General features: G+C 71.8%; 198 protein-coding genes and 2 pseudogenes (1 of these 200 cut by a window edge). 105 read left to right on the top strand and 95 right to left on the bottom strand.

The genetic code is table 11. The annotated features are described in order from the left end of the window. From AB0C28_RS29290 to AB0C28_RS29270, 5 genes are all read right to left on the bottom strand, one after another. Positions 1-530, bottom strand: the 5' portion of a protein-coding gene (locus tag AB0C28_RS29290; RefSeq protein ID WP_358078935.1) for a cytochrome P450. Its footprint begins 676 nt before the window's first position; 530 of the gene's 1,206 nt are visible here — the first part of the coding sequence; the start codon lies at positions 528-530; its stop codon lies beyond the left edge, outside the window. A gap of 190 nt (positions 531-720) precedes the next feature. Next, positions 721-1,527 (bottom strand): pectate lyase, encoded by an 807-nt coding sequence (locus AB0C28_RS29285; RefSeq protein WP_358078932.1) that lies wholly within the window; start codon positions 1,525-1,527, stop codon positions 721-723. A 230-nt stretch (positions 1,528-1,757) separates the two neighbouring features. Then, complete coding sequence (locus AB0C28_RS29280; protein WP_358078929.1) at positions 1,758-1,958, bottom strand: ferredoxin; 201 nt, start codon at positions 1,956-1,958, stop codon at positions 1,758-1,760. A 28-nt stretch (positions 1,959-1,986) separates the two neighbouring features. Further along, the gene (locus AB0C28_RS29275) at positions 1,987-3,198 is read right to left on the bottom strand and encodes a cytochrome P450 (RefSeq protein WP_358078927.1); all 1,212 of its coding nucleotides are present in this window, start codon (positions 3,196-3,198) and stop codon (positions 1,987-1,989) included. A gap of 50 nt (positions 3,199-3,248) precedes the next feature. Next, positions 3,249-4,337, bottom strand: coding sequence for an FAD-dependent oxidoreductase (locus AB0C28_RS29270; RefSeq protein ID WP_358078924.1), 1,089 nt, complete (start codon positions 4,335-4,337; stop codon positions 3,249-3,251). Between the two features lie 140 nt (positions 4,338-4,477). On the opposite strand from AB0C28_RS29270, the gene AB0C28_RS29265 reads away from it, so the two are divergent. After that, positions 4,478-5,143, top strand: a complete 666-nt coding sequence (locus AB0C28_RS29265) for a TetR/AcrR family transcriptional regulator (protein WP_357835800.1) — start codon at positions 4,478-4,480, stop codon at positions 5,141-5,143. Here AB0C28_RS29265 and AB0C28_RS29260 read toward each other — a convergent pair. The 3 genes from AB0C28_RS29260 to AB0C28_RS29250 all read right to left on the bottom strand — a co-directional run bounded on the left by AB0C28_RS29260 (position 5,100) and on the right by AB0C28_RS29250 (position 12,009). Continuing rightward, entirely contained in the window at positions 5,100-6,857 is a 1,758-nt protein-coding gene (locus AB0C28_RS29260; RefSeq protein WP_357835797.1) for an aromatic amino acid ammonia-lyase, read from the bottom strand. The genes AB0C28_RS29265 and AB0C28_RS29260 overlap by 44 nt on opposite strands. Positions 6,858-7,073: 216 nt before the next feature. Beyond that, positions 7,074-8,825, bottom strand: a complete 1,752-nt coding sequence (locus AB0C28_RS29255) for a DJ-1/PfpI family protein (RefSeq protein ID WP_358078922.1) — start codon at positions 8,823-8,825, stop codon at positions 7,074-7,076. Between the two features lie 163 nt (positions 8,826-8,988). After that, positions 8,989-12,009 (bottom strand): AAA family ATPase, encoded by a 3,021-nt coding sequence (locus AB0C28_RS29250; RefSeq protein ID WP_358078919.1) that lies wholly within the window; start codon positions 12,007-12,009, stop codon positions 8,989-8,991. A 169-nt stretch (positions 12,010-12,178) separates the two neighbouring features. On the opposite strand from AB0C28_RS29250, the gene AB0C28_RS29245 reads away from it, so the two are divergent. Beyond that, entirely contained in the window at positions 12,179-12,940 is a 762-nt protein-coding gene (locus AB0C28_RS29245) for an SDR family oxidoreductase (protein ID WP_358078916.1), read from the top strand. 54 nt (positions 12,941-12,994) lie between these two features. Here AB0C28_RS29245 and AB0C28_RS29240 read toward each other — a convergent pair whose 3' ends face one another. Both AB0C28_RS29240 and AB0C28_RS29235 read right to left on the bottom strand, forming a co-directional pair. After that, positions 12,995-13,657: a hypothetical protein gene (locus AB0C28_RS29240; protein ID WP_357835785.1), complete on the bottom strand. Its 663-nt coding sequence runs from the start codon at positions 13,655-13,657 to the stop codon at positions 12,995-12,997. Then, positions 13,654-14,157, bottom strand: coding sequence for a hypothetical protein (locus AB0C28_RS29235; protein ID WP_357835782.1), 504 nt, complete (start codon positions 14,155-14,157; stop codon positions 13,654-13,656). The genes AB0C28_RS29240 and AB0C28_RS29235 overlap by 4 nt, the downstream gene beginning before the upstream one ends. A 197-nt stretch (positions 14,158-14,354) precedes the next feature. Here AB0C28_RS29235 and AB0C28_RS29230 point away from each other — a divergent pair, with 197 nt between their 5' ends. Beyond that, complete coding sequence (locus AB0C28_RS29230) at positions 14,355-15,182, top strand: alpha/beta hydrolase (RefSeq protein WP_357835779.1); 828 nt, start codon at positions 14,355-14,357, stop codon at positions 15,180-15,182. A 3-nt stretch (positions 15,183-15,185) separates the two neighbouring features. Here the strand turns inward: AB0C28_RS29230 and AB0C28_RS29225 are convergent, their stop codons facing one another. The 5 genes from AB0C28_RS29225 to AB0C28_RS29205 form a co-directional block, all read right to left on the bottom strand. Next, positions 15,186-17,276 carry an iron ABC transporter permease gene (locus AB0C28_RS29225; protein ID WP_357835776.1) on the bottom strand — a complete coding sequence of 697 codons (2,091 nt, stop codon included), beginning with the start codon at positions 17,274-17,276 and terminating at the stop codon, positions 15,186-15,188. Continuing rightward, complete coding sequence (locus AB0C28_RS29220) at positions 17,273-18,265, bottom strand: iron-siderophore ABC transporter substrate-binding protein (RefSeq protein ID WP_357835773.1); 993 nt, start codon at positions 18,263-18,265, stop codon at positions 17,273-17,275. Before AB0C28_RS29220 ends, AB0C28_RS29225 begins: the two co-directional genes overlap by 4 nt. A gap of 11 nt (positions 18,266-18,276) precedes the next feature. After that, positions 18,277-19,113 carry an ABC transporter ATP-binding protein gene (locus AB0C28_RS29215; protein WP_357835771.1) on the bottom strand — a complete coding sequence of 279 codons (837 nt, stop codon included), beginning with the start codon at positions 19,111-19,113 and terminating at the stop codon, positions 18,277-18,279. 50 nt (positions 19,114-19,163) lie between these two features. Continuing rightward, positions 19,164-19,913, bottom strand: coding sequence for a hypothetical protein (locus AB0C28_RS29210; RefSeq protein ID WP_358078914.1), 750 nt, complete (start codon positions 19,911-19,913; stop codon positions 19,164-19,166). A gap of 396 nt (positions 19,914-20,309) precedes the next feature. Next, positions 20,310-20,453: a hypothetical protein gene (locus tag AB0C28_RS29205; RefSeq protein WP_181307945.1), complete on the bottom strand. Its 144-nt coding sequence runs from the start codon at positions 20,451-20,453 to the stop codon at positions 20,310-20,312. A gap of 168 nt (positions 20,454-20,621) precedes the next feature. Here AB0C28_RS29205 and AB0C28_RS29200 point away from each other — a divergent pair, with 168 nt between their 5' ends. Both AB0C28_RS29200 and AB0C28_RS29195 read left to right on the top strand, forming a co-directional pair. Beyond that, positions 20,622-21,521 carry a CHRD domain-containing protein gene (locus tag AB0C28_RS29200; RefSeq protein WP_358078912.1) on the top strand — a complete coding sequence of 300 codons (900 nt, stop codon included), beginning with the start codon at positions 20,622-20,624 and terminating at the stop codon, positions 21,519-21,521. 56 nt (positions 21,522-21,577) lie between these two features. Then, on the top strand, positions 21,578-22,858 hold the full coding sequence (locus AB0C28_RS29195; protein ID WP_358078909.1) for an FG-GAP and VCBS repeat-containing protein: 1,281 nt from the start codon (positions 21,578-21,580) through the stop codon (positions 22,856-22,858). A 62-nt stretch (positions 22,859-22,920) separates the two neighbouring features. Here the strand turns inward: AB0C28_RS29195 and AB0C28_RS29190 are convergent, their stop codons facing one another. Next, the gene (locus AB0C28_RS29190; RefSeq protein WP_358078906.1) at positions 22,921-23,505 is read right to left on the bottom strand and encodes a helix-turn-helix domain-containing protein; all 585 of its coding nucleotides are present in this window, start codon (positions 23,503-23,505) and stop codon (positions 22,921-22,923) included. 152 nt (positions 23,506-23,657) lie between these two features. On the opposite strand from AB0C28_RS29190, the gene AB0C28_RS29185 reads away from it, so the two are divergent. Continuing rightward, positions 23,658-25,220, top strand: coding sequence for an MDR family MFS transporter (locus AB0C28_RS29185; RefSeq protein WP_357837980.1), 1,563 nt, complete (start codon positions 23,658-23,660; stop codon positions 25,218-25,220). A 159-nt stretch (positions 25,221-25,379) separates the two neighbouring features. Here the strand turns inward: AB0C28_RS29185 and AB0C28_RS29180 are convergent, their stop codons facing one another. The 3 genes from AB0C28_RS29180 to AB0C28_RS29170 form a co-directional block, all read right to left on the bottom strand. After that, positions 25,380-26,096, bottom strand: a complete 717-nt coding sequence (locus tag AB0C28_RS29180) for a helix-turn-helix domain-containing protein (protein WP_357835758.1) — start codon at positions 26,094-26,096, stop codon at positions 25,380-25,382. Between the two features lie 52 nt (positions 26,097-26,148). Then, positions 26,149-27,756, bottom strand: coding sequence for an amidohydrolase (locus AB0C28_RS29175; RefSeq protein WP_358078903.1), 1,608 nt, complete (start codon positions 27,754-27,756; stop codon positions 26,149-26,151). Positions 27,757-27,894: 138 nt separating this feature from the next. After that, positions 27,895-28,695, bottom strand: a complete 801-nt coding sequence (locus AB0C28_RS29170; RefSeq protein ID WP_358078899.1) for an isocitrate lyase/phosphoenolpyruvate mutase family protein — start codon at positions 28,693-28,695, stop codon at positions 27,895-27,897. 190 nt (positions 28,696-28,885) lie between these two features. Here AB0C28_RS29170 and AB0C28_RS29165 point away from each other — a divergent pair, with 190 nt between their 5' ends. Beyond that, positions 28,886-30,103 carry a glycosyltransferase family 2 protein gene (locus AB0C28_RS29165; RefSeq protein ID WP_358078896.1) on the top strand — a complete coding sequence of 406 codons (1,218 nt, stop codon included), beginning with the start codon at positions 28,886-28,888 and terminating at the stop codon, positions 30,101-30,103. Here AB0C28_RS29165 and AB0C28_RS29160 read toward each other — a convergent pair. The 6 genes and pseudogenes from AB0C28_RS29160 to AB0C28_RS29135 form a co-directional block, all read right to left on the bottom strand. Next, a pseudogene (locus tag AB0C28_RS29160) lies at positions 30,067-30,333 on the bottom strand (hypothetical protein); the annotation flags it as partial. The gene AB0C28_RS29165 and the pseudogene AB0C28_RS29160 overlap by 37 nt on opposite strands. A 70-nt stretch (positions 30,334-30,403) precedes the next feature. Further along, on the bottom strand, positions 30,404-31,633 hold the full coding sequence (locus tag AB0C28_RS29155) for an iron-containing redox enzyme family protein (protein WP_358078893.1): 1,230 nt from the start codon (positions 31,631-31,633) through the stop codon (positions 30,404-30,406). A gap of 498 nt (positions 31,634-32,131) precedes the next feature. Then, positions 32,132-33,127 carry an NAD-dependent epimerase/dehydratase family protein gene (locus AB0C28_RS29150; RefSeq protein WP_358078890.1) on the bottom strand — a complete coding sequence of 332 codons (996 nt, stop codon included), beginning with the start codon at positions 33,125-33,127 and terminating at the stop codon, positions 32,132-32,134. A 224-nt stretch (positions 33,128-33,351) separates the two neighbouring features. Next, the gene (locus tag AB0C28_RS29145) at positions 33,352-33,720 is read right to left on the bottom strand and encodes a hypothetical protein (RefSeq protein WP_358078887.1); all 369 of its coding nucleotides are present in this window, start codon (positions 33,718-33,720) and stop codon (positions 33,352-33,354) included. 614 nt (positions 33,721-34,334) lie between these two features. After that, positions 34,335-34,868 carry a hypothetical protein gene (locus tag AB0C28_RS29140; protein ID WP_358078884.1) on the bottom strand — a complete coding sequence of 178 codons (534 nt, stop codon included), beginning with the start codon at positions 34,866-34,868 and terminating at the stop codon, positions 34,335-34,337. A 228-nt stretch (positions 34,869-35,096) separates the two neighbouring features. Continuing rightward, entirely contained in the window at positions 35,097-35,618 is a 522-nt protein-coding gene (locus tag AB0C28_RS29135) for a nitroreductase/quinone reductase family protein (protein ID WP_357835734.1), read from the bottom strand. Positions 35,619-35,707: 89 nt separating this feature from the next. On the opposite strand from AB0C28_RS29135, the gene AB0C28_RS29130 reads away from it, so the two are divergent. Beyond that, the gene (locus AB0C28_RS29130) at positions 35,708-36,328 is read left to right on the top strand and encodes a helix-turn-helix domain-containing protein (RefSeq protein WP_357835731.1); all 621 of its coding nucleotides are present in this window, start codon (positions 35,708-35,710) and stop codon (positions 36,326-36,328) included. Positions 36,329-36,340: 12 nt separating this feature from the next. On the opposite strand, the gene AB0C28_RS29125 is transcribed toward AB0C28_RS29130, so the two are convergent. The 4 genes from AB0C28_RS29125 to AB0C28_RS29110 all read right to left on the bottom strand — a co-directional run bounded on the left by AB0C28_RS29125 (position 36,341) and on the right by AB0C28_RS29110 (position 41,306). Further along, complete coding sequence (locus tag AB0C28_RS29125) at positions 36,341-37,354, bottom strand: alcohol dehydrogenase catalytic domain-containing protein (RefSeq protein WP_358078881.1); 1,014 nt, start codon at positions 37,352-37,354, stop codon at positions 36,341-36,343. 144 nt (positions 37,355-37,498) lie between these two features. Then, positions 37,499-38,368, bottom strand: a complete 870-nt coding sequence (locus AB0C28_RS29120) for a helix-turn-helix transcriptional regulator (protein WP_357835725.1) — start codon at positions 38,366-38,368, stop codon at positions 37,499-37,501. A gap of 24 nt (positions 38,369-38,392) precedes the next feature. Beyond that, a complete protein-coding gene (locus AB0C28_RS29115; RefSeq protein ID WP_357835723.1) occupies positions 38,393-39,667 on the bottom strand; it encodes a DUF3500 domain-containing protein in 1,275 nt (424 codons plus the stop codon). Between the two features lie 151 nt (positions 39,668-39,818). Next, positions 39,819-41,306 carry a helix-turn-helix domain-containing protein gene (locus tag AB0C28_RS29110; RefSeq protein ID WP_358078878.1) on the bottom strand — a complete coding sequence of 496 codons (1,488 nt, stop codon included), beginning with the start codon at positions 41,304-41,306 and terminating at the stop codon, positions 39,819-39,821. A 73-nt stretch (positions 41,307-41,379) separates the two neighbouring features. On the opposite strand from AB0C28_RS29110, the gene AB0C28_RS29105 reads away from it, so the two are divergent. The 15 genes from AB0C28_RS29105 to AB0C28_RS29035 all read left to right on the top strand — a co-directional run bounded on the left by AB0C28_RS29105 (position 41,380) and on the right by AB0C28_RS29035 (position 62,401). Continuing rightward, entirely contained in the window at positions 41,380-42,612 is a 1,233-nt protein-coding gene (locus AB0C28_RS29105; protein ID WP_358078875.1) for a DUF917 domain-containing protein, read from the top strand. Continuing rightward, positions 42,609-44,186 carry a hydantoinase/oxoprolinase family protein gene (locus AB0C28_RS29100; RefSeq protein WP_357835714.1) on the top strand — a complete coding sequence of 526 codons (1,578 nt, stop codon included), beginning with the start codon at positions 42,609-42,611 and terminating at the stop codon, positions 44,184-44,186. Before AB0C28_RS29105 ends, AB0C28_RS29100 begins: the two co-directional genes overlap by 4 nt. Next, positions 44,183-45,790 carry an ABC transporter substrate-binding protein gene (locus tag AB0C28_RS29095; RefSeq protein ID WP_357835711.1) on the top strand — a complete coding sequence of 536 codons (1,608 nt, stop codon included), beginning with the start codon at positions 44,183-44,185 and terminating at the stop codon, positions 45,788-45,790. The genes AB0C28_RS29100 and AB0C28_RS29095 overlap by 4 nt, the downstream gene beginning before the upstream one ends. A gap of 9 nt (positions 45,791-45,799) precedes the next feature. Beyond that, complete coding sequence (locus AB0C28_RS29090) at positions 45,800-46,876, top strand: ABC transporter permease (protein WP_358078872.1); 1,077 nt, start codon at positions 45,800-45,802, stop codon at positions 46,874-46,876. A gap of 4 nt (positions 46,877-46,880) precedes the next feature. Beyond that, entirely contained in the window at positions 46,881-48,605 is a 1,725-nt protein-coding gene (locus AB0C28_RS29085; RefSeq protein WP_357835705.1) for a dipeptide/oligopeptide/nickel ABC transporter permease/ATP-binding protein, read from the top strand. Further along, positions 48,602-49,393, top strand: coding sequence for an ABC transporter ATP-binding protein (locus tag AB0C28_RS29080; protein WP_357835702.1), 792 nt, complete (start codon positions 48,602-48,604; stop codon positions 49,391-49,393). Before AB0C28_RS29085 ends, AB0C28_RS29080 begins: the two co-directional genes overlap by 4 nt. Before the next feature lie 24 nt (positions 49,394-49,417). Next, positions 49,418-51,475 (top strand): GAF domain-containing protein, encoded by a 2,058-nt coding sequence (locus tag AB0C28_RS29075; RefSeq protein WP_358078869.1) that lies wholly within the window; start codon positions 49,418-49,420, stop codon positions 51,473-51,475. Positions 51,476-51,579: 104 nt separating this feature from the next. Next, positions 51,580-52,851, top strand: a complete 1,272-nt coding sequence (locus AB0C28_RS29070) for a hydroxymethylglutaryl-CoA reductase, degradative (protein ID WP_358078867.1) — start codon at positions 51,580-51,582, stop codon at positions 52,849-52,851. Further along, entirely contained in the window at positions 52,848-53,813 is a 966-nt protein-coding gene (locus AB0C28_RS29065; protein ID WP_358078865.1) for a hydroxymethylglutaryl-CoA lyase, read from the top strand. The genes AB0C28_RS29070 and AB0C28_RS29065 overlap by 4 nt, the downstream gene beginning before the upstream one ends. Positions 53,814-53,836: 23 nt before the next feature. After that, positions 53,837-55,075, top strand: a complete 1,239-nt coding sequence (locus AB0C28_RS29060) for a CoA transferase (protein ID WP_357835690.1) — start codon at positions 53,837-53,839, stop codon at positions 55,073-55,075. A 71-nt stretch (positions 55,076-55,146) separates the two neighbouring features. Beyond that, entirely contained in the window at positions 55,147-56,649 is a 1,503-nt protein-coding gene (locus AB0C28_RS29055; protein ID WP_358078863.1) for an amidohydrolase family protein, read from the top strand. 124 nt (positions 56,650-56,773) lie between these two features. Beyond that, on the top strand, positions 56,774-57,580 hold the full coding sequence (locus AB0C28_RS29050; RefSeq protein ID WP_357835684.1) for a MaoC family dehydratase N-terminal domain-containing protein: 807 nt from the start codon (positions 56,774-56,776) through the stop codon (positions 57,578-57,580). A gap of 146 nt (positions 57,581-57,726) precedes the next feature. Continuing rightward, positions 57,727-58,575, top strand: coding sequence for a fumarylacetoacetate hydrolase family protein (locus AB0C28_RS29045; RefSeq protein WP_358078860.1), 849 nt, complete (start codon positions 57,727-57,729; stop codon positions 58,573-58,575). Then, positions 58,576-59,589: an alcohol dehydrogenase catalytic domain-containing protein gene (locus AB0C28_RS29040; RefSeq protein ID WP_357835678.1), complete on the top strand. Its 1,014-nt coding sequence runs from the start codon at positions 58,576-58,578 to the stop codon at positions 59,587-59,589. A 46-nt stretch (positions 59,590-59,635) separates the two neighbouring features. After that, a complete protein-coding gene (locus AB0C28_RS29035; protein ID WP_358078857.1) occupies positions 59,636-62,401 on the top strand; it encodes an FAD-binding and (Fe-S)-binding domain-containing protein in 2,766 nt (921 codons plus the stop codon). 17 nt (positions 62,402-62,418) lie between these two features. Here the strand turns inward: AB0C28_RS29035 and AB0C28_RS29030 are convergent, their stop codons facing one another. The 3 genes and pseudogenes from AB0C28_RS29030 to AB0C28_RS29020 form a co-directional block, all read right to left on the bottom strand. Beyond that, a complete protein-coding gene (locus AB0C28_RS29030; RefSeq protein WP_357835673.1) occupies positions 62,419-63,207 on the bottom strand; it encodes an MOSC N-terminal beta barrel domain-containing protein in 789 nt (262 codons plus the stop codon). A gap of 48 nt (positions 63,208-63,255) precedes the next feature. After that, positions 63,256-63,573 carry an FAD-dependent monooxygenase gene (locus AB0C28_RS29025; protein ID WP_357835670.1) on the bottom strand — a complete coding sequence of 106 codons (318 nt, stop codon included), beginning with the start codon at positions 63,571-63,573 and terminating at the stop codon, positions 63,256-63,258. Continuing rightward, a pseudogene (locus tag AB0C28_RS29020) lies at positions 63,560-63,874 on the bottom strand (transposase); the annotation flags it as partial. The pseudogene AB0C28_RS29020 and the gene AB0C28_RS29025, both read right to left, overlap by 14 nt. A 269-nt stretch (positions 63,875-64,143) precedes the next feature. On the opposite strand from AB0C28_RS29020, the gene AB0C28_RS29015 reads away from it, so the two are divergent. Next, the gene (locus AB0C28_RS29015) at positions 64,144-64,569 is read left to right on the top strand and encodes a MerR family transcriptional regulator (RefSeq protein ID WP_358078854.1); all 426 of its coding nucleotides are present in this window, start codon (positions 64,144-64,146) and stop codon (positions 64,567-64,569) included. Between the two features lie 55 nt (positions 64,570-64,624). Here the strand turns inward: AB0C28_RS29015 and AB0C28_RS29010 are convergent, their stop codons facing one another. Further along, a complete protein-coding gene (locus tag AB0C28_RS29010) occupies positions 64,625-66,016 on the bottom strand; it encodes a glutamine synthetase family protein (RefSeq protein ID WP_358078851.1) in 1,392 nt (463 codons plus the stop codon). A 144-nt stretch (positions 66,017-66,160) separates the two neighbouring features. On the opposite strand from AB0C28_RS29010, the gene AB0C28_RS29005 reads away from it, so the two are divergent. The 3 genes from AB0C28_RS29005 to AB0C28_RS28995 are packed head-to-tail and all read left to right on the top strand — an operon-like array spanning position 66,161 to position 70,448. Continuing rightward, entirely contained in the window at positions 66,161-66,763 is a 603-nt protein-coding gene (locus AB0C28_RS29005; RefSeq protein ID WP_358078848.1) for a TetR/AcrR family transcriptional regulator, read from the top strand. After that, entirely contained in the window at positions 66,763-68,499 is a 1,737-nt protein-coding gene (locus AB0C28_RS29000) for an ABC transporter ATP-binding protein (RefSeq protein ID WP_357835659.1), read from the top strand. Before AB0C28_RS29005 ends, AB0C28_RS29000 begins: the two co-directional genes overlap by 1 nt. Further along, positions 68,496-70,448, top strand: coding sequence for an ABC transporter ATP-binding protein (locus tag AB0C28_RS28995; protein WP_358078846.1), 1,953 nt, complete (start codon positions 68,496-68,498; stop codon positions 70,446-70,448). Before AB0C28_RS29000 ends, AB0C28_RS28995 begins: the two co-directional genes overlap by 4 nt. Before the next feature lie 112 nt (positions 70,449-70,560). Here AB0C28_RS28995 and AB0C28_RS28990 read toward each other — a convergent pair whose 3' ends face one another. Further along, positions 70,561-71,598, bottom strand: a complete 1,038-nt coding sequence (locus tag AB0C28_RS28990; protein ID WP_358078843.1) for a zinc-binding alcohol dehydrogenase family protein — start codon at positions 71,596-71,598, stop codon at positions 70,561-70,563. Between the two features lie 219 nt (positions 71,599-71,817). Here AB0C28_RS28990 and AB0C28_RS28985 point away from each other — a divergent pair, with 219 nt between their 5' ends. Together AB0C28_RS28985 and AB0C28_RS28980 are read left to right on the top strand one after the other, a co-directional pair. Further along, positions 71,818-72,012 carry a hypothetical protein gene (locus tag AB0C28_RS28985; protein ID WP_358078840.1) on the top strand — a complete coding sequence of 65 codons (195 nt, stop codon included), beginning with the start codon at positions 71,818-71,820 and terminating at the stop codon, positions 72,010-72,012. An 88-nt stretch (positions 72,013-72,100) separates the two neighbouring features. Beyond that, positions 72,101-73,465 carry a hypothetical protein gene (locus AB0C28_RS28980; RefSeq protein ID WP_358078838.1) on the top strand — a complete coding sequence of 455 codons (1,365 nt, stop codon included), beginning with the start codon at positions 72,101-72,103 and terminating at the stop codon, positions 73,463-73,465. Positions 73,466-73,524: 59 nt separating this feature from the next. Here AB0C28_RS28980 and AB0C28_RS28975 read toward each other — a convergent pair whose 3' ends face one another. From AB0C28_RS28975 to AB0C28_RS28965, 3 genes are all read right to left on the bottom strand, one after another. After that, on the bottom strand, positions 73,525-75,522 hold the full coding sequence (locus AB0C28_RS28975; RefSeq protein ID WP_358078835.1) for a cellulose binding domain-containing protein: 1,998 nt from the start codon (positions 75,520-75,522) through the stop codon (positions 73,525-73,527). A 193-nt stretch (positions 75,523-75,715) separates the two neighbouring features. Beyond that, positions 75,716-76,927 (bottom strand): cytochrome P450, encoded by a 1,212-nt coding sequence (locus tag AB0C28_RS28970; RefSeq protein ID WP_358078832.1) that lies wholly within the window; start codon positions 76,925-76,927, stop codon positions 75,716-75,718. 53 nt (positions 76,928-76,980) lie between these two features. Next, positions 76,981-78,423: an MFS transporter gene (locus AB0C28_RS28965; protein ID WP_357835640.1), complete on the bottom strand. Its 1,443-nt coding sequence runs from the start codon at positions 78,421-78,423 to the stop codon at positions 76,981-76,983. 135 nt (positions 78,424-78,558) lie between these two features. Here AB0C28_RS28965 and AB0C28_RS28960 point away from each other — a divergent pair, with 135 nt between their 5' ends. From AB0C28_RS28960 to AB0C28_RS28950, 3 genes are all read left to right on the top strand, one after another. Then, positions 78,559-79,170 (top strand): TetR/AcrR family transcriptional regulator, encoded by a 612-nt coding sequence (locus tag AB0C28_RS28960; protein WP_358078829.1) that lies wholly within the window; start codon positions 78,559-78,561, stop codon positions 79,168-79,170. A gap of 174 nt (positions 79,171-79,344) precedes the next feature. Then, positions 79,345-81,900 carry a glycoside hydrolase family 2 protein gene (locus AB0C28_RS28955; RefSeq protein WP_358078826.1) on the top strand — a complete coding sequence of 852 codons (2,556 nt, stop codon included), beginning with the start codon at positions 79,345-79,347 and terminating at the stop codon, positions 81,898-81,900. After that, positions 81,897-82,937 carry a LacI family DNA-binding transcriptional regulator gene (locus tag AB0C28_RS28950; protein WP_357835631.1) on the top strand — a complete coding sequence of 347 codons (1,041 nt, stop codon included), beginning with the start codon at positions 81,897-81,899 and terminating at the stop codon, positions 82,935-82,937. The genes AB0C28_RS28955 and AB0C28_RS28950 overlap by 4 nt, the downstream gene beginning before the upstream one ends. Before the next feature lie 105 nt (positions 82,938-83,042). Here AB0C28_RS28950 and AB0C28_RS28945 read toward each other — a convergent pair whose 3' ends face one another. Then, on the bottom strand, positions 83,043-83,822 hold the full coding sequence (locus AB0C28_RS28945) for an LLM class flavin-dependent oxidoreductase (RefSeq protein WP_357835629.1): 780 nt from the start codon (positions 83,820-83,822) through the stop codon (positions 83,043-83,045). A 219-nt stretch (positions 83,823-84,041) separates the two neighbouring features. Then, on the bottom strand, positions 84,042-84,503 hold the full coding sequence (locus AB0C28_RS28940) for a hypothetical protein (protein ID WP_357835627.1): 462 nt from the start codon (positions 84,501-84,503) through the stop codon (positions 84,042-84,044). A 277-nt stretch (positions 84,504-84,780) separates the two neighbouring features. Between AB0C28_RS28940 and AB0C28_RS28935 the strand changes: the two genes are divergently transcribed. Then, positions 84,781-86,088, top strand: coding sequence for an FAD-binding oxidoreductase (locus AB0C28_RS28935; protein ID WP_358078823.1), 1,308 nt, complete (start codon positions 84,781-84,783; stop codon positions 86,086-86,088). Between the two features lie 211 nt (positions 86,089-86,299). Beyond that, entirely contained in the window at positions 86,300-87,772 is a 1,473-nt protein-coding gene (locus AB0C28_RS28930) for a serine/threonine-protein kinase (protein ID WP_357835621.1), read from the top strand. 107 nt (positions 87,773-87,879) lie between these two features. Here the strand turns inward: AB0C28_RS28930 and AB0C28_RS28925 are convergent, their stop codons facing one another. Continuing rightward, the gene (locus AB0C28_RS28925; protein WP_357835618.1) at positions 87,880-88,182 is read right to left on the bottom strand and encodes a DUF3817 domain-containing protein; all 303 of its coding nucleotides are present in this window, start codon (positions 88,180-88,182) and stop codon (positions 87,880-87,882) included. A 64-nt stretch (positions 88,183-88,246) separates the two neighbouring features. Then, complete coding sequence (locus tag AB0C28_RS28920) at positions 88,247-88,855, bottom strand: dihydrofolate reductase family protein (protein ID WP_357835615.1); 609 nt, start codon at positions 88,853-88,855, stop codon at positions 88,247-88,249. Between the two features lie 180 nt (positions 88,856-89,035). Here AB0C28_RS28920 and AB0C28_RS28915 point away from each other — a divergent pair, with 180 nt between their 5' ends. Beyond that, entirely contained in the window at positions 89,036-89,893 is an 858-nt protein-coding gene (locus tag AB0C28_RS28915) for a DUF817 domain-containing protein (RefSeq protein ID WP_358078820.1), read from the top strand. Here the strand turns inward: AB0C28_RS28915 and AB0C28_RS28910 are convergent. Continuing rightward, the gene (locus tag AB0C28_RS28910; protein ID WP_358078817.1) at positions 89,875-90,828 is read right to left on the bottom strand and encodes a DUF3500 domain-containing protein; all 954 of its coding nucleotides are present in this window, start codon (positions 90,826-90,828) and stop codon (positions 89,875-89,877) included. The genes AB0C28_RS28915 and AB0C28_RS28910 overlap by 19 nt on opposite strands. A gap of 120 nt (positions 90,829-90,948) precedes the next feature. Between AB0C28_RS28910 and AB0C28_RS28905 the strand changes: the two genes are divergently transcribed. After that, positions 90,949-91,959, top strand: a complete 1,011-nt coding sequence (locus tag AB0C28_RS28905; RefSeq protein ID WP_358078815.1) for a LacI family DNA-binding transcriptional regulator — start codon at positions 90,949-90,951, stop codon at positions 91,957-91,959. A 371-nt stretch (positions 91,960-92,330) separates the two neighbouring features. Continuing rightward, positions 92,331-92,699, top strand: coding sequence for a hypothetical protein (locus AB0C28_RS28900; RefSeq protein ID WP_357835602.1), 369 nt, complete (start codon positions 92,331-92,333; stop codon positions 92,697-92,699). Between the two features lie 134 nt (positions 92,700-92,833). On the opposite strand, the gene AB0C28_RS28895 is transcribed toward AB0C28_RS28900, so the two are convergent. Together AB0C28_RS28895 and AB0C28_RS28890 are read right to left on the bottom strand one after the other, a co-directional pair. Then, positions 92,834-93,211 (bottom strand): STAS domain-containing protein, encoded by a 378-nt coding sequence (locus AB0C28_RS28895; RefSeq protein ID WP_357835599.1) that lies wholly within the window; start codon positions 93,209-93,211, stop codon positions 92,834-92,836. Positions 93,212-93,446: 235 nt separating this feature from the next. After that, entirely contained in the window at positions 93,447-96,356 is a 2,910-nt protein-coding gene (locus AB0C28_RS28890) for a BTAD domain-containing putative transcriptional regulator (RefSeq protein ID WP_358078813.1), read from the bottom strand. Positions 96,357-96,588: 232 nt separating this feature from the next. Between AB0C28_RS28890 and AB0C28_RS28885 the strand changes: the two genes are divergently transcribed. Beyond that, on the top strand, positions 96,589-97,566 hold the full coding sequence (locus AB0C28_RS28885) for a M23 family metallopeptidase (RefSeq protein ID WP_358078810.1): 978 nt from the start codon (positions 96,589-96,591) through the stop codon (positions 97,564-97,566). A 174-nt stretch (positions 97,567-97,740) separates the two neighbouring features. Then, positions 97,741-99,180, top strand: coding sequence for an N-acetylmuramoyl-L-alanine amidase (locus AB0C28_RS28880; RefSeq protein WP_357835590.1), 1,440 nt, complete (start codon positions 97,741-97,743; stop codon positions 99,178-99,180). 202 nt (positions 99,181-99,382) lie between these two features. Here AB0C28_RS28880 and AB0C28_RS28875 read toward each other — a convergent pair whose 3' ends face one another. Together AB0C28_RS28875 and AB0C28_RS28870 are read right to left on the bottom strand one after the other, a co-directional pair. Beyond that, entirely contained in the window at positions 99,383-99,613 is a 231-nt protein-coding gene (locus tag AB0C28_RS28875; protein ID WP_357835587.1) for a hypothetical protein, read from the bottom strand. 231 nt (positions 99,614-99,844) lie between these two features. Continuing rightward, positions 99,845-100,051, bottom strand: coding sequence for a cold-shock protein (locus AB0C28_RS28870; protein ID WP_106245888.1), 207 nt, complete (start codon positions 100,049-100,051; stop codon positions 99,845-99,847). 349 nt (positions 100,052-100,400) lie between these two features. Between AB0C28_RS28870 and AB0C28_RS28865 the strand changes: the two genes are divergently transcribed. The 3 genes from AB0C28_RS28865 (at position 100,401) to AB0C28_RS28855 (ending at position 103,921) form a co-directional block, all read left to right on the top strand. Further along, the gene (locus tag AB0C28_RS28865) at positions 100,401-101,243 is read left to right on the top strand and encodes an SAM-dependent methyltransferase (RefSeq protein ID WP_357835582.1); all 843 of its coding nucleotides are present in this window, start codon (positions 100,401-100,403) and stop codon (positions 101,241-101,243) included. Positions 101,244-101,373: 130 nt separating this feature from the next. Further along, positions 101,374-102,717 (top strand): cytochrome ubiquinol oxidase subunit I, encoded by a 1,344-nt coding sequence (locus tag AB0C28_RS28860; RefSeq protein ID WP_357835579.1) that lies wholly within the window; start codon positions 101,374-101,376, stop codon positions 102,715-102,717. After that, positions 102,710-103,921, top strand: a complete 1,212-nt coding sequence (locus AB0C28_RS28855) for a cytochrome d ubiquinol oxidase subunit II (RefSeq protein WP_357835576.1) — start codon at positions 102,710-102,712, stop codon at positions 103,919-103,921. Before AB0C28_RS28860 ends, AB0C28_RS28855 begins: the two co-directional genes overlap by 8 nt. Before the next feature lie 40 nt (positions 103,922-103,961). Here AB0C28_RS28855 and AB0C28_RS28850 read toward each other — a convergent pair whose 3' ends face one another. The 3 genes from AB0C28_RS28850 to AB0C28_RS28840 form a co-directional block, all read right to left on the bottom strand. Then, positions 103,962-106,331, bottom strand: coding sequence for an FdhF/YdeP family oxidoreductase (locus tag AB0C28_RS28850; RefSeq protein ID WP_358078808.1), 2,370 nt, complete (start codon positions 106,329-106,331; stop codon positions 103,962-103,964). A gap of 109 nt (positions 106,332-106,440) precedes the next feature. Continuing rightward, entirely contained in the window at positions 106,441-107,067 is a 627-nt protein-coding gene (locus AB0C28_RS28845; protein WP_357835569.1) for a glyoxalase, read from the bottom strand. Positions 107,068-107,104: 37 nt separating this feature from the next. Beyond that, positions 107,105-107,461 carry a VOC family protein gene (locus tag AB0C28_RS28840; RefSeq protein WP_358078805.1) on the bottom strand — a complete coding sequence of 119 codons (357 nt, stop codon included), beginning with the start codon at positions 107,459-107,461 and terminating at the stop codon, positions 107,105-107,107. 252 nt (positions 107,462-107,713) lie between these two features. Between AB0C28_RS28840 and AB0C28_RS28835 the strand changes: the two genes are divergently transcribed. From AB0C28_RS28835 to AB0C28_RS28825, 3 genes are all read left to right on the top strand, one after another. Beyond that, a complete protein-coding gene (locus AB0C28_RS28835; protein WP_358078803.1) occupies positions 107,714-110,890 on the top strand; it encodes a LuxR C-terminal-related transcriptional regulator in 3,177 nt (1,058 codons plus the stop codon). Continuing rightward, positions 110,887-112,566 (top strand): putative N-acetylmannosamine-6-phosphate 2-epimerase, encoded by a 1,680-nt coding sequence (locus AB0C28_RS28830; protein ID WP_358078800.1) that lies wholly within the window; start codon positions 110,887-110,889, stop codon positions 112,564-112,566. The genes AB0C28_RS28835 and AB0C28_RS28830 overlap by 4 nt, the downstream gene beginning before the upstream one ends. Positions 112,567-112,656: 90 nt before the next feature. Further along, positions 112,657-113,058 carry a DUF488 family protein gene (locus tag AB0C28_RS28825; protein ID WP_357835556.1) on the top strand — a complete coding sequence of 134 codons (402 nt, stop codon included), beginning with the start codon at positions 112,657-112,659 and terminating at the stop codon, positions 113,056-113,058. 41 nt (positions 113,059-113,099) lie between these two features. Here the strand turns inward: AB0C28_RS28825 and AB0C28_RS28820 are convergent, their stop codons facing one another. The 3 genes from AB0C28_RS28820 to AB0C28_RS28810 form a co-directional block, all read right to left on the bottom strand. Further along, on the bottom strand, positions 113,100-113,714 hold the full coding sequence (locus tag AB0C28_RS28820) for a hypothetical protein (protein ID WP_358078797.1): 615 nt from the start codon (positions 113,712-113,714) through the stop codon (positions 113,100-113,102). Between the two features lie 94 nt (positions 113,715-113,808). After that, on the bottom strand, positions 113,809-114,744 hold the full coding sequence (locus AB0C28_RS28815) for a LysR family transcriptional regulator (RefSeq protein ID WP_358078795.1): 936 nt from the start codon (positions 114,742-114,744) through the stop codon (positions 113,809-113,811). Positions 114,745-114,843: 99 nt separating this feature from the next. Next, positions 114,844-115,326 carry a cation:proton antiporter regulatory subunit gene (locus AB0C28_RS28810; protein ID WP_357835548.1) on the bottom strand — a complete coding sequence of 161 codons (483 nt, stop codon included), beginning with the start codon at positions 115,324-115,326 and terminating at the stop codon, positions 114,844-114,846. A 253-nt stretch (positions 115,327-115,579) separates the two neighbouring features. On the opposite strand from AB0C28_RS28810, the gene AB0C28_RS28805 reads away from it, so the two are divergent. The 3 genes from AB0C28_RS28805 to AB0C28_RS28795 all read left to right on the top strand — a co-directional run bounded on the left by AB0C28_RS28805 (position 115,580) and on the right by AB0C28_RS28795 (position 120,282). Beyond that, positions 115,580-117,343: a potassium/proton antiporter gene (locus AB0C28_RS28805; protein ID WP_358078792.1), complete on the top strand. Its 1,764-nt coding sequence runs from the start codon at positions 115,580-115,582 to the stop codon at positions 117,341-117,343. Between the two features lie 363 nt (positions 117,344-117,706). Continuing rightward, positions 117,707-120,037 carry a tetratricopeptide repeat protein gene (locus tag AB0C28_RS28800; RefSeq protein ID WP_357835540.1) on the top strand — a complete coding sequence of 777 codons (2,331 nt, stop codon included), beginning with the start codon at positions 117,707-117,709 and terminating at the stop codon, positions 120,035-120,037. Between the two features lie 35 nt (positions 120,038-120,072). Then, complete coding sequence (locus tag AB0C28_RS28795; RefSeq protein WP_357835537.1) at positions 120,073-120,282, top strand: hypothetical protein; 210 nt, start codon at positions 120,073-120,075, stop codon at positions 120,280-120,282. A 5-nt stretch (positions 120,283-120,287) separates the two neighbouring features. Here AB0C28_RS28795 and AB0C28_RS28790 read toward each other — a convergent pair whose 3' ends face one another. From AB0C28_RS28790 to AB0C28_RS28780, 3 genes are all read right to left on the bottom strand, one after another. Next, positions 120,288-121,826, bottom strand: coding sequence for a polysaccharide lyase family 1 protein (locus AB0C28_RS28790; RefSeq protein ID WP_358078789.1), 1,539 nt, complete (start codon positions 121,824-121,826; stop codon positions 120,288-120,290). Positions 121,827-122,327: 501 nt separating this feature from the next. Further along, the gene (locus AB0C28_RS28785; RefSeq protein WP_358078786.1) at positions 122,328-122,597 is read right to left on the bottom strand and encodes a hypothetical protein; all 270 of its coding nucleotides are present in this window, start codon (positions 122,595-122,597) and stop codon (positions 122,328-122,330) included. After that, entirely contained in the window at positions 122,591-123,925 is a 1,335-nt protein-coding gene (locus AB0C28_RS28780) for an ATP-binding protein (protein WP_358078783.1), read from the bottom strand. Before AB0C28_RS28780 ends, AB0C28_RS28785 begins: the two co-directional genes overlap by 7 nt. A gap of 210 nt (positions 123,926-124,135) precedes the next feature. Here AB0C28_RS28780 and AB0C28_RS28775 point away from each other — a divergent pair, with 210 nt between their 5' ends. From AB0C28_RS28775 to AB0C28_RS28755, 5 genes are all read left to right on the top strand, one after another. After that, positions 124,136-124,675 (top strand): hypothetical protein, encoded by a 540-nt coding sequence (locus AB0C28_RS28775; RefSeq protein WP_358078780.1) that lies wholly within the window; start codon positions 124,136-124,138, stop codon positions 124,673-124,675. A 162-nt stretch (positions 124,676-124,837) separates the two neighbouring features. Beyond that, complete coding sequence (rph, locus tag AB0C28_RS28770) at positions 124,838-127,459, top strand: rifamycin-inactivating phosphotransferase (RefSeq protein WP_358078777.1); 2,622 nt, start codon at positions 124,838-124,840, stop codon at positions 127,457-127,459. Between the two features lie 173 nt (positions 127,460-127,632). Next, positions 127,633-128,853: a site-2 protease family protein gene (locus tag AB0C28_RS28765; RefSeq protein WP_358078774.1), complete on the top strand. Its 1,221-nt coding sequence runs from the start codon at positions 127,633-127,635 to the stop codon at positions 128,851-128,853. Between the two features lie 59 nt (positions 128,854-128,912). Further along, positions 128,913-130,172, top strand: a complete 1,260-nt coding sequence (locus AB0C28_RS28760; protein WP_358078771.1) for a cytochrome P450 — start codon at positions 128,913-128,915, stop codon at positions 130,170-130,172. Positions 130,173-130,399: 227 nt separating this feature from the next. Then, positions 130,400-130,624 carry a hypothetical protein gene (locus AB0C28_RS28755; RefSeq protein ID WP_358078768.1) on the top strand — a complete coding sequence of 75 codons (225 nt, stop codon included), beginning with the start codon at positions 130,400-130,402 and terminating at the stop codon, positions 130,622-130,624. A gap of 73 nt (positions 130,625-130,697) precedes the next feature. On the opposite strand, the gene AB0C28_RS28750 is transcribed toward AB0C28_RS28755, so the two are convergent. The 5 genes from AB0C28_RS28750 to AB0C28_RS28730 all read right to left on the bottom strand — a co-directional run bounded on the left by AB0C28_RS28750 (position 130,698) and on the right by AB0C28_RS28730 (position 136,520). Then, positions 130,698-130,916 (bottom strand): cold shock domain-containing protein, encoded by a 219-nt coding sequence (locus AB0C28_RS28750; RefSeq protein ID WP_357835510.1) that lies wholly within the window; start codon positions 130,914-130,916, stop codon positions 130,698-130,700. Positions 130,917-130,933: 17 nt separating this feature from the next. Then, positions 130,934-132,040: a DUF917 domain-containing protein gene (locus tag AB0C28_RS28745; protein WP_357835507.1), complete on the bottom strand. Its 1,107-nt coding sequence runs from the start codon at positions 132,038-132,040 to the stop codon at positions 130,934-130,936. Beyond that, positions 132,025-133,620 carry a hydantoinase/oxoprolinase family protein gene (locus AB0C28_RS28740; RefSeq protein ID WP_357835504.1) on the bottom strand — a complete coding sequence of 532 codons (1,596 nt, stop codon included), beginning with the start codon at positions 133,618-133,620 and terminating at the stop codon, positions 132,025-132,027. The genes AB0C28_RS28745 and AB0C28_RS28740 overlap by 16 nt, the downstream gene beginning before the upstream one ends. Before the next feature lie 40 nt (positions 133,621-133,660). Then, positions 133,661-134,998 carry a cytosine permease gene (locus tag AB0C28_RS28735; RefSeq protein WP_358078765.1) on the bottom strand — a complete coding sequence of 446 codons (1,338 nt, stop codon included), beginning with the start codon at positions 134,996-134,998 and terminating at the stop codon, positions 133,661-133,663. A 142-nt stretch (positions 134,999-135,140) separates the two neighbouring features. Next, complete coding sequence (locus AB0C28_RS28730; protein ID WP_358078762.1) at positions 135,141-136,520, bottom strand: glycosyl hydrolase family 65 protein; 1,380 nt, start codon at positions 136,518-136,520, stop codon at positions 135,141-135,143. Positions 136,521-136,918: 398 nt separating this feature from the next. Between AB0C28_RS28730 and AB0C28_RS28725 the strand changes: the two genes are divergently transcribed. The 3 genes from AB0C28_RS28725 to AB0C28_RS28715 all read left to right on the top strand — a co-directional run bounded on the left by AB0C28_RS28725 (position 136,919) and on the right by AB0C28_RS28715 (position 140,025). Beyond that, on the top strand, positions 136,919-138,025 hold the full coding sequence (locus AB0C28_RS28725; RefSeq protein ID WP_357835495.1) for a Zn-dependent alcohol dehydrogenase: 1,107 nt from the start codon (positions 136,919-136,921) through the stop codon (positions 138,023-138,025). Next, positions 138,022-138,831 carry an SDR family oxidoreductase gene (locus AB0C28_RS28720; RefSeq protein ID WP_358078759.1) on the top strand — a complete coding sequence of 270 codons (810 nt, stop codon included), beginning with the start codon at positions 138,022-138,024 and terminating at the stop codon, positions 138,829-138,831. Before AB0C28_RS28725 ends, AB0C28_RS28720 begins: the two co-directional genes overlap by 4 nt. Positions 138,832-138,990: 159 nt before the next feature. Then, positions 138,991-140,025 (top strand): LacI family DNA-binding transcriptional regulator, encoded by a 1,035-nt coding sequence (locus AB0C28_RS28715; protein ID WP_357835489.1) that lies wholly within the window; start codon positions 138,991-138,993, stop codon positions 140,023-140,025. 13 nt (positions 140,026-140,038) lie between these two features. Here AB0C28_RS28715 and AB0C28_RS28710 read toward each other — a convergent pair whose 3' ends face one another. The 4 genes from AB0C28_RS28710 to AB0C28_RS28695 all read right to left on the bottom strand — a co-directional run bounded on the left by AB0C28_RS28710 (position 140,039) and on the right by AB0C28_RS28695 (position 145,601). After that, on the bottom strand, positions 140,039-140,983 hold the full coding sequence (locus AB0C28_RS28710; RefSeq protein WP_357835487.1) for an oligopeptide/dipeptide ABC transporter ATP-binding protein: 945 nt from the start codon (positions 140,981-140,983) through the stop codon (positions 140,039-140,041). Between the two features lie 64 nt (positions 140,984-141,047). After that, positions 141,048-142,958, bottom strand: a complete 1,911-nt coding sequence (locus AB0C28_RS28705; RefSeq protein ID WP_358078756.1) for a dipeptide/oligopeptide/nickel ABC transporter permease/ATP-binding protein — start codon at positions 142,956-142,958, stop codon at positions 141,048-141,050. A gap of 1 nt (position 142,959) precedes the next feature. Beyond that, positions 142,960-143,973 (bottom strand): ABC transporter permease, encoded by a 1,014-nt coding sequence (locus AB0C28_RS28700; protein WP_357835481.1) that lies wholly within the window; start codon positions 143,971-143,973, stop codon positions 142,960-142,962. A 32-nt stretch (positions 143,974-144,005) separates the two neighbouring features. Further along, positions 144,006-145,601 carry an ABC transporter substrate-binding protein gene (locus AB0C28_RS28695; RefSeq protein WP_357835478.1) on the bottom strand — a complete coding sequence of 532 codons (1,596 nt, stop codon included), beginning with the start codon at positions 145,599-145,601 and terminating at the stop codon, positions 144,006-144,008. Between the two features lie 369 nt (positions 145,602-145,970). Between AB0C28_RS28695 and AB0C28_RS28690 the strand changes: the two genes are divergently transcribed. The 4 genes from AB0C28_RS28690 to AB0C28_RS28675 all read left to right on the top strand — a co-directional run bounded on the left by AB0C28_RS28690 (position 145,971) and on the right by AB0C28_RS28675 (position 150,030). After that, a complete protein-coding gene (locus AB0C28_RS28690; protein WP_357835475.1) occupies positions 145,971-146,816 on the top strand; it encodes a hypothetical protein in 846 nt (281 codons plus the stop codon). 30 nt (positions 146,817-146,846) lie between these two features. Beyond that, a complete protein-coding gene (locus tag AB0C28_RS28685) occupies positions 146,847-148,004 on the top strand; it encodes a mandelate racemase/muconate lactonizing enzyme family protein (RefSeq protein WP_358078752.1) in 1,158 nt (385 codons plus the stop codon). A 92-nt stretch (positions 148,005-148,096) separates the two neighbouring features. Then, entirely contained in the window at positions 148,097-149,035 is a 939-nt protein-coding gene (locus AB0C28_RS28680; protein ID WP_357835471.1) for an aldo/keto reductase, read from the top strand. Further along, positions 149,032-150,030, top strand: a complete 999-nt coding sequence (locus tag AB0C28_RS28675; protein ID WP_358078749.1) for a Gfo/Idh/MocA family oxidoreductase — start codon at positions 149,032-149,034, stop codon at positions 150,028-150,030. Before AB0C28_RS28680 ends, AB0C28_RS28675 begins: the two co-directional genes overlap by 4 nt. A 129-nt stretch (positions 150,031-150,159) precedes the next feature. Here AB0C28_RS28675 and AB0C28_RS28670 read toward each other — a convergent pair whose 3' ends face one another. Together AB0C28_RS28670 and AB0C28_RS28665 are read right to left on the bottom strand one after the other, a co-directional pair. Then, positions 150,160-152,472 carry a glycoside hydrolase family 3 N-terminal domain-containing protein gene (locus AB0C28_RS28670; protein ID WP_358078747.1) on the bottom strand — a complete coding sequence of 771 codons (2,313 nt, stop codon included), beginning with the start codon at positions 152,470-152,472 and terminating at the stop codon, positions 150,160-150,162. Between the two features lie 93 nt (positions 152,473-152,565). Next, positions 152,566-153,585 carry an NAD-dependent epimerase/dehydratase family protein gene (locus AB0C28_RS28665; protein WP_357835462.1) on the bottom strand — a complete coding sequence of 340 codons (1,020 nt, stop codon included), beginning with the start codon at positions 153,583-153,585 and terminating at the stop codon, positions 152,566-152,568. A 305-nt stretch (positions 153,586-153,890) separates the two neighbouring features. Between AB0C28_RS28665 and AB0C28_RS28660 the strand changes: the two genes are divergently transcribed. After that, positions 153,891-154,763 (top strand): NAD(P)-dependent oxidoreductase, encoded by an 873-nt coding sequence (locus tag AB0C28_RS28660; protein WP_358078743.1) that lies wholly within the window; start codon positions 153,891-153,893, stop codon positions 154,761-154,763. 70 nt (positions 154,764-154,833) lie between these two features. Here the strand turns inward: AB0C28_RS28660 and AB0C28_RS28655 are convergent, their stop codons facing one another. Continuing rightward, the gene (locus tag AB0C28_RS28655) at positions 154,834-155,934 is read right to left on the bottom strand and encodes a LacI family DNA-binding transcriptional regulator (RefSeq protein ID WP_358078740.1); all 1,101 of its coding nucleotides are present in this window, start codon (positions 155,932-155,934) and stop codon (positions 154,834-154,836) included. A gap of 436 nt (positions 155,935-156,370) precedes the next feature. Here AB0C28_RS28655 and AB0C28_RS28650 point away from each other — a divergent pair, with 436 nt between their 5' ends. From AB0C28_RS28650 to AB0C28_RS28635, 4 genes are read left to right on the top strand one after another with little or no spacing between them, the layout of a single operon-like run. Then, on the top strand, positions 156,371-157,747 hold the full coding sequence (locus AB0C28_RS28650) for an ABC transporter substrate-binding protein (protein WP_358078738.1): 1,377 nt from the start codon (positions 156,371-156,373) through the stop codon (positions 157,745-157,747). 15 nt (positions 157,748-157,762) lie between these two features. Then, the gene (locus tag AB0C28_RS28645; RefSeq protein WP_357835449.1) at positions 157,763-158,704 is read left to right on the top strand and encodes a sugar ABC transporter permease; all 942 of its coding nucleotides are present in this window, start codon (positions 157,763-157,765) and stop codon (positions 158,702-158,704) included. Continuing rightward, positions 158,688-159,485, top strand: a complete 798-nt coding sequence (locus AB0C28_RS28640) for a carbohydrate ABC transporter permease (RefSeq protein ID WP_357835446.1) — start codon at positions 158,688-158,690, stop codon at positions 159,483-159,485. The genes AB0C28_RS28645 and AB0C28_RS28640 overlap by 17 nt, the downstream gene beginning before the upstream one ends. Positions 159,486-159,493: 8 nt before the next feature. After that, a complete protein-coding gene (locus AB0C28_RS28635) occupies positions 159,494-160,864 on the top strand; it encodes a cellulase family glycosylhydrolase (RefSeq protein WP_357835443.1) in 1,371 nt (456 codons plus the stop codon). Here the strand turns inward: AB0C28_RS28635 and AB0C28_RS28630 are convergent. From AB0C28_RS28630 to AB0C28_RS28605, 6 genes are read right to left on the bottom strand one after another with little or no spacing between them, the layout of a single operon-like run. Further along, positions 160,851-161,906 (bottom strand): ADP-ribosylglycohydrolase family protein, encoded by a 1,056-nt coding sequence (locus AB0C28_RS28630; RefSeq protein ID WP_358078735.1) that lies wholly within the window; start codon positions 161,904-161,906, stop codon positions 160,851-160,853. The two genes, AB0C28_RS28635 and AB0C28_RS28630, sit on opposite strands and share 14 nt — an antisense overlap. Then, positions 161,906-162,970, bottom strand: coding sequence for a carbohydrate kinase family protein (locus AB0C28_RS28625; protein ID WP_358078732.1), 1,065 nt, complete (start codon positions 162,968-162,970; stop codon positions 161,906-161,908). Before AB0C28_RS28625 ends, AB0C28_RS28630 begins: the two co-directional genes overlap by 1 nt. Next, complete coding sequence (locus tag AB0C28_RS28620; protein WP_346106659.1) at positions 162,967-163,950, bottom strand: ABC transporter permease; 984 nt, start codon at positions 163,948-163,950, stop codon at positions 162,967-162,969. Before AB0C28_RS28620 ends, AB0C28_RS28625 begins: the two co-directional genes overlap by 4 nt. Then, the gene (locus AB0C28_RS28615) at positions 163,947-164,939 is read right to left on the bottom strand and encodes an ABC transporter permease (RefSeq protein ID WP_357835433.1); all 993 of its coding nucleotides are present in this window, start codon (positions 164,937-164,939) and stop codon (positions 163,947-163,949) included. The genes AB0C28_RS28620 and AB0C28_RS28615 overlap by 4 nt, the downstream gene beginning before the upstream one ends. Next, entirely contained in the window at positions 164,936-166,432 is a 1,497-nt protein-coding gene (locus tag AB0C28_RS28610) for a sugar ABC transporter ATP-binding protein (protein WP_358078729.1), read from the bottom strand. Before AB0C28_RS28610 ends, AB0C28_RS28615 begins: the two co-directional genes overlap by 4 nt. A gap of 7 nt (positions 166,433-166,439) precedes the next feature. Next, on the bottom strand, positions 166,440-167,471 hold the full coding sequence (locus tag AB0C28_RS28605; RefSeq protein WP_358078726.1) for an autoinducer 2 ABC transporter substrate-binding protein: 1,032 nt from the start codon (positions 167,469-167,471) through the stop codon (positions 166,440-166,442). A 198-nt stretch (positions 167,472-167,669) separates the two neighbouring features. Between AB0C28_RS28605 and AB0C28_RS28600 the strand changes: the two genes are divergently transcribed. The 5 genes from AB0C28_RS28600 (at position 167,670) to AB0C28_RS28580 (ending at position 171,785) form a co-directional block, all read left to right on the top strand. Then, on the top strand, positions 167,670-168,383 hold the full coding sequence (locus AB0C28_RS28600; RefSeq protein ID WP_358078723.1) for a GntR family transcriptional regulator: 714 nt from the start codon (positions 167,670-167,672) through the stop codon (positions 168,381-168,383). A gap of 53 nt (positions 168,384-168,436) precedes the next feature. Continuing rightward, the gene (locus tag AB0C28_RS28595) at positions 168,437-169,444 is read left to right on the top strand and encodes an ornithine cyclodeaminase family protein (protein ID WP_358078720.1); all 1,008 of its coding nucleotides are present in this window, start codon (positions 168,437-168,439) and stop codon (positions 169,442-169,444) included. Between the two features lie 103 nt (positions 169,445-169,547). Then, a complete protein-coding gene (locus AB0C28_RS28590) occupies positions 169,548-170,279 on the top strand; it encodes a TetR/AcrR family transcriptional regulator (RefSeq protein ID WP_358078717.1) in 732 nt (243 codons plus the stop codon). Between the two features lie 54 nt (positions 170,280-170,333). Further along, positions 170,334-170,828: a zinc-binding dehydrogenase gene (locus tag AB0C28_RS28585; RefSeq protein ID WP_357835418.1), complete on the top strand. Its 495-nt coding sequence runs from the start codon at positions 170,334-170,336 to the stop codon at positions 170,826-170,828. A gap of 63 nt (positions 170,829-170,891) precedes the next feature. Further along, on the top strand, positions 170,892-171,785 hold the full coding sequence (locus AB0C28_RS28580) for a LysR family transcriptional regulator (protein ID WP_358078715.1): 894 nt from the start codon (positions 170,892-170,894) through the stop codon (positions 171,783-171,785). Here the strand turns inward: AB0C28_RS28580 and AB0C28_RS28575 are convergent. Further along, complete coding sequence (locus tag AB0C28_RS28575) at positions 171,782-172,390, bottom strand: NAD(P)H-binding protein (RefSeq protein ID WP_358078712.1); 609 nt, start codon at positions 172,388-172,390, stop codon at positions 171,782-171,784. The two genes, AB0C28_RS28580 and AB0C28_RS28575, sit on opposite strands and share 4 nt — an antisense overlap. 82 nt (positions 172,391-172,472) lie before the next feature. Next, entirely contained in the window at positions 172,473-173,384 is a 912-nt protein-coding gene (locus AB0C28_RS28570) for a LysR family transcriptional regulator (RefSeq protein WP_357835409.1), read from the bottom strand. 121 nt (positions 173,385-173,505) lie between these two features. Between AB0C28_RS28570 and AB0C28_RS28565 the strand changes: the two genes are divergently transcribed. The 9 genes from AB0C28_RS28565 (at position 173,506) to AB0C28_RS28525 (ending at position 182,696) form a co-directional block, all read left to right on the top strand. After that, a complete protein-coding gene (locus AB0C28_RS28565) occupies positions 173,506-174,612 on the top strand; it encodes an FAD-dependent monooxygenase (protein WP_357835406.1) in 1,107 nt (368 codons plus the stop codon). After that, on the top strand, positions 174,609-176,681 hold the full coding sequence (locus AB0C28_RS28560; RefSeq protein WP_358078709.1) for a CocE/NonD family hydrolase: 2,073 nt from the start codon (positions 174,609-174,611) through the stop codon (positions 176,679-176,681). Before AB0C28_RS28565 ends, AB0C28_RS28560 begins: the two co-directional genes overlap by 4 nt. Beyond that, on the top strand, positions 176,678-177,181 hold the full coding sequence (locus AB0C28_RS28555; RefSeq protein ID WP_357835400.1) for a nuclear transport factor 2 family protein: 504 nt from the start codon (positions 176,678-176,680) through the stop codon (positions 177,179-177,181). Before AB0C28_RS28560 ends, AB0C28_RS28555 begins: the two co-directional genes overlap by 4 nt. 6 nt (positions 177,182-177,187) lie before the next feature. Next, positions 177,188-177,502 carry an NIPSNAP family protein gene (locus AB0C28_RS28550; RefSeq protein ID WP_357835397.1) on the top strand — a complete coding sequence of 105 codons (315 nt, stop codon included), beginning with the start codon at positions 177,188-177,190 and terminating at the stop codon, positions 177,500-177,502. A gap of 121 nt (positions 177,503-177,623) precedes the next feature. Further along, on the top strand, positions 177,624-179,327 hold the full coding sequence (locus AB0C28_RS28545; protein ID WP_358078706.1) for an AMP-binding protein: 1,704 nt from the start codon (positions 177,624-177,626) through the stop codon (positions 179,325-179,327). Between the two features lie 98 nt (positions 179,328-179,425). Next, a complete protein-coding gene (locus AB0C28_RS28540; RefSeq protein WP_358078703.1) occupies positions 179,426-180,046 on the top strand; it encodes a DedA family protein in 621 nt (206 codons plus the stop codon). Between the two features lie 10 nt (positions 180,047-180,056). Then, a complete protein-coding gene (locus AB0C28_RS28535; RefSeq protein WP_358078700.1) occupies positions 180,057-180,839 on the top strand; it encodes an MOSC N-terminal beta barrel domain-containing protein in 783 nt (260 codons plus the stop codon). Continuing rightward, entirely contained in the window at positions 180,823-181,779 is a 957-nt protein-coding gene (locus tag AB0C28_RS28530) for a PDR/VanB family oxidoreductase (protein WP_358078697.1), read from the top strand. Before AB0C28_RS28535 ends, AB0C28_RS28530 begins: the two co-directional genes overlap by 17 nt. Continuing rightward, complete coding sequence (locus tag AB0C28_RS28525; protein ID WP_357835382.1) at positions 181,776-182,696, top strand: acetamidase/formamidase family protein; 921 nt, start codon at positions 181,776-181,778, stop codon at positions 182,694-182,696. The genes AB0C28_RS28530 and AB0C28_RS28525 overlap by 4 nt, the downstream gene beginning before the upstream one ends. A gap of 64 nt (positions 182,697-182,760) precedes the next feature. Here AB0C28_RS28525 and AB0C28_RS28520 read toward each other — a convergent pair whose 3' ends face one another. From AB0C28_RS28520 to AB0C28_RS28500, 5 genes are read right to left on the bottom strand one after another with little or no spacing between them, the layout of a single operon-like run. Continuing rightward, positions 182,761-183,834 carry a hypothetical protein gene (locus AB0C28_RS28520; RefSeq protein ID WP_358078694.1) on the bottom strand — a complete coding sequence of 358 codons (1,074 nt, stop codon included), beginning with the start codon at positions 183,832-183,834 and terminating at the stop codon, positions 182,761-182,763. Further along, positions 183,831-184,883: a polyamine ABC transporter substrate-binding protein gene (locus AB0C28_RS28515; protein WP_357835376.1), complete on the bottom strand. Its 1,053-nt coding sequence runs from the start codon at positions 184,881-184,883 to the stop codon at positions 183,831-183,833. The genes AB0C28_RS28520 and AB0C28_RS28515 overlap by 4 nt, the downstream gene beginning before the upstream one ends. 60 nt (positions 184,884-184,943) lie before the next feature. Next, positions 184,944-185,921: an ABC transporter ATP-binding protein gene (locus AB0C28_RS28510; protein ID WP_358078692.1), complete on the bottom strand. Its 978-nt coding sequence runs from the start codon at positions 185,919-185,921 to the stop codon at positions 184,944-184,946. Further along, a complete protein-coding gene (locus AB0C28_RS28505; RefSeq protein WP_357835370.1) occupies positions 185,918-186,709 on the bottom strand; it encodes an ABC transporter permease in 792 nt (263 codons plus the stop codon). Before AB0C28_RS28505 ends, AB0C28_RS28510 begins: the two co-directional genes overlap by 4 nt. Continuing rightward, a complete protein-coding gene (locus AB0C28_RS28500; protein ID WP_357835367.1) occupies positions 186,706-187,497 on the bottom strand; it encodes an ABC transporter permease in 792 nt (263 codons plus the stop codon). The genes AB0C28_RS28505 and AB0C28_RS28500 overlap by 4 nt, the downstream gene beginning before the upstream one ends. 166 nt (positions 187,498-187,663) lie before the next feature. Between AB0C28_RS28500 and AB0C28_RS28495 the strand changes: the two genes are divergently transcribed. After that, positions 187,664-188,617, top strand: a complete 954-nt coding sequence (locus tag AB0C28_RS28495) for a LacI family DNA-binding transcriptional regulator (RefSeq protein WP_357835364.1) — start codon at positions 187,664-187,666, stop codon at positions 188,615-188,617. Here AB0C28_RS28495 and AB0C28_RS28490 read toward each other — a convergent pair. Continuing rightward, positions 188,586-189,275 carry a helix-turn-helix domain-containing protein gene (locus tag AB0C28_RS28490; RefSeq protein WP_357837977.1) on the bottom strand — a complete coding sequence of 230 codons (690 nt, stop codon included), beginning with the start codon at positions 189,273-189,275 and terminating at the stop codon, positions 188,586-188,588. The genes AB0C28_RS28495 and AB0C28_RS28490 overlap by 32 nt on opposite strands. Before the next feature lie 181 nt (positions 189,276-189,456). Between AB0C28_RS28490 and AB0C28_RS28485 the strand changes: the two genes are divergently transcribed. From AB0C28_RS28485 to AB0C28_RS28455, 7 genes are all read left to right on the top strand, one after another. Further along, positions 189,457-190,704, top strand: coding sequence for an oxygenase MpaB family protein (locus tag AB0C28_RS28485; RefSeq protein WP_357835360.1), 1,248 nt, complete (start codon positions 189,457-189,459; stop codon positions 190,702-190,704). Positions 190,705-190,748: 44 nt separating this feature from the next. Beyond that, positions 190,749-191,960, top strand: a complete 1,212-nt coding sequence (locus AB0C28_RS28480) for an oxygenase MpaB family protein (protein ID WP_357835357.1) — start codon at positions 190,749-190,751, stop codon at positions 191,958-191,960. Between the two features lie 8 nt (positions 191,961-191,968). Next, positions 191,969-194,257: a molybdopterin cofactor-binding domain-containing protein gene (locus tag AB0C28_RS28475; protein WP_358078689.1), complete on the top strand. Its 2,289-nt coding sequence runs from the start codon at positions 191,969-191,971 to the stop codon at positions 194,255-194,257. 15 nt (positions 194,258-194,272) lie between these two features. Beyond that, positions 194,273-194,749 carry a (2Fe-2S)-binding protein gene (locus tag AB0C28_RS28470; protein ID WP_357835351.1) on the top strand — a complete coding sequence of 159 codons (477 nt, stop codon included), beginning with the start codon at positions 194,273-194,275 and terminating at the stop codon, positions 194,747-194,749. Between the two features lie 190 nt (positions 194,750-194,939). After that, positions 194,940-196,991: a right-handed parallel beta-helix repeat-containing protein gene (locus AB0C28_RS28465; RefSeq protein WP_358078686.1), complete on the top strand. Its 2,052-nt coding sequence runs from the start codon at positions 194,940-194,942 to the stop codon at positions 196,989-196,991. Positions 196,992-197,226: 235 nt separating this feature from the next. After that, positions 197,227-198,108: an aminoglycoside phosphotransferase family protein gene (locus tag AB0C28_RS28460; RefSeq protein ID WP_358078684.1), complete on the top strand. Its 882-nt coding sequence runs from the start codon at positions 197,227-197,229 to the stop codon at positions 198,106-198,108. Positions 198,109-198,246: 138 nt separating this feature from the next. Beyond that, positions 198,247-199,143, top strand: coding sequence for a helix-turn-helix transcriptional regulator (locus tag AB0C28_RS28455; RefSeq protein ID WP_358078681.1), 897 nt, complete (start codon positions 198,247-198,249; stop codon positions 199,141-199,143). Positions 199,144-199,159: 16 nt separating this feature from the next. Here AB0C28_RS28455 and AB0C28_RS28450 read toward each other — a convergent pair whose 3' ends face one another. From AB0C28_RS28450 to AB0C28_RS28440, 3 genes are all read right to left on the bottom strand, one after another. After that, positions 199,160-199,996: an SAM-dependent methyltransferase gene (locus AB0C28_RS28450; RefSeq protein ID WP_357835338.1), complete on the bottom strand. Its 837-nt coding sequence runs from the start codon at positions 199,994-199,996 to the stop codon at positions 199,160-199,162. 205 nt (positions 199,997-200,201) lie between these two features. Continuing rightward, positions 200,202-200,603 carry a DNA-binding protein gene (locus tag AB0C28_RS28445; RefSeq protein ID WP_358078678.1) on the bottom strand — a complete coding sequence of 134 codons (402 nt, stop codon included), beginning with the start codon at positions 200,601-200,603 and terminating at the stop codon, positions 200,202-200,204. Further along, the gene (locus AB0C28_RS28440) at positions 200,600-200,848 is read right to left on the bottom strand and encodes a type II toxin-antitoxin system CcdA family antitoxin (RefSeq protein ID WP_357835333.1); all 249 of its coding nucleotides are present in this window, start codon (positions 200,846-200,848) and stop codon (positions 200,600-200,602) included. The genes AB0C28_RS28445 and AB0C28_RS28440 overlap by 4 nt, the downstream gene beginning before the upstream one ends. Before the next feature lie 221 nt (positions 200,849-201,069). Between AB0C28_RS28440 and AB0C28_RS28435 the strand changes: the two genes are divergently transcribed. Both AB0C28_RS28435 and AB0C28_RS28430 read left to right on the top strand, forming a co-directional pair. Beyond that, a complete protein-coding gene (locus AB0C28_RS28435) occupies positions 201,070-201,312 on the top strand; it encodes a hypothetical protein (protein WP_357835330.1) in 243 nt (80 codons plus the stop codon). Beyond that, entirely contained in the window at positions 201,309-201,686 is a 378-nt protein-coding gene (locus AB0C28_RS28430) for a hypothetical protein (protein ID WP_357835327.1), read from the top strand. The genes AB0C28_RS28435 and AB0C28_RS28430 overlap by 4 nt, the downstream gene beginning before the upstream one ends. A gap of 205 nt (positions 201,687-201,891) precedes the next feature. On the opposite strand, the gene AB0C28_RS28425 is transcribed toward AB0C28_RS28430, so the two are convergent. From AB0C28_RS28425 to AB0C28_RS28415, 3 genes are all read right to left on the bottom strand, one after another. Next, complete coding sequence (locus AB0C28_RS28425) at positions 201,892-202,932, bottom strand: hypothetical protein (RefSeq protein ID WP_358078675.1); 1,041 nt, start codon at positions 202,930-202,932, stop codon at positions 201,892-201,894. 399 nt (positions 202,933-203,331) lie between these two features. Further along, entirely contained in the window at positions 203,332-204,441 is a 1,110-nt protein-coding gene (locus AB0C28_RS28420; protein WP_357835321.1) for a hypothetical protein, read from the bottom strand. 350 nt (positions 204,442-204,791) lie between these two features. Then, entirely contained in the window at positions 204,792-205,760 is a 969-nt protein-coding gene (locus AB0C28_RS28415; protein WP_358078672.1) for a helix-turn-helix domain-containing protein, read from the bottom strand. 72 nt (positions 205,761-205,832) lie between these two features. Between AB0C28_RS28415 and AB0C28_RS28410 the strand changes: the two genes are divergently transcribed. Then, positions 205,833-206,573: a DJ-1/PfpI family protein gene (locus AB0C28_RS28410; protein ID WP_357835315.1), complete on the top strand. Its 741-nt coding sequence runs from the start codon at positions 205,833-205,835 to the stop codon at positions 206,571-206,573. Between the two features lie 101 nt (positions 206,574-206,674). Next, complete coding sequence (locus AB0C28_RS28405; RefSeq protein ID WP_358078669.1) at positions 206,675-207,424, top strand: aminoglycoside phosphotransferase family protein; 750 nt, start codon at positions 206,675-206,677, stop codon at positions 207,422-207,424. A 39-nt stretch (positions 207,425-207,463) separates the two neighbouring features. On the opposite strand, the gene AB0C28_RS28400 is transcribed toward AB0C28_RS28405, so the two are convergent. Continuing rightward, a complete protein-coding gene (locus tag AB0C28_RS28400) occupies positions 207,464-209,857 on the bottom strand; it encodes an NACHT domain-containing protein (RefSeq protein WP_358078666.1) in 2,394 nt (797 codons plus the stop codon). Between the two features lie 155 nt (positions 209,858-210,012). Beyond that, on the bottom strand, positions 210,013-210,975 hold the full coding sequence (locus AB0C28_RS28395) for a peptidoglycan DD-metalloendopeptidase family protein (RefSeq protein ID WP_357835306.1): 963 nt from the start codon (positions 210,973-210,975) through the stop codon (positions 210,013-210,015). A gap of 258 nt (positions 210,976-211,233) precedes the next feature. Between AB0C28_RS28395 and AB0C28_RS28390 the strand changes: the two genes are divergently transcribed. The 8 genes from AB0C28_RS28390 to AB0C28_RS28355 are packed head-to-tail and all read left to right on the top strand — an operon-like array spanning position 211,234 to position 219,653. After that, complete coding sequence (locus AB0C28_RS28390) at positions 211,234-212,538, top strand: hypothetical protein (RefSeq protein WP_346106716.1); 1,305 nt, start codon at positions 211,234-211,236, stop codon at positions 212,536-212,538. Between the two features lie 10 nt (positions 212,539-212,548). Then, complete coding sequence (locus tag AB0C28_RS28385) at positions 212,549-213,886, top strand: extracellular solute-binding protein (RefSeq protein ID WP_357835303.1); 1,338 nt, start codon at positions 212,549-212,551, stop codon at positions 213,884-213,886. A 2-nt stretch (positions 213,887-213,888) separates the two neighbouring features. Next, positions 213,889-214,794 (top strand): sugar ABC transporter permease, encoded by a 906-nt coding sequence (locus tag AB0C28_RS28380; RefSeq protein ID WP_357835300.1) that lies wholly within the window; start codon positions 213,889-213,891, stop codon positions 214,792-214,794. Continuing rightward, on the top strand, positions 214,791-215,684 hold the full coding sequence (locus tag AB0C28_RS28375; protein WP_346106721.1) for a carbohydrate ABC transporter permease: 894 nt from the start codon (positions 214,791-214,793) through the stop codon (positions 215,682-215,684). Before AB0C28_RS28380 ends, AB0C28_RS28375 begins: the two co-directional genes overlap by 4 nt. Before the next feature lie 3 nt (positions 215,685-215,687). Beyond that, entirely contained in the window at positions 215,688-216,779 is a 1,092-nt protein-coding gene (locus tag AB0C28_RS28370) for an ABC transporter ATP-binding protein (RefSeq protein ID WP_357835296.1), read from the top strand. An 18-nt stretch (positions 216,780-216,797) separates the two neighbouring features. Next, a complete protein-coding gene (locus AB0C28_RS28365) occupies positions 216,798-217,724 on the top strand; it encodes an acetylxylan esterase (RefSeq protein WP_358078662.1) in 927 nt (308 codons plus the stop codon). Between the two features lie 4 nt (positions 217,725-217,728). Next, positions 217,729-218,574, top strand: a complete 846-nt coding sequence (locus AB0C28_RS28360) for an acetylxylan esterase (RefSeq protein ID WP_358078659.1) — start codon at positions 217,729-217,731, stop codon at positions 218,572-218,574. Further along, entirely contained in the window at positions 218,571-219,653 is a 1,083-nt protein-coding gene (locus tag AB0C28_RS28355; RefSeq protein ID WP_358078656.1) for a hypothetical protein, read from the top strand. The genes AB0C28_RS28360 and AB0C28_RS28355 overlap by 4 nt, the downstream gene beginning before the upstream one ends. A 20-nt stretch (positions 219,654-219,673) precedes the next feature. On the opposite strand, the gene AB0C28_RS28350 is transcribed toward AB0C28_RS28355, so the two are convergent. The 4 genes from AB0C28_RS28350 to AB0C28_RS28335 all read right to left on the bottom strand — a co-directional run bounded on the left by AB0C28_RS28350 (position 219,674) and on the right by AB0C28_RS28335 (position 224,483). Next, the gene (locus AB0C28_RS28350) at positions 219,674-221,149 is read right to left on the bottom strand and encodes a glycoside hydrolase family 130 protein (RefSeq protein WP_358078654.1); all 1,476 of its coding nucleotides are present in this window, start codon (positions 221,147-221,149) and stop codon (positions 219,674-219,676) included. Beyond that, positions 221,146-222,111: a glycosyltransferase gene (locus AB0C28_RS28345; protein WP_358078651.1), complete on the bottom strand. Its 966-nt coding sequence runs from the start codon at positions 222,109-222,111 to the stop codon at positions 221,146-221,148. Before AB0C28_RS28345 ends, AB0C28_RS28350 begins: the two co-directional genes overlap by 4 nt. Before the next feature lie 35 nt (positions 222,112-222,146). Next, positions 222,147-223,277 (bottom strand): glycosyltransferase, encoded by a 1,131-nt coding sequence (locus AB0C28_RS28340; protein WP_358078648.1) that lies wholly within the window; start codon positions 223,275-223,277, stop codon positions 222,147-222,149. 198 nt (positions 223,278-223,475) lie between these two features. Continuing rightward, a complete protein-coding gene (locus AB0C28_RS28335) occupies positions 223,476-224,483 on the bottom strand; it encodes a glycosyltransferase family 4 protein (RefSeq protein WP_357835275.1) in 1,008 nt (335 codons plus the stop codon). 364 nt (positions 224,484-224,847) lie between these two features. Here AB0C28_RS28335 and AB0C28_RS28330 point away from each other — a divergent pair, with 364 nt between their 5' ends. The 4 genes from AB0C28_RS28330 (at position 224,848) to AB0C28_RS28315 (ending at position 227,779) form a co-directional block, all read left to right on the top strand. Continuing rightward, on the top strand, positions 224,848-225,204 hold the full coding sequence (locus tag AB0C28_RS28330; RefSeq protein WP_357835272.1) for a hypothetical protein: 357 nt from the start codon (positions 224,848-224,850) through the stop codon (positions 225,202-225,204). Positions 225,205-225,264: 60 nt separating this feature from the next. After that, positions 225,265-225,684, top strand: coding sequence for a UBP-type zinc finger domain-containing protein (locus AB0C28_RS28325; protein WP_358078645.1), 420 nt, complete (start codon positions 225,265-225,267; stop codon positions 225,682-225,684). Positions 225,685-225,702: 18 nt separating this feature from the next. Further along, positions 225,703-226,704 (top strand): acyl-CoA desaturase, encoded by a 1,002-nt coding sequence (locus tag AB0C28_RS28320; RefSeq protein WP_358078642.1) that lies wholly within the window; start codon positions 225,703-225,705, stop codon positions 226,702-226,704. A gap of 100 nt (positions 226,705-226,804) precedes the next feature. Beyond that, on the top strand, positions 226,805-227,779 hold the full coding sequence (locus AB0C28_RS28315) for a LysR family transcriptional regulator (RefSeq protein WP_358078639.1): 975 nt from the start codon (positions 226,805-226,807) through the stop codon (positions 227,777-227,779). A gap of 31 nt (positions 227,780-227,810) precedes the next feature. Here the strand turns inward: AB0C28_RS28315 and AB0C28_RS28310 are convergent, their stop codons facing one another. Next, a complete protein-coding gene (locus tag AB0C28_RS28310) occupies positions 227,811-228,116 on the bottom strand; it encodes a hypothetical protein (RefSeq protein ID WP_358078636.1) in 306 nt (101 codons plus the stop codon). A gap of 188 nt (positions 228,117-228,304) precedes the next feature. On the opposite strand from AB0C28_RS28310, the gene AB0C28_RS28305 reads away from it, so the two are divergent. Then, positions 228,305-229,150, top strand: a complete 846-nt coding sequence (locus tag AB0C28_RS28305; protein WP_357835257.1) for an alpha/beta fold hydrolase — start codon at positions 228,305-228,307, stop codon at positions 229,148-229,150. Positions 229,151-229,351: 201 nt separating this feature from the next. After that, entirely contained in the window at positions 229,352-230,449 is a 1,098-nt protein-coding gene (locus AB0C28_RS28300; RefSeq protein WP_358078633.1) for an AI-2E family transporter, read from the top strand. 16 nt (positions 230,450-230,465) lie between these two features. On the opposite strand, the gene AB0C28_RS28295 is transcribed toward AB0C28_RS28300, so the two are convergent. Continuing rightward, positions 230,466-230,686 (bottom strand): hypothetical protein (locus AB0C28_RS28295; protein ID WP_358078630.1); only part of this gene is annotated, 221 nt, incomplete at its 5' end.

The following is a 230,686-nucleotide window of genomic DNA, read 5'->3' as shown; positions in this document are numbered from 1 at the left end:
CTGGTCATGCTCAGCATGGTGTCCGACCAGTACGCGAACCGGTCCCGGTCGGAGTCGGGCACCCCCAGCAGGTCGCAGATCGCCCACACCGGCAGCGGGAACCCGACGAAGGAGACCAGGTCGGCCGGCTGCCCCGCCTCGACCATCCGCGCCACGAGCTGCTCGGTCATGGCCTGGATCCTGGGCTGCATCGCGGTCACCCGCTTGGCGGTGAACGCCTTGCCCACCAGTTGCCGCCAGGCCCGGTGGTGCTCGCCGGTCATGGTGCTCGCGCCGGTGAGGGTGCCGCCGAACACGCCGCCCGACTCGTTCGCGGTGACCCGCGCCGCGTCCTCGGCGTCGAGTCGCCGGGTGAAGCGCGGGTCGGACAGGACCTGTTTGACGTCGTCGTACCGGGTGAGCAGCAGCGCCTCGTCACCGCTGGCCAGCCGGATCGGCGCCACCGGGCAGCCTTGGCGCAGCTCGGCCCACTCGGGCGGCGGCTCCAGCGCGGTGGGATTGCGGAAGGGGTATTCGGGTGCTCCGGTCACGGTCGTTCCCCCTGTCGAGTGGTGGCCCGACGCCTGATGGACGCCGGCTCGATGGTATCTAAGTCACGTCGCTTACCTTAAGTCAAGTGACTCAAAGTTGCGCCAAGTCTCCGCCTCCCTTCGACAGAGAAGGGCCGTGAGCGTGGTCGCGCTCACGGCCCTGGGGGAGGCGCCGCCGTTCCCGGCGGGGTCAGCGGTAGGTGATGTCCGAGCTGGAGTAGAGGCAGTTGACGCCGTCGGCGCCTGAGCCGATCTTGGTGGGTTCGCCGCTGGTCACGCCCCGGTACTTCTCGCAGACCACGATCTTCCTGCTGGAGTCGCCGACGATCGTGACGCCCGAGAAGCGGGCGGTGTCGCCGTAGTTGGTGTTGATCCCGGCGAGCGACTTGCCAGGGGCGGTGATCGTCACGTTGGAGATGACGACGTTGCGCTTGTGCTGGGTGGAGCAGTTGCCGCACGAGCGGTAGAGCTTGCCGAAGTTGCTCACCTCGAAGTTCCTGATGTACATCGTGCCCGGGCCGTTGTGCTGGAAGACCTTGTCGCTTGCCGAGCGGGCGCCGCCGCCGTCGATGGTCATCGTCTGCGACGACGAGGTGCCCTTGAACGTGGCCGCGTCCTCGCCGACGTCCTCCCACCAGACGTTCTGCAGCGTGCAGGTGCCGGAGCAGTGGATGCCGTCGGCGGCGGGGGAGCCGAGGATGACGTTCCTCAGCACGGCCCCGTTCGCCAGCTTGAAGATCGGGTCCTGGCCCTCGTCCTGGCCGCCGCTGCCCAGGTCGCCGGTGCCGTAATAACGGACCATCCCGCCGTCGAGCGTGCCCGACACGTTGATGGTGGCGCCGACCGCCCGCTGGCCGCTCGGCGTCGGCCAGGCGGCGGCGGTCGCGTTCGTGTCCGAGACGGCGGCGGTGGCGGCGGGGCCGCTGCCGACGCCGCCCGCGACGGCCAGGGCGGCGACGATCGCCGCCGCCATCCGGGTCAGGATCGTCCTGCTCACATTCGACTCCTTGTGTACGGCCCCTCGTGCACGCGGGTGCGCGAGGGGCGGGCCGGTGGAGAACTCCTGTGAGAGTAGGAAAGCGCTTTCCAGGCGTCAACGAAGCGCCGCGCGGCCGCACCGGAGGAACGGGTGTCATGCCCGGTCAGGACATGACACCCGGCATTTCCGCGAGTGAAACTTTCAGGTCGGGACGGTTCCGGCGCCCTCAGGGCGCCGGTCCCCGGCGCTCAGGCGTCCTCGGTCACCTCGATGGCGGCGGCGGGGCAGACGGCGGCCGCCTCGCGGACCAGGGCGTGCCGGTCCGGGCCCGGTTCGGCGTCGAGCAGGAGCACGATGCCGTCCTCCTCGCGCTGGTCGAACACCTCGGGCGCGAGCAGCACACACTGGCCGGCGCCGCAGCACTTGTCCTCGTCGACGGTGACTTTCATGCGGGAACTCCCCTGTGATCGATCGGATTCACCAGCGGACGGGCACGGTGCGCAGGCCGCCGACGGCGAGCCCCTCCACGCGCTCCAGCTCCGCCACCGGCACGGCCAGCTCCAGGTCGGGCAGCCGGCGCAGCAGCACCTCCAGCACGACCTGCAGCTCGGTACGCGCCAGCGACTGCCCCAGGCAGGAGTGCGCCCCCGAGCCGAAGGACAGGTGCGCGTTGGGGCTGCGGGTCAGGTCCATCTCGGCGGCGGCCTCGAAGGCGCTCTCGTCGCGGTTGGCGGCGGCCATGCTGCAGATGACGGTCGTGCCCTTGGGCAGGACCGTGCCGCCGACCTCGGTCTCGACGGGCAGGTAGCGCGGCAGGCCGAAGCCGGAGTTGGCGTCCAGGCGCAGCGTCTCCTCCACCGCGGTGCGGATCAGCGCCGGATCGGCCAGCAGCGCCTCCCAGCGGGTACGGTCGGCCAGCAGCATGGAGACCATCTTGCCGATCATGTTGGCGGTGGTCTCGTGCCCGGCGACGAGCAGCGCCATGCCGGTGACCAGGATCTGCAGGTCGGACAGGCCGCCGTCGTCGGGGCCGCCGGCCGCGATCAGCTCGCTGAGCAGGTCCTCGCCCGGGTTCTCCCGCTTGGCCGAGACATGGCCGGACATGTAGGCGAAGAACTCCGTCTGCGCGGCCTCGATCTCCTCGCGGCGGTAGCGGGTGAGGTTGAGCAGGGTGTCGGACCAGTACGAGAAGCGCTCCCTGTCCTCGGCCGGCACGCCGAGCATGTCGCAGATGACGTACACCGGCAGCGGGAACCCGAGCCCGGCCCTGAGGTCGCCGGGAGCGCCGCGCTCGACCATCTCGTCGATGAGGTCCTCGGCGATCCGCGCCATCCGAGGGCGCAGCGCCGCCATGCGCTTGGCGGTGAACCACTTGCCGACCAGGCGCCGCCAGCGCAGATGCTCCTCGCCGGAGTCGGGGATGATCTGCGACACCTCGCTGTCGAACACCCCGCCGCCTTCGGCCGTCAGCCGGGCCGCGTCGGAGGCGCTCAGCTGGCGGGTCAGCCGCGGGTCGGCCAGCACCTGCTTGACGTCGTCGTACCGGGTCAGCAGCGTGGCCTGGTCGCCGCTGGGCAGCCGGACGTGCGCCACCGGGCAGGTGCCGCGCAGCTCCGCCCACTCCGCGGGTGGGTCGAGCGGCGCGGCGGCCGGGATCGGGTAGTTCAGGACCTGCTCGTCGATAGTCATTCGGCATCTCCTCGTGTGCGACAGATGATCGGCCGTCCGCGGGACGGCGGTCATGCGGATGAGAGGGGCTGGGGGCGCTGCCAGGCGCCGAGCGAGCGCTGCCGCAGGACGCGGGCCTGCTTGGGCATGTTCCAGCCGAGCACGCCGGTGATCTCGCCGCGCTCGCGGTAGACGGCGGCGAAACGCCCCTGCTCGGGGTCGCCCTCGGTCACGCTCACCTCGGCGTCCGGGGAGGGCAGGCCGTGCGCCTGCAGCTTGACGTCGTACTGGTCGGTCCAGAAGTAGGGGACCGGCGTGTACGGGCGGTCGGCGCCGAGCACGTTGGCCGCCACCACCTGGGCCTGCTCGGTGGCGTTGGTGCGGTTCTCCAGCCGCAGCCGCCGGCCCAGCCCCTCGTGCTCGAACGCGGCCACGTCGCCCACGGCGTAGACGCCTTCGGCGGCGCGGCAGCGCGTGTCGCACTCCACCCCGTCGCCCAGGCTCAGCCCGCTTCCCTCCAGCCAGCCGGTCGCCGGGCGGGAGCCGATGGCCACCACCACCGCGTCGGCGGGCAGCAGCTCGCCGGTGGCCAGCCGTACCCCGGTGACCCGGCCGTTCGCGCCGGTCAGCGACTCGACGGCGGCGCCGAGCCGGAGCCGGACCCCGCGATCGGCGTGCAGGCGGCCGAGCAGGGCGCCGATCACGTCGCCGAGCTGGTCGCCGAGCAGGGTGTGGCCCAGGCCGGCGAGCGTGACGTCCAGGCCCAGGCCGCGCGCGGTGGCGGCGATCTCCGCGCCGAGCACGCCCTCGCCTGCGACCACGAGCCGCGTGGCGCCGGTCAGGTGGGTACGCAGGGTGAGGGCCTCGTCCAGGCCGCGCAGCGTGTGCACGCCCGCCGGCCCGTCCTGGCCGCTCTGCCCGTCATGGCCGTCCTGGTCGTGTTGGCCGTTCTGGCTGTACTGGCCGGGCAGGTGGCGGGAGGTCAGGCCGGTGGCGATCACCACGGCGTCGGCGCGGAGCACGCGGCCCGAGGCCGTGGTGACCGAGCGCGCCCCGGCGTCCAGCGCGACCGCGCGCTCGCCCCGGACGAACCGGGCACCCAGCGCCTCAAGCTGCGCCGGCGAGCGGAGCTGGGCCTTGGCCGGCCCTGGCGGGGTCACGCCGTCCCGCTCCGATGGTGCGGGGCGGCCCGGCCGGCACGTGTCGGCATGGATGTGGTCCTTTCGCGTCGTGTCGGGCTCACTTTACCCTTCATCTGTAGGAAAACCTGCACATGTAGGTAGGCGGTAGGGTGAACGGTGTGGGCACCACGAAAGACGACCGCGCCCCTTCGGGCGATCGGCGCGTACGCCGCACCCACGCGGCGCTGGCGCGCGCGCTGATCAAGCTGGTCGAGGAGCAGGACCTGTCCAGGATCACCGTCGCCGACGTCGCCGAGCGGGCCGGCGTGAGCCGGTCGACCTTCTACGACCACTTCCGTGACGTGCACGAGCTGGCCGAGGCCGCGTGCACGGCGATGATCGACCGGCTGATCGAGTCCCTGCCCAGCCCGGCGCCCGGCATGGCCGATCCCGAGTCGGAGGCGACCCGGTCGCTTGAGGCGTTCTTCGCCGCGCTGGCCGAGCACGCGGGGCTCTACCGGGCGTTGCTGGGTCCGCAGGGCAGCGCGCGCGTCGTCGACCACATCCGGCGGCGGGCCACGGCGGGGGTGCGCGAGCGGCTGGGGCAGGTGCACACGAGCGGCACGGTCTTCGACGGGCCGTCCGGGGAGCTGCCGCAATCGTCCGGGCCGTCCGGGGAGACGCCGCTCGACGTGCCGGCGGCGTTCACGGCCGGGGCGATCATCGGGGTGGCCGCCGACTGGCTCCAGCACGGCTGCCCCCGCACCCCGGCCGAGATGGCCAAGCTGGTGTGGCCGATGTTCAGCGCGCTGTTCCGGCTGGACGCCGGGCCGCCGCAGCGCTGACGCCGGGGTCGCGCGGGCCGGGCGTCGCGGCGGAGGGCGCGGGACGCGGGACGACGGGGCGGGGGATGACGGGGACCAGCCGCCGCCCGCGCACCAGCCCGATCACCTGCTCCAGATCAGGAGTCATGTAGCGGTCGTCGGCCAGCGGCGGCACGTACCTTCTGAGCTCCGCGTGCAGCGTACGCGTGACCGGGCCGAGCGGCAGCCCCGCCATCTTCGCCGCGATGAGGTCGATGCCCTGGGCCGCCATCAGGTACTGCACCGCCAGGATGATCTCCAGCCGGTCGAGGTTCTCGTGCAGGTCCCGTACCGAGGCCATGGCCATCGTGTTGTGGTCCTCCTGGCCGTCCTTGACCGGCCGCGACAGCGTGCCCGCCGGGGTCGCCCTGACCTGCATCTCCGGGACCAGGGCGGCGGCCACCGTCTGGACCTGCACCATCCCGGAGTTCAGCCCGACGCTCCCGCCCGCGAGGTTGGCCGGCAGGCCGTAGCTCCACCTGGGCGACAGCAGCCGTCCCGACAACCCCTCCGACAGTACGCCGACGTCGGTGAGCTCGGCGTTCAGGCTGTCGGCGAGATGACCCATGACGGAGCCGTCCCAGTTGCCGCCCATCACGAACTCGTACCCGCGGCCCTTCTCGCGCCGGAAGATCAGCGGGTTGGAGGTCGAGGAGTTGGCCTCCCGCACCAGAGCCTGGCGGGCCTCGGCGAGCACCTGGCGCAGCCCGGCCAGGATGTGCGGCGCGGCCCGCACCGACACGGCGTCCTGGATGCGCGGCTCGTAGTTCGCCGGGTCGAGCCGCCTGCGGCCCTCCTCCGTCATCCAGCCCGAGCCCGCCACCATCGCGCGCAGCCGCGCGGCGACCGCGTTCTCCTCGGGGATGTGACGCTCCCTGTGCGTACGCGCGTCCAGCGACCCCCGCTCGGCCCTGGTCGCCTCCATGAACAGGGCGAAGGCCCCCTCCGCCTGGTCGGCCAGCGCGGTGGCCCGGTGCACGGCTTGCATCAGCAAGGCGGCCACCACGGTGCTGCCGCTGACGATCGGCAGCGCCTCACCCGCCTGGAACGTGAAGTCGCGCGGGAGCCCCGCCCTCGGCAACATCGCGGAGGCCGGCCCCTCCATGCCCCGGTAGCGCACCGGCGCCTCCCCGCCGAGCGCCGCCAGCCCCGCCGCCGCCTGCGGCTGCAGGTCACCGGTGCCGAGCGAGCCGATCCCCGGCATCCGGGGCACGACCCCGGCGTTGATCATGGCAAGCAGCCGCTGAGGCACCGCCGGGCGGACGCCGACCGTGCCCCTGGCCATCTGGTTCGCCTTGATGACCAGGGCCAGCCTGACCACGTCGTCCGGCAGCGGCTCGCCGACGCCCGCCGCGTGGGAGCGCAGCACGTTGCGCTGGAACTGCTCGGCCTGCTCGGGCGAGAGCGGGCGGTCCTTCAGCGGGCCGAGCGCCTGGTTCCACCCGTACACCCGCTGGCTGTCCAGGGCGGCCAGCGCGCCCGCCCGGGTCCTGTCCATGGCCTCGGCCACGTCGGGGGCGAGGCGGGCGTTGATCGGGCGGCCGTCCAGGATCGCGAACGCGTCGCGCAGCGAGAACGACTTGCCGTCCAGCGCCAGGCCCAGCACGGGAGCCGGCGGGATCGCGGGCCGGTCGGGCTCGGCGGTCGCCTGGCCGGGCACGAACAGGGCGGCGAGCAGGCCCGCTCCCGTGGCCATCCGTCCCACTCTGATCATCCTGGTCCCCCGGGCCCTCGTGGTGCCGATCGATGCGGCTCCGTTATAGCCGTGGGGAGGGGTTGGGGCGGGGGCGGCTCGTCGGGGGCGGGGTGAGTGCTTACCTCCCCTTCGGAGAGATATGGCCTCCTTCCCCGCCGCCCGGATCCGCCGGCCGGCGGGGAATGCGTGTCACGCGGGTTGGGTCGTACGGGCGTGTCATGCGGGTTGGGTCGTGGTGCGGGCGCGGAGGCGGCGTACCAGCGCGAAGGAACCGATCGCCGCCGCCGCGCCCAGCAGCGCGAGCACCAGCGGCACCGCGGTGGCCACCCACGGCCAGGCGCTGCCGCGCAGCTCGACGTCCATCACCGGGTACTCCAGCGTCTTCGCCGTCCACAGCGCCGTGCGCACGTCATACGTACGGGCGATGTCGCGCACCACCGGGTCGAACGCGAACTCCTCCGTCGTGTGCAGGTACTCGGGCCGCACCTCGCCACCCGTCCCCGCGACCTTGCGGCGGGACGCGTCCAGGCCGGGCACCAGCAGCCGGCCCACCCCGGCGGCGGTCGACGCGCGGGGCACGAACGTCAGCCCGTGCCGGGAACGCACCGTGGCCTCGCCGATCGCGAGTGTCCTGCCGACCATGGCGTGCTCGGTGTAGGAGATGAACGCCGAGGCCAGCTCCAGCTCCCCGGCCCCCTCTACGACCTGGACGCCGATGGTCGAGGGCCCGGTCAGGTAGGAGGAGTTGATGCCCACGACCGCGTCCAGCGGCTCCACGGCCGACTCGGGGATGCTCCCGGCGGTGCCGGGGGAGTAGTGCCGCCAGTGCACCCGGTCCGCCGCCGCTCGCGCGGTGTCCCCGTCGACCAGCCGCTCGAGGATCCGCAGGGCGCCGTCGACGCCGGACAGCACGCCGGCCGTGCTGATCACGTTGCCGTCGTCCACGTACCGGGTGCCGGCCACCCACTTCACCTGGGGGAAGGCGGCGCGCAGCCCGGCCAGGCGCAGCCAGTGCGAGGTGGCCGTCCTGCCGTCGAGCAGCCCGCTCTCCGCGAACGCCTGCGCGCCTCTGCAGACGCTGACCGTCAGTGTCCCCGCGGCCGACTGGCGGCGCAGCCAGTCGTTGATCGCGGCGTGCTCCGCGGCGGGCGGCTGTTGCAGCGCCGGGATCATGATGGCGTCCAGGCTGTCGTTGTGATCGGTCAGCACGCCTGCCAGCTGCTGGAACGTCAGGTCGGGCACCAGGTCCAGCCCGCCGGTCAAGGGGGCCGTCCCCGGGCCGGCCGCGACGATGTAGGTGTTCACCCGGCCGGTGCCCGCCAGCACCTCGTACGGGCCCAGCAGGTCGGCCACGTTCGTGCCCTCGCTACTGGTCAGCAGGGCCACCGTGGGCTTGGCCGGGTCGTGCGTGCGCGGCACGGGCTTGACCGACACGGTGCCCTCGCGCCGCTCGTACAGGTCGGCGAACTTGCCGATCGTGTTCACCGCGGCCACCGCCCCCGGGACGAGCAGCGCGACCAGCACCACCGCCGCCCTCTTCGCCCACTTCGGGTTGACGGTGAGGCGGTGGGAGTGGCGCGTGTACTCCTCACGCCGCCGCAGCATGGCCAGCGCCATGAAGACGAACATGAGCACGTGGCCGGCCGACATCACCACATGGCCCGCCAGCACGCCGAACCAGTAGGGGACGAGCAGGATCAGGAACGGCGCGAACATCGCCACCCCCATCTCGGCGACGGCGGCCCAGTGGTGGCGGCGCACCCGCATCCAGACCGCCATGCCGATGACCATGTCGGCGGCCATGACCAGGACGTCCACGTCCGTCCCTGTGTCTGGGGGCAGCACCAGGCCCCATAACGGGGCGAGCAGCAGCATTCCGGCGAACATCGCGATGACCATCTCGACGTAGTGCCAGATGAATCGGAGTACAGGGCGGGTTCTGGTGGGGTGGGGGTCGGGGGCGGTCATGACCGGACTCCTGACGTACGGGGGATCGTGACGTCACCGACGTTAGGAAACAGGGCACCACGGCCGAATCAGTGAAGTCGCCGGTCCTGGTTCGCGGGGTGAGGCGTTCGGCCGGTCATGAGGCGAGGCGATCGTTCAGCCACAAGGCGAGGCGTTCGTCTGGTCACGAGGCGAGGCGTTCGGCCAGGACCAGGCGGATGAGCTCGGCCCTGGAGGTGATGCCGGCTTTCTGGAAGACCTTGCGCAGGTGGTAGTCGACGGTGCGCGGGCTGAGGAAAAGCCGGGCGGCGATCTCACGGTTCGTCAGCCCCTCGGCGACGGCCAGCGAGACCCGCAACTCCTGCGGGGTGAACAGGCCCAGCGCATCCCCGTCAGCAGCCGCTCTGGACGCCGCCTCCCTAGACGCCGCTTCCCCGTTCACCTCCACCGGCGTCGGCCCGCCGGCAGCTCTCGGGTGTGCGGTCTCAGCGCCGGCCCGCGCCCGTGCCGCCTCATCGGCGTCCGCGTGCGCCGCCCGAGTGATGGTCCTCCCACGTGACGGCACTCCGGCGGTCCTGGGGCGGGTCGACTCGCCGGTGGCGCGCAGTTCGCCCTCCGCCCGCTCGGCCCAGGCGTGTGCGCCCATGCGGCGGAAGCTGTCGGCGGCCTCCCGCAGGTGCACCTGGGCCTCGTTGCGCCGCCGGTCCCGCCGCAACTGCTCGCCGCACAACAACCGGGTACGGGCGCACTCGAACGGCGAGTCGGCCATCGCGTACAGGTGCAGCGCCTCGGCATAGTGACCGTCCGCGCCACCATCGGTGCTGACCAGCGCCCGGCAACGAGCCACAAGCGCCGCCACCTCCGGCACCACCACCAGGTCCGCTGCGACGCCGAATTTCGCCGCCGCCGGTTCGGGGCCGGTCGTAGGCGGTGCGAGTTCGGGGGTGTGGCCGGTCCACTTCTCGTAGCGGGTTGTCGCGTCGATGGCGCGGTCGTTCTCGCCGGCGCGTACGAGGGCTTCGACGAGGTCGGGAAGGACCCCCATGGCCAGGTCGGGCGGAGGGTCGGCGGTCCAGTCGCCGATCGACTCGAAGTGCCGGGCAGCCTCGCGGTGCCGGCCGGCCACCAGCTCGATCAGCCCCAGCGCCCGCCTGGCATACGCCATCGCGTCGCACAGCTTGCGGTCGCTCGCCTCGGCCAGCACCTCGGAGGCCAGCCGCGCGGCGTCCGGCCGTCCCTTGAGCGCGGCGCACAGGGCCAGTAACCCCCGGTTGCGGCAGGCGGTGTTCGGCTGGCTGGCGTCGGCGGCGAACTGGCAGCCCTCCTCGGCATGAGCCTCTGCCAGCCCGAACCTGCCCCGCGCGAGCTCGTCGGCGGCCTGGTATTCGAGGTTCCACGCCAGCGCACCCAGCGACCCACCGGCCCGGGCCAGCCGCCCGGCCTCGCGGTAGAGCCGCCGGCCCAGCTCATGCTCACCGAGCTGCCGGGCAACGCCTCCGGCCAGGGTGAGCGTGGCCGGATCGGTGATCGTCTCGAACCCGCCATGGTCACTCTGAGCCCCCGCCGTACCCAGGCTGGTCGAGCCCTCGCCCTCGTCGGACCCCGCCGCACGCCCGGAGGACGGTCGCCGGAGGAGGTGGCCTGTGCGGCGGAGGCTGAGGCGGTGGAGGAGGCGCAAGACCTCGTCCTCTGGTTCGTTCAGCGGGACCTCGCCGAGCCAGCCGGCCAGGTCGGCCCAGGTTTCCGGGCGGTTGGCGCGCAGGCCGAGATCGCCGTACATCGCGATGGTGGGGGTGAACAGGCGCCGGTCGATGCGCAGCGCGCGCGGGATCCAGGGACGGATGAGCTCCAGCGCGTCCTCGGTCGAGCCGGCGAACTCCGCCACGATGGCCCGCACCGCCGCCAGGGCGATCCGGTCGGCCTCCTCCAGGTGCGGCTCGCGTGTGGCACGGTCGAGCAGGTCGGTGGCGGCGGCGGTGAGCCCGCCCTGGACGGCGGCCAGGGCGGCGCCCCAGAACCGGCGTCCGCGGCGCGGGCCTTCAGCGGTGAGTTCGGCGGCCCGAGACAGCGCGGACATGGCCGCCGCAGGACCACCACGCAGGGCGGCGTGCTCGGCCGAGCGTTCCAGTTCCCCGGCGGCGCGCTCGTCGTGCCCGACGGCCGCCTGCCCGAGGTGCCAGGCGCGCCGGTGCTGGTCGGCCTGCCCGTCGAAGGCGGAGGCGAGCGCCCGGTGGATGGCCGCGCGCCGGTGCACGGAGGCGCTGTGGTAGATCGCGGAACGGATCAGCGGATGCCGGAACACCAGCCGCGTCCCGTCGTACGTGAGCAGCTCGTCGATCTCGGCCCGGTGCAGCGCGTCGGACGGGATCCGCAGCGCGGCGGCGGCCCGCTCGACGGTGTCGACGCTGCCCGAGCCGTCGGCGGCGATCAGCTGGAGCAGTGGCAGCTCGGCGGCGTGCCGGTCCATGACCTTGGCCAGGAACGAGCGCTGCAGCTCCTCGGTCATGGCCGGCGGCTGCTGCGCCCCGTCCGGGTGCGGCTCCCGGCCGGCGAGTTCGAGCAGGGCCAGCGGGTTGCCGCCGGTGACGGCCAGCAGCCGGCGCTGCTCGCCGTCGCTCAGCCGCCGCCCGGCCAGCAGCGCCCTGGCCGCGTCCGGTTTGAGACCCATGAGGGGTACGCGGCGCAGCGCCGGCAGGTCGGTGTCGTGCCCTTCGTCGGCGCGCGCGGCCAGCGCCACCACCACGGGCTCGTTGTCCAGGCGCCGCGCGACGAACGCCACCGTCTTCAGCGTCGGCTGGTCCGCCCAGTGCGCGTCGTCGATGACGCACAACACCGGCCGCTCGCCGGCCCACAGGGACAGCAGCGACAACGCGGACAATCCAACTAGGAAGGGGTCCGGCGGCGTGCCGTGCGCCCGCCCGAACAGCACGCTCAGGGCCTGCGCCTGCGGGCCGGGCAGCTCGTCCACCGCGTCGAGGGCGGGGAGCAGGAGCTGGTGCAGGGTCGCGTACGGGAGGTCGGCCTCCGGCGCGACGCCGACGGCGCGGAGCATTCGAAAGCCGGTGGCCCGCTCTTCGACGTACGACAGCAGCGCGGTCTTCCCGATGCCGGGCTCCCCATGCAGGACGACCCCGCCACCGCGCCCTTCGCGCGCCCGCCGCAGCAAGGAGTCGAGCAGCGCGGTCTCGCCGTCTCTCCCCAGCACACGGCGAGCATAGAAAGCGCGCGGTGCCGGTGACAACGCCTTTTGGGCCGCCAGACTGGCGACTTCACTGATGCGGGCGCGGCGGCCCGCCTCCTAGCGTCGGCGACGGAAGTCCAGACGGAGGTTCAGACGGAGTCCAGCGGACGAGCCGAGGGCGAGGATCATCTCCATGGCGTACGAGGCGGTGCCGGAAGCGGCACATGAGGTGGCACGCGGGGTGGTGGACGGCGTGGCGCGCGAGCCGCTTCGTGGGCGCACCGTTCTCGTCACCTGCGCGGGTACGGGTGCGGGCGTGGCGGTGGCGTGGGCGCTGAGCAGGGCCGGTGCCGGCGTGGTGCTCGCCGCTGCCGACACGGGGCCGCTGGAGGAGCAGGCCGCGCGCATCGGGGCGGCCGGTGGTCATGCCATCGCCGTCCGCACGGATCTGACCGACCAGGTGGCGGTACGGCGGCTGGTCGAGCAGACCCTCGGCGCCTTCGGCCGACTCGACGCCGCATGCAACGACGCCGCATGCAACGACGCCGCATGCAACGACGCCGCATGCAACGACGCCGCATGCGCTGATGCCGCTTGCGCTGATGCTGCTCGGAACGACGCCACCTGCGCTGACACTGCCTGCAACGACGCCGCCTGGACTGACGCCGGGGCGAACGGCGGCCGGGCGTGCGGGCCGGCGCTGGCGATGCGGTACGAGATCGCATCGATGCGCCCCGGCGGCTCCATCGTCAACCTGGCGCCAGGTCCCGCCGGGATCGCGCTGACCCGGGCGACGGCACGGGAGCTGGCCGGCTCGGGGATCCGGGTCAACGCGGTGGCCGCAGGCGAGCCGGACGAGGTCGCCGCCGTCGTCGTCTGGCTGTGCTCGGACGACGCCGCCCACGTCACCGGCGAGACGCTCAACCCGCCCTCCCTACGCCCCCCGCCCCGCTGACCCGGCACCCGGAAGCAGCCCGTGAGCCGCGCTCCCGCAGGTCGCTGACCACTGTCACAGCGGGACGCGGCACAGCAGCCGGGTCGCGTCCAGATACTGGGCGTCGATGAACCGCCCCGACAGCCGCCCCGCCACCACGAGCCAGTTCTCCAGCCACAACCCCAGGCTGCCCACCGGCTTGGCCGGCCCCGTCGTATGGAAGTCGATCAGGCCGGGACGGCTCGGCGCGAGCCCGTCGGCGTGCTCGCGAAAGGCCCAGGGCGTGGCGATGTCCCGAGGGCTCAGCTCCCCGGCCGTGGTCCCGTCCGAGTAGGACAGATCGTGCACGCCGATACCGTGACGATCCCACACCACCCGTACGAACCGGCGCCCGTCGGCGGCCGGGAGGTCGGTGCGGGGCGGCGGTCCTGCGATGGTGATGACGTGGGTCCAGCCGGGGGAGTGCTCGCCGATCCAGAGCAGCTCCTTGAACGCGTACGGCTCGTACGACCGCATCGCCGAGCCGAGCCCGCAGGCGACCCCGGCGGCCGGGTCGGCGCCGAGCAGGCGGGCGACGTCGGCGGGGTCGCCCTCGATCCAGATCCCGGCGAACAGGTCGCCGAGCCCACGCGCCGCGAGCAGGGGCCACTGCGCTTCATGCGTCAGGCTCGACTGAGCCTCGTGCGTCAGGGATGACTGTGCCTCACATGTCAGGGGCGACTGTGCCTCGTGCGTCATGAGGACACCACCCGCCGCAGCGTCCGCCGTTCGGCGAGCCAGCCGGCATCGACGAAGCGGCCGGTGATCCGCCCGATGGCGATCAGGTGGGGTTCGAGGTCGTCCTCGTCGCCCAGGTCGTCGTTGAGCTGCAGATCGTCCAGCCCTTCCTCCTCGTACAGGGCGCAGGGGCCGGAGAACTCGTCGATCTCCCGCGCGTACCACAGGTCGAAGACGCGCCGCTCCGACAGGCCGAGGCTGGGATCCGCGTCGCCGAGCACGAGGGCGAACGTCCAGCCGGGCGCGTGCGGGCCCATCCAGGCGACGGTGGCGCGCGAGCCGATCCCGCTCCAGCGCAGCGCGGTGGTCAGGTCGCAGTCGAACGTGTCGCCGGGGTCGCAGCCGGCCTCGGCGGCGATGGTCTCGACGTCGTCGCCTTCGATCCAGGCGGCCTGGAAGTCTCCGCTCAGCCCGGCGGCGGTCAGCAACTCCCACTGGCTCGTTTCAGGAAATAAGCCCACGTGGCTCCTCGGGTCGGCGTACGGATCAACAAGGGCGTACCGATCAACAAGATCGTATAGCCCTGCCACGGCCAGGCACAGCGTCCGGTAAAGGGCTGGATACCCGATTTTGGGGAGACGTGCGGTAGGCGTTCGCTTGGGGGTGGGTATCGCGCTCGTGGACAGGGCACGACCACCGAGCACGGGGGAGCACGACCATGCCTTACGTCACCACGCGCGACGGCAACGAGATCTACTACAAGGACTGGGGATCCGGCCCCCCGGTGCTTTTCTGCCACGGCTGGCCGCTGAACGCCGACGCGTGGGACGACCAGCTGAAGATGGTCGCCGACAACCATTTCCGCGGCCTCGCCCACGACCGCCGCGGCCACGGCCGCTCCTCCCAGCCCTGGGACGGCTACGACTTCGACACCTTCGCCGACGATCTCGACGACCTGATCACCCAGCTGGACCTGCGGGGCGTCACGCTGGTCGCGCACTCGATGGGCGGCGGCGAGCTGGCCCGCTACATCGGCAGGCACGGCACCGGCCGGGTCGCCAAGGCGGTGCTGCTGGCGGCCATCCCGCCGGTCATGGTCAAGTCGGCGGACAACCCCGAGGGCACGCCCGACACGGTGTTCGACGCCATCAAGGAGGGGATCATCGCCGAGCGCGCGCAGTTCTGGCGCGACACCGCGGAGACCTTCTTCGGCGCGAACCGGCCCGGCAACCGGGTCACCCAGGGCAACAAGGACGCCTTCTGGTTCATGGCGATGCACCAGAACATCCAGGCGGCGGTGCGGTGCGTGGACGCGTTCGGCTACACCGACTTCACCGAGGACCTCAGGAAGTTCGACATCCCGACCCTGGTCGTGCACGGGGACGACGACCAGATAGTGCCCATCGCGGCGGCCGGCGCCAAGTCATCGAAGATCATTCCCACGTGCACGTACAAGGTCTACGAGGGCGGCTCGCACGGGCTGGCCAACGTGCCGGGCACCAAGGAGCGGTTCAACGCCGACCTGCTGGAGTTCCTGCGGACCTGAAATTCAGGCGGCCTCGCCGCCGGCCCGCGCCCGCCACAGCAGGTAGATGAAGTACGGCGTGCCGATCAGCGCCGTCACCAGCCCCGCCGGCACCTGCGCGGGCGCGATCACGGTACGCCCGAGCGTGTCGGCCAGGCTGACCAGCAGGGCGCCGAGCAGCGCGGCCACCGGGAGCAGCCGGGTGTGGTGCGCGCCGACCAGGGCGCGGGCCGCATGGGGGGCGACCAGGCCGACGAAGCCGATGACGCCGACCGCCGACACCGCCGTAGAGGTGAGCAGCACGGCCCCGGCCAGCGCGCCGAGGCGTACCGGCTCCAGGGGCACGCCCAGGACGCGCGGCGTGTCCTCGTCGAGGGAGAGCAGGTCGAGGTCGCGGCGCAGCCAGACCAGCAGCGGCACCACGATCAGCAGCGCCAGCGTGACGGGGATCAGCTGAGCCGGCATGCGCCCGTACGTGGAGCCGGACAACCATGTCAGGGCCTTGGCCGTGTTCCACGGGTCGGACTGGACGATGATCAGGATGGTGATCGCCGTGCAGGCGGCCTGCACGGCCAGGCCGATCAGCACCAGTCGGTCGGAGCTCAGCCCGCCGCGCCAGGCCAGCCCGTACACGAGGGCGAAGGCGAGCAGCGCGCCCAGGCCCGCGGTCAGGGACATCATCCAGATCCCGGCCATCGGCGCCAGCGTGATCAGCCCGATCGCGCCGACCCCGGCACCGGCGGTGACGCCCAGCACGCCCGGCTCGGCCAGCGGGTTGCGGCACACGGCCTGCACGGCCGCGCCGGCCACGGCCAGCGCGGCGCCCGCCAGGGCGGCGGCCATCACCCGAGGCCAGCGCTGGTCGAGCACGAAGGTCAGCGCCCGCCCGCTGCGCGCCTGCAGCCAGTTGGCGACGTCGCCGGTGAGCAGCCAGCGGTCCCCGCCCAGCAGGCCCAGCACCAGCGCGCCCGCCAGCAGCGCCGCGCAGACGCCCACCACGATGAGGAACGCCGTCCGCGAGCGGCCCGCGCCGGTGCGCACGGCAGGGGGCCGCCTGGTGGGGCCCGCGTCGCGGTAACGGCGGGCCAGCCACACCATGACGATCGCGCCGATGACCGTGGTGACCACGCCGGGCGGCACCTCGACGCCGGCCTGCGCGCCGAGCACGGCACGCAGCAGGATGTCGGAGGCGAGCACGATGAGCACGCCCACCAGCCCCGACAGGGGGAGCATGGTGCGGTTCCTGTGCAGGGCGGGGATGGACCTGGGCAGCAGCCGGACGATCACCGGCGCGCACAACCCGACGAAGCCGATCGGCCCGGCGATGGTCACCGCCGCCGCCGACAGCAGCACCGCCAGCAGGGTCAGCCAGAGCCGCAGCCGCCGGACGTTCACGCCGAGCACGGTGGCGGTGTCGTCGCCCAGCCCGAGGATGTCCAGCCGGGGCCCGGCCAGCATCGCGGCGGCCAGCGCCGCCAGGATCACCGGGCCGAGCTGGGTGACGGCGTTCAGGTCGCTCTGCACGAGCGAGCCGCTGCCCCAGGCGAACAGCCCGACCGTCTCCTGCTGGAAGAGGATCATGACCAGGTTCGTCAGCGAGGAGAGTGCCAGCGAGGTGGCGGAGCCGGCCAGGATCAGCCGGGTGGTCCCGCTGCGCCCGCCCGCCGACAGCGCCAGCACCAGGGCCGCCGCGGCCAGCCCGCCGAACAGGGCCAGCCCGCCGGACACCGGCACCGGCAGCACCAGCCCGAACGCCGCGGCGGCGGCCACGGCCAGGTACGCGCCCGCGCTGACGGCCAGCGTGTCCGGCGAGGCCATCGCGTTGCGGGCGATCGTCTGCAGCAGCGAGCCCGCCACGCCCAGCGCGAGCCCGACGCAGACGCCGGCCAGCAGCCGGGGCAGCCGGGAGGCGAGCAGCACGCGGGCGGCCTCGTCACTGCCGCCGAACGGCAGCGCCAGCAGGTCGAGCGCGCCGACCGAGGAGGTGCCCTGCGTCACGTGCACGGCGGCCACCAGCACGGTGGCCGCCAGGGTGAGAAGGACGACCCCGGCAGCGCCGATCCGCCGGAGCGGGGTGTCCGGCGGCGCCGCCGGGGTCAGGACGTCCGTGCTCAAGCCGAGAACGCCTTCACCAGCTCGTCGGCGAACTGCCGGCAGGACAGGGGCCCGCCGAAGGTCCAGATGCCGTCAGGCAGCTTGACGACCTGCTTCTTCTCGACGAACGGCAGCGACTTCCAGATGGCGTTGTCCTGCAGCCCGTCGGTGAACACGTCCTCGCCGTCGGAGGCGTTGTAGAAGAAGCGCAGGTCGGGGTCCTTGAGCACGCTCAGGCCCTCGACGTCGGTGGTGCCGAGGCCCCAGTCCTTGTCGACCTTGCCGGTCCAGCCGTTCTTGAGCCCGAGCTGCTCGGCCACGTCGGAGACGAGCGCGCCCTTGCCGAACAGGCGAACGGAGATCGTGCTGCCCTGCTTCCAGCCGTCGGCCATGACGAACGACTTGCCGCCCGCGCCCGCGGCTTCGATCTTCTGCTTGCCGGCGGCCAGGGCCGCGTCGAAGTCCGCGAGCTGCTTGGTGGCCACGTCGGTCTTGCCGACGGCGGTGGCGATCATGTTGAGGTCGTCGCGCATGCGCTTGAGGTTGTCGGAGGCGTCGCTGCCCTTGGCCACCAGCACCGGCACGAACTTCTCCAGCTGCTCGATCAGCCCGGCGTCGTCGGACTCCATGAGCACCAGGTCGGGCTGCAGGGCGCTGATGGAGTCGACGCTGGGCTCCTGCCGGTCGCCGACGTCCTTGACCGAGGCGTCGAGCTTGACCGCGGTGTCCCAGGTGGCGTAGCCCTTCACGTCGGCCGCCCCGACCGGCATGACGCCGAGACCGGCCAGCATCTCGGTCTCACCCCATTCCAGGCTGACCACCCGGGTGGCCGGGCGGTCGAGCGTGACCTGCTTGCCGCGGCTGTCGGTGACGGTCACGGGAGCGGCGGTGGCGGAAGGCGTGCCACTCGCAGCGGTCTGCTCGGGTACGGGGGCCTCGGTCGTGCCGCACGCGGCGAGAACGACCATGGCGGCGGCGGTCGTCAGGGCAGCCGTCAAGGCTCTGCGCATGGTGCTTCCTGTCATGTCGTGGCGGAGACGCTGTTGTCCTGGCGTCCGCCGGTGTTGTGGCGGCCGATCGGCCGGGTGATGACGGTTCCGGTGACCGGGTCGGCGCTGACCTCGATGCGGATGCCGTACGCGTCGGTGAGCAGGTCCTCGGTGAGGACCAGGGCGGGCGGCCCGTCCGCGCGGACGCGCCCCTGGTGCAGCAGGACGACGTGGTCGGCGATCTCGGCGGCCTGGTTGAGGTCGTGCAGGACGACGCCGATCGCCACGCCGTGCTCGTCGGCCAGGTCGCGGATCAGTTCGAGCAGCTCCACCTGGTAACGCAGGTCGAGGAACGTGGTCGGCTCGTCGAGCAGCAGGACGCCGGTGTCCTGGGCCAGGCACGTGGCCAGCCACACGCGCTGCAGCTCGCCTCCCGAGAGCTCGTCCACGGGCCGCTCCGCCATGGCGGTGACGCCGGTCAGCTCCATCGCCCTGGCGACGGCGGCGGCGCCGCCGGGGTCACCGGCCTTCCAGCGGCGCCGGTACGGATGGCGGCCGTACCCGACGACGTCGCGCACCTGGACGCCGCCCGGCGTGGGACGGCTCTGCGAGAGCAGCGTCACCCGCCGGGCGAAGTCGCGAGCCGGCAGGCCGAGCGCGCTCGTGCCGTCGGCCAGCGTCACGGTGCCGCCGTCGGGGCGGTGCAGTCTGGCGAGCGCGCGCAGCAGCGTGGACTTGCCGCTGCCGTTCGGGCCCACCAGGGCGGTCACGTGGCCGGGCCGCAAGGTGATGCGACCGTCCTCGACCACGGTGGTGCCGTGGTAACTGAGGGATAGCTCCGCGCCGCGGAGAGAGATCTCCTCGGTCATGGGGATAAGGTTAGGCTACCCTTGCCAAATCCGCCATGCCGGGGTCGCGATCAGTGCCTCGGTACGGTGACCGGCGCGCTGAACGGCAGCACGAAGAGCGGTCCCGTCACCACGGCGCCCTCGCTGCCCGGCCCGTAGGGCAGGTCGGCGAGCTGGCGGCAGGTGCCCCGGTCCTCGATCCCGAAGACCGCGTTCCGGCCGTCGGCGCCCGAGTTGAAGCGGCCGACGAGCGAGATGCGGTCGCGTACCCGGCCCCGCTCGTCCACGAAGAACCCGTGGATCGGCGCGGTCGCGGCGAACGAGCCGGGGGTCAGCACCTCCTGCACCAGGTCGGAGATCAGGAACCGCACCGTGGCGCCGTCGGCGTCGGTCGCCGTGCCGTCCAGTTCGCCCAGGAACGGGGTGAAGATGCCCGGCGCGCCGGCGGCGAACCCGGGCGGGTAGGGCAGCGGCCGCACGGCGGTCTGGGAGACGCGCCAGGTGCGCTTGAAGGTGCCGGTCCTGATCGTGTACGTGCCGTTGCGGCATTCGAACGGGCGCAGCGTCAGCCCGGTGAGGTCGATCGTCTGCCGCACGATCGGGTTGCCGGTGGCGGGGTCGCCGAACCTGTTCTCGTCCACCCGCACGTCGAGGCCGCGCGGGGTGAGCCTCAGCACGAAGCCGGGGCCGACCGCCTTGACCTGGAACCGGCTCTCCTTGACCGTCAGCCCCGGGGCGCCCGGCTGCCCGTGAGCGGCGGCGGCGGTGCCGGGGGAGAGGGTGACGGCCAGGGCCGTGAGCAGGGCGAAAGTGGTGCGCATGACTGGTCTTACGGGACTCATCGGTCCTCCTCGCAGCCGCGACGATCACGTCATCGTACGTCGGGCCCGATCTGACGTCGATCACGAAATCCGGCCCGCCGAGGTCCTGCCCGGCGGCAGGATGGGGTCAAGATCTTTCGAAGGGAGCCGCGGTGGGGAGCGTGAGCAGGCGGGGGCTGCTGACCGCCTCCGGCGCGGGCGTGGCGGCCGGGGCGGCGGCGACGGCGGGTGCCTTCCTGCTGGGCGATGGTGCGGCAGGCGCCACACCGGCGACTAAGCCGGCAACGACTAAGCCGGCAACCACCCGCATGCGAACGCTCCGGTTCAAAGAATGATCAACCCGGGCAACCATCGATATCGTTTACAGAGGCCATCAATGATCTCGGGCCGATGCGTTCAACCGGCGATCACGCCGGCGTCGGACAGGGCCGCCAGGATCAGCGCGGCGCACAGCAGGGCCACGGGCCACGCCTTCTGGCTGAGGGCCACGACGACGCCGGCGAAGAGCGCGACGACGGCCAGCACGAGCGGGACGTTCATACCGCAGATCCCTGCCCGCCGCGGTGCCGCCTAGCCCTCTTCCGGCCCTGATGAACGGCACGCGCCACCCCTCCCGGCGCTCTGGGAAGCCGCCCCGGTCACAGGGGGCGGTTGAACCCGGCGAGCCAGGCAGCCGTACCAGGCCCAGAGAGCACCGAAAGGGTAACCATGACCAAGCGCACCCTCGTCCTTCCCGGCCTGACCGCCGCCACGGCACTGATCGCGACCGCGCTCAGCCCCGTGTCCGCGCAGGCCATCACCCCCATCTACCTGGCCGCCTCGCTCGACGGCGACAACGAGGTGCCCGCCCAGGGGACCAAGGTCGGCGATCCGGACGGCAGCGCACTCGCCGTGTTCCGGATCCACGGTCACCGGGTCGACTACGCCATCCGCTGGAACAAGGTGTCCGCCCCCAGCGGCTTCCACATCCACCGGGGTCAGGCCGGTGAGAACGGCGACGTCAGGATCCCGTTCATCGGCCAGGCGCTGCCCGCCTCCCTGCACGCCGTCAAGGGCACGGTCCTCGTCAAGGACGGCAACCTGCTGGCGCGCATCCTCAACAACCCGCGCAACTGGTACGCCAACCTGCACAACGCCGAGTTCGCCGGCGGGGCCGTACGCGCCCAGCTGTACCGGATCCGACCGGTCGAGCTGGAGTCCGTGCTGTCCCACGGCTTCGGCAAGACGCTCACCACGCAGGCCAACGGCCGGCAGGAGGTGCCCGCGCCCGGCATGAAGGTCGGCGACCACAACGGCCGCGCCGGCTGGCTGGTGCAGCCGGAGGGCAACCGGGTGTGGTTCGCCTCCGCATGGAAGCGGATCGGGGCGCCGGTCGGCGCGCACATCCACCGCGCTCCCAAGGGCAAGAACGGGCCCGTGGTGGTGCCCTTCTTCGCCGCCGACAAGGGCCTGCCGCCCAGCGTCAACGGCATCGCCGGCAGCGTGAAGACCGACGACGCGACCTCGCGCCGCATCTGGAACAACCCGAAGAACTGGTACGTGAACCTGCACACCGCCGCGTTCCCCGGCGGCGCGATCCGCGGCCAGCTCTACCGCGGCGACTGGTGACCCGGCGCTCCGCCGCGTACCCGTGCACGCGGCGGGGCGGCGGCTAGGCTGTTGTCGTGCCGCGTAAGGTGATGATCTGGCCGGTGCTGGCCTTGCTGGTCACCGCCTGCGGTCCCGGGACGACACCTCGCCCTCTGGCCACTCCGGCGCCCGCCACCTCCACTCCGGCGACGTCCGCGCCGCCCGTCTCCCCGGATGCGCCGCCCACCTCACCGGGTGCGCGGCGCGCCGACGACATCGACGGCGACGGCCGCGCCGACCTGGTCGTCCAGATCGACCTGCCGCGCGAGGACCGGCGCTACCTGTCCATCGTCCACGGCTCGCCCCAGGGCCTCGACCCCCGCAGGCGTACGCTCATCACCTCCGAGACGTTCTACCCCTGGCTGATCGACGACGGCATCAGGGCCGACCTCGACGGCGACGGTTTCGGCGACGTCCTCGCCTACGGCCGGCCGGGCGGCGTCGAGAGCGAGCGCCGGATGGGCCCGCACATCTTCTGGGGCGGGCCGCGCGGCATCGTGGCCACGGCGACGCCGACCCCGGTGCCGATCCCCGTGGCCAGCGACGTCGGCAACTACCGCGCCGTCGCGGGCGACTTCGACGGCGACGGCGCCGCCGACGTGGCCATGTCCAGCCCGCCCGCGCCCGGCGGCTCCGACACGAATCTCGCCGTCCTGTACGGCCCGTTCGCCCGCGACGGCGCCCCGCGCAGGCGGAGCGTGCAGCCGTCGCCGACGGGCTCGGAGTTCTGGCGGATGAGCGTGGACCGGATCGGCGCGGGCCACGCCACCGCCCTGCTCGTGTACGAGGGCGACGACGGCGAGCAGACCTCCGGCTGGCTGCTCACCCCAGAGTCCGGCGGGCTCGCCAAGCAGGGGCGCAGGCTCAACAAGGGGATGTCGGCCGCGTTCGGCGACTTCGACGGCGACGGCTTGAGAGACGTGGCCGTCGGCGACGACGGCAGCCGCAACGACGAGCCCGGCTACGAGAACGAGCCGCCCTCCGTCGCCGAAACCCTGACCGTCTATTACGGCGACGGACGCACCGGCACATTCAGGGGCACCGCGGGCCCGGCGGTGGCAGGCGACTTCGACGGCGACGGCCGCGACGACCTCGCCTGGGGTGGCGGGTCCCGGACGATCCTGACCTTCTGGGGCGCCACCGGCGGCCTGCGTAAGGGCGAGCGGCTCGCCGCGACGACCGGATCCAGGCCGCTGGCGACGGGCGACTACGACGGCGACGGTGACGACGAACTCGCCCTGGCCTCCGGCGCCGACGACTTCCGGATCACCGTGACGGACGGCAGAAAGACCCTGACCACCCTGCCGTCCCGCTAGATCCGCCCTCCGCCCTCCGCCCTCCGCTGGTCCGGCCTGGCTCGGTTCGGCGAGGCCAGGGGTCAGGTGAACGGCTGGGCGATCTGGTCCAGGGCGAGGACGCTCAGCTGGTGCAACGACCGGGTCTCCCGCTCGGCGCACCACCACTGCCCGGCGACCCGCAGCGCGGTCAGGAACGCGGCGGTGAGCAGCTCGGGCCCCGCGTCGCCCGCCTGCTCCCGCCCGGCCACCGCCGCGCTGAGCTCCTGCTCCAGCCGGACCCGGTAGGCCAGCTGCCGGGCCAGCAGCGTGGGGTGGTTCATGGCCAGCCGGGTGCGCACGTGCAGCGCGCGATCGGCGACGCCGCTCTCCTCGTACAGGCTGTCCAGTGCGCCGCGCAGCGCCCGCCAGGCGGACTGGTCGGGCGGCTGCTCGCGTACCCGCCGGACCAGCGTGCCGAGGCGCTGCGCCTCGCCGTACAGCAGCGCGTCCTCCTTGCCGTCGAAGTAGTTGGAGAACGTACGGCGGGAGATGTTGGCGGCGTCGGCGATGGCCTCGACGGTGACGTTGTCGAGGCCGTGCTCGACGGTGAGCCGCAGCGCGGCCTCGTGCACCGCCTGTCTGGTCGCGGCCTTCTTGCGTTCGCGCAGCCCTGCTGTCATGCCCATGATGTGTCCAAGCTTACCCAAGGGGAATAAATGCTCAATGCGCAAAGTTGCCACATGAGCATGTATGGTGTCCAGGTTGCATCCATTTCCCCCTTGATCGGAGGTTGCGTGTGAGTGCCCAGCCGGCAGCGCCGTCCGCGGCGGCGGAGCCGATGACCCACCGCCAGATCCTCGAAGCCCTCAGCGGCCTGCTACTCGTCCTGTTCGTCGCCATGATCAGCGCCACCATCGTCTCGGTCGCGCTGCCGCAGATCATCGGCGCCCTGGAGGGCAACCAGTCGCAGTACACCTGGGTCGTCACCGCATCCCTGCTGGCCTCGACCGCCTCAACGCCCATCTGGGGCAAGCTCGCCGACCTTTTCAACAAGAAGCTGCTGCTCCAGATCGCCATCGTCATCTTCATGGTCAGCTCGCTGGCCTGCGGCTTCGCCCAGAACACCGGCCAGCTCATCGCCTTCAGAGCCATCCAGGGCCTTGGCATGGGCGCGCTGCAGATCCTCACCCAGGTCGTGATCGCCGCCATGATCTCGCCCAAGGAACGCGGCCGCTACAACGGCTACCTCGGCGCCGTCATGGCCGTGGCCACAGTCGGCGGGCCGCTGATCGGCGGTCTCATCGCCGACACCTCCTGGCTCGGCTGGCGCTGGTGCTTCTTCATCGCCGTGCCGTTCACCGTCGCCGCCTTCGCGATGCTGGCCAAGACCCTGAACATGCCGACCGTGCGCCGCTCCGACGTGAGCATCGACTACTGGGGCGCGACCCTCATCGCTCTGGGCGTGAGCGTGCTGCTCATCTGGGTCACGTTCGTCGGCAACTCCTTCGACTGGCTGTCCTGGCAGACCGCGGCGATGGCGGGCGGCGGCGCGCTGCTGCTGGTCGCGGCCGTCTTCGTCGAGTCCGTGGTCAAGGAGCCGGTCGTGCCGCTGCACGTCATCCGGCGCCGCACCCCCGCGCTGGCCATCCTGGCCAGCCTCGCGGTCGGCATGGCCATGTTCGGCGGCTCGGTCTTCCTCGGTCAGTACTTCCAGATCGGCCGCGGGTACGGGCCCACCACCGCCGGCCTGCTGACGATCCCCATGATGGTCGGCGTGCTGTTCTCCTCGACCATCAGCGGCCGGATGGTCTCCAAGAGCGGCAAGACGAAGCCGTACATCCTGGCCGGTCTGATCGTCCTGCTGGCGGGCTTCGCCGGTCTGGCCACCCTCGACCACCAGACGCCGCTTGTGCTGGTCTCGGCGTACATGCTCGCGGTGGGCGTCGGCGTCGGCATGTCCATGCAGAACCTCGTCCTGGTCATCCAGAACACGGTCCCGCTGCGCGAGATCGGCGCGGCCAGCGGCGCGGTCACCTTCTTCCGCTCGCTCGGCGGCACCGTCGGTGTCTCGGTGCTCGGCGCCATCCTGGCCGGCCAGGTCGCGACCAACATCACCGAGGGCCTGGCCAAGGCCGGCATCCCGGTCACGGGGGACAGCGCGGCGGCCGGCGGCAGCCTGAACATCGCGGCCCTGCCCGAGCCCGTCAGGGAGATCGTCCGCGCCGCGTACGGGGACGCCACGGGGCACATCTTCCTCGTCTCGGCGGCCATCGCCGTCGTCGGGCTCATCGCCGCGATCTTCCTCAAGCCCGCCCAGCTCCGCGACAGCCTCGACATCGCGGAACCGGAGCCGGGGACGGGACCGGCGCCCAAGCAGGAGGTCGCCACCACCACCGCCTAGGCCACGGGAGCCCGGAAGGCCGCCTCCCCGCTTCGCCCGCGGGAAGGCGGCCTTCCGTCTGTCCGACGGGGACTCGGGTCGCGTACGGCAGCCGATCCGGAGCCCAGGCCGCGGTCGGGGCAGCCGAGGTCGGAGGGCTCCGCTACGTACCCGCAGAGCTCAGGTCGCGTACAGGAGTGACAGCGGCTCGGCCGGGAACCCCTCGCCGCGGCTCAGCTCCGTCGCCGTACGGCCGACGAAACGGGTCAGCGAGCGGGCCAGATGCGGCTGGTCGAAGTACCCGAGCCGGTGCACCACGTCGTGGGCCGGCACGCCCGCCTGGATCAGCACCGCCGCCCGCCTGGCCCGGTCGATCTGGCGGGCCGCGCCACGCGTGAGCCCGGTCGCCGCCAGGAAGCGCCGCTGCACGGTGCGCTCCGACACCCGAGACACCTCCGGCGATCCCGCGCGGTGCACCGCCGCCACCAGCGGGTCGCGAACCAGGATCTCCTCGCGCACCAGCCGCCGTACGAACGCCTCGGCGTCGTCGTAACCGGGCAGGTGCCAGGCCGACCCCTTCAGGTGGAACGACCGGCGCGTGGTGCCGGCGAGCTCCGCCGCGGAGTTCACCAGCCGCCCGGCCGGAAGATGCGGCATGATCGTGCCGACCGCGAACGTGATCCCGAAGAACGTGGCCTCCTCCGGCACCGGAGCCGGGCTCGCCGCGGTCTCCGGGCCGACGACGGCCGCGCTGACCTCGCCGTGCCGTTCCCAGAAGACCAGGTCCCAGCTCGCCGCCGCCACCGCCGTCATCCGGCTGACGTCGTCACTGCGGCTGCGCCAGACCCGGTCGATGTACGGCGAGTCGGACGGCCGACTGACGATGTCCAGCCCCATTCGCGTAGATCCTCCAGGTTCGCCGCCCAGGCCGGGTCCGACACTACCGCCGTCACCGCAGGTCATGCACCAGCCGGCCGCCCACGACCGTGGCGATCACCACGATCTCCCCGATCCGCCCGGGATCGGTCGCGAGCAGGTCGTCGGAGAGCACCGCGAAGTCCGCCAGCATGCCGCGGGCCAGCGTGCCCTTGCGGCCTTCCTCGCGCACCGCGTACGCCGAACCCGTCGTGTACGCCCGCAGCGCCTGCTCCGCCGTCAGCGCCTCGTCCGGGTTGAACGGCGCCCCGGCCGCGGTCGTCTGGTTGACCAGGTCGTGGATGCCGAGCAGCGGCGCGCCCTCGACCACGGGGCAGTCGGAGCTGCCCGGCAGCACGATCCCCGCCTCCAGGAACGAGCGCTGCCGGTAGCAGCCGCGGATCCGTTCGCGGCCGAGCGCCGCCAGCATCCCGTCACCGAGCTCCGTCACGAACCGGCCCTGCGGGACCGGGATGACGCCGAGCTCGGCGATTCTGGCCACCTGCGCGTCGGTGGTCAGGCCGCAGTGCTCGATCCGGTGCCGGGCGTCGGGGCGCGGATGTCGCGCCTGGGCCTCGGCGTAGGCGTCGAGCACCACGTCCATGGCCGCGTCGCCGATGGCGTGCGTGGCCACCTGCCAGCCCGAGTCGTGGGCGTGCAGGATGAACGTACGCAGCGCCGTCTCCTCCTCCTGGAGGTAGCCCCGGTTGCCCGGCTCGCCCTCGTAGTCGTGGCACATGGCGGCCGTCCTGCCGATCATGGAGCCGTCCGAGAACAGCTTCACCGGGCCGATCCGCAGCCACTCGTCGCCGAGGCCGGTGCGTACGCCCAGATCCAGCCCGAACCTGGCCTCCACGGCGTGCAGGTTGGCCGAGCCCGGCATGAGCGTGGCTCGCTGCAGGAGCAGGCCGCGCCGCACGGCGTCCTGAAAGTCCGCGATGTCCCAGGGTCCGTTGCCCGCCAGGCCCACGCCGACGCCGGGCTCGGTGAAGCTGGTCAGGCCCTCGGCGGCGGCGGCCTTGGAGGCCAGCCCGATGCCCGCCACGAACTCCTCGTGCGCCAGCGGCCGCAGCAGCCGCAGAGCCAGCTCCTGAGCCTGCTCGGCCAGCAGCCCGTCCGGCAGCCCGCGCTCGTCGCGGCTCACCGAACCGCCCGGCACGTCCGGCACGTCCTCCAGCCCGGGGAACCCCATGAGCGCGAACGCCGCCGAACTCGCCACGCCCATGTGGCACGAGGTGTGCTGCACCCAGACCGGCCGCCCGCCCGCCGCCCGGTCCAGGGCCTCGCGGTCGGGGTGGGCGCCCAGCTTGTACTGGTCGTAGCCGCCGCCCCGCACCCATGCGCCCTCCGGCAGCGTGGCGGCCCGCTCGGCCACGCGCGCGTACAACTCGTCCAGGGTGGACACGCGCAGGTCCAGCTCACGCATCCGCTGGCCGCGCAGGCTCAGATGGTGATGGGCGTCGTTGAACCCCGGCACCACCGGCGCCCCGCCCAGATCCACGACCACGTCCGCGCCCACGCCGTCGAGCTCGTCGTCCAGCCCGGCGACCCGGCCGCCGAACACGCCTAGGCGGGTGGCGTACGGCCGGTCGGGGTCCAGGGTGGTGAACCGGCCGTTGACGAACAGCGTGTCGAGACGCATCGAACCTCCAGCTCGCAGCCCTCCGGAGGGGTCGTGCCCCCGATCAACCCCCCGCAAAAGCCGGGGGGCGTGGCGCGCGGGGGCCGACCGGCTCGCCGCGCGGCGCCGTTCGGCGTGGTGGGTGGTGGGGTCGGCCGGTCAGCGCAGGGTGTCGTTCAGCGTGCCGTAGGTGAGGCCGTCCGCGAGCGTGCCATACGTGCCGTCCCCCAGCAATTCGGCCGCGGCCCGCGCGGCGACCGCGTACGCGGACTGGGCGATGGCCGAGCCCACGCTCACCCTGGCCACCCCGGCCGCCGCCAGCTCGGCCACCGGCGGCGCTCCCGGGCCGGCCATCACGTTCAGCGGCAGCGGCCCCTTGGCCAGACGGGCGATGACGTCCAGATCGAGCAGCCCGGGCACGAACAGCCCGTCCGCCCCCGCCTCGGCGTAGACCCGCGCCCGCTCCTCCACCTCGGCCACCTGATCCCCCGGGACACCCGCCAAGTAGACATCGGTGCGGGCGTTCACGAACAGGTCGACCCCCTCCGCGTCGGCGGCGGCCCGGGCGGCGGCGATGCGCGCGGCCTGTTCGGCGGCAGGAAGCAGGGGAGATCCGGGGGAGTCCTCCAGGTTGACGCCCACCGCGCCGGCCTGGATCACCGCGCGCACGGTGGCGGCGACGTCGCCGTACCCGCCCTCGATGTCCGCGGTGACTGGAACGCGCACCGCCGCCACGATCCGCGCGACCGCGCCGGCCATCGCCTCCCGCCCCAGCCCGGAGCCGTCGGGGGCGCCGTTCGCCCACGAGACGCCGGCGCTCGTCGTCGCGATCGCCTGAGCTCCCGCGGCCTCGACGAGGGCGGCCGAGGCCGCGTCCCAGGCATTGGGCAGCACGAGGACCGCACCGTGGTGCAGCGCCCGGAACCGGGCCGCGTGGTCGATCGAAGAGGAGGAGGTCACGATCAGGTCCTTCCGCAGGTGTCAACGTCGCCGGCGAGCAGCATCGCAGCCGCCCACGACGTCGAGCCAGCGGTATTCGGACCTCACCATCCACCGGCATGTCCGGACACCGTCACCAGAAACGGGCCGGTCCAGAACCCCGGTTACAGCCAGCCGTTTAGCGCCACCCCAGGCGGGCAGGCGCGGCGATGTGGACCGCGCTTCGGACTCCGATTCGGACTCCGATTCGGACCGTGCTTCGAACCGCGATCTGGACTACGTGCTGCCGCTGCGCTGGGAGGACGACTCCGGCCTCGCGGAGCTGACCGCCTACCTCCGGTTCCTCAGCCGGCACGTGCGGATCATCGTCGTCGACGGCTCCGCCACGCCGCTGTTCGAACGGCACGCCGCCGCCTGGCGCGGCCTCGCCGAGCACGTACGCCCCGCTCCCGACCTCCGCTTCGCCAACGGCAAGGTCAACGGCGTCATCACCGGCCTGCGCCTGGCCCGCGCCGAGCACGTGATCATCGCCGACGACGACGTAAGGTACGACCGGCACACCCTCGCCAGGATGGACTCCCTCCTCGCCGGCGCCGACCTCGTCCGCCCCCAGAACCACTTCACCCACCTGCCCTGGCACGCCCTCTGGGACACCGCCCGAACGCTGCTCAACCGCAGCCTCGGCGCCGACTACCCCGGGACGTTCGGCCTGCGCCGCTCCTTCGCCGAGCGGATGGGCGGCGGGTACGACGGCGACGTCCTCTTCGAGAACCTCGAGCTCATCCGCACCGTCAGGGCCCACGGCGGCAGGGAGATCCGCCCGCTCGACCTGTACGTGCGCCGCCTGCCTCCCGACGCCGCCCGCTTCTGGGACCAACGGGTCCGGCAGGCCTACGACGACCTGGCCCAGCCCGTTCGCATGGCGCTGTTCCTCTCCGTGCTGCCCGCCGTGGCCGCGTGTTTGCTACGCCGCAAGTACACCGCACTGGCCGCCGGCGCCGCCTTGACCGTAGGCCTGGCCGAGGTCGGCCGTCGCCGAGCCGGGGGCAGCCGGATCTTCCCCGCCACGGCCGCGTTGTGCGCCCCGATCTGGGTGCTGGAACGGGCAACCTGCAGCTGGCTCGCCCTGGCCGCCTGTTTGCGCGGCGGGGTGCCGTACGCGGGCCGAAGACTGCACCGCGCGGCCCACTCCGTACGCAGGCTCCGCCGCGACCTGCACACACAGTCGGCCCGGAAGATGGACCGGCAGGAGGTGGACCGTCCGGGTCGGGAGGGCCGGTCACCGGGTCAGGCCGGCAGGTCGGGCTCGCTCGCCGCCTTGAACCCCGCCGCCTTGTGCGACCCGTCGCAGAACGGCTTGACCGACGACAACCCGCACCGGCACAACGCGACCGTCGCCCGCCCGGCCGGAATGGACTCACCGTCCTGAGTCACCAGCTCGAACGCCCCCCGCACCAGCAACGGCCCATCCTCACACGTCGTCACCGTCACCACCCCCACCCCGGCCCCCGCCTCCGCCCTTCCCCCGGAACCCGTCACCGTCCCCCTGCCGGAACCCGCCTCCGTGCCCGGCCCCGGATTCAACTCCGAGCCTGACCCTGAGCCCGAGTCCAAGCCTGAGCCTGCGCTCGAGTGCGGTGTGGCGTCATCGTTGCCCATCACCGCGCCCTCGTGATCCATCGCCGCGCCATCGTCGTTCCCAGCCACGCCATCGCGGTTCATCGCGGCGTCACCGTTTTGAGGCGGCATCGCACCCCTCTCGCGCAGGCACCTTCTCAGCCGGTACCTCGACCAGAGAGCTGACTCCCCGCTCCCACCGGTCGAGAACGTGCCCGGCCCACAGGCGTTCCAGCTCCAGGGCACAGGCAGCGCCGTACAGGATGTCCTCCGCGAGCGCGGGTTCGTCGGCGGCCAGGTTCGCGCACAGGTCATGGGCGGCGATCTGCTCGTGCACGGCGTCGGCCTGCACGTGCTCGTCGTAGAAGCGGGCAGCGGCGTCGTCGCCGCCGAGCCTGCGCAGGCCGGTCGCGTAGCGGCGGTTCGGCAGGGAGGAGGTCATCTCCAGCGCGGCCAGGTGCCCGGCCAGCGCGCCGCGCAGGCGACGGTGCAGGCCGAACAGGGACATGGCGTTCGAGATGGCCAGCGTGACGCCCGGTACCCGCCCGAGGTAGGCGCCGTAGGAGTCGTCCAAGCCGAGGCCGCGCATGGTGGCGCGGAACAGCTCGGAGTGCATGCGTTCCGGCCGGCCGCCGCCGTACTCGTCGGCCTGGATCTCCACCAGCGCCGCCTTCGCCGCGCCCCGCAGGCGCGGGATCGCCCAGGTGTGCGGGTCGGCCTCCTTCAGGTGGTAGATCGACCGATGGACGACGAACTCCCGGAACTGCTCACGATCGGCCTGACGGGCCAGGAACGTGGACAGGGAAGGTCCTTCGTCGGCGGCGGTCAGCTCGTTGAGCGCCCGCCGCACCCCTTCCGGCCTGTCGAGCGGCGGCCGGGGCACGGCCCGAGCCAGCGCCTCCTCCAGCCGCTCCTCCAGCACGGCCCGCGCGGCCAGCAGCCACGGGTGCCACTCCCAGCGGTCGTCCACATCCTCGAAGCCCTGGTAGTGCAGCTCGTAACAGGCGAACAGGGCCAACTGGAAGTCATCATCCGCCAGACCACCATCGGCGACCTGCAACGGCGACGGCCACCCTTCCGCCCCGTGCCACCCGGCGAGGTGCGCGTACGCATGCGACCCCCGCCCGTCGGCCGAGCGCCGGTCGCTGAGGTGCCCGTGCGGCGGCCGCGAGTGCTGCTCCGTGAACCGCGCCTGACCCGGCCGCCCGTCCTGCGCGTTCCCAGTGCCGAACTGCGCACCCGCCGTTCGCCCATTCACCCGGTACGGGTACGGCTCCGGCGGATGGGCCAGCCGCTCGAACAGCAACGACGTGAGCGGCCCACGCGGCTCAGGCAGCCTCACAACACCCTCCGCTGGGCCATCCGCCGCCCCCACACATCCCCCGGACCGTCCCACCCGCCATGACGGCGGTATCGCGCAGGGCATTGCCAGCGTCGCACGAGGTAATGGCGTCGCACGAGGTCACGGCGTCGCACAGGCCGACGGCATAGCGCGGAGTCACGGCATCGCCCGTAACCACCAAGCTGCCCCGAATCACCGTGCTGCCACCAGTCACCGCGATGCGCCGGGTCACCGCAAAGCGCCAAGTCACCGTGTAGCCGGCAAGCACGCGGCTGTAGGTGGCTGCGGGTTTCCGCATGGTCGGCTGCAGTCACAGGCACCTCCTCGACCTCGCCACTGCCCCCAGCGGCACGCGAGAAACAGCGCCCAGCATGACGCTGACCTGCTCAGACGACCTCGGGCTTCCCGCTCGTCAGAGCGCCCCGCCGAGGAGAGTGAGCACTCCTTCCCGCGTGCTCAGCGCCCACTGCCGAAGAAGCGAGCACTCCTTCCCGGTTATCAGCGCCCACCGCCGAGGAGGGCGAGCAACTCCCGCTCCCGCCCCGCGCTGAGCCCCGCCCGCCGCTCCCGGTCGAGCCCCTGCTCGCGCTCCCACGCCAGCAGGTCCGTGAGCAGGTCGGCCCGGGGGCGGTGGCGCAGGCCGGCGGACAGGGCGGCCTGGCCGGAACGGGACGACCAGCCCTCCCAGCCGGGCTCGACCAGCCACATCGGCAGCGACTCAGGCCCCATGTACTCGGCGACCCCCTGCTCAAGCAGCCACGCCGAATCGGCGGTGACCACCGGCCCGGTGTGGCCCCCGATGGTGCGGCACAGCTCGATCCACTCGCCGAACGGCACCTGCGGCCCGACCGTGTTGTACGTGCCGGTGGTGCCGGTCTCGGCGCAGTCGAGCAACCAGGCGGCCAGGTCGCGTGCGTCGATCACCTGGGTGGAAATGCCGGAGGAGCCGGGCACGAGCAGTGGCGCGTGCGGGTCACGGGCGGCCCGCGCCACCCAGTAGCCGGAGCGCCCGCTGTGGTCGCCGGGCCCGCCGATCAGGCCGGCCCGCGCGATGAGCAGCCGGTCGCCCAGCGCCTCGGCCGAAGCCCGCTCGCAGGCGACCTTCGCCTCCCCGTAGAGCTCCCTGTCGGCCTCGTCTACGTCGGCCGGCTCAAGCAACGGCGACGACTCGTCGGCGCCGGGCACCCCGTGATCGGCATAGGCGTTGACGGAGGACACGTAGACCCAGTGCTTCGCCCGCTCGCCGAGGGCCGCCAAGGCGCCGCGTACCTGGCCCGGCTGCCACGACACCTCCACGACCGCGTCCCAGTCTTGACGCCGCACCTGCTCATACGCGTCCGCGGCCCGCCGGTCCGCCGCCACCAGCGTCGTGCCGTCGGCCACGGGGCCGCTCTCGCCGCGCGCCAGGCACGTCACCGCGTGACCACGCCCGGCCGCCTGCCGCGCCACCTCGCGCCCCAGCCAAGCCGTCCCGCCAAGAATGAGTACGTTCATGCCAGCACTCAATCACCCGCCACGAGGTGATGCGGGTGAGGTTCGCAGGTGGCGTAACCTCGCGTGACGCGCAGCGGCGGCGGCGATGTGAAGCGAAGGGCGGCGCGAATCGGACGGCGGTGATGTGGTGCCGGTCCAGCCGAATGGTCCAAATGACGCTGGGCGCGGTCAACCACTCTCGGGGCCTGGCAGTGGCAGGGCCGTTTCGTCAGCCGCTCGACGGCCTATGCGGGCCGGCAGTATTTCGCCATCCCGTCCTCAAGTCCTCTTCCCCATCCGAGCATGTAGCCATCGGCATATCCGACGCCGTAGGCGTCCGGCGGCCAATTCGGCCAGCCCATGACATCCGAGCAGTGTTCCCGGGCGCGGACTTCCCCTTCTTGGTAACCTTCGGAAAGCCCGGTGGCGTGACCCTTCTGATACCAGGAGCGGCCGTCGTCCGGCGGCTCCATCACCGCTGGTGCGGCATCTGTCTCCGCGATCGGGCCGGCCGACGGGTGGGCTGCGATCGGACAGAGCGCCGTCCCGGCGACGAGGGCGGCTCCGAGAATGATCGATCGGGTGCGGCGAGCCATGCGTGTCATGCGTGTCATGCGCTTCTCCTCTCTCGAAAGGCGATGTCCACCTTGGTACGGGCGACTGCTCCGGAAAGGGTGAGGATTTTGCGCGCGCATAAACGACGGTTGAACGGCGGTCGGCTGCCGGACAAGTGAATTGACCAGCCGGATTACCGTTCGCTCTCTCCACTCTATGACATGGCCGCCGGCGATCCTCAAGCCCGCTCGATTCAAATCTCATCCATAGGCGTTCGACTCCCCGACCGGGGCCGATGCGTTTCTCGTGTGGTGAAACCGAGGAGTCGGAGTCCGTCGGCGGGGTGGCCGTCCGGGCGGGCGAACAGTCGTCCCAGGGTGCTGGCGGCCAAGCGTGGGCGGATCGAGCGGCTCGGCGGGCAGGCGGCTGGCGACGGTGAGGTGCTCCAAGTGGCCGCGAGAGCACCTCGATCGGGGATGACGGCACGCGAACGCGGCCCCTGTTCTTGATCGACTGGCGTGGACAACCAACGATCATCAGGGGCCGCGTTCGTCATGTGCACCCCGGGGTGCCTTCAACACCTGCCTCATCGAGCCGGCGAACGTCCATCGCCCGACATCGCGACGGCCTTGACCTGGGTCCGAGTCCGGAAGGTTCGGGGCACCTCAGAGCCTCATGCGACCTCGCTGCTGTGTCCGCATGAGGTGCAGGCTCTCGTGGTACTTCCATCGTGGCGTGTGCACGCGCACGGGAAGGAGCCGCAGTAGCGAAGGTCGAAGTCCGGCCAGTCGCCCTCACCCCGAATCCTGGCGTCTCCGAAGCTCATGAAGTGGAACATACGGTCATCCGGACCGTCGTTGACGATCTGAATGCGCCAACTGCTTTCCGGGCGGGCGAGTGTGACGCGTACGAGGTACACGCCGGAGTTCTTCCGCATCCACGTCGCCGAGCCCGCAATACGGTTCTCGGCGCCGATGACCTCTTGTTCCTCGGGGAATTCCTTGACCTCCACCGTAGGTCCCGCGTCGGCCTTGAGACGGATCAGCGGCGGCCTGCCGCCATCCTTGCGGCCGTCGGCAGAGAAGGTCGTCACTCGTATCAGTGCCGTCTGGTCCGCGTTGGACGTCTCGATGTCCATGAATTCGCTCGACTCACCGGCGTCGAGCTGCAATGGAGCCGACGAAGCAGTGAAAGTGTCACTTTTCATGTGATGCCTCCCGATGAATTCACCAAAAAAACGGGGGGCGTCTCCAGCTGTTAATTTCCCCGCCGGCCTTCCGGCACACGGCGTCGTCGGTAAACGGGAATCTATTCTTCCCCCACAAGAATTCAGAGTGATGGTGAGTAGCAAAGAGCTCAGGCGTGACCGGGTCGCCGATTCCGGATGAGCCTGATGCCGGCCGACCGCTGTTGCCGAACCTGGCAGGCCGTGGAGTCAGCGCTCGGGGAGGGGCGGGGTGTGAACCCGCTCCAGCACGACGACCGGGATCTGCCTGCCGGCGACCGCCTCGAACTCGGCGAACTTCGGGACGAGCGCCACCTCCTGCGCCCAGAGCCGCTCGCGCTCCGCGCCCTCGGCGAGCCGGGCCACGACCGGCACCCTCTCCGTGCCCACCTCGACGGTGGCCTGCGCATTCGCCATGAGGTTGTGGTACCAGACCGGATGATGCGGACTGCCGCCGTGGGTGCCGAAGATGGCCCAGCCGTCGCCGACCGGCTGGTAGAACAGCGGGCTGATCCGCTCGCGCCCGGTCTTGGCCCCGGTGTGGTGCACCAGGATGAGCGGCATGCCCCGCTCGTCGAACCCGGGAATCCGGGGCGGGATGGGCCGGCCTGCGGCGAAGTCCTCTTCGCTGCTCCAGGACACGTACCCGGCGTTCGCTCGGAACTCGGCGATGATCCGGTCATTCCAGTTGCCGGGAGCCTCGGCTGCGGTGGTCGTGGACGAGTCGGACATGGCATCCCCTTCTGCTATCCGGAGCACTTGCTCCTCAAAGTAGCACAAGGCGGAGCATGCGCTCCGGATAAGAAGGTAGGCTCGGCCCTATGGCAGTGGCTGAACCGGAGAACACCGCCCGGCGCCGCCCGCCGCGCGTGGACGCGATCCGTAACCGGGAAGCGATCGTCGAGGCCGCCGCCGAAGTGCTGGCCGAGCAGGGCGTCGCGGTGGACGTACGCGAGATCGCCCGCCGCAGCGGGGTGGGCATGGGCACCCTCTACCGGCATTTCCCGAAGAAGGAAGATCTCGTTCACACGGTCCTGCGCAGGGACTTCGCGAAATGGGCGGAATCAGCACGCCAGGCGGCGATCGAGGCCGGGGACCCCTGGGCGGCACTGACCACCTTCTACCAGCAGGCCCTGACCGGCTACGCCCGCCACCGCGCGATCATGGAGAACTTCGCGCTGACCTGGGCCGACCCCGATCTGGAGGGCATCCACCAGCTTCGCCTCGTCATCGAGCACCTGTGCGCCCGCGCCGGCGCCATGGGCCTGCTGCGCCCCGGCGTGACCACTGATGACCTGCTGCTCCTGCTGGTCTCGCTGGGCCACGCCGTCCAGATCACCGACGAGTGCCGCCCGCAGATGTGGAACAGGCTGCTGCGCATCTCCCTCGACGGCCTGCGCGCCGACCACCGCGCACCACTTCCCCCCGACACCGCCCGGTGACCGCGCGGTACGTCAGCCGAACGAGATGACGCGGCGGCCGCCGCCCGAGGAGCCGGCCGCCATGGCGGCCAAAGTCTCCGGGGCCTGGTCGAGGGTGATGGGCGTGACGCGGGGCAGGATGCCGTGCCGTGCCGAGAAGGCCAGCGTGTCGCGTGTGTCGTGCGGAGAGCCCGACGGTGAGGCCATGACCCGCAGCCGGTTGAGCACCATGGGCTGAACGGGAAGGGTGAGCGGTGCGGCGTCGTAGCCGCAGAGCACGAGCGTGCCGTCGGGGGCGAGCCCTCCGAGGGTCGCGGCGGCGGCCTCGGTGGAAGGGGCGGAGTTGAGTATGACGTCCGCGCCGCCGCCCCACGCCTTGAGCGCCTCGGCCGGGTCGGTGTCGCGGGTGGCGACGTACAGGTCCGCGCCGAGCTCCTTGGCGATCGCCGCGCCGTCGGCCCGGCGGCCGATCACCGCGACGCGGGCGCCCATCGCGACGGCGTAGCGTACGGCGAGCTCGCCGACGCCGCCGGCGCCGATGACCGCCACCCGCGAACCCGGCGTCGCCCCGGCCCTGCGCAGGCCGTTGAACGCGGTCAGCCCCGCGCACAGCAGCGGCGCCGCCGCCACCGGGTCGAGCTCGGGTGGCAGTGGGGTCACGTAGCCGCCCTTGAACAGGCCGTACTCGGCGTACCCGCCGTCGGTGACGATGCCGGTGATGCGCTTGGACGGGCACAGGATCTGCTCGCCGGACACGCAGTAGTCGCAGTGACCGCACGAGTCGTACAGGAATTGCGCCCCGACCGCGTCGCCCACGGACAGGCCGGGGACGCCGGCGCCGAGCGCGGCGACCGTGCCGGTGATCTCGTGGCCCGGGACGATCGGGAAGCGGGCGAACGGGAAATGTCCCTGTACGAGGCTGAGGTCGGTGTAGCAGACACCACAGGCGGTGATCTTGATCAGCACCTCGCCCGGCCCCGGCTCGGGGACGTCGCGTTCGGTGAGTGACAGCGGGGCGTTCACCCCGGTGGCGAGCGCTGCGCGCATGACGGTTTCCTCCTCGGCTGCCGTGGATGTGGCGGATGGTCCCATCGCGGAAGCTCCTGGTGGAAGAAAGGCAGGGCCCCCGCGCGCCGCCTCTCCCAGACTGCCCCTGGAGGGGGACCGGGGAACGCCCTCAGCCTGGGGTGCTCAACCCCAGCTTCCGAGGAGGCCGAAGGCCGGGCCCGGGGTGGCGCGCCACACGTCGGCCGGGTCGAGGGCGTGCAGGGCGGGCACAGCCTGCGGATCGTCGGGGACGAACCAGAGCAGCCGCTGCGCGGCGTCGGCCGTGACGATGCTGTTGCAGGTGACCTTGAGCACGCCGAGCGCCGGGTTGACGATGCGCTTGTACTCCTCGTGCCGCGCCCCGACCTCCCGCGCCCGCCACAACCCGGCGAACTCCTCGCTCGTGGCCAGCAGATGGCGGACCAGCTCGCCGCTCGCCCGGTCGGCGGGGCCGCGGCGGGCGACCGCGGCGCGGACGTCGGAGACGAGCAGCCTGGAGTGGTACGCGTGGTCCTCGGGAGGATAGAGATCACGGGTCGCCGGGACGGTGAACCAGTGGTGCAGGAAACTCGCCCGCACCCCGGTCAGCCCCGCCTGCGGGCCGACGAGGACCTGCGCGGCGTGGTTCTGGACCACCACCTCGTGCAGGTCGGTGATCACCATGGCGGGGGTGTCCTCCAGGCGCTCCATGAGCTGGCGCAGTGCGGACTGCAGGTGCGGGGGCCGGGCCGCGTACGGTGCGGGCCGCCCCGCCAGGTGGAACAGGTGGTCGGTCTCGTCGGGGCCGAGGCGCAGGGCACGGGAGAGCGCGTGCAGGACCGGCTCGGACGGGATCTGCCCGCGACCCTGCTCCAGCTCGGTGTAGTAGTCGGCGGACAGGCTGGCCAGCCGCGCCACCTCGTCGCGGCGCAGGCCCGGCACCCGCCGCCGGGTGCCGGGCGGCAGACCGACCGACTCCGGGGCCAGCCGGTCTCTGCGTGACTTCAGGAACGAGCCCAGCTCGGCGACGTCCACGGCAACCCCCTCCTCGCCTCCACTCTAGGAGCCGTGGTCGGTCTCCAGGTGCAGCCGGAGCAGGTCGGCGCCGTAGTCGTTGCCGTTGGGGGTGCGGACGACCGTGTGGATGTGCTGCCGGGTCGGCTCCCCGCCGGGGCCGCGGTCGTCGCCGTACGCGATGGGGGCCTGGGCGTCGTACTCGATGAGCACGACGGGGCTGTGCACGCGGTAGTAGAACGCGGAGTCGTCGCCGGTCTCGCCGAGCCAGCAGAAGTACGTCTGGTCCAGGTGCTCCTCGACCTCCTTCATCCGTACGGCCGCGTGCCCCTCGTCCAGGTAGCCGACGTAGACGCGGACCAGGTCGAGCAGGGTGTCCCGCTGTTCAGGGGTGAACCGGGAGGCGGCCAGGCCCGCGTAGGGGAGCCGGAGGTTGTCGGCGCCCGCCCCCGCCTTCATGTTGGCTCCGCGCTTCACCTCCGTCGTGGAGATCACCTCGGCGCGCTGCTCCGGGGTGAGCGCGTGCAGCAGCGCGAGCCCGGCCTCGGTCTCCCTGGTGAACACGGTGATCCGCTCGCCCCGGTACGTGGCCGACGTCGGCTCCGAGCCCATGAACGTCGGCGTCATGACCACCTGGTCCTTGAGCACGAAGCAGTTGACGGCCAGGTGGTGGCCCTCGAACTGGAAGCCCCATGGCTGCGTGGCGGACGGCGTGCCCATGACCGTGAAGAAGTAGTGGCCCTCGGTGAGGGTCTCCCTGCCGCCGCCGGCCTGCTCGCCCAGGAACGCGTTGAGCTTCATGATGTTGCGGGTCTGGGTGAGCCCCTCGGCGGAGAGTGCCGCCTCCAGCACCGCGTAGCCCTTGGCGCGCTGGGCCTTGGTCAGGTCGCCCATGCGGACGCCCTTGCGGTCGAAGCCGTCGAGGTTGCTCCAGGTCAGCCACTCGTCGGCGCGTACGTCGTACAGCGTCTCCCGTCGCTGCGCCGCTGGCAGGCCCTTGAGGAACGCCTTGGCCGCCTTGACGAGGGCGGCGGTCGACACACCCGTGGAGTGGATCGCGTACAGGTCCTCGACCACCTTGCCGTCGGTGGTGACGCCGACGAAGTCGTCGTAGGAGAGCTCGCCGGGCCTCGGCGCGGCCCCGCCTGGGGGAGGCGCGCCGGAGGAGCGGGCGGCGCTGGCCGGGGCGCCGCCGGGCGAGCTCGGGGAGCAGCCGGTCATGGCCGCCACCGCGGCGGCGCCGCCGAGCAGCAGCGCCCGGTTCAGCAGCCAGCGGCGGGAACGTTCGGTCTCGGGGTCGCGCGCAGTGTGTCCGTGCATGGGTCTCAACCTCTACCAGGCGAATGAGGGAAGCGTGAACAGAGCCGGCGAACTCGCGCCGAGCCGGGTCGGCGTCCCGAACGCGACGAGCCGCCGGGCCGGCGTCTCGAACGCGGCGAGCCGGTCAGCGGCCCGAACGTGACAAGCCGGGTCAGCGGCCCGAGGCGGCGAGACGGACCCGGCAGGCCAGTTCGACGGAGAAGCGCACGTCCGGCTCGTTGAGGTCGAGGCCGAGCGTCTGCTCGATCCGCCTGACGCGGTAGTTGACCGCGTTCGCGTGCAGGTTGAGCTCCGCACCCGCCCGCGCCAGCGAGTTGCGATGACCCAGGTAGGCGACCAGCGTGCGCATGGCGATGGTCGCGCGCTCAGGCCCGAGCGCGTCGAGAGGGGCCAGGATGTCGTCCAGCAGCGACCGGCTCAGCGGCGAGGCGTAGAAGTCGAGCAGCACCCGGCGCAGCCCGGTGACGTCGGTGACCTCGATCCCGCCCGCCCGGCCGCCGGCGACGGCCGCGTCGGCGGCGATGTGCGCCTCCGTCGCCGACTGCCGCAGCCCGGCCGCGCCGCTCTGCGGCGTGCCGAGCCCCACGGTGAACGCCCACTCCTCGCCCGCGACCGAGCGGGCGTGGGCGGCCACGGCCTCCATGACGTCGCGCAGCCGCCGCTGGTGGTCGGCGGCGCCGGCCTCCTCCGAGGCCACCATGACGATGTCGTCGTGGAAGGTGGCCAGGTGCCACACCTCGTCGCGCCGGTCCACGAGTTGCAGCGCGTGCAGCTCGACGGAGGACGCGAGCACGGCGGGCGGGCGCTGCTCGGGATCGTGGCGGTGGGTGGGGATGAGCCAGGCGACCGCGTGGGAGAGCGACACCGGCAGCCCGGCGCGGGTGGCCTCGACGGCGAGCCGGTCGATGCGCGCCGACTCGGCGAAGACGAGCTCGACGATCAGGTCGGCGCGCGAGCGTACCGGCCCGAACCTGGCCTGGAGCTGCCGTTGCAGGATGCGGGAGAGCATCGCGGCGATCACCGGGAGCGCCACCGTGACGGACGCGTCGTCGTGGTCGGCGACCAGGCGCCCGACCGGCACCTCGCCCACGCAGACGGCGTGCGGCTCCGACCACGGCACGCCCGGGTCCTCGACGAGGGTGAGCCGGGCGCCGAGCGCCGCGCCGACCTCGTCGAGCACGGCCTCCATCGGCCGTCCAGGGGCGTCTCCTGCCGCCGCCGTGGCCCGTGCGATGGCGTACTCGGCCCTGGACAGCGCCTCCTCGGCGCCGCCGCGGATCGCGCGGTCGAGCAGCACCGCGAGCTCGGACGGCGTCACCGCGCTCATCAGCACCGGCAGCCCGCCGCGCTCGGCGAGCGCGCGGGCGGTCTCGGCGATCGGGAAGTCGCCGGCGAACACGATGCCGGCGCAGCGCGCGCCGATCGCGTGCCTGATCGCGATGTCCACCTGGTACGGCCGCGGCACCGCCCCATGAGGCATGGCCACGATCACCAGCCGGCCCGGCGAAGCCTGCCGCAGGTCGTCCTTGGCCACGATCTGCACGCCCGACACCGCGACGCCCTCGGGATCGCCCGCGACGCACCGGATGCCCATGCGCTCGCCCTGGGCGACGATGTCCGCCAGCCTGGCTTGTTCCATGAGCACAGTCTGGCGTGTTTCTCTGGGTGCTCGGCACATTGTTGGGTTTGACCCGGCTCCCTAGCCTCAAGACATGCCCGACCAGGACCTGCCTACCGGAGGCGGCGGCGCGCCCGTGCACCCGCCCGCCGCCACGACCACCTCCGCGCACCCGCCCGCCGCGACCGCGTCCCCGCGCTCGACCGCCGCGTCTCCGAGATCGACCGCCGCGACCGCCGGGACCACCACGCCGGCGCGCCTGCGCGAGATCGCCGCGGCCGACGTCGCCGCCCTCGCGGCCGGCGCCGCCGTCTTCGGCACGGGCGGCGGCGGCGCCGTCCAGACCGAGCAGCTGGCCGTCGAGTCGGCGATCGAGAAGCACGGCCCGGTGCCCGTCGTCACCGTCGGCGAGCTCACCGAGGACGACGCCGTGATCGTGCTGTCGGCGATCGGGGCGCCGTCCGTCGGCATCGAGATGCTGCCCGCCGAGGGCCAGACGGAGACGATCGTCCGCGAGGTCGAGCGGATCACGGGCCGCCCGATGACGGCGGTGATGGCGGCCGAGATCGGCGGCAGCAACGGTGTGGCCCCCGTGGGCTGGGCCGCGGGGATGGGGCTCAAGGTCCTCGACGCGGACGGCATGGGCCGCGCCTTCCCCCAGGGCACGATGATCTCGATGAACGTGGCCGGGCTGCCGAGCGAGTTCGCCGTCATGGCCGACACCATCGGCAACGTCTCGGTGCTGCGTACGATCAACCTCGCCTGGCTGGAGCGCCACGCCCGCGCCATCACCGTGGCCAGCGGCGCGATCTCGCTCGGCGCCCACTACGTGCTCACCGCCAAGACCGCCCCCGGCGCCGTCATCGAGGGCACGGTGAGCCGCGCCGTCCAGGTCGGCCGCCGCCTGCTCGCCGCGTCCGAGCCCGTCTCCGAGCTGGCCGCCGAGCTGGCCGCCACGGTCGTCGTCTCCGGCAAGGTGATCGACGTCGAGCGCAACACCGAGGGCGGCTTCACCCGCGGGTCGGTGACCGTCGAGGGCATCGGCTCCGACCGCGGCCGCCTCGCCCGGGTCGAGATCCAGAACGAGAACCTGGTGATCATCGAGGACGGCGTCGTCGTCGCCAGCGTCCCCGACCTCATCACCGTGGTCGACTCCGAGACCGGCGAGGCGATCTCCACCGAGCTGCTCCGCTTCGGCCAGCGGGTCAGCGTGCTGGCGTGGGCGTGCGACCCGCTGTGGCGGACCGAGCGAGGGCTGGAGCTGACCGGCCCCAGGGCCTTCGGATACGACCTCGACTACGTCCCGTTCGACGGAGGACGCCGATGAACGCCCGCACCGACCTGTCCGTCGGCATCGACGTCGGCGGCACCAACACCGACGCCGTAGTGATCTCCCCGTCGGGCGAGGTCATCGCCTGGACCAAGAGCCCCACCACCGGCGACGTCACCGGCGGCATCAGGTCGAGCCTGGCCTCCGTGCTGGACCAGCTCGGCCCCGACCGGGACGCGGTCTCCCGCGTGATGCTCGGCACGACGCACGCCACCAACGCGATCGTGCGCCGCCGCGACCTGGGCCGGGTCGCCGTGATCCGGCTCGGGGCGCCGGCCTCCACCGTCCACCCGCCGCTCGCCGGCTGGCCGGCCGACCTGCGCCAGGCGGTCCTGGCCGGGTACGTGCTGGCCGGCGGCGGGCACCTCGTGGACGGCTACCCCATCGCCGAGCTGGACCGCGACGCCGTCCGCCGGCTGCTCGACGAGCTGGAGGGCCGCTTCGACGCGGTCGCCGTGTGCGGCATCTTCAGCCCGTCCTTCCCCGAGCAGGAGCTGGAGGTGGAGGCGCTCGTCCAGGACCACGTAGGCGTGGACGTGCCGATCTCCCTCAGCAGCGAGATCGGGGCACTGGGCCTGCTGGAACGCGAGAACGCGACCGTGCTCAACGCCGCGCTCTACGCGGTTGCGCGCGACATCACCTCCGCGCTCACGACCGTCGTCGTCGAGCACGGGCTGGACGCGGCCACGTTCTTCGCGCAGAACGACGGCACGTTCATGGCCGTCGAGTACGCCGCCCGCTACCCCGTGCTGACGATCGGCTCCGGCCCCGCGAACTCGATCCGCGGCGCCGCCGCCCTGTCCGGCGCGGACGACGCCATCGTCATCGACGTCGGCGGCACCACCAGCGACCTCGGTGTCCTGGTCGGCCGCTTCCCCCGGGAGTCGACGCTGCCCCGCGAGGTCGGCGGCGTACGGACGAACTTCCGCATGCCGGACATCCTCAGCCTCGGCGTCGGCGGCGGCACCATCGTGGACGTGGCCGCGGGCACGCCGGGCACCGACTCGGTCGGCTACCGCATCGCGGAGGAGGCGCTGCTGTTCGGCGGCTCCACCCCGACCCTCACCGACGCGGCGGCCACGGCCGGCGCGGTCGTGGCGGGCAGGGAGCTGCCGCCGCTGGACCGCCCGGTACGCAAGGGGCTCGCGGAGGCGCTGGCCGTCGCGCACGACCGGATCGAGTCGGCCGTCGAGCGCATGTCGCTCGGCCGTACCGGGCTGCCGCTGGTGGTGGTCGGCGGCGGCGAGTTCCTCGTCCCCGACCGGGTCCTCGGCGCCAGCGAGGTCGTCAGGCCGGAGCGCGGCGCGGTCGCGAACGCGGTCGGCGCCGCCATCGCCCTGGCCGGCGGCCGGGCGGACCGGCTGTGCGCGGTCGCCGACCGCGTGGCCGCCATCGAGGAGGCCAGCAGGGCGGCGATCGACAAGGCCGTGCAGGCGGGGGCCGACCCCGCCCGCGTCGAGGTCATCGACGTGCTGGAGACGCCGGTGACGTACGTGACGCAGCCCACGCTCAAGGTCGCGGTCAAGGCCGCGGGGCCGGTGGCCCACATCGGACGAAAGGAACCGACATGAGCAGACACGGCAAGGCGTCCGCGACAGTCGCCGTCATCCTGGCCGCAACCGGCCTGACGGCGTGCGGCTCCGCGCAGAGCGGCGGTTCCGCCGCTCCGGCCGGGCAGACGGGGGCCGGGACGTACGTCTCCGGCGGCGTCTTCGTCAAGGCGATCTCCGCCGACCCCGGCCACCTCGACCCGCTGACCGGCGTCTCACTCGCGGCCCGCGAGATGGTGGGGTACGCGTACGAGTCGCTCGTCTACTCCACCCCCGACGGGAAGTTCGAGCCCTGGCTGGCCACCCGCTGGGAGCTGGGCGAGAAGAAGATCACCTATACCCTGCACGACGGCGTCACCTGCTCCGACGGCAAGCCGTTCACCGCGCAGACGGCGGCCGACAACATCAACTACCACGCCGACCCCAAGCACGCGACCTTCTACTACGGCTCCCAGATCCACAAGGGCGTCTCGGCCAAGGCGGAGGGCAACACGCTCACCGTCACCACCAAGGAGAACGACCCCTTCCTGCTCGCCAACACGGGGACGGTCGAGATGGTGTGCGGGGCGGGCCTGGCCGACCCGGCGAAGCTCAAGACCACGACCGACGGCACCGGCCTGTACACCCTGGGCGGCTCGACCCCCGGCTCCACCTACTCCTACACCAAGCGCAAGGACTACGCCTGGGGCCCGAAGGGCGTCACCAGCGAGACCAAGGGCCTGCCGGACAGCCTGGAGATCCGCGTGGTCACCGACGAGAGCACCGCGGCCAACCTGCTGCTCTCCGGCGAGATCAACGCGGCCGTCGTCCTCGGCACCGACCGCAAGCGCCTCGACGGCGCCAAACTCGGCTCGGTCGGCGTGCGCAACCCGGTCGGCGAGATGCTGTTCAACGAGCGCGCCGAGCGCCCCACCTCGGATCCGCTCGTCCGCCAGGCCCTCGTCACGGCGCTCGACCGCAAGGCGATCGGCGACGTGGTGAGCGACGGCTCCGCGATGGACTCCAAGTCGCTGGTGGTCAAGAACCCGCTCCTGTGCGTGGCCGGCGGCCCGAAGTGGACGCTTCCCGCCACCGACCTGGCCAAGGCCGGATCCCTGCTCGACCAGGCCGGCTGGCGGCTCGGCGCGGGCGGCAAACGGGAGAAGGACGGCAAGCCGCTGACCGTGAAGTTCATCTACGACGCGGCCACGGGCACGCACGCCCCCGCCGCCGAGCTCGTCCAGCAGACCTGGGACAAGCTCGGGGTCACCACCAAGCTCTCGGCGAACGACGCCAACGCCTGGTCGGAGCAGCTGTTCCAGACCTTCGACTGGGACACCGGCTTCGTGCAGATCGCGCCCGGCGGGCCGGTGACGGTGACCACGTTCTTCGCCGGGGCGACCCCGGACAAGGGCGGCAACAACTTCATGTTCGTCGACAACCCCGAGTACGAGGCCCTGGCCAAGAAGGCCGCCACCGCCACGCCGGAGACGACGTGCGACCTGTGGCAGCAGGCCGAGGCCGCGCTGGTCGAGCGGACGGACGTGTTCCCGCTGGCCGACAACGAGCAGCGTACGTTCCTGTCGGGCGTCGAGCTGGAGCAGCCGAACTTCGTCGCGCCCACCACGATCAGGATGCTGGGGTGAGGTGACACCATGGCGATCTCTCCGGCCACCCCCACAGGCCCGTCAACTGGGCCGACGCCCGCAGGACCGGCAGCAGGACCGGCCGCGCCCGCCGGGCCGGACCAGGCGCGCCGGGGGGATCGCCACGCCCTCCCGAGGTTGTCGCCACGCGCCTCGTTCGTGCTGCGCCGCCTCGGCCGGGCGCTGGTCTCGCTCGCCGTCGTCGTGGTCGCCACGTTCCTCGTCGTGCACCTCGTGCCCGGCGACCCCGTTCGCGCCGCGCTCGGCCCCAGCGCCACCCCCGAGCTGGTCGAACGCACGCGGGCGGAGCTGGGCCTCGACCAGCCGGCCTGGCGGCAGTTCACCGGCTACCTGACCGGCCTGCTCCACGGCGACCTCGGCGTCTCGCTGCGCTCCCACCGCCCGGTGGCCGACACGCTCGCCGACCGTTTCCCCACCACGCTCGCCCTCTCCGTGCTCTCCTTCCTCGTGGCCGCGCTCGGCGCCGTGCCCATCGGCGTCGCCACGGCGGTCGCGGCGCGCGGCGGTCGCAGGCGCGCCGCGGGCGCCGGGGTCTCCTGGGTGCTCAGCGGCCTGATCGCCGTCCCGAACTTCCTGCTCGCCGTCGGCCTCATCGCGCTGTTCGGCGTCACATTGAACGCGCTGCCGGTGGCCGGATGGGGCGGGGCCGCCGAGGCCGTGCTGCCGGTCGCCGCCCTGGCCGTCGGGCCCCTGGCCTATCTCGCCCGCATCGTGCACGTGGAGATGCTGGCCGTGCTGGAGACCCCGTACATGACGACCGCGCGCGGCAAACGGCTGCCCGCGCGCCTGCTCTACCTGCGGCACGCGCTGCCCAACATGATCACCGCCGCGCTCACGACCGGAGGCCTCATCCTCACCGGACTCGTGGCCGGCACGGTGCTCATCGAGGCCGTGTTCGTCATCCCCGGGCTCGGGTCGACGATCGTCTCGTCGATCACGGCGAAGGACTACCCGATGATCCAGGGGGTCGTCCTCGTCTACGCCGCCCTCGTCCTCGGCCTCAATCTCCTCATCGACCTGGTTCTCGCCACCCTCGACCCCCGTTCGTCGATCATGGAGGGCTGACATCGTGCGCTCCGGCCTCCCGCGCGGGCTGCGCGGCCCGCAAGGCGTCGTGACCGTTCTCGGCGTGCTCGCGCTGCTGCTCGTCATCGTGCTGGCGCCGTACGTGTGGGGCGACGCCGCCTCCGCGACCTCCGTGGCCGAGCGGGTCCAGGGGCCGAGCGCCGCGCATCCGTTCGGCACCGACGACCTCGGCCGCGACGTGCTGGCCCGGGTGCTCATCGCGGCCCGGCTGTCGGTGCTGCTCGCGCTCGGGGCCACGGCCGTCGCCGTGGCCGGCGGGATCGTGCTCGGCGTGGTCGCGACCGTGCTGCCCCGGCCGCTGCGGCGGCTGGTCAGCGCGTTCATCGACATCCTGCTGTCGTTCCCGTGGCTGCTGCTCGCGCTGTTCTTCTCGGTGATCTGGGGCGCGACCGCGAGCGGCGCCATGCTGGCGGTGGGGTTCGCGGGGGTGCCGTCGATCGCGCGGCTGACGTACACGCTGGCCTCCTCCGTGACCGGGCGCGACTTCGTCCGGGCCGCCAGGATCGTCGGCGTCGGGCCGATCGGTGTGATCGTCCGCCACGTGATCCCCAACATCGCGCCGCCGATGCTGGTCAACACCGCCGCGTACGCCTCCACCGCGCTGCTGTCCTTCGCCGGGCTGTCGTTCCTCGGCCTCGGCGTGCAGGCCCCTGACTTCGACTGGGGCCGGCTGCTGCGCGAGGGCATCGCGCGCATCTACGTCAACCCGATGGCGGCGCTCGGCCCCGGCATCGCGATCATTCTCACCGGTCTGATCCTCAACGCGATCGGCTCGCTGACCGGCGAGTCCGCTTCAAGGACGCCCTCGAAGCCGTACAAGGCGGGCAAAGCGCGCGCACGCGCTGCGGGCGACCCGGACGCGCTGGTGGAGGTCGAGGACCTGCGGGTGAGCTTCCCCGACCGGCGGGGCGACCTCGTCGAGCGGGTACGCGGCGTGAGCCTGACCATCAGGCCCGGCGAGACCGTCGGCATCGTCGGAGCCTCGGGATCCGGCAAGTCGGTCACCGCCATGGCCATCGCCGGCCTGCTCGGCCCCGAGGCCACGATCGACGCCACCAGGCTGAGCTTCCAGGGCATCGACATGACCGCCGCGCCGCGCACCGCCGACCGCCGCAAACTGGGCCTGGAGCTGGCCGTGGTCTTCCAGGACCCGCTCACCTCGCTCAACCCCTCGCTCACCGTCGGGCGGCAGCTCACCGAGGTCAGCAGGACCCACGACGGCGTCCCCAGGGCGGCGGCCCGGCGCCGGGCCAGGGACGTGCTCGCCTCGGTCGGGATCGCGCGCCCCGAGCGCCGCGCCCGCCAGTACCCGCACGAGCTGTCCGGCGGCATGCGCCAGCGGGCCATGATCGGGATGGGGCTCATGGGCCGGCCGCGGCTGGTGATCGCGGACGAGCCGACGACCGCGCTCGACGTGACCGTGCAGCGCCAGGTGCTGCGCGTGCTGCGCGACGCGCGGCGGCGGACCGGCAGCGCCATCCTGTTCATCTCCCACGACATCGCCCTGGTCAGCGGGTTCTGTGACCGGGTGCTGGTGATGAAGGACGGGCAGATCGTCGAGGAGGTGGCCGCGGCGCGGCTGGACGAGGCGCGGCACCCGTACACGCGGGCCCTGGTGGCGTGCGTGCCGCACATGGGCACCGACCGATCCCGCCCGCTGCCCGTCATCGACGAGAGCGGCGGCGTCGCCGAGGAGGCACGAGCGTGAGCACTCTCGAATTCGCCGGCATCAGCGTGCGGTACGGGCACGGCGCCGGCGCGCACGTCGCCGTGGACGGCGTGGACCTCACCGTCGCCTCCGGCGGCATCCACGGGCTCGTCGGCGAGTCGGGCTCGGGCAAGTCCACCCTGGCCGCCGCCGCGGTGGGGCTCGTCAGACCCTCTTCCGGCACGATCCGGCTGGACGGCGCCGACATCGCCGGCAGCTCCGCCGTCGCGCGCGCCGCCCGCAGGCGCGTTCAGCTCGTCTTCCAGGACCCGTACGCGGCGCTCGACCCCAGGATGCCCGTCGGGGCCTCGATCGCGGAGGCCATGCGCGCCACCGGCCGCCGCCCGTCCAAGGCGGACAGGCAACGCCGGGTCGAGGAGCTGCTGTCGCTGGTCCACCTCGACCCGAAGCGGGCCGGCGACCTCCCCTCGGCCTTCTCCGGCGGCCAGTGCCAGCGCGTCACCATCGCCAGGGCGCTGGCCGCCGAGCCGGACGTCGTCATCGCCGACGAGATCACCTCCGCGCTCGACGTCTCCGTGCAGGGGATCGTGCTCAACCTGCTCCGCGAGCTGCGCGCCGAGCTGGACCTGACCATCCTGTTCATCTCGCACAACCTCGCCGTCGTCCGGTACGTGTGCGACACCGTCAGCGTCATGCGGCACGGCCGGATCGTGGAGTCGGGGGAGACCGAGAGCGTGCTGTCCGCGCCCGGGCATCCGTACACGCGCGAGCTGCTGGCCGCCGTGCCGGTCATGGGGGAGCCGTTCGACCGGGAGGAGGCGGTCTGACCGCCGCGTGAGGAGGCAGGAAACGTGCGCGACGACATCTCGGCGCCGGCCACCGTAGACGGCGTCTCCGCGCGGTCGGAGGCGCTGGCCACCGTGCTCGGCGCCGTCACCGGCGACGGCGCCGTCAGCCCCCGCGACCTCGGCGCCGCCCTGGAGACGCTGGGCGTACCCGCCCCACGCCAGGAGCAGGCGCGCGAGCACGTCCACCGGGCCCACAGCGAGCACGTACGGCTGCGCCGCCGCGAGCACGAGCTGGCCGCCCTGTTCGCCAGCGCCCGCGAGCTGGCCGCGGCACGCGACGGCAAGGCCCTGCTCGAACGGCTGGTCCAGCGGGCGCACGAGATCCTCGGCTGCGACGTGACGTACCTGTCGGAGTACGACGCGCGCACCAGGGAGCTCAACGTGCGCACGACCGCCGGCGCCTACAGCGGCGAGTTCCGCCACCTGAACGTGCCCGCCGGCTACGGCCTGGCCGGCGAGGTCATCGAGCTGCGGATGCCCCGCTGGGTGCCGCGCTACAGCGAATACCTGGCGGACCGGCGCGTTCCGGACATCGACCGGGCCGTCGAGCTGGAGGGCGTCGTCTCCATCCTGGGCGTGCCGATGGTGTCCGGCGACGACGTGCTCGGCGTGCTGTTCGTGGCGACACGCGAGGAACGCTCGTTCACCCCCGACCAGATCGCGCTGCTGTCGGCGCTGGCCGACCACGCCTCCGTCGTCCTGCGGACCGCGCACACGCTGCGCGACCTGTGGCGTTCCGAGGAGGAGGCGCGCGCGGCGCTGGAGCGGCTCACCGAGCACCTGGCCGAACGGGACCGCGCCGGCGCGGTGCACCGGGAGCTCATCCAGGTCGTGCTGGACGGCGGCGGCTTCGGCCAGCTCGTACGGGCGCTCTCCTCGGCCCTGGGGCGCGGCGTCACCGTGATCGACGCGGAGGACCGCGTCATCGCCGCGTCGGGGCCCGCCGCGCCGTTCATGAGCGCGCGGGCGGGCGGCCCGGTGGAGCTTCCCCCGCGGGTACGGGCCGCCGTCGCGGCCGGCGCGCGGACCGGGCACTGCCAGGTGCTCGCCGGCGCGGACCGCGAGATGCTCGCTGGAGCGGAGCACGAGGTGGCCGCCGTCGGCGCGATGCGGGCGGGGGCGCAGGACTTCGGGGCGCTGCTGTTCGGGCCTGGTGACTTCGAGCTGGGCCCGGTCGACCGCCGCACGATCGAGCGCGCCGCCCAGGTGTGCTCCCTGCTGGAGCTGCAGCATCAGGCCGTGGCGCGGGCCGAGGGCCGGCTGCTCACCGACCTCGTCGCGGACATCCTGGACGGCCAGCCGGGCCGCCGCGACGACCTGGAGCGCCGCGCCCGCGCGTTCGGCGTCGAGCTGTCCCGGCTCGACACCGTGCAGCTCTACGTCGTCCCCGGCGAGCGGCGGGCCCGCGCCCTGGCGGCGGCGCGGCGGCACGTCGGCGCGGCCGGGCTGGCGGGGCTGAGCCACGACGCCGTGGTGGTGCTGCTGGACTCGCGCCGGCCCGGCGCCGGCCCGCACGCCCTCAGGGAGCACATCGCCCGCCACGCCGGCGGCCCGGTCCTCGCGGTGGTGCCGCCGCCCACTGAGCCGGCCGGGGCCGGTGATCCGGTCGAGGAGGCGGTGGCAGGGCTTGTCGAGTGCTTCACGCTCGCCCTGCGTACCAGCCGGCTGCTCGCCGTGATCGGGGTGGACGACGAGGTGGCGGGCACGGACGACTACCTCCCGTACGTGAGCGTGTTCGACGCCGACGCGCGCTCGCTGACCTCGTACGTGACCCGGCTGATCGGCCCCGTGCTCGACTACGACGCAGAACGCGGCACCGAGCTGGAGGCCACTTTGCGGGCCTTCGCCCGCTGCAACGCCAGCCCCACCAGGGCCGCCAGGATGCTGGGTTTCCACCCCAACACGATCCTGCAGCGCCTCGAACGCCTCGACGCCCTGCTCGGCCCCGGCTGGCGCGAGGACGATCGCTTCTTCCGCATCTCCCTGGCCGTCCGCCTGCGGGAGCTGATGAGCGCGGCCCACAGGTCATCGGCACACGAAGAGCCCGGAGGGCTGGGGTGAACACCCATGGCCCGGCCGGGCGGGCCCGGCCTACGTTGACGGGACCAGCGGCGTCGCGCGGTGATCGGTCCCGCGGCGCGTCCACCGGACGACGAGGAGCACACGTGGCGGTCAACAGCCGGATCTCCGGGATCAAGGACAGGAGCGTGGCCGAGCGGCGCGCCCTGGTGGCGGACGGTGCGGGCGTGCCGGCCGCGGCGCTGAGCGCGCTCGACACCGGCGGCCTCGCCCTGGAGCAGGCCGACCACATGATCGAGAACGTCATCGGCACGATCGGACTGCCGCTCGGCGTGGCCACCAACGTGACCGTGAACGGGCGCGACCGCCTCGTGCCGATGGTCACCGAGGAGCCGTCCGTGGTGGCCGCCGCGAGCAACGCCGCGCGCATCGCCCGCGTGCACGGCGGCTTCCACGCCTCGGGGACCGGTCCTGTGATGATCGCGCAGATCCAGGTCGTGGACGTGACCGACCCGCACGGGGCGCGCAACCGCCTCCTGGAGGCCAGGGAGGAGATCCTGGCGCTGGCCGACGCCCAGGACCCCGTGCTCGTCCGGCTGGGCGGCGGCGCGCGCGACCTGACCGCCCGAGTGCTGGAGACCCGCGCGGGCGCGCAGGTGATCGCGCACCTGCTGGTGGACGTGCGCGACGCCATGGGCGCCAACGCCGTCAACACGATGGCCGAGGCGGTCGCACCGGTGCTCGCCGAGCGCGCGGGCGGCCGCCCGCTGCTGCGCATCCTGAGCAACAAGGCCGACACCCGGCTCGTACGGGCGCGGGCGGTCTTCGACGCGGAGCTGCTCGGCGGCCCCCAGGTCGTGGACGACATCGTGGCGGCCGCGGCGTTCGCGGAGGCGGACCCGTACCGCGCCGCCACCCACAACAAGGGCATCATGAACGGCATCAGCGCCGTCGTCCTCGCCACCGGCAACGACACCCGCGCCGTCGAGGCGGGCTGCCACGCGCACGCCGCCCGCGACGGCGCCTACACCGCCCTGTCGCGCTTCGAGAAGGACCGCGACGGCAACCTCACCGGCACGCTGGAGGTGCCGATGCCGGTCGGCCTCGTCGGCGGGGCCACCCGCGCGCACCCGGTGGCGCAGGCGGCGCTCAAGATCCTGGGCGTCACCTCGGCGGCGGAGCTGGCCGAGATCATCGTCTCCGTCGGCCTGGCGCAGAACCTGGCCGCCTGCCGCGCCCTGGCCGCCGAAGGCATCCAGCACGGGCACATGCGGCTGCACGCCAGGACGATCGCGGCCACCGCCGGCGCCACGCCCGACGAGGTGCCGCGGGTCGCGGAGCGGCTGGTGCGGGACGGGAAGATCCAGGAGGAGTACGCCCGCGAGGTGCTGGCGTCGCTGCGGGGTGAACGCGCGTGAGCACGCCGCCAGGCGAGCGCTGGCGGCCCCGGCCGATCGTCGAGCGCATGGAGCGGGCCCCCGAGCGGGTGCGCGTCTACGAGGTCGGGCCGCGCGACGGGCTCCAGGCCGAGCCGGCCGTCGTCCCGGCCAGGACGAAGATCGAGCTGTGCCGCCGGCTCGCCGCGGCCGGGCTGCGCGACATCGAGGCGACGAGCTTCGTCCCACCGGCGTGGATCCCGCAGCTGACCGACGCCGCCGAGGTGCTGCCCGCCCTCGCCGACCTGGACGGCGTGCGCACCGTCGCGCTCGTGCCCAACCGGCGCGGCCTGGAACGGGCCGTCGAGGCGGGCGCCCGCCACGTCGCCGTGGTCGTGAGCGCGACGGAGAGCTTCGCCCGCGCCAACCTCAACGCCGCCAGGCAGGCGGCACTCGACACCGCCACGGAGGTGACCCGGGAGGCGAGCGGGCACGGGCTCGGCGTGCGCGGCTACGTCTCGATGGCCTTCGGGGACCCCTGGGAGGGGCCCGTGGACCGGGGCGTGGTGGCCGCCACCGCCGCCGCGCTCTTCGAGGCCGGCTGCGCGACCGTCGCGCTCGGCGACACCATCGGCGTCGCCACGCCGGGCCACGTGCACGCGATCGTGCGCGACCTGGCCGCGCTCGGCGTCCCCGCCGGCGACCTCGCGCTGCACCTGCACGACACGTACGGGCAGGCGCTGGCCAACGTGGTCGCCGGGCTCGACGCGGGCGTGCGCGAGTTCGACTCCTCGATCGGCGGGCTCGGGCGCTGCCCGTACGCGCGCGGCGCGACCGGGAACCTGGCCACCGAGGACCTGGTCTGGCTGCTGCACGGCATGGGGATCGCGACCGGGGCCGACCTGGACGCGCTCGCCGCCGTGGCGCGCTGGATCGGCGCCCGGCTGGGCCGTACCGGGCTGCCGTCACGGGTCACCACCGCACTCGCCGCCGCCGGGCGATGACGACACGACATCAGGGAGAGACAGTGACCGCTGAGATGTTTCCAGGGCTTCCGGAGCAGCCGGGCGCGCTGTCCGGGGTCGTGGTGCTCGACCTGTCCCGCGTGCTCGCCGGGCCGTACTGCGGGCAGATCCTGGCCGACTTCGGCGCGACCGTGATCAAGGTGGAGAACCCGAGGGACCCCGACGTCACGCGCGGCTTCCCGCCGTACGTGCGGGCGGGGGAGAAGGAGCTGAGCGGCTACTACGCCCAGTACAACCGCGGCAAACTGACCATCACGCTCGATCTGTCCACCGAGGCGGGCCGTACGGCGCTCAAAGACCTCGCCGCCAAGGCCGACATCCTCGTCGAGAACTTCCGCCCCGGCACCATGGCCAAGCTCGGCGTCGGCTACGACACCCTCGCCGAGGTCAACCCGCGCCTGGTCTACACGGCCATCTCCGGGTACGGGCAGACCGGCTCGCGCAGCCGGCGGCCCGCGTTCGACAGCACCGCGCAGGCGGCCGGCGGCCTGTGGTCGATGAACGGCGACCCCGGCGGCCCGCCCGTACGGGTCGGCACCGTGCTCGGCGACCTCGCCGCGACCCTGTTCGCCGTCACCGGGACGCTGCTGGCGCTGCGCCACGCGGAGGCCACGGGGCAGGGCCAGCTCGTGGACGTCGCCCAGGTGGACAGCGTCATCGCGCTCACCGAGAACGCGGTCGTCAACTACACGGTGGACGGCGACGTCGCCCGGCACACCGGCAACCGGCATCCGTGGGTGCGGCCGTACGAGCTGTTCCCGTGCCGGGACGGGCACGTGTTCTTCGGCGCCTACACCGACAAGTTCTGGCGCCTGGCGTGCGAGCTGTTCGGCGAACCCGGCCTGGCCGCCGACCCCGAGATCGACACCATGCGCAAGCGCTTCGACGAGGGCGTCTACGAGCGCAGGGTGCGGCCCGTCATCGCGCGGTGGCTGGCCGGGCGCACGGGTGAGGAGCTGGAGCGGATGGCCGGGGAGGTGCTGCCGCTCACGGTGGTCAAGTCCATCAAGGACGTGGTCGAGGACCCGGGGACCGCCGAACGCGACATGGTGGTGAGCGTCGATCATCCCGGTTTCGGGCCCGTACGGATGTTCGGCCAGCCGATCAAGCTGAGCGTCACGCCGGCGGACGTACGGCGGCCTGCGGCCGAGCTCGGCCGGGACACCGAGGTGGTCCTCGGCGCACTGGCCGGCTACGGCCCCGACGAGATCGCCGCGCTACGCGCCGCCGGCGCGATCTGAGAGCCGGGGATGACGGACGCGAGGGCAGGCATGGTGATGGCGCGGTGACGGGCGTGACGATGGACACGACGATGGACACGACGACTGGCGCGGCGACGGACACGAACGGGCTGCTCCTGCGCGACGCCCGCCGCTACGGTGACGACACCCTCACCGACGTGCACGTACGCGGCGGGCGGATCGTCGCGGCCGGTCCGGCAGGCACGGTGCCCGCCCCTGGCGCCGAGCCGGTGGACCTAGGCGGGCGCCACCTCGGGCCCGGCCTGTGGGACGAACATGTGCACTTCACCCAGTGGGTGGTCCAGAGCCGCCGCGTGGACCTGTCCGGCGCGACCAGCGCCGCCGAGACCGCCGCCCTCGTCCGCGCGGCGCTCGCCCGCACGCCCGTGCCCGCAGGGGGAGTCCTGTCCGGGTACGGCTTCCGCGACGCGCTCTGGCCCGACCGGCCCACCCTGCGCGCCCTCGACGAGGCCGCCCCCGGCACCCCGGTCGTCCTCGTCAGCGGCGACCTGCACTGCGGCTGGATCAACTCGGCCGCCGCCGCCCGGATGGGCGTGAGCGTGGACGAGTCGGGGGTGCTGCGCGAGGGCGACTGGATCGACTCGCCCGGCCTGGACGCGGAGGGCTCGCTGACGGTGGCCGACTACCGCGACGCGGCGCGGGCGGCGGCCCGGCGCGGGGTCGTCGGCATCGTCGACTTCGAGCACGCCGACAACGTCCGGCTGTGGCCCGAGCGGGTCGCGGGCGGGGTGACGAGCCTGCGGGTGGAGGCGTCCATCTGGCCCGACCGGCTGGACGACGCCCTCGCGCGGGGCCTGCGCACCGGCGCGCCGCTGGACCCCGGTGGGCTGGTGACCGTCGGGCGGCTGAAGGTCGTCGTGGACGGCTCGCTCAACACCAGGACCGCGCTGTGCTGGGACCCGTACCCCGGGCTCGACCCCGGCGACCCGCACGCGTGCGGCGTCGAGAGCTACACCGCCGCGGAGCTGCGCGACCTGCTCGTCCTGGCCTGGCCCGGCGGGATCGAGGCCGCCGTGCACGCCATTGGAGACCGGGCGAACACGCAGGTCATCGACGTGTTCGAGGAGCTGGGGCGGCCGGGGGTGATCGAGCACGCGCAGCTCGTCCGGGCCGAGGACTTCGCCCGCTTCGCCCGGCTCGGGCTCGTAGCGAGTGTCCAGCCGGAGCACGCCATGGACGACCGCGACGTCGCCGACCGGCTGTGGGAGGGGCGGACGGGCCGTGCTTTCGCCTTCGCCTCGCTGCACGAGGCCGGGGTCGCCCTGCGGCTCGGCTCCGACGCCCCCGTCGCGCCGCTGGACCCGTGGCAGGCCGTCGCCTCCGCGATCAGCCGCAGCCGCGGCGAGCGCGAGCCGTGGCATCCGGAGCAGCGCCTGCCACGCGGCGTGGCCCTGGCCGCCGCCTCCCGCGGACGCACCGGCTTCGCCGTCGGCGACCCCGCCGACCTGGTCGTCCTCGACCGCGACCCGACCACCGCCGACCGCGACGACCTCCGCACGATGCCCGTCGCGGGCACCTTGCTCGCCGGCCGCTGGACCTGGAGAAACCTGTGACCGGGCGTCCGACACAGGAGGGCCCTGCGACCGGTATCCGGCACGGGGGTCCTGCGACTGGGCGTCTCGCACGCGAGGGCCTTGTGACCACCATCCGGACCGATGTCCCGCACGGGAGAGCTCTGTGACCACGATCACCCGGACCGACACCATCCGCCTGTGGCCCGCGCGGGCCTATCGGGACACGTTCGCGCGCGAGGACCCCGAGCCGGTCGAGGGCGGGGTGCTGCCGCCGGGCCGGCACGGGCTCTACTTCCTGCCCGACCTCGCGCTCGACGCGCTGCGTCCCGACGGCACCCCGGCCCGCGACGGCGTCGTGCCCGACATCGACCTGCCGCGCCGGCTGTTCGCGGGGGAGGAGATGACCTTCCACCGCCCGATCCGCTACGGCGAGACGCTCGATCTGACCGCCACGCTCGACCGGATGGACGACAAGCGGGGCCGCAGCGGCAGGCTCGTGTTCGTCACCATCGAAAGGACGATCGCCGGGCCGGACGGCCCTGCCGTGACCGTGCGCCAGCACGACGTCTTCCTCGGCCCCACCGGCCCAGCCCGCCCCCAGCCGGGCCCCGAGCCGGCCGAGCTGGCCTGGGACGAGCCGCTCGACCTGGGCCCCGTGCACCTGTTCCGCTACTCCGCGCTGACCTACAACAGCCACCTCATCCACTACAACGACCCGTGGGCGCGCGAGGTGGAGCGGCAGCCGGGCCTGCTCGTCCACGGCCCGCTCACCAGCATGCTGCTGCTCGACCTCGCCCTGCGCAGAAACCCGGGCCGGACCCCGGCGACGTACTCCATGCGCGCCCTCGCCCCCGTCCATCTCGGGACCCCCGTCAGGCTGGCCGGGCGGCCCGAGCCGGACGGGGCGCGGCTGTGGGTGCTCGACGCCGAAGGCGGCGCGCTCGTGAGCGCCGAGGTGCGGTTCGCCTGAATCACCCCCGTATTCCGGCTTCCTGAACCGTGGTCTAAGGTGCGGAACATGCCCGAAACGGTGGACGAGCCAGGCGTCAGTCGCGCGGCGGTCCCGGTTCGCCCGACCTCGCCGACCCCGCCGCACTCCTGACAGCGGAGATCTTCGTGTACCTGATGCGCATCGGCCCGCCCGGCGCCGAGAAGCCCGTCGTCCGCGTGGACGACAGCCACTACGTCGACGTCTCCGACGTCACCCCCGACTTCGACGAGCGATTCTTCGCCGCGGGCGGCCCGGCGCTGCTCGCCGAGCGGGTGGCGACAGGGGAGCGGCGCGCGTTCGCCGGTGAGCGGATCGGCGCGCCGATCGCCAGGCCGCACCAGATCCTGTGCATCGGGCTCAACTACAGCGACCACGCCGCCGAGACCGGCCAGGCCGTGCCGGACGAGCCGATCCTGTTCACCAAGCCGCCCAACACGCTCATCGGCCCGTACGACGACGTCCGCATCCCGCGCGGCGCCACCAAGACCGACTGGGAGGTGGAGCTGGGCATCGTCATCGGCCGGCGTACCTCCTACCTCGATTCCGTCGAGGAGGCCCGCGCCGCCATCGCCGGCTACTGCGTGGTCAACGACGTCAGCGAGCGTGCCTTCCAGATGGAGCGCGGCGGCCAGTGGAGCAAGGGCAAGTCGGCCGAGACGTTCAACCCGGCCGGGCCGTGGCTGGTCACCCCCGACGAGATCGCCGACGTCAAGAACCTGGGCATGTGGCTGGACGTCAGCGGCACCCGCCGCCAGACCGGCAGCACCGCGACGATGATCTTCGACCCGTACTTCCTCGTCCACCACCTGAGCCAGTTCATGGTGCTGGAGCCGGGTGACCTGATCAACACCGGCACCCCGCCCGGCGTCGGCATGGGCCACAAACCGCAGCTCTGGCTCCAGCCCGGCGACGTGATGGAGCTGGGCATCGACGGCCTGGGCAGCCAGCGTCAGCGGGTCGTGGGACCCCGCTAGGTGCGCGCCCTGGTCATCACCGGCCCCGGCGAGGCCGCGGTGCACGACGTCGAGCCGCCGGTCGCCGGGCCTGGACAGGTCGTCGTGGACGTGGAGCGGGCCGGCGTGTGCGGCACCGACGTCGAGCTGTTCAGCGGCGAGATGAGCTACCTGCGTACCGGCCGCTCCTGGTATCCGCTGCGCCCCGGCCACGAGTGGTGCGGGATCGTCACCGAGACCGGCGCGGGCGTGGCGCGCGAGTGGCTGGGCCGCCGGGTCACCGGCGACACCATGCTCGGCTGCGGGCACTGCGAACGCTGCCGGACCGGCCGCCACCACGTGTGCGCGGACCTGGCCGAGGTCGGCATCAGCCGCGGCTTCGCCGGAGCCCTCGCCGAACGGCTCGTTGTACCGGTCACGGCCCTGCGTCCGCTGCCCGCCGAGCTCGACCCCGCGCTCGGCGCGCTGGTGGAGCCCGGCGGCAACGCCCTGCGCGCCGTCGGCGCCGCCGCGCTCGGCAAAGGTCAGCGGCTGCTCATCCTCGGGACCGGCACGATCGGCCTGCTGGCGGCACTGTTCGCGCGGGCCCAGGGGATCGAGACGCACCTGATGGGCCGCGACCGGGAAGGGCTGCGCCTGGCCGCCTCGCTCGGCTTCGCCGGCGTCTGGACCAGGCCCGAGCTGCCGCCGCCGGCGTGGGACGCGGTCGTGGACGCCTCCAACGCGCCCGAGTTACCCGCGCTCGCCCTCGACCTGGTCGAGCCGGCCGGGCGCGTGGTCTACATCGGCCTGGCCGGCACGCCGAGCACCCTCGACACCCGTGACCTGCTGCTCAAGGACGTCACGGCCGTGGGTATCCTGGGCGGCTCGGCCGGACTGGCCGCGGCGGCGGCCGCCTATGCCGACGGCTCGGTGGACGCCAGGCCGCTGGTGGCCGCCACGGTCGGCCTGGCCGAGACCCCCGGGGTCCTGGCCGGCCACCGCCCGCCCGGCGCCGGCCCCGGCCCCAAGATCCACATAGACCCGCACCGCTGAGCCGGAGCTCGTCGCCGTTCGTGCCGATGAAAGAGTAGGAAACGTGATGAAAGCGCCGGATTCCGCAGTCCTGGACACGGTGGAGGCCGCCGTGCCGGGAATCGCCCGTACCCGGGCCGGCGACCGGCTCGGCATGGCTCACGACGCCTCCCACTACCTGCTCACCCCGCAGGCCGTCCTGGTACCGGAGAGCGCCGAGCAGGTCGCCGCGCTGCTGCGGACGGGCCTGCCGCTCACCTTCCGTTCCGGCGGCACCAGCCTGAGCGGGCAGGGCGTCAGCGAGCACCTGCTGGTGGACACGCGCCGGCACTTCCGCGGCATCGAGGTGCTGGACGGCGGCGAACGCGTCCGCGTCCAGCCGGGCGCGGTGCTGCGGCAGGTCAACGCCCGCCTGGCCCCCTACGGCCGCAAGCTCGGCCCCGACCCGGCCAGCGAGTCGGCGTGCACGATCGGCGGCGTGGTGGCCAACAACTCCAGCGGCATGACCTGCGGCACGCACGCCAACACGTACCGGACGCTGGAGTCGATGACGGTCGTGCTGCCCAGCGGCACCGTGATCGACACCGGCGCCCCCGACGCCGACGAGCGGCTGCGGGCGCTGGAGCCCGCGCTCGCCGACGGGCTGGCCCGGCTGCGCGACCGCGTGCGCGGCGACGCCGAGTCGGTGCGCCGTATCACCGCCCAGTTCTCGCTCAAGAACACCATGGGGTACGGCCTCAACAGCCTCCTCGACCACGACTCGCCCGCGCAGATCCTCGCCCACCTGATCATCGGCAGCGAGGGCACGCTCGGCTTCGTCGCCGAGGCGGTCTTCCGCACGGTCCCCGCGCACCGCCTGGCCGCCACCGGCCTGCTCGTCCTGCCCACCCTGCGTGAGGCGATGGCCGCGATGCCTGAACTGGTCGCCGCCGGGCCGGCCGCGGTCGAGCTGCTGGACGCCGAGTCGCTGCGGGTGGCCCAGACCGACCCCAAGGCCGACGACGTGCTGCGCTCCCTCGACGTCGCCGGGCACGCCGCGCTGCTGGTCGAGTGGCAGGAGTCCGACGCCGACCTGCTCACCGAGCGCGAGCGCGCCGCCGAGCGGGCGTTCGCCGGGCTGCGCCTGTCCGTCCCCGCCCGGCTCGGCAGGGAGGCCGGCGTCAGGGCCGCGCTGTGGCACATCCGCAAGGGTCTGTACGCGTCCGTGGCCGGCGCCCGGCCCAGCGGTACCACCGCCCTGCTGGAGGACGTGGCCGTCCCCGTACCCGTGCTCGCGGACCTGTGCGACGACCTCACCGAGCTGTTCGCCAAGCACCGCTACGAGCGCAGCGTCATCTTCGGCCACGCCAAGGACGGCAACCTGCACTTCATGCTGAACGAGCGCTTCGGCACCGAGCTGCGGCGTTACGCCGACTTCACCGAGGACATGGTCGAGGCCGTACTGGGCCGCGGCGGCACGCTCAAGGCCGAGCACGGCACCGGCCGCGTCATGGCCCCGTTCGTCCGCCGCCAGTACGGCGACGAGCTCTACGACGTCATGCGTGAGATCAAGCGCCTGTGCGACCCGGCGGGCACGCTCAACCCCGGCGTCGTGCTCACCGACCGCGACGACGCCCACCTGCGCGACCTCAAGCAGGTCGTCACGGTCGAGCCCGAGGTCGACCGCTGCGTCGAGTGCGGCTACTGCGAGCCCGTCTGCCCCAGCCGCGACCTGACCACCACCCCGCGCCAGCGCATCGTGCTGCGCCGGGAGATGGCCGCCGCCGAGGCGGCCGGCGATCACGCCCTGGTCCGCGCGCTGGAGGCGGACTACAGCTACGACGCCGTGGACACGTGCGCCGTCGACGGCATGTGCGCCACCGCCTGTCCCGTCCTGATCAACACCGGCGACCTGACCAAACGTCTACGCGCCGAACGCCACGGCCGTGCCGCGAAGCAGGGCTGGAACAGCGCCGCCAAGCACTGGGACGGCCTCACCCGCGCGATGAACCTGGCCCTGGACGCCGCCGCGGCGACCCCGCCCGCCCTCCCCGAGGCCGGCAGCCGGGCCACCCGCGCGCTGGCGGGCTCGGAGACGGTGCCGCAGTGGACCCGCGACCTGCCCAGGGGCGGCACCCGGCGCCGCCCGGTCCCCGCCGCCGATCCCGACGCCGTCTACCTGCCCTCCTGCCTGAACACGATGTTCGCCCCCGCCGGCGACGGGCCCGGCGTCATGACCGCCTTCCAGCGCCTGGCCGCCCGGGCCGGCATCACGCTGCGCGTGCCCGCCGAGATCGCCGGCCTGTGCTGCGGCACCCCCTGGTCGTCCAAGGGGTACGCCGACGGCCACGAGACGATGGCCGGACGCGTCCGCGACGCCCTCGCGCGGGCCACCAGGGACGGCAGTGTCCCGGTCGTCACCGACGCCGCCTCGTGCACCGAGGGGTACGCGCACCTCGTCCCCGATCTGAAGGTGCTCGACGCGGTCGCCTACACCGCCGAGCACCTCCTGCCCCGCCTCCCGGCCGCCCGCCGGCTGCCGTCGCTGGCCCTGCACCCCACCTGCTCCTCCACCCGGCTGGGCCTGGACGCCGCCATCGCGAGCATCGCGCGAGCGGTCGCCGACGAGGTGGTGATCCCCGAGGGCTGGCAGTGCTGCGCCTTCGCCGGGGACCGCGGCCTGCTCCACCCCGAGCTCACCGCCTCCGCCACCCGCGCCGAGGCCGCCGCCGTGACGGCCGGGGACTTCGCGGCGCACGCCTCGGTGAACCGTACGTGCGAGCTCGGCATGACCCGGGCCACCGGAAAGCCGTACCAGCACCTGCTGGAACTCCTCGACCAGGCCACCGCCTGACCCCGGCCGCCGTCCTCTCAGGCGGTCACCGGATCGCCGAGCCGGATCCGGCCGGGCCCCCTGGGCACGAGGCGGATGCCGAACCACGTCTTGCCGTCCCGGAGGCGATGCCGGGCGAGCGTCCTGAGCGGCTCCTTGCCCCTGGCGCCGGTGGCCGGGTCGATGGTGGTGACCGCGCATCGGTCGCACGCCTCCGAGACGCGGAAGTCCACCTCGCCGATCCTGACCTCCTTCCAGGCGTCCTCGGCGTACGGCTCGCCGCCGTCCACGACCACGCTCGGCCGGAACCGCGCCATGTCGAGCGGCGCGTCGCCGCCGATCTGCTCGTCCAGGAGGCGGAGCGAGGCGGCGGACGTCAGCAGCAGCGGGGCGTCCCAGGCGAAACTGACCACCTCGCCGGGCAGGCCGCCGTGCGCGGGGTCGATGGCCCGGCGGCCGGGATCGTCCAGCCAGACGAGCCGGGCGGGCCGGCCGAGCAGTTCGGTGAACCAGGCGCAGGCGGCGTCATCGGCGGCGACCGCGCGATCCAGCCCGCTGAACTTCACGGGGACCGGCTCGCCCGTGGCCTGGGGGACCTCCAGATCGGGCCGTCCAGGGGCGGAGAGCAGGAGGCCGCCGCCGTCGAGGTTGCGTGCCAGGACCGAGACCATCCGGGGGTAGTCGCCCAGCCAGATGTGCGCACCCGCCTCATCGACGACCGCCCACCGGCGGTCACCGGCCAGCCCCCAGGGCTCCACGGCGGCGTCCGCTACGGGCAGCCCAGCCCCGGACTTAACCGGATAAATCCGGATATCGACCAGTCGCATGCCCGCATCGTAGATCGTCACCTCGACGCGGGACAGTCCGAGAAGGTGTCAGAGCCGGTTGCTGAGGGTGCTGAGCAGGTGGCCGAAGGCGCGGGTGGCCAGGCGGGGTGAGGCGGCGGCGTTCATCCGCATCACGTACTCGCTCTGCATCAACGCCCGCGGACCCGACACCGCGAGGCCGTGCGTGGCCATCGTGGAGGCGAGGGCCGCGCGCCGTTTCCGTTTCGCGGAGTAGACGCCGACCACCCGGGACGGATCGGGCACGGTGTCCAGGCAGCTCACCAGGGTCGCCACGTCCTCCAGCGCCTGGTTCGTGCCCTGTGCCATGAAGGGCGGCATCCCGTGCGCGGCGTCACCGAGCAGCACGCACCGGCCCGCGCCCCAGCGGGACGCACCTTGTGCCGGGTGTGCGGGAACAGTTCGGCGTCGCCCTGGGTGTGTACGGCACGGCACGTTGGTGGGTACAAGCCAGCGCCCGCTGAGCCTTGGCGAGTCTGCGCCGGTCGCGGCGCTCGTGACGAGGATTGACGACCTTCTCACCGGTGGACAGGGTGGCCAGCACGGTGATCCCGGCGTCGATCCCCACCATCGCCGTGACGGGCGGCAGCGGGCTGATCTTCTCCTCGATCAGCAGGGACACGAACCAACGCCCCGCAGCGTCCTTCGACCAATTCCTCCTCCGTCTGAAGGCGGGGGTCTCCTCGGAGTGTCCGATGAGCCCGCCACTGGCCCCCATGTATCCGAAGTCGTCCTGGCTAACGATCATCAGCGTCGTGGTGGGCCCGGTGCCGAGCGGCGCCGGCGTCAGCCCTGCCAGATCGCCACCCCGGGTCAGCGCCGCCTCGCCGTCACCCAGCACCCGGGTGCGCATGTGCGAGCGCTCCTCGTCGGCCCGCAGTGTTCGGACTCACCTCCTGGCGTACGCTCGGAAGCGGCATGGGCGAACGGCATCTGACGATCGGCGAGCTGGCGAGGAGCACCGGCGTCGCCACCTCTGCGTTGCGTTACTACGAGGAGCTCGGCCTGATCCCGGCCCCCACGCGAATCTCCGGGCAGCGCCGCTACCCGGAGTCGGCCACGGCACTCGTCGGCACGATCCTGCTGCTGCGCGACTGCGGGTTCACGCTGCACGAGTGCAAGGAGTTCCTCGCCACGCACACGCGCGGCGACGACTGGCGGGAGCTGATCCGGCGCAAGCTCGCCGAGCTCGACGAGCAGATCGCCAGGGCCCAGATCGCCAGGAAGGCCGTCGCTCACGCGCTCGGCTGCCCGCACGACGAACTGCCCGCCTGCCGCAACTTCACCGCCGCCCTGGAGGCCAGGCTGGCCGGGCTGCCCCTCGAAGACGCCCACCCGCACTGACCTGGAAGAGGCGCACCCCACTGGTCAGTAGGGGCGCGCCACCCCGTCGGCGTCGTCAGTAGAGCCAGCGGTACGAGCGCACCACGTCCGCCGCGTCCCGGCCTGCGGCGCGGGCGGCGTCGGACTCGCGTATCGCGATGAAGGCGCCGACCAGCTCCTCGCCCAGCGCCGCGCGGATGCGCTCGTTGTCCCGCAGCTCGGCGAGCTGCTCCTCGACCGTGACGGGCAGCCGGCGGATGCCCTGCGCCGCACGCCGGTCCTCGCTCCAGCCGCCGGGGTCCTCCTGCACCGGATCGGGCGGCGTGAGGCCGTCCTCGACGCCGGCGACGCCCGCCGCGATCACGGCGGCCAGCGCGAGGTAGGGGTTCGCGGAGGCGTCGGACGGCTTGAGCTCGACGTTGGCGTGCCGGGCCCCGAGCAGGGGAGTGGCCGGTACGAACCGCAGCGACGCCTCCCGGTTCTCGATGCCCCAGAAGGTGTAGGCGCCACACCAGTAGCCGGGCCGCCTGCGCTGCAGCGACGACAGGCTCGGCGCGGTGACGGCCACGATCGCGGGCAGGTCGCGCAGCAGGCCGGCCAGGTAGGCGCCACCCTCGGCGGTCATGCCGCCGGGGCCGTCGCCGCCCGACAGCAGGTTGCTTCCCGCGCGGGACACCGACGTGTGCAGATGCCAGCCGTTGCCCACCTGGCCGAGCGTGACCAACGGGGCGAAGCCGGCCCGCAGGCCGTGGGCGCGGGCCGCCGCGTGCACGGTCTGCCGGGCCAGCAGTTGCCGGTCGGCCGCGGTGACCGGGTCGGCGGGGGCGATGTTGAACTCGAACTGCCCGGGGCCGTACTCGCCGTGGAACTGGCCGACGGGGACGCCGTTGCGGTCGAGGTCGCGCAGCAGTTGGTCGGCGAAGGCGTCCACGGCCAGCATCTTGGCCGGGCCGTAGGAGGGGCCGTCGTAGACGGGACGCACGTCGCCGTCGCCTTCGTCGCTCGCCCGGCTGAGGTGGAACTCCATCTCGTAGCCCGCCAGGAGGTCGAGCCCGAGCGCCGCGGCCCTGGCGACCTGCCGTTCCAGGACGCCTCGCTGGTCGTACGGCCACGCGGAGCCGTCGGCCGCCACCTGCCGCCCCGGCACCCACGCGAACCCGGGCTGCCCGGCGAGCCGGACGAGCCGGTCGGCGACGGGCATCAGCCGGATGTCGCCCGAGGGGGTGCCCAGCGGGGCGTGCTCGAAGGTGATGCCGTCGTGGGAGTCGAAGACCGCGAACAGCGGCGTGATCCCGACCCCGCGCTCGACGGCGGCGCCGTACTGGCCGGCCGGCACCGTACGGGAGCGGGGGATGCCGTTGTTGTCGGCCCACACGATCGTGACCCCGGCCACCCCGGCGGCGGCCAGGTCCTGTCGGTCCGTTTCCGTCAGTTCTGCCCCGGAACCCACCACGTCCAGCATCGGCATTCCCCCCACGATCAGCCCGCTGACCTGGTCACTTTAACGCGGGACCCCCTGCGCGCACGGCGATACACGCGAAAACGATTTGAACGAGTGAGTACTCGCTCATTACGATTCGTCCCCATGACCAGAAGGCGAAGGGTGCCGGCCATGGCGCCTGAAGACCGCAGGGCCGCGCTCATCGCCGCCACCGTCCCGCTCCTGCGCGAACACGGCACCGCCGTCACCACCCGCCAGATCGCCGAGGCCGCCGGCGTGGCCGAGGGCACGATCTTCGGCGTCTTCCCCGACAAGATCTCACTGCTGCGCGCCGCCCTGATGGCCGCGTTCGACCCGGCGCCGGCGGTGGCCGCCCTGGCCTCCGTCGGCACCACACTGGAGCTGCGCGCGCGGCTGTGCGCGGCCGTGTCGATGCTGCGTAAGGGCATGCACGCCAACGCCAAGCTGTACACCGCGCCGAAGACACTGCTGGCCGACGACCCCGAGTTCGGCGAGCGCATGCTGGAGAGCCGCCGGCAGATCATGGAAGCCATCGCGGCCCTGGTCGAGCCCGACCGCGAGCGGCTGCGCCGCTCTCCTGGCGCCACGGCACAACTGCTGCTCATGCTGGTCGCCGTCACCGTCCACCACGGCCTCGGCGGCCTCGGCGGAGACGACCTGGCCGGCATGGACGACGAGGAGATCGTCTCCGTGCTGCTCGACGGGCTGCTCGCGCGGCCCGATCTCACCCCTTTGACAGAAAGCCCCCACTGATGCTGCTCCGCCTGCTGCGGGCCCAGCTCAAGCCGTACGGGAAAGAGATCACGCTCGTCGTCCTCTTCCAGTTCGTACAGACGCTGGCCACGCTCTATCTCCCCACCCTCAACGCCGACATCATCGACGACGGCGTCGTCAAGGGCGACACCGGTTACATCATGCGCGTCGGGATGGTGATGCTGGCCGTCACGCTGGTCCAGATCGTCTGCTCGATCGTCGCCGTCTACTACGGCGCCCGCACCTCGATGGCCCTGGGCCGCGACCTGCGGGCCGCGATCTTCCACCGGGTGCAGGACTTCTCCGCCCAGGAGGTCAGCCGGTTCGGGCCGCCGTCCCTGATCACCAGGACCACCAACGACGTGCAGCAGATCCAGCTGCTCGTGCTCATGACGTTCACGATGATGGTGGCGGCGCCGATCATGTGCGTCGGCGGGATCGTGCTGGCGTTGAATCAGGACACGACGCTGTCCTCGCTGCTGCTCGTCGTGCTGCCCCTGATGATTGCCGTCGTGGGCACCATCGTGGTGCTGATGCGGCCGCTGTTCCGTACGATGCAGGAGCGCATCGACCGGATCAACCAGGTGCTGCGCGAGCAGATCACCGGCATCCGGGTGATCAGGGCCTTCGTCCGCGACCGGCACGAGCGCGAGCGCTTCGCGGTGGCCAACGAGCAGCTGACGGACGTGTCGCTGCGGGTCGGGCGGCTGATGGCGCTGATGTTCCCCACCGTCATGCTCGTGGTGAACCTCTCCAGCGTCGCCGTGGTGTGGTTCGGCGGCCACCGCATCGCCGACGGGAGCATGCAGGTCGGCGCGCTGACCGCGGTCATCTCCTACCTGATGCAGATCCTCATGTCGGTGATGATGGCCATGTTCATGTTCATGATGATCCCGCGGGCCGAGGTCTGCGCCGAGCGCATCGAGGAGGTGCTCGGCACCGAGCCGACCGTCCACCCGCCGGCCACGCCCGTCACGCCCGACCGCCAGATAGGCGAGCTGGAGCTGCGCTCGGTGGCCTTCCAATACCCGGGCGCAGAGGTCCCGGTGCTGAGCGACGTGACCTTCACGGCCCGGCCCGGCCGGACGACCGCGATCATCGGCAGTACGGGCAGCGGCAAGACGACCCTGCTCAACCTCATCCCCCGCCTGTTCGACGCGACCTCCGGCGAGGTCCTGGTCGACGGCGTCAGCGTGCGCGACCTCGACCCCGCCGCACTGGCCCGCGCGGTCGGGCTCGTCCCGCAGTCGCCCTACCTCTTCTCCGGCACCATCGCCTCCAACCTGCGCTACGGCAAGCCCGACGCGACCGACGAGGAGCTGTGGCGGGCCCTGGAGGTGGCCCAGGCCCGCGAGTTCGTCGAGGCGATGCCCGGCGGCCTGGACGAGCCCATCTCCCAGGGCGGCACGAACGTCTCCGGCGGCCAGCGCCAGCGCCTGGCCATCGCCAGGACCCTGGTGCACCGGCCCGAGATCTACCTCTTCGACGACTCCTTCTCCGCCCTCGACTACGCCACCGACGCCCGGCTGCGCGCCGCCCTGGCCGAGGAGATCACCGACGCCACCATCGTCATCGTGGCCCAGCGGGTGAACACCATCCGCGACGCCGACCGCATCCTCGTCATCGAGGAAGGCCGGATCATCGGCAGCGGCGACCACGCCGAACTCATGAGCACGTGCCCGACGTACCGGGAGATCGTGCTGTCTCAGCTCACCGAACAGGAGGCCGCGGCGTGACCACCCAGGCGCCCCCGCGCCGTCCCCAGCCAGGATTCGGCCCAGGCCGGATGCTGAGCGGGCCCGCCGAGAAGGCCCTCGACTTCGGCGGCACCCTGCGCCGCCTGGTCAGCCTGCTGCGCCCCGAGCGGGCGATGCTGGCCGTCATCCTGGCCCTCGGCACGGCCAGCGTGGCGCTGACCGTGTCCGGCCCCAAGATCCTCGGCTACGCCACCGACCTGATCTTCTCCGGCATCATCGGCGCCCAGCTGCCCGCCGGGAGCACCAAGGCGCAGGCCGTGGCCGGGCTGCGCGCCCGCGGCCAGGACACCTTCGCCGACATGGTCTCGGCGATGAGCGTCGTGCCCGGCCAGGGCATCGACTTCACCGCGCTGGCCCAGGTGCTCGGCTGGGTGCTGGCGGTCTACGTGCTGGCGGGGCTGCTCGGCATCGTGCAGTTCAGGCTCACCACGATCGTGGTCCAGCGGGCCGCGTCCCGGCTGCGCGAGCGGATCGAGGCCAAGCTGGGCCGGCTGCCGCTGAGCTACTTCGACGGCCAGCCGCGCGGCGAGATCCTCAGCCGCGCCACCAACGACACCGACAACATCGCCCAGTCGCTGCAGCAGACGATGAGCCAGCTCATCTCCTCGCTGCTGACGGTCATCGCGGTGCTGGTCGTCATGTTCTGGATCTCGCCGGTGCTCGCGCTCATCGCGCTGATCTCGGTGCCGCTGTCGGTCTACGTCACCGCCGTGATCGGCAAGCGGTCGCAGCCGCAGTTCATCAAGCAGTGGTCCTCCACCGGCAAGCTCAACGGCCACATCGAGGAGATGTACGGCGGCCACACGCTGGTCAAGGTGTTCGGCCGGCAGAAGGAGGCCGCCGACACCTTCGCCGAGCACAACCAGGACCTGTTCAACTCCAGTTTCAAGGCCCAGTTCATCTCCGGGATGATCCAGCCGGCCATGATGTTCATCGGCAACCTCAACTACGTGCTGGTCGCCGTGGTGGGCGGGCTCAAGGTGGCCTCGGGCTCCATTTCGCTGGGCGACGTGCAGGCGTTCGTCCAGTACTCGCGGCAGTTCAGCCAGCCGCTGACCCAGGTGGCCGGCATGGCGAACCTCGTGCAGTCGGGCGTCGCCTCCGCCGAGCGGGTCTTCGAGCTGCTCGAAGCCGACGAGCAGTCGGCCGAGCCGGCCGAGCCCGCCAGGCCCGCCCAGGTGCGGGGACGGGTCGCGTTCGAGAACGTGTCCTTCCGCTACGCGCCCGACCGGCCGCTGATCGACGACCTGTCGCTGACCGTCGAGCCCGGCCAGACCGTGGCCATCGTCGGCCCGACAGGCGCCGGCAAGACGACGCTGGTCAACCTCGTCATGCGCTTCTACGAGGTGACCGGCGGGCGCATCACGCTGGACGGCGTCGACATCGCCGAGATGTCCAGGGAGGAGCTGCGCGCCAACATCGGCATGGTGCTGCAGGACACCTGGCTGTTCGGCGGCACCATCGCGGAGAACATCGGCTACGGGGCCGAGGACGCCACGAAGGAGCGGATCGAGGCCGCCGCGCGGGCCGCCCACGTGGACCGCGTCGCCCACACGCTGCCCGACGGCTACGACACCGTCGTCGACGAGGAGGGCAACACGGTCAGCGCGGGCGAGAAGCAGCTGATCACGATCGCCCGCGCCTTCCTGGCCGAGCCGGCCATCCTCATCCTGGACGAGGCGACCAGCTCGGTGGACACCAGGACCGAGGTGCTCATCCAGCGGGCGATGAGCTCGCTGCGCGAGGGGCGGACCAGCTTCGTGATCGCCCATCGCCTGTCCACCATCCGCGACGCCAGCCTGATCCTGGTCATGGAGAACGGGCGGATCGTCGAGCAGGGCACGCACGAGTCGCTGCTGGCGGCGGAGGGCGCCTACGCCCGGCTGTACTCGGCCCAGTTCGCCCAGGCCGCCGTGGAGGTCGACTGACGCTTGGCGGGGCCGGCCTTGTGCGGGCCGGCCTTGTGCGGGCCGGCCTTGTGCGGGCCGGCCTCGTGGGGCCGGCCGGCTTTGTGCGGGCCGGCCTCGTCGGGAGGGCCGGTCAGTCGCCGAAACCGGTGAGCGTCACCTTGCCGACGGCCGTGCCTGACTCCATGATCCGGTGCGCCTCGCGCAGGTGGGCGGCGTCGATCCGGCCCAGGTCCACGGTCGCCGTGGTGGTCAGCACGCCCCGGTCCACCAGCCGGGCGACCTGGGTCAGGATGTGGTGCTGCGCGATCTGGTCGGGCGTGCGGAAGAGCGAGCGGGTGAACATCAGCTCCCAGTGGAGCGAGATCGACTTCGACTGCAGCACTCCGACGGGCAGCGTGTGGTGGTCGTCGACCACGACGATGCCGCCGAACGGCCTGAGCATCTCGGCGTACGCCGGCAGGTTCCGGTCCGTGCCGGCGGTGCTGAAGACGAGATCGAGACCGTCCGGCGCCACCTCGGCCACCTGCGGCGGCAGCGGCTCGTGATGGTCGACCAGGTGATGGGCGCCCATGCGCCTGGCGAACTCCACGGTCTCGGGACGCGAGGCGGTGCCGATCACGGTGAGCGAGGTGAGTGTCCCGGCGAGCTGCACCACCATCGAGCCGACGCCGCCCGCCGCCGCGGTGACCAGCAGCGCCCCGGTCCGCTCCAGCGGAGCGTGGCGCAGGCCCAGCCGCTCGAACAGGCCCTCCCACGCGGTCAGGGAGGTCAGGGGCAGCGCGGCGGCCTCGGTGAAGGTCAGCGTGGCGGGCTTGCGGGCGACGAGCCGCTCGTCCACGACGTGGTATTGGGAATCGCAGCCGGGACGGTCGAACGCGCCCGCGTAGTAGACCTCGTCACCGGGCCCGAACAGCTCGGCCCGGTCGCCGGTCGCGACGACCGTGCCCGCCGCGTCCCAGCCGAGCACCTTGGGTTCGCCGCCCGGGTCGACGTCCCGGCGCGTCTGGTAGTCGACGGGGTTGACCGCGATGGCCTCCACCCGGACGAGCAGGTCGGTCGGTCCCGGCTCGGGGACGGGCAGCTCGACGTCCACCAGGCTCTCGCCGTCGTCCACCGGAAGGCTCTTCCGGTACGCGACCGCGCGCATTCTGCCGACGTTTCCCTTCATGACGGATCCCCCCTCGTTGGCCCCCGCGTCGGCCCCCGCGTCGGCGGGCCGTGAGGCGTGTCCTGCCCGCGCGTCCTGCCCTCACACGGGACGCCTCCGGTCACGATGACCGCGAGATGCCCGGATGGGGGAGGACGGCGGTGTGCAGGGGCTTGTCGCGGGAAGGGAGGGGGTTTGTCGCTTCGCGGAGAGTTAGCCGGCCCTCACTTCGCGCAATAAATGCGGCATGACGGCAACCACGAAGAACTCCTGCTCCTGCGGACACGGATCGTCCTGCTCATGTGCCGCCGGTTGCAGCTGCGGCTGCAACTCCTGACCCGCGCCGGGCGGCCGGGACGGATCGCCGGGATTCCTCCCGTGCTCTCGGCCGCTCGCCGCATCTCCCACCGCCGTCGCGTGCGGGTATCGCTCTAGTACGTACGGCCGCGCGGGCCTGGTTCACTCTGATGCCGGACTGCCGTGGAGCCGGTTCTAGGCCGGATCGCCGCCCCACAATGGGGCCATGACCTACCCTCCACCTCAACATCCGCAAGATCCCAGGGCCTCGCAGGGCTCCACGGACGGCGGGCCGCAACCTGGTCCCGCCGCCCCATGGCCGGGCCACGGGCCCCGGTCGGCCGGTCAGAGCCCCGGGCGGCCCGGCAACGGCCCACAGCCCCGTCAGGGCGGCCCGCCCCCCGACTTCGGCACACCCCGCTTAACCGGCCCGCCGGGCCCGTACGAGCAGCCGGACCAGTACGGCCGATCGGGTCGTCATGGCCAGGCGGGCTCGTATGAGTGGGAGGATCCTTACGGCCGGCGCGGGCAGACGGGCTCGTACGACCCGGGGGACCAGTACGGCCGGTCGGGCCGGCACGGGCAGGCGGGCCCGTACGAACCCCAGGACCGATACGGCCGACCGGCCCAGCACGGACAGCCCGACTCCTACGGGCACGGCGATGCTTACGGGCGGGGCGATGCCTACGGGCAGGCGACCCAGTACGGGCAGGCCGACCTCTACGGGCTGCCCCAGCACGACTACGGCACGGCGCCCCGGCGCGGCAACACCCTGGTCATCGGCCTGTCCATCGGCCTGGGCCTGATCCTGCTGGCCGGCGGCACGGTGGGCGCGGTGACCTACCTCGGCTCCCCGGAGACCCCCGCCGCCCTGCCGAGCAGCGCGACCTCGTTCCCGACCACGGCCCCGTGGCAGTCCGACGCCCCCTCCGACGGGTCCGGTGACGCGGCCGGCGAGGCGGCCGATGGCGAGCCGTCGGGCGGACCCGCGGACGAGGCGTCCGCCGGGGCCTCCGGCGAACCGTCCGGCGAGCCGTCGGGGGAGCCGTCGGGCGAGCAGTCGGAGCCGGCCACCGACCCCACGGCCACCCCGCCCGCCTCCGGCCGCGCCCAGCCGGGCTCGCCGATCGCGCACACCGAGTTCGGCGACTGGAAGTTCAACGTGACCGGGATCAGGTTCTCCGCCGCCAAGGTCGCCGGCTGGACGTACGACAGCTGCGACCCCGTGGACGGGCGGGGCGTGCTGGCCAAGAACAAGTGCACGCGCGCCGTCCAGGTCGCCTACACCGCTTATCGCGGGCACCTCAAGGCGGTGCAGGTCATGATGATGTTCCCGACGGACGAGGCCGCCAAGGCCGCGGCGACCCGGCTGGCCAAGCTCTCCTCGAACGCGGTGAACATCCGCAGCGACATGACCTTCTCCACGTTCGCCTACGGGGCGATCCGGACGAACCCCACGAAGAAGTACGTGGTCGTCACCATCGTCACCGCGGACAAGACGGCCAAGGCCAGGGCCGAGAAGTTCCACCTGTACATGCAGGCCGACTCCATGAGCTACTTCCTGCTGCGCGACGTGACCGTCACCAGCTGACCCACCGGCCCGCGGGCGGGCGGGCCGGGAGGTCCGGAAAACGGAAGCGCGGGGGATGGTCAGGTGCAGGCGTACCCGGACGGAAGGGTGGTGTCGCCGTTCGGGCGGCTCACCTGGAAGCCGACGCTGGTGGTGGCCGCCCCGGGGGCGAGCGAGCCGTTGTGGCCGGTGTTCCTGAAGGTCACGTTCTGCCCGCTGACGGTGGCGGTGACGTTCCACGAGCCGGTCAGCGTGTGCCCGGCCGGCAGCGTGAAGGTGACCGTCCAGCCGCTGATGGCGGACGTGCCGGTGTTGGTGACGGTCAGGGGCTGGACGACGTACCCGGTGGCCCACTGGGTCTGCACGGTGGCGAGGGCCGTGCAGCCCCCGGTGGCGGGGCCGGGCTGGGTGGTGACCTGGACGGTGTTCGAGACCGGCGAGGCGTTGCCCGCGGCGTCCCGCGCCCTGACCTGGTAGCGGTAGGTGGTGTTCGGCGTCAGCCCCGTGTCGCTGAACGAGGTCGTGGCCGAGGAGCCGGCCTGCGTGAACGTGCCGCCGCTCGCGCCGGGCGCGCGCAGGACGTCGTACCCGGTGACGCCGACGTCGTCGGTCGAGGCGGCCCAGGTCAGGGTGGCGCCGGTGGCGGTGACGCCGGACGCGGCCAACGTGCCGGGCGTGCTCGGCGCGGTCGTGTCGCCGGAGCCGCCGCCGAGCGCGGGCGTCTGCCAGTCGCGCCACTCCGCCAGGTTGCCGGCCGCCCTGGACGAGATCCGCATGGCGCCGGGCGCGTTGCCCGTCCGCAGCAGGAACTTCTGGATGTGCTGCTGCAGCGGGGTCCGCCATTCGGGCCGGTTGGCGCAGTGGCTGCCGTCCTGCACGTCGGACCAGTACGTGATGTCCTCGCCCGCCCCGAGCGCCTTGTACACCTCGGCCCCGCCCAGCGCCGCCACGCTCGCGGACCTGGGGCCGAGGTTGGTGATGTGCGGATTGTCCATGACGAACAGCCCGCGCGGCGCGACCATGGCCACGATCTGGTGGGTGTCCACGGGCAGCCGGGCCGGGCTGCCGGTGAAGGAGCCGAACGCGTCGCCCAGCCACGGCTGCTCGCCGTACGCGCTGCTCAGGCTCTGGGCGCCCTCACCGGGGATGCCACGGAAGATCGGCGCGCCGGCGCTGCCCGACTCGATCGGCATGGTGAGCGCGATGCGCTGGTCGAAGGCGCCGGCCACGAAGGCGCCCTTGCCGAAGCGCGAGCAGCCGGTGACGCCGGTGGCGTCCGCCTTGAGCAGGTCGCCACCCGACTGCTCGATGACGTCGATGATCCGGCTCACGCCCCAGCTCCAGGCGAGCAGCAGTCCGGTGCTGCTGGAGGAGCCGTAGATGGTGTAGAAGGCGCCCTGCTTGTTGCTGCGCGGCGTGCCCTCCCGGCCGACCGCGTAGGGGTCGTAGCTGATGACGGCGGCGCCGGCGGCCCTGATGGCGGCCGTGTCCGCGCCGAACCCGCCGATGACGACGACGGCGGGGAAGGGGCCGGTGCCGCTCGGCAGCGAGACGCTCGCCGAGAAACCGGCGCTTCTGCCGTTGTGGCTCACGTTCACGGTGATGCCGGTGCTCGTGACCGTCCCCGTGACGCTCGACGGCTTGGGCGGCTTCTCGCCGTAGACGAACTTCTCGGCGAGCCGCTTGGTCTCCTCGCGCAGGCACCGCCAGTCGGCTCTGCTGGTGATGCGCGACCCGTTCAGCTTTCTGAACGGGTCGGGCAGCCGGGAGTTCGACGGCAGGGAGCCGGCGTCGGGCAGGCCGGGCACCACGCAGTCGGCGCCCTCGTTCTCGTCACCCGCGTCCGCGAAGGCGCCTGTGGTCGCGCCGGCTCCGTGCGTCCGGGCGGCTCCGTGCGTCCCGGCGGCCAGGGCGGGCGGCGCCGCTGCGTCCGCCGTCACGTCCGCCGTCACGTCCGCCGTCACGTCCGCCGCCACGTTCGCCGCCACCGGTGCCGCTCCGGCGAACAAGAGCGTCGTCGCGGCCGCCAGTGCGACGACTCGCGGCAGCATTGTGGAGCGAGCCAAGCTGATGATCACCAGAGCTCTCCCTCCCGGGTGGGGGCGTTGGCGATCAGTGTGGAAAGCCCTCCGAAAGGTGTCAACGAGACTCCGAAATGTTTCGGAGGGCCGGCTCTAGCTCATGTTGCTGTGCAGGGCATACGTGCCGCGAGTTTTCGACAGCTATCGGAAACTAGCTGAAACTAGCGTTCCTCACCCCGAAGGGACAGGATCACCAGGTGACCGGCAGCTCGTGCATGCCGTACACCGTCGAGTCCTCCTTGAACGCCAGCTGCTCCTCGGGAACGGCCAGCTGCAGGCCGGGCACCCGCCGCAGCAGCGTCTCGAAGACGATCTCCAGCTCCACCCTGGCCAGGTTCTGTCCCAGGCACTGGTGGGCGCCGTAGCCGAAGGCGAGGTGGTTGCGCGCGCCGCGGTCGATGTCGAAGCGCTGCGCGTCCGCGAACACCTCCGGGTCGCGGTTGCCGGCGTTGGCCAGCATGAACACCCCGGAGTTCGCCGGGATGACCGTGCCGCCGAGCTCGACGTCGGCCGTGGCCACCCGCACCATGGCGAACTCGGCGATGGTGAAGTACCGCAGCATCTCCTCGACGGCGTTCACCGTCTTGGCCGGGTCCGCGCGCAGCGCGGCCAGCGTCTCCGGGTCGCGCAGCAGCTGGTACGTGCCGAGCGAGATCATGTTGGCCGTGGTCTCGTGCCCGGCGATCAGCAGCAGGAACGCCAGGCTGAGCAGCGCCGGGCCGTCCACCGCGCCGTCCTTCTCGCGCTGCTTGGCGATCTGCCGGCCGAGCAGGTCGTCGGCGGGCTCCTGCTCCTTGGTCTTGATCAGCTTGTCCAGGTAGACGGCCAGCTCCAGGATGGCGTGCCGGCGTTCGTCCTCCGTGGCCCGGCGGTTCAGCAGCTGCGCCGAGTGGATCTGGAAGAAGTCGTGGTCGGCGTACGGCACGCCGAGCAGCTCGCAGATCACCAGCGAGGGCACCGGCAGCGCCAGGGCGCGCACCAGGTCGGCCGGCTTCGGGCCGTCGAGCATGGCGTCCAGGTGCTCGTCCACGATCTGCTGGATGCGCGGGCGCAGCGCCGCCATGCGCCGGACGGTGAACTCGCCGACCACGGCGCGCCGGGCGGGACCGTGCTCGGGCGGGTCCATCTCCAGCATCATCTTGGGCAGCGGCGACTCGGCCAGCCCGCTCCCGGTGTCCTCGGCCAGCCGCGGCATGCTCGGATGGCGGCGGTCGGCGGTGAAGCGCGGGTCGGTCAGGATCGTCCTGATGTCGTCGTAGCGGGCCGCGATCCAGGCCTCGCCGCCTGTCGGCAGCGTGACCTTGGCGACCGGCTGCTCCCGCAGAAGACGCAGGTGCTGCTCGGGTGGGGCGTACGGGCAGCCGCGGGTGGTTTCGAGCGTCGCAGCGGGGTCAATCGTCAAAATTCTCCCCATTCGATGTGGTTCCGACGGCAAAGATAGCCTACAGATGTGCGTTAACGCGTCGCTGTCGCGCCCCTGTCGCCCGCCCCGCCGAGGGCGACGGCGGCGATGAGCACGCCGAGGAGGACCAGGGCGGCGTTGACCGCGACGGCGGCCCTGACGCCGTCCAGCACCGCCCCGGCGGTGACCACCCCCGCCGTGGTGGCGGTGACGATCGCCGACATGATCGGCGTGCCCATGGTGATGCCGACCTGCTGGGACATCGACGCCAGCCCGGTGGCCAGCCCCTGCTCGCGATCGGGCAGCCCCGCCGTGGCGGTGACCATGAAGCCCACGATGACCAGCATGTTGCCGACCCCGCCGAGGAAGGTGGCGGGCAGTTGCAGCCACAGCGAGGCCGGCGTACCGCCGAGGAGGAGCAGGGCGGCGGTGAAGGCCGCCTGCAGCAGCCCGCCACCGATCAGCGCGGCCCGCGCGGAGGTGCGGCCGATGACCCTGGGGGCGAGCAGGCCGCCGAGCACCGTCCCGAGGCCGAGCAGGGCGAAGGAGACCCCGGCGGCCAGGGCGGAGAAGCCGAGTGTCTTCTGCATGTAGAGAGTGAGCAGGTACACCAGCGACGTCTCGGTCACGAACGCCAGCAGGCCGAGCACGTTGCCCCAGGCCACGGTGCGCTTCTTCAGCACGTGCAGGGGGATGAGCGGCTGCGCCGCCCGGCTCTCGACCGCGTAGAAGACCACCAGCAGGACGGCGCCGGCGAGCAGGCCCGTGAGCGTGGCGGGATGGGTCCAGCCGTGCTCGCCCGCCTGCGTGAGGCCGTAGACCAGGGCGAGCAGGCCGAGGGTGACGGACAGCGCGCCGGGCAGGTCGATCCTGGGCCGGTCGGCCGGGCGCGACTCCTTGATGGCGGCGGGCGCGACCAGCAGGACGGCGAGCGCGACGGGCACGTTGACGAAGAAGGCCCAGCGCCAGGAGAGCAGGTCGGTCAGCACGCCGCCGAGGATCGCCCCGGTGGTGAACCCGGCCGACATCAGGGCGCCGTTCAGCCCGAGCGCCTTCTGCCGCAGCGGTCCCTCGGGGAAGGCGGTGGTGAGCAGGGCCAGGCCCGCCGGGGTGGCGGCGGCCGTCGCGAGCCCCTGGGCGACGCGGGCGGCGATGAGGACTTCGGGGGTCGGCGCGAGGCCGCCGGCGAGGGAGGCCAGGCCCAGCAGGGCGAGGCTGGCGAGGAAGATCCGCTTGCGGCCGACGAGGTCGCCGACCCGGCCGAAGAGCAGGGTGAACCCGGCCGCCGACAGGGCGAAGGCGGTGGCGATCCACTGCAGGTTCGCCAGGGAGAAGCCGAGGCCGTCGCCGATGAGGGGGAGGGCGACGTTCAGGATCGAGAAGTCGACGGCGAGCGTGAACTGGGCGACCAGCAGGACCGCGAGGACGAGTTTGAGCCGGCCGGTGAGCCGTGGTGGTGCGGGGGTGATTCCGTCGGCGGAGGCGAGGGTGGACATGACGGGACGTCCTTCCTGGACATGGGGGAGTCGCCGGACGCAGGGACGGCCCTTAACGGGTCCCTGGTTCCGTTAGGGTGAATGTAGCACTGTGATGGCTACTAATGGAACTTGAGTCCCGATAAGGAGTCCTGTATGGCCGACGACGTGCCGCCGCGCGGGGCCGTCCGTCCCGGTGGGCGTACGGCGCGCGTGCGCGAGTCCGTGCTGCGGGCCGCCGCCGACACCCTGGTGGAGAAGGGGTTCGACGCGCTCGACCTGGCCGAGATCGCCCGGGTGGCGGAGGTGGGCAAGACCACCGTCTACCGCCGCTGGGGCAGCCCGGGGGCACTCGCCGCCGACCTCCTCGACGACATGGCCGCGCAGTCCCTGCCCCGGTCCAGGACCGGGAACGTCCGCGACGACCTGCGGGAGAACGCCCGCCTGGTGGTCAGAACCCTGACGGATCCGCGCCAGGGGCGGCTGTTCAAGGCGCTCATCGCCGCCTCGCTCTGCGACGAGCAGGCGGCCATGGCGCTGCGCCGCTTCTACGCCGTGCGCATCGACGAGTGGGCCGGGTGCGTCGCGGACGCCGTCGAACGGGGCGAGCTGCCCCCGGGGACCGATCCCCGGCGCGTGATCGCCGGCGTCTCCGCGCCCCTGTACTACGCGCTGCTGAACACCGGGGAACTCCTGGACGAGGCGGCGGCCGAGCGGGCGGCGGAGACGGCGCTGGCCGCCGCGCGGGCTGGGGTGTGGGTGGGGTAGCGGCCGTTATTCGCTTTACCGGGTAAGCGCGTCAAGGGGACCGGCGCACGGGGGTGTCTTGGGCCAGGGTTCCGTGCTGGACTGAAACGGTCTAGACAGGTTCAGGGGCGGCTCGGTACGTTGATCAGGACTTATCGGGACATTTGCCCCATTCTCGTGATTGAGGAGCAGGACTTGGCGAAGCAGAGCACGTCGTTGCACTCGGGATGGACGCTCCGCCTGGCGGGTGGTGAGGCAGCCGCCGGCCGGCTCACGAACGAGGCCGTGCCGGCCCGGGTGCCCGGCTGCGTGCACGCGGACCTTCTGACGGCGGGGCTGATCCCGGATCCGTACGCGGGGCTCAACGAGCTGGAGGTGGCCTGGGTCGGCCGGGCCGACTGGCGCTACGAGACGGCGCTGGCGGCGGCGCCGGCCGGTTTCGAGCGTACGGACCTGGTCTTCGACGGGCTCGACACGGTCGCCAGGGTGCTGCTGGATGGGGAGGAGCTGGGCCGGACCAGGAACATGCACCGTTCGTACCGGTTCGACGTGACCGGGCGGGTACGCGAGGGCTCGGTCCTGTCGGTGCTGTTCACCTCCGCGTACACCGAGGCCGAGGCGCAGCAGGAACGGCTGGGCGCGCGGCCGAACGCCTACGCGGAGCCGTTCAACTTCGTCAGGAAGATGGCCGCCAGCTTCGGCTGGGACTGGGGACCCACGCTCGTCACCGCCGGCATCTGGCGGCCCGTCCGGCTGGAGAACTGGAGCACCGCCCGCCTGGCGCAGGTCAGGCCGCTGGTCACGGTCACCGGCGGAACCGGCAGCGGCGACGGCAGGATCGAGGCGCACGTCGAGCTGGAACGCACCGAGACCGGCGCCGGCCGCGAGCTGACGCTGACGATCGAGGCGGGAGGCCAGACGGCCACCCAGACGGTCCCCGCCGGCGCGGGCAGCGCCGTCGCGGTCCTGGAGATCCCCGCGCCGGACCTGTGGTGGCCGCGCGGGCACGGCGGCCAGCCCCTGTACGAGTGCGCGGTGGTCCTGTCCGACGCCACCACCGGTCAGGTCCTGGACACCTGGCGGCGGCGCGTCGGCTTCCGCACGATCGAGCTCGACAGAACCCAGGACGAGCACGGCACCGCGTTCACCTTCCGCGTCAACGGCCGGCCGATCTTCGCCCGCGGCGTCAACTGGATCCCCGACGACGCCCTGCCCGCCCGCCTCACCCCCGAGCGCTACCGGCACCGGCTCACCCAGGCCGCCGAGGCGGGCGTCGACCTGGTCCGCGTCTGGGGCGGCGGCATCTACGAGGACCACGCCTTCTACGACGCCTGCGACGAGCTGGGCCTGATGGTGTGGCAGGACTTCCTGTTCGCCTGCGCCGCCTACCCGGAGGAGCAGCCGCTGCGCGGCGAGGTCGAGGCCGAGGCGCGCGAGAACGTCGTCAGGCTCGCCCCCCACCCCAGTCTGGTGCTGTGGAACGGCAACAACGAGAACCTGTGGGGCTTTCGCGACTGGGGCTGGGAGCGGGAGCTGGCCGGCGCCAGCTGGGGCGAGGGGTACTACCTCGGGCTGCTGCCGCGCGTGGTGGCCGACCTCGACCCGACCCGCCCGTACCAGGCGGGCAGCCCCTGGTCCGGCTCATGGGACCGTCATCCCAACGACCCGGCGCACGGCCCGTCCCACTCCTGGGAGGTGTGGAACCGGCGCGACTACAGCGGCTACCTCGACGACGTGCCGCGCTTCGCCGCCGAGTTCGGCTGGCAGGCGCCGCCCGCGCACGCCACGCTGCGCGAATGGCTCGGCGACGACCAGCTCGACGCCGCCTCGCCCGCCATGCTGCACCACCAGAAGGCCGAGGACGGCAACGGCAAGCTGAACCGGGGCCTGGCCCACCACTTCACCTCGCCGGCCGGCTTCGACCACTGGCACTACCTCACCCAGGTCAATCAGGCCCGCGCCATCGCGACCGGCGTCGCGCACTGGCGCTCCCACTGGCCGCTCTGCGCGGGCACCGTCGTCTGGCAGCTGAACGACTGCTGGCCGGTCACCTCGTGGGCCGCCGTCGACGGCCAGGCCCGGCCCAAGCCGCTCTATTACGAGCTGCGCCGCCTGTACGCCGACCGGCTGCTGACGTTCCAGCACCGGGACGACGCCCGCGTGCTCGCCGTCGACAACCAGTCGCCCGAGCCGTGGCAGGGCAGCGCACTCGTCCGCAGGCTGCGCGCGGACGGGACGGCGCTGGCGGAGGAACGGGTGCCGTTCGACGTGCCCGCGCGCACGGTCGCGCTGCTGCCCCTGACGGTCGCCGAGTTCAAGGACGCGAGCGAGGAACTGCTGGTGGCGGAGGCGGACGGGCTGCGCGACGTCGTGCTCGGCCGCCCGGACAAGGACTTCGCCTACCCGGCGCCCGACCTCGACCTGCGGCTCGACCCCTCGGGCGATACGCTCGGCGTCGTGATCACCGCCCGCGCCTTCGTCCGCGACCTGATGCTGCAGGCCGACCGGCTCGGTCCCGGCGCGGTGGCGGACCGCGGGCTGGTCACGCTGCTGCCCGGCGAGGCCGTCACGATCACCGTGACCGGCCTGGACGCCCGGGGAACCGACGGGGCCGGGGCGGCGGGCGACGTCGACGGAACCGGCGGCACCGGCGAAACCGGCGGCCCTGGCGGCATCGACGCGATCGACGAGGCCGCGGTGCGGGCGGCGCTGTTCAGCGTCAACGCGGCGGAGGAGGCCGCCCGGCCATGACGCGCGCCGCCCGGCCGGCGGGCAAGGTGACGATCGCCGAGGTCGCCCAGCTGGCCGGGGTGTCCAAGGGCTCGGTCTCTCTGGCCATGAACGACAAGCCGGGCGTCTCCGCCGCCACGCGGAAAAAGGTGCGCGAGGCCGCCCGCGAGCTGGGCTGGCTGCCCAACCAGGCCGCCAGGTCGCTCTCGTCGGCCACCACGCAGGTGAGCAACGTGGGCCTGGTCATCGCCCGGCCGGCCCGCATGCTCGGGCTCGAACCGTTCTACATGGAGTTCGTCTCCGGCATCGAGAGCGTGCTGGCCGAGCGGTCCCACTCGTTGCTGCTGCGGCTCGTACGGGATGTGCGGGAGGAGATCGACGTGCTCGACGGATGGAGCCGCAGCAAGCAGATCAGCGGCTCCATCATGGTCGACTTCACCCTCGACGACCCGCGCGTCGCCGCCGTGGCGGCGCTGGGCCTGCCGGTGATCGCCGTCGGGCATCCGTCACTGACCGGCGGGCTGCCGTCCGTCTGGACCGACGACGCCGCGGCCGTCACCGAGGCCGTCCGCTACCTGGCGGCGCTCGGCCACCGGCGCCTGGCCCGCGTGGGCGGTCCCGCCAGGCTCGGGCACACGGCGCTGCGCAGCGAGGCGTTCACCCAGGCGGTCGCGGACCTGAAACTCGAACCCGCCCGCATCCTGACCACCGACTTCTCGGGCGAGCAGGGCGCCCGCGCCACCCGCGCGCTGCTCTCCTCCGCCCGGCGGCCCACCGCGATCCTGTACGACAACGACATCATGGCCGTGGCCGGCCTGTCGGTGGCCACCGAGATGGGCGTGCCCGTGCCCGCCGAGCTGTCCCTGCTGGCCTGGGACGACTCCCAGCTCTGCCGGCTCACCCACCCGCCGCTGTCGGCCATGAGCCACGACGTGTTCGCCTTCGGCGCCGAGGTCACGCGCCGCCTCATGGACCTCGTCGGCAGGGGTGAGACGGAGCACGGCCCGGCACCGACCCCGGTCCTCGTCCCCCGAGGCACCACCGCCAGAGCCCACTGACCGCCGGGCCCACCTGGTCTACCCGCCCGGCCCGATCTGCCTACCTGGGACCGTCCGGCCTGGCCCGGCCGCCTGGGCCGCTCGGCTACCGTGGCGGAGCCGGCGCTAGCGTGGCGGGCCGGCGGCAATGGTGGCTCGGGCGTCCTCGACGCCGCCGCGCCACCAGCCCATCGCCTCCACCCACCACGTCATGCCCGCCGCCGCGTACCCGTCGACCAGCCCGTCCGCCGCACGGCCCTCCAACGCGATGTCGAAGCCGTCCAGCGAGCCCCGCTGCTCGGCCAGGAAGTCCACCACCCGCGCGAACTCGGAGACGGGCACCGGTGGCAGCTCCTGCCCGTACTCGTGGAAGGTCGGCATCGCGCCGTCCCACCGGGCCGCCCGCCGGAAGCCGACCTTGGTCGGCCAGCGCCCCGGGCACCAGATCGGGATGCGCGGGCGCTGGACCGGCGACGGCGGCAGCTCCTTCCACAGCCGCGTCAGCTCCTCCAGACCCCGGTCCAGCTTGGCGGCACGGACCTTCAGATCGGGGTCCTCCCCGAAATCGGCGTATTCCGCGTCGACCGATCCGAGACCCGCGCCGACGACCAGCCGCCCTCCGGACAGCACGTCCAGCGTCGCGGTCTCCTTCGCCACCATTTGCACCCGCCGCCGGGGCAGCGCCGTCATGAGCACGCCGATCCTGATCCGGCTGGTACGGGCCGCGACGGCCGACAGCACCACCGTCGGGTTGACCACGGGCCAGTCGCGGTCGTGGTAGAGCAGGTGGTCCCAGAGATAGACGCCGTCCCAGCCCCGTTCCTCGGCCGCCACGGCGAGCTCGACCAACACCTGAGGATCCCCGAACTCGCCGAGGTTCGGCAGCCCGACCGCGAAGCGCACCATGCGCCCCAGGCTACGCGATCACACCCCGGTGATCACGGAACGGCGACCACGGTGCGGCGACCACGGTGCGGCGACCACGGTGCGGCGACCACGGTGCGGCGACCACGGTGCGGCGACCCGACGCCGGCCTGCACGGGGCAGCACCCCATGGACACCCCCCATGGAGACAGGCGAGCCCCCTCCCCGGGAGGGGAGAGGGCTCGTCACCCGACCGGCGCTCTACGGGATCCTGTACTCCTGCGCCTTGCCGCAGTACCCGATCCCGATCGGCGAGTTGCTCCGGCGGCACACCTGCACGACCACCCGGTCGATGGTGCGCACCGACCCCCTGTCGGACAGCGAGAACGCGAACTTGACCTGCGCGTCGTCCGCCTTCTGCGTGACGCTGTCGATCAGTTCGCTGCCTCGGTAGGCGCTGAAGGTGGCCAGGGAGTGCAGGTCGTCGGGCGTGCAGATGGTCGGGGTGGCTTCGTCGGAGAGTAACCCTTCGACGTCGACGCGGGGCCGGATCACCGGCCCGTCGTACCGTTCGATCTGACCCTCCGTGAACCCGCGGCGGCACGAGTCGCCCGAGTCAGCGGAGAAGGGGACAGCCTGGGCGGCGGCGGCCAGGGCGGGCGGGGCCGCCAGAAGCCCGGCGGCGAGTACGGTACTCATCGTCAACCCGGCGAGCAGACGCACGATTTCACCTTCCGTTGGGTGCTGGATTCCGCCACCCATCGTGAGCAGCGCCCGCCCTCCTGCCAGTGCCCGCCGTTACAGCCGGGCCCCTAATTGACGGAACGTCCCGACGGGGAAGGCACCCCGGTCCGGCGCGCCGGCTTGACGATTCCCGCACAGAATCACATTGATCGGCGCCTTCTCACCCACCACCTCACCCACCACCATGGAACGCGCCCACCCGCACGGCGACGTTCCCCCGTTGCCCCGTTCCCCCCAATTCACGATGGGATGACAGATGACCGACGCGTTGCACGACCTGCGCACCCTTGTCAGCGGCCGGGTGCTGCTCCCAGGGGATGACGGGTTCGACGAGGCCGGGCGCCCCTGGAACCGGGCCGTCGAACACCTCGTTCCCGCCGTGGTCGAGGCGGCCGACGCCGCCGACGTCGCGGCCGTGGTCCGCTTCGCCCGCGCCCGCGGCCTGGCCGTCGCGGCCCAGCCGAACGGCCACGGCGCCACGACGAGCCTCGGCGGCGCCATCCTGCTGCGCACCCGCCGCCTGGACTCCGTCGAGATCGATCCGGCCGCCCGGCGGGCCCGCGTCGGCGCGGGCGTGCCCTCAGGCGTCCTTCAGGCCGCCGCGGCGGCGCACGGCCTGACCGGCCTGCCCGGCAGCTCCCCGGTCGTCAGCGTCGCCGGGGTCGCGCTCGGCGGCGGGCTCAGCTGGTTCGGCCGCAGGCACGGCTGGGTCGCCGACAGCGTCACCGCGTTCGACGTCGTGGACGCGGAGGGCGAGCGGCGGCGCGTCACCGGCGACACCGACCCCGGCCTCTTCTGGGCCCTGCGCGGCGGCGGCGGGTCGTTCGCGGTCGTCACCGCCCTGGAGCTCGCCCTGCACCCCGCGCCGCATCTGTACGGCGGCCGGATGATGTGGCCGGCCGAGCTCGCCCAGGACGTGATGGACGCCTACCGCCGGATCACCGCGACCGCGCCCGACGAGCTGACCCTCTGGCTGGACCTGCTGCACTTCCCCGGCTCCGACCCCCTCGTCGCCGTCGACGCCACCTACCTCGGCCCTGACGACGCGGCCCGCGACCTGCTCGCCCCGCTGGACCGGCTGCCCCGCCCCCTCGCCGACAGCAGGCGGACCATGACGGTGGCCGAGCTCGGCGCCATCACCGCGGAGCCCACCGAGCCCAGCCCAGGCGCCGCGCGTGCCGAACTGCTCACCGAGCTGGACGACGCGGTGGCCAAGACCCTGCTGGCCGACCCGATCGCGCCGCTGATGAACGTGCAGCTGCGCCATCTGGGCGGCGCGTTCGCCCGTCCGTCCGACACCCCCCACGGCCCGCTGACCGAGCCGTACGCGCTCTACCTGTTCGGCGTGCCGGCCGACCCGGCGACGGCCGCGGCCATCGCCGCCAAGCAGCAAGCGCTCGCCGGCGCGCTCCCGGTGAGCGGCCGCAAACCCCTCACGTTCCTCAGCGCCGGCGAGACGCCCGCCGACGCCTTCGCTCCCGCCGCACTCCGGCGCCTGCGCGAGCTCGAACGCCGGCACAACCCGCACGGCACCTTCCGCGCCAACTTCCCCTACGCCGGCTGAACGGGGCCCTTCTGGCGGGCAGGTCGGGCGGGCAGGCCGGGCGGACCCTTCTGACGGGGCCTTCGGTGGGGCCGGCTTCGCCAAGCCCGCCGCACCCGGGCAGATCTTCGCTTACTGTGCATCTCGGGGGATGCATTACGGGAGAATGTCCGGGCCGTCCCGAGAGGCGGGACCGCGGCGTTCCGGGGGAACACGGAGGATGAAGTCGGGAATGGGTGCTCAGACACAGGAACAACTCGGCCCGTACCGGATGATCCGGAAGATCGGCGAGGGCGGCATGGGGGTCGCCCACCTCGGTCTCGACGCGGCGGGCCGGGAAGTCGCGATCAAAGTGCTGCACCCGCACGTCGCGGCCGACCTGAAGGCGCGCGACCGGCTGTTCCGCGAGGTGGAGACCATGCGGCGGGTCCGCAGCCGCTTCGTCGCCGAGGTGATCGACGCCGAGCTGGCCGGCGGCAAGCCCTACGTGGTGACCAGGTTCGCCCCTGGCCGCACGCTGGAGGACACTGTGCTGACCGAGGGCCCGCTGGCAGCGCACGAGGTCGTCACGCTCGCCCAGGGGCTGGCGCAGGCGCTGGTGGACATCCACGAGGCCGGGGTGATCCACCGCGACCTCAAGCCGTCCAACGTCATGCTGGTCGGCGGCCAGCCGCTGGTCATCGACTTCGGCATCGCGCACCTGGTGGACGCGGCCCGGCTGACGGCGACCGGCATGGTCGTGGGGACGCCCGGCTATCTGGCGCCCGAGATCATCCGTGCCTCCCACGTCACCCAGGCGGCCGACGTGCACTCGCTGGCCTCGACGGTGTTCTTCGCCGCCACGGGGCTGCCGCCGTTCGGCACGGGGACGTTCGAGTCGGTCTGCTACAACACCATGGAAGGGCGCTCGCAGATCGACAAGGCGCCGGCCTGGCTGCGGGGGTGGCTGAGCAGCGCCCTCCAGGTCGATCACACCGCCCGGCCCGACGCCCGCGAGCTGCTGCGCACGGCCAGGGCGCTCGACCCGGCGAGCGGCGCGCCGCGCCGCCCTGACCGCACCCAGGCCATGGACACCCTTTCCGACCTGCTGCCGCCGGTCACTTACGCCAGGCCGCAGGAGGAGCGGTCCCTCGTCCCCGCGCCGACCCTGCACTCCGACTGGTCCGAGCAGTCCGAGCAGTCCGAGCAGTCCGAACGGCCCGCGCGGTGGCGCCGGCCCGCGCCTCCCGCGGAGCCGTTCGACCTGCGGCGGTTCGTGCACGGCAGCGGGTTCGTCGGCGTGCTCATGCTCGTGACGCTGATGGCGCTGACCGTGATGAACCCGGTCTCCGGCGGGCTCGGGGCGGCGGCGCTCTCGCTGGTGCTGCGCGCCGCCGACCACTACTTCGCCGAGGAGCGGCCGCCGCTGTCCACGGCCGGTCTCGTGACCGTGGGCCACCTGCTGCTGTCGGTGGCGTTCGGGCTGGCCGCAGGAGGGCTGCTCCACATGGCCGGACGACTGAACGCCGGCCACGCCGAGAGCCTGGCCGCCGGCCTGTTCACGCTGGGGCTGTTCGTGCTGCCGGGCGCGGCGCCGGTGCGCAGAGCCGCCTCGGGAGCGCTCGCCCGCGTCCTGCCCGGCCGCAGCGCGATCGTCGTCTCGACCGCCGTGATGGGCCCGATCACACTGATCGCCATCATCGTGGCCGTGTCCCAGATGTTCTAGCACCCGGAACCGGCGGGCGGAGGCGTTCGCCCGGACGGGCGGCACCGCGCCGGCCGGTCGGTGCGGACTGGTCAGGCGCCGGCCGCCGCCGGAGGGTCGTGTTCCGGTCAGGCGGCGGGGGCCGCCGCCACCGCCGTGCGTGCCGCCATCCGGCGTTCGAACCAGACCGAGGTGAACGGCGGAATCGCGCAGGCCAGGCCCAGCACCACCGTGCCCCGGCTCCAGCCCGCCTCCCGCGCCGACAGCAGCACCCCGGCCGCGTACAGCACGAACAGCGCCCCGTGGATCGGCCCGAACACCTTCACCCCGAGCTCGCCGGTCTCCGTCACGTACTTGAAGAACATCCCGACCAGCAGCCCCGCCCACGAGCATGCCTCGGCCACCGCCACGAGTCGAAACCAGCGCAGCACGATCCACCCTTCCGTCCGATGTCCCGGCTTACTCTACAGCCTGTAGAGCGCGCCGTGGGGCGGCTCAGGCGACGGTGCCGTAGGACGGTTTGCCCGCCCACTCGTAGGTGACGTAGACGACGCCGGCCTCCGTCGCGCTCGAACCGGTCAGCTTCAGCCCGGCCGGCGTGGCCCCCTCCGCGAACAGCCGCTTGCCCCGCCCGAGGACGACGGGGAAGACCAGCAGGTGGTATTCGTCGACCAGCTCGGCGCTCTGCAGGGTGCGCAGCAGGTCGCTGCTGCCCTGGACGAGGATCGTGCCGTCGGTGCGCCGCTTGAGCTCGGCCACGGTCTCGGCGGCCTCACCGACCAGGACCTCGGTGTTGCGCCAGGCAGCGGTCATCGGCGTGCGCGTGGTGACGTACTTCGGCATGCCGTTGATCTTGGCGCCGCCCTCCTCGTCCGGGACGTTCGGCCAGTGGGCGCTGAGGATGTCGTACGACCTGCGGCCCAGCAGCATGCCGTCCGCGCGGTCGAGCAGCGGGCCCATGATGCGGCCGAACCCCTCGTCGACGTACGGGGGCAGCCAGCCCTCGTGCTCGAAGCCGCCGGAGGGATCCTCGCCGGGCCCGCCGGGCGCCTGCATGATGCCGTCGAGGGTCACGAAGGTGCCGACCACCAGTCTGCTCGCCATGTCCGTTGTTCCTTGTCTGTGAGGTGAAGGTCTCTCCGAGGTGGAGGGCTCCAGCATGGCGCAGGCCGTTTACGGATTTCTTCAGGCTTTCCTACGGGGCGCGATCCGGAGTCCGTTTCTTCACAGGACCTCCCCGAAACCCGAGCAATTCTCGCAGGGTGCGGATGGTCGGATATGGGCGTGAGGTTCTTCGTCGCGCAGCTGTTCCGGTTCGCCTGGGCCGAGGCCAGGTCGTGCGTGTTCGCGGTGGCCATGTTCGCCGGTCTGGCCGCCTCGTCCGTCGTGCCGCTGCCCGTTCCGCGTTACGACGCGCTGCTGATCTACGCCGTGGCCGTCACCGTGACGCTGCGCGCGCTGCGCTGGGAGAGCAGCGGTGAGACGGCCGTCATCGCCGGGTTCCACCTGGTCGGGCTGGCCTTCGAGCTGATCAAGGTACGGCTCGGGTCGTGGAGCTACCCGGAGCCGGCCTACACCAAGCTCGGCGGGGTGCCGCTCTACAGCGGGTTCCTCTACGCGGCGGTGGGCAGTTACGTCTGCGCGGCCTGGCGGATCTTCTCGCTGCGCCTGGTGGCCTACCGCACCGTGCCGGTCACTCTGGTGGCGGTGGCGATCTACGTGAACTTCGTCAGCCAGCACTGGTGGATCGACCTGCGGCTGCCGCTGGCCGTCCTGCTCGTCCTGGTGACCTGGGGGACGGTGGTGCACTTCACCGTGGGCGCGCACCGCTACCAGATGCCGCTGGCGCTGTCGCTGACGCTCATCGGGTTCTTCCTGTGGGTGGCCGAGAACCTGGCGACCTACCTCGGCGCCTGGCAGTACCCGTACCAGCGGGAGACCTGGCAACTGGTGCATCCGGCCAAGTTCGGGGCGTGGGCGCTGCTGGTCAGCGTCACGTTCGTGATCGTCGCCTCCTGGCAGGCGGCCAGGGGGCGGCTGCACCTGCCCGCCGCCGCCCCCGGCGTGCCGCGCGGCTGGGCCCTGCCACTGCGCCGGGTCGGCCTTTCTGACCGAAGCGGTGGTCAGTGGTGGTCGGCGTAGTGCCGGGCCAGCAGGTCGCCGCCCCAGTCGTGGCGCAGGTCGCGCCATACGGAGTGGACGTGGTTGGCCTCGTCCTGCGTGTTGTCGTACTCCAGCAGGAACGTCGGCCCGGTCACGCAGTAGTAGTGGCCCTGCCCGCGCTGATCCGAACCCATCCAGGCGAAGGTCACCTTGTCGAGCCCGGCGTCGAGCGCGTCCCGCCAGCAGGTCTCGCCGTACCAGCCGGGGGCGCGGTCGAAGTAGCGGCGGACGAGCCGTTCGAGCATGCCCCGCGACGAGTCCTGCATGTCGGCGTACGGGAGCCCGGAGGGGATGAGTGCGGCGTCGGCCGCGGGGTCGTTGCGGGTCAGGACGTCGTCGGGAGCGACCGCGCTGGTGATCGCGATCGAACGCTGGTGCGGCGCGAGGTCGGCGAGCAGCGCCCGGCCCAACTCCTCCTCCTCGGCGAGCAGCCGCAGGCCCCGCTGCGGCCCGGACGGCACCATGGCCGGCTCGGCGCCGAGGAAGCTCGGCGTGACCGTGATCGCGTCGCCGACGACCGTGACGTGCACGGCGAGGTGGTGGCCGTTGATCCGCCACATCCACGGGGCCGGGGCGGCCGGATCGCCGAACACCCGGAACCAGTAGCGGTCGCCGTCGATCTCGTCCACGCCGGTCACCAGGCGGCGGCGGACGCGTTCGAGCTCGATCACGCCCATGGCCGTACGCGCGCCGCCGGCGCCGCAGCCGATCTCCAGCAGGGCGAGGGCCAGCTCCTCCTGGGCCGAGGTCATCTCGACCAGCGGCAGCCCCGGACGGGGGCCGGGCAGGTAGAACCACTCGGTACGCTCGGGCGAGCCGAACGCCGCCGTCGCCGCGGCCTTTCGCTCCGGGTCGAGCGAGCCGAGAAAGCGCAGCACCGCCTGCCGCATCACCTCGATGTCGTGGGCACTCATGAAAGCTCTCGCAACATCACAAATCGCAACTTACTGCAAAAAAGGCCGATATTCGCGCCTAAATGACGGCAGAGCGGCGCTGGGGCGGGCGGGGTTCCGGGGGCGTGAAAGGATGCTGGCGTGGTGACGATACAGGACGTGGCGAAGGCCGCAGGAGTCTCGCCCATGACCGTCTCCCACGTCATCAACGACCACCCGCACGTCAAGAGCGAGACGCGCGAGCGCGTGCTGCGGGCCATCGACGAGCTCGACTACCGGGTCAACGTCGCGGCCCGCAACCTGCGCACCGGGCGTACCGGGACGATCGGCCTGGCCGTCCCCGAGATCGACCGCCCCTACTACGGTCAGCTCGCCGCCGAGATCATCAAGGTGGCGGCAGGACACCACTTCAGGGTCGCCATCGAGCAGACCGGCGCCTCACGCGAGGGCGAGCTCGCCGCCCTCGCCCTGTCCCGCAACCGGCTCTACGACGGCCTCATCCTCAGCACGGTCGGGCTCGGCCCGGCCGACACCGACCTGCTCAGGGTCGACCATCCCGTGGTGATCCTGGGGGAGCGCATCTTCGACGGGCCCGTGGACCACGTGGCGATGCCCAACAGCGCGGGCGCCAGGGCCGCGACCCGTCACCTCGTCGAGCGGGGCTGCCGCCGCGTCGCGCTCATCGACGGCCCGCAGCGGGGCGAGGTCGACGTCTCCAGCCTGCGTTACGACGGCTACCGCGAGGCGCTCGACGAGGCGGGCATCCCGTTCGACCCGCGGCTCGTGGCCCCCATCGAGCAGCTGACCATGGAGCAGGGGGCGGCGGCAGCGCGCCGCCTGGCCGGGTCGGAGGCCGGGTTCGACGGCGTCTTCTGCGTGACCGACACGGTCGCGATCGGCGCGCTGCGCGGCCTGGCCGACAGCGGGCTGCGGGTGCCGCACGACGTCAAGGTCATCGGCTTCGACAACATCGCCGAAGGGGCCTACAGCGTGCCGTCGCTGTCGTCGATCGACCCCGACCACGCGCTCATGGCCGGCACGGCCGTCGGGTTCCTGGTCAAGCGGATGGCGGAGAAGGGCAAGGCCAGGCAGGCGCCGCGCGAGTTCGTCAGCCCGTTCTCCCTGGTCGCCCGCGAGTCGACCGGCGGCTGACCCGGCCTCACGCCTCACGCCTCACGCCTCACGACCCGGCCTGACCCGGCCTGACGACGCGCACGACAGGCCCGCCCGAGTGGCGATGCGCTGGGCGACAAGAGTGGCGGTTCGTGGCGCTGCGGGGCGCTCGCAACGAATGGGGTCTGTGGGCTTTGACGGGTTGTTTGGGTTTAAGGAGGTAACTGAGAACATCTGCATGGGTACGTCTGCTTCCGTCTGGGCGCCCGCGAATTAAGCGGACGCCGGCTTCTGGCCGAAATATCCATGAACGGAAACGAGAGCACGTGAATACTAGAATTCCGCAATCGCGCGCGCCGCGCCATGGGCTGTTCGCGGCGCTAGCTCTGACAGGTGCGGCCGCCACCGCCATGCTTCTGCCTCTGGGCATGGGGGTGGCCAGCGCGAACGCCGGCTTCTCCACGGTCCAGGCCGGAGGCCCGCCGGCGCCGAGCAAGCCCGTCTACAGGCCGAGGTACGTCCCGCGGGAGAAGCCGATCCTGCGCAACCCGCACTACCGCCCGCCGCGGATCGACGTCATCGTCGACAACCGCAACCACTCGCGCAACCGCAACCCGAGGCACCACTTCGAGCGTCATCACGAGGCGGTCAAGCCGACTCCGGTGAAGACGGTGAAGCCGGTCAAGGAAGTGCCGGTCAAGGAAGTGCCGGTCAAGGACGAGGTCAAGCCGGACAAGTGGGACGACGGTAACTGGTGGTGGCCGGAAGAGCTGGACTGACCTTCGTCAGGGACGCTCGCTGCCACGCCAGTGCGCTGACCCGCCGGACCGGGATGACATCCGCCCCGGGACGGCGGGTCTGGCGTGTTCCCGGCCGGACGCGTCCGGACGTGTCGTACGGGACCTGTAGCCGCTCACACCTGCGCGGCGGCGGCGGGCTCGCCGGACTGCAGCGCGGCCAGGACGGCCTGCTCGACCGAGTCGTGGACGCTCAGCACGGTGTGCGCGCAGGTGATCCGCATCATGCTGGCCAGCTTGGGATGCGGCGCGGCCAGCCGCAGGCTTCCGCCGTGCTGGCGGGCGAAGGCGTGCGTGTTGAGCAGGACCCGGAGACCGGCGCTGCCCAGCACCTGCGCGTCGCTGAGATCGATGACCAGATGTTCGTGCGGCGCGCGCCGGCTCGCCTGAAGGTAGCGGTCGAGCTGACCGGCGGTGATGGCGTCGATCTCACCCGCGACGGAGATCACGCTCACCCCGGGCAGTCTCTGTGTGGCGAACGTCAATTCCCGCACGTGCACCCTCCCCTGAGATGAGGAGCCGGAAGCGGCCTGACCGGCCGCTGTCGATCCCTACGGTAGCGAGACGGAGGGGCAGCGTACAGAGCCGTGAGGACGATCCTGACGTAACCTCCCGTCGGCTTCCGGTGGCCCTCCGGCAGGCGCCACCGCCCGTCGGCATCGCACGCCGGCTCCGCGCCGGCATAGCACGCCGCCTTCGCGCCGGCGCCGTACGCGACCCCGGGCGCCGTCATCGCAGACCGGCGCCCTCGCGCAGCTCCTGGCGCAGCTCGACGGCCCGGTGCAGGTAGTTGGAGGCCAGCGCGGTCCGCCCGGCCGAGCGGTACAGCTCGCCGAGCGTCTGGAACGAGGCCGCCTCCCCGCTGCGGTCGCCGAGCTGCTGGAAGACCGCCAGCGAGGCCCGCAGGCGGTCGGAGCCGTCGGACCGCTCGCCCCTGGCCACCTGGAGGCCGCCCAGGCTCTGCATCGCGTACGCCCCGCAGTGCCGGTCGCCGAGCGTCTCGAAGATGTCCAGGGCCCGCCCTTGGCAGCGCATCGCTTCGTCGGCGTCGGCCTTCAGGTCGTGCAGCCGGCCCAGGTGCATCGAGACGCAGCCCTCGCGGTGGGCGTCGCCGAGCTCCCTGGCCAGCCGCAGCGCCTCGGACAGCCACCTGGACGCCTGGCGCAGGTCCTGCAGCGACAGGTAGATGCGCCCGATCGCCTGCCGCGCGTACGCCTCGCCGCTGCGGTCGCCGACGGCCAGGAACATGGCCAGGGCGTGCCGGAAGGACCCGAGCGCCCGCAGGTGCTCGCCGGAGAACTGGCTGGCCGCGCCCAGCCCGCAGATCGAGATCGCCTCGCCGCGTACGTCCCCCAGCTCGCGGAAGATCGTCCGGGCGCGCTGGAGCATGTCGCAGGCCTCGGCGTAGCGGTCCTGGTAGAGGCAGACCTGGCCGAGACCGCGGAGCATGGCGGCCTCGCCGCGGCGGTCGCCGGCCGCGCGGGCGCTGTCGAGCGCCAGCCGGTGCGTGAGCTGCCACTCCTCGAAGCGGCAGTGCAGGTCGAAGTAGGGGACGAGGGCGGCGGCCAGCCCCCACGCGGAGGTGGCCAGCCCGGTCCCGGCGGCCAGTTGCACGGCCTCCACCAGCGACTGGCGCTCGGCCTCGAACCACGACAGCGGGTCGGAGGTCAGCCGGGCCAGAGTCTCGTCCGGCAGGCTCCAGGGGGCCGGCTCCTCGGGGGTCAGGCTGAACAGGGTGGTGGGCAGGCGGGCCGTGGCGTGACCGGTGGCGCTGGTCCAGCCGCCGAGCACGCGGGCGAGCGCCTGCCGCTCCGCCTCGCCGCCGCTCTGCTGCCTGGCCTGGCAGCGCATCAGGTCGTACAGCCGGTAGCGGGGCTGGCCGAGGGCGTCGGTGCCGTCCAGGCGGACGAGGTTGGCGTCCACGAGGGAGTCCACGACGGCCTCGCTGCGGTGCCGGCCGAGCACGGCGTCGGCCACCCAGCCCGGCACGGAGGCGGGGCCGAGCAGGCCGAGCGCGCGGAAGGTGGTGGCCGCCTCGCTGGTCAGGCGGCGGGTGCTGCGTTCGAAGGAGCCGCGTACCTCCAGGTCGCCCGCGCGCAGCTCGTCGAGCCTGCTGGACTCGTCGGCCAGGCGCTGCTGGAGCACGCTGAGCGGCCAGCCGGGACGGCCGGCCAGGCGGGCGCCGGCGACCCGGACGGCCAGGGGCAGGTGGCCGCAGGAGTCGAGGATGGCCAGGGCCGCCTGCCGTTCTGCGGCCAGCCGCGACGGGCCGACGATGCGCCCGAGCAGCTCCTCGGCCTCCTCGGGCGGCAGGACGTCCAGCTCCAGCAGCCGCGTGCCGGGCAGCTCGGTGATCCGGCGGCGGCTCGTGACCAGGACGGCGCAGCCGTTGCCGGGCAGCAGGGCGCGGACCTGGGCGGCGTCGGCCGCGTCGTCGAGGAAGACGAGCATCGGCCGCTCGGCCAGCAAGGAGCGGTAGAGCGCGGAGCGTTCGTGCACGGTGGGCGGCAGCGCGGCGTCGCCGACGCCCAGCGCGCGCAGCGCCTCGGCCAGCAGCTCCGCCGGGTCGGCGGGGGTCGCGTCGGTGCCGCCGAGACACAGGTGCAGTTGCCCGGCCGGGTAGCCGCCCCGTACGGCGTGGGCGCAGTGCACGGCCAGCGCGGTCTTGCCGACCCCGGGCGGCCCGACGACCATGGCGATCGACGGCGGCCCCTCGGGCGCGAGCTCCTGGGCGGACAGCGATCTGGTCAGGGCGGCGACGGCCGCGGCCCGGCCGGTGAAGTCGGGGATGTCGGCAGGCAACTGGTAGGGCGGGGGAGGGCCCGCGACGGACGCGGGCACGGCTACGGGCACGGGCATGGAGGCGAGCATGGAGGTGGGCGTGGACTCTCCGGCCAGGACGCGCTCTCCGGCCAGGACGAGGGCGTGCGCCTCGCGCAGGTCCTGGCCGGGTTCGACGCCGAGATCCTCGATGAGCTGCCGTCTGACGGCGGTGTAGGCGTGCAGCGCCTCGGCTCGCCTGCCGGTGTGGTGCAGGGCCAGGATGAGCCGCTGCCAGAGGTCCTCGCGGTAGGGGTGCTCGCCGATCAGCTCGCGCAGGTCCTCGACGGCGGAGGTGTGCTCGCCGGCGGCGAGCTTGACCGCGATCAGCTCCTCGGCCGCGGCCAGCCTGGCCTGGGTGAGCGAGCGCAGCCGCGCGTCCCACACGGGGCTGGCGGGCAGGTCGCCGAGCGGGGTGCCGCGCCACAGCGCGAGCGCCCGGCGCAGCTGGGCGGCCGCCTCCTCGGTACGCGCGCTCGCCCGCGCCCTGGCCACCAGGTCCTCGAACAGCAGCAGGTCCAGCCGTTCCGCCTCCACCTCGATGGCGTAACCGGACGGATGGGCGGCGATGCGCGCCTCCACCGCGCCGAGGACGCCGCGTAAGGAGCTGACGTACGTGCGCAGGTTGGCCGTGGCGGACGAGGGCGGGTTGCCGGTCCACAGCACTTCGATCAGGGCGTCGGAGACGACCACCTGGTTCGCGTCGAGCAGCAGCGTGGCGAGCAGCAGCCGCGGCTTGGTGCCCGCGATGCGCACGCTCTGGTCCGCGGCCCTGACCTGTAACGGGCCCAGGACCGTGAAGGTTGGCTGATCAACCACTATGACCGCACCTACTCCTCAGCTGGAGGTATTGCAACCATTGCCGGGTTGTTCGTTCGGGCTGGCTTCGTCTTTATACCGATTTTGGATGTTCTCTGTATGCCGTACTCGCAATCTTGACCCCCAGCAAGCGCACGTCCTGAGATCCATTTGATCATGCTCGGCTCCGGGCCGGCCTCGCCTCCGGAGCCGTACGGAAAGGATCCTTATGAGAGCCAGCAGGGTGCTTACGGTGGGGTTCGTCTTAACGTGCGGGCTCATGGCCGGACAGGCCGCCACCGCCGCCCCGACGCCCGCTCCAACGCCGAGCGCGACCACGACCGCTACGCCGACCACGGGCCCGGGGCAGGACCAGAACAACCCGCAGGACCAGGTGGACGTGCCCGACGTCTCCACCCTGGCCGCGCCCAGTTTCCAGCTGCCCTTCCCCTGCGGCCAGAGCTGGACCGGCAACTCCAGCGGCAGCAGCGCGCACCGCTCGTACGAGATCGACTTCAACCGCGGCAGCACCGCCAACGCCGACCTCGGCGACACCGTCGTGGCCGCCGCGGCAGGCACCGTGGTCATCTCCGCCCACCAGGGCTCCACGAACGGCTACGGCAACCTGGTCAAGATCGACCACGGGGGCGGCTGGACGTCGTACTACGCGCACCTGAACGCGCGCTCCGTCAGCGCCGGCACCCAGGTCCGCCAGGGCCAGAAGCTCGGCACGCTCGGCAACACCAGCAAGCCGGGCAACAACATCAGCCCGCACCTGCACTTCGAGATCCGCAACGGCGCCAGCTACCCGGCCAACATCCGCAAGGCCGTCTTCAACGGCGTCACGTTCGGCTACCCGAACCAGACGCTGACCTCGAAGAACAGCTGCGGCGGTGGCGGCGGCACCAACCCGCACACCGCGGCGTCCGTGTGCGGCAGCGGCTACAAGGTGATCGACTCCGCCGCCCTGGGCTCAGCCGGCACCGCCTACCTGCTCTACAACGCGGGCAACGGCAACAACTGCGTGGCCACGATCAAGAAGACCTCGCTCGGCAAGAACACCGCGACCAGCGCGTTCCTGGAGGTCAAGGGTAAGACCCGGGTCACCGACAGCGGCAACTTCGGCTACTACGCGGGGCCGGTGCGGGCCTCCGCGTCCGGCACGTGCGTCAAGTGGGGCGGCAAGGCCGGGTCGAGCACGTACACCAGCGCGTTCGAGCACTGCGACTGACACCGCACTGCGACTGACACCGCACTGCGACTGACACCGCACTGCGATTGACAGCGCGCCGCGCCCGCGCGTACTCCGCGCCCGGGTGCGGCGCGTCGGATCGAAACGCGCCGGCGCGCCCCCCGCACCGGCGTTCCCGAACGACACCCCCTTCCTTCCTGAGGAGAGAACACTGTGCGAGCCCGACTGCGCCGCTCAGCCGTGCTGCTGACCGGCGCGCTGATCCCCGCCTCGCTGCTGATCGGCCATCCCGCCGCGGCCACGTCCGCCGCGGAGCCCGTGACAGGGGCGTTCGCCAAGGCGGCGGCCACGTACGAGGTGCCGCGTGACCTGCTGGTCTCCCTCGCCTACGCCGAGACCCATTTAGACGGACATGCCGGCGAGCCCAGCGCCAGCGGCGGCTACGGCGTGATGCACCTGGTCACCTCCCGCACGCTGGAGAGCGCGGCCAAGCTCACCGAGCGGCCCGTCTCCGCGCTCAAGAGCGACGACGCCGCCAACATCGCCGGCGGCGCCGCCGTGCTGCGCGCCTACGCCGACGAGGCCGGGCTGGACGCCGCCGCCCGCAAGGACCCGGCCCGCTGGTACGGAGCCGTCGCCCGCTACGGCGGCGCCACCTCCCCCGACGTGGCCCGCCTGTACGCCGACACCGTCTACGACCTGATGGCGCAGGGCGTGCGCGCCACCACGACCGGCGGCGAGAGCGTCACGGTCAAGCCGCGCACCGTCGAGCCCGACCGCGGCGCGTACGCCAAGGCCAAGGACCTGGACGGCCCCAGCACGCTCGCCGCCGCCGCGGTCGACTACCCGCAGGCCGCGTGGGTGGCGGCCAACAGCGCCAACTACGCGGTGTCCAGCCGCCCGTCCAGCGACACGATCGACCGGATCGTCATCCACGTGGCGCAGGGCTCCTACGCCGGGACGATCTCCTGGTTCCAGAACCCGGCCGCGAAGGTCAGCTCCCACTACGTGGTGCGCTCGTCGGACGGCGCCGTCACCCAGATGGTGCGGGAGAAGGACCGGGCCTTCCACGCCGGCGACTACAACCGGCGCTCGGTCGGCATCGAGCACGAGGGCTTCGTGAACGACGCGTCGTGGTTCACCGACGCGATGTACCGCTCCTCGGCCGCGCTGACCCGCAACATCGCCGACCGGTACGGCATCCCCAAGGACCGTACGCACATCGTCGGCCACAGCCAGGTCCCGGGCACCGACCACACGGACCCGGGCGGCAACTGGAACTGGAACACGTACATGCAGTACGTCACCGGTGGCGGCGGCGGACCCACCAACCCGCACACGCCGGAATCGGTGTGCGGCAGCGGCTACAAGGTGATCGACTCGGCCGCCCTGGGCTCGGCCGGCACGGTCTACCTGCTCTACAACACGGCCAACGGCTACAACTGCGTGGCCACGATCAAGAAGACCTCGATCGGCACGGCCAGCGCGACCAGCGCGTACCTGGAGGTCAAGGGCAAGGCTCGGGTCACCGACAGCGGCAACTTCGCCTACTACGCGGGCCCGGTGCGCGCCTCGGCGGCCGGCCAGTGCGTCAAGTGGGGCGGTAAGGCCGGGACGAACGTCTACGACAGTCCGTCCGAGCACTGCGGCTAGGACGACTGGGGGCGGGTGCGAGCTGCGGCCCGTGCCCGCCTTTTGCTCGCTCGGAGCTCAAATCGCACGGCATCACGAACATCACTGCACCACGACATCACTGCATCACCGCGCCTGCGCCGGCTCCGTCGCCTGCGGTGCGCTGGCCACCGCGCCTGCGGATCGCGCGGTGCCGACGGCGTTCAGTGGTCGCGCGCGGTGACTACAGCTTCTCGAGCTTGGCGTACGGTGCGGTCAGCCGGTAGGTCTCCGAGCCGAAGTCGACGATCACGGCGACGTCCTGGTGCACGGCGATCACGCGGCCAAGGCCGTATTTGTCGTGACTCACCCGGTCGCCCGTGACGAATTGCTCCAGCGGCGGCGGGGGTACGTCGGGGACTTTGAAGGGGCTGGTAGGCAGCTGGCGCCGGGTGGCGGCTTGATAGGGCCTCATTGGCTTGATTATGGTCCTTACCGGGAGATAAAGCGACCGAAACCATCAGATACTGGTGGAATTCATACCTTGGCCCGGCGGAGCCGGCCGAGAAGTGCCGGTAAGCAGACCTTTCGGTTGCCCGCCGGGCCCCTGGAGCGGCCCGCTGGAGGAACGAGAACGTCCCGCTGAGGTACGAGAACGGGCCCGCCCCCCGAAGGGAGCGGGCCCGCCCTCATGCTGCTCGCCCGATCAGGCGGCCACGATGTTCTCCGCCTGCGGGCCCTTCTGACCCTGCACGACGTCGAACGACACCTTCTGACCCTCGGTCAGCTCGCGGTAGCCACCGTTCGAGACGATGTTGGAGTAGTGCGCGAAGACGTCGGCGCCGCCGCCGTCCTGCGCGATGAAGCCGAAGCCCTTTTCGGAGTTGAACCACTTCACGGTTCCAGTAGCCATGTCGATCTCCTTCAGAAATTGCAGGAACGAGAGAATCCGCACCGCGCGAATCTCGTGTCGCCGCGATGAGCCCATCCGGAGAAGACCGGTAAACGAAAAACGCGCCTGCAGATCACATCTGTCAGGCGCGCAAAGTCACTATGGGTGCCATAACTGCAACACGTAGAACTCTATCACAGGTGTGACACCGCCTTCCGCCGAAGCGGCCCATCGCGTCGCGCCCGTCTCGGTGGTCCCGTCCTGAACGCCTGGGGGCCGGCGGGAAAACCGGGAGGAAGACCGCGAAAGATCCGATCACAGAACGGCGATTCCCCCTAAGATGCGGTCATAAGGCAGAGAAGGGTGACGCGTGACCGAGAGTGAGCGACCCGCGGGGAAGATCGACCCGAACGTCCCCACCGTCGCCCGGATGTACGACTACTTTCTGGGCGGCAAGGACAACTTCCCCGCCGACCGTGAAGCCGCCGAGCGCATCCTGCAGTTGAGCAGCAAGGGCGGCGCCGACGTACGGGAGATGGCGCGGGCGAACCGCGGCTTCCTGGTCCGTGCGGTGGAGGCGGCCGCCAAGGCCGGCGTGCGCCAGTTCCTCGACATCGGCACCGGCCTGCCCACCCAGGACAACGTGCACCAGGTCGCCCACCGGATCATCCCCGACGCCAAGGTCGTCTACTCCGACAACGACCCGGTCGTGCTGGTCCACGCCCGTGCGCTGCTGACCGGCGACCCCCACACGGTGATCGTCGAAGGCGACGCGCACGACCCCAAGGGCCTGCTCGACGCCGCCGCCCGCCACCTCGACTTCAACGAGCCGGTGGCGGTTCTGGCCGTCGCGCTGTTCCACTACCTCTCCGACGACGACGAGGTGGCCGGCATCGTCAGGACGCTGCGCGAGCCGCTGGTGCCGGGCAGCCATCTGATCATCTCGCACGCGTACGTGGAGGAGGGGCAGAGTTCCGGCGAGCGCAAGGCCGGCACCGAGGAGGTCTACCGGCGCACGACCTCCGGCGTGCTGCACTGGCGCGACCGCGCCATGGTGCGCTCCTACTTCGACGGGCTGGAGCTGCTCGAACCCGGCCTCGTGCCGGTCCAGGACTGGCGCAACGACGACCCGATCGTCGTCCCCGGCCTGGACAAGGGCGGCATCCTGGGCGGCGTGGGCCGCGTCCCGCTCGAAGCCCCGCAGTCCGGCTGAGCGGAACCGCGACACACCACGCGAGAACGCCCTCTCACCCCTACCTGCGGCGTAACCTGCGGAAACAGGGCCGTACGCAGCTCTGACCTCCCCCGCGTGCCGGCCAGGCACACAGCGAGGGGGAATGCGGATGATCACGGCCGTCGCGGGCGCGTTCGCGGCAGTGGACCAGGAGTACCTGTTCGAGGCGCGGCAGATGCAGGCGCTTTCGTTCGTCGTGCACATCCCGCTGGTGTGCTTCGGCATCGCCTTCCCGGCGATGGTGCTGTTCTGCGAGTGGCGCTGGCTGCGGACCGGCGACGAGCTCTACCGCACGCTGGCCCGGCGCTGGTCGAAGGTGATGCTGGCGCTGTTCGCCATCGGCGTCGTGACGGGCACGATCCTCAGCTTCGAGCTGGGGCTGCTGTGGCCGGGCTTCATGGCGAGCTTCGGCAACGTCTTCGGCCTCGGCTTCACCATGGAGGGCTTCTCGTTCTTCATCGAGGCCATCTTCATCGCGATCTACGTCTACGGCTGGGACCGGCTGCGTCCGCGTACGCACTTCCTCATGGGCATCCCGGTGGTGGCCGCCGGAATCACGGGTTCGTGGTTCGTGATCTCCGTCAACGGCTGGATGAACCATCCAGGCGGCTTCGTACTGCGGGACGGCCGGGCCGTCGAGGCGCGCCCGTGGGCGGCGCTGTTCGCCAACGAGTTCTTCTGGCACGAGTTCGTGCACATGTACTTCGCCGGGTACATCGTCGCCGGCTTCCTCATCGCCGTCCCGTACGCGTGGGGCTTCCTGCGCGGCCGCTGGAGCCGCTACCACCGCACGGCCCTGACGGTCGCGCTGTCGGCCGCGGCGGTCGCCGCGCCGCTGCAGATCGTCATCGGCGACTGGGCCGCGCGCGAGATCGCCCGGCACCAGCCGGTGAAGCTGGCCGCGCTCGAAGGACTCGGACGGACCACGCGCGGCGCGTCCGAGCACCTGCTGGGCTGGTACAACGGCTCCGAGGTCGTCTACGGCATCGAGATCCCGCGGCTGCTGTCCCTGCTCGCCTTCCACGACCCCGACGCGACGGTCATCGGCCTGAACACGGTGCCGGCGCAGGACCTCCCGCCGGTCAACGTGGTCCGGATCGCCTTCCAGAGCATGATCGGCATCGGCACGCTGCTGGCCCTGCTCGGCGCGGTCTTCCTCTACGTACGGCTGCGCCACAAACGGCTGCCCCGCTCGCCCTGGTTCTACCGCGCGGTCGTCGCGGCCGGGCCCCTGTCGGTCGTCGCCCTCCTCGCCGGCTGGGTCACCACGGAGGTCGGGCGGCAACCCTGGGTCGTGTACGGGGTGATGCGCACCGGCCAGGCGGTGACCGGCGCGTCCGGCATCCCCATCGGCTACGGCACGCTGATCGTCGTCTACCTGGGACTCGCCGGCGGGGTCTGGTGGCTGCTGCACCGGTTCAGCCGTGTGCCGCTGGAGGAGCACCATGACTGAGATCCCGATGCTGCTCATCCTCGCCGGACTCGCCGCCTACACCGTGCTGGCCGGCGCGGACTTCGGCGCGGGCCTGTGGACGCTGCTGGCCGGCGGACGAGGGAGCGGCGACGACCTGCGACACTACGCGCGGCACGCGATGGGGCCCGTCTGGGAGGCCAACCACGTGTGGCTGGTCTTCGTGCTGGTCGTGTGCTGGACGGCGTACCCGGTCGCGTTCGGCTCGATCATGTCCACGCTGGCGGTGCCGCTGTTCATCGCGGCCGTCGGGATCATCCTGCGCGGCGCCTCCTACGCGCTGCGCGGCCAGCTCGAAGGCGCTCCCGGCGAGCGGCCGGTCGAGTATCTGTTCGCCCTCTCCTCGATCCTGACGCCGTTCGCGCTGGGCACGGTCGCGGGCGGGATCGCCTCGGGGCGCGTCCCCGTCGGCAACGCCGCGGGAGACCTGGTCACCAGCTGGCTGAACCCCACCTCGGTGCTCATCGGCGCGCTCGCCGTCGCCGCCGGCGCCTACCTGTCGGCCGTCTACCTGGCCGCCGACGCCGACCGGCTGGGGTCCAAGTCGCTGGAGCTCGCCTTCCGTGACCGCGCCCTCGTCGCGGGCGGCTGCGCGGGCGCGATCGCCCTGGCCGGGCTCATCGTCGTCCGGTACGACGCGCCCGCGCTGTCCGCCGGGCTGACCAGCGACGGAGGCGCGGTGATGGTCGCCGTCTCCGGCCTGGCGGGCCTGGCCACCCTGGCGCTGGTCTGGCGGCACCGCTTCGGCCCTGCCCGCGCCTCGGCGGCGCTCGCCGTCGCGGCCATGGTCGCCGGGTGGGCTCTGGCGCAGCGGCCGTACGTGCTGCGCGGGCTCACGCTCGACCAGGCCGCGGCCGGGCACTCGACCCTGACGGCCGTGGTCGTCACGGCCGTGATCGGGGTGGTCGTGCTGTTTCCGGCGCTTTTCCTGCTGTTCCGGCTCTTCCTGCGCGGCGACCTCGACCACGGCGCCGCCCCCACCGCCCCCACCGCCGCCGAGCCCGCCGGACGGTCCGCCGCCGGTGTGGTCCCGCGCCGCCGGCACGCGGCGTTCGCCGGGGTCACGCTGGTCCTGGGCGTGGCCATGACCGTCCTGGCCGGTCCCGGCTGGGTCCTCGCCGTCGGCGTGATCCTGCTGGTCGCCTGCGCCGTGGCCACGTTCACCCTCGCAGCGGCGGAGCCCTGACAGGGGCGGCGACACGCCGCCCCGAGCTGGAACGCCGCCGTCAGACGGCCGGTGCCGGGGCCTCGCGCGCGGGCGTCACCTCCACGACCAGGTGTTTCGTGACGGGCTGCGCGCTCTGCGTACTGACGTCGGCGATCCCGCACAGCACGTTGAGCTCCGGCATGTACCCCGCGGCGCACCCCGGCGGGATCTCGTAGCGGACGGCCCGGTAGCCGTGCACCGTCCGCCGCGATCCGTCCTTGGAGAAGCTGGTGATGTCGACCAGGTCGAACTCCCCGAGCCCGCGCTCGCGCATGTCGCCTTCGTTCATGAACACGATCGTGCGCAGCCCCTTGACGCCCCGATAGCGGTCGTCGTTGGAGTAGATGGTGGTGTTGAACTGGTCGTGTGAGCGCACCGTGGTCAGCAGCAGCCGCCCCTCGCCGGGATCGGTGTCGCCGGGCAGCGGCGGGCACGCGAACTCGGCCCGTCCCGACGGTGTCAGGAAGACCCGCTCGCGGGCCAGTTGCCGGATGCGGAAGCCGTGCGGATGGCGGGCGCGCGCGTTGAAGTCCTCGAACCCGTCCAGCACCAGGGCCATCGTGTCCCTGATCCGGTCGTAGTCGTCCACGTAGTCCTGCCACGGCGTCCGGCTGCCCGGCAGCGTCGCCTTGGCCATGCCCGCGATGATCGCGCACTCGGAGCGCAGGTGCGGCGAGGCCGGGGGCTTCATCCCGTACGAGATGTGCACCATCGACATCGAGTCCTCGACCGTGACACCCTGCACCCCGCCGGCCTGGTGGTCCTCGTCGGTCCTGGCCAGGCAGGGCAGGATGAGCGCGCGCCGCCCGTGCACGAGGTGACTGCGGTTGAGCTTGGTGCTCACCTGCACCGTCAGGTCGCACGCGCGCAGCGCCTCGAACGTGTACGCCTGGTCGGGCGTGGCCAGCGCGAAGTTGCCGCCGAGCGCGACGAACACCTTCACCTCGCCCCGGCGCATCGCCTCGATCGTGCCCACGGTGCCCAGACCGGGCTCGCGCGGCGGATCGATCCCGCAGACCTCCGCCAGCCGGTCGAGGAACGCCGCGCCGGGACGGTTGTCGACGCCGCAGGTGCGGTTGCCCTGCACGTTGCTGTGCCCGCGGACGGGGCACGGCCCGGCCCCCTCGCGGCCGAGGTTGCCCCGCAGCATCAGCACGTTGACGATCTCCCTGATGGTGTCCACGCCGTGCTCGTGCTGCGTCAGGCCCAGGCACCAGGCGATGATCACCCGTTCCGACGACAGATAGGAGTCGGCCAGCCGGCGGATCGCCTGCTCCTCCACGCCCGACCCGCTGACCAGGTCCGCCCAGGGGGTGGCGGCCACGGCCGCGCGGTACTCCTCGAAGCCGTGCGTGTAGCGGGCGATGAAGTCGCGGTCGAGGACCTCGGGTGACTGCTCCGCCCGCTCCAGCACGGCCTTGGCGACACCGCGCATCAGGGCCAGGTCGCCGCCGATGCGCACCTGGACGTTCATCGTGCCGGTTCTCGTCGTACGGAAGGTCGCCATGTCGATGAACTCGTGCGGCACGATCGTCCGCCGCGACGCCGCCTCGATCAGCGGATTGACGTGAATGAGTTGCGCGCCGCGCCGGTCGGCCTCGGCCAGCCACGTCAGCATCCGCGGCGCGTTCGTCGCGGCGTTGTCGCCCATCAGCCAGATCGCGTCGGCCTGCTCCCAGTCGTTGAGGTCGACCGTGCCCTTGCCGGTGCCGATCGCCGCAGTCAGCGCCCGGCCGCTCGCCTCGTGGCACATGTTCGAGCAGTCCGGCAGGTTGTTCGTGCCGTACTCGCGGACCCAGAGCTGGTAGAGGAAGGTCGCCTCGTTGCCGAGCCGCCCCGAGGTGTAGAACGCGGCCCGATGCGGGCTGTCCAGCCCGCGCAACGCCTCGCCGACCAGGGCGAACGCGTCCTCCCACGAGATGGGCCGGTACGTGTCGCTGCCGGGGTCGTACGACATCGGCTCGGCCAGCCGCCCCACGGCCTCCAGGTCGTGGTCGTTCCACTGCGACAGTTCGGAGACGGTGTGGGCGGCGAAGAAGTCACGATCGGCCTTGGCCGGCGCCAGCTCCCAGGTCGCGTGCTTGATGCCGTTCTCGCAGATGTCCAGCCGCAGCCCGCTCGGGTCGTCCGGCCACGCGCAGCCGGGACAGTCGAACCCGCCGTCCTCGTGGTTCATCACGAGCATGGCGCGCAGGCCCTCCACGGGCTCGCCCGCGCGCCGCAACACGTGCGCCACGCTGCGCGACGCACCCCAGCCGGCGGCCGGATGGTGGTAGTCGTGGCGCGAGTAGCCGTCGGGGGCGGGCCCGCGCCCGAGCGCGGGCTCACCCGGCGCCCCGCCCAGCATCCGCCGCTCGGCGTCGGGCCGCCCGTCAGCCGGTGATGTCATCTCAAGTTCCCTCCGATCGGCGGGCACGGCGTCCGGCCCTGCCTGCGGGGGGAGCGCGCTAACGCGTGGTCACCTACCCACTGGCGAGCCCGGAAGACATCACCGCACGTCAGAGGGCGTACTCCGTCTCCGCTTCCCAGACGAAACCGTCGGGGTCGGTGAAGGGACCGGCGGCTCCGCCCATCACGATCCCGTGCGAGCCGGTGCCCTCCTCCTGGGGCATGCCGGTGTCCTTGGCGAGCGCGCGGCGCGGGTAGAGCGCCAGCGTGACGGCCGAGGACGGGGTGTCGAACTCGACGTACTTGCCGCCGAAGCTCCTGGCCACGGCCAGGCCGCGATCGACGTAGAAGCGCTTGCTGGCCTTGACGTCCGCCACGCCCAGCAGCAGCGCGACCTGGTCGATGCGCCGGGTGACGGGCCCGGAGTCCTTCTTCTTCGAGGTGGCGATCTTGCAGATCGTGCCGTCGGGGGCGCGGACGACGGCGCCGTACCCCCAGAACCCCTTCGTGGCCGGCTTCAGCGTCGTCGCGCCGGCGTCGAGCGCGACGCCGACCAGGGCGTCCACGTCTCCCGGCTGGGAGACCACGAGGGACAGCGCGAATCCGCGGAACCCGGCCGCCGGCGCGTCCGACGCGCGCACGCTCACGTACGGGCTCAGGCCGAACGCCGCGTAGAAGGCGTCCGCGGCCGCGGGGTCGGGGGTCTCCAGGGTGACGGAGGCGAACATGGTGGTCATGATTGGTCCTTCCAGATTTGTCGTGATATAGGAGCATTTAGCGGTCTTGGAGCAGCCCGAGGACGTTGCCGTCGGGGTCGGTCACGGTAGCCGTCACCCGGCCGCCGCCGACCTCGTGCACGGGCTCCCGCACGGTGGCGCCGGCGGCGGTCAGCTCGGCCAGCTTCGCCTCGATGTCCGGGACGTGCCAGTACGCCACCGGCGCCGTCATGCCCTGCGGCCCGCCGTTCGGCACCAGGCCGATGTGCTGGCCGGCGACATCGAAGCCGACGTAGTAGGACGCGTCGGTCTGCGGCTGGACGCCGAGCAGGGCCGCGTACACGGTCTTGGCCTTCGCCAGGTCGGAGACGGGGTGCAGCACGGTCTTGATGCCCTGGGGGGACGAGGTGGTCATGGTCGCTCCTTGCGGTCGGGGGCCGCCGCCGGCCCGCTGTCTTCGTGTCCTCAGCCTGGCGTCCGGGCCGGTAGTCCCACATCCGTGGCGACCACGGAACCGACCACGGAACCGACCACGGAACCGACCACGGAACCGACCACGGATTCGCACCACGGGTGGGGGCCACGGATGGGGGCCACGGATGCACGGGGGCGTGCGGCGGGGGCGGGGCGAAGGGAGTGTCAGTGCCGGATACGGCAAACTAGGACGGTGCTGGCAGAAGTGGAGATATCACCTCGTGAAGCCGAGGTCCTGGAGTTGGTCGGTGCCCATCTCAGCAACGCCGAGATCGCGGCCAGGCTGTGCATCTCGGTCCGTACCGTGGAGAGCCACGTCTCCTCACTGCTGCGCAAGCTGGAGGCGCCGGACCGGCGGGCGCTGGCCCAGCGCGCACCCGAGCCGCCCGGCTCCGGCCCCTCGCGCCCGGCCCCGGTGCTGCCGGCCCCGCTGACCTCGTTCGTCGGCCGGGTGAACGAGCGGGCCCAGCTGACCGAACTCATCAGAACCCACCGCCAGGTCACCGCCGTCGGGCCAGGCGGGGTGGGCAAGACCCGGCTCGCACTGGCCGTGGCCGCGGACGCCGCCGGCGACCACCCCGACGGCGTCTGGTTCGTCGACCTGGTGCCGGTCGCCGACCCCGGCATGATCGCCACCGCGGTCGCCGGCGCGCTCGGCCTCGGCGAACAGCCCGGCCGCGACCTCACCGAGTCCGTCCTCGCCGCCCTGGGCGACCGGCACGCCCTGCTCATCCTGGACAACTGCGAGCAGGTGGTGGACGGGGTGGCCCTGTTCCTCGAACGACTGCTCGCGGCCTGCCCCCGCGTGACGGTCCTGGCCACCAGCCGGGCGCGGCTGATGGTCCCGTTCGAACGGGTGTATCCGGTCCCGCGCCTCTCGCTGAGCACCGACGGCAGCTCGGACGCGGTCGCCCTGTTCCTGGAACGAGCCGCAGCAGCCGGCCACCCCCTGACCCTCACCCCCGCCCCGAACCCCGGAACCGATCCCGAGCCGGCCCGCACGCTGGAGCGCAGGATCGATGATCCGGTGCCGGACTCCGTTCCGGGTGTGTCGCTCAGGGAGCGGATCTCCGTGATCTGCGAGCGGCTGGACGGGATGGCGCTGGCGATCGAGCTGGCCGCCGCCCGGTATCCCACCCTCGGGCTGGACGGCATCACCGCGGCCCTGTCCCATCCGCTCAGGATGCTCACCGGCGGCTCGCGGGCCGACGAGCGGCACCGTTCGATGCGGGCGGCGCTGGACTGGAGCCATGCCCTGCTGGAGCCGTCCGACCGGGCGCTGCTGCGGCGGGTGTCGGTGTTCGTGTCGCCGTTCACCGTCATAGCGGCGGCCGAGGTGACCGGAGCGGAGGAGGGCCTGGTCGCCGACGGACTGGCCCGGCTCGCCGAGCAGAGCCTGCTCACGGTGACGGCCTCCGCCGCCGGCACGGAGTACCGCGCGCTGGAGACCATCCGCCAGTACGGGACGGAACGCCTCACCGAGACCGGCGAGCTGGCCGACGCCCGAACCCGGCACCTGTGCTGGTGTCTGGCCCAGGCCGCCGGACTGGCCGTAGTGCGGCAGGACTGGCGTGCCAGGTTCGACCTGGTGGCCGACGACCTCCGCGCGGCCCTGGCATGGGCGGCCGACCAGCCGGAGCAGCGCGCCGGCGCCTGCGACCTGGGCCGGCGCCTGGCGGAGCTGACCTTCACCCGCAACCTGACCGGTGAGTCCCAGCGGCGCTACGAACAGGCGGCCGAACTCGCGGCCGACCCCGCCGTCGCCGCCTCGATGCTCCGCCAGGCCGCGGCCGTGGCCGGCTGCCGGACCGCCGGCGACGACATGTACCGCCTGCGCCGCGCCGCCGCGACGGCCGCCCGCGAGGCGGGGGACACGGCGGGCGCCGCCGTCGACCTGGCGACCGCCGCCACCATCGCGTTCCGCTTCTCAAGCACGTTCACCCGGCTCCCGACCCGCGACGAAGCCCTCACCTTGATCGCCGAGGCCCGGAAGACGGTCACCGAGCAACCGGCCGGTGGGCGTGCGGTCGGCGAGGGCCCGGCTGACAAGGGTTCGGCCGGTGCGGGTCTCGTTGGTGGGGGTCCGGCCAGTGCGGGTGCGGCCTACGAGAGCTTGGCCGGAGCGGATCCGGCCGTGCGGGCTGCGCTGGCGCTGGCTGAGGCGGCGGTGCTCACGGACGCGTTCGGGGCCGCCCAGGGGCCGCCGGGCAACGCCGTACAGGAGACGAACGCGCGCGCCGAGCGGGCGGTCGAGCTGGCCCGCGAGACCGGCGACCCGCTCGCCGAGTCGGCCGCACTCGACGCGCTCACCGGCGCCCAGAGCTGGGCCGGCGACACGTTCGCCACAGCGGCCACGGCCCGGCACCGGATCGCACTCCTGTCGTCCCTGCCGATCCCACCGGCCAGTACGCGCGGGGTGTTCTCGCCGGGCCGCACCCGTGAGGTGCTCTCGCCGACCGGTACCCGCGAGCCGATGTCGTCGTCGGGCACCCACGAGATGATCTCCCCGGCCGCGACGCACGAGATGATCGACGCGCTCGGCATCGCCGTCGAGGCCGGTCTGGGTGCGGGGGACGTGCTCGGCGCCCGCCAGTGGGCGCGCCGGCTGGCCGAGCATCCGTCGCTGGCGGAGGCAGGCCACCGCGCCACCTGTCGGCTGCTGATGGTCGACGCTCTGGCGGGCGACGTCGGCGAGGTGCTCACCGGCAGCGTCCGGTTCCTCGACTCATGGCGGCGGGCAGGCAGCCCCTCCCGGTCGATACTGTCCCCGGCGGCGGCCGGCGTGGCGATGATCCATGGCCTCCGCGGCGACCACGACGCCCGGCGCGAATGGCAGGAGGTCCTGGAACTGCTCGGCACCCCACCGGAGCACACCTACGGCTACGGGGCGGTCTTCGACGCGATACTCCTGTTGCACCACGGACAGGCAGCGGAAGCGCTGGAGCGGATGGCTCCTGAGCCCCACCAGGTGTGGAAGTGGGTCACCTGGATCTGGCTCCACTGGTACGTCGCGCTCCGGGCCGAAGCGGCCGTACTCGCCGGAAGCCCCGACGCCCGCGTCCGGCTGACCGAGGCAGGGGACCTCGTCGCGGGCAACCCGGTCGCCTCCGCCATCGTGCACCGAGCCCAGGCCCTGCTCGGCGGCGACGGGGAAGCGCTGGTCGCCACGGCGGACGCGTTCGCCGCCGCCGGCTGCCCGTATCAGTCCGCACGAACCCTGCTGCTCGCAGGCGGCGACCACGCCGAACGCGGCACCTCCGCCCTCGCCGCCCTCGGCATCACCCCCATGACCCCGCCCCCCGACGCTGTGCCCGGAATGCGCCCGTCTGACGTGAGCTCCGAAAAGAGCGGAGGAAGGACGCCGCTGTGAAGGCCCCAGAGATGAGGCGTGCGGCCGGCCCGGTCGTAGGGGTCGTTGAGGGGATGGAGGCCGCCGTCGGGGTGGACATCGGTGGGACGAAGACCGCTGCCGGGCTGGTCGATCCGTCCGGTGTCGTGCTGGTCACCGCAACCCGGCCGACCCCCGCCGCAGAGGGACGCGAGGCAATCCTCGACACCGCCGCCGAGCTCGTCCGTTCCGTCGCCGGCGACCGATGGGGGAGCATTACCGCGGTCGGCGTCGGCAGCGCGGGAGTCATCGACCCGGAACGCGGGGTGGTGGTCTCCGCCACCAGCGCCCTGGCCGGCTGGGCGGGCACCGATCTGCGCGGCGGCCTGTCCCGCAGGCTCGGCGGCCTGCCCGTCGCGACCGGCAACGACGTGCACGCGCACGCCCTCGGCGAGCAGTGGCGCGGCGCCGCAGCCGGGTGCGCGGACGTGCTGCTGGTCGCCGTCGGCACCGGTGTCGGCGCGTCCATCGTGCTCGGCGGAAAGGTACGGTACGGGCCGCGCTCCGTGGCCGGGCACGCGGGCCACATGCCCGTGCCGGCGGCGGCCGGCGCGCCCTGCCCATGCGGCGGCACAGGACACGTGGAGGCGGTCGCGTCCGGCCCCGCGCTGCTCGCCGAGTACCGCCGCAGGGGTGGGACGCGGGCCACCGACCTCGCCGGGGTTGCTCGGCTCGCCGCCGCCGGTGACCCGCCGGCCACGGACGTCCTGGCCACCGGCGGGACCGCACTGGGCCAGGCGATCGGCGGGCTGATGAACGTCATCGACCCGGAGATCGTGGTCATCGGGGGAGGCGTCGCCGGCTGCGGCGACCCCTGGTGGCAGCCGGTACGCGCGGCCATCGCCGCCGAAACGCTGCCCGCCCTGCGCGACGTCCCGATCGTGCCCGCCGCCCTCTCCGCGACCGCCGCCCTCCTGGGCGCCGCCCGCCTGGCCCTGACCACCACACCGACGCCCTGGGCAACCACCACAGCCACGGGCACAGCCGCAGGCCCGGCGGAGGCGGGTCAGGCCTACCCCGGTGAGCCGATGCGTGACCCCGGCACCATGTGCCGCATCGCGCAGGCGGCCGCTGCCGGTGGGGCCGCTGGGATCCGGGCTCAGGGGATCGAGGACCTGCGCCGCATCAGGGCCGCGCTCGACCTGCCGCTCATCGGTCTGTGGAAGGACGGCGACGGCGAGGTGTTCATCACGCCGACCCTGGATCACGCCCTCGCCGTCGCCGAAACAGGGGCTGACATCGTGGCGGTGGACGGCACCCTCCGGCCGCGCCCCGACGGCCGGACGTTCGCGGAGATCGTCGTCGCCGTGCACGACCGTACGGGCAGGCTCGTCATGGCGGACGTCTCCACCTACGAGGAGGGCGTCGCCGCCGCCGAGGCGGGCGCGGACGTGGTCGGGACGACGCTGGCCGGGCACACGCCGTACTCCAGGCCCGGGGCGGGCCCCGACCTTGAGCTGGTCGCCGCGCTCAGCCACGACCTGCCTGTCCCGGTGATCGCCGAGGGCCGGATCCACACGCCTGAGCAGGCCGCCGCGGCCGTGGAGGCGGGCGCGCACGCCGTCGTCGTCGGCACCGCCATCACCCATCCCACGACCATCACCCGCTGGTTCGCCGACAGCGTCAGCCGATCGCCACAGGAGATCCATCCCAAGTGAGGCCGTACGGTGACCCCCTTGTCAGGGAGCTGCATCGTCGCGGAGGAGTCTCTGAACTCGGCTTGACGTCCGTCGGCGTAGCGTCGGGGCATGAGAGGAACGACGGCGGGCGGGCCCCGGCGGGAAGAGGCGCATCATGACGGCAGAGTCCGGGTGCGCCGGGTCTACGAGGAGCCGGCCGACGACGACGGTACCAGGGTGCTGGTGGACCGGATCTGGCCGCGCGGGCTGAGCAAGGACAGGGCGCACCTCGACGAGTGGTGCAAGGAGGTCGCCCCCTCGACGGAGCTGCGTACCTGGTACCACCACGACCCCGACCTGTTCGCCGAGTTCGGCCGCCGCTACCGCGAGGAGCTCACCGAGCCGGGACGGGCGGCCGCGCTGGCGCACCTGCGCGAGCTCGCGCAGGGCGGCGTGCTGACCCTGCTCACCGCGACCAAGCAGGCGGAGATCAGCGAGGCGGCCGTGCTCGCCGAACTGCTCCGGGAGTGACGAGGGCTCAGACCGTGCCGGGCTTCGCACCGTGCCGGCGCTCAGTCGGGTGTCTCGGCCGCGAGCAGTTCGGCCGAGAGCAGGATGGGTGAGTCGAACGGGGAGCCGACGTGGTAGGCCGCGTACCGCCCCGGGGCCAGCAGCCCCGCGTCCACCCTCGCCGTCAGCGAGTACGTCAAGGGGCCCAGCCGCACCTCCCGCCCGCCGTCCCCGTCACGTACCTCACCCACCACCCGCTGGACGGGTGCCGCCGCGCGCAGCACGTCGAGCAGGTCGCGGGCCTGGCTCTGGGGCAGGCCCGCGGCCATGCCCATGAGGAGGAGCACGATGGTCGGGCCGAAGAAGAAGAGGACGAACAGGCTGTCGCCGGTGCGCGGCGCGCCGGTCACCACATTGATCAGGGCGGACACCAAGGGGATGACGAGCAGTACCAGCACCACCGCGCCGCTCAGGACCAGCCCGGCCACGTGGCGGGCGAGGCGCCGGATCAACCGGCGCCGCTGCCGGGGGGCCAGCAGGCCTGCCCGGTTCGCGTCCAGGTCGGCGGGGGAGCAGCGCAGCTCCGTGGCCAGCAGCGCGGCCATCCCGCGTAAGGCGTCGAGATCGTCCGCCCATGCCGGAGCCGGCTCGACCCGCTGATCTCCGTCGTACGGCATCCCGGCCCCCTCCGCCGAACCTGCGTCCCGAGCACCATTGAGCCCGCCGGACCGCGCGATGTCCATGCCCCCACGGCCCGAGCCGCCCGATCGATCACGAAACGGGGAAGAAGGCGCGGTCCGGGCCGGGCAGCCAGTGGGTCCCGGCGGAGTACGGGCGGAAGCGGTCCTTCACGTAGGCGATGAGCAGCGGCAGCGACGGATGCCGGTTCGCCTCGTGCCACATGAGCGACCACGGGTACACCGGCGTGGGATCGATGATCGGGATCTCGACGACGTCAGGAGGCGTCGGATACTGCCGCTTGTTCCCGAACGTGACGACGTCCGGCGAGCCCGCCACCCGCTCCGCGATGTGATCACGCCCGAAGAACGGCCCCGAGCTGTCGATGCGCACCCCGAACTCGGCGCTGAGGAACCGGTAGAAGTCCGACCACTCGCTGTCGTGGGCGGCGTTGCCCGGCATCCACGCCGTCGAGTCCGACAGCTCCTCCATCCGCACCCGCCTGCGCCTGGCCAGCCGGTGCCGGCGGCCGACCAGGACCGGGATCGGCTCCAGGCAGGCGGGGACGCGCCGGATCCCCGGAGCGAGCGGCTCCATGGCGCGGCCGAACGCCGCGTCGACCGAGCCGTCGGCGAGCATCGACCCCCGCGAGCCGGCGCCACGGGAGACGACGATGTCGACGTCCACGTCGCCCGCCTCGTAGAAGGCCCTGACCAGGTCCATGGAGGCCGTGTCGCGGCCGAGCACGTCGATGCGCAGGGCGCGGCGGCGCGCCCGCAGCATCGCCGCGGCCTGGTCGGCCATGCTGATCAGCGCCCTGGCGTGCGGGAGGAAGGCCGCGCCGTCCTCGGTCGGCCTGACCCCGGCACGGGACCTGAGCAGCAGGGCCACGCCCAGGTCGGATTCGAGCTTGGCGATCCGCTTGGACACGGCCTGCTGGCTCATGCCCACGCGGGCGGCCGCGTCGGTGAAGTGCCCGTCCTCGACGACGGCGAGAAAGGTCCTGACGGCGCCGAGGTCCAGCTCCATGAAGCACTCCTGGTCGTCGTACGTCGGGTGTCGGCCGCAGCACATCGTAGGACGGATGCGAGGCGGCGCCGGCACGACCAGGAGGCGCGCCCCCCGTGTCTACCCGTGCGTCAGGATGTCCGCGACCTCCTGCACGCTCTCCTCGCTGCCCACGACGACGATCACGTCGCCGGCGTCCAGCGTGAACTCGGGCCCCGGGCTGGAGACGATCTGCGCGCCGCGCACCACCGCCACGATCGACGCGCCCGTACGGCTGCGCACCCGCGCGTCGCCCATCGGCCGGCCGGCGTACGGGGAATCGGCCGGGATCGGGAGCTTCTCGCTGACCAGCCCCTCCACCTGGTGGTGCAGCTCATCGAGCCGCCGGACGATGCGCGGCGCGCCGAGCAGTTCGGCCAGGGCGTCGGCCTCGTCGTCGTTCAGCACGACGACCGCGCCCGCCTGGTCAGGATCGTCGGCGTCGTAGATCACCAGGTCGCGGCGGCCGGTGCGGTAGGAGACCACCCCGATGCGCCGCCCGGAGCTCGTCCCGAACAAATGTCGTAGTCCGATCCCTGGCAACGCCGTCTGCTCGATCTCCACCGGCCACCTCACGTCCTGTCCCGGTACGCATGGACCGCGCCCGCATCCCGATCATTTCCGAGACCGTACCTGGCCAAAACCGTGGACATCACTTCCACTCCCGATGGGTACAGCCCCGGGATGGTGCCGACGTCACGCCGTCCGCGCGCCGGCATCGCATCCACGACACCGTGATCCGGTAAGTGCCGATGCGACGCTATGCCCCGTATCGTCACAGATCCAGACACTTTCCGCCGTCACGTAAGGGTTTACGATGAGTCTGCTGCAGCTGTACGGGGTGTTACTGGCCGGCGGGATGGTGCTGCTCGCCGGCATCGCCGCCGCACGCACCGCCAGCAGGCTCGGCCTGCCCAGCCTGCTGTTGTTCCTGGCTCTCGGCGTGCTGCTCGGCGAAGACGTGCTCGGCATCGACTTCGACGACGCCCAGCTGGCCCAGACTCTCGGCACCTCGGCGCTGGCCATCATCCTCGTCGAAGGCGGGCTGAGCACCCGGTGGGCCGACATCCGCCGGTTGCTGCTGCCGTCGGCCCTGCTGGCGACGGTCGGCGTCACGGTCAGCGTGGTGATCACGGCCGCCGGAGCGCACTACCTGCTCGGCATGAACCTGCAACTGGCGCTGCTGCTGGGCGCGATCATCTCCTCCACCGACGCCGCCGCCGTCTTCTCCGTCCTGCGCGTGCTGCCCCTGCCCCGCCGCGTCGCGGGCATCGTGGAGGCCGAATCCGGCTTCAACGACGCCCCCACCGTCATCCTGGTGCTGGTGTTCTCCGCCGCCCCCGGCAATCTGGGCGATCCGCTCTCCATCGCCGGGCAGATCTCGTTCGAACTCGCGGCGGGCGCCGCGATCGGGCTGACCTGCGGCTGGGCCGGCACCCTCGCGCTGCGCTACGTGGCCCTGCCCGCCACCGGCCTCTATCCGCTGGCCACCGTCGGCCTGGGCATCATCTCCTTCGCCGCGGCGGGCTTCGTGCACGCCTCCGGCTTCATCGCCGCCTACCTGGCCGGCCTCGTGCTCGGCAACGCCGTCCTGCCGCACCGCGCCGCCACGCGCTCCTTCGCCGACGGCATCGGCTGGCTGGCCCAGATCGGCCTGTTCGTCATGCTCGGCCTGCTGGTCACCCCGCACGAGCTGCCCGGCGTGCTGCTGCCCGCCGTCATCATCGGCGCGGTCCTGCTGTTGGTGTCCCGGCCCGCGTCCGTACTGGCCAGCCTGTTCCCCTTTCGCACCGGCTGGCGCGACCACGTCTTCATCTCCTGGGCCGGGCTGCGCGGCGCGGTGCCGATCGTGCTGGCCACCTACCCGATCGTCGCCGAGGTGCCGGGCAGTCATCAGCTGCTCAACATCGTCTTCGTCCTGGTCGTCCTGTTCACGCTGCTGCAGGGGCCGACCCTGCCGCTGCTCGCCCGCGTGCTCGGCATCGCCGCGCCGCACCAGGCCAGGGAGGTCGACATCGAGTCCGCGCCGCTCGACGTCCTGGCCGCCGAGCTGCTCACCCTCACCATTCCGCCCGGTTCGCGGCTGCACGGCGTGGAGATCTTCGAGCTGCGGCTGCCGAAACCGTCCATCGTCACCCTCATCGTCCGCGACGGTGACACGCTCGTACCCGAGCCGGGAACGCTCCTGTGCGAAGGGGACGAGGTCCTGATCGTCACCACGCCCGGCACCCGTGACCGGGTCGAGCAGCGGCTGCGCGCCGTCGGCAGGGGCGGGCGGCTGGCCGACTGGCACGGCGGACAGGGCGACGCCGAGCCTGGCGGCTCCGGTCCGACCGGCGCGCCGGCATCGACGACGCCGGTCTCACCGGCCCGCGCCGAGCCCCTCCCGGCGAGCGGGCCGGAGAACGACCCAGGAGACGGCTCAGATGGCGGTACGGGGGACGGCCCGGGCGGCGGGGCACGGCGGGGACGTCCGTACTGGCGGACGAAGCTGGGCGGCCGGATCCGCCCCACGAGAATCACCCCGTCGGCCCCGCCCGAGGAGGAGTCACTGCCCGAATCCGACCGTGCCGTGAACTGACGCGCGGGAACGGTCCTGTTTGGCCCGGCGCGGATCGGGGCAGCGCTACCACCTTGCGGGATCGGCGGCCCGCCGGCGGAACGCGGACGACACGACCGCCTGACGGCGCCGCCGAGCGTCCGTCCGACGACGCGAAGGAGGCTCAATGGACACCGCAGGCTGGATCATCTCCGCCATCGGCATCATGATCGCCCTCACCATCGCCTGGAGGATCGGCAGAGGAAAGGACCGGACCCGCCGCTGACCCCCCTCGAACAGGCCTGTCCCCGGCGCGAGCCGGGCTTGATCCCGACCGCCGGGCGAACGGCCGCATGACATTGTGGTGTCATGGCGGGTGCCCGCCGCCGGGATCGAGGGAGTGTCATGTCAGCTGGGACGGCAGAGGGCGCCGGCGAGGCGGGCCGCAGCCTGGGAACGCTGCTGCGGGCCTGGAGGGACCGGGCGCTGCTGACCCAGGAACAGCTCGCAGACCGGGCGGGCGTCAACGTCAGGACCATTCGGCGGCTCGAAGGCGACGCCGTGGAGCGGCCCCGCGCGGCCTCGCTCCGGCTGCTGGCCGACGCGCTCGGGCTGGACCCGCGCGAACGGGACGTGCTCACCGCCGCGGCGCGTACACCGGCCGTGGAGCTTGATGGGACGGACATCGAGGAGCCGCCGCGCCCCCGGCAGCTCCCGGTCGGCGTGACCGGGTTCGCCGGGCGCACCGGCGCGCTGGAAGAGCTGGACCGCCACCTCGACCCGGGCGCGGGAGGCACGAGGATCTGCGTCGTCTCCGGCACGGCCGGCGTCGGCAAGACGTCGCTGGCGCTGCACTGGGCTCACCATCGGGCTCACCGGGGGCGCGGCCGGTTCGAGGACGGCGAGCTCTATCTGAACCTCCAGGGGTTCGGCCCGGCGGGCGACGCGGTCGATCCGCGCGATGCGCTCGGGGCGTTCCTGGAGGCCATGGGCGTGCCGACACGGCGCGTCCCCGAGGAACTGGCGGCCAGGGCCGCGCTGTACCGGACGACGCTGGCCGACAAGCGCGTCCTGGTCGTGCTCGACAACGCCCGCGACGCCGAGCAGGTGCGCTGGCTGCTGCCCGGCGGCCCCGGCTGCTGCGTCATCGTCACCAGCCGGCACAGCCTGAGCGGCCTGATCACCGCCGAAGGAGCCGGTCTCGTCACGCTGGACCTGCTCTCCCGTACGGAGTCACGCGACCTGCTCGCCCACCGCCTCGGCCGGAGCCGGATCGAGGCGGCCCCCGCCGCCACCGACGAGATCATCGACGCGTGCGCGCGCCTGCCCCTGGCCCTGGCCATCGCCGCGGGACGGGCGGTCACCAGCCCCGTCCTGCCGCTCGACGCCCTGGCCGCGGACCTGCGGCGGGGTGGCGGCGACCTGGGCGGGCTGACCACCGGCGACCCGGCCACCAGCCTGCGGCTCGTCCTGGCCCGCTCCTACGACGTGCTGCCCGGTGACGTGGCCGGCCTGTTCCGGCTGCTCGCCGTCCACCCCGGGCCCGACCTCACCGCGCCGGCGGCGGCCAGCCTGGCGGGCATCGACGAGGCGCGGGTGAAGGAACTGCTCGCCGCCCTGCTCGACGCGCACCTGGTCATGGAGGTCACGCACGGCCGCTACGCCTGCCACGACCTGCTCCGCGCCTTCGCGCTGGAGCTGACGGAGAGCACCGGCGACGAGATCGGGGCGGCGGCGGGCCGGGTCGTGGATCACTACCTGCACACCGCGTACGAGGCCGCGCTGCGCCTGCACGTGCCCGCCGAGTGGCTGCTGCCCTCCGAGCCACCCGCGCCCGGCGTCCGGGCCGAATCCCCGGCCGGGCGCCGGCAGGCGCTGGCCTGGTTCCAGGCCGAGCACGCGGTCCTCGCGGCCGTGCTCCGCCAAGCCATGACCGGCGGCCGGTACGCCCAGGCGGTCCGGCTGGTCTCGGCCCTGCAGTTCTGGCTGCTGCGCCAGGGACACCGGCAGGAACACCTCGACTGCCTGCACACGGCGCTGGAGGCGGCCGCCCGCACGGGCGACCAGCGGGCGCGGGCGGCCACGCACCGCTGGCTCATCCCGGTGACCGCCGAACGCGGCCAGGCCGACCAGGCCTACACACACTTCCGCCGGGCGATCGCGTACGCCCGCGAGGTCGGCGACCTGGCCGAGGAGACGTTCTCGCTCTTCGACATCGGCCTGGCCTGCGTCCACGGTGGACGGATGGAGGAGGCGTTGGGTCACGCGCTGGCCGCGCTCGAACCCCTGCGCGCCGCCCGCCTGACCGTCACGGAGGCCTACGTCCTGAACCTGATCGCCTGGTGCCGGCGCGCGCTCGGCGACCACGAGCAGGCGCTGCAAGCCGCCGAGAAGGCGCTGGCCATCGCCACCGAACGGGGCGACGAGTCCGTGCAGGGCCACATCCTCGACACGCTGGGGATGATCCGGCACCACCGGGGCGAGCACGACGAGGCGGTCGCGCACTACCGGCGCGCCCTGGCCTCGTGCGGTGCGCTCGGCCACCGCTACGACGAGGCCGAGATCCTGCTCCACCTCGGCGACACGCTCCAGGCCGCCGGCCGGCCCGGCCAGGCGGCGGACACCTGGCGCCGCTCCCTGGCCGTCCTGGTCGAGCTGGGGCACCCCGCGGCCGACGACGTACGGGCGAGGCTGCGCGACCACGACCCTGCCCCGCCCGCACTTTTCCCCGAATAGGCGCGCCCGCCGATTCACCTTCACTGTCACGGGGGATGCGGGAGACGGCACGTCCTGAGCGGGTGCTGGATCCGGACAACGACCCGCTGCACAGGTTCGCGCACGAGCTCAGACAGCTGCGGGTCAAGGCCGGGCAGCCCAGCTACCGCGAGCTCGCCAAACGCGCGCATTTCTCGGTGACGGCGCTTTCCGAGGCGGCCGGCGGCCGCGGAGGCCGTCGGACCGACGGCCTCCGCCCGACCTGAGCCCACTACCCGGCGTAGGTCTCGAACTCGGCGACCCTTGGCGTGCCGTTCGAGCTGGTGATCCGGAACGTGATCTTGCTCAGCGAGGTCGGCGTGAAAGTGATCGCGCCCGCCCCCGTGCCCGACTTCAGCACCGCGCCGTTGCCGGCGTTGAGCAGTTGCCAGGACCCGATGCCACCGCTCGACCCCGACGGCTCGCGGATGACGACGCTGGAGACCGTCGTGGCGGAGCCCCACTTGATCGAGATGTCACCGGTCGAGCCGGAGGGCGACCAGTAGGTGCTCATGTCGCCGTCGCGCACGTTGCCGTAGCTCGTCCCGCTCGCCTTGCTGGAGCCGTCGGAGCCGGCCCCGATGCTGAGGTTGGTCCCGCCGGGCGGAGGGGTGACCGTCGGCGTCACGGTCGGCGTCACCGTCGGGGTGGTCGTGGGTGTCTGGGGCGTGCAGGAGCCGTCCGACACCCGCAGCCCCTTGTTGGCGCCCGCCGTCTGGCGGACGACGTCCGGCACGCAGTTCGCCCCGTCGAGACTGTAGGAGTACGGGACACTGACGGACGTGTTCGACTGCGGGTTGGGACCGGCGGGGTTGTTGTCGCCGCTGCGGCTGGACCAGGTCACGTTGTCGAAGATGTTGCCGCTGACCTGCCAGTAGCCGGCCTCGTCGGTGTAGAAGGTGCCGAGAACGTCCTTGGAGTCCTCGAAGTAGTTGTTGTCCACTTTGGCACGGCCGCCGGCCCGGGAGTTGATGCCCGACTCGTGCAGGTCCGCGTAGTGGTTGTTGTAGATGTGGGCGATGCCGCCCCGCAGCAGGGGTGTGCGGGAGTCGATGTTCTCGTACAGGTTGTGGTGGAAGGTGACGTAGCCGTTCGAACGGTCGCTCTCGCTGGACCCGATGAGCCCGCCGCGGCCGGAGTTGCGCAGGGTGCTGTACGACAGGGTCACGTACTGGGTGTCGTCCTTCATGTCGAAGAGGCCGTCGAAGCCCTCCGGCTCGCCGCCCGACGCCTCCAGGGTGACGTGATCGACCCACACGTTGCGCACGCCGCTCTCCATGCCGATGGCGTCGCCGCCGTTCGACGTGGGGGAGCCCGACTTCTTGACGTTCCTGACGGTCACGTTCTGGATGATGATGTTGCGGGCCTCGCGGATGTGGATGCCCAGCTGGTCGAAGACGGCGCCGTTGCCGACGCCGATGATCGTGACGTTGCTGATCTGCTTGAGCTCGATCACGCCGGCGGCGGTGTTGCAGCTCCCGCCCGACACCTTGGAGGTGTTGCCGTGGTTGATCGTCCCCTCGACCTCGATGGTGATCGGGGTGCTGCTGCTGGCCCGGCCGCACAGGGCCGCGTGGATCGCGGTCCCCGTCGTGGCCCGCACCGTCTGCCCGCCCGCGCCGCCGGTGGTCCCGCCGTTGGCGCTGGCGTACCCGGTGACGGTGCCGACCGCCGCCGACGCCTGCATCATCGGCAGGGCCACCGCGGCGGCGGCCGCCGTGGCCGCCGCGGCCAGCGCCGCCCCGAGTCGTAACACGACTGCTCGTCTCATGCTCGTCCCGCCTTCGTCGTCGGATGCCGCATGCGTTTCTCACGGTCCCTGGCGCGCTCCCAGGCATGGGCCGATGGCCGCGGGGGGCGCGGCGGCGGGCCGGTCGTGGGTTTGCGTCAGTGCCCGGGGTGACCGTAGGAAAGCGCTTTCCTCGTGTCAACGAGCCGTGAAACTTTCATCGCGGGGTTGGGGGAGGCTGCCTGCCCGGCCGTTCGCGTTCCTCCATACACCGGAAGGGTGTTGCCCGAGGCGGTGAGAGCGCTGGTCAGCGGTGGTCGAGGCGTGCTGTGGCCGTACGGTGCGAGGCCTGCGGCGGGTTGTCGCCCGGCGGGGCTCAGTCCGCCACGCCGCCGATCGGATCCTGCAACAACTCGGCCGCGAGATGCCGCAGTGGCCCCGTTCGGGCGCACCGTCTCGCGCGCGGGGGCGGTGTGATGGTCCAGGGATCCGGCAGGCCGTCCAGTGAAAGCATCACACAGCGGGCGTATGGCCGCGTCGGCCTCACACGCGCAGGACGGTGACCTGGCGGCCGGACGGTGTGGTGGCCTGTTCGAAGGCGCCTCGTTCGGCCCAGGGCGGGGCTTTGGAGCGTCGGTTGAACATCACCGGTACGCCGGTGTCGAGGGTGAGGCGGTCGTGGTAGTTGTCGAGTTGGGTGAGGCCCTCGGGGGTCGGGTCGTTCTCGCCCGGTCGCCAGACTTTGAGTTCCATGGCCTGGTGTTGTACGAGCCGTTCGCCGTTGGGGCCGGGGTAGAACCAGCGGATCAGCATGTGGAGGCGTTTGCTGCCGGTGGCGTATTCGCGGTCGAGTTGGCCGCCGCCGTTGACGAGGCGGTGCATGAAGGCCATGAGGATGATCTGGCAGGGGCTTCGTGGTAGCCCTCTTGCTGGGTGAGGACTTCGTCGTGTTCGCGCCAGAACACGACGAACTCCTCTAGCACGCGCGTCAGGTCGAACCGGCCGTCGGGCGGGACGAAACTGTGCGGGTCGGCGCGTACGAACCGCTCCGTGCGATCGCCCAGTACCCGGAGCAGGACCTCCTGGTAGATGGGGTTGGCGATGTCCAGGGTTCGGGTGTCTCGGATGAGGCCCAGATCGTGGACGTAGGAGACGGCGTGGTCGAAGGACATGTCCGTGTCCGGCGAGATGCCGGCCACGATCGGTTCGATGACCCGCATGACTCGGGGGTCCTGCAGCCGGGCCGCCAGGGAGTCGAGGTGGGTGCTGCGAGCTCGGATCAGCCGTTCCTTGGCAACGTCCACCGACTCGACGGTGATGGTGTCGGTCACTCCCATCTTGAAGGTGATCTCGTGGGCGAGGGCGTTGACCAGCCAGGGTTGTCCTTGGGTCAGCTCGTGGACTCGGTCGACCGCGTCTTTGGTGAATTCCTGGCCGGTTGCCTGGGTGTGCTGGTCGTAGAGTTCGGCGATCTGGTCGGCGGTGAAGTCGCCCAGGCGCAGTGAGTCGGCGAGGATGTTGAACGGGCTGGCCGGGTTGAACTGGTCGGGGGTGCTGCCGGAGGCGATCTTGTAGTCGCGCAGGTCGCGCAGCCCGCAGAGCACCACCGAGGCAGGAAACGGGTGTCCCTTGTGCCGCGCGTTGTGGCCGTCGCGGAGCTGGCTGAGGATGCTGACCAGACTGTCGCCCTGCAGGGCGTCGATCTCGTCGATGAGCAGCACGACCCGGCGGGGGCTGTGGCGGCACCACTCGCTCAGCGCCTTGATGAACTGGCTGCCCGGCCTGATCTGCGGCCAGGGATCCGGCGGCAGCAGTTTCTTCGGCCATCCCGACTGCGCGGCGGCCTGGCGGATGGAGTCCAGCAGCATCTCCTCCGCCCAGCCGACGTCGTCGCCTGCTACTTTGGCGCGTTCGCAGGAGAACGACAGGGCGGCGATGTCGCCCTGAGCGGTCAGCTCGGATGCCAGGGTGTCCAGCATGGTCGTCTTGCCGGTCTGCCGGGGCGCGTGCAACACGAAATAGCGGTCCATCTCGATCAGCGCCCGCGCCTCGGGAAGCCGTGGCGTGGGAGGCAGCATGTAGTGCAGCCGCGGATCACAGGGACCGGTGGTGTTGAAGTACTTCGCTCGGGGTGGTCGCATGGTCACATTGTGTCATCCGGCTCGCGCCGTGTCCGCAGAATTCACGGCCATTCGAACGACAGCGCGACATCAGTGAAGTGGCCGGAGACAACGCGCGCGAGCGGCAGGGGCCAGGCTCCCAAGGGTGAATGTCTCCCCCCGTGCGGGGGAGGCGCGCACGTTGTCGAAAGCTGGACGCTTGGGGCGGGCGTTCGAGGTCCGGAGGATGATGTGGCCGCTTCGTCGCGGGTCAGGATGACGGTCTGGCTGCTGCTGTGCGGGCTGGTGCCGTGGGCGGCGGTGAAGACCGTGTGGACCCTCGGCGGTGATGCCCTGGGCGTGACCGGCCGGGACTGGCGGCGGGGGATCGAGAGTGACGGGGGCGCCGTCTACCAGGCGCTGGCGGCCGTCGGCGTCGATCTGACCGTGCTGGCGGCATTGCTCGGCGTCTTCCTCGCCCTCGGGCTGGTGCACCGGTGGGGGAAGGTGTTCCCGCGGTGGGTGCCGCTGGTCGCCGGGCGGCGGGTGCCGGCTCTCCTGCCGCTGGTCCCGGCCTGGGGCGTGGGGTTGTGCCTGGGCGGGTACGGGATCGTCCTGCTGGTCATGGTGCCGCTCAGCCTGGTCGGGGTGATCCCGCCGTTCGCGCCGCCGGCGCCGTTCACCAGCAGCGGGGACGTGACGTGGATGATCCTCTTCGGCGGGATGGCCTTCGGCGGGCTGGGCTGCGCGCTCGTCGTGGGAGCGTGGTCGTACGCGCGTCGTAACACGTGAGACGAGCCGTGCGAGCGGCGTCAAAACGGGAGGTAAGCCTTCTCCCCGTCAGTTTCAGGTTATAGCAGATGCTCCCGCCTCATGAGAAATCGAAAAGTGCTCCATACTGCCGGTTGCCAATCGACCAGACGAGCGATGGAGCGACGGAAATTGGCTTACGTCATGCATTTCGATCAGATCGACTCGACGAAGGTCGCGGAGGTCGGCGGCAAGGGGGCGCAGCTCGGGGAGCTTTCCACGGTCGAGGGCGTCCGCGTGCCGGACGGCTTCTGCGTCACGACGGACGCGTTCCAGCGGGTCATGGCCGCGACGCCGTCGCTCGACGCCCAGCTCGACCAGCTCGCGCGGGCCGAACCGGATGACCGCGAGGCGATCGGCGCCCTGAGCGCCGAGATCCGCCGGGTCGTCGAGGGCGTCACGCTGCCCGGCGACCTCGTGGCGGAGATCGGCGCGGCGCTCGCCCGGCTGGGGGAGGGGGCCGCCTGCGCGGTACGGTCCAGCGCCACGGCCGAGGACCTGCCGACCGCGTCCTTCGCCGGCCAGCAGGACTCCTACCTCAACGTCGCGGGCCTGGACGCGGTCCTGCTGCACGTCCGGCGGTGCTGGGCCTCGCTGTTCACCGAACGCGCGGTGACCTACCGGCGCCGCAACGGCTTCGACGACCGCAAGGTACGCATGGCGGTGGTCGTGCAGCGGATGGTGTTCCCCGACGCGGCCGGGATCCTGTTCACCGCGGACCCGGTGACCTCGAACCGGAAGGTCGCCACCGTGGAGGCCGGGTGGGGGCTCGGCGAGGCGCTCGTCGCCGGGCTGGTCGCCGGGGACGTCTACACGGTGCGCGACGACCAGGTCATCGGCACGGCGGTCGCCACCAAGACCCGTTCGGTCCTGGCGGCGCGCGAAGGCGGCGTCGAGGACGCGCCGGTCGAGGCCGGGCGGCAGACGGAGCCGGCGCTGACCGACGCCCAGGTCCTGCGGCTGGTACGGCTGGGCCGGCACATCGAGGCGCACTTCGGCCGGCCCCAGGACATCGAATGGTGCCTGGTGGGCGAGGATTTCCACATCGTCCAGAGCCGGCCGATCACCACCCTGTTCCCCATCCCCGAGGCCGGCGACCAGGAGAACCACGTCTACGTCTCCGTCGGCCACCAGCAGATGATGACGGACGCGATGAAGCCGCTGGGGCTGTCCGTGTGGCAGCGGACGACGCTGCAGCCGATGTACGAGGCGGGCGGGCGGCTGTTCGTCGACATGGCGCCCAAGCTGAGGACGCCGTCGGGCCGGGCGACCATGCTGGAGATGGTGGGGAAGTCGGATCCGCTGATGCGGGACGCGCTGCGGGCCGTCCTCGACCGCGGCGACTTCATCCGCACGACCCCGGACGACGACCCCGCCGACGCCCCGGCCAAGGCCGTACCCACTGATCTCGCCAAGGCCGATGAAGACCCCGACCCCGCGCTCGTCGCCGAGCTGATCAGGCGCGGTGAGGAGTCCTTGCTCACCCTGCGGCACGACATCGAGAAACTGTCCGGGACGGAGCTGCTCGACTTCGTCCTGGCGGACATCGCCGAGCTGAGGCGCGTCCTGTTCGACCCGCGCAGCCTCCCCCTGATCATGGCGGGGATGGACGCGAGCTGGTGGCTCAACGAGCACCTTGAGGAGTGGCTGGGCGAGAAGAACGCGGCCGACGTGCTCACGCAGTCCGTCCCGTACAACGTCACGTCGGAGATGGGCCTGGAGCTGCTCGACGTCGCCGACACGATCAGGCCGCACGCCGAGCTCGTCGCACTCCTGCACCGCGTCGTGGACGAGGGCGTGGACGAGGGCAGAGAGGGGGACGCCTTCCTGGACGAGCTGGCCGCGCTGGACGGCGGCCGGGAGGCGCGCGATGCCATCCGGAGCTATCTCGGCAAGTACGGCATGCGCTGCCCGGGCGAGATCGACATCACCAGGACGCGCTGGAGCGAGAACCCGGCCATGCTCCTGCCCGCGCTCCTCGGCAACGTCAGGAACTTCGCGCCCGGCGCCGCAAAGCGGCACTTCGAGCAGGGGCTGGAGGAGGCGCGGCGGAAGGAGCGGGACGTGCTGGCCCGCCTGCGCGCCCTGCCGGACGGGGAGGAGAAGGCCGAGGAGACCAAGCGCATGATCGACCGCGTCCGCGCCTTCGCCGGCTACCGGGAATATCCGAAATACGGCATGATCAGCCGCTATTTCGCCTACAAGCAGGCGTTGCTCCGCGAAGCCGATCGCCTCGTCGACTCCGGCGTCCTCCAGGAGCGGGAGGACATCTTCTTCCTCCGGTTCGAGGAACTGCGCGAGGTCGTCCGCACCGGTGACGTGGACGCCGGACTCATCCAGACAAGGCGGGAGGAGTTCCGTTCGTACGAGACGCTCACCCCGCCCCGCGTCCTCACCTCGGACGGCGAGGCCCTCACCGGCCAGTACCGGCATGACGACGCCCCCGAGGGCGCACTGATCGGGCTCCCGGTCTCGGCGGGGACGGTCGAGGGCCGTGCTCGGGTCGTCACCGACATGGCGCACGCCGACCTGGAGCCGGGCGACATCCTGGTCACCGCCTACACCGACCCGAGCTGGACCCCGCTGTTCGTGACCGCCGCCGGGCTGGTGACGGAGGTGGGCGGCATCATGACGCACGGCGCGGTGGTCGCCAGGGAGTACGGGCTGCCGGCCGTGGTGGGGGTCGAGCGGGCCACCCGGCTGATCAGGGACGGTCAGCGCATCCGCGTGCACGGAACGAACGGGTACGTCGAGCTCCTCGACTGAGCGCGCCGTACGTCCAAGTACGTCCAAGAAAAGCGATATCAGAGAGGACGCGGAGATCGCGGTATTTGCCGTGTGACCTCCCGTTATGCCGGGGTAGGAGGAGAGCAACGTGCACGCCGCGTGACCTCCCGTCACGCCCGGGTACGGGAAGCGGACACCGAACGGCAGGAGGAATGATGCGCTCCTCGATCCCGCTGGGCCGCATTGCCGGCGTCCAGGTCGGCCTCAACCTGAGCGTGCTCGTCATCGTCGTCATCCTGGTGGCGGGGCTGGCCCTCGGGCGCTTCCCCGTGGTCTTCCCCGGCTACTCGCCGGTGGTGTACCTGCTGGCCGGGCTGGCCTCGGCGGTGCTGTTCCTGGCGTCCCTGCTCGCGCACGAGCTGGCCCACGCCGTGACGGCGCGACGCAACGGCATCGAGGTCGAGCGGATCACGTTGTGGCTGCTCGGCGGGGTGGCCGAGCTGCACGGGGAACCCCGTTCGCCGGGCGCCGACCTGAGGATCGCCGTCGTGGGGCCGGGGGCGAGCCTGCTGGCCGGGCTGGTCTTCGGCGTGCTGGCGGGGCTGGTCGGGGCCACGGGAGGCGCGGCGCTGCTGGCCGGCATGTTCTCCTACCTCGCCGCGGTGAACGTGCTGCTCGCGATCTTCAACCTCATCCCGGCGGCGCCGCTGGACGGCGGCCGGGTGCTGCGCGCGGCCCTGTGGGCGCGCTGGGGAGACCGGGCGCGGGCGGCCATCGCCGCGGCGCGCGCCGGCCGCGTGTTCGGGTACGTGCTCATCGCCCTCGGCTTCCTCCAGGTCGTCACCGGCAGCGGGTTCGAGGGGCTGTGGCTCGCCCTGATCGGCCTGTTCCTGGTCAACGCGGCCAGCGCCGAGGAGCAGCACGCCCGGCTGGGCACGGCCCTGTACGGGGTGCGGGTGGCCGACGTGATGTCCGGCCCGCCTGTCGCCGCCCATCCCGACGAGAGCGTGTCGAGCCTCATCGAACGGGTCGTGATGCGTCAGCGCCTGTCCACGTACCCCCTCGTGGACGAGAACGGCGCGTTCGTCGGGCTGGTGACGCTCAACCGCATCCGCCGGGTGAGCCCGGAACGCCGGCCTCACACCCTGCTGCGCGACATCGCCTGCTCCCCGCAGGACGTGCCGCGGGCCGCTCCTGAGGAGGCGCTGACCGACCTGCTCGACCGGATGGGCGGCTGCACGGACGGGCGCGCCGTGGTGCTGGATCCCGCAGGCCGCCTGATCGGCCTGATCACCCCCACCGACATCAGCCGGGTCATCCAGACCGCGGGGCTGGGCGCGGCCGGCCCGTACTCGGGGCTGCGCGGCGCGGATCTCATCCCGGCGGCCCGCCCTCGTGACGGACGCGGCGGCTCCGATCATGACCGCGTCTGACCTGCGCGCGGCCGGGCGCGGCCGTTTCGCCGGTGACCTTGAAGGCGGGGACTGATCTCATGCTGGTGCTGGACGACACGATCTTCCTCCTCCTCGACGGCTACGGGTGGCTGCCCGGCCTGCTGCGGCGCTCCCACGGGCCGGTGGCGCACACCCGGCTGCTCGGACGGCGGGCCGTGGGCCTGCGCGGGCCGGAGGTGGCACGCTTCTTCTACGAGGACGGCAACGTCCGCCGCGGCACGGCGCTGCCCGAGCCGGTCAGGAGCACGCTGGCCGGGCCCGGCGCGGTGCACACCCTGGACGGCGCCTGCCACCGCGTGCGCAAGGCGGTGTTCATGTCGGTGCTGACCGGCGTCGGCGTCGGCTCACTCGCGGCGCACACGGGCGCGGCCTGGGACGAGGCGGCCGGCACGTGGGGCGACGGCCGCCGGGTCGTGCTCTTCGAGCAGGCCGCGCAAGTCCTGACGGCGGGCGTGTGCCGGTGGGCGGGCATGCCGGTCTGCGACGCCGAGGTGCCCGACCTGGCCGCCGACCTCACGGCCATGGTGGACGGGTTCGGCAGCGCAGGGCCACGGCACTGGCGCGGCCGGCTGGCCAGGATCCGCCGCGAGGCGTGGCTGGCCGACCTGGTCGGCGACCTGCGCGACGGTACCGACACCGCGCCGGCGGGCTCGGCCCTCGACGTGATCGTCAACTGCCGCGACGCCGGCGGCAGGCCGCTCGACGCCCGTACGGCGGCGGTGGAGCTGCTCAACATCATCCGCCCGACCGCGGCGGTGGCCTGGTACGTGACGTTCGCCGCTCACGCCCTGCACCGCTGGCCCGAACACCGCAAGGCGCTGCGCGACGGGGACGCGGCCCACACCGAGGCGTTCGCCCAGGAGGTGCGGCGGTTCTACCCGTTCGCGCCCTTCGTCGCCGGCGTCGCGGCCCGCGACCTGACGTGGGCCGGGGAACGCATCCCCGAGGGAACCCTGGTGCTGCTCGACGTCTTCGGGCAGAACCACGACCCCGAGCTGTGGGCCGAGCCGTACACCTTCAACCCGGGGCGCTTCGCCGGCCGCGAGCTCGGCCCGTACGAGCTGATCCCGCAGGGCGGCGGCGACCCGCTCACCGGCCACCGCTGCCCGGGGGATGACATCACCCTCGCCCTGCTCCAGGCCCTCGCGGTCCGCCTGGCCCGGCTCGACTACGACGTTCCCGAGCAGGACCTCACCATCTCCCTGCGCCGCATCCCCACCCTCCCCGCCAGCGGCTTCGTCCTGACCCTGCCCCAGCCCGCCCCCACCCAGCCCTCGGCGTCGTCCCTGCACTGCTGACCGGCGCGCTCAGGCATTCTTTCCGTGGGCGAGGTAGTAGGCGAGGTCCCGCAGCAGGGCGGCCTTCATCCCGTCCTCCGGCTCCAGCCCCAGCGCCTGCAACTGCTCGGCGGCCCGCTGCGCGGAGTCGCGGCCACCCTCCTGGGCCGGCGATCGGCCGCCCGGCCTCGGCGTAGGCGAGCATGGTGGGCCGGTGGAGCAGCCATCGCACGGTCAGCGCCGCACCCGTGGCCGAAGGTTCGGGCAGGTGTTCCGGTGCCCGCGCGTGGAAGATCTCCAGCACGACGATCCAGCCGCCGTGCCGCGCCGCCAGCATCACCGCCCGCTCGGTCTCCGCGCCGTCCTCCTCGCCGAGCAGGTCCCTGGCCTCCTCCTCGACCTCCGCGAACGTCGCCGGGGAGATCGAGGCCGGGTCACCACCGAGGATCCGCACCACCTCGTCCAGGTCGTGACCGCGAATCCAGCTGAGGCATCCGTCGGTAGGCAGCTGAGCGCGGGCGTCCCCGTCCCACGAAGGAACGGCCGTCACCGCTTGCGGATGTTCTCGGCCACGTAGTCGAAGCTGTCCTGCGGCCGTTCGACGAGGTCGAACTCGACCTCGTCGCCCTCCTCCAGGACCCGGTATCCCTCGCCCACGACCTCGCTGAAGTGCGCGAACGCGTCGCGCCCTGCCGGAAGCTCAGGGGAGGAGATCGCTCCCCAGCCCCTGTCGGCCTTCCAGAACTTCACCGTGCCACGTGTCATCACCCCATGATGGCCGATCACACAGGTTCGCCGGTCAGCCGCTCGACCGGGACGTACGGCTCGCTCAGCCCGAACGCCTCCGGGCCGAAGCAGGCCAGCGCCTCAGGGGTGCGCATGATGCCGGGCGTCGAGATCGCGTAGACGGCGAGCCGCTGGCCGTAGGCGAGCGCCTCCGTGGTGACCGGCTGCCCGGTCTCGCTGTTGAGGGTGCAGATCAGGTCGGGCACGATCGCGGCCACGCGCCCGCCGCGGCGGGCGATCAGGTGCTCGTTCTGGAACGTGATCACCATCTCGTCGGCCGGATCGTCGTTGGCCGCCAGCGTGACCGTGCCGCGGGCGAAGCCGCCGGTCGTGCGGCGGTCGACGTCCACCACCTTGCCGGTGAACAGCACGATGCCGTGCGTGTAGATCGTGCCGGCCAGCGCCTCGCTCAGCCGCTCGAACGGGTCGGCGTGCTCGGCGCGGGCCACGCGCAGCGCGGCGCCGAGCTTCATGGCGAGGGAGAGCGTCCCCGGGATGGCGGTGCGGCGGACGGTCGCCGCGTCCATCGGGTAGTCGCAGATGTAGGCGGCCCCGCCCATCTCCACGGTCATCACCCGGGCCAGCCGCTCCATGCGCAGGTTGTCCACGGCGTCGATGATGCCGCTGTCGCCGTGGTCGGAGGCGATCGACATGGGCGAGCCCGGCACCCCGTACACGGCGAACGTCTCCATCTGCAGCTCGGGGAAGGCCCGGCCCATGCCGTCGGCGTCCACCACGGGCAGCCCGGTCTGGGCGCCGAGCAGCAGCGGCATCATGGAGTTGATCCCGCCGCACTCGATCGGCATCGTGGCGGCCGCCGTACGGCCCAGGTGCCGTTCCAGCGCCCGCAGCGCGATCACGTTGCCCGCCCCCGACGGCGCCTTCTCCACGAACACCGTGGGAGCGCCCATCATGGCGCTGGGCAGCACGAGCGCGTCGTCGGGCAGCTCGTCCACGCCGATGACGCGGATGGTGCGCCCGGCGCGGAGCTGCTGTTCCACCAGCAGCCGGCCGATGTACGGATCGCCGCCGCCGCCCGTGCCCAGCACGGCGGCGCCCTCGGCGAGGTCCCGCAGCCCTTCGACGGTCAGCTCGTAGCCCACTGCTGCTCCTGTTCCTCGTCTGGGGACGTCTTCGCGCTCAGGTCCAGATCGCCGACCGCTTTGACCCGTACGCGCACGGCGTTGCCGGGCAGGTAGGGCACGTGCACCTCGTTGACGTCGACGATCCGCACGCTGTCCGGTGCGGCGCCCGCCGCGACGGCCCGTTCGACGGCCTCGGCGCGGGCCTGTTCGAGGACGTCCTCGCGGGTGACGGAGGGCGTGACGGCGAACAACCGGTCCACGTCCCCGCCGATCTGCCCGATCGCGGCGCCGATGGCGTTGGCCACCGCGCCGTGCTCCGGCCGGTGCGTCGCGGGGATGCCGGGCAGCTCGGACGGCATCAGCACGCCGCCGCCGCCCACGATGACCACCGGCAGCGGCTCGGGGGTGACCCGCATCCGGTCCACCAGGTCGGCGACCGTCGCGGACATCCGGGCCACACCGCGGCGGACCAGCTCGGGGTCCAGGCCGCGGACGAGGGAGGTGTCGCCGACGTCGGCCAGCCCGGCGGCCACGGCCAGGTCGGTCGCGGTCAGCACCTGGCCGCCGAACACCAGCGCGTGCTCGGTGAGCTGGTAGCCGACGCTGTCGGGGCCGATGTCCGGCTCCGGCGTGCCGGTGACCCGGCTGCCGCCGCCCAGCCCGATCGACAGCACGTCCGGCATGCGGAAGTTCGTCCGTACGCCGCCGATGTCGACCTCGCCGCTCGCCTGCCGGGGATAGCCGCCGGACAGCATGCCGACGTCGGTGGTCGTGCCGCCGATGTCGACCACCGCGCAGTCGCTCAGCCCCGACAGGAACGCCGCGCCGCGCATGCTGTTGGTGGGGCCGGACGCGAACGTGCGCACCGGGTAGCGGCGGGTGTGCCCGGCGTCCATGAGCGTGCCGTCGTTCTGCGACAGGAACAGCGGCGCGCTCACACCGACCGTGGCCAGGGCCTGGGCGAAGGCGTCCACGATCTCGCCGGCGAGATCGCGCAGGCAGGCGTTGACGATGGTGGCGTTCTCGCGTTCCAGCAGCCCGATCCGGCCGATCTGGTGCGAGAGGCTGACGTGCAGGTGCGGCAGCTCCGCGAGCAGGATCGCCGCCGCCTCCTCCTCCAGCTCGGCGTTGACGGGGGAGAAGACCGAGCTGATGGCGACGGTACGGATGTCCCGCGCGGCCAGGTCGGCGGCCGCGCGCTTGAGCTCGTCCGGGTCGAGCGGTGAGATCGGGCGGCCGTCGAACTCGTGGCCGCCGTGGCACAGGTGCACGCTCGGGCGGATCGCCGCCACCAGCCGCTCCGGCCAGTCGACCAGCGGTGGCAGGGCGGCGGTCGCCGGCAGCGCCAGCCGGACGATCCCGGTGGGCGCCAGCCGGCGGCCGGTCACCAGGGCGTTGGTGAAGTGCGTGGTGCCGATCATGACGCCGTCGACGGCGCTCCGGTCGACGCCGCCGCCGTCGAGGAGGCGCCGCGACGCGGTGACGATGCCCCCGGTCACGTCGGCCGTGGTCGCGGCCTTGACCTCGGCGACCACCGTGGACCCGTCCATGAGGACGGCGTCGGTGTGGGTGCCGCCCACGTCGATCCCAACGCGCACGAAGAACTCCTGTCTGAAAGGGGGCGAAGCGGGGGTCGGGTCAGGCGGAGGTGGTGGTGCGGGAGGGGGAGCCGGTGAGGTGGAGGCGGCCCGCGGCGGCGTACAGGACGAACGCGACGAGCAGGGCGTTGAGCGCGGGGATGCCCCACGTCAGATAGTGGCCCACGAGGGAGGAGACGAGCCAGATCACCAGCGCGGCCGGAACCCAGCCGGGCGCGGACGCGGGCAGCTCTCCCGAGGCGCGGGAGGCGTCGAGTTCGGCGCGCCAGCGGCGCACCACGTAGTACTCGGCGACCATGATGCCCGCGATCGGGGGGATGGCCACGCCGAGCAGGGTGAAGAAGCCGATGAGGTGGTCGAGGATGCCGGCCGCGGCCAGGCCCGTGCCGACGACGCCGAGTGCGACGGTGACGACCGCGCGGTTGGCTCGCATGCCGAACGCGGTGTGCAGGGCGTTGGTGGTGCCGAGGCTGGCGGCGTACAGGTTCCAGTCGTTGATCTTGAGGGTGGCGCTGACGAGCACGATCGTGCCGACGGCGCCGGAGGTGGTGGTGACGATGGCGATCACGTCGCCGGTGCGCAGCGCGTGCGCCAGCAGCACGCCGACCAGGGCGATCACGTACTCGCCGAGCGTGATGCCGAGCACGGTCTGCTTGACGACGTCGGCGGCGCTGCGGTTCCACCGGGTCATGTCCGGCGAGATGACCGCGCCGACGATGAAGCCGCCGGCCACGATGGTGGTGGCCTGGGCCAGGCTCAGGGCCGGTCCTGGCGGCGCCGAGGCCATCAGGCTGCCCAGGTCCTGCCTGCCCAGCTCGACCGCGATGGCCCAGCCGGCCAGCGCGAGGAACGCCGGTACGGTGATCCACGCGGTCCAGGCCATGCCGGCGAACCCGTGCACGACGATGGCGGTGATGGCGAGCCCGGACAGGATCGCCCACACCCACACCGGAGGTCCGCCGAGGAGGGAGGCGAGCCCCTGGGCGAGGACGCCGGACTGCACGCCGAACCAGCCGAGCAGGCACACCGCGATCACCACGCCGATGATCCCGGAGCCGTACCGGCCGAAGCCCGACCAGCGGGCGAGCACGGCGGTGGACAGGCCCTCGCGCATGCCGGCGATGCCGATCGCGATGGCCACCACTTCGAGGATGACCGCGCCGAGGGTGATGGCGAGCACGGCGTCCCAGAAACGCATGCCCATGCCGAGTGTGGCGCCGAGCAGGAACTGCGACAGCGCGGACAGCATGCCGAACCGTTGTACGGCGACGGTGAGCCAGCCGTAGCGGGCCTGCTGGGGGACCCGCTGCAGTGCGTAGTCGTCGCGGGCTAACCCGTCGTCGGAAGCCGTGCCATCTTGCGCCGCCGTATCCGTCATGTCGGCCATCTCCTCCCCTTCTGTGTGCCCGATGGAGGACCCCGATAGGAAAAGACGTTAGGTGGCGCAAGCGATCACGTGAATAGCCGGAGAGCTTTTTGCTCCTTTCGTCGCGCGGGCATCGGGCTTCTCACCAGGCGCTTCAGGCGAGTGTGATCCGGACGTCGTGGTGGCCGGTGAGGTCCGCCGGGATCAGGTCCGCCTCGCGTCCGTCGAGGCGGACGTCCCGTACGCGTGTGCCGCCCCCTGAGACGGTGAGGTCCAGGGTCATGTGGCGGTAGCGCAGGCCGCTCAGCGTGGCCTCGGTCCAGTGCGCGGGCATGGCGGGGGAGAAGCGCAGTCCTTCCGGCTCGAACCTGAGCCCGAACAGGCCGTGGTGCACCAGGCCGAGCAGGGTGGTGGCCGACCAGGTCTGGTCGGGCTCCGACGGCCATGGCCTGCCCTGCTGCCAGCCGCCATCGGGCACGCCGGTGATCGCGTGGTAGACCTCGTACAGCCCACCCGCGCTGGCCGGGCCACCGTCGGTCGTAGCCGCGTCGGCCGGGACGCCGGTGAACAGGCCGAGCAGGTCCGTCAGCGTTTCGAGGAAGCGGTCCGGATGACCGCCGCGCGCCATCGCGTCGCCCCAGACGCCCATCACCATCGGCCAGCAGATCGCGTTGTGGCGGCCTGGACGTTCCGGGCTGTACCGGTCGAAATGCGGCCAGACGTTGACCACGCCGCGCGGCTCGCGGTGCGTGTTCGCCGCGACGAGGGCGGCCCGCCGCTCGTGCGCCACCCCGAACAGGATCGCCATGGCCAGCCCCAGGGCCTCCTGGTGCGCATCCAGGCGGCCGTCCTCGTGCAGGAAGTAGCCGTACAGGCCGGCGTCCTCCCGCCACAGCCACCGGTTCACCGCGGCGGCCGTGGCGTCGGCCCGCTCCAGGTGGGGTCGCGCGTCGGCGCCGAGCGCGGCCGCCATCCGGCCGAGCGCCCGGTGCGCCCCGGCGTAGACGGCGTTGGTGGACAGGCACATGATCCGGTGCGCCTCCGGGTAGTCCAGCACGAAACTGGAGCCGATGGCGGGGTCGTTGGGCGGCTCCGGGTAGCCGGAGATGCCGTCCTGCATGACGGAGCCACCGCGATAGAGCCCGTACCTTCCGTCGAGCCGCTCCTTGTCCAGGACCTCCATCGTCGCCGCGGCGATCGGGTACGCGCGGGCCAGGAACTCCTCGTCGCCGGTCACCAGCACGTGGTTCCAGGCGGCGACGGCCCAGATGATCTGGTCCCACCACTGGTCGTCCTGCTGGACGAGCCCCCCGTCGGTGACGGCCATGAGGGTGTCGCGGGCCGCGTCCGGTGACAGGAGGCTGGCGGCGTACCAGGAGTTGATCGAGGCGTCCCTGGTCCACGGGGTCGGATAGCCGCCGCCGGCGCGGATGATCCCGCCGATCGTGTTGACGTCGAGCAGGTTGCGCAGGGCGGCCTCGTAGACCGCGACGAGTTCGGACTGGGGGCAGGTCAGCACGGTCCTCTGGGGCATTTCCGGAGGATACCCACGATGGCCGGCCCGCTCCCGGGACACCGCGATCGGCGGCCGGGGAGTAGCCCGACCGGATGGACAGTTCCGATCCTGTCGAGACGAGTTTCGAGACGTCGCGATCCGTGCGACGGGTGCCGGAACCCATCCGTCGGCTCGGCATATCCCCATGTCGAAAAGCCATCACCCGCCAGACCGCCGCCGTCCGACGCCGATGGACACCCGGACGGCGGTCCGGCATCCTGCGACCACCACGGTCGAAAGTTCCGAAACTGTTGACGTCAAGTGTTCGTGACATCTACCGTTACAACGATCGAGTCAAGACCTGAGCAGCACGTTGCCGGACGAGTACGCCGTCTCCTCGTTCACCGGCCGGCTGCGAGGGCGACCGGAGGGGGCAGATGAGAGCCGCGCTGCTGGAACACGTCGGATCCCCCCTTGCCGTCCGCGAACTACAACTCGACCCGCCGCACGCGGGAGAGGTCCTGGTCCGGGTCGAGGCGGCGGGCGTCTGCCACAGCGACCAGCACTACCTGACCGGCGACCTGCGCGCCCCGCTCCCGGTCGTGCCGGGGCACGAGGGCGCCGGCGTGATCGAGGAGGTCGGCCCCGGCGTCACCGGGGTGAAGCCCGGTGACCGGGTCTGCCTGATGTGGCGGCCCCGGTGCGGTCAGTGCCCCTACTGCCTGGCAGGACGGCCCGCCCTGTGCGAGGCGGCGGGCATCCAGGCCAGTTCGGGCGGCCTGCTCGACGGCACCACCCGGCTCAGGGACGGCGACGCACGCGTCCATCACCTGCTGGGCGTGTCCTGCTTCGCCGAATACTGCGTGGTCTCCGAGCGCGCCGTGGTGCCCGTTCCGTCCGACGTGCCGCCCGAGATCGCGGCCATCGCCGGGTGCGCCGTCATCACCGGCGTCGGCGCGGTGCTCAACGCCGTGGGAGAGTGCGCGGGCGACGCCATCGTGATCTTCGGCGCGGGCGGCGTCGGGCTGTCGAGCGTGCTCGGCGCCCGGCTGGCCGGCGCGAACCCGATCATCGTCGTCGACGTCGTCCCCGAACGCCTCGCCATGGCGGCCCGGCTCGGCGCCACGCACACCGTGGACGCCTCCAGCCAGGACGTCGCCGCCGCCATCAGGGCCGTCCGGCCGCGCGGCGCCGAATGGGCGATCGAGGCCATCGGCCGGCCTGCCACGCTGGAGACGGCCATCGACGTGCTCCGCCCCGGCGGCACGCTGGTGGCGGTCGGCCTGGGCGCGGTCGGCACGACGTTCGCGGTCCCGCTGAACCTGCTGGTGCAGCGGGAGAAGCGGGTGGTGGGCAGCCTGTACGGCTCCGCCAACCCGCTCATCGACCTGCCCCGGATCTTCGACCTCTACCTCGCGGGCCGCCTGCCGCTCGACGCGCTCATCGGCCGGAGCTACCCGCTGGACCACGTCAACACGGCCTTCGCCGACCTGGCCGGCGGCTCGGTCGGCCGAGGAGTGCTACTGCCCTGGGGGTCGCCATGACCATCGCACCACAAGCCGCCGAGGCCGCCGAGGCCGGGAAGCCGCGCTACGCCGTCTACCCCAGCCTGCGCGACCGCGTCGCCTTCGTCAGCGGCGGCTCGACCGGGCTGGGCTCGGAGTTCGTCGCCGCCCTCGCCGCGCAGGGCGCCCGCGTCGGTTTCGCGGACATCGACGCCGAGGGTGCCGAACGGCTGCTCGCCCGGATCGCCGAGCTCGACTGCCCGAAGCCCGTGTTCGTCCCCGCCGACGTGCGCGACGTCGAGCAGGTACGAGCGGCGGTGGCGGCGGTGGAGACGGAGCTCGGGCCGATCTCGATCCTGGTCAACAACGCCGCCAACGACGAACGCCACGACAGCGCGGCCGTGGACGAGGCGTTCTGGGACAACGGGATGGCGGTCAACCTGCGCCACCACTTCTTCGCCATCCAGGCGGTCACCGCCGGCATGCGCGAGCTCGGCGGCGGCTCGATCATCAACCTGGGCTCGATCAGCGCGCACGCGGACTTCGTCGGGCTGCCGGTCTACATCGCGGCCAAGGCCGCCATCGAGGGCATGACCCGCACCCTGGCACGGGAGCTGGGCCCCGACCGGATCCGGGTCAACTGCGTCATCCCCGGCTGGGTCCTCACCGAACGGCAGCTCGCGCTGTGGGCCACACCCGAGACGCTGGAGAAGGTACGCGGGGCCCAGTCGCTGCGCGAGCACGTCATGCCCGCTGACGTGGCACGCATGGTGTTGTGGCTGGCGGCCGACGACAGTGCGATGTGCACGGGCCAGAACTGGATCGTCGACGGCGGATGGATGTGAACGCGGTGACCCGGCGTCCGGCGCGCCTGCGCGCGGGTTCCAGGTGGCCGGCGCGTCGCGGTCGTACCGGCGTTCGCGAGGTTCGGTCCGGCTGTCTCACGGCCCCTACGATGGTAGCTGCGACAGTGAAGCCCGGTTTCCGCAATGGAGCATGTCTTGGTGTCTGACTCAGTCGAACGGCGGGTCACCGTCGCCGATATCGCCGCCGCGGCCGGCGTCTCGCGCGCCACCGTGTCGAAGGTGCTCAACGGTCGCGCGGACGTGGCGCCGGCCACGCGGGCCCAGATCGAAACGATGCTGGTCGAACGCGGCTACGTCCCCACCAAACGCACGAAGCGCGCCGTGGCGGCGGGCCGGCGCGGCGGCCTGATCGAGATGCTCTTCAACGACGCGAGCACGCCCTGGGCCGCCGAGATGATCCGCGGCGGGGAGGCGGCTGCGCGGGCCGCGCGGGTCGGCATCGTCGTCTCGGTGCTCGACAGCGGGCCGAGACGGGCCCAGCAGTGGCTGGAGGACGTCTCCGACCGGGGCTCGCGCGGCATCGTCCTCGCGCTGTCGGAGCTGTCGCCGGCCGACCACAAGCGGATCGCGCAGCTCGGCGTGCCGGTGATCCTCGTCGATCCGGTCGGCGACGTCGACTCCGACGACCCGTCGATCGGCGCGGGCAACTGGGGCGGCGGGCTGGCCGCCACCCGGCACCTGATCGAGCTCGGCCACCGGCGCATCGCGGCGATCACCGGGCCGATGCGCTTCCTGTGCAGCCAGGCCCGCCTGGCCGGCTACCGGGCCGCGCTGGAGCGGGCGGGCATCCCGCCGGACGACGGGCTCGTCGAGCACGGCGACTTCCACTACTCCTCCGGTCTGAAGTCGGCGCTGACCCTGCTCGACCTGCCCGACCCGCCCACGGCGATCTTCGCCGCCAACGACGAGCAGGCGACCGGCGTCTACGCCGCGATCCAGCAGCGGGGCCTGTCCGTGCCCCACGACATGAGCGTGGTGGGCTTCGACGACGTGCCGGTGGCGCAGTGGATCTCACCGCCGCTGACGACGGTGCGGCAGCCGATCGCAGAGCTGGGCGCGCTGGCCATCCGCACCCTCCTCGCCCACGAGGAGGGCGCCGACCTGCCGCAGGGCCGCGTCGAGCTGTCCACGAAACTGATCGTCCGCGCCAGCACCGCCCCACCCGCCCGCTGAGGCGGGCGACGGCTCAGGCGCGCGGGCCGACCGGGTCGTCCAGTTCGCGGGCGAAGTGGCAGGCGGCGCGGTGCGCGTGCGCGGCCGTGGCGGCCGGTTCCGTGGTCACGCAGATCTCCCGCTCCGGGTGCGCGGCCGGCCCGATCGGGCAGCGCAGCCGGTAGGCGCATCCTCCCGCCGAGGCCGGATCGGTGACCGCTGACGCCTCCACGTCGGCCTCCGACAGCAGCCGGCGCTGCCCGATCTCCGGTACGGCCGCCAGCAGGGACCGCGTGTACGGATGCTCGGGCCGCCCGATGACCTCGTCCACGGCCCCGTACTCGACGATGCGGCCGTCGAACATCACGGCCAGGTCGTCGCACATGTACTCCACGACGGCGAGGTTGTGACTGATGAAGATCATGGTCAGCCCCAGCTCGGCCCGCAGCCGGCGGAGCAGGTTCAGCACGACCGCCTGCACCGACACGTCCAGCGAAGCGGTCACCTCGTCGGCGATCACCACGTCGGGACGGGCCGCGAGCGCCCTGGCGATGGCCACCCGCTGCCGCTGACCGCCGGACAGGTCGCCGGGACGGGACCTGGCGACGGCGGGATCGAGCGAGACCAGGTCGAGCAGCTCGGCCACCCGCGCCGAGGCGTCCCGCCCGCGCACCCCCGTGAGCCCCTCCGTCACGCACTGCTCCACGGTGAAACGCGGGTCCAGCGAGCTGCGCGAGTCCTGGAAGACGAGCTGCACCCGGCGGCGCGCCTGACGGGACGACAGGTCGGCGCCGTCGATCCGCATGCTGCCCGTGGCCGGCGTCAGCCCGACGAGGGCGCGGGCCACCGTGCTCTTGCCCGAGCCCGACTCGCCCACGAGGCCGAGTACGGAGCCGGCGGCGACGTCGAAGGAGACGCCGCGGACGGCCGTGACGGAGCCGTACCGGACGGTGAGGTCCTCGACCGACAGAGCGGCCATCAGATCGACACTCCTTCGCTGGTCAGCGCGTCGGGAACGGCCGTCAGGGCGTCGGAGGCGGTCATCAGATCGTCGCTCCTTCGCTGGTCGGCACGTCCCCGGGTTCGGTGAGCGGATGCCAGCAGGCGGCGCGGCGGCCGTCGGCCAGCTCGCGCAGGGGCGGGCGGCTGGACAGGCAGGTGGCGTCGGCGCGGGGGCAGCGCGCCGCGAAGTAGCAGCCGGGCAGATCGGTGTCAGGGCCCGGCATGCGGCCGTCGATGGCGACCAGCGGCCGGCTCTTGTCCAGCCCCATGCGCGGGCTGGCCGCGAGCAGCACCGACGTGTACGGGTGCGCGGGCGAGTCGAGCAGATCGGCCGTCGTCGCCTCCTCCACGATGAAGCCCGCGTACATGACGATGATCCGGTCGCAGAGCTCGGACACGACGGCGATGTCGTGCGAGATGAACAGCAGGCCCGCCTCCGTCCGCGCGCCGAGCCGGTCGACCAGCCGCAGGATCTGCCGCTGCACGGTGACGTCGAGCGCGGTGGTCGGCTCGTCCGCGATGAGCAGCCGCGACTCGCCCATCAGGCCGATGGCGATGCCGACCCGCTGCTTCATGCCGCCGGACAGCTCGTGCCGGTGCTGCTCGAAGCGGCGGGCCGGGTCGGTGATGGCCACCGCGCGCAGCGCGTCCAGCGCCTTGCGCTTGGCGTCCGGCTTGCTCTCGCCCAGGTGGATGACGGCCGGTTCGACAAGGTGCGTGCCGATCTTGATGGCGGGGTTCAGCGCTTCGCCGGGGTCCTGGAAGACCATGGCCATGTTGCGGCCGAGGACGCGCTGGGTGGCGGCGTCCGGCGCGAGCAGGTCGGCGTCCATGAAGCGCAGCCGCTCCGCCTCCACGTGGCCGGGCTCCTCGATGAGCTGGGCGATGGCGGCGGCGGTCAGGCTCTTGCCCGACCCGGACTCGCCGACGATGCCGACCCGCTCCTTCGGGGCGAGGGTGAAGGACACGTCGCGGACGGGCGTGGTGACGCGGCCGTCCGGCGAGGTGTAGGTGACGCGCAGGTGGCGGACGTCCACGAGCGCGCCGCCGTCGTCCTCCGCCGGGCCGGCCGCCGGCTCCGCCGGGCGCGGCAGGGGGCGCCGGGCGGGCGGCGCGGAGCGGCGGCCGGCGATGAGGTCGGACAGCCGCTCGCCGGCCAGGTTGAACGTCAGGCCGGCCAGCACGATCGCGATGGACGGCGCGATGGCCACACCGGGGGTCACGTAGATACGGGTGAGCCCGTCGTTGAGCAGCCGTCCCCAGTCGTAGACGGGCGGCTGCACGCCCAGCCCGAGGAAGCTCAGACCGGACAGCGCCAGCACCGCCGTCCCGATGTGGATGGTCGAGTACAGGACGATCGGCTCGGCGATGTTGGGGAGGATGTGGCGGAACGTCCGGTAGATCGGGCCTCTGCCCAGCACACGGGACGCCTCGACGTACTCCTTGGACACCACCGACGCCGTGAGCGTCTGCGTGATACGGGCGAAGCCCGGCGCGAACGAGGCGCCCACCGCGAGCACGCTGCCCACCGAGCCGATCCCGAACAGCACCGCGAAGAAGATCGCCAGCAGCAGCGCGGGGAACGCGATCAGCACGTTGATCAGCGCGCCGAGCACGCGGCCCAGGCGGCGCGACATCGCGGACATCAGCCCGAGCCCGATGCCGACGCAGCCGCCCACGATCGTGGCGACCACGGCCAGCACCAGCGAGTTGCGCGTCGCCACGAGCGTCCTGGCCAGGATGTCGCGCCCCAGGTCGTCGGTGCCCATCCAGTGCGCGGCGCTGATCGACTGGTTGGCCTCGGCCACGTTGCTCGCCGACGCGGACTGCCCCCAGATCGACGGGCCGGCGACCGAGAGGAAGACGAACAGCAGGATCAGGAGCAGGGGTACGCCGCCGGACACCAGGCGGCCGGGACGCAGGCCCCGGAAGGCAGCCGTCGAAACGGTCATGTCAGACCTCCCCCAGCCGGGATCGCGGATCGAGCACGCCGAGCACGACGTCCACGACCATGTTGAGCAGCAGGACGGCGGTGCCGAGGACCAGCAGGATGCCCTGGATCAGCGGATAGTCCTTCTGGATGACCGCCTGCGAGATCACCGTGCCGACCCCGGGCCAGCCGAAGACGTTCTCCACCAGCACGGTTCCGGCGATCAGGCCGGCCAGGATCATGGTGCCGTAGGTCAGGGAGGCGGTCATCATGTTCGGCAGCACGTAACGCCAGTAACGCAGGGCCGTCGGCACGCGGCGCGCCTTGGCGGCCCTGACGTACTCCGCGTCCAGCACCTTGAGCGCCTCCACCCTGACGATCCTGGACAGCGAGGCCGCCGGGCCCGCGATGAGCGCCGCGACGGGCAGCACGTACGAGCTGAGCCCCTCGTCGCCCGCCGCGGGAAACGCCTTGATCGTCACCACGAACACGAGGCTGAGCACGGTGGCCAGCACGTAGTCGGGGATCGAGTTGAGCAGGCCGGTCACGTTCACGAACCAGCCGCGCACGTGCCGCCCGCGCCCGCCCCTCGTCCGCACCGCCGTGAGCAGCCCGACCGGCATCGCGATCAGCACGACCAGCAGGAACGCCGGTCCGGCCAGCCGCAGCGTGTTCGGGAACCGGGTGGTCAGCAGGTCGGCCACCGGGGCCTCGGTCACGATGGAGCGGCCGAAGTCGCCGGTCACGACGCCTGCCACGTACCGCCAGAACTGCTCGGGCAGCGGCAGGTCGAGGCCCAGCTCGTGCCGGCGCTGGGCCACCATCTGCGGCGTGGCCTGGTCGCCGAGCGCGGTCTGCACCGGATCGCCGGGGATCAGGTGGACCATGATGAACGTCGCCGCCACCAGGACGAGCAGCGACAGCACGAGCCGGACCAGCCGCCTGCCGGCGAACATCACCCAGCGGCCGGCCCCGGACCGCCGGCGCGCCCCCTCTCGCGCCGGCGGCTCAGCCCCGTCCTGCGCCCCGTCGTGCAAAGGCCGCACCTGCGCGGCCTCGTGGCCCGCGCTCACTGGTACAGCCGCAGGCTCGTCGGCACCGCGAACAGGCCGACGGTCTGCAGCGAGGACTTCGAGGTGTAGAACGGCCGGTTGCCGACGGAGATCGGCAGCACGTCCACCCGCTTCAGCAGCGCCTGGTGCGCCTGCTTCCACAGCTCGCACCCCTCCGCCCCGGAGGCGGCCAGCGCCTTGGCCGACAGGCTGTCGAACTCCTCGTTCTGGATGCTGCCGGTGTTGCGACCGCCCTTGTCAGGGGTCGCGCCGCCCCAGTACGCGGTCATCATGAAGGGGAACTCCAGGTTGATCCCGCTGTAGTAGGCGTCGAAATCCTGCGTGGTGTAGAGCGCTTCGAGGAACGCCGCCTGGGTGAGGCCCTTGAGGTTCGTGCCGATGCCGACGGCCATGAGCTGCTGGCCGATCAGCTCCACCGCGGAGACCGTCTGCGGCGCGCCGACCTGGTAGAGCAGGTTGACGGTCAGCTTCTTGCCGTCCTTGGCACGGATGCCGTCGGCGCCCTTGGCGTACCCGGCGGCGTCGAGCCGCTGGTTCGCCGCGGCCGGGTCGAACGCGGGCAGCGTGCCGGTGGTCTCGTCGCCGGGGCAGGAGACGGGCTTCTCCACCATCATGTTGTCGGCGACCTGGCCGGTGCCGCTGGTGCCGACCTTGGTGACCTGCGCGCGGTCGAGCGCCGCGGCCATGGCCAGTCGCACCTCGGGGTCGGCGAACACGCGGCCCTTGGCCTCGTTCAGGTTCATCTCGCCGACCATCACCGGCACGTCGAACTTCTTCAGCGTGGGGGTGGCGTCCAGGCGGGCGCGGTCGGGGCCGGTGATCTGGGCGGCGTTGATCTGGCCGGAGAGCAGCTGGTTGGCGGAGGTGGACTCGTTCTGCACGAAGGCGATCTTCACCGTCTTCGGGCTGCCCGCCTCCGCGTTCCCTGCCCCCTTCGGGCCCCACGCGTAGCCGGGCCGCGCTTCGAGCGTGTAGTGGTCGCCCGGGACGTAGTCGGTCACCTTGTACGGGCCCGTCCCGTTGGAGGCGTGCTCGATGGAGGCGGGATCCTTCAGCCCCGCCGGGCAGACGATGGGCAGCGAGCCCGCGCCCTCCAGCAGGAACCCGAACGGCGTCTTCGTCTTGACGGTCACGGTGCCCGCCGCGTCGTCCGAGGTCACCGTGTACGGCAGCGGGATGGTGAGGTTGACCCAGGGGGAGAGCGTCTTGGGGTCTTTGACGTAGTCGAAGTCCGCGGCGACGTCACTGGCCTTGAGCGGGGTGCCGTCCTCGCAGGTGACGCCCTTGCGCAAGGTGTAGGTGACCTGGTCGGGCGCCACCTTCCACTCGGTGGCCAGCTGCGGGGCCACGCTGCCGTCGGGCATCCGCCCGACGAGCGTGTCGTAGCTGAAGGCGAAGATCTGCCGGTTGGTGCCGCCCGTGGTCTTGTACGGGTTGATCGTCCCCGGATCGGTGCCGAGGTTCATCGTGAACGTGCCCCCGGAGACGGGAGTGCCGCTGGGGGAGCCGCCGCCACCTCCGCCACCACCGCATCCGCCGAGCAGGACCGAAACCGCCACGATCGTCAGCGCGACCGGATGTTTGCGCTTCATGTCGACCCATTTCTTGGAGGGGGAGGGTGGAGGGAAGGAGAGGAGGAGCCGCCGGAAAGACTTCGGCTGAAGTTTCGAAGCGGTCGGTTCGAGTTTCGACTGCGTTCGAGCCAAGTTACGGCGGCGAAAATACGACGTCAAGACCTCACCCGGCCCTCCGAGCGCCGGATCACCGCTCAGCGCGACTCTTCAGGACCGACATCGACCTGCGGAGAAGCGGCTCGGGCAGCCCGGCGACCTGGAGGAATGATCCACGGGTATCGCGCTCGGGCGCCGATCGGGTTACGATGACCTGCAGCCACAGTATCGAAACTTCTCCGAAACTAATCCTGACCGCCGGCCCGGCTCACGACCCGAAAGAGAACCGACGTGATCGAGACCCACGACATCGTTCGCCCTCCCGAGGAGCTCGTCAGCGCTCTGGCGGCCATCGGGAGCGCGACCGCGAGCAGCGAGCTCAACCGGCTCGGGGTCCGCAGCGCGCACATCCGCGGCCCGGTCTCGTTCACGCCGGGCACCTGCGTCGCCGGCCCGGCGCTGACCCTGCAGTTCATGCCGAAGCGCGAGGACCTCTACCAGGTCGACGAGTACGCCGAGCCGGAGAAGCAGTTGCACCGGCACGTGCTCTACCACACCCGGCCTGGCGACATCGTGGTGGTGGACGCGCGCGGCGACATGGCCAGCGGCGTCTTCGGCGAGATGATGATGATCTACTTCAAGCAGCGCGGGGGTGTCGGCGTGGTCGTGGACGGCTGCATCCGCGACCTCGGCAAGGTGCGTGAGCTCGGCCTCGGGCTGTGGCTGCGCGGCACGACGCCGAACTTCCACTCGCAGACCGACATCTTCCCCACGGCCGTCAACGTGCCCGTGGCGTGCGGCAACACCGTCGTGGAGCCCGGCGACATCATCGTCGCCGACGACGACGGTGCGGTGGTCGTGCCGATCAAACTCGCTCCTGCGCTGCTGGCGGAGGCGGGCAGCCACGCGGAGTGGGAGGAGTTCTCCCGGCTGCGGCTGTCGCAGGGCGGCGACCTGCGCACCTACTACCCGCTGTCGGAGGAGGCCCGCCCCGAGTACGAACGCTGGCGCGACGCGCAGGCGGGCGGGGACGCCAACGGACAGGACGCCAACGGACAGGGCGCGGACGGCCGGGACGCGGAGAGCCTGGACGTGCGCGCGGGCGGCCGGGACGCGGACGGCGGCGCTTCCGCCTGAGGCGGCGGGCCGAGTGAGAGGATGGCGCGGATGAAGATCGTGGAGCTCGTTCCCTGGCTGATCCGGTCGGGCGGTTCCTACTGGGGTGAGTTCCTGTTCGTCCAGGTCCGCACGGACGAGGGCATCGACGGCTGGGGCGAGATCACCACCACCACGCGCACGGCCAACCGCGGCATCGCCGCCATGGTGCGTCAGGCCACCGAACTGCTCGCCGGCGACGACCCCGCCAAGATCGAGGACATCTGGCACAAGGTGTTCCGCGCCTTCACCTACATGGGCAGCCGCGGCGCCGGGACGAACGTGACCAGCGCCATCGACATCGCCCTGTGGGACATCCGCGGCAAGGTGCTCGGCCAGCCGGTCTGCGACCTGCTCGGCGGCACCGTACGGGACGACCTGCTCCTCTACACCCACCCCGACCAGAGCCGCTTCGGCACCCGCGACGGGGTCGAGGACGAGATCAGGAAGATCGTCGACTCGGGCCACACGGCCATCAAGTTCGACCCGTTCCCGCACGCGCCCGGCGAGCCGGAGAGCAACGACCGCTACCTCGACGGCCGGCTGAGCCGCGCGCACGAGCGCGAGGCGATGGAGCTGACCGCGCTCATCCGCGAGGTCGCCGGGCCCGACGTGGAGCTGCTGATCGACGCGCACGGCCGGTTCGACGTGCCCACGGCCATCCGGCTCGGCCAGTCGCTGGACGAGGCGGGCGGCATCCACTGGTACGAGGAGCCGGTGCCGCCGGAGAGCTACCACGCGCTCAAGCAGGTGCGCGAGCGGGTCCGGGTGCCGATCTCGGTGGGGGAGCGGCTGCACACCCGGTGGGACTTCGTCCCGGTCCTGGAGAACGGGCTCGCCGACTTCGTCATGCCCGACGTGACCTGGACCGGCGGCATCTCCGAGCTCAAGAAGATCGCCACCATGGCCGAGGCGTACTACGTGCCGGTGTCTCCCCACGACGCGAGCGGTCCTGTCAACCTGGTCGCCGGCGGCCACGTGATGATCACCGTGCCGAACTTCTACCGCATCGAGTCGAGCGGTCACGACCTGGCGGCCTACAACCGGTTCCTGCGCACGCCGCTGGACAACAGCGGCGGCAGGCTCAAGCTGCCGGCGGGCCCCGGGCTCGGACTGGACTTCGACATCGACTACCTGCGCGCCCACGCCCAGGACGGCTTCGGCGGCTGAACCCCGCCCTGACCCGGCGCACGGACGGCGCGGGCGGGACGCGAGAAACCCCTCGCACGGCGAGGGCGGGACGCGAAGAAAGGACGAGGAGCATGCTCACCAAGCGCCCCCTGGGCTCCACCGGGCTGATGGCCCCGCCGCTGTGCATCGGCACCAGCGCGATCGGCAGCATCCCGGGCATCTACGGCTACGAGGTGGACCGCGACCAGGCCCTGCGCACGCTGCGGGCGGTGTTCGACGGGCCGATCCGGTTCCTGGACACCTCCAACAGTTACGGCGGCGGGGAGAGCGAGAGACGGATCGGCGTGGTGCTGCGCGAGATCGGCGGCGTGCCGGCGGACTTCCTGCTGAGCACCAAGGTCGACCCCGACGCGAGCGGCGACTTCTCCGGCGCGCGGGTCAGGGCGTCGCTGGCCGAGAGCATGGAACGGCTCGGCATGGACCACCTGCCGCTCGTCTACCTGCACGACCCGGAGCGCATCACGTTCGACCAGGCCACGGCCCCCGGCGGCCCGGTCGAGGCGCTCGTCCAGGCACAGGAGGAAGGGCTCGTCGGCCACCTCGGCGTGGCCGGCGGGCCGGTCGACATGCTGCGGCGCTTCGTGAACCTCGGCGTGTTCCAGGCGGTCATCACGCACAACCGGTTCACGCTGCTCGACCGGTCGGCCGAGCCGCTGCTCGACCAGTGCGCCGAGGCCGGTGTCGCCGTGCTCAACGCCGCGCCGTTCGGCGGCGGCATGCTCGTCAAGGGCCCCGACACGGCTCCGCGGTACGCGTACCGGATGGCGTCGGACGAGGTCAAGGAGAGCGCCGCCGGGATGTGGCGCGCCTGCGAACGGGCCGGGGTGCCGCTGGCCGCCGCCGCGCTGCAGTTCTCCATGCGTGACCCGCGGATCAGCACGACCGTCGTCGGCATCACCAGGCCTGAACGCCTCGCGCACACGCTGGAGCTCGCCTCGCTCGACATCCCCGGCGACCTGTGGGCCGAACTGGACAAGCTGACTCCGCCGAGCGGGACGTGGTTGCGTTGACGAAGACCTACAGGCCGGGGCCGCTGCGGTGGGGGATCATCGGTACCGGCGGCATCGCCGGGCAGTTCGCCGACGACCTGCGCCACTCCGACGAGGGAGAGCTGGTCGCGGTGGCCTCCCGCTCCACCGCGCGGGCCGAGGCGTTCGCCGCGCGCACCTCCGCGCCCCGCTGCCACGGCACCCACGCGGCGCTGCTGGAGTCGGACGACATCGACGCCGTCTACGTCGCGGTGCCGCACACCGCGCACAGGGACGTGGCGGTGGCGGCGATCGAGGCCGGCAAGGCCGTGCTGGTGGAGAAGCCGTTCACGGTCAATCGCGCCCAGGCGGAGGAGCTGGTGAAGCTGGCCCGCTCGCGCGGCGTGTTCCTGATGGAGGCCATGTGGACGCGCTTCCTGCCGCACATGGTCCGGATCAGGGAACTGCTCGCGCAGGGGCGGCTCGGGGACGTCAGGCTGGTGACCGCCGAGCACGGCGTGTGGTTCCGGCGGAACCCGGCCCACCGGATGTTCGACCCGCACCTCGGTGGCGGCGCGCTGCTCGACCTGGGGGTCTATCCGCTGTCCTTCATGTCCATGGTGCTCGGCCGTCCCTCGTCCGTGCTGGCCTCCTCGCACGCCGGCGACACCGGGGTGGACGCGCAGACCGCCGTCGTCCTGGGGTATGACGAGGGCCGCCAGGCGGTGGCGACCACCTCCATGGAGGCGTGGCTGCCCAACCGGGCGACGATCGCGGGCACCGAGGCGCGCATCGACATCGACACCATGTGGTACCGCGCGACCACGTTCACGCTGACCACGCGCGGCGGAGCGACCGAGCGTTACGAGTTTTCGGTGCCGGGCAGCGGGCTGCGCTTCCAGACCGAGGAGGTGGCGCGGTGCGTGCGCGCGGGCCTGCTGGAGAGCCCGGTGCTGCCGTCGGACGAGGTCTGCCAGATCATGGGCACGATGGACGAGGTACGCGCCCAGATCGGGCTGCGCTATCCCGGCGAATGACGCACATACGGCCGGCGTTCGTGTCGCGGCGCCGGCCGAATGACGCGGGTACCGGCCGTCGTGCTGGCGACCGAATGACGCGCATCCGGCCGACGCCCCCTGCGGGCGCCGGCCGGACACACGGCTCTATCAGCCCTGGCTGACTGTCGCCTCCATCACCCGGTCGAAGCCGACGTACCGCCGCGGACCGGTCATCGAGACCTCGATGACCTCGCGGATGTCGGCGCTGGACGCCCCCACCCGTAGTTCGACCGCGCCCGAATCGACCTGCCGCCGCCCCGACGCGCCCGTGTAGGAGGTCTGGTCGGCGTGCAGCGTGATCGTCACCTCGCGCGTCTCCCCGGGCGCCAGATCCACCCGGGGCGCGGCGAGCAGCGACTGCACGGGTCTGGCCACCTCGGCGACCAGGTCGTGCAGGTACACCTGGACGACCTCGGACACCGTGCCGGCCGCGCCGTTCCGCAGCGTGACCCGCACGTCGAAGGTGCCGTCCGTGGCCCACGTCCCCGACGGGTCCGAGGCGACGGCCGTCCACTCGATCGGGGTGTAGGAGAGGCCGTGGCCGAAGGCGAACAGCGGCGTCGGGTCCACGGTGCTCACCTTGCTGCGCCGGGCCAGCGGCGCGGCGAGGTAGGTGGCGGGCTGGTTGCCGCCGGAGCCGGGGAAGCTCACCGGCAGCCGTCCCATGGGATCGGTCCGGCCGGACAGCACGTCGGCCAGGGCGTGCGCGCCCTCCTCGCCGGGGAAGAACCCGCACACCACGGCCGCCAGCCGGTCCACCTGCCGCTCCAGCTCGTACGGCCGCCCGACCAGCAGCACCAGCACGACCGGCGTGCCGGTGGCGAGGACGGCCTCCAGCAGCTCCTCCTGCCGCCCGGGCAGGCGCAGGCTCGTCGCGTCGCAGCCCTCGCCCGAGGTGCCGCCGCCGAACAGCCCCGCCTGGTCGCCGAGCACGGCCACGCAGACGTCCGCGTCCGCCGCCAGCCCGGCCGCGGCGGCGATCCCGGCGTCGTCCCCGCCGGTCACGGGACATCCCTGCTCGTAACGGACATCGTAGCCGGCCGCGTCGCCGCGCAGCGCCTCGACCAGCGTCGGCACCTCGATGCCGAGGCCCACGCCGGGGTGGTGCACGCCGACGTGCATCGGGAACGAGTAGCAGCCCATCATGGCCTGCGGAGTGTCGGCGCGCGGCCCGACGACGGCCAGCCGCAGGCCCGGCGCCAGCGGCAGTGTCCCGGTGTTGCGCAGCAGCACCACGGACCGGCGGGCCAGCTCCCCGGCCAGGGCCCGGGCCTCCGCGTCGTCCAGCACGACGTCACCCGACTCGGCGTCCTCCTCGGCGTCGAGCACGTCGGGCTCCGGCGTCCAGTCCTCGTCCAGCAGGCCGAGCCGGGCCTTCTGCCACAGCACACGCCGCAGGGCACGATCGACCAGGGCGACGTCCACCTCGCCGCGCTCGACCGCCTCGACCAGGGGCGGGCCGTAGCAGTGCACGGTGGGCAGCTCGACGTCGATCCCGGCCGCGAGCGCCAGCCCGGCCGCCTCGCCGGGTGAACCCGCCACGTTGTGCAGGGTCTGCAGGAACGCGATCGAGAAGTAGTCGGCCACGACCGTGCCGGTGAAGCCGTAGGTGTCGCGGAGCAGATCGGTGAGCAGGGCAGGATCGGCCGCGACCGGCATCCCGTCCACGTCCGCGTAGGAGTTCATCACCGAGTCGGCGCCCGCCCGCAGCGCCATCTCGAACGGCGGCAGCAGCACGTCGGCGATCTCGCGGCGGCCGGCCGACACGGGGGCCAGGTTGCGGCCGCCCTTCGACGCCGAGTAGCCGACGAAGTGCTTGAGCGTGGCCAGCACGCCCGCCGACTGCATCCCGCGCACGTAGGCGCTGCCGATCGTGCCCACCAGCAGGGGATCCTCGCCGATGGTCTCCTCGACGCGCCCCCAGCGCAGGTCGCGGGCGACGTCCATGACCGGGGCCAGGCCTTGGTGCACGCCGAGCCGCCGCATGGTGGCGCCGATCTGCGCGCCCATGCGTTCGACCAGCGCGGGATCGAAGCTCGCGCCCCAGCACAGCGGGGACGGGTAGACGGCGGCCCGCCAGGCGGCCAGCCCGGTCAGGGTCTCCTCGTGCACCAGGGCGGGGATGCCCCACCGCCCGGCCGCCATGATCTCGCGCTGCGTCTTCGCCAGTGTCGCCGCGCCCGTGCGGACGCCGACGGGAGTGGTGCCGAACGGCCGGGTGAGCTGGCCGAGGCCGTCGCGCACCAGGTCGTCCCACGCGGTGTGCAGCCTGGCGAACTCGTGCTGGTGCGGAGCCATCTCGCCGTCGGCGCCGTCGATGCCCACCCAGACGCCGTAGAGCTGCGCGACCTTCTCGGCCAGGCTCATCCGGGCGACCAGGCTCTCGACGAGCTCCTCGCGGGAGGTGCGGTCACCTGCCATGTCAGTCCACGAATCCTTTCGCCACCCGGCCGCCGTGCCGGGACGATCGCGTCGCCTCTGCGAGCGATCCTGAGTCCATTCCGGTACGCCGCGTCACGGCGCCAGCTTGCGTACCGCGGACACCGCGGCCTGGTGTCCTTCGACGAGGCGGCCGAGCAGCGCGTCCGTTCCGGCGTCGGGGCGGGCGTGCTCGGCGTGCCCGGCCCGCCACTCCAGCAGCCGCCTGGCGCCGGCCGGCCAGGTGATCACCGGACGGAACGCGGGCACGAACCGCTTGATCTTGCTGTTGTCGAACACCGCGCTGTGCGACAGGTCGCCGACGATCAGGCTGGACCAGAACCAGTCGGGAGCCACGATCGGCAGGAACTCCGACGGCAGGTGCAGCAGCCGCGCCTCGGCCCCCGCCGTCTTCGCGATGACGTCGTAGATCTCGTTCCAGGTGAGCACCTCGTCGGAGGTGATGTGGAAGTCCTCGCCGATCGCCGGCCAGTTCCCGGCCAGGCCGACCAGGCCCACGGCGAAGTCCTCGGCGTGCGTCAACGTCCACAGGCTGGTGCCGTCGCCGGGGACGACCAGCTCGTCGCCGCGCACGATCCGGTCCCACGCCGTCCAGTCGCCGGGCAGCGGCGGGCGCGCGTCGTCGTAGGTGTGCGAGGGCCGCACGATGGTGACGGGGAAGCCGCGCTCCTCGTACGCGCGCCGCAGCACGTCCTCGGCGGCGATCTTGTCCTGGGAGTAGGTCGAGTAGGGGTTGTACCGCGTGGTCGACTCCACGATCGGCACCTTGCGCACCGGCTTGTGGTACATCGAGGCGGTGCTGATGTGGATGTACTGGCCGATCCGGCCCGCCAGCAGGTCCACCCAGGCCGCGGCGTCCTCGGCGCCGTAGCTGAGGAAGTTGATCACGACGTCGTACGAGGAGCCGTCGAGGGCGGCGCGCATGGACTCCGGGTCGTGCACGTCGCCGGTGACGGTGGTGACGCCGTCGGGGAGCGGCCGGACACCGGCGGTGCGGCCCCGGTTCAGCACGTGCACATCCATGCCCTGGCGCACCGACTCGGCCACGCAGGACGAGCTGATCGTGCCGGTGCCGCCGATGTAGAGAACCTTCACTACGAGTCTCCGGAATCTGTGAGTCGTCCTGACGCGCTCGGCTCGGGCTCCGGATCGCGTCGAAACGTTTCGAAAATGTCTCCGAAACTTCTACCGCTCGTTCACAACGTAGAGCCGGATGTCGAAGCACGTCAAGGGAGCAGGCCCACCGAGATTCCCCGGCTCCAGCCGTGTCTTCGCCGGTCAGAGCCCTTCCTGCGGCGACCGAACCCATGCGGAGAGTTTCGACGAATCGGCCGGATCTGCGACACTGCATCGACGACTCACCCGTACCCATCGACACCATCGGGAAAGCGAGGCCGGCCGTGAACATCGCGGTGACAGGGGCGAACGGCAAGGCCGGGCGCGCCGTGGTCCAGGATCTGCTGGCGCACGGGCACGACGTCCGTGCCGTGGACGTGACCGGCGCGCCCGGCGACCGCGGCCCCTTCTTCGAAGAGCTGGGCACCCCGCTGATGCGGGCCGACCTGACCGACTACGGCGACACCGTCGACGCGCTGACCGGCATGGACGCCGTCGTCCACCTCGCCGCCATCCCCGCGCCCGGCTTCGCCCCCGAGGCCCGCACGTTCACCGACAACACGGCCATGAACAGCAACGTCTTCCTGGCCGCGGCCAAGCTCGGCCTGCGCAGGGTCGTGTGGACGTCGAGCGAGACCACGCTCGGGTTCCCGTTCGGGCCGCAGGTGCCGCCGCGCTACCTGCCCGTGGACGAGGAGCACTACCCGCACCCGCACTCGGCGTACGCGCTGTCGAAGGTCATCGGTGAGACGCTGGCCGAGCACGTCTCGGCCTGGTCCGGCATCCCGATCGTCGGCCTGCGGCTGTCCAACGTGCACGACGCCGCCGACTACCGCAAGCTCCCGTCCTGCTGGGACGATCCGCTGGCGCGGGCGTTCAACCTGTGGAGCTACGTGGACGTCCGCGACGCCGCCCTGGCCTGCCGGCTGGCGCTGTCCGCCGAGGTCACGGGCGCTCCCGCGTACGTCATCGCCGCGCGTGACACGCTCATGGACCGGCCCTCGGCCGAGCTGGTGGAGTCGATGTTCCCCGGCGTGCCGGCCCGTCGCCCGCTGGAGGGGTACGAGAGCCTGCTGAGCAGCGCGAAGGCCCGCGAAGAGCTGGGCTACGAACCACGCCACACCTGGCGCGAGGCCCTCGGCGTCCCCCAGCCCTGACCGCGCAGCCTGATCCCGCAACCTGACCCCGCAACCCTGACCCGCCGGCCCTGACCTGCCGTCAAAGCCTTCACCTGCGTCGGCGGGCGGCCCGCGCCGGCGGTCGCCACGGCGCGGTGCTCTCCCGCACCACCAGCCGGGTGGACAGCTCAAGGCGCGGCGGCGGCTCGCCCGGCGCGTGCCCGCCCTCCAGCACGCTGCGCACCGCGAGCACGGCCATCTCGGCGAGCGGCTGCCTCACCGTGGTCAGCCGCGGCGTCACCCACTCGCACATGTCGACGTCGTCGAACCCGACCACGCTGAGGTCGGCGGGAATGCGCAGGCCCCTGGCCCTGGCCTCGTCGTACACGCCCATCGCCTGCTGGTCGGACCCAGCGAAGACGGCGGTGGGCGGGTCGGGCAGGTCGAGCAGCTCGGCCGCGCCGCGGCGCCCGCCCCTGGTGTAGAAGTCGCCCCGCCGCACCAGCTCCTCCTCGGGCGACAGCCCGGCCCGGCCGAGCGCGGCGCGGTAGCCGTCGAGCCGTTCAAGGCCGCACGGCACGTCGTCGGGGCCGGTGATCATGCCGATGCGGCGGTGCCCGAGCCCGGTCAGGTGCTCGGTGGCCGCGAAGCCGCCCGCCCAGTTGGCGGCCCCGATCGCGGGAACGTCCTGGTCGTAGCCGCCCATCTGGTCGATCACGACCACCGGCGCGTCGATCGAGCGCAGCCGCTCGGCGGCGATCAGGCGGGTACGGCTGGACAGCACGAGGACGACGCCGTCGGTGCGCCGGGAGGCGAGGCTCCTGAACCACTCGCGCGGATGGGCCTGACGGTCGTGGGTGACGGTCAGCACCAGGCGGGCACCCAGCCGGTACGCCTCCTGCTCGGCGCCCCGCAGCAGCTCACAGGCCCACGCGGTGTCCAGCTCGGTGATCACGAAGTCCACCAGGCCGGCCCGGCCGGGCTCGGACCTGCCGCGGCGCCGGTAGCCGGTCGCGGCCAGGGCGTCCTCGACCCGGCGGCGGGTCCGCGGGCCGACCGCGTCATGCCCGTTGAGCACCTTGCTCACGGTCGGCACGGACACGCCCGCCGCGCGGGCGACCTCCGCGATCGTGACGCGGTCGCCGCCCCGGCGCCGCGCCACGTGCCGCACCTGCTTCCGCGCGCCGGTCTCCTCCTGCTCGGTCGCCACGACACCTCTCATCATTCTCAGGCTGGAAGGTTCGGAAACTTTCTTTCACCCGTAGCACCGCCGCCGGCCGAGTCACCGGCTCCGTCCGCGAGCGTATAAGGCCAGGTGAAGCGGGATATCCACCGAAGCGCCCGGCGGTGACGCCATCCCGTGCGCCCGTCCCGACCCCGTCGGAACGAGGGCATTTGACCGTGCGTTCTTCGAAACTTCTCGGAAACGAATTCGAGTGAGGTTCTTGACACTGTACGTCGTCCGGTGTTTCGCTGCTCACGAGCACAGACCCTTTTCGAAACTTTCTGATACCGCAGAGCCGCCCGGCCTCGTTCGTCCGGCCGTTCTGTCTCCACGAGCCCGAGCCCGACCCGCGTCGTTTCCCCGGCGGGTGGCCCGGCGTCGAAACGACCCGTACGTGCCATCACGTGCAAGGAGAGATCACATGCTGGGATCCCCTCGACCCAGGAATCGCCGCCTCCGCAGGACCGCCGCCCTGTTCGTGGCCACCGGGCTGGCGCTCGCCGGGTGTGCGGGCGGAGTTTCGACCGAGACCGCGGACAAGGGCGCGGCCGACTCGGGCGAGATCACCTGGTGGGGGTGGACGCCCGACGCCGCGCCCGCCGAAACGTACATCAAGGCGTTCAACAAGGCGTATCCGAAGATCAAGGTCACCTTCAAGAAGCTGACCATCGACGGCTATGACGCCGCCATCCGGCCGGCGCTGGCCTCGACGGTCGGCCCGGACGTCTTCGCCGTCGCGCCCGGCGCGGCCAACGGCTCGGTCGGCATCTACGGGGTCAACGCCGTCGACCTCACGCCCGCCGTGGAGAAGGCCCTCGGATCGGACTGGAAGTCCAAGCTGGCCCCGATCGGGGTGTCGAGCCTGACCACGGACGGCAAGCTCGCCGGCCTGTCGGTCGGCTCGGTCTTCGCCGGCACGGTCTGGATCAACAAGGACCTGTTCGACAAGTACCAGCTCACCCCGCCGAAGACGTACGACGAGTGGAAGAAGGTCTGCGCGACCTTCAAGTCCCACGACGTCGGCTGCTTCGTGCAGGGCGCCGGCCAGCCCGCGTTCAACGAGGACACGCTGCAGGCGATCACCGACAACGTCAAGCCGGGCGTGTGGGAGAAGGCGCTCAAGGGCGAGGCCTCCTGGACCGACCCGGCCATCGTGCAGGCGCTGACCATCTGGAAGAAACTGTTCGACGACGGGATCATGCAGGAGGGCGCGCTCGGGGTGCAGCAGTACCCGGACGCCAACAACGGCTTCATGTCCGGCAAGTACGCCATGGTGATGATGGGCACCTGGTACATGCAGTACTCCACGGTCGAAGGCAGCACGAACGCCATCTCCGGCGCCGGGGTGGCGAACCCGAAGCCGTTCACCCAGCTCCCGATCCCGTTCCCCGACGTGGCGGGCACCGGCAACGTCGGCGCACTCTACGGTGACGCGGACTTCGGGCTGGCCGTCAACAAGAGATCCAAGTCCATCGCCGCCGCCACCACCTTCGTCACCTGGCTCGGCACCTCGAAGGAGGGCCAGCAGGCCGTGGCCGACATCCTCAACGACATCCCCGCGCTGACCACCGCCCAGCCGAACTGGGACGCGGTCAAGCTGGTCAACCCCGAGGTGCAGCGGCCGGCGCTGGAGAAGCTGATCACGGACGCGGGCAAGTCGAGCGAGCCGCGGCTGGCGACCGTGAGCGCCGACCTGCAGACCGCGATCGGCGTCGCGTCCACCACCGTGGCCGCCGGGCAGGCCACGCCGGAAGAGGCGGCGAAGACTCTGCAGAGCACCGCCGAGAAGATCAAGTAGCCGCGCGGGAAGCTCATGACCTCCATCACCAAGACCCGTCGCCCTCCGTCCGCCACACCTCCCACGGCCCGCCGGAACAGGAAGAACCTGCGTCCTTCCGGCCTGCCGTGGATCTCCCCGGCCTTCGTGCTCGTCGTCGGCCTCATCTACTACTGCATCATCGAGACCGGTTACCTCTCGACGCTCGACTGGGACGGCACGAGCCCGACCCCGACGCCGGTGGGCGCGCGCAACTACGCCGAGATCCTGGCCGATCCGGTGTTCTGGCTCGCGCTCTGGCACACGGTGCTGTTCTTCGTGGTGACGTTCGCCGTGCAGACCCTCATCGGGTTCGTCTTCGCGGCGGTGCTGCACTCGAAGATCAGGCTCACCGCCGTCTACAAGGTGCTCGTGTTCACCCCGGTCGTCATCGCGCCGGCCACGATGGCGCCGGTGTTCCGGCAGATGTTCGCCGCCGACGGCCAGCTCAACTGGACCCTGGAGCACCTCGGGCTGGGCTTCCTGGCCCAGCCGTGGCTGGCCCAGTCGAGCACGGCGATGCCGGTCATCATGTTCATCACCGTCTGGGAGTTCACCGGCCTGACCTTCGTCCTCTACTACGCGGCCATGGGGCAGATCGACCCGGAGACCCTGGAGGCGGCCCGCACCGACGGCGCGGGCAACCTGCGGATCCTGGTCAGCATCGTCTGGCCCGGCGTCAGGGGGACGACGGTGGCCCTCGCCATGCTCGGCGTGATCGGGGCGCTGAAGACGTTCGACGTGCCGTACCTGGTGACCATCGGCGGGCCCAACTACGCCACCGAGTTCCTCGGCACCTACATCTACCGGGTCAGCATCCCGCAGGCGCACGTCGGTTACGGGGCGGCGCTGTCGGTGATGCTGCTCGTCCTGGCGCTGCTCGGCGCGATCGCCGTCGCCGCCCGTGCCAACAGGAAGGACCGTGAGCCCGGTGTTTGAGGCCCGTCGCCGCTCGACGCGGCTGCTCCTCCAGCTCTTCGCGACCCTGCTGATCATCCCGTACGTGTTCCCCCTGGTCGCCATGGTCCAGGGCTCGCTGGCGGGCGAGGGGCTGGGCAACTACCAGGCGGTGTTCGCGGTCGGCGCGGTCGGGACGTTCTTCAGGAACAGCGCGATCATCGCCGTCTCGACCATCGTGATCGTGTACGTGCTGACCATGCTGGCCGCGTTCGGCTTCTCCAAGCTGCGCATCCGCGGCAAGGAGGTCTACTTCTGGCTGATCCTGGCCGCGCTCACGCTGCCCGAGGTCGTCCTGCTCACCCCGCTGTTCGCGACCACGCTGGCCCTCGGCGTGTACGACACGTACTGGGCGGTCGTGCTGCCGCTGGCGGCGCTGCAGATCCCCTTCGCCGTGCTGCTCACTCGCAAGTTCATCGACGGGGTGCCCGACTCGCTGTTCGACGCCGCGCGGGTGGACGGCGCCGGCGTTTTTACCGCCTTCCGCTACATCGTCCTGCCCATGACGCGGCCCATCGGCGCGGCGATCATCGTGCTGACGCTGATCGGCGCGTGGAACTCGTACCTGCTGCCGCTGGTCCTCATCCAGGACCCGGCCAAGCAGACGATCACGCTGCTGCCGCAGTTCTTCGTCAGCCAGTTCAGCAACGACCAGACCAAGGTCCTGGCCAGCGCGGTGATCACCGCGATCCCCGAGATCGCGGCCTATCTCTGCCTGCAAGGACTGTTCGAGCGCGGCCTGGCGGCCGGCGCCCTGAAGTAGGAGAGGGCATGACGTTTCTTCGCACCGAGGGCCGCCGGTTCGTCGACGAGAGCGGCGCCACCGTACGGCTGCGCGGCGTCGCCGTGGGCGGCTGGCTCAACATGGAGAACTTCATCACCGGCTACTCCGGCAACGAGTCGCTGATGCGCGCCACCGTCCGGGCCGTGCTCGGCGACGAGCGTTACGAGCTCTTCTTCGACCGGCTGCTGACCGCGTTCTTCGCCGACGCCGACGCGGAACTGCTGGCCGGCGCCGGACTGAACTGCGTCAGGATCCCGGTCAACTACCACCACTTCGAGGACGACAGCGCGCCGTTCGTGTTCAAGGAGGACGGGTTCCGGCACCTCGACCGGGCCGTCGAGGCGTGCGCGCGGCACGGCGTCTACTCGGTCATCGACCTGCACGCGCTGCCGGGCGGGCAGAACCACCACTGGCACTCCGACAACCCCACGCACCGGGCCGCGTTCTGGGAGCATCCGCACTTCCAGGACCGCGTGGTGGCGATGTGGGAGCGCATCGCCGACCACTACAAGGACAACCCGTGGGTGGCCGGGTACAACCCGATCAACGAGCCGGCGGACGAGTCGCGGGCCGTGGTCGGGCCCTTCTACCGGCGTCTGGTCGAGGCCATCAGGAAGATCGACGAGCGGCACATCCTGTTCCTCGACGGCAACACGTACTCGACCGAGTTCGACGTCTTCGCCGAGCCCTGGGAGAACACCGTCTACGCCTGCCACGACTACGCCGCCCCCGGCCTGGGGCGCGGCGGTGACTACCCGGGGCTCACCGACGGCAGGCACTACGACAAGGCGGCGCTGGCGGCCAAGTACGCCGAACGCACCGCGTACTGCCGCCGGACCGGGACGCCGGTCTGGGTGGGGGAGTTCGGCCCCATCTACACCGGTGACGAGCGGATCGACGCCATGCGCCGGCGACTCCTCGACGACCAGCTCGACATCTACCGCCAGGACGGGGCAGGGTGGTCGATCTGGATGTACAAGGACCTCGGCCGGCAGGGCGTGGTCATGGTCCGGCCGGACTCCGCGTACCTGACCCGGTTCGGGGACTTCGTGGCGAAGAAGAACCGCCTGGGCGCCGACCAGTGGGGCAGCGACGGCCGGGGCGTCGCGGAGGTGACCGAGCCGTTCCAGGAGTTGATCGCGCGCGAGGTCCCCGGCTTCGACCCCTATCCGTGGGGCCGCTTCGACTGGGTCAGGACGCTCATCCTCAACATCGCGGTCGCGCAACCGCTGGCGTACGAGTACGCCGAGCTGTTCCGGGGGCTCGGCGACGACGACCTGATCGCGCTCGCCGACTCGTTCGCACTCGCCAACTGCGACATCCGCACCCCGCTCCTCGACCAGCTCAGGACGGGCTGACCAGGCCCGCGGGCACCGGGCGGGCGACCGCCGTCAGGCGGGCCGCCACGCCGGCCAGGTCGAGCTTGTTGGCCTGCTCGACCCGGGCGACGGATTCGGCAGGCAGGGCGGCGACGCCGTTGAGCGCGCCGGCGACGGCCGCCGCCATGCAGCCCACCGTGTCGGAGTCGCCGCCGGCGGTGGCCGCCGCGACCGCGGTCTGGAACGGGTCGCCGCCGGCCGCCACGAGCAGGCCGATGGCGGCCGGGCACGCCTCGGCCGCGGGCAACCCGGTGCCGATCACGGCCGCGATCCGTTCGATGGCGTCGTCCAGGTCGCGCGACTGCACGGCGAGCGTGACCGCGAGGTCGATCCGCTCGGCCACCGACGGCCCCGGGACGTGCCGGCCCTGCTCGGAGCCCAGCCGCTCGCCGAGCTCCGCGCCGTGCCGCGCGGCCCGGACGACCTGGAACAGGTCGGCGCCGTCCACGCACGCCGCGGCGGTGGCGGCGGCGATGGCCGCGGCCCCGGCGACGCCGATGTTCGTGTGGTGGCTGGGCACGCACGTCAGGTGCGCGGCACGCACGGCGCCCTCGATGTCACCGGGGTGCACCAGACCGGCGGGGGCGACCCGCATGGCCCCGCCGTTGCTGGCGCCCTCGCTCATGATGCGGCCCGACCGGCCGACCTCCCAGGGGTCCTCGCCGGCCTTGAGCCGCTCGATCGCCCGGCGCGTGGTGGGTCCGGCGAAGTGGGGGAAATAGTCGGGGTTGCCGGACCAGCCGATGAGCAGGTCCGCCATGACCTCGGGGGTGACCTCCCCGTCGTGCGCGATGAACGCCTCGGCCAGCAGCAGCATCTGGCTGGAGTCGTCGGTGATCTGGGCCGGCCCGCGCCCGACCGCGTACGGCGCGTCGGGCAGCGGCGCGTGGAAGCTCTCCACCCGCCGGCCGAACAGCCGCCTGATCTCCGGGATGGAGCGTTCCTCGGTGGGGGCACCGAGGGCGTCGGCGATGCAGGCGGCGGCCAGGCTGCCGTGGATGCGGTCCAGAAGAGTGATCATCAGAATCCTTGCAGGGGAGGAGCGGCGTCGAGGGTGACGTTCCGCATGAGGGAGTCGATGCCGGTCCCGGCATCGAGATAGGCGCGTGAGCCGAGATGGCCGACGCAGAGCGAGGCCGCGGCGACCCCAGCGCGCAGGCTGTCGGCGAGGGAGCGCCCGCGGATCCAGGACCCGGTGAACGCCCCGGCCAGCGTGTCGCCCGCGCCGGTGGTGTCCACGACCTCGACCCGCGGCCCGCGCGCCGACCAGCTCTGCCCGGGGGCGAAGCAGAGGGCGCCGTCACGCCCCCTGGTCACCACGACGGCGCCGGCGCCGGCCGCGAGCAGCAGCGCGGCGCAGCGCTCGGGGTCGCCGCCGGCCAGCACGTCGGCGGCGCGCTGGTTGCAGAAGACGAGGTCGCTGAGCCGGGCCAGCTCCCGCACCTGATCGAGCCGGCCGGCGACCGCGTCGGGCTCCAGGTCCACGGCCACCTTCGCGCCACCCGCCCTGGCCCGCCCGGCCAGGCCGATGGCCCAGTCGAGGTCGTCGGCCAGCGGCGCGACCAGCCGCGCCGTGCGGAGCAGCTCGTCGGAGATCTGGCCGACCTCCGGGATCTTCACCTCGGTCACCGCGCCGACGAGGGACTTCTCGCCGCTGGGGTCGAGCTGGATCACGCAGAACCAGGTGTGCCCGCCGGGTACGCGGACGCTGGGGGAGACGTCCACGCCCTGGGCCGCGAGGCGGTCGAGGGCCTGGCGGCCGAGGTCGTCCGCGCCCACCGCCGTGGCCAGCGCCGCGCGGGCCCCGGCGAAGCTCGCGGCGGCGGCCAGGTTGGCGCTCATGCCGCCGCCGTGCACGCCGGCCAGCCGGCCGATCGCCTTGTCGTCGGCCACCGCGATGTGCGGCACGTGCACGAAGTAGTCGACGCTGGCGTCACCGACGGCCAGGACGTCCACGGGCCGGTCGCCCGGCGACTGGTCATCCACGGCCCGGTAGCCCGGGGACTGGCCATCCACGGGCCGGTCGTCCGAGGCCCGGTCGTCCGAGGCCCGGTCGTCCGAGGGCTGGTCGTTCTGGGGTGTCATCCGGCGGCCTTCCTGCCGATCAGGTTGTTCAGCAGGGCCGCGCCGACGAGCACCAGGCCGAGGATGCCGGTCTGCACCGAGTTGCCGACCTGCGCCAGCTGCAGCCCCCACGACAGGACGACCACGACGGCGAGCGCCAGCAGGACCCCGCTGAGATGCCCCCGGCCGCCGAAGATGTCGATGCCGCCGAGCACCGCGATGGTGATCGCCTGCAGCTCCATCCCGGTGCCCGCGCTGGGCCTGGCGGTGAGCAGCCACGCGTTGGTCACCACGGCGCCGAGCGCGGCCAGCGCGCCCGACAGCACGTAGAGCCGGAACCGCAGCCGCTGCACGTCGATCCCGGCCAGGCCCGCGGCCCGGTCGCTGGTGCCGGCCTGGTGCAGGCGGCGGCCGAACGCCGTGCGGTTCTGCGCCCAGATGGCCACGGCGTACATCGGCGCCAGGACCAGGAGCACCTGGGTGGGGACGCCGAGGATCGCGCTCTGCCCGAGCGCGGGGAAGCCGCCCCCGTCGAACCCGCCGAGCTGGCCGCCGCCGGTCAGCACCTGCGCGAGGGCCCCGTACAGGAAGAGCGTGCTCAGCGTGACGATGAGCGGCGGCAGGCCGAGCCGGGCGATCATGAAGCCGTTCACCGAGCCGAGCAGGCCGCCGCCGGCGACGGTGACCAGCGCGGCCAGCCACGGGCTGAGACCGAGGTCCTGCGCGAGCAGCCCCATGACGATGCCCGACAGGCTCAGCACCGACCCCACGGACAGGTCGATGCCGCCCCTGCCGCCCAGGATGACGAACGCCTGGCCGAGGGCCAGCAGGCCGATGACCGCGCCGTACTGCGTCATCGCCAGGAGGTTGCTCACCTGGAGGAAGTACGGCGACAGCACGCTCATCAGGGCGCCGAGCGCGACGACGAGCACCGCGAGGAACGTCCGGCGGTCGCTCAGCCGGTCGCGCAGCGAGCGCCTGGCCACGGCTGTCGTTGTCATTTACGCGCTCCGATCCGCTTGTCGAGGGTGCGTCTGGTCAGGACGTCGAAGGCCACCGCGAGGGCGACGGCCAGGCCGACCAGCACCCCGTTCCACAGCGGGGGCACGCCCATGAGGACGACCCCGTTCTGTAGCAAGGCGATGAAGACCAGGCCGCCGAGGGTGCGCAGCACGCCGCCCTCGCCGCCCAGGATGCTGGTGCCGCCGACGACCACGGCGGCGATGGCGGGCAGGGTCAGCTCCTGCCCGGCGGTGGCCTGCACCACGCCGACCCGGCCCACGTAGATCAGGGCCGCGATGCCGACGAGGGCTCCCACCAGCACGTACGCAGCGAACGAGGTACGGCCGACGGGCACGCCCAGCAGCCGCGCGCCCTCGGCGTCGTTGCCGATGGCGAACAGCCGCCGGCCGAACACGCGATGACGCAGGACGTACGCGAAGATCCCGAACACCACCAGGACGACCACGCCCACCAGGGGCACGCCGCCCGCCCGCGCGGGCCCGAGCACCGGCACGACGGGCCCGGCGAACACGTCGGTGCTGTTCCACAGGACGAACAGCACGGTTTTGAAGATGGCGGCGGTGCCCAGCGTGGCGATGATGGGGGAGATCCGCCCGCCGACGATCAGCCCGGCGTTGACCGCGCCGAGCAGCCCGCCGAGCAGCACCGAGGCGAGCACCACGAGCAGCGGTGGCAGGCCGGCCACGAACAGCGAGGCGCCGACCCAGGCGACCACGCCCAGCATCGGGCCGACCGACACGTCGATCCCGGCCAGCAGCACGACCAGCGTCATCCCGGCCGCGAGCAGAGCCAGGTCGGCCGAGTTGATCACCACGTTGGCGAGGTTGGAGGCGGACAGGAAGTCGGGGGCGGCCAGACCGAAGAAGATCACCTCGGCCACGAGGAGGATCGGCAGCAGGGCGTCGCGCAGCAGGGTCAGCCCGCGCGCCGACGGCGCCGTCACGGGGGACAGGGCGGTGGTGCTCACCGGCTCACCCCCATCGTGGCACGCAGCACGGCGTCCTCGGTCAGGTCGTCGCCGTGCAGCTCGGCGGCCATCCGGCCCTCGCGCATGACGTAGACGCGGTCGGACACGGCCAGCAGCTCCGGCAGGTCGCTGGAGATGACCAGCACCGCCGTGCCCTCGCGGGCGACCTCCACCAGCCGCTGCTGGATGTCGGTCTTGGTGGCCACGTCGATGCCGCGGGTCGGCTCGTCCAGGATGAGGATCTCCGGGCCGGTGACGAGCTGCCGGGCGAAGAGCACCTTCTGCTGGTGCCCGCCGGACAGGCCGGTGACGGGGAAGTCGAGCGTCGGGGCCTTGATCCGCAGCGAGCGCACCCACGTGGAGGCGAGCTCGCGTTCCTTGGCCCGCCGGATGACGCCGAAGCGCCCCAGCAGGGCGGGCAGCAGCACGGCCGTCAGGTTGCTCATCGTGTCCATTCCGGGGAAGAGCCCCAGCGTCTTCCTGTCCTCGGGCAGGTAGGCGATCCCGCGCGCCATGGCGTCGCGCGGGCTCTTCGGCGCGTACGGCTCGCCCCGCACCCGCATCGACCCGGCCGTGGGGTGCAGCATGCCGAAGACGGTCAGGGCCAGCTCCGTACGCCCGGCGCCGACCAGGCCGTACAGGCCGACGACCTCGCTCTCGCGCACGGTCAGCCCGACGCCGGACAGCGAGCCCGGCACCGTGATCCCGTCGGCCTCCAGCACCACGGGGCCCGGGTCGGCGACCGTCCGGCTGATCGTGGCGTTGACCGGACGGCCGGACATCATCTCCAGGATCCGGTCGTGGTCGGCCGCCGCCGCGGGCAGGTCGCCGGCCAGGCGCCCGTCCTTCAGCACGAGGAACCGGTCCGCGACGTGTTCCAGCTCCTCGAAGCGGTGGGTGATGTAGAGGATGGCCACGCCCGCCTCCGACAGGCGCTGGACCACACGGAAGAGCCGGCGGGCCTCGGCGTCGGTCAGGATCGAGGTGGGCTCGTCCAGGATCAGCACCTTGGCGTCCACGTCCACGGCCCTGGTGATCAGGGCGAGCTGCTGCTCGGCCAGGCTGAGCGAGTCCATCCGCCGGTTCAGCAGTTCCACGGGCAGGCCGAGCCGCCCGAAGAGCTCCACGCCGCGCCTGCGCATCTCGCCCCAGTCGACCTGGGTCAGGCGGTCGCGCGGCTCCCGGCCGACGAAGAGGTTCTCCAGCACCGACAGGCGCGGGAAGAACGACGGCTCCTGGTAGACGACGCTGACGCCGGCGGCCAGCGCGTCGCCGGGCGAGGCGGGCCGGTGCGGTTCGCCGTCGAGCGTCATCTCGCCGGCGTCCGGCCGGTGCACGCCGGCGATCAGCTTGATCAGGGTGGACTTGCCGGCGCCGTTCTCGCCGAGCAGGGCCAGCCGCTCACCGGCCGCCAGCGTGAAGCCGACATCGGTGAGCGCGGCGGTGGCTCCGAAGCTCTTGGAGAGCCCGGTCACCGAGAGGATCGTGCGCACGTCGCTCCTAGTAGTCGAACTGCGCGATGTTCGACTTGGTGAAGACCATTGGCGGGCCCAGCACCAGGGTCTTGTGGCCGGCGTCGTACTTCACCGGCTGCTTGAGCCCCGGCACGGTGTTGTCCGCGGTGAACTCCTTGCCGTCCAGGAGCTGCTTCATCGCCCAGACGGTCAGGATGCCGAGCTGCGGCACGTCCCACAGCACCGTGGAGGTCATCGCGCCCGAGTCGACGTACGTGCGCGCGGTCTTCGGCGAACCGAAACCGGAGACGGCGATCTGCCCGGCCTTGCCGGCGTTCTGGACGGCCTGCGCCACGCCGGGCACGGCCGTCGAGGGCACCGCGATGAGCCCCTTGAGGTCGGGGTTGGCGGTCATGAGGTCTTGTGCCTCCTTGAGCGCCTGCGCGGTGTCGGTGGTGTAGCGAACTCCGCCCACGAGCTGCATCTTCGGGTACGCCGCCTCCTGCCGCTTGCGCGCCTCGGCCACCCAGCTGTTGAACGTCTGCGTGTCGGCCGCGCCGGAGACGATGCCGTACTTGCCCTGGCCGCCCATCTTCTCGGCGATCTGGTCCATGACGGTCGCGCCGAGAGCGGCGTCGGTGGCCTGCTGCACGAAGACCTGGCGTTCGCTGTCGGGCGCGTCGGCGTCGGAGGTGATGACCACGATGCCCTTCTTGCGCGCCGCCGCGATGGCGGGGTTCATGGAGCGCGGGTCGAGCGGGGAGACCGCGATGGCGGCGTAGCCCTGCTGGACCAGGCTGTTGAAGATGCGGACCTGCTCGGTCGCGTCCGCCGTGGCCGGGCCGGCCTGGGTGTACGACATGCCGAGCGAGCTCGCCGTCTCCGTGGCGCCCTGCTTGAAGGCGGAGAAGTAGGGGACTCCCTCCACCTGGGAGACGAAGGCGACCTTCTTGCCCCCTTCGCCACCACCGCCGCCGTCCGGCGCGGCGCTCGGGCTGGCCGAACCGCCCACCGTCGAGCAGGCCGCCAGCGCGAACGCCGACAGGGTGGCCACGATCCCGGCTCTGATCTTTCGCATATCGCATCCTCACGAGACGACTGACTGGTCACGAAGGCGCGCCCCGTGCCGCCTGTGGGCCCCAGGCTAGAAATCAGTACCTAACAATGTCAAGAGTTGTAGGTACTAATCTGATTTCTGTTGGTATAAGTTGTGTTGGTCGACTGTTACTGATACTTCGGTCTGCGCCGGCTTTGTGTGAGCGAGGGAGATGCCCGGATGACCAAGCGCCACGCGCACGAGATCGTCGCCGATTCTCTGCGCACGCAGATCCTGGACGGCCGGTACAAACCAGGCGAGCGGCTGCCGTCGGAGGAGGCGCTCACCGACGAGTACGGCGTCAGCAGGAACACCGTCAGAGTGGCGCTCGACCGCCTGGCCGCGGCCAACCTCATCACCCGGCGCCGCGGCTCGGGCAGCTACGTCAACGTGGAGATCGGCATCAGCCACTCGCTCGGCAGCCTGCGCAGCTTCACCACGCTGCTGCGCGACCTCGGGCTTGAGCCGGGCATCACCGGGGTCGAGATCCGCCGCGACCCCGCCCCGCCGCTGGAGATCCTCGGCTTCCTCCCCTCCGAGGTCGTGTGGCTGGTCCGCAGGGTGCGCACGGGCTCCGGCTCCCCGTTCGCGCTGCTCGACTCCTGGCTCCCCGACCGGATCGGCTCCCGCATCGACCCCGAGGTGCTGGCGGAGCGCCAGTCGCTCTACGCCTCCCTCGCCGAGGACCTCGACACCCGGGTCGCGGAGGCCACCGAGAGCATCCACGCCGAGGCCGCCGACGAGCGGGAGGCGGGCGTGCTCGGCGTCCCGGTCGGCAGCCCGCTCATCGTCATCAGGCGGTGGACGTACGACCGGGCGGGGCGGCCGGTGGAGTACACCCGCTCGGCGGCCCGCGGCGACCGCTACCGTTACGTGGTCAAACTGCGCGCCTGACCTGTGCGGGGGCGGGGGCTCCCGGGTGTGCCGCGCCTGTCATCATGACCGCCATGACCAGAATCCTCACCCGTGGCGACCTGCTCACCCTGCTCGATCCTGACGCCTGTCTCGCGGCCCTGCGCGACGGTTTCGTTCAAGACGGTGACGCAGGGTTTCCCGGGCAGAGGATCCGGACGGAGCTACCGTTCCCCGGTACGGCCACCGCGCTGATCCCCGGTCTGCTGCCCGGGATCGACGCGTACACGGTGAAGGTCAACGCCAAGTTCCCGGCGGCCCGCCCGGCGCTGCGCGGGGTCATCTGCCTGCACGACGGCCAGGACGGCGAGCTCCTGGCGCTGCTCGACAGCGCCACCATCACGGCGTGGCGCACCGGCCTGGCCGCAGCCCTCGGCACCGACGCCCTGGCCGCCCGGGGAAGCGATCTCGCGGGCGACGGCTCGGGCGAGGTCGCGGGGCAGGTCTCGGGCGACGGCGTGGGCGATGTCGTGGGTGTGGTCGGTGCGGGGGCTCAGGCGGACCTGGTGGTGACCGGACTGCGGCGGCTGCGTCTCGTCAGCGACCTGATCATTCATGACGTGTCCCCGGAGCGGGCCGTCGCCTTCCGCGACCGTCATGGCGGCCGGCTCGCGGGCTCGGCGGCCGAGGTCGCCGCCCACGCCTCCATCGTGGTGCTCGCCACCTGGTCCCGTACCCCGCTGCTGACCCTCTCCGACGTCCGCCCCGGCCGGCACCTGACCACACTCGGCGTGGACGAACCGGGCAAGCAGGAACTGGCGCCGTCCATGCTGCGGGCCGCCGACGTACTCGCCGTAGATGATCGGCCGCTCGCCGCCGCCATGGGCGTCCTCGCCGCGGCGGACCTGCCGGCGGAGGCGGCGCACGCCACCCTCGGCGAGATCCTGCGCGGCGACCACCCGGGCCGCACCGACCCCGATCAGGTCACGGTGTACGGTCCGGTGGGCCTGCCCTGGCAGGACCTCGCCCTCAGCCTGCTGGCCTACCGCGAAGCCGAACGACGCGACCTCGGCCTCACGGTCGACCTCCTCGGCGACTCCTGAACCCGGCCCTCGCTCCTGGGAGCGCCACTGTCGATGAACGATGTTCATCGAATGACTACTATTCTTTATATGAACGGTGTTCATTCGGTGCTATCGTTGGGTCATGGCCAAGAAGAGCACGTCGCGCGGCATCGTCTCCCGTGACGAGTGGGCGGCACAGGTCGCGGCGCTGACCGAGACGCCCGGTGCGTCACGTCCCCGCAGGGAACCCCTCACGGCCGGCCGGATCGTGGCCGCCGCGCTGGAGCTGGTCGAGGCGGAAGGGTTCGACGAGCTGACGATGCGCCGGATCGCCGCCGCGCTGAAGGCCAGCCCCGGAGCGCTGTACGTGCACGTGCGTGACAAGGCGGAACTCGACGACCTGATGATCGGCGAGCTGTGCTCACGGGTGACGCTGCCCCGGCCGGATCCCGCGCGGTGGACCGAGCAGGCCATTGACGTGTGCGGGCAGCTGCGCGACCAGTATCTCCGCTACCCGGGAATCTCGCGCGCCGCGCTCGCCGCCGCCCCGCACAGCCTGCACACGCTCCGGCTCAACGAGGGGATGCTGGCGATCCTGCTGGCCGGAGGGGCGTCGTTGCGGAGCGCCGCGTGGGCGGCGGACGCGGCGTTCCTCTACGTCGGCGCCTACAGCGCCGTGTCGCTGCGGCGCTATCCCGAGGAGGACGCCGGCGAACAGGCCGCGACCAGGGCCGAGGTCGTCGAGCGCTTGGGCATGCTGCCGCCGGACCGCTTCCCGATCACGGTCGCGCACGCGGAGGAGCTGACCTCAGGCGAGGGCCACGCGCGGTTCGACTTCACCCTCGGCCTGCTCTTCGGCGGCCTCACTCCATAAGACGGACCGTGCGTCGGCATGCGCGTCCGGCATGCGTACAGGAGAAGGAGCATCATGAAGGCAGCACAGTTCAGCCGGTACGGAGGGCCGGAGGTCCTGGAGATCGTGGACCTTCCCGACCCGCATCCAGGCCCCGGCCAGGTCCGGATCGTGGTGCACGCGGCCGGGATCAGCGCGACGGACGTCAAGCTGCGCGCGGGCACGCTGACGTTCGGCGCGGAGCTGCCCCAGACGACCGGCCGCGACGTCGCCGGGGTCGTCGACGAGGTCGGCGCGGGCGTGACCGCCGTGGCCGTGGGCGACCGAGCCCTGGCCCCCGGCGGCGTCGACGCCGCGCTCGACGGCGCCAAGGAGCACGGCGTGCACTTCAGCAACGGGTTCGTCGACGGGCACGCCTTCCACTCGCTGGCCGAGGTGGGCGAACTCATTGCAAGCGGGCGGTTCTGGCTCCCCGTGGAGCGGACCTTCCCGCTCGCCGAGATCGCCCGGGCCCGTCATGTCAGCGAGCATGGTCACGTACGGGGCAGGCTGGTGCTGGTGATCCGCTGACGGCGCTCCGCCGGCGGGTGCGACCGCGGTGCGACGAAGGCACGGACGAGGAGAATCACCGGCATGCACGTGGACCTGAACCTGCTCACCGTGCTCGACGCCCTGCTCGAAGAGGGCAGCGTGATGGGGGCGGCCGAGCGGCTGGGATTGTCGTCGCCCGCGGTCAGCCGTGCCCTCGGCCGGCTGCGTAAGGTCACCGGCGACGACATTCTCGTCCGTACCGGCCACACCATGACCCCCACCCCGTACGCGCTGGCGATCAGGGAGGACGTGCACCGGCTGGTCGGGCAGGCGCACGACGTGCTCGCGCCGGCCCGCCGCCCCGACCTGGCCACGCTGGAACGCACGTTCACGATCCGGTGCCACGACGCGCTCGCCGCCACGCTCGTGCCCGCGCTGGTCGCCAGGATCCAGGAGCAGGCCCCCGCCGTACGGCTCCGGGTCCTGGGCGAGCACTCCGCCGACACCGACGACCTGCGGCACGGGCGCGTCGACCTGGAACTCGGCGGCGGCCGGCCCGATCAGCCCGAGTTCAGGTCGCAGCCGCTCGGGCACGATCCGCTCGTCGTGGCGATGCGCCCTGACCACCCGTGCGCCGGCGGCCTCGACGTGCGCGCGTACGCGGCGCGACCGCACGTGGTGGTCTCGCGGCGGGGCCGTCTCACCGCGCCGATCGACGACGTGCTGACCGCCCAGGGCCTGCGCCGCCGGGTGGTGGCGGCCGTGGCGAGCCTGCCCGTGGCCCTGCTCATGGCGCGCGGGAGCGAGGTGCTGGTCACCTGCACGGAGCGGCTCAGCCGCCCGTACGTCGAGGCGTTCGGGCTGGTCGTCCGGCCGCTGCCGGTCGAGTTCCCGGCGGCGGTGATCAGCTGTAACTGGCACCAGCGCTACGACTCCGACCCCGCCCACGCCTGGCTGCGCGACCAGGTACGGGCCTGCCTGGCGGAGATCGTCTAAGCGGGCAGCGGCAGGGCCACGGCGCCGGGGAAGCGGGGCGACTCGGCCTCGTCCAGCATGGCCGCCGCGACGCTCTCGCGGCTGACCTTCGCGCCGAGGTCGAACGGTGGCGCGGCGTCCAGCCCGACCGTGCGCCTGCCCGGATCCTCCGGCCCGTCGCCGAGCACCCCTGCGTGGAAGACCGTGCCCCCAGCGGCGAGCACGGCGCCGTCGGCCGCGACCTTGTCCGCGAGCCGGTCGCCCAGCAACCGCACGAGGACGCCCGCGCCCGGTCCCGCCACGCCGGCGGAGTCGCCCGTGCCGTAGGCGCCGAGCCAGATGACCCGCCGCGGCCCGGCCGCGAGGACCGCCTTGGCGCCGGCGAGCAGGACGCCCGCCCGCTCGGTGCCGAGCGCGGACAGGACGACGGAGTCGCCGCCGACGATCGCGGCGATGCTCGCCGGATCGTGCACGTCACCGGCCACCTTGGTCAGGCCGGGCGTGTCGGGCAGCGCGATGCGCGCGGGGTCGCGGGCGATGGCCGTGACGGTGTGGCCGCGCCGCAGCGCCTGCCGGGTGAGGGCGAGTCCGGTACGGCCCGAGGCCGCGAGAACGGTGAGATGCATGCCCGAGACGCTAGGCACCCGGCTAAATAACGGCAAATGCAACTGATGGAACGAATGATTTACCGAGACGCAATCCGTGGCTTCACTCCAGGCCGGCCACGGCGGCCATGATGTGGCGGATGCGCTCGCGGAGCAGCTGATGCGTGCGGTCGTGGTGGTTGCGGGGATGCCACGCCATGCCGATCGTCACGGCGGGCAACGTCAACGGGATCGGGAACGTACGCAGCCCGAGCGTGTCCAGCATCGGCCGCCCCAGCCGGCCCGGAGCCACGCAGACGACGTCGGTCTCGCGGGCCAGGAACAGCGCCCCCGCGAACGTCGGCACCACGGCGACCACCCGCCGGCGCAGGTCCAGGCCGGCCAACTGCTCGTCGATCGGGCCGTGCGCCCGCCCGCGCCGCGACACCACGATGTGATCGGCCGCGGCGAACCCCTCGGGCGTGACGGCCGCCGCCTCCGCCAGCGGGTGGCCCGGCCGCACCGCGCCGACCAGCTCCTCCGTGACCAGCGTCGCCATGCGGATCTCGGGATCGCCGGGGCGGATCATCCCGATCTCCAGATCGACCAGCCCTTCGCGCAGGGCCGGGGTGTCCTCCAGGTTCTCCGGCCGCAGCCGCAGCGAGATGCCCGGCGCCTCGACGCGCAGGTCGTCGATGAGGGCCGGGATGAACGTCGTGGACAACATGTCGGTGACCTGGATGTCGAACACGCGCACCGCCGTACGCGGATCGGCCGCTGTCGAAGGCGCGAACAGGGCCCGCGCCCGGGTGGCGATCGCGTGGGCCTCGCCGCGCAGCTCCAGGGCCCGGGGCGTGGGCACGAGATCGCGCCCGGCGCGTACGAGCAGCGGATCGTCGAAGGCGCGGCGCAGCCGCGACAGGGCCCGGCTCATCGCCGGCGCCGACGTGTGCAGGCGCGCCGCCGCCTTCGTCACGCTGTTCTCGGCGAGCAGCGCGTCCAGCGCCTCGATCAGGTTGAGATCGACGTGGTCCATCCGCCGATTATCACACGCGAAAAGACTCCATACCGATGTTGCACTGGTGCTAATCCGGAGCCGTTCCTACGGTGGGCAGCGCGACAAGGAACGTGTGCCGAGAACGACCAAGGGGGCTGTGATGCGGGCTGTGCTGATCGGTGGCGGGATCGTGGGCTTGACGACCGGGCTCGCGCTGCGCCGTGCCGGGATCGAGGTGGTGATCTGTGAGCAGGCGCCGGAGATCCGCGCCGCGGGGGCCGGGCTGGGGCTGTGGGCCAACGCGCTGGCGGTGTTCGACGAACTCGGCATCGGCGACGAGGTACGCGCCGTCGGCAAACCCGCCGAGATGTACTTCCACGACCCGGCCGGGCGGCTGCTCGAAACCCCGGAGTTCGGGGCCGAGGACCATCGGTACCTGCTGGTGCACCGGGCGAAGCTGAACGACCTGCTCGCCGAGGCCGTGGGGCGCGCCAACATCCGCCTGGACACCGGGTTTCACGCCTACGACGAGCACGCGGACCACGTCACGGTCCGGCTGTCCGACGGCAGCGAGGAGAAGGGCGACGTGCTCGTCGGGGCGGACGGGGCGTACTCGGCGGTACGCGCGCAACTCGTGCCGGGCGCGGAGGCCCGCGAGCACGAGGGCCATCACGCCTGGCGCGCGGTCTTCCCGGCCCCGGCCGGCATCCCCGTGCCGGCCGACCGGCTGATCCTGGGCGGCAACGGCTGCCGGGGCGGCTACCTGCGCACCCAGGACGGGAACGTCTACTGGCTGGTCAACCAGTTCAACTCGCCCCCGCTGACCGGCACCCCGAAGCAGCAGGCCCTGGAACGGGCCGCCCACCTGGAGGAGGACGGGCGCGACGGGACCCTGAGCCGGCTGATCGCCGCCACGCCGGACGAGGTGATCCTGCACAACCAGATCATGCTCGTGCCGCCGCTGCCGCACTGGGTCTCCGGGCGGGTCGTGCTGGCCGGCGACTCGGCCCACGCGATGTCGCCGCACATCACCGCCGGCGCGACACTGGGCATCGAGGACGCCGCCCTGCTCGGGCGCCTGCTCAGCCCCGGCTGCGACGTACCCGCCGCGCTCGCCGCCTACGAGGCCGCCCAGATCCCGAGGTACGCGCACGTCGCGCGACTGTCGGCGGCGGTCGAGCACGCGCCCACGCCGCGGGACTTCGCGCGGAACTACGCCGCCTTCAGCCACTGGATGATCACTCCCCAGCGGGTGGAGACGGCATGACGTTCACCGTCGAGGTGGACGTGCCGGTGCCGATGCGTGATGGCATCGCCCTCGCCACCAACGTCTGGCGGCCCGCGGGCCCGGGACCGTTTCCCGCGCTGCTGGTCCGCACCCCCTACGGCAAGGACGACGCCGGACTGTACGGCAACCCGAAACTGCCGGACGTGTTCGCCTTCGTGGCCGCCGGTTACGCGGTGGTGGCGCAGGACGTCCGGGGGACCTCGCGCTCGCCGGGGATCTTCGTGCCGCACGCGAACGAGGGCCGCGACGGCGCCGACACGCTCGCCTGGCTGGCCGCGCAGCCGTGGTGCGACGGGGCGGTCGGGATGTGGGGCGGGTCGTACATGGGGTTCGCGCAGTGGGAGGCGGCCGTGCTCGGGGCGCCGGCGCTGCGGGCCATCGCGCCCGTGATGAGCTCCGCCGATCCGTACGCGGCGCCGTGGTATTCGCCGGGCGGTGCGCTGTCACAGGACGCCGTCCTGACCTGGGCCACCCTCTCGGCCCTGCGCAACCTGCGCCGCACCCTCGCCGACAAGAAAGGCGACGGCGGCGCTGACGGGCACGGCGACGATGCGGGTCACGGTGCCGGCGACGGTCATGGCGGGCAGGGTGACGGGCAGGGTGACGGGCAAGATGGCGGGCAGGGTGGCGGGCAGGGTCACGGCGACGGTGATGGTCACGGGCACGATGACGTCGCCGATGTCGGCAGGCTCATGTCGGGGTTGTCCGATCCTGGGCTGCTGCACGACCCGCTGCCGCTCGCCGACCGTGCCGCGCTGACCCGGCACCTGCCCTGGGCCGGCCAGGTGCTCGGGCATCCGGAACGGGACGCGTTCTGGCAGGAGATCGCCGCGATCGACCGCTGCGCCGACATCACCGTCCCCGCGCTGCACGTGGGCGGCTGGTACGACGTGTTCATCCGCGAGACCGTCCGGTCGTACACGATGGTGCGCCGCCACGGCGGCAGCGCGGACGCCCGGGACGGCCAGCGGATGGTCATCGGCCCCTGGTGCCACGCCGACGGCATGGACCTCGGCACCTTCCCGGACCGGTCGTTCGGGCTCGAAGGGAGCATCAAGACCGCCGACGTCACGGGCGCACACCTGCGCTTCTTCGACCGCTGGGTCCGCGACCGAACGGACACCCCCGACGACGCCAACCCCGCCAACCCCGCCAGCGCCGCCAACCCCGCCAGCGCCGGCGGCGCCGGCGCCTCCGACGACACGCACAGGGTGCGCATCTTCGTCATGGGCGTCGACCGGTGGCGTGACGAGGTGGACTGGCCGTTGCCCGGCACCCGCCACACCCCCTTCCTCCTCGACGGAGCCGGTCGCGCCAACACCGCCGCCGGAGACGGCCTCCTGACGCACGACGTCCCGGAGACGGAGGCGGCCGACACCTTCCGGTACGACCCGCGCCACCCGGTTCCGACACTGGGCGGCACCGTGCTGGCCGCCGTACCCGGCTCCTACCCGGGACCGGCCGACCAGGCGGCGGCCGAGGCGCGCGAGGACGTGCTGTGCTTCGCCACCCCCGTCCTGGATCGTCCCGTCGAGGTCACCGGCCACGTCAGCCTGGTCCTGCACGTCTCCTCCTCCGCCCCGGACACCGACTTCACCGGCAAGCTCGTGGACGTGCACCCCGACGGCAGGGCGATCCTGCTGTGCGAGGGCATCCAGCGCGCCCGCTACCGGGGGTCGCTCACCGAGCCCGCGCTGATGGAGCCGGGGACCGTTTACGAGCTGAGCATCGACCTGGGCGTCACCTCGAACGTCTTCCTGCCCGGGCACCGCATCCTGCTGGAGGTCTCCAGCAGCAACTTCCCCCGCTACGACCGCAACACCAACACGGGCACGACGATCGCCACCGACGGCCCGGACGACCTGGTCGTGGCGGTCAACCGGGTCCACCACGGCCCTCGCCATCCCAGCCGCCTGGTCCTGCCCCTGATCGAACGCCCCAGCCCGGAACGCCCCGAGCCAGAACGCCCGGACCCAGAACACGCGGCCCTGGAACGGGCGGACTCGGAACCCACAACGAAGATCGCGGAAGCGGAGGCACGGCCATGACCACGCTGGAGGAGCTGGCCGACCGGGCGGCCGTGGCCGACGTCGTCGCCGGTCTCGCCCACGCCCAGGACGACCGCGACTGGACGGCTCTGCGCCGGCTGTTCGCCGACGAGGTGCTGCTGGACCTGTCGACCCACCACCACGGCCGGCCGCCGACGACCGTGACGGCCCCCGACCTGGTCGAGCTGGCCAGAAAGACGCTGGACGGCTTCGACTGCACCCACCACGCCGCCTCCAACCTCGTCGTACGGCTCTCGGACGGCGAGGCGGAGTGCCGTACGCACATGGTCGCCTACCACCACGTCCCCGCGGACCCCGGTGTCGTCGACCACTGCACGATGCGCGGCTACTGGCAGCTCAGGCTGCGCAAGCTCGGCGGACGCTGGCTGATCACCCACTGGGCGGTGGTGCGCACGGGCCCGTGGGAGGGATCTCCCGACGCCTACGCGCTCGCCGCCGCCCGTGTCACCCCCCGCTCCGACGACCGCCCCGAAGGATGAGCACCGATGTTCTACGAGATCCGCACCGAGCACGCCCGCCCCGGCCGTGGCGCCGAGCTGGCGAGCTACATGGACGAGGTCGTCATCCCGCTGCACCAGGAGCTGGGGATGCGCGTGGCAGGCGCGTTCACCGTGATCGGCGACGAGGACGCGTTCGTCTGGATCCGCCGCTTCGAAGACACCGCCGACCGCGAACGCGTCCTGGAGGCCGTCCACGGTGATCCCCGGTGCGCGGCCGTGGCCGAGACCGTCGCCGAGCTGACGGACGGAAGCGAGTCCATGACCAGGCTGGAACCCGCCCCCGGCTCCGCACTCCGCTGACCCGCCGAACGCCTGACCCGCCGAACACGTGACCCGCCGAACACCTGACCCGGGCACGCCCGACCCCGCCGAACGCCGTGCCCCGTACCCGTACCCGTACCCGTACCGAGGAGGACACACCGTGAACGTGACCGCCGCGTACCGGCAGAGCCGGGACCAGCTGCTGCGCCTGCGCGAGGAGCACGACCGCGCCGTGGCCGAGTTCCGCTGGCCGGAGCTCGGGACGCGGTTCAACTGGGCGGTGGACTGGTTCGACGCCGTCGCGAGCGGCGACGACCGCCCGGCCCTCGTCGTCGTACGGGAGGACGGCTCCGCGACAGAACGCACCTTCGCCGAAATGTCCCGCGCCTCCGACCGCCTGGCGACCTGGCTGGCCACGGCCGGCGTCCGCAAGGGCGACCCGGTCCTGCTGATGCTCGGCAACCAGGTCGAGCTGTGGGAGTCGATGCTGGCCGTCATGAAGCTGGGCGCGGTCATCCTGCCCACCACGACCGCGATGGGTCCCGAGGACCTCACGGACCGGATCTCCCGTGGCCGCGTCCGGCACGTGATCTGCGACGCCGCGCACACCGGCGCGTTCGACCGGGTGCCCGGCGGCTACACGCGGATTAGCGCCGGCGCCGCCGAGGGCTGGTCCGACCTGCGGGCGGCCGCGGAGCTGGAGCACACGAGGGTCGCGCACCCGGGCACCGCGCCGGACGACCCGCTGCTGCTCTACTTCACCTCCGGCACCACGTCACGGCCCAAGCTGGTCGAGCACACCCAGGTGTCCTACCCGGTCGGCCACCTGTCCACGATGTACTGGCTGGGCCTGCGCCCCGGCGACGTGCACCTGAACCTCTCCTCACCCGGCTGGGCCAAGCACGCCTGGTCCAGCTTCTTCGCGCCGTGGATCGCCGAGGCGACCGTCGTCGTCTGCGACTACCGCCGCTTCGACCCGGTGACGCTGCTGGAGCAGCTGCGCGATCGTGAGGTCAGCTCGTTCTGCGCCCCGCCGACCGTCTGGCGGATGCTGATCAACGCCGACCTCGGCGCGCGCCCGGCCGCGCTGCGCGAGGTGATCAGTGCGGGGGAGCCGCTCAACCCCGAGGTCATCGAACGGGTACGCCGCGCCTGGGGCCTGACCGTGCGCGACGGGTTCGGCCAGACCGAGACCACCGCCCAGGTGGGCAACCCTCCAGGCGCCGCGGTCCGGGCCGGATCGATGGGACGGCCGCTGCCCGGCGTCCCGGTCGTCCTGGTGGACCCGGTCGCCGGCGGCCTGGTCACGGGAGCGGGCGAAGGGGAGCTGTGCCTCGACCTGTCGGCCCGGCCACTGCCGCTCATGACCGGCTACCGGGACGACGCCGGCCGCGCCGCCGGCGCGATGAGCGGCGGCTACTACCACACCGGTGACGTGGCCGCCCGCGACGCCGACGGCTACATCACCTACATCGGCCGCACCGACGACGTGTTCAAGGCGAGCGACTACAAGATCAGCCCGTTCGAGCTCGAATCGGTGCTCATCGAGCATCCGGCGGTCGCCGAGACCGCGGTCGTGCCCGCGCCGGACCCGGTCCGGCTGGCCGTGCCCAAGGCGTACGTCGCGCTGGCGCCCGGTCACGAGCCGACGCGGGAGACGGCGCTGTCGATCCTGCGGTACGCCCGTGAGCACCTCGCCCCTTACCAGCGGGTCCGGCGGATCGAGTTCTACGACCTGCCCAAGACCATCTCCGGCAAGATCCGGCGCGTCGAGCTCAGGAACCGAGAGCGGGAGCTGGCCGACGGCGCAGGGGCGAGCGCCGAATGGCGCGACGACCAGCTCCCCGGCCTCACCTCCCCCTGACGCACCGACACGATCCGCCGGTGCGACGCACCGGACCTTCCGGAGGGACTCCCCGTGACGATCCATCCGCACCCCCCGACGACGACAGGCGGCACCCCATGATCGACTGGCTGGAGCTCGCCGAATCGCTCATCACCTCACCCTGGCTGTACGCGGTGCTCATCGCCGTGTCCTGCCTCGACTCCTTCCTCCCGCTGATCCCGAGCGAGGCCGTCGTGGTCGTCGCCGGCGTCTACGCCGCCACCGGCAAGACCGACCTCCTGCTCGTCATCGCCGCCACAACGCTCGGCGCGTTCCTCGGCGACATGGTCCCGTACGTCGTCGGCCGGCTGCTCGGGCCGCGCGTGCTCAAACGGCTGCCGCCCGGCACCAAGCGGCGGCGGGCACACGACTGGTTCACCCGGCAGCTCGACGCCCGTGGCGGCTTCGTCCTGGTGACCACCCGGTTCATCCCGGTCGGGCGCTATCTGGCCACCTTGTCCACAGGGATTGTCGGTTACCCGCTGGGCGCGTACATGGCCTTCGTCGGGTTCGCCACCGCCACCTGGAGCGCCTACACCGTGCTCACCGGCTATCTCGGCGGCGTCATCTTCCAGGACAACACGCTGCTCGCCATCGCCGTCGGGCTCGCGCTCGCGTTCCTGGTCACCGGCGTCATCGAGGCCGTCCGCCATCTGCGCCGGCGCGGCGGCGCCGTCGCTGAGACGACCACCGACTGAGGAGCAGGTCATGACCGGGACCCGGGGCCGGGTGCGCGAGCTGTTCGTCTACCCGGTGAAGGGCCTCAGCGCGCAACCGCTGGAGCGCGCCGAGCTGCGGCCGGGCGAAGGGTTTCGGTACGACCGGAGGTACGCCCTCGCCCGCCCGGACGGCGCGTACCGGCCGGGAATCCAAGAGGGGCTGTCGAAGCGGGAGTTCTTCGCCCTGGTCTCGGACCACCGCCTGGCCGGGCTCGGCACCCACCTCGACACCGCGACCGACGTCCTCACCGCCCGCGTCGCCGGCCACGAAGTGCTCAGGGCCGACCTGCGCACCGAGCGGGGGCGCGACGGCGCGGAGGGCTTCTTCGCCCGCGTCCTCGACCTGCCCGCCGGGGTGACGCCGCTGCTCGCGCGGGAGCCGGGCCGGCGCTTCACCGACGCGGCCGCGGCCGGGGACGGGCCGATGGGCTGGATCTCGCTGGTCAACCTGGCCTCGGTGCGCGACCTGGAGTCACGTACGGGCAGCGTGATCGATCCGCGCAGGTTCCGGGCCAACGTCCTCGTGGACGGCCTGCCCGCCTGGTCCGAGCTGGAGCTGATCGGCCGGGAGTTCGCCTTGGGCGGTGTGCGCGTCCGAGCCGTGCACCGGACCAGGCGCTGCGCCGCGACCGAGGTCGATCCGGACACCGGCCGCCGCGACCTGCCGGTGGTCACCATGATCGACAGAACGTACGGGCACCAGCACATGGGCGTGCACCTGGAGGTTCTCACCGCCGGACGCGTGGAGCGGGACAGTGCGCTCGTCCTCTGAGCTGCGCCTTCGGGTCTGCGAGGCGATCGACCTCACGCCGACCGTGCGCCGTTTCGTCCTGCGGGACCCGGACGGAGGCGTGCTGCCGGCGTACGAGCCGGGCGCACATGTCGTGGTGACCACCCCGGCCGGGCACAGACGCGGCTACAGCCTGGTCGAACCGGGCGGCCCCCGGCCCAGGGAGTACGTCGTGTGCGTGCGCCGCGACGACGCCGGCCGGGGCGGGTCCGCGAGCATGCACCACGACGTGACGGCGGGGAGCGAACTCGTGGTCTCCGCCCCGGCCAACGGGTTCCCGCTCGAACCGTCGCCCCGCTACCTGTTCATCGCCGGCGGCATCGGCATCACGCCGATCAGGGCGATGCTGCGCCGGCTGCGCGCCGGGGGCCGCACCGGCGTACGGCTGCTGTACCTGACGCGGTCGGCGGCGGAGACCCCGTTCCTGCACGAGTTCCGCGGCCCCGAGGACACCGTGCACCACAGCGACGACCACGGGCCGCTCGACCTGTGGCCCCACCTCGCCGTGCCGGACGACGACGTGCGCGTCTACTGCTGCGGGCCTGCTCCGCTCATGCGGGCCGTGCGGACGCTGACCGCGCACTGGCGGGCGAGCCGGATCCACATGGAGGAGTTCACGGCCGCCGGCACCGGGATGTCGCTGCCGTTCACCGCCGTCTGGGCTCCCGACGGGCGCCGGGTGCACGTGCCCGCGCACCTGTCGCTGCTGGCCGCGCTGCGCCGTGACGGCGTGCGCGTCGAATCGTCCTGCGAGGCGGGCAGCTGCGGTACGTGCCGGCTCGCGGTCCTCGACGGCGAGGTGGATCACCGTGACGCGGTGTCCAGCGCGGAAGAGCGGCTTGGGACCATGGTGGCCTGTGTGTCGCGGGCCGCGTCGCCGGAGATCGTCGTCGGCCCCCACGAGAACGAGGAGCCGGCTTGACCATTCACGAACTGCATCCCGGGTCGGGAACCACGATCGACGTGTTCGACCGCGACACGCCGCCCGCGCTCAGCGTGGACCCGGGTGACACCGTCGTCGTCGGCTCGCTCGACGCCTCCGGCCACCTCGAACGCCAGCGCACGCCGGGGGAGCGGCGGCCGACCATGTTCACGGACCGGCGCGGCCACTGCCTCACCGGTCCCGTCGAGGTGCGCGGCGCGGCACCGGGCGACGTGCTGGCCGTCCGCATCGACTCGGTCAGGCCGGGGGAGTGGGGCTGGACCATCGCGGGCGCCAAGGACAACGCGCTGAACCGGGCGCTCGGGCTCACCGGGGAGCCGTCCTGGCTGCTGTGGGAGATCGACGCCGACGCCGGGACCGCCACCAGCGACCGAGGCCACACCGTACGGACCGCGCCGTTCCTCGGCGTGATCGGCCTGCCGCCCGCCGAGCCAGGACCGCACTCCACGATCCCGCCGCGCGCGGCCGGCGGCGGCAACATCGACTGCCGTGAGCTGACCGCGGGGGCGACGCTGTTCCTGCCGGTCACCGTGCCCGGCGCGCTGCTGCACCTCGGCGACGGGCACGCCGCGCAGGGCGACGGTGAGGTGTGCGGCACCGCGATCGAGTGCCCGATGACGACGGAGGTGACGCTCGACGTCGTCACCGCCCCTCCCGTGCCCGGCCCGCACGCGGTGACGCCGGGCGGGCGGGTCACATTCGGGTTCGACGCCGACCTCAACGCGGCGATGATGGAGGCGCTCGCCGCGATGCTCACCTGGATGCAGCACCTGTACGACCTGGACAGGGGCACCGCCACGGCCCTGGCCAGCACGGTCGTGGACCTGCGCGTCACTCAGGTGGCGAACGAGACGTGGGGCGTGCACGCCGTCCTGCCCCACGACGCGATCACCTGAGCCGGGAGAAAGCACCGCAGGCCCCCGCGCCGGCCGCCCCCACGTCGGCCGGCGCGGGGGCGGGTCACTCCGAGACGGCCAGCTCGCGCTCGAAGCGCTCGCGCAGCGCGGCCTTCTCGGGCTCGGGCAGCCAGCACGCCTCCACCCCGGCCAGCGCCATCGCCCGCAACCGCTCCTCGGGCACGGCGAGCTCGTCGGCCAGGATCCGGTACTCCTGCGCCAGCGACGTCGGGAACATCCCGGGATCGTCGGAGGCCGGGATGACGTTCAGCCCGGCCGCGAGCATCGCCGCGATCGACGCCCGCCGCCACGGCCGCCACGAGCGCCGCGAGGTGGTCGAGATGACGGTGAACGGCACCTGCTCGTCCCTCAGCCTGGCCACGACCTCGTCGTCCTCCAGGACGAAGTAGCCGTGGTCGATCCGGTCGCAGCCGAGCACGTCCAGGCAGGTGATCGTGTTGACGGCGACCGGCGCGTGTTCGGAGGAGTGCGCGGTACGGCGCAGCCCGGCCGCCCCGGCCAGCCGGAAAGCGGCCTCGAACCGCTCGGGAGGACCGGCCGTCTCCAGGTTGTCCAGCCCGATGCCGGCCACGTAGTCGTGCGGATGCTCCACGACCGTGCGCACCCAGGAGAGCGCTTCCTCGCCCGTCCTGCTCCGGTCGACGGCCGCGATGAGCCGGCCCGACATGCCGAAGTCGCGCTCGGCCATCCTGATGCCCTCGGCGTACGCCTCGACCACCGTCGCGTAACCGAGCTTCTCCTGATGCTCGGTCAGCGCGTCGAACGACACCTCCAGATGCCGGGTGGCACTCGTCCTGTGCGCGTCCTCGAACGCCTCGTACGTGATCCTGGTCAGGTCGTCGGCGTCGCGCAGCACCTCGAGCACCCACGACGACACCTGGAACAGCGAGTACGACACCTCCGGCTCGTCCGCGCTCCTGCCCTGCGGCACCGGGATCCTGGTGTCCAGGTAGAGCGCCGGGTCCGGCGGCAGCGAGTTCACGTCCGCGTAGATCCGCTCCGGCGGGGCGGGCAGGTCGAGCCGCTCCCGCCTGGCCAGCTCGGCGAAGGTCGAGGCGCGCACGGTGCCGATGAGGTGACAGTGCAGATCGACCTTGGGCATCAGGTCGAGCCTCACTTGCCGGCCACCTCCCGGGTGAAGCGGTCCACCCACGTGGCGCGGGTGTCGACGAGCTGCGCGGGGTCGAGGGTCTTGAACCCGGCGGCCACCGGGTCCTTCGCCGCCTCGCCGGTCACCTTGGCGATCTCGGGCGGGATCTCCGCCTTCGGGTTCGTGGGCAGGTCGCCGACGGTCTTCGCCATCGCGCTCTGCGCCTCGGCCGACAGCATGTAGTCGATCAGCTTCGCCGCCCCCTCGGGGTTGCGCGCGCCCTTGGGGATCATCGCCCGGTTCGTGGCCATGTAGCGGCCCTTGGCGGGCGCCGTCCAGGCGATCGGCTCGCCGGAGGAGACGAGCTTGGTGGCGAAGCCGCTCAGCGCGTCGGCGGCGACGATCTCGCCCTGGGTGAGCAGGTTCGTGACCTCGGTGGAGGAGGTGTAGAACTGCAGCACGTTCGGGGCCCAGCCGGCCAGCGTGCGCAGTGAGGTGTCGATGTCGTACGGGCCCTTGCCGTACGCCTCGCCGACCCCGGAGATCATCAGCTGCCCGGCGGTCACCGAGATGTCGGGCAGCGCCACCTTGCCCTTGTTCGCGGCGTCCGCGAAGAGGTTCCAGTCGGCGGCCTGCTTCTGGTCGAGCTGGTCGGTGTTGTAGATAATCCCGTTGAGTTGGTGGGTGTAGGCCGGCCCCTCGTAACCGCCCTCGGTCGCGAACGGCGCCAGCTCCTTGATGTTGGGCACGTCGACCTTCTGGAACAGGCCGTCCTTCTGCCCGAGCGCGGCGAAGTAGTCGGAGATCAGCACCACGTCCGCCTCCGGCTCGCCCTTGGCCAGCTTCAGCTTCGACAGCCGGTCGGCGTTGGACCCGGTGTCCAGCTCGACCTTGATCCCGGTCTGCTTGGTGAACGGGGTGATGACCGCCTGCTCGAACTCCTTCACCCCGAAGGGGAAGGTGCTGACGACGACGGTGTTCGCCTCCGCCTGCTGCTCGCCGGAGTTCGAGCCGGAGCATCCGGCCGCGGCGAGCACCATCAGGGCGGCGGCCAGTACGGCGCGGCGCGTGGGCATGGGATTCCTTCTTTCGGCGGGTTCAGCGAGGTTCGCGAGGTTCGGCGGGTTCGTCGGGGTTCAGCGAGGGAGCGGGATCAGGTGCTCGTCCGGCGTGGTCACCGTGACGCTCGACCCAGGGGCGGGAGCAGCGCCGCCACGGACGTCGGCGAGCAGCCTGACGGTCGCCCCCGACGGATCGACGACGTCGAGCGAGACCAGCAGGTCGACGCCGCGGAAGGCCACGTCGGCCACCGTCGCGGCGAGGCCGGGCCCCTGCTCGGCGATGCGCAGGTGCTCGGGCCGGATGGTCAGCGGGGTGCCGTCCGCCGCGGTGAGGAAGTTCTCGTAACCGAGGAACTCGGCCACGAAGCGGTCGGCCGGGCGCGGGAAGACCTGCTGAGGGGCGCCCTGCTGGACGATCCTGCCCTCGTTCATGATGACCATCTCGTCGGACATCTCCAGTGCCTCGTCCTGGTCATGGGTGACGAGGATGACGGTCAGCTCGGTCTCGGCCTGGATGCGCCTGATCTCGGTCCGCATCTGGACCCGCAGGCGGGCGTCGAGGTTGGACAGCGGCTCGTCGAGCAGCAGCAGCTTGGGCCTGATCGCGATGGCCCTCGCCAGCGCCACCCGCTGCTGCTGGCCACCGGACAGCTTCTTCGGCTTGCGGCCGGCCAGGTGCGCGAGCCCGACGAGTTCGAGCGTCTCCATCACCCGCGCCCGTCGCTCCGCGGCCGGCACCTTGCGCAGCCTGAGCCCGTACCCGACGTTGTCGGCCACCGTCATGTGCGGGAACAGCGCGTACGACTGGAAGACCATCCCGAGGTTCCGCTTCTCCGGCGGCGTGCGGGTGCTGTCGATCCCGTCGATGCGGATCGTCCCCGACGTCGGCGCCGAGTAGCCCGCGATCATCCTGAGCGTGGTGGTCTTGCCGCAGCCGCTCGGCCCCAGCAGCGTCGTCAGCTTGCCCGGGGGGACGGCGAGATCGACGGCGTCCACGGCGGTGAAGGAGCCGAACCTCTGCGTGACCCCGATCAGCTCGGCGGCGGCGGTCATTTGCTGATCCCTCCGAAGATCTTGGCGAATCCGACCGTGCGCTCGGCGATCACGGCGATGACCACGGTCGCGGCCAGGATGAGGGTGGACGCGGCGGCGACCATCGGGTCGTAGGACTGCTGCACGTAGTCGAGCATCGTCACCGGTAGCGTCCGGAAGTCGCGTCCCTGCAGCAGCAGCGACAGCGGCACGTTGTTGAACGACGTGACCACGCTGAGCAGCCCGGCGGAGAAGATCCCCGGCCGCAGGACGGGCAGCGTCACGTTGAGGAACGCGCGCAGCGGCGAGGCGCCGAGACCTCTGGCGGCCTCCTCCAGCGCGGGATCGGCCAGCGCGAGCGAGGCGCCGGTGACGCGCACCGCGTACGGCAGCATCAGCGCCGTGTGCCCGACCAGCAGGGCGGTGAAGTTGTCCAGGTCCAGGCCGACCATGAGCTGCTGGAACAGCGCGAGGCCGACGACCAGCTCCGGGACGATGAGCGGCGACAGGAACAGCCCCTCCACCAGCCCCTTGCCGGGGATCTTGCCCCGGTGGATGGCGAGCGTGGCGGGCACGCCGATCAGCAGCGCGAGCGCGGCGGCGAGCACGGCCAGCTGCACGCTGGAGATCGTGGCCTCGACGAACGGCTCGTACGCGAACGCCTCGCCGAACCAGCGCAGCGAGAACCCGTCGGGCGGGAACCGCAGCGTGCTGCCGGAGGTGAAGGCGGTGGCGACCACGAAGACGATCGGCACGATCATGATGACGTAACCGACGACCGCCAGCGCCGCCGTGATCGGCCGCTTCACGAGGTGGCCCCCTTCCGCCCGATCAGCGACGACAGCCCGGAGACCAGGAAGACCAGCACCGTCATGATGAGCGCCGTCGCCGAGGCAGACGCCCAGTCGACGGTGGTGGTCGCGTACGAGTACAGCTGCGTGGAGAGCATGCGCTGACTCGACCCGCCGAGCAGGTACGGCGTGGTGTAGGCGGTGACGGAGCCCGCGAAGACGAGGGTCGCGGCCACCACGATGCCCGGCATGGTGAGCGGGATGACGATGCTCCACATCGTCCGCGTCCGGCTCCCGCCGAGCCCGCGCGAGGCGTCGTCCAGGCCAGGATCGACCTGGGCCACGGCCGAGTAGCAGGAGATGATCGCCAGCGGCAGGAACAGCTGGGTGAGGCCGAGGATGATCGCCGGCTTGGTGTAGAGCAGCTGCGGCGCCACGTCCACGACGCCGAGCTGCACGAGCAGCCGCCCGAGCGCCCCTTTCGAGCCGAGGATCACGAGCCAGCCGAACGTGCGCACCACGTTGCTCAGCATCAGTGGGAAGATCGCCACTGCCAGCAGGACGCCGCTCCAGCGCGACGGCGAGCGGGCCAGCCAGTAGGCGATGGGGAAACCGAGGACGACGCAGATGACCGTGACCGCCAGGGCGAGCCCGACCGTGCGCCCGATCACCTCCAGGTCGTACGGATCCGTGAGCATCTCGCCCAGGCGCGTGAAGATCTCGCCGGTCGGCACGTCCGGCGGCGCGAAGAGCATCGCGGCCGAGGGGATGAGGAAACCCACGACGAGCAGGACGAGACCGGGCACCAGGAGAAGGGCCGATGAGCGTGAGATGTCGGCGTCCTTTCTGGCATGGCGTACGGTAGGGCGGAACCGGTTGCGGAACCGGTTCCAGGAGCCTGACCATAGATTATGGGGGGCCTCGCGCACAAACCCCTGTGTGAAATCCAGGTAACGACTCAAGGGAGCATCAGTGCCCACACTCGCGGACGTCGCCGCGCTGGCCGGGGTTTCCAAGGCGACGGCCTCCCGCGCCCTGGGCCGGCCCGACCTGGCCGCCCCCGAGACGGTGGCCCGCGTCCGCGCCGCCGCCGAGCAGCTCGGATTCGTCCCCAACCGGGCCGCCACCCAGCTGGCCCGGGGCAAGACCGGGGTGGTCGCCGTCGTGGTGCCGACGCTCGACAACACCTTCTTCAACCCGATCATCGGCGGCGCCCAGGCCCGCGCGGCCGGCTCGGGCGTGCAGCTGACCATCGCGGTGCACTCCCTGGAGCACCCGGCCCAGCTCGCCGCGGTCGAACACCTCGCGCACCAGGTCGACGGCTTCCTGTTCACCGCGCCCCGGGGGTCGGACGAGATCGTCCGCGCCGCCGCGTCGTACAAGCCGACCGTGCTCATCGACCGCGAGATCGACGGCATGACCTCGGCCGTCGCCGACACCGCCACCGCCTTCGGCGCGCTCGTCACCTGGTTCACCGGCAAGGGCCACGAGCGCATCGTCTACATCGGCGGCCCGGCAGGCTCCTGGCAGGACCGCCAGCGCCAGGCCGCCATCCGTGCCGCGGCCGAGCCGAGCGGCGCGACGCTGACCATGCTCGGCCCCTGCCCCTCGACGTTCGCCGCCGGCGTGGACGCCGCCGACGCCGTGGTGGCCGCCCGCGCCACCGCCGTCGTCCCCTACGCCACCTCGATCGGCCTCGGCCTCATGTTCGCCCTGCTCAACCGGGGGATCCGCGACGTGGTGGTCAGCTCGGAACGCATGGTCGTCGAGAGCCTCGGCCTGCACGACGTGCCCTCGATCGACGTGGACGGCGAACGGCTCGGTGAGGTCGCCATGGACCAGCTCATGGACCTGCTCGGCGAACGCAGGGAGCCCGCACCCGTCAGACGCCGGCTCACCGTCCCGATCGAGTCGGCCTCCGGCTAGGGCGGGTCGACACGGTCGCGGGTTGCAGCATGGGGACCAGGAACTGGCGGGCGACGGCGGCGAGCTGGGCGTCGTCGTCGAGGTCGATGACCTGGCTGGGTGTGGCCAGGAACGAGGCGGAGATCCGGACCATTATCTCGGCCACGAGGTCGGTGTCGAGGTCGGCGGAGACGTGGCCCGCCCGTTGCTCGTGGCGGAGCTGGCCGGCCACGAACTGGCGCACGGTGGCGAGGGTGCGGCCCCCGTCGGCGATCATGGAGGGCACGAGCAGGTCGGGCTCGGCGGTGATCAGGCCGCCGATCAGCGGGTTGCTCCTGATGGCGCGTAGTGAGCTGACGAAGCCCAGGACCACGCGGTCGGCGGCGGTGCCGGCCCGCTCGATGTCGATGAGGAAGCGGTCGAAGTAGCGGCGGAACTCCCGGCGCACGACGTGCTCGACCAGGGCGTCCTTCGTGGCGAAGCGCCGGTAGACGGTGATGCGCGAGACCTTGGCCCGGCGGGCGACGTCCTCCATCGTGGAGCGCCTGATGCCCATCCGGCAGAACTGCTCGTAGGCGGCGTCGAGGATGCGGGCGCGGAGCTCGTCGCTGTCATCGACCTGTTCGACGGCGTCGAGGTAGGCACGTTCCAGCAGCGACTCCGAGTCCGACGGCGTCATGAGCCCTGACCACGCGGATTCCACGATCACCTCCTGCGGTTGATTCTGCATCATTCCGCACCGTCGCCGGCGCGCTCTTGTGATCCCCCTCACAGTGTGCTGTCATGAGCATGATACACAGAAGCGGTTCTTGTTTCATCGTATCAACGGGTGCTCCACTCCGGCGAGGAGGAACCAGGGCATGGACAGAGAGAGCGGCGGCCGCGACGGTAGGGTCAGCAGGCGCGACATGCTGATGGCCGGTGGTGCGCTGGGCGCGCTCGGCGCGCTGAGCGCGGCGGTGCCGGCGTACGCGCAGGGCCCGTGGACGTGGTCGGCCGAAGGCTCGGTGGCGGGCGCCGGGGCGGGTACCGATCCGCGCTGGGTGTGGGACGAGGAGGCCGATCCGCTGGTCGCCTCGCTGCTCGACCGGGGCGACGTGCCCAGGGTCAACGAGCTGTTACGCACCTGGACCAAGAACGGCCAGCCGCTGCCCGCCGGACTGCCGGCGGACCTGCGTGACTTCATGGAGCGGGCCAGGCAGCTGCCCGCGTGGGCCGACCACGGCAAGCTCGCGACCGCGTTCACGTTCAACGAGAAGCGCGGGCTCTACCTCGGCGTCCTGTACGGGCTGGCCAGCGGCATGATGAGCACCGTCATCCCCAAGGAGGCGCGCGCGGTCTACTACTCCCAGGGCGGCGCGGACATGAAGGACCGCATCTCCAAGACCGCCAAGCTTGGCTACGACGTCGGGTCGCGCAACGCCTACGCGCCCGACGGCGAGATGATCGTGACCTGCGTCAAGACCCGGCTGGTGCACGCGGCCGTACGGCACCTGCTGCCACAGTCGCCGCACTGGCCGCAGGTCGCCGACGAGGAGATCCCGATCAGCCAGCGGGACATGATGGTCACCTGGCACAGCCTGCCCACGACCGTCATGCAGAAGCTGACCGCGTGGAGGGTGCCGATCCCGGCCGCCGAGTCGGAGGCGTTCCTGCACTCGTGGCAGCTGGCCGCGCACATGCTCGGCATCAAGGACGAGTACATCCCCGCGTCGTGGGCCGAGGCCGACGCCCAGGCCCGGGAGGTCCTGGACCCGGTGCTCGCGCCGACGCCCGAGGGGATCAAGCTGGCCGACATCCTGCTCGGTCTCGGCACCCCGGTCGACGCCGGCATCCTGTCCAAGCCCATCCTCGGCGCGTTCACCCGCTTCATGCTCGGCGACCAGATCGCCGGCTGGCTGAGAATCCCGAGGGAGCCGATCTGGGACCCGCTGCTCAGGCTGTCCTGGCGGCCGTTCGTCGCCGTGCGCGAGGGGCTGCTGCCGTTCCCGCTGGCGCCGGAGGCGTACTGGCTGTTCGACGAGTTCCTGCGCAAGGCCGCGCTGCTCTTCCTGTCGGAGGCGCGGCCGATCCGGATCGAGATTCCGGAGACGAACCGCCCGTCCTGACGTGGGGGCCTGTCCATGGGGGATCGCGAAAGGAGTTCGAGAGCATGGCGGAGCTGAGCAGACGCAAGATGCTGATGACGGGCGGAGCCCTGGGAGCCCTCGGAGCGCTGGGCATGGCGTCACCGGCGCACGCGCGTCCCTGGACCTGGTCGCCGGCCGGCTCGGTCGCCGGGTCCGGCGCCGGCGCCGACCCGCGCTGGGTGTGGGACGAGGAGGCCGACCCGCTGGTCGCCTCGCTGCTCGACCGCGGCGCCGTGCCCGAGGTCAACCGGCTGCTGTGGGACTGGAACCGCAACGACCAGCCGTTACCCGCCGGGCTGCCGGAGGACCTGCGCGCGTTCATGGAGCGGGCCCGTCAGCTGCCCTCGTGGGCGGACCAGGGCAAACTGGAGGCCGCGGCCGAGTTCAACAAGTCCAGAGGGCTCTACCTCAACCTGCTCAACGGCGTGGGCGGCGGCATGCTCAGCACCGCCATTCCCAAGGAGGCGCGCGCGGTCTACTACTCCAAGGGCGGCGCCGACATGGAGGACCGGGTCGCCAAGACGAGCATCCTCGGGTTCGCCGTCGGGTCGCTCAACGCGTACCGGCCGGGCGGCTCCTGCGCGGTCCAGGCGGTGAAGACCCGCCTGGTGCACGCGGCCGTACGGCACCTGCTGCAGCAGTCGCCCCACTGGAACGGCGACATCCCGATCAGCCAGGAGGACATGCTGGTCACCTGGCACACGCTGCCCACCTTCGCGATGCGCAAGATGCGCGAATGGAAGGTGCCGATCAGCGCCGCCGAGTCGGAGGCGTACCTGCACGTGTGGCAGGTGACCGCGCACATGCTCGGCATCAAGGACGAATACACCCCCGCCACCTGGGACGCCGCCAACGCCCAGTCCGACCAGATCCTGCCCCGCAACATGGGGCCGACGCCCGAGGGCGTCATCCTCACCGACATCCTGCTCGGCCAGCTCGCCGAGCAGACCAGCCCGCTCAGCGTCAGCCGGCCCCTGTGCAACGCGCTCGCCCGCTATCTGGTCGGCAACCAGGTGGCCGACTGGGACGGCATCAGGCGCGAGCCGGTGTGGGACCCGCTGATCGCCGCCACCTGGCCGAAGCTCGTCCGGTTCCGCGAAGGGCTCATTCCGCTGCCGCTGGTGCCGGAGGTCGCCTGGGTCATCGACGAGGCCGTACGGCAGTACATCCTGTTCTTCCTCACCAAGGGCGAGGAGACCAGGATCGACATCCCCACCGCCAACCGGCCCGGGTGAGCGGCGCGATGACGGGACCGCACGCGGACGACGGCATCGGGCGGCGGCGCTTCCTCGGGTACGTGCTGGCGGCGCCGACGCTGGTGACGGCCGCCGGACTCGACCTGGCGCCTGCCTCAGGACCTGATTCGGCGGCTTCAGTGCAGTTGACGGACCTGCTCGATCTCAACGATCTGATGACCGCGGCGGCGCTGCCGACCTCGGGCCTCATCTCGGTCGAGGTGAACGGGGACGGCACCGTGTCGTTCGCGCTGCCGCGCGCCGAGGTGGGGCAGGGCATCACCACCTCCACGGCCATGCTGATCGCGGAGGAGCTGTCCGTACCGGTGGAAAGGGTCCGGGTCACGCTCGCCGACGCCCGCCCCGAACTGGTCTTCAACCAGCTCACCGGCGGATCGAACACGACCTTCGCGACCTACACCCCGATCCGCGTCGCCGCCGCCGTGGCCCGGCTCCGGCTGCTGGCAGCGGCGGCGGCCGAGCTCGGCTCGCCGGTCACCGATCTCACCCTGCGGGCCGGGACGATCACCGACCGCTCCGGCAACCGCGTCGGCATCGGCACCCTCGCGGAGAAGGCCGCCGGCACGCGCACCGAGCGGGTGGCGGTGGAGCTCACGCCACGCCGGAACTTCACCGTCATCGGCGCACCGCACAACCGGATCGACGCGCTGGACGCGGTGACCGGGTGCAAGAAGTTCACCATGGACCTGGACGTCCCGGGCGCGAAACCCACGATGGTGTGCCGGCCGCCGACCATCAACGGCAAGGTCGGCTCGGTGGCCAACCTCGCCGAGGTCCTGGCCATGCCGGGCGTCACCGACGCCGTGGTGATCTCCACGGGGGTGGCGGTCCGCGCCGAAACGTTCGGCCAGTGCATCGACGCCGTACGCGCTCTGCGGGTCTCCTGGAGGCCCGGCACCGTGGACGGCAAGTCCGACGAAAGCGTGCTGCGGGAGCTGAAGGCCGCGGAACTGCCGCTCGGCCCCAGACCGCCCACCCCGGTCGTCGAAGGCACGTTCACCTTCGCCTTCCGCAGCAACAGCGCGCTGGAGCCCAACTGCGCCATCGCCGACGTACGGGCCGATCGCGCCGAGATCTGGTCCGCGCTGAAGTCGCCCATCGTGGCCCGCCAGGCCATCGCCGCGCGGCTCGGAATGCCGCCCGGCCAGGTCACCGTGCACGTCGTCGAAGGCGGCGGCTCCTTCGGGCGCAAGCTCTTCTTCGACGCCGCGCTCGAAGCCGCCGAGGTGTCGCAGAAGGTCGGCAAACCCGTCAAACTCATGTGGCACCGCGCCGACGACTCCCGCCAGGGCCGTACTCATCCGATGGCCACCTCGCGGGTCCGTGTCGCCTACCTCGGCGGCGTCGTGCTCGGCTACGAGCAGCGCCACACCAGCGTCTCCACCGACCTCGGCCACGGCCTCGGCGAGATCATCACCGCGATGGCCGCGCGGCTGCCGGTGGGCGACATCGGGTTCGCGCAGACGTTCTTCCAGCTCAGTCAGGAGATGCCGTACGCGTTCGGCGTCGTCGGCCAACTCCTCAGCGAGACGGGCAAGGGCTTCAACACCGGCAGCATGCGCAACGTCTACTCGCCCGACGTCGCCTGCGCCCGCGAGCTCGTCATGGACCGGCTCGCCGCGAAGACGGGCAAGGACGCGTACCGGTTCCGGCGCGACTTCCTGCGCGACGACCGCGCGCGGGCGGTGCTGGCGAGGGTGGCCGAGGCCGGCGAATGGGGGCGGCCGATGCCGGCCGGCACCGCGCAGGGCATCGCGTTCCACGCCGAGTACAAGTCGGTCAGCGCCGCCCTGGTGGAGATCGACTGCCGGCCGGAGACCGTCAACCGCCCGATCCGCGACGGCGTGTCCGGGCCGCGCGTCACCAAGGCCGTCTTCGCCGTGGACGTCGGCCTCGCCGTCAACCCGCGCGGCCTGGAGGCGCAGATGATGGGCGGCGTCATGGACGGCATCGCGCTGGCCCTGACCGCCGGCCTGCACCTGCGCGACGGCCACTTCCTCGAGGCGAGCTGGGACAACTACTTCTACACCCGGCAGTGGAACAGCCCGCCCGACCTGCGGATCATCGTCATGCCCAGCACCTCGGAGCAGCCCGGCGGCGCCGGCGAACTGGCCGTGGCCGCCTCCACCGCCGCCGTCGCGTGCGCGTACGGCCGCGCCACGGGAACGATGCCGACCAGCTTCCCGATCAACCACGGCACGCTCTCCTTCACCCCCAAACCCACCGTCCCGCCCATCCCCCCGTCCCCGGCCGACGGCCTGGACCACGCCCGCTGAAGCGAGGAGCGCCACGTGCCCGAGTACACCTTCCGCGTCAACGGCGAGCAGGTCACCGTGGACGTCCCCGGTGACGTGCGCCTGCTGTGGGTGCTGCGCGACATCCTCGGCATCACCGGCCCGAAGTACGGCTGCGGCATCAACGTCTGCAAGGCGTGCACCAGCCACCTCAACGGCAAGGCGATCAACCCCTGCGCGATCCCCGTGCAGGAGCTGCGGCCGACGGACGAGGTGACGACCATCGAAGGACTCGCGGCCACGGCCGGCGCGGACCTGCATCCCATGCAGCGGGCCTGGCTCGACCACGACGTCGCCCAGTGCGGCTACTGCCAGCCCGGCCAGATCATGGCCGCTGTGGCGCTGGTCCGCCGCGTCGCCGAGGAAGGCCGCGAGATCACCGACGCCGATCTCGACGGGCTGCGTAACATCTGCCGCTGCGGTACGTATTTCCGCATCCGCGAGGCGATCAGAGCGGGCGCCGCGATGGATTGACCACGGTGGGCACCCGGGCGGCTTGATCATGGTCAATCCTGTTTCCCGAGGCCAAGGGCGGTCGTCACGGTTCTTGACCGTGTGACTTGACGTTAATCGCCAGCCCGTAGGCGATCTTGGCGCTAATCTTCGCTGGCAACATCGTCAGCTCTCCGCCGGCAGGAACGTCAGCGGTAGAACGGGAGCATTCATGCGACACCCTGTTGTCGTGGGCGCGTTACTCATGGTGGTCGCCGGCCTGTGGGCCACCCCGGCCAGTGCCGCCCCCGCCGCTCAGGCGGAACGGGCGTCCGGCGGCTGGTACACCGAGTTACCCGCCTCCATGAAAGTCTGTGACAACGCCACCTGGCAGGACGGCCCGTCCAGCGCACCGTCAGGCGCCATCGTGGTCCCGGCGGGCGACAACCTCGGCCTCGACTTCGGCCAGGCCGGCAAGACCTACTGGTTCGCCCCGGGCACGCACACGCTGGGCGACGGCGAGTTCAGCCAGATCATGCCCGGTGACAACAGCGCCTTCATCGGAGCTCCGGGCGCCGTCCTCGACGGCAGGAGACTCAACAAATACGCCTTCGGCGGCGTCGCCTCCGACGTGCGCATCGCGTACCTGGAAATCCGCAACTTCGGCGGCGAAACCAGGAACCACAACGAAGGCGTCGTCAACCACGACTCCGGCACCGGCTGGGTGATGGAGAACCTCTACGCCCACCACAACGACGGCGCGGCGGTGTTCCTCGGCAGCGCCAACACGATCCGCAATAGTTGCCTGAAAGACAACGGCCAGTACGGCATCAGCATGTACAAGGACCCGGTCGAAGGCGATTCCGCGCTCAAAAACCTCGTCGTGCACCACAACGAGATCGCCGCCAACAACCAGCACGACTGGGAGAGCGAGATCGAGGGGTGCGGCTGCACCGGCGGCGCGAAGTTCTGGGACGTCAACGGTGCCACCGTCACGGAGAACTACGTCCACGACAACCTGAGCGTCGGCCTCTGGGCCGACACGAACAACATCGACTTCCGCTTCGACCGCAACTGGATCGAGCACAACGAGAGCATCGGCCTCTGGTACGAGATCAGCTACAACGCCACCATCACCCGCAACGTCTTCAAGCGGAACGCCTGGGTGACCGGCAACGAGAACCTGGGCTCGCCGGCCCCGGCCATCTACATCTCGGAATCAGGCGGTGACGCCCGGCTCGCGTCGGAAACGAGCGGCAGCTCGGACCTGAACATCAACGACAACTATTTCGAGGACAACTTCTCCGGCATCACGATCTTCGAGAACACCAATCGTTTCTGCAATTCCAACGGAAACACCAGCACGGGTTACTGCACGCCGTTCGTCACCCCCACGGTGATTCCCACGCCGCACGACGGCGACTATCTCGACCCGATCAACGCGACTCACCCCTGCTACACGTCCATCGCGAACGAGCCGTTCCGCAGCGACTGCCGCTGGCATTCGCAGAACGTCAAGGTGTTCGGCAACGAGTTCCGCTTCGACCAGGCGAACGTGCCCTGCGCCGGAACGTACTGCGGCGTGCAGGCTCTTTACGCCCAGGGGGCCGACAATCTGCCCTGGATGCCGTACACGGTCGCGGAGATTCAGCAGAGCGTCATGCACACCAGCGGCAACAGCTTCCACGACAACACCTACGTGGGCAACTGGAAGTTCGCCAAGGGCTGGGGCGAGACCATCTCCTGGAACGCCTGGCGCTCGGCCCCGTACAACCAGGAGGCCAACAGCACCCTCAACGGCGTGACCGAGCCGCCGCCCGTGCCCAACGCCCTCGACGCCGACACCGCGACCCTCGAAGGCTCGATCGGCCAGTGGGACGCCTGGTACGGTTCCGCCGTGCAGCGAGCCGCGGAAGCCGCCCACGGGGGCGCTTACGGCCTGCGGATCGACGTCACCGAGGGCGGGGGATGGGGTGTGCAACTGGGCAACTGGCCCGGCTTCGACGCCATCCCCGGCGCCAAGCGGGTCAGCGTGTGGGCCCGGCAGGGCACCTCCGGGATCTCCACGGCGACCCTACGGTTGCGCTGGTACGACTCCGGTCAGCAGCCGCTGGGGAGCGACGAGATCACGCTCGGCGGGCTGAGCACGAGCTGGCAGGAGTTCACGGCCTCGCTCACCGCACCCGCGGCGACCGCCACCGTCGCACTGGAACTGACCAGCGGCACCGGCGCCACCGGCAACTCCCTCCACCTCGACGACATCGTCATCGCCGACCAGCGGTAACGGACCCCGACACCGAAGCGCGGGCCCGCGACATACACGAATCGACGCGCGGGCCCGTGCCGTGTGCAGACCGACTGCGGGCCCGCGTGCCGTGTGCAGATCGACGCACGGACCCGCGACGTGTGCGCCCCTTTGCCGCGCCGGGTCCGGGACGGTCTTGACAGACACCCGCATCCGGATCACAGTCGTCCAGTGCGGGAAGGGTAGAAGACACGGTCCAGGCCCGACGGAGCAGTTGCGTGCCTGGCTGGCGGAGCAACTGGACAGCCGGACGGCGATCAGCGCCATCCGCTCCCTCCACGGCGGCGAAAGCCCGTGGTGGATCGACCTGACAATGCGAGGTGGCACGACCGGTTCGGCGGTTTTTTGTTCGGGCTCGGCCCGCTCGGTGGTCCTCCGATCCCCGAGCAGTCGCATCTCATCAGACCAGATCGCGACGAACGTAGCCGCACTCGCCGTTGCCGAGCAGCGCGGCCTGCCGGCGCCCCGCCTGCTCGCGGCCGACCTCGACGGCCGCGCGGCCGGTACACCGGCGAGCCTGGAGACCATCGTGCCAGGGACGAGCATCTGGCCTGCCGCGCCTTCCACCGAACTTCTCCTCGCGGCGGGCGCCGCGCTCGCCCGGGTCCACGCCGTCACGCTCGACCCGACGCCGCACCTCCCGTTCCGCCCCCGTCCCATCGCGGTCGACGATTTCGCCCAGGACCGCCGAGCCGGACGGATGCCGACCACCGCCCTGCTCGACCTGGCCGACGACCGAGTCCGGGCGATCGAGCCTCCCGGCACGCCGGCCGTCTTCGTGCACGGCGACGTGTGGCCCGGCAACACGGTGGTCGCCGGCAACGGGATGCGCGGCCTGATCGACTGGAAGACCGCCGGCGTCGGCAACCCCGGCGTTGACCTCGGCGAACTGCGCAAACAGGTAGCGATCCGCTACGACGACGACGCCCCCGGCCATGTACTGGAGGGCTGGCAACGGGCCCGCGGAACGAGCACCGACGACATCGCGTACTGGGACGCCGTGGCCGCGCTCAACACCCCGACCGAGATGTACAGCCACCACGCCACCCTCCGGCGTGACCACTTCCTCAGGGCTGCGATCGCGCGGTTGCGCTGACGCCGGGCTGTTCACCCGGCGCGCCCGGCCCGGCGTCACAGGCCGACTTCCGCCGAAGAGATCGACACACGTTTTTCGCGTGGCAGGATGGGTTTCAGGGATGAACTGCGGTGGGGTACGCCCGATCGAGGAGACTGCATGCCGACGACTGACGACGATCTCAGCGACGTCACCCGTGAGGCCCCCGCGTGGTCGGGGTCCACGGCCGTCCGCCTTCTGATCGGCGTACAGCTCCGTAAGCATCGCGAAGCCTGCGGCATGGACCGCGAGCAGGCTGGATACGCCATCAGGGCCTCGGCGTCGAAGCTCAGCCGGATGGAGGCCGGCCGCACCGGCTTCAAGGCGCGCGACGTCGCCGACCTGCTCACCCTGTACGGCGTCAGCGACGAGGCCGAGCGAGGCACCCTGCTCGCCATGGTCGAGCAGGCCAACGCGCCTCGATGGTGGCAGGAATACCGGGACGTGATCCCCGACTGGTTCGAGTCGTACCTCGGGCTGGAGCAGGACACCTGCCTGATCCGCACCTACGCGGTCCACGTGGTGCCCGCCCTGCTGCAGACCGAGGACTACGCCCGCGCGGTGATCAGCCAGAGCTCGCCGAAGCCGTCCCCCAGGCAGGTCGAGCGCCGGCTCGCGCTGCGCACGCGCCGTCAGCGCCTGCTCGCCCGGCCGGACGCGCACCGGCTGTGGGTGGTCATGGACGAGGCCGTCCTGCACCGCCGCGTGGCCGACGACGACGTGATGGACGCCCAGTGGGAGCACCTGGCGCGGATGGCCGAGCAGCCGCACGTGAGCGTGCAGGTGCTGCCGTTCACCTCCGGCGGCATCGTCGGCGGCATCGGCCCCGTCACGATCCTGCGCTTCCCGCAGCAGGAGTTGTCCGACGTCGTCTGCATGGAACACCTGACGACGGCGCAATACCTCACCAAGAGCACGGACGTGCTGCCCTACCACGTCCTGATGGACCAGCTCAGCGTGGCCGCGCTGCCGGCCTCGGCGACGGTGGCGCTGGCCCGCGACCTCATCGGCGGCTGAGGAGGATGGGCGAGGGTCAGCTCTTTCGCGCCACGCCGCCGAAGGCGTCCACCTCGTCCGGCACACCGTCGATGGCCTCGCCCTCGTAACGCCAGCGCGACACCGACACGACGCCCGGTTCGAGCAGCTCCAGGCCGTCGAAGAAACGGGCGATGCGTTCCGGCGTGCGCAGTTCGTACGAGTAGACCTGGCCCTCGTCGCGCAACTGCTCTGCCTGCGCGGCCGCCTGCGGCTTGACCACGTTGGTGCCGTCCTCGACGACCAGGAAACTGCCGGCCGGCACGGCGTTCAGGTAGCGGCCGATGAGCGCGCAGGCCTCGTCGTCGTCCCGCACGGTGCCCATGACGCCGAGCATCAGCACCGCGATCGGCTCGGCGAAGTCCAGCGTGCGCGCCGCCCGGCCCAGGATGTCGTCGGGATCGCGTACGTCGGCGTCCAGGTAGTCGCAGGCCCCGTCCGGATGGCTGGTCAGCAGCGCGCGGGCGTGCACCAGCACGACCGGGTCGTTGTCGACGTAGACGATCCGGCTGGCAGGATCGACCCGCTGCGCCACCTCGTGCGTGTTGTCCACGGTGGGCAGACCGGTCCCGATGTCCAGGAACTGCCGGATGCCCTCCCGCTCGGCCAGATGACGCACGGTACGCCGCAGGAAGGCCCGCGTGTGCAGGGCGATCTCCTGCATCCCGGGATAGGTCTGCTCCAGCATGTCGGCGAGCTCTTTGTCGACCGGGTAGTAGTCCTTGCCGCCCAGCCAGTAGTTCCACGCCCTGGCCTGGCTGGGGCGGGTGGTGTCGATCCGATCGAAGGCATCGGAAGGGGAGGGATCGGCCACGAGCTGCTCCATTCCTGTCATGTCACGATTTACCGCGAAATAAGCCCGTTCTATCAAGTCGGCCCACAGGCCAGACCGTTACCTGATCTTCCCGCACGAAAGGAGCGCTCCGGCCGATCTCTCCCTATTCGCGACTCGACATGGAGAAGCTCCGTCGTGCGCGTCGAAGGGCCCCGGTATGTCGTCCGGCCGCTCGTCTCGTCGGGCAGGACAGCGAGTCGCCCTTTCAGACGCCGATGAGCCTGACATGACGGCCGCACAGTCGAGCCATGTCATCGATGTCCGAGGTGAGCATGGCGACGGGACCGGGCTGCCGGAGCGCCATTTCGGCGACTGTCGCGTCGACCGCGTGTTCGTGACCGTGCAAACCGGCCGTCCTGAGCAGATCCGCGGACGCCTTCGCCGTACGTCCGGTGACCGGTTCGACCTTGACGCGGGAGAGCACCCACCGCAGCCGAGGCATGTTCACTCGCGTGTGGATGACCTCCACGATGGTGTTGGTGCCGATCACCAGATCGGCGCCCATGGTGTGGAAGACATGGAACATCGCAATGACCTTTCGGTCTTGCGCAATAAAGGCGGAAAGCCCTTGGGAATCGAGAACGACGGTTTCGACATGGTCGATCACGCCGCGCCCACCGAACCACCAGGGTCCGCCTCGCCGAAGATTCGAGTGTGGGCCTCGATGAGTTCCTCGTCGGTGAACTCGCCATGCTCCTCTTGGTAGCGCATCAGCTCGGCTCCGAGAAGCTGGTGCCGCAGCTGGCGTGCCACTGCCTCGGCGACGTAGCCGGAGATGTTGTCGGTGAGCTTTCTGAGCTCGGCGACCTGGTCATTTGGCAGGGTTACCGTGATGCGCGTCGTGTCCGCCATGCAGTAATCATACTGCGGTATGCGTGATGTTGCGGATCTCCACCGCAACGCTGGACCAGGCCGTCGAAGGCGTCGTCGGATTCGCTGGTCCTGATCCAGGTCAGATATCAGCGGGTCGAGGAAGAGATGCCGTGCTCGTGCGTAGGCGTGATCAGAACATCTACCTCCTGATCCTCCTACTGGACTAGGAGGACAGCTCCTAATGAGATATGCTTCTCATTATGGCCGAGGTCCTTCCTCCACACATGCGTCAACTTGCTGAGGTAGCCACGATCGTGGCGGCCGCAGGTGCCACGGCCGACTGGCTGTACCACCTCAAGGGCGACATGTGTGCGCTGCGTGTGATCAAGGACGGCATCATCTCGGTACCTGTCATGATCCCTGCCGACCCGGATCGCGACCCGGAGCTCTTTCGCGAAGCCCTCAAGCGTCTGGAGGCGGTCGTAGAAAGGATGAGCCGATGAGCAAGATGATCACGTATGTCGTCACCTTCGAGAACAAGCGGTGGGTGGCGCGCTGCCCGACAGGCGAGGTCGAAGGAGTCGGTGTGGCAAGCTCCTTGTCCCAACTGGAGCGCGATTTGGCGGAGATCCATGCCTGGGCCTGGCCTGCGGAAACCCCCGGCGTGGAGTTCGTCTTCGATCTTCCCGAGGGGATCGCAGGGGTGGTGGCGGAATACAGCCGTGAAAGGAAACTGGCGGAAGCTCACACTCAGCGTGCCGCGGAACTCGCCGTAAAAGCCGCGAAAGTACTCACGAGCCATTGGTCGGAACCGGACACGGCACGTGTCATGGGTTTGTCCAAGCAGCGAGTCCATCAATTGAAGGTGAGCGCCTGATCAACGTGGCGACCGGCCGACGTGGTCGCCTGCTCGAAATCGTCTCGTTCAGATCGACTGGACAAGCCCTCGGGCATCGGATCCCTTCTGTGCCGGTCGCCCCTTTCATGCAGACGCTTGCGACGGCGTGATCCAATCCTGCGGGCGGGAAATCAGCACATCGTCCAAGCCGACAGGGCCAGTTTCCATTGAAGATCGGACACCATCACACGCGCAGGACGGTGACCTGGCGGCCGGACGGTGTGGTGGCCTGCTCGAAGGCGCCTCGTTCGGCCCAGGGCGGGGCTTTGGAGCGTCGGTTGAACATCACCGGTACGCCGGTGTCGAGGGTGAGGCGGTCGAGGTAGTTGTCGAGTTGGGTGAGGCCCTCGGGGGTCGGGTCGTTCTCGCCCGGTCGCCAGACTTTGAGTTCCATGGCCTGGCGTTGTACGAGCCGTTCGCCGTTGGGGCCGGGGTAGAACCAGCGGATCAGCATGTGGAGGCGTTTGCTGCCGGCGGCGTATTCGCGGTCGAGTTGGCCGCCGCCGTTGACGAGGCGGTGCATGAAGGCCATGAGGATGATCTGGCAGGCGGCTTCGTGGTAGCCCTCTTGCTGGATGAGGACTTCGCCGTGTTCGCGCCAGAACACGACGAACTCCTCTAGCACGCGCGTCAGGTCGAACCGGCCGTCGGGCAGGACGAAACTGCGCGGGTCGGCGCGTACGAACCGCTCCGTGCGATCGCCCAGCACCCGGAGCAGGACCTCCCGGTAGATGGGGTTGGCGATGTCCAGGGTTCGGGTGTCTCGGATGAGGCCCAGATCGTGGACGTAGGAGACGGCGTGGTCGAAGGACATGTCCGTGTCCGGCGACATGCCGGCCACGATCGGTTCGATGACCCGCATGACTCGGGGGTCCTGCAGCCGGGCCGCCAGGGAGTCGAGGTGGGTGCTGCGAGCTCGGATCAGCCGTTCCTTGGCAACGTCCACCGACTCGACGGTGATGGTGTCGGTCACTCGCATCTTGAAGGTGATCTCGTGGGCGAGGGCGTTGACCAGCCAGGGTTGTCCTTGGGTCAGCTCGTGGACTCGGTCGACCGCGTCTTTGGTGAATTCCTGGCCGGTTGCCTGGGTGTGCTGGTCGTAGAGTTCGGCGATCTGATCGGCGGTGAAATCATTCTGGCGCAGCGACTTGGTGATGACGGTGAACGGGCTGGCCGGATCCGACCAATCGGGGTTGCCTCCGGAGGTGACCCTGTAGTCGGGCATGTCGCGCACCCCGCACAGCACCACGGACGCGGGGACTGACGGCCTTCATGCCGGGCGTTGTGCCCGTCGCGCAGCTGGCTGAGGATGCTGACCATGTCGGCACCCTGCAGCGAGTCGTGAGATCGGTCCTCCCACTCGCCGACGCCGCCGAGTTCTTCGATCTTCTCGCGTGACAGTCCGGTGAGTGCGGCGACACTTGAACTGAGCGAGCCGTCCAGTACCTTCATCGACTCGATCATGCCTTTGCGGATCTCCTCACGGTGCTGCTCCAGGTGATCTCTGACGGCTTCGGACACGAGGGCCTTCTTGGTCATGCCGAGGAAATGAGTGGCCTGGGGGATCAACTCGTCCGTCACCGGGTTGATCTCTGTCATGCGGCCGTTTTCGGCGAATGGGCTGCTAGAGCAGTCGTTCGCTTCTGGCGGATGTTTCGTGGCGGGTGGCGGTGAGGAATTCTTGGCGTAGTTGTTGGTGTGGTGTTCGAGGATGCTCGAGGGTGGGGCTGGTGTGGTGGTGGTAGTAGAGGTTCCAGCAGATGTGGATGCCGTGGAGGAGGGCGTCGAGGAGGTCGGGGGCGGGGCGGGTGGGGTCGAGGGAGGTGAGGGGGAGGTAGATGGTGTCGGGAGTGATGTCGATTTCCGGGTGGTCGGCGTGGGCTCTGGAGATGATTTCGTGGGCGGCGGTGAGGCGTTGCTCGATTTCCTGGATGCCATGGAGGTGGCCGTCGGCGACGTGGAGGGCGTTGCGGATGAGGGGCATGACGACGTGGCGGGCTCGCATGCCGGCGTCCATGGCGGTGGTGATGTCGGTGAGGCTTTCGAGGGTGAGAGGTTTGTCGTGTTGTTCGGCGCTGGCGACGATGTGGACGGGGTGGATGCCGGTGCGCTGGGCGGTGATGGTGACGGCGGCGTAATACCAGTGGGCGGCGGCGATGGCGGCTGCTGTGGGGTCCACTTGGGTGAAGAGGTCGTGGCTGCCGAAAGGGCTGTCGCGGAGGAGGCGGTCGGCTTGGGAGATTTGCAGGGGTGAGGCGTCTTCGCGGCTGAGGGCCGTGGCCTGCTGGGCGCGTTCGGACAGGTCGCCGCGTTCGGCCCGTTCGATGGCGGCCAGTTCGGCGGCGACGTCGGTGGTGATGTGGGTGGTGAGCTGGGAGCTGTCGAGCGTGCGCAGGGTACGGGCGACGGCGTGGGCGCTCTGTTCGACCTTGGTGTTGAGGAGTTTGTTGCTGGACTCGGTGAGGGCGGGGAGGATCTTGTCGAACGCGTCGCGTTCTTGCTGGCGGTGCCAGCCGAGGCTGTTGGGGCCGTGCCGGTCGGCGGCGCTCGGGGGGTGGGTGTAGGAGCGCCAGCAGATGTGCGACAGGCGGGTGAGCTCGGCGGCGAGCCGGCAGGTGTTGCGGTGCAGCTGGTCGTGGGTGAGCCTCGCCACGACGATGGCGGTGTCGCCGATGCCGGTGCTCCACTGGGCGAGGAGCGTGTTGTGGGCACGGTCGATGGCATACCGAGTCACGGAGACCTCTTCAAAGAAAGGGGGAACCGGAGAGGGAGAACTCTGCTCGGGCCAGTTTCTGGTTGTGCCCAGGATGCTGGATTCGCCGCTCAGGTGGAGCCTTTTTGACGTTGTTGCCGGTGCCTGATCAGCGGTTTTGCTCAGAGACGCGGCATAATTCCTTCGGGTTGGGGTCGTGGAGTCGGCTGGGGGTGCTGTCGACATACTCAGCAAATCGGTAATTATTCGACTTTGTCCGGCCCAAGGCCGTATTTCACGTCCGTGGGTAGTGAGGGTAGGCAAACTCGGCGACATGGGTGAAGCCGCCCGCTTCTTGCTGCTGCGCGCGGTTGCGCAGAGGGCGCGGGGGCTCAGTGGAGTGGGTGGTGCTGTTGCCGGTGTGCGGCGCGGTAGGCGCTGGGGCTTACGCCGAGGCGATCGGTGAAGTGGCGGCGCAGAGTGACCGGGGAGCCGAAGCCGGTCAGGTCGGCGACTCGGTCGATCGGAGCGTCTGAGGTTTCCAGGATCTCCCGGGCGCGGTCCAGGCGCGCCGCCAGCAGCCACTGCAGCGGGGTCGTGCCGGTCTGGGCGCGGAACTGGCGGTTGAGGGTGCGGACGCTCACCCGGGCCCGGCCGGCCAGGTCGGCCAGGGTCAGCGGGTGGTGCAGGTTGTGCTGCATCCACTGGAGCAGCGGCTGGAGCGCGGCGCCGTCGGGCTCGGAGGCGGGGTGGTGGATGAACTGGGCCTGGCCGCCCTGCCGGTGGGGCGCCATGACCACGGCGCGGGCGGCCTCGGCCGCGACGGCGGCGCCGTGGTCGGCGCGGATCATGTGCAGGCACAGGTCGAGGCCCGCCGCGACGCCCGCGGAGGTCAGCACCTGGCCGCTGTCGACGTACAGGACGGACGGGTCGACCGTCGCAAGGGGGAAAGCCCGCGCGAGCTGGTCCGCGAAACTCCAGTGGGTGGTGACCCGGCGGCCGTCCAGCAGGCCGGCGGCGCCGAGGACGAACGCGCCCGTGCAGATGGAGGCGATGCGGACGCCCCGGGCGGCCGCGTCGCGCAGCAGGTCCAGCACCGGTGGCGGTGGCGGCTGGGTGGGCGGGGAGAGGCCGGGGATCACGATGCTGTCGGCATCGAGGGCGCTTTCGAGGGGAAAATCGCAGCTTATCCGGAAACAGGATGCCTGCACGGCGTGGGCGTTGACCTCCTGCTGACCACACACCTTGATCTCGTACCGGGGTTCTCCACCCGGCCTGGCCGCGGAGAAGACCTGACACGGCACCACCAGATCGAAGGCCACCACCCCGTCGAAGGCGAGGACGGCCACGCTGTGCAGCATGACCAGAATGTAGCGGAGATCGGCACGGCCGCCGCTGGTCCGGGGCGTCGCCGTGGGCCGACACTTCCGATCATGAAACGCAGACACCTCATTCAGGCGACCGCCGCGGCGGCGGCCGGAGCCATCGCCCTGTCCGACGACGCGTCCGCACAGGCGGCCGGACGGACGGCGCCCGGTGGAAGGCGACGCGTGCACATCGTGCTCTTCGACGGCGTCGAGGAACTGGACTTCGCGGCGCCCCTGCAGTCCCTGGGCATCGCGGGCCGATTCGGCGCGCCGATCGAGATCACCCTGGTCGCCGTGGACGGGCCGCGCAGCGTACGGGCCAGCCACGGCACCGAGATCAAGGCGGACGGCGCCTGGGCCCCCGACGCGGCCGACCTGATCCTGGTGCCCGGCGGCGGGACCGGCAGGGACCCCGACAAGCCCGGCGTCGCGGCGGAGATCCGGCGGGGAACGATCCCCGCCGCGCTGCGGGCCGCCCGCCGGCCGGGACTGATCATGGCGTCGGTGTGCACCGGCGCGCTGCTGCTCGGCGCCGCCGGGCTGGTCCGTGGCCGCCCGTGCACCACGCACCACGGCGCCAAGGAGCAACTGGCCGAGCAGGGCGGGAAGGTCATCAACGCGCCGGGCCCCAGCACGCCGGGACCGCGGGTGGTCGACGACGGCGACCTGCTCACCTCGGCCGGCATCACCAGCGGGCTGGAGCTGGCCCTGTGGTTCGTCGAACGCACCTACGGGCCCGAGATGTCGATGAACGTGGAAATGGTCCTGGAGTACGAACGCCGCGGCCTGGTCTACCGAAGCCGCTGAGCGGTGTGCGCGAGTGTGCTGAATCTGGGGCGTTGTGGCTGGGCGCCACCTGCGAAAAACCCGGTGACGTCGGCGATCATCCCCGGGAATACTGGTCGGCCATGGATGAGGTCGAAGTGATCGTCGCGCATTCCGAGCGGGCGACCCTGCGCGTCGGCGACGTGTTCCTGAAGGTCGACGCCGATCGGGCGCGTATCGAGGCCGAGGTCGAGGCGATGGCCCTGGCGCCGGTCCCGACCCCGGAGGTCCTGTGGCACCGGCCGCCCGTACTGGCCATCGCCGCGGTCCCGGGGACGGCGCTCGGTCGCCTCGGGCAGCCGGAGCCCGCGTCCCCGGTGGCGTGGGCCGCGGCGGGCGCCGCCGTCCGGAAGCTGCACGACGCGCCGTTGCCGCCCCGGCTCGGCCGGGCCGGCCGGAGTGTCGAGGAGCTGGCGGCGGAGCTCGACGAGGAGTGCGGGTGGCTCGTGACGAACGGCGTCCTGCCCGCCGACCTGGTCACCCGCAACCGGCAGGTCGCCGAGGCCGCGCTCCGGCCGTGGACTCCGGTGTTCACGCACGGCGACCTGCAGATCTCGCACGTGTTCGTCGACGGCGACGACGAGGTCACGGGCATCATCGACTGGTCCGAGGCGGGCCGGGGTGACGGCCTGTTCGACCTGGCCATTCTGACGCTTGGGCATGAGAGGCACCTCGGCGACCTCATGGCCGGCTATGGCGGCGACGTCGATCTCGACGTGATTCGCGGGTGGTGGTCGATGCGGAGCCTGCTGGCGATTCGCTGGCTGGTCGAGCATGGTTTCGACCCGTTCGCACCGGGTTGTGAGGTGGATGTGCTGAGGTCCCGGCTGTGAGGTCGGAGGAGTGTCGGGGCCGGTCCTGGCTTGGGGTGATCAGTGAGGCTTGTCGTCCGTGGTTTGAGCGCTCCCGTACGGCTCTCGTACGGCATGACGCTTCGGCGGCGACGTGTTCAGGGCGGCGAGGCGTTTCTGCAGGTCGATGTGCCGGAACTGATACACGGCCCCGGTCTGCCGGAGCAGCCCGAGCCGGTGGGCGTCCTGCAAGAACGCCATCAGCCGCACCGGCGTTCTGCGGCGGACGGACAGACAGGTCAGGGTGATGAGATAGATGACGCTGGAGCTCGCCAGGCCACCGGCGAGGCCGCTGGCGAGCCCCGACATCAGCCCGACCGCGAGGCCCACCGAGAGCTTCGAGGTGAGTCCCCCGGCGAGCCCGCCGGCGCACGCGCCCGCGAGGCCGGACACGAGCCAGACCGTACGGCCGAACGAGAGCCCCACGGTGAGCCCGAACGCCAGCCCGACGGCCAGGCCGACCGCGGGCCCCGAGGTGACGCCGACGACGAGCCCGCCCGCCAGCCCGCCGGTGAGCCCGAACGCGAGCGCGTTGAGCAGCGCTGTGCGCAGGTCGCGGTGCAGGGAGTCGGGCGGGGTCTGCGCGGTCTCGCTGGCCTGGGAGTTCTTCGCCCATTCCGACAGTCCGAAGGCGAGCCCGCCCGCGAGCGCGACGACGAGCCCACCCATGAGGCCGGGGACGAGCCCACCCGAAAGGCCTCGTCCGCCCGCCGAGCCGGGGACGAGTCCGCCCGCGAGCCAGCCCACCAGCCCGCCCACCAGCCCGCCCATGAGCCCGAAGACGAGGCCGAAGGCGAGCCGCGCGGCGAGATGGCCGATCAGCGAGCGGATCCGGCCCCGCAACCGCAGGTCCGCATAGGCGGGCTCGGCATTCGGCCCGGTGGGGGTGGACGTCGCCGGCCAGTGCAGCAGCGCGACCGTGAGCCCGCCCGCGACCCCGAACGTGATCCCGTACGCGGCCCCGCCCTCCGACCCGAACACGAGCCCGAAGGCGAGCCCGTACGTGAGCCCGCCGGTGATCGCGATGAGGAGCCTGAGCGTCCGGCGAGGCAGCGTCTGGTGCACCCGCCACCAGGCGAGGTCGGTCGTGTCACCGGTATCGAGGTGATCGGCGAGGAAGGACAGCCAGCGCCGGGCGTCCTCGGGCGCCCAGCTCCGGTGCGGCCGGAAGGGGTGGTGCGGCTGGGCGTCGGCGAGGTGCTGCGGCCGGTTCGTGGTGATGACGGCCTGGACGAGGTGGTCGAAGAGGTGGTCGGTGATCTCGCCAGGGGTGGTGAAGCGGCCGGGCGACAGGAGCGGCGCGGGATCCGTACCGGTGTCGACGTAGACGCGCCGCACCAGCCACAGGGTCAGCGGCGTGGCCAGGGCCCGGGTGAGCGGCGCGGTCGTGTCCCGGGCGAGGACGTCGAGCAGGGCGGGCCAGGCGCCCGCGGGCCGCGGTGGCAGCACTCGGGTGAGGTACGCGGCGGCGTCGGCCGGACGAAGCGGCCGGGGTTCGATGACCGCCGCGGCGGTGAGGACGTCACCGCCGGGGGAGTGCACCGCCGCGCGGTACTCGGTCATGCGGCAGGTGAGGATGAGGGGGTCCATGAACGTGTCGTTCAGCGCGCTGAGGACCTGCGGGCGTAAGGGTTCCGGGAGTTCGTCGAGGCCGTCGAGGATGGGCAGGACGCGGCGTTCGGTGACCAGGGCCAGGGGCAGGTCGGGGCCCAGGGCGGGGGAGCACAGCGCAGGGTAGGTCTCCGCGAGGCCGCGGGCCAGCCAGTCGCGGAAGCGCTCGGTCGCGGGATCCCATCCCGTCAGCGGGACCATGACGGGAACGGGCTCGCCCGGCAGCGGATGTTGCAGGAGCTGACGCAGCAGCAGGACCGCCAGGGTGGTCTTGCCCATGCCGGGATCACCGGCGACGACCAGCCGCCGGCGGGTGAGGCCGCGGAAGGCGGCGGCCAGGTCGGAGATGCGGTCGGTACGCCCGGTGAAGCGCGGCCGGCCCCGGGCGAGCAGCGACTGCAGGGTCATGGGCCGGACGAGGTGACCGGGATGGTCCATGACGGGCAGTTCGGTGAGGCGCCAGCGCACCGCGAGCGGAGCGGGGTCGTCGAGCCGGCGGATGCCGATCTCCTCACGCCACTGTTTCAGCACCAGCCGGGCGAGGATCTGCTGGGCCTGGTCGAGCTGCTCGCGCGAGCACACCGCCTGCTCGTGGACGCCGGGCGGTCGCCAGGCCCGGATGATCAGCGGGAGTGATGGCGCGGCGGCGAACACGATCGAGGCGAGCTGGGCCCAGTTCGCCGCGGTCTGGAGTCCCTGCCGCTGCAGGATGGCGGCCAGGCCGAACCCGACGCCCAACAGGAGCACGGTCAGCGCCAGCGCGCCCAGGCGCCTGCGCCGCTGCGGCCCATCGCTCTTCGCCACACGTCATATCATGGCAACTTCGCGTCATCTCCAGGGGGCAGATCTTCCTGTACGCGACCTTCGACCGGCGCGGAAAGCGCAACCGGCGGGGCGGATCGGACCCGCCGGCGCCGTACGACGCCGGCGGGCGAAGAGCCCAGGGCCGGGCCCCGGCCTCAGCCGAGCGGGATGACCGGCTCGGCCGACCGGCTGACGTAGGAGCAGCCCGAGGTGGGCAGGCTGCTCGCCGCCGGCGGGTTGACGCCGTCGTACAGGGCGAGCAGGAAGTTCTGCGGGCACCGGCGGGTGCTGCCGGTGCGGATGCCGAAGTGCAGATGCGGGCCGGTCGAGTTGCCGGTGTTGCCGGTCAGCCCGATCTGCTGCCCGGTGCCGACCGACGCGCCGTTGGCGACCGACCACGACGAGAAGTGACAGTAGGTGTAGATGGCGCCGTCGTTCCCGGTCAGGTTGATGCCGCGCCCGCACAGGCTGTCGTCGATGATCGTCACCGTGCCGGGGCGCACCGCGTAGGCCGGGGTGCCGGTGCCGACCGGCAGGTCGATCGCGGGATAGTCGTGGTGCGGGTCGTCGTACTCACCGCGCGGCAGCGCGGTGCGCGGAAGGGGCAGCGAGAAGGCGGGCGATCCGGTGGACGAGGTGATCCGGACGGCGTCGGCGACGACGTAACCCGGCTGGCTGGTCCAGCGGCTGACGCCGACCACGTTGTAGTCGCCCGCGGCCAGGGTGAATGTGCCCAGGCTGACCCAGCGGCCCCCGTTGGCGCGCTGGTCGACGACCACGCTGCGGGTGCCGTCGGCGCTCGCCACCAGGAACGGGGTGGCGCTGTTGTAGCCGGGATCGGCTGGATACCAGACCTCGACCAGGTGGGGTCCGGCCGCCGCGATGGCGGCCTTGAACCAGGCGGCGTCGCTCGCGGTGGTGTTGGGGTTCGCGAAGCGGTAGTCCGCCTCGTACCGCTGCGCCGACCAGGCCGAGGTGCCCCAGTCGGGGCCGGCGGTGAACCGGCCGGCGGTGGCGTTGTCGACCGTGGTGGTCGCGGCAGAAACGGGGGCCGTCGTGCCGAGCAGAGCCAGACAGGCCGCCACGACGGCGGCCGATAAGCGAGTGATGACGTTCACGAGCTGATCCCTCCTGGGGGTCGAGGGGAAGCACGGACGAAAGTATCTAACCAAGACGCGAGCGCCAATGAAAGATATCTACATAAATCGGACTGGATGGCCCGATAAGCCGGTTCGGTGGCGCCGTTTTCCTGGACCTCCCGGTTTGTTACCGGCGAATTTCTTCGGCCGGGCTCTTGACCTGGGCCCTCGGGAGGGGGAAGTTTGTCAGCATCGGATTTACGAGTCATTTACGAACATGGTTCGTAAAGGGGTGTCGTGGCCATTGTGATCGGAGTGGTGACCCACTCGCTGCACGGTGAGTTGTTCCGGGAAGCCGCGAACACACTCGGTGGAGTCGACCTGGAATGGGTCAGTTACGACCACGAGGACGAGATCCACGCCAAGGTCGCCGAGTTCCTCAGCACCACCCGGCTGGACGGCTTCCTGGCGGGCCCGGTCCCGTACACGGCCAGCCGCGAGCTCCTCCCGCCCGGCCTTCCCGTCGGCGTGATCCGTTCGTCGGCGCTCGACCTGACCCTCGCGCTCTACCGCGCCCAGGAACGCGGCTGGGGCCGGACCCCGGTCAGCATCGACACCTTTCCCGCCGAGGCGGTCGAGGCGGTCGCCACCGCGCTCGAACTCGACACCGGCGCCATCGAATTCCTGCCGTACGCCCCCACGCAATCCGTGGAGGACATCGTCGAGTTCCACCGCTCCGCCCACCGCCGTTTCGGCGGCCGCGGCTACGTGATCAGCGTCCGCGCCGCCGCCCGCGAGCTGCTGTCCGGCGAGCTGCCGATCATGAGCGGCATGCCGGTGCCGGCCACGATCAGGACCGAGCTGCACGAGCTCGCGCTCAGGATCGAGTCCGAGCGCGCGAGCGCACAACGCTTCGCCGCCGGAGTCTTCCTCATCTCGCACTCGCAGGACGAGGAACGGGCCCGGATCGGCCTGATGAATCTGCTGCTCAACACCCCCGAGTTCGCCGGCGCCTGGATCGAGGACCGCGGCCGGCGCGGCGTCGTCGTCTTCGCCCACAAGGCCCTGTTCGAGCGCATCACCCGCAACTGGGTGGCCGTGCCCGCACTGGCCGAGGCGGCCGCGGCGCTCGGCGCGCAGGTCTCGGCCGGGTTCGGCGTCGGCGCGTCCGCCCGCAACTGCGTGGCCCTGGCCGAGCAGGCCGCCGCCCGCGCGGAGCGGGAGAGCGAGCCGTGCGGCTACCTGATCGAGGACAGCGGGGTGATCATCGGGCCGATGGGCCCGGTCCGGGCCGCGCTCAGTTACTCCTACCGCGAGCACGGCGACCACGTCGAACGGCTGGCGAAGTCCGTCGGCCTCAGCGCCGCCACCGTCTCCCGCCTGGCGGCGCTGGACCACGAACTGGAAGGCCGCGCGATCTCCCCCGGCGAGCTCGCCGGGCATCTCGGCATCACGGATCAGAGCGGCCGGCGGCTGATCCGCACCCTCGACGCCGGCGGCCTGGTGAGCGTCGAAGGCACCGCCCAGCACCACCCCAAGGGACGGCCGACGCGTCTGTACCGGCTACGCATCGCCCAAGCGTTACTGCGCTCATCGCGTTGAAGGGACAACCATGGAGCTCAACCGCCGCCAGATCCTGAAGTACGCAGGACTCGGGCTGGCCCTGCCCGCCGTATCGCCCCTGCTGGCCGCCTGCTCCGGCGGCGGCTCAGGCGGCTCGGGCGGGTCGGGCGACGGCACCGTGAAGTTCGAGGGCTGGGACTACGAGGCCGCCCTCGTCCAGCAGAACCTGGACAACTTCACCAAGACCACCAACATCAAGGTCGACTACACCCCCATCACCAGCGCGCAGTACGTGCAGAAGGTAGTGGCCGAATTCACCGCGGGCGGCGGCCCCGACGCCCTCTATGTTTACGACGACTCCCTGGCGGCCTGGGTCGACGGCGACTACCTGCAGCCGCTCGACGGCCTGCCCGGCGTGGACGAGGTGTACGACGCCATCTACCCGGGCAACGCGGCCGCGATGACGTACCAGGGCAAGCGTTACGGCCTGCCGTACTACACCGACTCCAACTGCCTGCTCTACAACACCGAGATCCTGGAGAAGGCCGGCATCAAGAAGCCTCCGGCCAGCCTGGAGGAGCTGGAGGCGCAGGCCGTCAAGATCAAGGAGGCGGGCCTGCTCGAATACCCCATCGGCGTGCCGGCGCAGCTGTCCGACACCTGGTGGGCCTGGGTGTGGGCGCTGATCTTCGGCAGCGGCGGCAACATGTTCGACGAGCGGCAGGCGCCGATCATGAACACCACCGACACCGTGGTGAAGGACGTCTTCGCCTGGCTGCAGCAGGCGGCGACCAAGTCGAAGGTGATCGACCCGGCCTGCCTGCAACTGCTCGCGATCCCGGTCGACAACGCGATGAAGGCCAACCGGTACGCGTACACGATCGGCGCCCGCTACGCCAGCCGCGACTACAACGACGCCGCCAAGTCCAAGGCCGCGGGCAAGATCCGGCTGGCGCTCGTGCCGAGCCTCGACGGAAAGGAACACGGGACGGTCAGCAACACCCGGCTCTACGCGCTGGCCAAGGACACCGAGGTCAAGGACAACGCGTTCAAGCTGCTCACCTACCTGGGCGGGCTCGACGCGAACAAGCAGCCGTACACCGCGAAGTTCTGGTTCCTGCAGCGCGGCCTCGGGTTCGCCTACAAGTCGATGGCGACCGACCCGGAGGTCACCGCGGCGCTGGAGAAGTTCGCCGACCCGAAGGTCTACGCCCACCTCGGCGAGATCGCCACCCCGCGCAACGTGCTCGGCGTGCCCTGGTACACCGAGTTCGAGATCGAGATGCACAAGGTCGTGCAGGGCGTGCTCAGCAACCAGGTGCAGCCGGCCGCGGCGGTGGCGGGCCTGGCGCAGACCGTCGAGACGCTGAAGAAGAAGTACAACTGAGGATGGCCGCACTCGCCGAACGCCGGCCTCTGGGCGACAACGCCAAGGCGTGGGCCCTGAACGCGCCGGCCATCATCGTCATCTCGCTGCTGATCGCCTACCCCATCGCGTACTCGTTCTGGGTCAGCCTGCAGCGGCACAATCTCAAGCGCCCGCGGGCGACCAAGTTCGTCGGCCTCGACAACTACACGGGCCTGCTCAGCGACCAGGCGTTCCTGTCCGCGCTCAAGGTGTCGGCCCTGTTCGTGCTCCTCGTGCTCGGGATGACCGTGGTCCTCGCGCTCATCCTCGCGCTGGTGCTGAACGAGCGGTTCCGCGGCCGCGGCCTGCTGCTCAGCCTGGCGCTGCTGCCGTGGGCGATGCCCGGCGTGGTGAACGGCCTGATGTGGCGGACCATCTTCGACGCCAAGACCGGCGCGCTGAACGGCCTGCTGACCCAGCTCGGGCTGATCGACAGTTATCACGCCTGGCTGACCTCCGGGACCGGCGCGTTCCTGTTCACCGCGCTGGCCCAGGTGTGGAACACGCTCCCGTTCTCGGTCATCATCCTGCTCGCCGGGCTGTCGACCATCCCCGCGGAGCTGTACGACGCCGCCACCGTCGACCGCGCGGGCGGGCTGCGGCGCTTCGTCCACGTGACCCTGCCGTGGCTGCTGCACCCCCTGCTCATCGTGCTGATCCTGGAGACGATGAACGCGTTCCGCGCCTTCGACACCATCTACGTGCTGACCGGCGGCGGCCCCGGCGACGCGACCACCACCATCGCCCTGCTCGACGTGCAGACCGTGCTCACCTTCACCGACTTCGGCCTGGGCAGCGCCTACGCCTGGGTCATCACCGCGATCACCCTGCTGATCTCGATCGGTTACATCGGCCTGCTCTACCGGAAGGGGAACTTCGAGGTATGAGCACCGTGGTCAAGGTCCCCCTGCGGTACCGCATCCCCTGGAAGAAGATCGTCCTGTACGTGCTGGCGGTCGCGTTCGGGCTGTACCTGGTGCTGCCGTTCTACTGGATCGTCGCGATGAGCTTCATGCGCGAGGTGGACGCGATCTCCGTCCCGCCGCACTGGATCCCGAATCCCGCGACGCTGGAGAACTATCTCGGCTTCGTCAATCCGAACGAGGCGCAGCAGCTCGTCGGCGGCCGGGCGATCGACGAGACGCCGTACTCGCTGCGCAACAGCCTGATCGTGGCCACCTCGACGGCGGTGCTGAACCTGGTGCTGGCCACGTTCGCGGCGTACTCGTTCTCGCGGCTGAAGTTCCGCGGCAGCCAGGTGCTGCTGGTGCTCTACCTGCTCACCAGGATGGTGCCGGGCATCGCGATCATCATCCCGTTCTACCTGCTGATGCGGACGTTCGGGCTGCTGGACACCTATCTGGCGCTGATCCTGTCGTACACGACGTTCGCGCTGCCGATCACGATCTGGATCCTGAAGGACTTCTTCCGCTCGGTGCCGCGCGAGCTGGAGGAGGCGGCCAGGGTGGACCGGTGCGGCTGGTTCCGCACCATGTGGTCGGTGTTCCTGCCGGTCGCGGCGCCTGGGCTGGTCGCGGCCGCCGTGTTCGCGTTCATGACCGCCTGGAACGAGTTCATGTTCGCGTTGTTCCTGACCAGCACCGAGGCGGCGAAGACGATCCCGGTCGTGGCGGCGAACTTCGCCACCGACTTCAACACCCAGTTCACCGTGATGGCCGCGGCCGGCGTGCTCGCGGTCGTCCCACCCCTGGTGCTGGCCCTGCTCTTCCAGCGCAAGCTGGTCCAGGGCATGGCCGCCGGATCCGTGAAGGGCTGACAGATGGCAGAGGTACGACTCGAAGGCATCACCAAGGCGTTCGGCGGCAAGACCGTGGTGGACGACCTGAATCTGACCATCGAGGACCAGGAGTTCCTCACCCTGGTCGGCCCGTCCGGCTGCGGCAAGTCGACGACCCTGCGGATGATCTGCGGCCTGGAACGGCCCACGAAGGGGAACGTCTTCTTCGACGGCAAGCCGGTGAGCTGGCTGCCGGCCAACAAGCGCGACGTCGCGATGGTGTTCCAGAGCTACGCGCTCTACCCGCACAAGACGGTGCGGCAGAACATCGGGTTCGCGCTGAAGATGATGCGGGTGCCCAAGGCGACGATCGACGAGCAGGTGCTGCAGGCGGCCAGGACGCTGGACATCGAGGACCTGCTGGACCGCAAGCCGCGCGAGCTGTCGGGCGGGCAGCGGCAGCGGGTCGCGCTCGGCCGCGCGATCGTGCGCGACGCCGGGGCGTACCTGCTCGACGAGCCGCTGTCCAACCTGGACGCGCAGCTGCGCGTGCTGATGCGGGCGGAGATCAAGCGGCTGCACGTGGACGTCGCCCGCACGTTCATCTACGTCACCCACGACCAGGTCGAGGCGATGACGATGTCGGACCGGATCGCGGTGATGCGCGACGGCGTGGTCCAGCAGTGCGCGACGCCGGGGGACATCTACGAACGCCCCGCCAACCGGTTCGTGGCCTCGTTCATGGGCTCGCCGCCGATGAACTTCGTCACCGGTGAGCTGGCCGACGTCGAGGGCGTCCGGGTCTTCCGCAGCGGCGCGCTGACCCAGGAGCTGGGACCGTACGAGGCGGCGCCGGACGACCCGGCCGTCGTCCTGGGCGTGCGGCCGGAGGACGTGACGCTGTCGCCGACGCCGGTCGAGGGGTACCAGCCCGGGAAGGTGTTCGTGTCCGAGCCGCTCGGCCCGGACGTTCTCGTCACCGTCCGGATCGGTGGCGAGCTGCTGAAGGCCCGGGTGCCGGTGCCGTTCCGGCTGGGTCATGACAGCACGGTGTACGTCGGCTTCAACCAGGAGCGCCTGCACCTGTTCAAGGCTTCCGACGGCACCGCGCTGCATGCGCCGCAGCGCGTTTGACTGATGGAAAGGACCACTTTGAGAGACCCTGAGAACGCGGTCGTCGAGGTCGAGCTGCCGGACGACTTCGACGACTTCTGGGCGGCCGGGCTGGCGGACTGCGCGTCGTACCCGCTGGACCCCGTCCTCACCGAGCTGCCCGCGTTGTCCACGGACAAGGTGACCGTCTACGACCTGCGGTACACCAGTTACGGCGGGCTGCGGGTGGCCGGCTGGTACACCGTGCCGCGCGGATCTTCCGGCCCGTATCCGGCGCTGGTGACGATCCCCGGCTACATCTCCGAGCCGACGATCCCGAAGGAGTGGTCCGAGCTGGGGTACGTCGCGCTCGCGGTGGCGCCGCGCGGGAAGCTGCGCTCGAACGACCTGTTCAACCCGGGTTATCCGGGCCTGCTCACGCACAACATCGCCGACCCCCAGACCTACGGGTACCGCGGGTTCTACCTCGACGTGGTGCGGGCGGTCGAGGTGCTGCTGGAACGCCCCGAGGTCGACGGCTCGCGGATCGGGCTGCAGGGGTCGAGCCAGGGCGGCGGCCTCGGGATCTCGACGGCCGCGCTCATGCCGGACGTGATCCGGTGTGTCGCGGCGGGGGCGCCGTACCTGTGCGGGATCATGGCCGCGACGACGCTGACCCGGTCGTACCCGTACGAGGAGATCAACGAGTACCTGCGGCTGCACCCGGAGGACGCCGGCCGGGTGCGGGAGACGGTCGCGTACTACGACGGGCTCAACTTCGCGCCCAAGGTCCAGGCGCCGACGCTGCTCTACGTCGGGATGGAGGACGACGTGTGCCCGCCGGAGACCGGGTTCGCGCTGCGCCGGGCGCTGACCTGCGAGACCACCCTGCACGCCTACCCGCACTGCGCGCATCACGCCGGGCTGCCCGGCGTGATGCGCATCGTGGAGGACTTCCTTGCCGCACACCTCACCCCGGGACGGTGAACCGATGACCTTCGACGCCTACTGGTCCGCCGTGGACGAGGAACTGGCCGCGATCCCGGCCCGGCCCGTGCTCGACCCGGTGCCTGCTCGGACGACGGACGAGGCGACCAGCTACACCGTCCGGCTCACCAGCGTCGGGCCGTACCGCGTCACCGGCTGGCTGAGCATCCCGGCCGGTGACGGGCCGTTCCCCGCGCTGCTGCAGATACCGCGCCACGGCAGCGTCAACGACATGCCGCATCCGAACGACCGGAGCCGGTACGTGCTGTTCGGCCTGATGCACCGGGGCCAGCGGCTGGCCGACGAAGGCTTGGCGGCGGCGTACCCGGGGCTGCTCACGATGGGCATCGACGACCCGGCGTCGTACGTCTATCGCGCGATCGCCGCGGACTGCCTGCGGGCCGCGGAGTTCCTGATGAGCCTGGCCGAGGTCGATCCGGCGCGGGTGGCCGTGCGCGGCGACGACCTGGCCCTGCTGACGGCCGCCAGGCGGCCGGGGTTCAGCGCGGTCCGGCTGTCGGAGCTGCTGTTCCACCGGGCGATGGAGGCCCGGCTGAAGTCGAGCCACTACCCGCTGGAGGAGCTCAACGACCACCTGCGGGCCGGCTCGTCGGAGCGGACCATCGGCGAGACCTTGTCCTATTTCGACCCGGTACGGCACGCCCCCGCCGTGACCGCCCGCACGCTGCTCGCCGTGGACGATCCCGGCTGGTGCGCGGACCTCATCGACGCCCTGCCCGCCGCGACCGTCTACCGGCTGACCCACCTCGACGGCACCGACAACGACTACCTGGACGCCTGGATGGCCGAGCTCTGCGGCGTCCCGGCGATGTCGAAGTTCGTCAGATGAGCAACCCCTTCGGCGTCCGGCCCGTCGTCAACGCCTCCGCGACGCTCACCGCGCTGGGCGGCTCGCTGATGCCGCCCCCGGCGCTGAAGGCGATGACGCAGGCCGCGGCCTGCTTCGTCGACCTGCCCGAACTGCACGACCGGGTCGGCGAGCGCCTGGCCGCGCTCACCCACAACGAGGCGGCCTGCGTGACGTCCGGCGCGGCGGCGGGGATCACGCTCACGGTCGCCTCCTGCGTCGGGGGCCCGGCGCAGGCGTTCCCGGCCGAGGCCGAGGTCGTCATGTTCACCGGTCAGCGCAACGGCTACGACTACGCGGCCCGCCTGACCGGCGCCCGCGTCGTCGAGATCGGCCCGTCGATCGCGGAGCTCAGGGCGGCCCTGGCCCGCCGCCCCGCCTGCGTCCTGTGGTTCGCCGGCGCCCACTACGCGGCGGGCGCGCTGCCGATCGCGGACGTGCTCCGAGCCGCGCGGGAGCTCGACCCGGCCGTACCGGTGATCGTGGACGCGGCGGCCCAGATCCCGCCCGTCTCCTCGCTGTGGCACTTCACCACGGACCTCGGCGCCGACGCCGTGATCTTCAGCGGCGGCAAAGGACTCCGCGGCCCCCAGGCCAGCGGGCTGGTGCTGGGAAGGCGCTGGATCGTCGACCGGTGCCGGGCCCACGCCTCGCCGAACCAGGAGATCGGGCGCGGCATGAAGGTCGGCAAGGAAGAGCTGCTCGCACTGTACGCCGCCGTCGAATGGACCCTGGAGCAGGACGAGCGGGCCCTGCTGGCGGGTTACGAGCAGATCGTCGACCGGTGGATCGCCGGCCTGCGCGGCCTGCCGGGCGTCGTCGCCGAGCGCGGCTACCCGAGCGAGGCGGGCCAGCCGCACGGGCGAGCGATCGTCCGGCTGCGGCCGGCCAGCGGCTGGACCAGGGACGCGCTGGTGCGAGCCCTGTGGGACGGGGACCCGCGGATCGCGGTCGGCGTGTCCGGCGTCCCCGACGACGCGATCGCGCTGAACCCGCAGACGCTGGAGCCGGGGGAGGACGCGGTCGTCCTCGACACCCTGCTCCGGCACCTGCGCTCATGACGGTGGCTCACCGCAGTGGCTCACCACGGTGGACGCATCGCGTTGACGAGGGTGCCGAGCGGCACCCGGGCGAATCCGACGCGGGTGTCGCTCGCCCCGTAGGGCAACCACACGGCGTCATCGTGCAGCAGGCCGCCGCAGGAGTACACGACGTTGGGCACATAGCCGTCGCGCTCGGTGCCGTCGGCGGTGAGGAGTGTTCCGGGAAGCTCGGCGATGACACGGTCCGGCTCGTCCAGGTGGAGCAGCAGGGCGCCGATGGAGTAGTCGCGCATGGGGCCGACGCCATGGGTCAGGACGAGCCAGCCGGCGCCGGTCTCGATGGGGGATCCGCAGTTGCCCACCTGGATGAGTTCCCAGTCCCGGCGGGGACTGTGCAGGGGCGCCGGCGGCTGCCAGCTGTTGTGCCGGTCGAGGGCGGTGAGCCCGATGGTCTCGCCGTCGGAGCGGCACAGCGCCAGCGTCCGCCCGCCGACCGGTCGCGGGAAGAGCGCCATGCCCTTGTTGACGGCGGCCGGGCCGCGCATGGGAGTGATCGCGAAGTGACGCAGGTCGTCGCTGGCGATCAGGTGCGAGCGGATGTGCCGCCCGTCGTAGGCGGTGTAGGTGGCCCGGTACGAAGGTGCGCCGTCCCGGTCGACGATCCGGACGAATCGCGCGTCCTCCATGCCGTTGGACTCGGCCGCGGTCGAGGGCCAGAGCACGCGCCGGTGCAGGGGGAGGTCGGCGGGGAAGACCACGGCGTAGTCGGAGTGCGTAGCGCGGCGCATCTCTTCCAGGGTCGGTTGCGTGGAGGTGCGGGTGAGCAGGTCGCCGGGAAGCCGGGCGATCGCGTGCTCGAAGTCGTCGTCGTCGAAGCGTTCCGGCAGGGACCGCAGGACGGCGGCCGTCACCTCGTTGTCCCGGGCGCCGTCGCTGAGCCCGGCGGCGAGCAGGTCGCGCCGATGGCGGATGCGGCGCCGGCATCCGACGGACAGCGTCCCCGAGCGGTCGGCGATCGCCAGCTCGGAGCCGGGGCCGAGCACCGCCGTGGCGAAGCCGATCGAGGACAGGTGCCCCTCCCCGATCTGCCGCAGGCTGATCGCCACACGGAGCTGACCGGGGCGCAGGCCGGACTGGTCGGGATGGGGGACCATGGAGGGGTTGCACACCGCCGCGCCCTCCACGGCGTACTCGTGACTGAAGTAGGCGCCCACGAGGAGGCGGGCCGGCAGGGACAGGCCGACGTCGCGCGGGACGCGATGGCGGACCAGGTCGTGGTGATGGGCGAAGGTCGTTTCGAGGTCGTGGTGCCGGTCGCCGAACCGGCGCAGCGTCTCCTGGAGCATGTCGGCGGTCTGGTCCTCGTCGAGGAGCATGATGCGGTCGATCAGCGCGGCGGCTCTGGTACGGGTGAGCGCGGCGTCCTCGCCGGGCACGAAGAGCTTGATGATCACTCGGCGCGGGTCGGGAGTGAGGGCCGGGCCGAGCCGGGTGGCCAGATCCCTGATGGTCACGGGAGCCGCCTGGCATGCTGCATGGTGGAGATCAGCGCGATGGTGGACTCCGCTCCCTGGTTGAGGTTCGGACCGTGCTCGGTCAGGCCGTCGTAGCCGCCGCCGGTCGCCGGGTCCCACATCGGGACGTGGGCGTCGTTGGCTCCCTCGAACCAGGCCACCGACCGTCGTACCCGCTCGTGCCACGCGTCGTCGCCGGTCACGCAGGCCGCGGTGGCGCAGGCGTCGGCGAGCGCGGCCACCTCGATCGGCTGCTGGTCGTAGCGGGCCCGAGGCGCGTCCTGCCGCCAGCCGGTGGCGGGCACGACGGCGAGCCGGCCGTCCTCGGTCTGGAGGTCCGACAGCCAGGTCAGCATGCGCAGGCCGGTGGTGAGCAGTTGCCGGTCATCGCTCAGCTCCCCGGCGGCGATGATCACTTCCGCGAGGGCGGCGTTGGCGTAGGTCAGCTGGGGTTGCGGCCACGGCCAGGTGGGCTGCTCCGAGGGTGTGCCGATCGCCGCCACGGCGTCCATCAGCAGGGAGGCGGCCACCGTGCTGTCCGGGGTGGTGCGCAGGACCTCCGCCGCGCCGAGCCCGGCGAAGGCCATGGCGCGCGGATGCGGGGAGCGCTGTTCGGCGCCGCGCACGAAGGTGTGCAGCGCCTCCTCCCTGATCCAGGGCATGGCGTTGCGGGCCGCCGCGGTGCCCAGACCCCACATCGCCCGTCCCCACCAGTCGCCCACACCCGGAGGCTCGATCCAGCGACGGCCGAAGGTGAGCCGGTTGTGGAACGCGCCGGAACGATCCTGCGCGTGGGTGAGGAACGCGAGGTAGCACTCGGCCAGCCGGGCCAGTGGCCGGCCGGGGTGGGGCTCGCGGCTGGCGACGACGAGGCCGCGGGCGACGTCGTCGGTGCAGTAGCCGTGCTCCCGGCGCACGACGGCGTGCCGGGCGTGCTCGAACAGGCCGGTGTCGTCGCTCATCCTGAGCAGATGCCCGAAACCCGGTGGGCCGGCGCTCACGGCAGCATCGCGGCCGGTCGCGCGGCGACGAGCGAGCGGCCGAGCCCGTCGTACCGGGCCGCGACCGACGGCCACAGCAGCGTCGGGAGCAGGGCGCGGGTACGCCCGGTGAGGTGCTGGGCCAGCCGGGGCTGGGTGAGGACGCGGCGGATGGCGGAGGCGAGCGCGGCGGGGTCGCCGTGGGGAACGAGCAACCCCGGCCCGTTGGTGAGCAGTTCCACGGCGTGCGGGAAGGAGGTGGCGACGACCGGCACGCCGGCGGCCACGGCCTCGATGAGGACACCGGACGTCACCTGCTCCGCCGAGTCATAAGGCAGGACGACGACGTCCGCCGAGCGGATCAGCCGGCTCAGCGAGTCCTGATCCCGGTAGACGGGGTCGTGCCGCACGGCCGCGGACACTCCCAGCCGGGCGGCGAGATCGAGCAGGCCTTCGCGATAGGCCTCGCCCTGGAACTCCAGCACCTTGGGATGGGTCTTGCCGGCGATCGTGTAGCTCGGTGCGGGGTCGAGGCCGGCCAGGAGCGCGAGTGCGCGCACCGCCCATTCGATCCCTTTGCCGGGGCCGAGCAGCCCCCAGGTGAGCAGGTGCGGACGGGCGCGCCGCCGCGCCGGGACTCGCAAGTGGTCGGCGGCCCCGTGCGGAATGACGAACACCTTGCCGGCATCCACCCGGTAACCGGCCGTCAACCGGTCACGAGCGGTGCCGGTCATGGTCACGATCGCGCCGGCGGCGTCCGCGATCTCTTCGAGCAGGGCCTTCTGCGGGGGAGTGGGCCGGACCAGGACGGTGTGCAGGACCACGATGCTCGGCACGGTGAGGGAGCGCAGCAACGGCAGGACGTCCTGACCGTCCGGTCCGGGGTAGATGCCGTACTCGTGCTGCACGATGGCCACGTCGAAGTCCTCGAGAGCGGTCGCCGCCCCCTGCCAGCCGCCGAGCCCGCCGGGAGTCCAGGTGTGCACGACTCCGGGCTGCGGCCGTTCGTCGTCACCTTCCGTGGTGACCCGGACGATCCCGCCGGACCTTTCGCCCCTGGCCAGCTGCGCGGCCAGGGCGGAGTTGAAGGTCGCGAGCCCGCACTGGGTGGGCGGGTGGGTGCTGAGAAACCCGTATGTGAGGGCCAACTGTCTCGCCTTTCGGTCATCCGGCCGCACCAAGATGGACTCGGGTGCTGCTCGCTCGGTGAAGACGGCTACCCGTCTGCCTGCGCGTCTGCGGGGGAACCTGGAGACTTCACCGGGGGCCCGTCCTCATTCGGGGGCCCGGCCGACGCGACCGATCAGCTGATGGCGTGGTTCGCGTACGCCCGACACTATCAGTCGCTAACTTTGTCCTAACATTTCGCGATAAATGCTCAGATAACTCCCCACCATTCGATCGGCACTGAACCTGCGTCGCGCCTGCGCGCGGCAGCTCGCACGGTCGATCGTCGCGACGCGTGCCACGGCGGTGACCGCCTCGTCGAGTGAGTCCACCAGGAAACCCGTCACGCCCGGATCCACGACTTCGGCCATCGACCCGCGCCGGTAGGCGACGACGGGAGTGCCGCAGGCCATCGCCTCGACCACCGACAGGCCGAAAGGCTCGTCGAACGCGATGGGATGCAGCAGCGCGGCGGCGCCGCCGAGGATCCGGCCACGCGACTCCGGCCCGACGGAGCCGAGGAAGCTGACCCGCTCGCCGTCGATCTTCGGCACGATCTCCTCCTCGAAGTACCGCTCGTCCTGGACGATGCCGCAGATCGTCAGCGGCATCCCGGACCGCCGGGCGATCTCGATGGCCGTGTGCGTTCCCTTGTCGGGATGAACGCGGCCGAACGCGACCAGTCGCCGGCCGCCCACGGGGTCGAAGGGGAACGCGTCCAGCTCGATGCCGTGGTGCACGGTGGCGACGTAGTCCAGCTCAGGGGCACGGTCCGCGTCCGAGATGGACACGTAGGCGGACCGGGCGCGGGCGTAGGCGGGCAGGATGCCCATGCCGGAGAATCCGTGGACCGTGGTGAGCAGAGGCGCCCGGCAGTGCTCGGCGAAGGCCAGCGGCAGCCAGTCGAGATGGCTGTGGACGACGTCGAACTCGCCGGAACGGCCCAACGCGTGCGCGACGTGCATCGCCTCCCACACCCGCCCGTCGAGCGACGGATCGTCGGCGTACCCGCGCGGGCACACACCGTCCAGTGCCCCGGAGGTGACGGAGTCCAAGGTGGCGAACAGCGTCACATCGGCCCCGGCGGCGCTGAGCCCCTCGGCGAGCAGGCTCGTCACCTGCTCCCATGGGCCGTAATGACGTGGAGGCGTGCGCCAGGCGATCGGTCCCAGCAGCGCTATCCTCACGTGACGGAGGTTTCGCTCCGGCGTATGTCCGGCATTTTTGGCGCCTTCTCTCCCTGGGGTGCGGTTCCGCGAGAACCCTCGATGGCAGTGACAGCAGGACCACCGCGGACGCGTCCCACGCTTCGGCTTCCTGCCCTGTCCCAGCCGAGTCAACGCCACGGTGCGCCGGCCGGTAACCGCTGATGCGGCAAGCGGTCATCACCACGGCTGATGACCGGGGAGCTGCGGCAAGAGGCTCCACGGCCACGCATCACCCGTGATCACCTGTGCGGCGCGGGCGAGTGCCATACCCTGTGGTGCAAGGCTGAGAACGCTCCTTCGACGTCTCGGAGGCGACAGCCATCACCAGAGAGCGAGACGCGACATGAGCAGTGCTCGCAGGATCGAAGATCATGCCACAGAGGCCCCCTCCCAGCAGGAAGAAGCTGACGAGCGGCCCGATCACGCGGCCAACGCGCAGTGGCTCAAGGACAATCCGGACTCCATGCCGCAGGTGGGCGCTGGCCGGTGGGCGGTGTACGACCGCGCCCATCGGCTGCGCGGTCACCTCGTCGGCGACGGCCCGACCCGCGACACCCGCTTCAAGGCGACCGGCGTGACATCCGAAGGGCCGGGTTCCGGCCACGTGCTGGGTCACGGCATCACCCTGCACGACGCCGGGGCCCACCTCCTCGACTCCGGAGCCGACGGGAAATCGCCCGAGGAGAAGCCGGAGGACTGAGCCGGGCGGTGCCGGGGCCGGACCGGACGACGTCCACCAGGAGGCCCTTTATCGCGGCAGATGATGAGCCTTGCTGCGATTGCGCGTTTCCGCCTGTTCGCCGATCGCCTTGACTGGTGGATGAACAGACGGCGCAGCTTGCGTCGCTGTCATCGTGAGGGGGTCGTCATGGCCCTGGACGCACAAGGAGCGAACGCGACCGACCGCGCCGGCCTGAACGGTCAGGCCCCGCGCTGTGATCACATCGACCAGCTCCCGACAGTGGAGCCCGGGCCGCCCGAATGCAAGGGATGCCTTGAGCTGGGCCGCGCGTGGGCGCGGTTGCTGGTGTGCCTGACCTGCGGGTGGGTGGCCTGTTCCGACGATGCACGAGGCGGTCACTCCCGCGCCCACTACGAGGAGACCGACCATCCGGTCGTCGCCACCCTGGCATCGCGATCGAACTGGCGCTGGTGCTACGTGCACCGCCGCACCGTGTAGACGAGACGAGAGAGACTTATGACCATTTCCGAACAGGCGGTGGAACGCCGTCAGGACTACGACGGCGCATCGCCCTTCCCCGAGGCGGAAGAGCACGTTCCGGCAGGCAGGCTCCAGGTGGGACTGACAGGGGCGATCGTGGTGGCGCCGTTCCTCGCGCTCGGCGTCGCGATCTTCCTGGCGTGGGGGCGGGGATTGACGCTCACCGATCTCCTGCTCGCCGTGGTGCTCTATACGGTGACCGGCCTGGGGGTGACGGTCGGTTTCCATCGGCTGCTGACCCATGCCTCCTTCACGGCCCGGCCATGGTTGCGCGTGGCGCTGGCGATCGCCGGATCGATGGGCTTTCAGGGGAACGTGATCGACTGGGTGGCGGTGCACCGCCGTCATCACGCCTTCACCGACCGGCCAGGCGACCCGCACTCTCCCTACCGGTACGGCACGGGCCTGCGCGGGCAGCTTCGGGGGCTTGCCCACGCCCATCTGGGCTGGTTGTTCATCGACGACCAGACCCCGGCCCAGCGCTACGTCCCTGATCTGCTGGACGATCCGGCCATGACGCGGGTGGCGCGCGCCTTCCCCGCGCTGTGCGCGTTGTCGCTGGCGCTGCCGTTCCTGGCCGGCTGGGCGATCACCGGCACGTTGTACGGCGCCCTGACCGCCTTCCTCTGGGCCGGCCTGATCAGGGTCGCGCTCCTGCAGCACGTCACCTGGAGCGTGAACTCGCTGTGCCACGTGCTCGGCAACCGGCCGTTCAAGACGCGCCGGCACGACCGCTCCACCAACCTGTGGCCGCTGGCGCTGCTGTCCTTCGGGGAGAGCTGGCACAACGGTCATCACAGCGAGCCCTCCTGCGCCCGCCACGGCGTGGATCGCGGCCAGCTCGACCCGTCCGCCGCCGTGATCGGCCTGTTCGAACGGCTGGGCTGGGTGAGCAACGTGCACTGGCCCGATCAGGAGCGCCTCGAACGCCGCCGCGTCGCCCGGCGGGATCAGGCTCGCGCCCCGGCTGGAGACTGACGGACGGCCTCTGTCCGCACGGGCCACGCCCTCCCGTGGCACTTAGAGTGGGAGGAGAAGGCCCGGATAGTCGCCGCCCGGCCGGGAAGGGGTGGTGCGTATGGAATTTCGGCAGTTGCGCTATTTTGTCACGCTAGCCGAGGAGTTGCACTTCGGCCGGGCAGCCGAGCGCGAGCACATCGTGCAGTCCGCGCTGAGCCAGCAGATCCAGCGGCTGGAACGCGAGCTGGGGGTGCGGCTGCTGGACCGCAGCACACACCACGTCGACCTGACCCCGGCCGGTGCCGCCTTCCTCGTCGAAGCCCGGCAGATCCTCGATCGCGTGGGCAGGGCCGCGCAGGTGGCTCGCAACGCCGCCGCGCCCGTACCCACGCTGCGCGCCGGCATCATCGACGCGGGTTACGACACCATGCCGCAGATCCTGCGCGAACTGCAGCGCACCCATCTCGGCATCACGATCCACCAGGTCGAAGCGGGTACCCCCGAGCAGTACCGGCAACTGGCCGACGGCCGCCTGGACATCGCCATCGGGCAGGCGTCCCAGGTTCCGGGCGAGGTGACCTCCAAGCTGATCAGGCTCGATCCGCTCGGTGTGCTGGTGCCCGACGAGCACCGCTTCGCCGAGTCCGACGGCGTACCCGTGGCCGCTCTGGCCGATGAGCTTCTGCTGCTCGGTGAGGAGTCACAGACGCCGGAGCTCAACCAGTTCGTCTTCACGCTGTGCCGCTCGGCCGGGTTCGCCCCCACCCTCTACGAGGGCACGGTGCAGAGCAGCCGCGCCGCCGCCGATCTCGTCCTCCAGCATCGCTGCGTGCACTGCGTCCCCTCCTCCTTCCGCACCTCCAACCGGCCGGGCACCACCTGGCGGCCCCTGATCGAGCCTGCCACGCACTATCCCTGGTCACTGCTGTGGCACCAGGACAACCCCTCACCTCACATCGCCGCCGTCATCGAGAGCGCCCGGAACCTGGCCGGGCGGCTCGGCTGGCTCGAGCCCGTCAGCCCGGCCACCGGGCCCGCATCCGTCGAAGGCGCTCCGGGCGCCGCCATCGGCCCCACGGACGCTCCCGCCTGACGCCGCCGCCCGGTCACGAAGGGGCAGGCGGTCAGAGGTCGCCGGAGGCCGCGCCGGCCGGTGACGCGCCCCCGTCCCGGGCCCTCCTGGCCAGCGCCCGGCCGGCCTCGACGCTGAGCAGTTGTGCGGCGTCGGCCATTCCGGCGAGCTGGTCAGTCGTCATCGTCTCCAGGTAGACGGCGAGCCGCTGCCGGTCGGCGGTGCGGGCCAGGCCGATCGCGTTCCGCAGGGTGAGGGCTCGCGAGGCTTCGCCGATCGCCTTCAGGACGCCGGCCAGGGCCTGGTCCGCGCCGTTGGCGGGATCCGCCCAACGCGGAGGTCGCGTGTTCGACATCATTCACCTTGCCGTCCTTGAACTCTGAGCAGGTCCGGTCTCGTCATCCGAGGCTCCGGTTATCAGCTCAGGAGATGAGCAGTGCATGAATTGCCCGTTTCCTCCGGCCGTCCATTCCTGTGCGCTGAAGGGGACAGCGCGGATCCCGATCTCTACCGGCTGTCCTATCGATGACCTGGCAGGAGAAACCCATGAACGAGAGCACAGACAGCAAGTGTCCCATCGTCCTCATTCATGGGCTGTGGCTGACCCCGCGTGCCTGGGAACACTGGATAGCCCGCTACACCGCGCTCGGCCACCAGGTGTCCGCTCCGGCCTGGCCGGGCATGGAGATCGAGGTCGAAGCCCTGCGCAAGAATCCTTCCGTCATGAACGGCCTGGGCGTGACCGAAGTGGCCGACTTCTACGAGAAGGTCGTCCGCGAGCAGACGCGGCCACCCATCATCGTCGGCCACTCCTTCGGCGGCCTGATCACGCAGATCCTGCTGGATCGCGGCCTCGGCGTCGCCGGCGTCGCGATCTCCTCCGCCCCGATCAAGGGCGTGCTGCGGTTGCCGCTCAGCAGCCTGCGTTCGGCCCTCCCGGTCCTGGCCAACCCCCGTAACCGGTCCAGGACCGTGGCGCTCAGCGCCGAACAGTTCCACTACGCGTTCACCAACACCCTGACCGCGCAGGAGTCCGAGGCGATCTACCAGCGCTACCACGTGCCGGCCCCCGGCCGGCCGCTGTTCCAGGCCGCCACCGCCAACCTGCGGCGGCATGCCGCCACCCGGGTCGATGTGCGCAACGACACGCGTGCCCCGCTCCTCCTGATCGCCGGCGGCGCCGACCACACCGTCCCCGTCACGCTGGTACGGGCGATCTACCAGCTCTACCGCAAGTCCCGTGCGGTCACCGACTACCAGGAGTTCGCCCGCATGCCGCACTTCTCCCTCGGTGCCCCCCAATGGGAGAAGGTCGCCGACCACGTCGTCTACTGGGCGCAACGGCACATCACGCGACAGGCCAGAAACAACCCGGCGAAGCACGACGGATGATGCGGCCCCGGCGGCCGGCGAGGCACGCGCCGACCGCCGGAAGGGCGGCCCCGGCGAGCGCGGCCCCTGCCGGGCTGCTCTCCGGCATTTCCCTTGTTTGAAGCTTGAAAGAGTGCCTATCTCCGGCCGGTGGGGAAGTTCACGGATATGGATCCACGTCAGGAGCGCCTGTTGCGGTTGGTTCCTGCGACCTTGGCGAGGATGGCCGCGTGGTGCGCGTGCCTGATCGTCATCGGCATCGTGGCCAACTACGTGTTCGGTTTCGTGGCGACGATGCGCATCGTCGCCCTGCCGGTGGCGGTCGCCCTGTTGCTGACCGCGTTGCTGTTCCCGCTCACCCGGCGCCTGCACGCGTCGGGCCTGCGGCCGATCTACGCCACCTGGGTGACCATGCTCGTCGCCTTCGCCGTGCTGGGCGGGACGGGCTGGATCGTCGGCGTCCGGGCCAACGAGGAGTTCCCCGGCCTGGTGACACAGGTCAGGCAGACGGCCAAGACGGTGGAGGGCTGGCTCTACACCGGTCCTTTGCACCTGGAGCCGATCCAGCTCAGCGGCTGGGTGGACGAGATCGCCAAGTTCGTCACCGAGCGGCAGCAGCAGATCACCTCGACGGTCCTGGCGGGCACCGTGGTCGTGGTGGAGGTGCTGGCCTCGATCGTGCTCCTGCTGTTCGTGACGTTCTTCCTGCTCAAGGACGGTGACCAGATCTGGTCCTGGTTCCTCAAGGCGTTCGGCCGGATGGCGCCGCGGGTCGACCGGGCCGGGCGGACCGCCTGGACCACGCTGTCGCACTACGTGCAGGGCACGGTGGCCGTGGCCGCGGTGCACGGCGTGCTCATGGGCGTGGTGCTGGCCGTCATGGGCGTCCCGCTCTGGGCGGCACTCGCCGTGCTGATCTTCCTGGCCAGCTTCATCCCGATCGTCGGCATCCTGTTCGCCGGCGCGGTCGCGACGCTGGTCACGCTCGGCGCGAAGGGCCCGATCTACGCGCTGATCTTCATCGGCATCCTGATCGTCGAGCAGCAACTGGAGAACCACGTGCTCCAGCCGCTGATCGTGGGCCGGGTGCTGCACTTCCACCCGCTGGCGATCATCATCGTGCTGGCCGTCGGCGGCATCCTCGCCGGGATCGCGGGCGCCGTCGTGGCCGTGCCGATCACCGCCATCCTCTACCGCGCCGTGCCCGAGCTCTTCAAGGACGATCCGATCCCCCTTCCGGCAGGACCGCCCCCAGGACCACCCCCAGAACCGCCGGCGCGGGCCGTGCCTCAGGGGAAGGAACCCGAGCAGAAGGACTGACGGGCCCGCCACGATCTCAAGCGGGGGCCGTCACCTTCCGATCCGGCCTGCTGGGTGTGTCCTCGGTGGTGAAGACGAACCCGAGTGCGTCAACGGTGACCTTGGCGATGTGACCGGGCCGGAGATCGCCGTAGAGGATCTGCTCCGACAGGGAGTCCTCCAGCTCGCGCTGGATCGTCCGGCGCAGCGGCCGGGCGCCCATGACGGGGTCGTAGCCGCGGTCGGCCAGCAGCTGCT

The organism is Nonomuraea sp. NPDC048892 (assembly GCF_040649735.1).
GTDB lineage: Bacteria > Actinomycetota > Actinomycetes > Streptosporangiales > Streptosporangiaceae > Nonomuraea > Nonomuraea maheshkhaliensis.
Note: the sequence above shows the minus strand (reverse complement) of the source record. Positions and strands in the feature narration are given on the sequence as shown.

Bases quoted from the DNA above. Each gene is read 5' to 3' on its own strand.
- AB0C28_RS29280 (WP_358078929.1), bottom strand. From the start codon at position 1,958: ATGAAAGTCACCGTCGACGAGGACAAGTGCTGCGGCGCCGGCCAGTGT.
- AB0C28_RS29275 (WP_358078927.1), bottom strand. From the start codon at position 3,198: ATGACTATCGACGAGCAGGTCCTGAACTACCCGATCCCGGCCGCCGCG.
- AB0C28_RS29260 (WP_357835797.1), bottom strand. From the start codon at position 6,857: ATGGCCACGGGAGCGGGCCTGCTCGCCGCCCTGTTCGTGCCCGGCCAG.
- AB0C28_RS29255 (WP_358078922.1), bottom strand. From the start codon at position 8,825: ATGACCGCCCCCGACCCCCACCCCACCAGAACCCGCCCTGTACTCCGA.
- AB0C28_RS29245 (WP_358078916.1), top strand. From the start codon at position 12,179: ATGGCGTACGAGGCGGTGCCGGAAGCGGCACATGAGGTGGCACGCGGG.
- AB0C28_RS29240 (WP_357835785.1), bottom strand. From the start codon at position 13,657: ATGACGCACGAGGCACAGTCGCCCCTGACATGTGAGGCACAGTCATCC.
- AB0C28_RS29230 (WP_357835779.1), top strand. From the start codon at position 14,355: ATGCCTTACGTCACCACGCGCGACGGCAACGAGATCTACTACAAGGAC.
- AB0C28_RS29220 (WP_357835773.1), bottom strand. From the start codon at position 18,265: ATGCGCAGAGCCTTGACGGCTGCCCTGACGACCGCCGCCGCCATGGTC.
- AB0C28_RS29215 (WP_357835771.1), bottom strand. From the start codon at position 19,113: ATGACCGAGGAGATCTCTCTCCGCGGCGCGGAGCTATCCCTCAGTTAC.
- AB0C28_RS29210 (WP_358078914.1), bottom strand. From the start codon at position 19,913: ATGCGCACCACTTTCGCCCTGCTCACGGCCCTGGCCGTCACCCTCTCC.
- AB0C28_RS29205 (WP_181307945.1), bottom strand. From the start codon at position 20,453: ATGAACGTCCCGCTCGTGCTGGCCGTCGTCGCGCTCTTCGCCGGCGTC.
- AB0C28_RS29200 (WP_358078912.1), top strand. From the start codon at position 20,622: ATGACCAAGCGCACCCTCGTCCTTCCCGGCCTGACCGCCGCCACGGCA.
- AB0C28_RS29190 (WP_358078906.1), bottom strand. From the start codon at position 23,505: ATGGGCATGACAGCAGGGCTGCGCGAACGCAAGAAGGCCGCGACCAGA.
- AB0C28_RS29185 (WP_357837980.1), top strand. From the start codon at position 23,658: ATGACCCACCGCCAGATCCTCGAAGCCCTCAGCGGCCTGCTACTCGTC.
- AB0C28_RS29180 (WP_357835758.1), bottom strand. From the start codon at position 26,096: ATGGGGCTGGACATCGTCAGTCGGCCGTCCGACTCGCCGTACATCGAC.
- AB0C28_RS29175 (WP_358078903.1), bottom strand. From the start codon at position 27,756: ATGCGTCTCGACACGCTGTTCGTCAACGGCCGGTTCACCACCCTGGAC.
- AB0C28_RS29150 (WP_358078890.1), bottom strand. From the start codon at position 33,127: ATGAACGTACTCATTCTTGGCGGGACGGCTTGGCTGGGGCGCGAGGTG.
- AB0C28_RS29145 (WP_358078887.1), bottom strand. From the start codon at position 33,720: ATGACACGCATGACACGCATGGCTCGCCGCACCCGATCGATCATTCTC.
- AB0C28_RS29140 (WP_358078884.1), bottom strand. From the start codon at position 34,868: ATGAAAAGTGACACTTTCACTGCTTCGTCGGCTCCATTGCAGCTCGAC.
- AB0C28_RS29135 (WP_357835734.1), bottom strand. From the start codon at position 35,618: ATGTCCGACTCGTCCACGACCACCGCAGCCGAGGCTCCCGGCAACTGG.
- AB0C28_RS29130 (WP_357835731.1), top strand. From the start codon at position 35,708: ATGGCAGTGGCTGAACCGGAGAACACCGCCCGGCGCCGCCCGCCGCGC.
- AB0C28_RS29125 (WP_358078881.1), bottom strand. From the start codon at position 37,354: ATGCGCGCAGCGCTCGCCACCGGGGTGAACGCCCCGCTGTCACTCACC.
- AB0C28_RS29115 (WP_357835723.1), bottom strand. From the start codon at position 39,667: ATGCACGGACACACTGCGCGCGACCCCGAGACCGAACGTTCCCGCCGC.
- AB0C28_RS29110 (WP_358078878.1), bottom strand. From the start codon at position 41,306: ATGGAACAAGCCAGGCTGGCGGACATCGTCGCCCAGGGCGAGCGCATG.
- AB0C28_RS29105 (WP_358078875.1), top strand. From the start codon at position 41,380: ATGCCCGACCAGGACCTGCCTACCGGAGGCGGCGGCGCGCCCGTGCAC.
- AB0C28_RS29100 (WP_357835714.1), top strand. From the start codon at position 42,609: ATGAACGCCCGCACCGACCTGTCCGTCGGCATCGACGTCGGCGGCACC.
- AB0C28_RS29095 (WP_357835711.1), top strand. From the start codon at position 44,183: ATGAGCAGACACGGCAAGGCGTCCGCGACAGTCGCCGTCATCCTGGCC.
- AB0C28_RS29090 (WP_358078872.1), top strand. From the start codon at position 45,800: ATGGCGATCTCTCCGGCCACCCCCACAGGCCCGTCAACTGGGCCGACG.
- AB0C28_RS29055 (WP_358078863.1), top strand. From the start codon at position 55,147: ATGGACACGACGACTGGCGCGGCGACGGACACGAACGGGCTGCTCCTG.
- AB0C28_RS29035 (WP_358078857.1), top strand. From the start codon at position 59,636: ATGAAAGCGCCGGATTCCGCAGTCCTGGACACGGTGGAGGCCGCCGTG.
- AB0C28_RS29030 (WP_357835673.1), bottom strand. From the start codon at position 63,207: ATGCGACTGGTCGATATCCGGATTTATCCGGTTAAGTCCGGGGCTGGG.
- AB0C28_RS29015 (WP_358078854.1), top strand. From the start codon at position 64,144: ATGGGCGAACGGCATCTGACGATCGGCGAGCTGGCGAGGAGCACCGGC.
- AB0C28_RS29010 (WP_358078851.1), bottom strand. From the start codon at position 66,016: ATGCCGATGCTGGACGTGGTGGGTTCCGGGGCAGAACTGACGGAAACG.
- AB0C28_RS29005 (WP_358078848.1), top strand. From the start codon at position 66,161: ATGGCGCCTGAAGACCGCAGGGCCGCGCTCATCGCCGCCACCGTCCCG.
- AB0C28_RS29000 (WP_357835659.1), top strand. From the start codon at position 66,763: ATGCTGCTCCGCCTGCTGCGGGCCCAGCTCAAGCCGTACGGGAAAGAG.
- AB0C28_RS28990 (WP_358078843.1), bottom strand. From the start codon at position 71,598: ATGAAGGGAAACGTCGGCAGAATGCGCGCGGTCGCGTACCGGAAGAGC.
- AB0C28_RS28985 (WP_358078840.1), top strand. From the start codon at position 71,818: ATGCGGCATGACGGCAACCACGAAGAACTCCTGCTCCTGCGGACACGG.
- AB0C28_RS28980 (WP_358078838.1), top strand. From the start codon at position 72,101: ATGACCTACCCTCCACCTCAACATCCGCAAGATCCCAGGGCCTCGCAG.
- AB0C28_RS28965 (WP_357835640.1), bottom strand. From the start codon at position 78,423: ATGTCCACCCTCGCCTCCGCCGACGGAATCACCCCCGCACCACCACGG.
- AB0C28_RS28960 (WP_358078829.1), top strand. From the start codon at position 78,559: ATGGCCGACGACGTGCCGCCGCGCGGGGCCGTCCGTCCCGGTGGGCGT.
- AB0C28_RS28950 (WP_357835631.1), top strand. From the start codon at position 81,897: ATGACGCGCGCCGCCCGGCCGGCGGGCAAGGTGACGATCGCCGAGGTC.
- AB0C28_RS28945 (WP_357835629.1), bottom strand. From the start codon at position 83,822: ATGGTGCGCTTCGCGGTCGGGCTGCCGAACCTCGGCGAGTTCGGGGAT.
- AB0C28_RS28935 (WP_358078823.1), top strand. From the start codon at position 84,781: ATGACCGACGCGTTGCACGACCTGCGCACCCTTGTCAGCGGCCGGGTG.
- AB0C28_RS28930 (WP_357835621.1), top strand. From the start codon at position 86,300: ATGGGTGCTCAGACACAGGAACAACTCGGCCCGTACCGGATGATCCGG.
- AB0C28_RS28920 (WP_357835615.1), bottom strand. From the start codon at position 88,855: ATGGCGAGCAGACTGGTGGTCGGCACCTTCGTGACCCTCGACGGCATC.
- AB0C28_RS28910 (WP_358078817.1), bottom strand. From the start codon at position 90,828: ATGAGTGCCCACGACATCGAGGTGATGCGGCAGGCGGTGCTGCGCTTT.
- AB0C28_RS28900 (WP_357835602.1), top strand. From the start codon at position 92,331: ATGCTTCTGCCTCTGGGCATGGGGGTGGCCAGCGCGAACGCCGGCTTC.
- AB0C28_RS28875 (WP_357835587.1), bottom strand. From the start codon at position 99,613: ATGAGGCCCTATCAAGCCGCCACCCGGCGCCAGCTGCCTACCAGCCCC.
- AB0C28_RS28870 (WP_106245888.1), bottom strand. From the start codon at position 100,051: ATGGCTACTGGAACCGTGAAGTGGTTCAACTCCGAAAAGGGCTTCGGC.
- AB0C28_RS28860 (WP_357835579.1), top strand. From the start codon at position 101,374: ATGATCACGGCCGTCGCGGGCGCGTTCGCGGCAGTGGACCAGGAGTAC.
- AB0C28_RS28855 (WP_357835576.1), top strand. From the start codon at position 102,710: ATGACTGAGATCCCGATGCTGCTCATCCTCGCCGGACTCGCCGCCTAC.
- AB0C28_RS28850 (WP_358078808.1), bottom strand. From the start codon at position 106,331: ATGACATCACCGGCTGACGGGCGGCCCGACGCCGAGCGGCGGATGCTG.
- AB0C28_RS28845 (WP_357835569.1), bottom strand. From the start codon at position 107,067: ATGACCACCATGTTCGCCTCCGTCACCCTGGAGACCCCCGACCCCGCG.
- AB0C28_RS28840 (WP_358078805.1), bottom strand. From the start codon at position 107,461: ATGACCACCTCGTCCCCCCAGGGCATCAAGACCGTGCTGCACCCCGTC.
- AB0C28_RS28825 (WP_357835556.1), top strand. From the start codon at position 112,657: ATGAGAGGAACGACGGCGGGCGGGCCCCGGCGGGAAGAGGCGCATCAT.
- AB0C28_RS28820 (WP_358078797.1), bottom strand. From the start codon at position 113,714: ATGCCGTACGACGGAGATCAGCGGGTCGAGCCGGCTCCGGCATGGGCG.
- AB0C28_RS28815 (WP_358078795.1), bottom strand. From the start codon at position 114,744: ATGGAGCTGGACCTCGGCGCCGTCAGGACCTTTCTCGCCGTCGTCGAG.
- AB0C28_RS28805 (WP_358078792.1), top strand. From the start codon at position 115,580: ATGAGTCTGCTGCAGCTGTACGGGGTGTTACTGGCCGGCGGGATGGTG.
- AB0C28_RS28800 (WP_357835540.1), top strand. From the start codon at position 117,707: ATGTCAGCTGGGACGGCAGAGGGCGCCGGCGAGGCGGGCCGCAGCCTG.
- AB0C28_RS28795 (WP_357835537.1), top strand. From the start codon at position 120,073: ATGCGGGAGACGGCACGTCCTGAGCGGGTGCTGGATCCGGACAACGAC.
- AB0C28_RS28790 (WP_358078789.1), bottom strand. From the start codon at position 121,826: ATGAGACGAGCAGTCGTGTTACGACTCGGGGCGGCGCTGGCCGCGGCG.
- AB0C28_RS28785 (WP_358078786.1), bottom strand. From the start codon at position 122,597: ATGCTGATCCGCTGGTTCTACCCCGGCCCCAACGGCGAACGGCTCGTA.
- AB0C28_RS28780 (WP_358078783.1), bottom strand. From the start codon at position 123,925: ATGCGACCACCCCGAGCGAAGTACTTCAACACCACCGGTCCCTGTGAT.
- rph (WP_358078777.1), top strand. From the start codon at position 124,838: ATGCATTTCGATCAGATCGACTCGACGAAGGTCGCGGAGGTCGGCGGC.
- AB0C28_RS28765 (WP_358078774.1), top strand. From the start codon at position 127,633: ATGATGCGCTCCTCGATCCCGCTGGGCCGCATTGCCGGCGTCCAGGTC.
- AB0C28_RS28760 (WP_358078771.1), top strand. From the start codon at position 128,913: ATGCTGGTGCTGGACGACACGATCTTCCTCCTCCTCGACGGCTACGGG.
- AB0C28_RS28750 (WP_357835510.1), bottom strand. From the start codon at position 130,916: ATGACACGTGGCACGGTGAAGTTCTGGAAGGCCGACAGGGGCTGGGGA.
- AB0C28_RS28735 (WP_358078765.1), bottom strand. From the start codon at position 134,998: ATGACGGATACGGCGGCGCAAGATGGCACGGCTTCCGACGACGGGTTA.
- AB0C28_RS28730 (WP_358078762.1), bottom strand. From the start codon at position 136,520: ATGCCCCAGAGGACCGTGCTGACCTGCCCCCAGTCCGAACTCGTCGCG.
- AB0C28_RS28725 (WP_357835495.1), top strand. From the start codon at position 136,919: ATGAGAGCCGCGCTGCTGGAACACGTCGGATCCCCCCTTGCCGTCCGC.
- AB0C28_RS28720 (WP_358078759.1), top strand. From the start codon at position 138,022: ATGACCATCGCACCACAAGCCGCCGAGGCCGCCGAGGCCGGGAAGCCG.
- AB0C28_RS28710 (WP_357835487.1), bottom strand. From the start codon at position 140,983: ATGGCCGCTCTGTCGGTCGAGGACCTCACCGTCCGGTACGGCTCCGTC.
- AB0C28_RS28705 (WP_358078756.1), bottom strand. From the start codon at position 142,958: ATGACCGTTTCGACGGCTGCCTTCCGGGGCCTGCGTCCCGGCCGCCTG.
- AB0C28_RS28695 (WP_357835478.1), bottom strand. From the start codon at position 145,601: ATGAAGCGCAAACATCCGGTCGCGCTGACGATCGTGGCGGTTTCGGTC.
- AB0C28_RS28685 (WP_358078752.1), top strand. From the start codon at position 146,847: ATGAAGATCGTGGAGCTCGTTCCCTGGCTGATCCGGTCGGGCGGTTCC.
- AB0C28_RS28680 (WP_357835471.1), top strand. From the start codon at position 148,097: ATGCTCACCAAGCGCCCCCTGGGCTCCACCGGGCTGATGGCCCCGCCG.
- AB0C28_RS28670 (WP_358078747.1), bottom strand. From the start codon at position 152,472: ATGGCAGGTGACCGCACCTCCCGCGAGGAGCTCGTCGAGAGCCTGGTC.
- AB0C28_RS28650 (WP_358078738.1), top strand. From the start codon at position 156,371: ATGCTGGGATCCCCTCGACCCAGGAATCGCCGCCTCCGCAGGACCGCC.
- AB0C28_RS28645 (WP_357835449.1), top strand. From the start codon at position 157,763: ATGACCTCCATCACCAAGACCCGTCGCCCTCCGTCCGCCACACCTCCC.
- AB0C28_RS28635 (WP_357835443.1), top strand. From the start codon at position 159,494: ATGACGTTTCTTCGCACCGAGGGCCGCCGGTTCGTCGACGAGAGCGGC.
- AB0C28_RS28630 (WP_358078735.1), bottom strand. From the start codon at position 161,906: ATGATCACTCTTCTGGACCGCATCCACGGCAGCCTGGCCGCCGCCTGC.
- AB0C28_RS28625 (WP_358078732.1), bottom strand. From the start codon at position 162,970: ATGACACCCCAGAACGACCAGCCCTCGGACGACCGGGCCTCGGACGAC.
- AB0C28_RS28620 (WP_346106659.1), bottom strand. From the start codon at position 163,950: ATGACAACGACAGCCGTGGCCAGGCGCTCGCTGCGCGACCGGCTGAGC.
- AB0C28_RS28605 (WP_358078726.1), bottom strand. From the start codon at position 167,471: ATGCGAAAGATCAGAGCCGGGATCGTGGCCACCCTGTCGGCGTTCGCG.
- AB0C28_RS28600 (WP_358078723.1), top strand. From the start codon at position 167,670: ATGACCAAGCGCCACGCGCACGAGATCGTCGCCGATTCTCTGCGCACG.
- AB0C28_RS28595 (WP_358078720.1), top strand. From the start codon at position 168,437: ATGACCAGAATCCTCACCCGTGGCGACCTGCTCACCCTGCTCGATCCT.
- AB0C28_RS28590 (WP_358078717.1), top strand. From the start codon at position 169,548: ATGGCCAAGAAGAGCACGTCGCGCGGCATCGTCTCCCGTGACGAGTGG.
- AB0C28_RS28585 (WP_357835418.1), top strand. From the start codon at position 170,334: ATGAAGGCAGCACAGTTCAGCCGGTACGGAGGGCCGGAGGTCCTGGAG.
- AB0C28_RS28580 (WP_358078715.1), top strand. From the start codon at position 170,892: ATGCACGTGGACCTGAACCTGCTCACCGTGCTCGACGCCCTGCTCGAA.
- AB0C28_RS28575 (WP_358078712.1), bottom strand. From the start codon at position 172,390: ATGCATCTCACCGTTCTCGCGGCCTCGGGCCGTACCGGACTCGCCCTC.
- AB0C28_RS28570 (WP_357835409.1), bottom strand. From the start codon at position 173,384: ATGGACCACGTCGATCTCAACCTGATCGAGGCGCTGGACGCGCTGCTC.
- AB0C28_RS28565 (WP_357835406.1), top strand. From the start codon at position 173,506: ATGCGGGCTGTGCTGATCGGTGGCGGGATCGTGGGCTTGACGACCGGG.
- AB0C28_RS28560 (WP_358078709.1), top strand. From the start codon at position 174,609: ATGACGTTCACCGTCGAGGTGGACGTGCCGGTGCCGATGCGTGATGGC.
- AB0C28_RS28555 (WP_357835400.1), top strand. From the start codon at position 176,678: ATGACCACGCTGGAGGAGCTGGCCGACCGGGCGGCCGTGGCCGACGTC.
- AB0C28_RS28550 (WP_357835397.1), top strand. From the start codon at position 177,188: ATGTTCTACGAGATCCGCACCGAGCACGCCCGCCCCGGCCGTGGCGCC.
- AB0C28_RS28540 (WP_358078703.1), top strand. From the start codon at position 179,426: ATGATCGACTGGCTGGAGCTCGCCGAATCGCTCATCACCTCACCCTGG.
- AB0C28_RS28535 (WP_358078700.1), top strand. From the start codon at position 180,057: ATGACCGGGACCCGGGGCCGGGTGCGCGAGCTGTTCGTCTACCCGGTG.
- AB0C28_RS28515 (WP_357835376.1), bottom strand. From the start codon at position 184,883: ATGCCCACGCGCCGCGCCGTACTGGCCGCCGCCCTGATGGTGCTCGCC.
- AB0C28_RS28510 (WP_358078692.1), bottom strand. From the start codon at position 185,921: ATGACCGCCGCCGCCGAGCTGATCGGGGTCACGCAGAGGTTCGGCTCC.
- AB0C28_RS28490 (WP_357837977.1), bottom strand. From the start codon at position 189,275: ATGACGCCGTCGGACTCGGAGTCGCTGCTGGAACGTGCCTACCTCGAC.
- AB0C28_RS28485 (WP_357835360.1), top strand. From the start codon at position 189,457: ATGGACAGAGAGAGCGGCGGCCGCGACGGTAGGGTCAGCAGGCGCGAC.
- AB0C28_RS28480 (WP_357835357.1), top strand. From the start codon at position 190,749: ATGGCGGAGCTGAGCAGACGCAAGATGCTGATGACGGGCGGAGCCCTG.
- AB0C28_RS28475 (WP_358078689.1), top strand. From the start codon at position 191,969: ATGACGGGACCGCACGCGGACGACGGCATCGGGCGGCGGCGCTTCCTC.
- AB0C28_RS28465 (WP_358078686.1), top strand. From the start codon at position 194,940: ATGCGACACCCTGTTGTCGTGGGCGCGTTACTCATGGTGGTCGCCGGC.
- AB0C28_RS28455 (WP_358078681.1), top strand. From the start codon at position 198,247: ATGCCGACGACTGACGACGATCTCAGCGACGTCACCCGTGAGGCCCCC.
- AB0C28_RS28450 (WP_357835338.1), bottom strand. From the start codon at position 199,996: ATGACAGGAATGGAGCAGCTCGTGGCCGATCCCTCCCCTTCCGATGCC.
- AB0C28_RS28440 (WP_357835333.1), bottom strand. From the start codon at position 200,848: ATGGCGGACACGACGCGCATCACGGTAACCCTGCCAAATGACCAGGTC.
- AB0C28_RS28435 (WP_357835330.1), top strand. From the start codon at position 201,070: ATGGCCGAGGTCCTTCCTCCACACATGCGTCAACTTGCTGAGGTAGCC.
- AB0C28_RS28430 (WP_357835327.1), top strand. From the start codon at position 201,309: ATGAGCAAGATGATCACGTATGTCGTCACCTTCGAGAACAAGCGGTGG.
- AB0C28_RS28425 (WP_358078675.1), bottom strand. From the start codon at position 202,932: ATGCCCGACTACAGGGTCACCTCCGGAGGCAACCCCGATTGGTCGGAT.
- AB0C28_RS28415 (WP_358078672.1), bottom strand. From the start codon at position 205,760: ATGCTGCACAGCGTGGCCGTCCTCGCCTTCGACGGGGTGGTGGCCTTC.
- AB0C28_RS28410 (WP_357835315.1), top strand. From the start codon at position 205,833: ATGAAACGCAGACACCTCATTCAGGCGACCGCCGCGGCGGCGGCCGGA.
- AB0C28_RS28405 (WP_358078669.1), top strand. From the start codon at position 206,675: ATGGATGAGGTCGAAGTGATCGTCGCGCATTCCGAGCGGGCGACCCTG.
- AB0C28_RS28385 (WP_357835303.1), top strand. From the start codon at position 212,549: ATGGAGCTCAACCGCCGCCAGATCCTGAAGTACGCAGGACTCGGGCTG.
- AB0C28_RS28380 (WP_357835300.1), top strand. From the start codon at position 213,889: ATGGCCGCACTCGCCGAACGCCGGCCTCTGGGCGACAACGCCAAGGCG.
- AB0C28_RS28375 (WP_346106721.1), top strand. From the start codon at position 214,791: ATGAGCACCGTGGTCAAGGTCCCCCTGCGGTACCGCATCCCCTGGAAG.
- AB0C28_RS28370 (WP_357835296.1), top strand. From the start codon at position 215,688: ATGGCAGAGGTACGACTCGAAGGCATCACCAAGGCGTTCGGCGGCAAG.
- AB0C28_RS28360 (WP_358078659.1), top strand. From the start codon at position 217,729: ATGACCTTCGACGCCTACTGGTCCGCCGTGGACGAGGAACTGGCCGCG.
- AB0C28_RS28355 (WP_358078656.1), top strand. From the start codon at position 218,571: ATGAGCAACCCCTTCGGCGTCCGGCCCGTCGTCAACGCCTCCGCGACG.
- AB0C28_RS28345 (WP_358078651.1), bottom strand. From the start codon at position 222,111: ATGAGCGACGACACCGGCCTGTTCGAGCACGCCCGGCACGCCGTCGTG.
- AB0C28_RS28330 (WP_357835272.1), top strand. From the start codon at position 224,848: ATGAGCAGTGCTCGCAGGATCGAAGATCATGCCACAGAGGCCCCCTCC.
- AB0C28_RS28325 (WP_358078645.1), top strand. From the start codon at position 225,265: ATGATGAGCCTTGCTGCGATTGCGCGTTTCCGCCTGTTCGCCGATCGC.
- AB0C28_RS28320 (WP_358078642.1), top strand. From the start codon at position 225,703: ATGACCATTTCCGAACAGGCGGTGGAACGCCGTCAGGACTACGACGGC.
- AB0C28_RS28315 (WP_358078639.1), top strand. From the start codon at position 226,805: ATGGAATTTCGGCAGTTGCGCTATTTTGTCACGCTAGCCGAGGAGTTG.
- AB0C28_RS28310 (WP_358078636.1), bottom strand. From the start codon at position 228,116: ATGATGTCGAACACGCGACCTCCGCGTTGGGCGGATCCCGCCAACGGC.
- AB0C28_RS28305 (WP_357835257.1), top strand. From the start codon at position 228,305: ATGAACGAGAGCACAGACAGCAAGTGTCCCATCGTCCTCATTCATGGG.
- AB0C28_RS28300 (WP_358078633.1), top strand. From the start codon at position 229,352: ATGGCCGCGTGGTGCGCGTGCCTGATCGTCATCGGCATCGTGGCCAAC.